Here is a 223,224-nt window from a genome sequence, read left to right as displayed (position 1 = left end):
AAGGCGCATCGGCGGACGCGGCGGGCGACGCCAGCCGCCGCGCGCGTTCGGGCGGCGTGGTGGCGGCGGCTTCCATGCGGCGACGGCGCTCGGGCGGCGGCGTGTCGCTCACGACGGGAATCGGTTCGATGCCGCCTTCGCGCGCATTGCGCTGCGCGCTTGCGACAACGCGGCTCACGTAGCCGCTCGAGAAGCCGGTCGTGAAGTTGCCGCTGTAGTAGCACGACAGCGCCGCGCGCAATGCGGCCTGTGTGGCGCGGCTGGTGCCCGACGAGCGCGCGAAGCATTCGGTCAGGATCGCGCCGCCGGCCTGCAGGTTGCGGCACGGCTCGAACATCGTCGCTTCGTCGAGCCCGTATTTCGCGAAATTTCGTTCGTTCACCTGCGCGAGGCCGACGCTGTAGCTGAAGCCGCGCGACGCCAGTTCGTGCGCGGTCGCGCGCGCCTCGTCGAGCGACGCGGGCTGGCGCGCCAGGTGGCCGCCGACCACGCCGATCGCATACGGATTGAAGCCCGATTCGGTGCGCACCAGCGCGGCGAGCGTGTCGGGATCGACGTTCGGCGCACACGCGCGTGCGAGTTGCGCAAAGCCCGCGCCGCTGGCCGCGCGCGCGATGCGCGGTTGCATTCCGGCGAATGCGAGCGCGAGCAGCCCGACCAGCGCGCACAGCCACGCGGCGGCGGTTCGCGGGCCGCGCGCGTTCATCCCGCGCCCGCCACGCGATACGACAGCACGAGCCCGTGCACGAGCATCGACCAGCCGTCGAGCGCGACGAACAGCAGCAGCTTGAACGGCACCGAGATCGTCGTCGGCGAGATCATCTGCATCCCGAGCGCAAGCAGGATGTTCGCGACCAGCAGGTCGACGACGATGAACACGATATAGATCACGAAGCCGATCTGGAACGCCTTCGTCAGCTCGGCGAGCGTGAAGCTCGGCACCAGCACGAGCAGGTCGTCGTCCTTGATGCCGTCCGCGCGGTTCTTCGGCCAGACCGACGTCGCGGTGCGCACGAAGAATTCGCGGTCGCGCTGCCGCGTGTGCGACACGAGGAAATCCTTGATCGGCGGCAACGCGGCATCGGCGAGCGCGCCGACGTCGGCGGTCGACAACTGCCCCGACGCGTCGAAGTGGCGCGCCTGCAGCGCATCGCGGATCGACATCCCGACGGGCGCCATGATGAACAGCGACAGGATCAGCGCGATGCCGTTCAGCACCAGGTTCGGCGGCACCTGCTGGATCCCGAGCGCGGAGCGCAGGAGGCCGAGCACGACCACGAGCTTCGTGTAGCTCGTCACCATCAGCGCCGCGAACGGCGCGATGCCGAGCGCGGCGATCACCGCGATCAGCGCGACCGGATTCGGCAGGTTGCCCATCGCTCAGCACTCGCGCGGCGCGGGTTGCGTCAGCGTGACGACCCGCACGCCGAGTTTCTGGCCGACCGCGATCAGGTGGCCGGTGCCGATCAGCATCCCGTTCGCGACCAGATGGATCACGCTCTGGTTGATCCCTTGCTGCAGCTCGATCACGGCGCCCGGCTGCAGCGCGCTCAACTCGCCGAGCGGCATCGACGTGGGTGGCAGCTCGAAGCGCAGGTCGACCGCGAGGCCGTCGAGCGTGCGCGGCGCATCGGCGGGCGGCGCGTCGTGCGCCGTTGCGGGCGCGGTATCGGTGCGGGTCGGTTCCAAAGGCATCTCCCTGATTCGTTCGACGGTCAGCCGGTTGCCCGACGGCCGTCCGGTGATCTCCCATGCCGGCGCGGCCGGCAGCCGCGCGACGCACAGCAGGTTCTGCTCGTGTGCCTGCCAGCGCTCGATCGCGATGATGTCGCCACCGACGACGTCGGCCAGTTCGGCCGTCGTCAGCTCGGTGCGGCCGATCTCGAACACGAGCGGCACGGGCAGGTTCGCGTAGGCCGCGCGCGTGTCGGCGAGCGCGGCCGGCGCGGCCGCGAAGAACACGGCCAGCGCATCGGGCGCGTCGAACAGCAGCGCGCCGTGGCAGCGCCATGCGCCGTCGGCGCGCCGCAGCTCGAAGCGCAGCGCGGCCGGCGCTGCGCGCCAGGCAGGCGTGCTCGCGGGCGGCGGCAGCAGCTCCACGCGCTGCCGCGTCGCGGCCTGCAGCACGGCCGTGAGCGGTGCGCACAGGTCGGCGAGCAGCGCCGCGCGGATCACGGCCGGCACGGCCGGGTCGGCCGCATCGCCGAGCCATGCCGTTTCCGCGACCGGATCGATCCATAGCGTGCCGGTGGCCGGGCCGACGACGAAGCGGTATGCGTGCGCATCGGCGGCCGGCTCGGCGTCGACGCGCCAGCGCACCTCGTACGCATGCTCGCCGAGCGTGACCGGGACGGCGCCGGTCGCGCAATACGCGTGCGACAGCCCGCGCGCGGCGGCGGCGGACAGGCGCGGCAGGTAGGGCGACGCGTCGAGCGCGACCGCGGCCGGCGCCGCGGCGGGCAGCGCGGAAACGGCGGGCATGGCCCGGTACGCGGCGTCGCCGGCGTCGGCATTCGTCAGGAACTGCGCAGGCACGGCGGGATCGGGGCGGATTCGGCGTTGATTCGCGGGTTGTGAGGGGGCCGGTGGCGCGGACGGGCACGCGGCTGCTGCGTCGATTGTAGGGACGGCCATGGCCGCGTGCCGCGCCGGAATCCGTAGTCGCGTGCATCGCGCGGCGGCGGGGAGCGCGGGGCGCTACGAAGCGTGCCGCGGCGCGATGGAATGCGACGAAGCGTGGTGCGCGGCGGCGGTCGGCCAAAAGCAACCGCCGCCCGGAGGCGGCGGTCGGGGCGCGACTGGCTGGCGGGCCGGGCGGCGTGCGGGCCGCATCCGGCCGGCAGGACGCGAAGCGCTGCGAACCTGCCCAGCGCGGTGGGGGGAGTGTTGCTGGCGCGCCGCAAGCGGGCGGCGCGCGGGTGAATCGTTATGCGTAGTCGGCGGCCATCGCGGCCTGCGGCGCGGCACGCAGGATCGGCGCCGCGTCGTGGCGCTCGACGTGCGTCATTGCCGCACCGAACAGCACGAGGCGATAGCCGACCGCATAGATCGGGATGATCCGCAGGTTCTTGTCGTGTTCGAGCTGCAGCTTCGAACGGATCCGCGAGATATGGGTATCGAGCGTGCGCGACGACACGCCGAGTTCACGGCCCCATACGGCTTCCTGGATTGCCTGCCGCGGCACGATCTTGTTCATGTTGTCGAGCAGGAATTCGACGACGTCGAATTCGCGCGGCGTAACGTCAACGACTGTGTTGTCGATTTCGATCGTGCGGCGCACGAAGTTGATTTTTATGTTGTCGATGTACAGGTATTTGCAATCCATGGTGGCCCTCGCATGTCCATGAAGGAGTGTTTGCGGGTTATGTACTGCAACTTCCGGGCCAGGATGGATCGTCAGGCGTCGGCGTGCGGCGATGCCGGGGCGGGGGGCGTGGAGACCTTGAATTTAAAAGAATTTTTAACGCGGGGCGCGGGGAGGGTGCGGGAGGGGTCGGAGCAGCATTGAAGGATTGTTACGTAGCATCGCGGGGCGACGTTACGGGCGTTACGTCTGACGTAACGTGTGGGGGAGACGGGATTCGGGACGGGCGGAACATGGTTTTCGCCGCACGGCGAATCCGACATCGAACCCTGCATGGTTTGATGAATGGTCTATAAAAATCAATGGGTTATGAGTGTTTTTTGCCGACATCGAACCCTGCATCGAACACGCTTCGACAAAAAAATGCCGGCCGAGAGACGTTTCCATCCCGCGGCCGGCATTCAGCCCGATCAAGCCTTCGCGCTATCCGCCGAATCGAACGGCAGCACGTAATGCCGCTTGCCCGTCGCCGCGAAGATCGCATTGGCGACCGCCGGCCCGATCGGCGCGACGCCCGGCTCGCCGACCCCGGTCGGCGCTTCCGCCGACGGCACGATATGCACCTCGACCTTCGGCATCTCGGCCATCCGCAGCACGTTGTAGCCGTCGAAGTTGCGCTGTTCGACCTGGCCGTCCTTCAGCGTGATCGCGCTGTGCAGCGCCGCGCCGAGCCCGAAGCCGATGCCGCCTTCCATCTGCGCGGCGACGATGTCGGGATTGATCGCGGTCCCGCAATCCACCGCGCACACCACGCGCTCGACCTTCACCTTGCCGTCGGCGTCGACCGATACCTCGGCCACCTGCGCGACATAGCTCTTGAACGCCTCGGCGACCGCGATCCCGCGCCCGCGGCCCTTCGGCAGCGGCTTGGCCGGATCCCAGCCGGCCTTCTGCGCGGCCAGCTCCAGCACCGCAAGCATGCGCGGCTCCTTCGCGAGCAGGTCGCGGCGGAACGCGTACGGATCCTTGCCGGCGGTGTGCGCGGCTTCGTCGATGAACGCCTCGACCGCATAGGCCGTGTGCGAGCTGCCGACCACGCGCCACCACAGCACGGGCACGCCCGTTTTCGCGGTGGTGAGCTCGACCGACACGTTCGGCACCGCGTACGGCAGGTTCGCCGCGCCCTCGACCGACGTCGCGTCGACGCCGTTCTTGACCATGAACGCCTCGAACGGCGTGCCGGCGAGGATCGACTGGCCGACGATCCGGTGGCGCCAGCCGACCAGCCGGCCGTCCGCGGTCAGGCCCGCGTCGAGCTTGTGGAAGTACATCGGCCGGTAGAAGCCGCCCTGGATGTCGTCCTCGCGCGTCCACTGCAGCTTGACGGGCTTGCCGTCCGCGCCGAGTGCCTTCGCGATCGACACGGCCTCGACCACATAGTCCGACCACGCATTCGCGCGCCGGCCGAAGCTGCCGCCCGCGTACAGCGTGTGGATCTGCACCAGCTCGGGCTTCAGGCCCGCGACCCTGGCCGCGTTGGCCTGGTCGACCGTCTGGAACTGGTCGCCGGCCCAGATCTCGCAACTGCCGGCCGTCAGCTTGACGACCGCGTCGAGCGGCTCCATCGGCGCGTGCGCGAGATACGGGAATTCGTACGTCGCGCTGATCTTACGCGCCGCGCCCGCGATCGCCGCGTCGGCATCGCCGTCCTTGCGCGCCGACGTGCCCGGCTTGTCGGCGAGCTGCCGGTATTCGCGCATGATCTCGTCCGAGCCGCGCTTCTCGGCGTTCGCTTCGTCCCATTCGACCTTCAGCGCGTCGCGGCCCTGTTTCGCGGCCCAGAAGCCATTCGCGACGACCGCGACACCGCCCGGCACCTGCACGACCGACACGACGCCCGGCACGGCCTTCGCGGCCGTCGCGTCGAACGATTTCACGGTCGCGCCGAAGCGCGGCGGGCGCTGCAGCAGCGCGACGCGCATGCCGGGGAACGTCGTGTCGAGCGTGAAATGCGCGGTGCCGTCCGATTTCGCCGATGCGTCGACGCGCGGAATCCGCTGACCGATCAGCTTGAAATCGGCCGGCTGCTTCAGCGTGACCTTGTCCGGCACGGGCAGCTTCGACGCATCGGCGACGAGCGTGCCGTATGCGGCCGTCTTGCCGCTCTTCGCGTGCGTGACGACGCCACCCGCCGTCGTCAGTTCGCCGGCCGGCACCTTCCAGCGGGCCGCGGCGGCCGACACGAGCATCGCGCGGGCCTTGCCGCCCGCTTCGCGCAGTTGCTGCCACGAGTTCGCCATCGCCGAGCTGCCGCCCGTGCCCTGCATCGTGCCGAACGCGAGGTTCGCATAGCGCTTCGCATCGGCCGGCGCGCTTTCGACGCGCACGCTCGACCAGTTGGCGTCGAGTTCCTCGGCGACGATCGTCGCGATGCCCGTGTACGCGCCCTGGCCCAATTCGACGTGTTTCGCGATGACCGTGACGGTGCCGTCGGGCGTGATCCGCAGGAACGCGTTCGGTGCGAAATCGGTGGCGGGCGCGGCCGCGGCGAGCGCGCGGCGGCCGAGGCCGGCCCATTCGAAGCCGATGGTCAGGCTGACGGCGGCCGCGGCGCCCGCGGCCTTCAGGAACGTGCGGCGCGACGGACGCACCGAACCGGGGTTGTCGAGTTCGATCGTCATGGTCAGGCTCCCAGTGTCGCGGCCGCGTCGTGGATCGCGGCCCGGATGCGGGCGTAGGTCGCACAGCGGCACAGGTTGCCGTTCATCGCGGCGTCGATGTCCGAGTCGGTCGGCTTCGGATTTTGTTCGAGCAACGCGGTGGCCGACATGATCTGGCCGGACTGGCAATAGCCGCATTGCGGCACCTGCAGCTTGACCCATGCGGCCTGCACGGCCTGCGCGGGCTTGCTTTGCAGGCCTTCGATCGTCGTGATGTGCTTGCCTGCGATACCGGCGAGCGGCAGCACGCACGAGCGGACGGCCTGGCCTTCGAGATGCACCGTGCACGCGCCGCACTGCGCCATGCCGCAGCCGAACTTCGTGCCGGTCAGTCCCGCGTGTTCGCGAATCGCCCAGAGGACGGGCATCGACGGATCGGCGTCGAGCGTAACGTTCTTGCCGTTGAGGACAAACGAGGTAGGCATATTTGTATGTCTCCATGGGGAAAACCCGGCATGCGCCCGGTTAGCGGGCAGTGTGCGCGAGCAGCCGGTTTTTGCGTCTACCCAATCCTGCAAATTTATTGAACAATCCTGCAAATCCCGGGCATCGCGCCGGCCGTTTCGCTATGCTCCCGCGACATGGGGAAATCAATCGAGGATTCGTCATGGACATGACCGATATCGCGGCGTCGCGCGAATCCGGGCGGCGCGAGCTGGCGTCGCTGATCGGCCGTTTCGCACCGGCGGACGGTTCTCATTCGACCGCCGTGCCGGGCCTGATGCTGCATCGGCACACGCGGCCGGTCGATCTCGGCTGCGGCGTGTCGCGCGCCGCGCTCGTGATCGCCGCGCAGGGCGCGAAGCGCGTGATCGTGGCCGGTCAGGCTTACGAATACGACACGCAGAATTGCCTGATTACGTCGATCGACTTGCCGATCCTGTCGCGCGTGACGCGCGCATCGCCGGATGAGCCGTACCTGTGCCTGTCGCTGACGCTCGATCCGCAGCGCATCGTCGAGCTCGCGGCCGAGATGCGGCTGCCCGAGCCCGACGCGGGCCCCGAAGGCGAGGGGATCGCGCTCGCCGAGCTGACGCCGCCGCTGCTCGACGCCGCGCTGCGGCTGGTGCGGCTGCTCGATACGCCGGCCGACATTCCGGTCGTCGCGCCGCTGATCGAAAAGGAACTGCTGTACCGGCTGATGACGAGCGGGCAGGGTACGCGGCTGCGGCACATGGCGATCGCGGGCAGCCAGACGCACCGGATCGCGCGCGCGATCGAATGGATCCGCGATCACTACGCGGAGCCGATGCGCGTCGAGTCGCTCGCGCAGGCGGTCAACATGAGCGTGTCGTCGCTGCACCACCATTTCAAGCACGTGACGACGCTGAGCCCGCTGCAGTACCAGAAGCAGTTGCGGCTGCACGAGGCACGGCGGCTGTTGCTGCGGCAGGGCGGCGATGTCGCGTCGGTGGCCGCCGTCGTCGGCTACGAGAGCGCGTCGCAGTTCAGCCGCGAATACAGCCGGCTGTTCGGCGCACCGCCGCTGCGCGACGTCGTGCACCTGCGAAAGAAGGAACTGCTCGGCTGACGCGGCGACCGGCGCGCGTGTCGATCGCGCCCCCGTCATTCATGGCTTTCCCCTTCGTCGAGCATAGCCAGGAATCCCGCGTCGATTTGCTCGACGGCGGCGCGCGCACGTTCCATTCCGCTGCACGGGAATCGTTTCGGCAAGCGCCGGTCCGCATGCGCCGATGTCGACGAAGCGCCGCGACAGGCGCTCCGGTTTCGCCGACAACCCCGTTGATGCTTGAACGACGCGAGCGTCGATCGATCGGTGGTGATCTTCATCGCCTTTTTCCCGACACGCTGATTGACGAGCGGGCCGCCGCCGTTGATCCGTGTGCCTTGGCGTGCCGCTCGATGAGAGCCGGACATCAGGCAATCGACATGCCATGCACGACGCAGTCCCGTTGTGCGCGGGCGGGGGCGCGCAATTGCAGTGCAATATGCGCGCTTTTGTTTCACGCGTGAATCGTGGGGACAGGAAAATACCCCGGACGATGGCCGGTTCGATGCGATTCGATACGACGAAACTCGCTGTAAATCAGGGTTTTGTGGAATTCTTGACGAAGAATCGGTGCTGAATCGGCATGTTTCAATGGTGAGAATCAGGGGGATAAATGCTTGAAAACGTTTCTCCGGTTTATCGCCCGTATGGTGGCTCCAGGTATGAAAAGGGAGTCGAATGAAAATGAAAAACTGATGCGCATGTTTCGGTCAAGATTGCACGTTTTCATTCGTTTTAATTATTGCGCAGGTAACATTTGCAATGACAACGTCGCCGTCGTGCGATCGTGTCGGTATTTTCACGGATGAATCAAATTCGTTTCGTCGGTCGTAACGAATGCGTGTCGCCGACGCATCGGAGGCTGCCGAACCGTGCTGGCAGAAGGGGGCGCCGCACGCTTCGAGTCCTGTTCGTCAGAGCATTGGAGTGCGCCTGCACACGCCGCGACGGGTGGTTCGTCAGCGGAAAGACGGGTGCCGCCGTCCACGCGCGGCGGTTCACTTCTCAAGTTTGAAACACCCGTTCATCTGGCCATTCGGCGAGGGTCCACGGGCCGGATTCATCCGTCAAATCGCGCGATTGCTTCGCGACGCTCAATGATCGGCGCGTGTGCCCGACCGTTGCCGCGATACATTCCTGAAACAAAAAATGACGTTTCCGGCGATTCGTGCCGGCGCGGCGGCCGTTCGGCGCGCGCAATGAACGGCGGAATAACGCGTGGCATGCCGCTTGCGACACTGGACGCACCGGCGAGCGGTCGACACGATGCAACAACGATGTGGGGGCGGCCAGTTCGTCAATAAGCCAGTCGGGGAAACGGCGATGAAGACCATAAGCAGTGGCTTGATCCGCGCGTTCTTTGCGCACCATAGGGGTAGTCGGAAACATCGGGGTAGTGCTTGCGACGCAGTGCCAGCGTCGCGGGTCGTTCCTTGCCGGTTTCCCGCGCTTCGCGCGCTGGGGCGGTTGTCGCTCCGCGCGGCCACCAGGCGACAGCGGTGCTCGCCTTCATTCAGTTCACCCGGATGGATCAGCCTGTTCGTGCCGGACAGCGTGATGCCGATTCGTCTTCGACCGTGCAGCGCAGTATCGATCGCGCCGGGCCAGTACCGGCGCCGGCCGGATTAGATCGAACGCCCGCCGGCCGGATTATCCGGAAACCATTCGTCGCTAGCTCAGGGAGCAGACTTGCCATCAGGCTGCCATGCGGGCTCGTTATCGCTCGGTTAAAGAGCGCATTTTTAACGGGGCTGCATTTTGTAGTGGTAAATGTATTCTCGAATTTTCGATTCCGGAAACGGATGCCAGTGCCGGCATTCGTTTGCGGCGGGGTATCGAAAATCGCGGGCCGGAAAGATGTGCGTGTCATTCCGGTTGATCTAATTATAGTGTTTTCGTGAAATGTTAAATGTTCATAAAAATAATAGAAAACACCTGATCATAAATTTTGGACAACTTATAAACATAAAACCAGACTTAGGCTGTCAAAAAAAAGTACAAAAAATATCAAACTCGCGGTCAGCAATAATTTCTTGATTTTATAGTAATCCTTATTTTTAAGGATTGCTTGAGGCTGGAAGATTGATGGCGTGCGATCTTCCTTGCTCATTCCATCCACGCCGTTTTGGAGTCGACCATGAAGAAGCTTCTGATTGCAGCAGCAGTTCTGGCGGTTTCGGGTGCAGCGTTCGCAGCTAGCGGCACGGTGTCGGGCAGCAATTCGACGAGCGGCGGCCAGACGATGGCGGGTGTTGTCGGGTTCGGCACTTTCGCCGCAACCGATTCCGGCGCAGCGCTCGGCGCAGCCGGCGCAATGGCAGGCCACGGCAGCAGCGGCTCGATCTCGTACACGGACCACACGCAAACGTCGTCGGTCGGCGGCTTCGGCTTCGGCGGCGCACAGGCTGGCGGCAGCAGCGGTGCGAATGCCGGCTCGATCGGTTGGACGTTCCACCACTAAGCCGCCGCGCGTAGCGTTCGTCATTGGCTGGCGGTGCGGACGCCGGGTTCCGCTCGACAGGGGCAGGCCCGGCTCCGCCACCGCCGAACTTCCTCACAGCAAGGGATTGCTATGAAAGCCAACGTCATATTAGCGACAGCGCTCACCGTCATATCGTCGGCTGCATTGGCAGCCGGTTCGTCCACGACCAACCAGACGCAATCCGTTGCAGCAGGCGTTTCCGGTTCGGTGCTGGTCGGCTCCGGCAGCTATACCAGCAATTCGACTTCGACGGCGGGCGCGAATGCAGGAAGTACCGTGACACCCGCCGGTTCCGTCGGCACGGCATCCGCCTTTCACAACTCGACCTCGACGGCCAGCGGTTCGGGCACGAACGGGGGCGCATTCGCGGCAGGCGGCGGTATCGGTGCCGCAGGCTCGTTCGGCGGAAACGGCAGTACGAACGAGAACGCGAATGCGCTGTCGGGAGGGGTGACCGCCACGATCGTACTCGGCGCGAACCACTACACGGCCACGGGCGGGAACGACCAGGGCTTTGCCAACGCGGGTGCCGCCGGGCTCACGGGCAGTGGCGGTTCAGGCGCGCTCGCGGGTTCGAATCACTACAACTCGTCGACCGTTTGGAGTACCGGTCCGGCCGGTTCGCCGTCCGCATCGGGCGGAAGCCAGGGCAGTTCCAGCGCGACCGGAAGCAGTCATTAGTCAGGTGTGGGGGGACCAGTTTCCCAGCGACGCTGGTCTCTTGTCCCGCATTGTTGTCACGTAAGGAGTTGGCATGAAGCGGAAACTGATTGCCGCCGCTCTGATGCTCGCGTCTCTGACGGCGTATGGCGATGACCGTGCCGCCGATGGTGTGCAATCGAATATGCAGACGTCAAACAGCCCTGACCAGACAATCAAACCGTCAGAACAACAAACGCTTTCGTCGGGCAGTGCCATCGTCGGACCGGACACCCAGCAGTGGCAGGGCATGTCGGCCGGCTCGTGGTCCCAGCTGGGCAGCGGCTGGAAGCAGTTCGGGGAAGCAGCAAAAACTGAAGTCATTCAGGGGAATTAGTACGGTTGCCTGGGTGGGAGGTCAAACCTCGTCCGGAGAGTGAAATGAACAGCAACAAGATCAAGGTGGCATGCGCGGCAATGTTCGCGATGTCCGCGATCGGTGCCCAGGCACAAACCGCAGACTCGACTTCGAGCGCACAGTCCTCGACGTCGTCGACGGCCATCAGCCAGGGCGGCGGCTCGAGCATGAACACGAACATCACGAGCTCGCGCGGCGGCAATGCCACCAGCAGCAGCGGCGTTCGCGGCAGCGGCAATTCGAGCGTGAATGTGAACGTGACGATGCCCGCCAGCACGAGCGGCGGCTCGAACGTGACGCCGCAGAGCGTGAGCGCTCTCCAGTCGCCCGGCTCGCCCGGTACCAACCCGTTCAACACCCAGACGTCGGAAAACGTCAACTACTCGGGTACGCAGACGATCAAGACGAACCCGGCCATCCAGGCGCCCGGCCTCACGACCACGCTGTCCGACACCTGCATGGGATCGGTGAGCGTCGGCGTGTCGTTCCCGGGGTTCGGCGCGACGGGCGGCACGACGCTGGTCGACCAGGCCTGCGTCCGTCGTCTCGATGCGCGTGAATTCCGCGCGATGGGCCTGACCGACGTGGCGCTCGCGCTGCTCTGCCAGAGCGACGCGAACCGGCGTGCGGTGGAAGCGACCGGGCACCTGTGCCCGGGCACGACCGCGCCGCTCGCGCGTTCGAATGTCGCGCCCAGCGCCGAAGCGACCGTCGCCGACGACGTGAAGTATCACGATCCGATCGTGCGCAACCGCATGGGCTTGCCGCCGCTCGACGCAGCCGCGCCGGCGCCGGCGCAGACCCGCCCGGTGGCGACGACCGCGGTGCGGGCGGCGCCCATCCCGGTGCCCGTGCCCGTCCCGGCTATCGCGCCGGTTGCTGCGGTGCCGGCAGTTGCGGTGCCGGAAGTAGTCGCAGCCGCACCCGCAGTTGCAGCGCCGGCTGTCGCAGCCGTACCTGCGGTTGCTGCTGCACCGGCTGTCGCAGCCGCACCCGCACCCGCACCCGCAGCCGCGGTTGTACCGGCAGCCGCGATGGCAGCCGTGCCGGCTGCAGCCGTCATCGCCGCACCGGCCGTTGCCGACAAGGCCGCCGAGCCTGCACCGGCCGTTGCCGACAAGGCACCCGAGCCCGCACCGGCCGTTGCCGACAAGGCATCCGAGCCCGCACCGGCCGTTGCCGACAAGGCCCCCGAGCCCGCACCGGCCGTTGCCGACAAGGCCCCCGAGCCTGCACCGGCCGTTGCCGACAAGTCCCCCGAGCCCGCACCAACTGTCGCCGACAACGCGCCGGAGCCGATGCTGACCGCGACCGACAACGCAGCGCAGGCCGCTGCCGCGCCGGCTGCTGCCGTCGTCGCGGCACCCGCAGCCGCTGCGAAGGCCGCCGAGCCGGCGCTGCAAGCCGCCGCCGCCGAAGCGCCCGCACCGGAAGCCGCGCAGCCTGGTGCTGCCGCGCCTGCGGCCGACATGCCGGCAGCCGACGCCAAGGTGCCGGACGCGGCCGAATCCGCGGCAGCACCTGCGCCGTCCGCCAACATGACCACGTTGACCGATCCGGCGCAGGCGTTGCCGCCGGCGTCGGTCGACCAGCAGGCCGTACCGGCTGCACCGGTCGTGCCGACGCCGGCTGGCATCTCGACGAGCACGTCGTCGTAAGCATGCGGGCCGGGCAGCCGTCCGACCGAACGCCGGTCGCACGGCTGCCGCTCGGACCCGTTGCGCGACGGTCGTTCCCGGTTTGACGGGTGTTGGTGCCATCCCCGAGGTCAACACCTCTTTTTGCCTGACGAGGATGCAAGGAGGCCTCAATCATGAGGATCTTTTTGGTCGCTTTGCTGCTGGTCGGCATGCAAGCCGCTGCGCAGTCGGTTTTCCAGAATCCCGCGGTCTTTGTGATCCTGAACGAGCAGACTGCCGCGAACGCCGTGAGCGTCCAGCAGGCGCTGACGACGCTCGGTCGCTCCGACAACACGGCATGCGCACCGATGATGATGATCGGCGACCCGCAGATGATTTACATGATGCCGGAGCAAGGCCACGCGCCATCGTGGCAATCGCCGGCGTACGGCCGCGGCGCGCCGTTCGAAGCGAAGAACGGGCCGACGTCGACGGGCAAGACGGTCGTCGCGATGCAGCATGCCGAGGACATGCAGACGCAGCCGTGGAGCGACGGCAGCGCGATCACGCAGAAGATCGCCGGCGAGTCGAGCATGTCGGCGGCGAACCGGGTGAACGAGTGGCGGCGCAACGGGCTCGACAAGGTCGAGACGGCCCGCGCGACGGACGTGACGGTGAACGGCAAGACCTACCGCGCCTATCGCGACGATCTCGACCGGTCGGCGAAGCCGGTCATCGAGCCGCAGATCTACACGCAGCGCGTCGTTTTCTGCCGATGACGAAACGTCAATCCGGGGACAGGCCGGCACCGCACCGCGGGACTACGAGATCCCGTCACACGCGATTCGGCAACGGCCGTTCCGATATACAACCCTAAGCGGCGAGGCCATCGTGAACTATTGCTGCCAGATCAGGGTATCAGACCCGCAGGATGTCGAACGGGAGGCCGGCACGATGCCGTTCCTCGCCATCCGACGCAACCATGTCGTGCCGTCGCGGCCGCTCGTCTACCTGTCGCAGCAGCACGATGCCGCGCTCGTCGACTGTCTCGCGTTGCGCGGCTGGGAAGTGTGGCGCGCGAAAACCGTTGCGGACGCACTGAATCTCGTCAAGGTGAACCGCCCGCATGCGGGCATCGTCGATTTCGGCAGCTTCGAGTCGCCCGACGTCGCGTCGTTCGAGGCGCTGCTGCGCGACCCGCGCGTCGGCTGGGTCGCGCTCGCCGACGGCGAGCGGCTGCGCGACTTCTCCATCGCACGCCTGATTCGCCACTGCTGTTTCGACTACGTACGCAATGCGACGGCCTACACGACGATCGGCTATCTCGTCGGCCATGCGTACGGGATGCTGAAGCTCTCGGACGGCGACCCGGTCGCGGATGCGCTGCCGGCGGGCGGCACGATGATCGGTTCGTGCGACGCGATGCGCCGGCTGTTCGCGACGATCCGCAAGGTCGCGAACACGGACGCCACCGTGTTCATCGCCGGGGAATCCGGCACCGGCAAGGAACTGACGGCGGCGGCGATCCACCAGCAGTCGGCGCGCGCCGATGCGCCGTTCGTCGCCGTGAACTGCGCGGCCATCCCGTCGACGCTGCTGCAGGCCGAACTGTTCGGCCACGAGCGCGGCGCGTTCACGGGCGCGCACCAGCGCAAGATCGGCCGCATCGAGGCCGCGCATGGCGGCACGCTGTTTCTCGACGAAATCGGCGACATGCCGTTCGAGAGCCAGGCGAGCCTGCTGCGGTTCCTGCAGGAAGGCAAGATCGAACGGCTCGGCGGGCACGCGTCGATTCCGGTGGATCTGCGGATCGTGTCGGCGACCCACGTCGATCTCGAGGCCGCGATGCAGAAGGGGCGATTCCGCGCCGACCTGTACTACCGCCTGTGCGTGCTGCGTATCGACGAGCCGCCGCTGCGCGTGCGCGGCCGCGACATCATGATGCTCGCCGATTACATGCTGCGGCGCTATCGCGGCGACAGTTCGCACCGGATCCGCGGCTTCATGCCGTGCGCGGTCGAGGCGATCCACAACTATCCGTGGCCCGGCAACGTGCGCGAGCTGATCAACCGGATCCGGTTCGCGGTCGTGATGACGAACGGCCCGATGATCTCGGCCGCCGATCTCGAACTGCACGCGTACACGTCGCGGCAGCCGACGACGCTCGCCGAAGCGCGCCGGCAGGCCGAGCGGCACGCGATCGAGGAAACGCTGATGCGTCATCGTCACCAGCATGGAGACGTCGCGGCGGAACTGGGCATTTCGCGCGCGACGCTGTACCGCCTGATGACCGCGCACGGGCTAAACGGCTGACGCGCGATTGCACGCGATTGCGCTCGTGAGCTCAAGACCGTGCGACGGCGGCCGTTAAAGCATGAAATGGCCCGTCCGGACCGCCGGCGCTTCGATGCGTGCGCGGCCGGCACGCGACGTATCACGCTTATCCGGGGTTATCGTGGCAGAGTGCAGTCACTGCGGCAGGACGTTCCTGGTCGGCGGGCAGTCGATCGACGGCCGCCGCTATTGCAGTCCGGCGTGCGCGCACGCGCATCCGATCGTCGTCGAGGCCGAACGGGTGCCCGACGCGAAGGTCCGGCAGTATGTCGACGACTGGCGGTACGGGCCGTGCCCGATCTGCCTGCGCGAAGGGCATCCGGTCGACGTCCACGCGTCGCATCGCGTCGTATCGCTGGTGTTCGTCACGCGCTGGGCGACGCGGCGCCATGTGTGCTGCCGCCGCTGCGGCCGCAAGAAGCAGGCGGTCGCGCTGCTGGCATCGGCCACGCTCGGCTGGTGGGGGCTGCCGTGGGGCATCGTGCTGACGCCGATCCAGCTCGTGCGCAACGCGCTCGGGCTGGCCGCGCGCGATCCGGAGGTCGCGACGCAGCAGTTCGAGGAATTCGTGCGGCGCAAGCTGGCGGCGCGCCGGCTGCAGCGTGCGCGGCAGGGCGCCGGCACCTGATCGGGCGCCGCCGCCCGGTCAGGCCGGCCGCTCGAAGCCCGATGCGACCCAGCGCTCGGCGCTGGCCTTGCTGAGCTTGAATCCGGCCGATACCTTCGCGTCGGCCAGCAGCTCGCCGTACGGATCGAACGCCTTGAGCTGAGCGTACGGCTCGAACTCGTCCGGCACGATGTCGAGCGTCACCGACACATCCTGCCCGGCTTCGTCCTGGATCGTCACTTCCTTGTGCAGCATCGCGCGCCGCTGCTGCTCGTGCCGCATCAGCACCTCGGTCGCGGTCTTCACGAGCGTGCGGAACGCATTCGCGTCCATCGGCTTCGGGTTCTTCTTGTCGCGGCCCATGGTCCACGGCCCGACGAGCGCGGGTTCGGACTCGCCGTCCTTGATCATCTCGACGGCCCAGCCGTCGTCGTCCTCGTTCTTGATGATGCGGGCGGTCCAGCCGTTGTCGCGCCAGAGGCCGTCTTCGTGGATGGAGGTGTCGTCGGATTGCAGGTCGGATTCGGTCATGGGGAAAGCGGGGTGTACGGGCTGCCGGAGTACGGGCAGCTGGCGCATGGGTGGCCGGCAAGAGGGCGGCGGCGCGCAGCCGTCATCGGCGCGTCGCCTGCCGCCGGGTGCCCGGAGTGGCATGCAAAGGACGCAATTTTACCTGCTGGCCGGCCGCATGGCCCGAGCGCCGCGCGAAACCAGCCGTCCGGCCGATGCCGGGCGCCCGAACCGGCGCAAATATCAAACTCGTATTACGTCCCCGACGGCCGATCCCGATGCCGTCCGATATCCGGCCCGCGCGCGGCTTCATAGAATCGACGTTCGGGCTAAAAATATCCCGAACGTCCTTTCAACGCCAAACCGGCCGCGCGCGTTCCGCGCCGCGCGGCCGGTGAACCACCTGGAACTGCGCATGAGGAAATTCAATGTTCGCATCGTCTTCGCATACGACTGGCCGTTGACGCTGGCCGGCATCGAGCAGATCGCCGGCAGCGCCTGCGCAATCGAACTCGTCGCGGTCTACCGGAGCGCGGCCGAGCTGGTCGCGTCGCTCGGCGGCGTCGACTGCGACATCGTGCTGGTCGACTATTCGATCCGCGGCAACGAGCAGATGGACGGCCTCGCGCTGTTCGACTGGCTGCGGCGCACGCGCCCGAACGCGGGGATCGTCGTGCTGGTCGGGAACGAGAATCCGTTGATCTTCCGGTCGATCCTCGCGATCGGCGGCGTGAGCATCGTCAGCAAGTTCGACGAAGTCGGCCATATCGTCACGGCGATCCATTCGAGCTACAGCGGCGGGCGCTATCTGTCGCCGTGCGTCAGGCGCGCGGTCGATGCGATCGGTGAGCGCGGCGAGGCGCCCGTGAAGCTGTCGGCGCGCGAGATCGAGGTGATTCGCCTGTATCTGGCTGGCGTGCCGATCAAGACGATCGCGCAGCGCCTGAGCAAGGGCAAGCAGACGGTGAGCGCGCAGAAGATCAGCGCGATGAAGAAGCTCGGCGCGAGCAACGACGTCGAGCTGATCCAGCGGGCGGCGGGGCTGGGGCTCGGCACGGGTGCGGCCTGAGCGCCCGCGCCGTGCGGGCGCTTTCAGTCCGGCGGCGCACGCGTTTCTGATAGAGATCGAGCTGCGCCAATGAACGCGTTAGCCGAGCGGAAATCAATTCGTCCATCCTCGGATCGATCGATACGACCAATCTTGCTCATCCGCAAATATTCCGCAAATGTCATGTATCTCGAAATAAAGGACTGCTTTTTGATTTAACGGGATTGATATGCTTATGCCCGATTCCGAGTAGCGTCGTTTGATTCCACTGAGAGCCGGATTCGGACAAATCCGAATCCGGAAAAATAAAGTGTTTGCCGGCCGTTTGTCGGACTGCCTGTATCGGTGTGTCTGACGACCGACACGGCCGGCGAACTGCCGGCGGGCCGCGCCGATCAGCTCGAAAGGCTCGCAGTGCAGTTCATCAAGAAGAACGTATGAAGACCATGACCGAATCGTTTCTCGATCCTCGGCCGGTGGCGGACGCGCGCGCCGGCGAATTCGCCACGACGACCGATGCACCCGACACGGCTGCATCGCATTCCGAACCGCCGTTTATCGTCGTCGGCCGAACCGAAGGGCCGATGTTGTTCGACAAAGACAAGCGGCTTATCTGCGTCAAGCAACTACCGTTGCCCGGTGTCGTCATCTTCGTCCACGGGGTCAACTCTGAAGGCGAATGGTTCGAAGCGTCCGAAGAAGGACTGTGTGACGGCCTGAATCGTCGGCTCGGGCGCCTGGACGATCAGATGAAATATCTAGGTGTCGATGCGGGACAGTTGATGCCCGCGAAGTACACCGAGAGCGTGACGCCCGACGGGTTTCTGAATCCGAAGCTCTGGGCGGGAACCTATATCAAGCCCGACCCGTCGTTCTCGCCCGTTATCCATTTTCGGTGGGGCTATCGAGCTACGCTCGAAGAACTCAAGGAGTACGGTGACAAGATTTTTCTCAACGAGAAGGACTATTGGGGCGGCGGGCCGTTCACCAATGGCTGTTCAAGCCTGCCTGACCTTTGGCACGGCGGCCTCGACGATCGGGCTTTCGGCTGGACGACCGTGCAGGCGATCAATCCAACCAACCGGCCACTGTATCGCGCACCGCCACGTGCTTATGGTGTGCTTGCGGCCTTGCGCCTCGCCAAACTGATCGAATCGATCCGCAGGATGCAAGCCAACGTACCGATCACGGTTGTTTGCCACAGCCAAGGCAACATCGTCGGTCTGACAGGGGCATTCTTCGGCGACGCGTTGGAGGAAGTTGAAGACCCGTGGGGGCGTAACGGGCGATGCGTTGCGGACGCGTATGTGCTGGCGAATGCGCCATATAGTTTCGCGGCTGGAAAAGGTCCACAAAAGTCCTCCACTGGGATGGATACGTGGTCGCAACGTGATACGAAGGACGCCAAGGGCAATCGCGGCCGGCAAACCTACGCGGCGCGCACGCAGACATTTGGAAGGTTTCTGTCGATCATCGGTGCGCGTGCGGAATTCGAACCATCGCCCGATAAGGTCGATGAAGACATGGCGAACAACCGGGTATCGCCGACAAGCAACAAGTCCTATGCCGCACAGGATGACCGTGCGCGTCACGGACTGAATGGTTCGACGTTTGGACGCGTCACAGCGTATTGCTGCCCGCACGACCAGGTGATCTCGGCCCTGACCGTACAGGGTATCGGCTGGCGCGGGATCGGCAAGCATGAACTTGACGACATTGGCATATCCGGCGTCCTGACTCAGCGCGTGTTCGCGTCCGGCTTCCCGGTCGGTGTACAGAAGGCGTATCGATATTGGGAAGACGACTGGCGGCATGACAAGAAAGGGACGACGCCGGGCTTCTGGTATCCGCCGTCGCCGCCGGCCAGATTCGGTCTGATCGGTGCGCTCAAAGGAAACGAATCGATCTTCGGGATGATGGGGACATTAATTACCGCGCCGATCATGTATGCGGCGACCGCGGCAACTTCCGCAATGAAGCTGTTTCGTGTGAACGAAGACCCGCCGAAGGGATGGACGGTCGTTGCGGATGCCCCTGCCCTGGACGAAACGTTTCTGCCGAAAGCACTGCGATTCGGCATGCCGGTCGAAACGAAGGATGGTGACGCGGTAAGCGACTTCAACGAAGGCAACGACCCGCCGTCCGCATGGCGCGACGCAAGCAAGACCGAAACGGACAAGCAGGCAGATGACCCCTACGACCAGTACAAGGCGAAGAGCAAGGACGGCGACGCCCGCGGCACTGTGGAAAGCGAAGCTGGACAGCGCTACGAGGATCGCGCGCTGATGCGCATGGAAGCACGCCGTACGATGAACCCAGAATGGGTTGATAAGACAGGTCGCGTGATCGGTGAGGATGGGAAAAGTGCTGTGCCAGAAGGATATAAGGAATGGCGCGACAAGCAAATCACGGACGGGATGGATCGTGGTCATGCCAATAACCCGACGAACCACTCAACGACCATGACCAATCCGGAGCATGCAGAGAAGGCGCTTGCGTATGATGTGGCGATTGGCCCATGTTACCTGACACCAGATCAACTTTACGACTTGCGCATTCAGGCAGACTGGCGGATGGAAACGGGTGTTGCGGAAGACAGCCCGATCAGGAAGTACGCGAAGTACTTCAATTCCGGCCTTGTCGATAACATCCCGATGCATGAATGGGTGTATGCGAAAGGCAGCGACGGCAAGATACCTGCGTCAATCGCTGACGAGCGCGAAGGCCAGCTCTTTTTGAAGGCTGGGGGTGTCGTATGAAGGCGTTGATTGCTACATGGCCTCGGCGCGTTGTTGTAGCGGTCGTGGTATGGATCACGGCGGCCCTGATGATGGTTGTCCTGATGGCATATTTTGACCAACAGCACCCGGCATTGCTCGAAACAGGAGATTGGATGAAACGATTGGTGATTGCCCCCGGCCTGCTGGCGCTGATGGCATTTTTGACAACCACGGCAATGATGCGCCCCGTGCAAGCGGCGTCAGGGACTAGCCTCGATACTAGTGCCGCTGTCCTGCCAGAAGAACCCGCGAAACCGTTCGTTGCGCAGGTCGTCGGTTTGGTTTGGTTGAATCCACTGCAACGAAAGGACTACCCGACGGAATGGCAGACGCTCTGGACGCAGGGACTTGCCGCACCGAACAAGAACGACGACATGGTGCGTACTGATCCGCAATCCTTTACGGCGTTGCAATCAGTCGCAGGTGTCGCCTACGGAAACCGCGGAAAAGAGACGTTTAAAGGCTTCTATCACAAGTACATCGAGGCATTTCTGGATTTGATGCGTAGCCGCTACGCAATGAATCCATCGTACTTCTACACGGTAAATCCAGATAGCCAAAAAGAATGGCACGAACTTGCTGGAATCCATGTCGAATTGGCGATTCCTGCGCGACTCGATATAGCTGAATCACGAGCAATTTTGACAAAAGAAATCAAGGAAACCTTCCTGATCGGAAATCCATATTTTCCCAAGGTATGGAGCCGCAACACTCCCCCCGATGTACAAGTCACGCAGGGCAGCGCAAACGCCGGCTTCACGTCGCTGAACAAGGCGCTGGACTACCTGCAGGCGAACTCCGACAAGAGCGTGTGGGTAATGAACTGGGATGCGCCAAGCTTCCCGCCCACGGATGCGCAGATCAACGAGAACCTCGTCGTGCTGTTCCTCGCCGGCCCGACCTTCGACACCGAACGCGAACCGCTCGCATGGATCGGCAAGGCAGTGGCCGGCAACACCGACGAGTTTTCGCCGAAGGTGGGTACCACGCGAACGGTGCAAGCCTGGAAAGCCACCATCGATCAGGCAGTGCGCAACGCAGGTATCGCTGCGACCGATATCAAGTACATCGTTCACGATGCCGGTGCCGGTAGCGATGTCGCATCGGCACGACTTGTCGGGCTGTCGCAGACACTGACCGAAGTCCTGCCGGAATACGACCATGCGAAGCAGACGTTCAATACCGCGGCGTTGCTCGGCGACATGGGAACCGGTAGCGCATTGACCGACGTTGCTCTGGCAATCGGCCGGATCAATCACTACGGCGGTAACGCATTGGTTGCTGGCACCACGGACCCGAAACACCCTGCCGCCGTGGTGGTGATGCCACCGTCGAAACTCACCCCGATCGATCCGGACAAGGACTGGTTCCGCGCGCGCGGCGGGAACAACGCTTACCTGCCGTGGTGGGGACGCCGCCACGACACGAACTACGGCATGCAGGGCTATTCGTGGTGAGGTAAGCAGACGAGCGGCGAGTTTCGTGCGAGTGTGATCGCCGCGCGATTCAATCAGAGGATTGGTCTTATGCGGGAGGATCGTCCGCGTAGGGGATGCCCATGCCCACGGTGGCAGGGCCCGACACCGGCCCGGCTGCGCGACCTGAGCAAGCGCGCGCCGGGCGTGTGCCGTCAGGCCGGCAACGCGAACCGCGTGACGGCGTCGCGCAGCGCTTCGGCCTGATCGCGCAGCGAATGCGCGGCGGCCGCGGCCTGTTCGACGAGCGCCGCGTTCTGCTGCGTGACCTGGTCCATCTCGCCCACCGCGCGATTGACTTGCTCGATCCCGGCGCTTTGCTCGCGCGACGCATGGCTGATCTCGTCGAGGATCTCGTTCACGCGCCGCACCGACTGCACCAGCTCGGCCATCGTCTCGCCTGCGTGCGTGACGAGCGTCGCGCCGTGTTCGACGGTCTCGTTCGACGACACGATCAGCGACTTGATCTCCTTGGCGGCCGTCGCCGAGCGTTGCGCGAGCGAGCGCACCTCGGCCGCGACCACCGCGAAGCCGCGGCCCTGTTCGCCCGCGCGCGCGGCTTCGACGGCCGCGTTCAGCGCGAGGATGTTGGTCTGGAACGCGATCCCGTCGATCACGCCGATGATGTCGCCGATCTTGTGCGAGCGGCCGGTGATCTCGTTCATCGTGCGCACGACGTCGTCGACCACCGCGCTGCCGCGCGTCGCGACCTGCGCGGCCTGTCCGGCGAGCGATGCGGCCTGCGCGGCGCTGTCCGCGTTCTGCTTCACGTTCGCGGTCATCTGGTCCATGCTCGATGCGGTCTGCACGAGCGCGGCCGCCTGTTCCTCGGTGCGCTGCGACAGGTCGGTGTTGCCTGACGCGATCTCGCTCGCGCCGACGTTGATGTTCTCGGTGCCCATCCGCACGCGCGACACCATGTCGATCAGCCCGCCCTGCATCGTGTGCAGCGCATGCAGCAGGCTGCCGCGATCGTCGTGCTTCACGGCGACGCGCGCGGTCAGGTCGCCCTGAGCGATGCGCTGCGCGGCGTCGAGCGCGACTTCGAGTTCGCCGCCGAGGCTCGCGCGCACGCTTTTCAGCACCATCACCATCACGGCGGTCGCGATCGCGCCGAGCACGGCCGTCATCGCGAGCCAGCGGCCGATGCTCGCGAGCACGGTCGAGTGCACGTCGTTCATGTACATGCCCGTCACCAGATACCAGTCCCACGGCGCGAAGCGCTGCACGGCGCTGGTTTTCTCCTGCGGCTTGTCGGCGCCCGGCTTCGGCCACAGATACTCGACGAAGCCCTTGCCGCCTTCCAGGTTGCCGGCCTTCACGATTTCGACGAACAGGTGCTTGCCGTTCGGATCGGTGAAATTCGACACGTCCTTGCCGTTGAGCTCGGCCTTGATCGGATGCATCACGATCACGGGCTTCGAGTCGTTGACGGAGATATAGCCGTCCGCGCCGTGGCGCATCGCGGCGATCGCCTCGAGCGCCTTCTGCTTCGCGTCGGCTTCCGGCATCGCATTTTGCTGCGACAGCTTGTAGTAATGGTCGGTCACGCTCGCGGCCTGCGCGACCAGCGCGGCCAACTGATCGCGGCGGTCTTCGATCATCGATGCGCGCGTCTGCCACGCGCCGAGCCCGGCGATCACGAGCAGGCCGAGCCACAGGATGACGATCATCGAGGCGAGTTTCTGATTCAGGGAAAGGTTGCGCATGGTATGTGGTCGGTCAGTCAAGGAAGCTCGCCAGAACGGCGTGACGGGATAAGTGTCTTGACGGCGTGCAACACGTGTTGCCGTAGACGGGTAATCCCTAAGAAGCGACCGGACGCCGACTCTGGCGCCAATGCCTTCGATGCCGATAAGGGTATCTGTGCATATGCATAAACGGGGTCGCTATACTGTCGGGGCGATTGCGCGCGCCGGGCGCCCGGGTGGGCGGCGGCGCGGCGCCGAATGAAACCGAAAGGAGGCAACGATGCGAATTCTGGTGGTAGGGGCCGGCGCGGTCGGCGGATACTTCGGCGGCCGGCTGGCCGCGGCGGGGCGCGACGTGACGTTCCTGGTGCGCAACGGCCGCGCGGCCGCGCTGGCGCGCGACGGGCTGCTGATCCGCAGCCCGCGCGGCGACCTGACGCTCGCGAACGTGCAGACCGTGCGCGCGGGCGATGCCGGCGCCGGGGTTGCGCCGTTCGACCTCGTGCTGCTGAGCTGCAAGGCTTACAGCCTCGACGACGCGATTCTCTCGTTCGCGCCGTTCGTCGGGCCGCAGACGCTGATCCTGCCGATGCTCAACGGGATGCGCCATCTCGACGTGCTGCGCGACCGGTTCGGCGCCGCGCAGGTGCTCGGCGGGCTGTGCGTGATCGCGGCGACGCTTGATCGCGAGCAGCGCATCGTGCACCTGAACGACACGGCCGGGCTGTCGTTCGGCGAGCTTGCCGGCGGCGAATCGCCGCGCGTGCGCGCGGTGGCCGACGTGTTCGGCGGCGCGGGTTTCGACGCGACGCTCAGCGACGACATCGCCGCGCGGATGTGGGAGAAGTGGGTGTTCCTCGCGACGCTCGCCGCGAGCACGTCGCTGTTCCGCGGCTCGGTCGGCGACATTCTCGCCGCGCCGGACGGCCGCCGCCTGCTCGAGACGATGCTCGGCGAATGCAGCGCGATCGCCGAACACAACGGTCACCGGCCCGATCCGGCGGCGATCGAGCGGATGCAGCGGATGGTGCTGACGCCGTCGCCGCTGACCGCGTCGATGCTGCGCGACGTCGAGAACCATGCACGCGTCGAAGCCGATCACGTGATCGGCGACCTGCTCGCGCGCCGCGATCCGCTGGCGGCCGATGCGCTGTCGCTGCTGCGGATCGCATACAACCACCTGAAGGCGTACGAAGTGCGCACCGCACGCGAGCACGCGGCTGCGTAATCGCAGGCATTGGCGCGTCGCCCGGGCCCGGCGGCTGGCCGCCGGGCGGTTGCCCGGTGCCGTTGCGCGCTGCACAAATTTGCCATCCGGCGCCGTTTGCGGCCGGAATGCGCAAAAAAGTATCGAAAATCAGGCGTAAAGTTGGTGGAGCCGCGCGCTCGATCGACCTACATTGCTTCCCATGCGACCGGTCGCGTCGCCACGCGAAACACGCGAAACACGCGGCGCACGAGCGTACAGCCGAACAGGCCGGCCAGCGATACATGGGAATGGAGACGCCAACATGATGCACCCCGATCTCGAAGTGGTCGAAGTGCGACGCGACGAGTCGTTCAAGGTCTGGTCGCACGGCTATCCGTATCGCACGATCCGCTGGCATTTCCATCCCGAATTCGAACTGCACCTGATCGTCGCGACCAGCGGCAAGTATTTCGTCGGCGATCACGTCGGCTCGTTCGGCCCCGGCCATCTCGTGCTGCTCGGCCCGAACCTGCCGCACAACTGGGTCAGCGACATGGCCGAAGGCGAAACCGTCGAGCGCCGCAACCTCGTGATCCAGTTCGACCCGGCATTCGTGCGCCGCTGCATGGACGCGTTTCCCGAATGCCGCGATGCGCACGCGCTGCTCGACGACGCGCGGCGCGGCGTCGGCTTCGACGAAGCGACGAGCGCCGCGATCGCGCCGCTGTTCGACGAACTGCTGGCGGCGCGCGGCATGCGCCGCATCGCGCTGTTCATGACGATCCTCGAACGGCTGTGCGGCGCCGACGAACGCACGCTGCTCGCGAGCCCCGCGTACGACCAGGCCGATGTCACGCCCACGCGCCTCAGCCACGCGCTGTCCTATATCGGCAAGAACCTTGCATCCGAGCTGCGCGAGTCCGAACTCGCGCAACTGACCGGGCAGAGCGTCAGCGCATTCTCGCGCGCGTTCCACCGCCACACGGGCATGCCGTTCGTCCAGTACGTGAACCGGCTGCGGATCGAATCCGCGTGCCAGATGCTGCTCGCCGACGACGCGAACATCACCGACATCTGCTTCCAGGCCGGCTTCAACAACGTATCGAACTTCAACCGCCAGTTCCGCGCGGTGAAGGGGATGGCGCCGTCCGAATTTCGTGCGCTGCAGCGCCTGAACGCACGCAGCCGCGAACTCGCGCTGCATGCGGCGCCCACCGGAAACCCGATGCCGCCGCGCGTGCTGACGCCCGGCGCGCCCGAACTCGCGCCGCAGCCCGGATGATCGCCGGGCCGTCGCCCGCCTGACTTTTCCACGCCGTTTCACCCAGCCGATCGCGTCGCTCACGTCGCGAGGGGCTCGTTCAACCACGAAAAAGCCGCACACCGCGGCTCGCATAGCGCCGGAGCAAGCGCTGACGCGCAAACGCCGGCCGACAATGGAGACACCGTCATGACGCAAGCATCGCCCGCTTCATCCCCCCGCCGCACCGCCCGCATGGCGGCCTTCGCCGCGCTCGCCGTCGCGGCCTTGCTGCCCGCCGCCGCGCATGCCGCACCACTGCGGATCGGCATGACGTTCCAGGAGCTGAACAACCCGTATTTCGTGACGATGCAGAAGGCGCTGAACGATGCGGCCACGTCGATCGGCGCGCAGGTCGTCGTGACCGACGCGCATCACGACGTCAGCAAGCAGGTGAGCGACGTCGAGGACATGCTGCAGAAGAAGATCGACATCCTGCTCGTGAACCCGACCGATTCGACCGGCATCCAGTCGGCGATCACGCAGGCGAAGAAGGCCGGCGCGGTGGTCGTGGCCGTCGATGCGAACGCGAACGGGCCGGTCGATTCGTTCGTCGGTTCGAAGAATTACGACGCGGGCGTGATGTCGTGCGAATACCTCGCGAAGGCGATCGGCGGCAGCGGCGAGGTCGCGATCCTCGACGGCATTCCGGTCGTACCGATCCTCGAACGCGTGCGCGGCTGCAAGGCCGGGCTCGCGAAATTCCCGAACGTGAAGCTCGTCGACACGCAGAACGGCAAGCAGGAGCGTGCGACCGCGCTGTCGGTCACCGAAAACATGATCTCCGCGCATCCGAACCTGAAGGGCATCTTCAGCGTGAACGACGGCGGCTCGATGGGCGCGCTCGCCGCGATCGAGGGTTCCGGCAAGGACATCAAGCTGACGAGCGTCGACGGCGCGCCCGAGGCGATCGCCGCGATCCAGAAGCCGAACTCGAAGTTCATCGAGACGACCGCGCAGTTCCCGGCCGACCAGGTGCGCATCGCGCTCGGCATCGCGATCGCGCGCAAGTGGGGTGCGACGGTGCCGAAGGCGATTCCCGTCGACGTGAAGGTCGTCGATCGCAGCAATGCGAAGGGCTTCAGCTGGTGAACGACGTGCGATGCGACGCGAAGGGCGGCGGCGGGGCCGGCGCCCTTCGCACGGAGAAGCCGATGGAAACGATACTCAGGCTCAGCCACATCACGAAAAGCTTTCCGGGCGTGAAGGCGCTGTCCGACATTCATCTCGAGATCGCGCGCGGCGAGATCCACGCGCTGCTCGGCGAGAACGGCGCGGGCAAGTCGACGCTGATGAAGATCCTGTGCGGCATCCATCAACCGGATGCCGGCACGATCGAAATCGACGGCACCGCATGCCATTTCGCGAACTATCACGAGGCGGTCGCGGCGGGCGTCGGCATCGTGTTCCAGGAGTTCAGCCTGATCCCGCACCTGGACGCCGTCGACAACCTGTTCCTCGGCCGCGAGCTGCGCAACCGCTGGGGGGCGCGCGACCGGGCTCGGATGCGCCGCACGGCGGCCGGCATCTTCGCGCGGCTCGGCGTGTCGATCGATCTCGATGCACCGATCCGCGCGCTGTCGGTCGCGCAGCAGCAGTTCGTCGAGATCGGCAAGGCGCTGTCGCTCGACGCGCGCATCCTGATCCTCGACGAACCGACCGCCACGCTCACGCCGGCCGAGGCCGAGCACCTGTTTGCGATCATGCGCGAGCTGAAGCGGCAAGGCGTCGCGATGATCTTCATCTCGCATCACCTCGACGAGATCTTCGCGGTGTGCGATCGCATCACGGTGCTGCGCGACGGCCAATACGTCGCGACGACCGACGTCGCGCGCACGGACGTCGAACAGCTCGTGCGGATGATGGTCGGCCGCCGGATCGAGAGCAGCTTTCCGCCGAAACCCGCGCTGCCGGCCGACGCGCCGGCCGTGCTCGAAGTCGATGCGCTGCAGATCGAGCGCGACGGCCCGGTGAACCGCTTCGCGCTGCGCGCTGGCGAGATCCTCGGCTTCGCCGGGCTCGTCGGCTCGGGCCGCACGGAAACGGCGCTCGCGGTGATCGGCGCGACGCGTGCGCACCGCAAGGACGTGCGCGTGCGCGGCGCGGCGGCAAAGCTCGCCGATCCGGCCGACGCGCTGCGCGCGGGTATCGGCATCCTGCCGGAAAGCCGCAAGACGGAGGGGCTCGTCACGTCGTTCTCGATCCGCGACAACATCTCGCTGAACAACCTCGGCAAGTACCGGTCGATGCGCTGGCTGATCGACCGACGCGGCGAGGCGCGCGCGACGCACGACGTGATGCGGCGCGTCGGCGTGAAGGCGCCGTCGATCCATACCGAAGTCGCGACGCTGTCCGGCGGCAACCAGCAGAAGGTCGTGATCGCGCGCTGGCTGAACCATCACACGTCGGTGCTGATCTTCGACGAGCCGACGCGCGGCATCGACGTCGGCGCGAAAGCCGAAATCTACGGGCTGATGCGCGAACTCACCGCGCGCGGCTACGCCATCATCATGATCTCGTCCGAGCTGCCGGAAATCGTCGGCATGTGCGATCGCGTCGCCGTGTTCCGGCAGGGCCGCATCGAGGCGACGCTCGAAGGCCACGAGATCGATCCCGACACGGTCATGACCCATGCCACGGCCGGCACGCGAGGAGCGACCCATGAACCTGCCTGATTCTTCTTCCACGCCTTCCACGACGCTCGCGGCCGCCGCCGGAAACGGCGATGCGCCGCCGCCCCGCGCGATGTGGGCGCAGTTGCGGCGCTCGACGCTGTTCTACCCGCTCGTCGGCCTCGTCGTCGTGTGCATCGCGATGATGATCGCGAGCCCGAGCTTCCTGTCCGCCGCGAACCTCGAGAACGTGCTGCGCCAGGTGTCGATCAACGCGATCATCGCGGTCGGCATGACCTGCGTGATCCTGACGGGCGGGATCGACCTGTCGGTCGGCTCGGTGATGGCGCTGTCCGGCACGCTGGCGGCCGGGCTGATGATCGCGGGCGTCAACGCGGTCGCCGCGCTCGCGATCGGCATTGCGGTCGGCTTCGGGTTCGGCTTCCTGAACGGCGTGTTCGTCGCGTTCGCGGGGATGCCGCCGATCATCGTCACGCTCGCGACGATGGGCATCGCGCGCGGGCTCGCGCTGATCTACACGGGCGGCTATCCGATCGACGGGCTGCCCGACTGGGTCGCGTTCTTCGGCAGCGGCAAGGTGCTCGGCATCCAGGCGCCCGTGCTGATCATGCTGGTGGTCTACGCGATCGCGTGGCTGCTGCTCGATCGCATGCCGTTCGGCCGCTACGTGTATGCGATCGGCGGCAACGAGCAGGCGACGCGGCTCACCGGCGTGCGCGTCGCGCGCGTGAAGGTGATCGTCTACACGCTGGCCGGGCTCACGTCGGCGCTCGCCGCGATCGTGCTGACGGGCCGGCTGATGAGCGGGCAGCCGAACGCGGGCGTGGGCTTCGAACTCGATGCGATCGCGGCCGTCGTGATGGGCGGCACGTCGATCTCCGGCGGGCGCGGCGCGATCCTCGGCACGCTGGTCGGCGCGCTGTTGCTCGGCGTGCTCAACAACGGGCTGAACATGATCGGCGTGAACCCGTATGTGCAGAACGTGATCAAGGGCGGAATCATCCTGCTCGCGATCTACATCAGCCGAGAACGATCGCGGTAACGCGTGATCGATCAGATATCCGAATCATCAACGAAAGAGACAACTCATGACGACACCCGAAGCCCAGCCGCGGATGACCGCGGTCGTCTGCCACGGCCCCGAGGACTATCGCGTCGAACAGGTCGCGAAGCCGCGCCCCGGCGCGAACGAACTCGTGATCCGCATCGCCGCGTGCGGGATCTGCGCGAGCGACTGCAAGTGCTATACGGGCGCGAAGATGTTCTGGGGCGGCCCGAACCCGTGGGTGAAGGCGCCCGTGATTCCCGGTCATGAATTCTTCGGCTACGTCGAAGCGCTCGGCGACGGCGCGGCCGGGCATTTCGGCGTGGCGTTGGGCGACCGCGTGATCGCCGAGCAGATCGTGCCGTGCGGCAAGTGCCGCTATTGCAAGTCGGGGCAGTACTGGATGTGCGAAGTGCACAACATCTTCGGCTTCCAGCGCGAGGTTGCCGACGGCGGGATGGCCGAATACATGCGCATTCCGCCGACCGCGCTCGTCCACAAGATCCCGCTCGGCGTGTCGCTCGAAGATGCCGCGATCATCGAGCCGCTGTCGTGCGCGATCCATACGGTGAACCGCGGCGACGTCCAGCTCGACGACGTCGTCGTGATCGCGGGCGCTGGCCCGCTCGGGCTGATGATGACGCAGGTCGCGCACCTGAAGACGCCGAAGAAACTCGTCGTGATCGACCTGCTCGACGAGCGGCTCGAACTCGCGCGCGAGTACGGCGCCGACGTGACGATCAACCCGCAGCGCGACGATGCGCGCGAGATCGTCCGCGCGCTGACCGACGGCTACGGCTGCGACGTCTACATCGAAACGACCGGCGCGCCGGTCGGCGTGAACCAGGGGCTCGAGCTGATCCGCAAGCTCGGCCGCTTCGTGGAATTCAGCGTGTTCGGCGAGGACGCGACCGTCGACTGGTCGATCATCGGCGATCGCAAGGAGCTCGACGTGCGCGGCGCGCACCTCGGGCCATACTGTTATCCGGTCGCGATCGACCTGCTTGCGCGCGGGCTCGTCACGTCGAAAGGCATCGTCACGCACGGTTTCGCACTCGAGGACTGGGACGACGCGATTCGCGTCGCGAAATCGCCCGAATCGATCAAGGTGCTGCTGAAGCCGGCCCGTTGACGGCCGGCGCGCGCCTCACCGGAGACATCATGGAATACGTCATAGGCGTCGACATCGGTACGCAGAGCACCAAGGCGCTGCTGGTCGACCGGCACGGCACGATCGTCGCGCGGCGCTCGGCCGGCTACCAGCCCGATACGCCGCGCCCGCTGTGGGCCGAGCAGTGGCCGCAAGTGTGGTTCGACGCGGTGCTCGAATGCATCGCGGGTTGCGTGAGCGATGCGCGCGCGCAGGGCGTGCCGGCCGATGCGATCCGTGCGGTGTGCGTGAGCAGCCTGTACGGCGGCTCGGGCATTCCGGTCGACAGCGACATGCGGCCGCTCCATCCGTGCCTGATCTGGATGGACCGGCGCGCGACCGCGCAAGTCGACTGGGTCGGCGAGCACGTGAACGTCGAGCGGCTGCGTATGATCACGGGCAACGGCGTCGACAGCTACTACGGCTTCACGAAGATGCTGTGGCTGCGCGACCAGCGGCCGGACGTGTGGGCGAACGTGCGCTATTTCCTGCCGCCGAACGCGTACGTGATCTACCTGCTGACCGGCGAAGTCGCGGTCGATCACAGCTCGGCCGGCAACATCGGCGGCGTGTACGACGTCGCGCGCCGCGAATGGTCCGACGACGCGCTCGACATGCTCGGCATTCCGGCGACGATGATGCCCGAGCGGCTCGTCGATTCGACGGAAATCGTCGGCGGGTTGCTGTCGCAGTGGACCGGACAGCTCGGGCTGCCGGCCGGCACGCCTGTCGTCGCGGGCGGCGTCGATGCGGCCGTCGCGACCTTCGCGGCCGGCGCGACGCGCACCGGGCAGCATGTCGCGATGATCGGCACCAGCATGTGCTGGGGCTACGTGAACCGGCACGTCGATGCGCGGCACGGGCTCGTCAGCATGCCGCACGTGTTCAACGGGCAGCGCGACCTGTACGTGTTCGGCGGTGCGATCACGGCCGGCGCATCGGTCGCGTGGTTTCGCGACCAGTTCTGTCATGCCGACATCGACGCGGCACGCGTGCTGCCGCACGGCGATCCGCACGTATTGCTCGAGGAGGCGGCCGAACGCATGCCGGCCGGTGCCGACGGCGTGCTGTTCCTGCCGTACCTGATGGGCGAGCGCAGCCCGGTGTGGGATGCGAAGGCGAGCGGCGCATTCGTCGGGCTGAGTCTCGCGCATTCGCGAGCGCACCTTTATCGCGCGGTGCTCGAAGGCGTTGCGTTCGCGTTGCGGCACAACATCGAGGCCGGCCGCCGCGGGGCGGTGGCGCTGGACGATCGGCTGATCGTCGTCGGCGGTGCCGCACATTCGGCGCTGTGGATGCAGATCATCGCGGACGTGACGGGTTTCCCGGTGTGGACGATCGAGCAGGATGTCGAAGCCGCGATGGGGGCCGCGCTGCTCGCGGGTGTCGGGGCAGGGCTCGTGTCGCACGACGATGCGCAGGGCGGTTGGGTCACGCTCGTCGAGCGTGCGCGACCCGATGCGGAACGCGCGCAAGCGTATGCGGCGCGCTTCGCGCTCTATACGGCGCTGTATCCGGCGCTCAAACCGATCATGCACGGGCTGCACGCGCAATCATGAAGAAACGATCCGATTTCAGCGGTTCGCGGGTGCTCGTCACGGGTGCGTCGAGCGGCATCGGGCGCGCGTGCGCGGTCGCACTGGCGCAGGCGGGTGCGCAGGTCGTCGCGGCAGGGCGCGACATGGCCGCGCTCGATGCACTGGCCGGCGAGACTGCGTGCGACACGTTGCGCATCGATGTCGGCGGCGACGAACACGCGATCGATGCCGCGCTCGCCGCGCACGATGCGTTCGACGGCCTCGTCAATTGCGCGGGAATCGCGTCGCTCGAACCGGCGCTCGAGGTCAGCGCCGGGCATTTCGACCGCGTGATGGCCGTCAATGCGCGCGGCGCGGCGCTCGTGGCGCGGGCGGTTGCAAGGAAGATGATCGCGCGCGACGGACGCGGCGCCGCGCAGGCGCGGGGCAGCATCGTCAACGTATCGAGCCAGGCCGCGCTCGTCGGCTTGCCCGCGCATCTGAGCTATTGCGCGTCGAAGGCGGCGATGGACGCGATCACGCGCGTGCTGTGCATCGAACTCGGGCCGCACGGCATACGTGTGAACAGCGTGAACCCGACCGTCACGCTCACGCCGATGGCGCAATTCGCGTGGAGCGAACCGGAGAAGCGCGCGCCGATGCTGGCGGCGATTCCGCTCGGGCGATTTGCGGAGCCGGGCGAGGTTGTCGAGCCGATCCTGTTTTTGCTGAGCGAGGCGGCGTCGATGATCAGCGGCGTGTCGCTGCCGGTCGACGGCGGGTATACGGCGCGATAGGTCACGTCATGCGGTGACGGGCGACCGGCTGCCGCCTGCCGCGCATGACGGGAAATAGGGGCGAATGTGCAGGGCAGCCGACGCGCCGCTAAACCGGATCCTTGCTCGGCGGCCCGTCCGGTTGCTGCGGGTTGTCGTGGTGATGTCCGGGCGGCGACGACAGCGGGTCGTCTTCCGGATCGCGGTTCGGGTCGGCTGGTGGCTCGGGCGTCGGGGTCGTGTGATCGGTCATGGAGGGCTCGCGCAGTGCGTGACGGCGGCGGCGCGGAGGGCGCGCCTCGTCTTCGTTATAGGCAATCGGGCGAGCGTTTGCAGCGGGATTCTTGCGGCGGGTGGTCGGTCGCCGGCGAAATCCGTGAATCGGCGATTATCGAATGGGATCTTGTACTGCAACGTGCAATGCGTTGAGTGATCCGCGCGATTGCGCTCAGCGCAGATCCTGCGGCGTGTCGACGTCGCGCAGGATGCCGGGATCGTCGACGTCGAGCAGTTTCACCGGCGCGCTGGCGAATAGCGCACGGGCGCCCGTGTCGCCGTCGAGGGCGGCGAGTGCATCGAAGTGGTGCGCGGCGAAGCCGACCGGATGGCCGCGCACGCCGCGATGCGCGGGCGCGACGATCGACGCATCGTCGGCGTCGAGCGCGCGCGCGACGGCTTCGTAGGTCGATGCCGCGATCCACGGCATGTCGCCGAGCGCGACGAGCCAGCCGGTCGATTCGGGCGTGGCGCGCACGCCGGCCGCGAGGCTCGCGCCCATCCCGCGCGCCGCGTCGGGCGCATAGACGACCTGGCAACCGGCTTCGTTCAGCAGAATCGCGAGTTTTTCGGCGCCCGGACGGACGACGGCGATCACGTCGGCCGTGGCCGCCGCGAGATGACGGGCGGCCGCGACGGCGACCGGCGTGCCGTCGGGAAGCAGCGCGAGCAGCTTGCTTTGCAGACCGCTTGGGTCGAAGCGTTGACCGAGACCGCCGGCGAGCAGGACGCCGGTGACGAGTGACGCATAGGACATCGGCGCGGGGGGAGTGAGGCAGGTGCCGCGATTGTGCGGGAGCGGGCGCGGATCGGCAAGTGAGGATGTTACCGAGTCGCGCCCGTCAGATCGGAAAGACCGTCATCACGCACCTTCGTCGAGCATGTTTTCGTCGACGGGGCCGTAAATCGCGTGCGATTCACGCTGCATGACGGCCCAATAGCGGTCGCCGAACGACCAATGCCACCATTCGGACGGGTAATTCGTGAAGCCTGCGCCGGTCAGCGCGGCGATCAGCACGTGGCGGTTGCGCGCGGCCGTACGGCTGATGAATGCGTTATGCGTGTAGCACGCGCCGGACGATTCCTGGTCGGTGGCGTCGAGTATGCAGCCCATGTCGAGCTCGGCGCCATCGGCGGACATCAACGTCAGGTCGACGGCAGCGCCGGTCGGATGACCCGCGACTTCGGGTGGCGCGACGTAGTGGCTCGCGAGTTCGTACAGCGCGTCGTCGGACGGCAGCGGATTCAGCGTCGCACGCAATTGCGCGAGATGGCCGGAGAAGTATTCGCGCTGAAGCGCGAGCGGACGATAGCCTTCCTTGACGTAAAGGCGCAGGCCGTCGGGGAGTGCGTGCGCGGCGGCAACCAGCCGTTCGGCGACACCGCTGCGGACCTTCAGGAAATGCGGGCTCGGGTTCGAAACGACGCTGCGCGAGAGGTCGACGGCGATGCGTTCATCGAACGTGGCGAGATCGACGAACCCTTCGTGCGACTCCATCAGGGCGATTGACCGGACAACGGGATCGGAGAGCGGTATCACGATGGTGAGCGGGGTGGCGCGATGACGGTTGCGGGCCGCGAGCGGGCCGCCCGCGATGTGTGCTCCGTCGCGGGTGGCCGATCCTGGTCGTTTTGGTCAGACGAATCGCCAATATGCCAGAGTCACGCGGAGGATGCGTTGCGGTTTGGCTGGCTGGCGGGCGACGCTTACCAGAGCGTCTTCACGTGCGCGTAAGCGCGGATTTTTTCGTCGCGGGTGACGAGCGGCGCGCCGAGCCGCCGCGCGGTGGCGACGATCATGCGGTCGGCCGGATCCTTGTGGAACGTGCCGGGCAGCGCGGTGGATTTCGCGGCGATGTCGGCGTCGACGGGCACGAAGCGCATGCCGTCGATCTGCGCGACCGTGGCGAGCCATGCGTCGACATCCATCGACAGCGCGAGGCGATCGTTGCGCACCAGCATCGCAATCTCCCACGCCGAGATCGCGGATGCGGCGAGCGCGCCTTCGCCCCGCGCGCGGTCGATCGCGGTTCGCGCTTTCTTGCTGAGCGAAGGATCGCCCGCCACCCACCACACCAATGCATGCGTATCCAGCACGATCACCGCGACGCCTCCCAATCATCTTCCGCAATCGGATCGAGAGGATTGTCGTAGCGCATGACCGAGCCGCGCAATATGTCCAACGGCTGAGCTTCGCGTGCGTGATACGGCCGAATCTCGAGCGTCGGCTTGCCGTGATCGGTGACGATCAGGCTTTCGCCTGACGACTCGACGAGCCGGAAGTATTCGAGTGCGCGAGCCTTGAACTCGGATTTCGAAACGGGAGCGTGCGGCATCATGATATGGACCTGGTCATGTGACGATGGTCATTTTATGGCAGTGCGGCGGAGCGAGGCAAGTCGCGAAGGTCACGCGTCGCCAGATGCATGCAAAACGCGGCAGGGTGCGTCGATGCCCGGGGGCCGGAAGACGCTGTCCGCCTTGCTCGCGTGCTTGCTGTGATCTAGATTTTTTCTATCGGGGTTCTCAGGCGGGAGGGACTGCCATGGAACTGAGCGTAGAACGTGTCGATGTCTGGGCGGCGACCATCGACGACAAGCCGGGCGGCCTCGCGACAGTATTGGGCGCGCTGCGGACTGCCGGCGCAGACTTGCAGTTCATCGTCGCACGCCGCACATCGGAGGCGCCGGGCAAGGGCGTCGTGTTTGTCGCGCCACTGCAGGGCGACGCGGTGATTCGCGCGGCCACGCAGGTGGGGTTCAGCGTTACCCCAAGCGTTCACTCCGTCCGCGTAATGGGTCTGGATCAAATGGGCATCATCGGGCAACTGACCCAGATGCTCGCGGACGGCGCGATCAATCTCCGTGGCGTCTCGGCCGCCGTGCTGGGTTCCCAGTTCATTGCTTATTTCGCGGTCGATACGGTGGACGACGCAGACAAGGCGATCGATATCCTGCAGCGGGCATAAGGCGGCTGCGCTGGACGGTGGACGGGCGGTGGCCGGAAGGGGGCACGCGTTTCAGGACGTGGCGGGGCCCCCCACATAGCTCAGGTATCGGCCCACCGCCTCAGCAGGTTGTGATAGATCCCGGTGAGCGCGATCACGCCCGGGTCGCGCGCACCTTTGTCCGCAGAGAGCTGCTGAATCTGCGTATCGAGCTGAAACAGCAGCGTGCGGTCGCCATCGTCGCGCACCATGCTCTGGATCCAGAAGAACGACGCGACGCGCTCGCCGCGCGTAACGGGCGTCACCTGATGCAGGCTCGACGCGGGATACAGCACGAGATCGCCCGCCGGCAGCTTGGCGCGATGCACGCCGTACGTATCCTCGACACATAGCTCACCGCCGTCGTACGCATCGGGTTCTGCGAGAAACAGCGTCGCCGACAGATCGCTGCGCACGCGGAAATCCGTGCCGCGCAGCAGCCGGATCGCATTGTCGACGTGCGTGCCGAACGTCTCGCCGCCTTCATAGCGGTTGAACAGCGGCGGAAACACCTTGAGCGGCAGCGCCGCCGAAAAGAACAGCGGATGGCGCGCGAGCGCATCCTGGATCGCGTCGCCGACCGCGCGCGCAGTCGGCGAGCCCTCCGGCAATTGCCGGTTGCGTTTGGCAAGCGCCGACTGCGCGCCGGACGTCGCGTTGCCGTCGATCCATTCGGCTGCGTCGAGCAGGTCGCGGCATTGCGCGACCTGCTCCTTGGTCAATACGCCGGGGATATGAAGCATCATGATGCGGATTCCATTGCGTGCGGCGCCAGTTGCATCGCCGCCGAGCGAAACGCGTCGAGCGGCGACGACGCGAGATACGCGCGCATCTTCGCGATAAACGCTGGCGTTGCGGTGGCCGGCACGCGTGCGAGCCAGACGAGCGCGTCGTCGATGCGCCCGCGCTCGGCGAGCAGCCGCGCAAAGTTGAACTGGCCGCGGAAGTCGCCGGCAACGGCCGCGCGGCGATAGTGGTCGAACGCGGCGTCGGTGTCGACGGACACGACCCAGCCGTCTTCGTAGAAGCCGCCGATCAGGTTGATCGATTTCGCATGGCCGAGCGCGGCCGCGCGGCGGAACCAGTCGAGCGCGTCGGCGCGGTTCTCGTCGACGCCGTTGCCGAGCGCGAGCGCCGTCGCGTAGTTGTACATGCCCCAGTCGAGCCCCGCCTGCGCGGCGAGCCGGTACCAGTACACGGCGACCGGCGCGCACGCGGCCGTGCCCCAGCCGAATTCGTAGCAGCGGCCGAGCATGTTCATCGCCATCGGATGGCCGGCCCGCGCGGCGTGCCGGAACCAGTTGAACGCAGCGGCCGGATCGCGCGCGACGCCGTGCCCGTCGAGCAGGTACTGCCCGTAGACGGCCTGCGCGTCGACGATGCCGTTGTCGGCCGCCGCCGCGACCCACGCGGCGGCGCGCTCGGGCGGCCCGGCCAGGATGTCGGCGAACTCGCGCGGCGATACCGACGCGAGCGCCTTCAGCGACACGGCCTCCATCGATCAGTAGCGCGCGTTCAGCGTGACGAACGCCGAGCGGCCCGGTGCGATCGACGCATAGTGCGCCGGATACGCCTGATCGAAGTACGTGCGGTTGAACAGGTTGTTCACGTTCAGCTGCAGGTCGAGCTTCTTGTTGATCCGGTACTGCGCCATTGCATCGAAACGCCAGTACGACGGCACGGCGCGCAGGTTCGCGGGATCGCCGAATACTTCCGACATGTAGAACGCGCCGCCGCCGACCGTGAACTTCGGCGTCACGTCGTAGTTCGACCACATCGTGAGGCTGTGCTTCGGGGTGTTCGGGAAGCGGTTGCCGTTGTTCGCCGCGTCCTTGCCGTTGTCGCGCAGCGCGCTCTTCATGTACGTGTAGCCGCCGAACACCTGCCACTGCTTCGTGATCTGGCCCGCGACGCCAAGTTCGAGACCTTGCACGCGCTTGTTGCCGACCATCGCGTACTGGTTGTTCGGCAGCGTCACGCGCGCGTTCGTCGTGTCGATCTGGAACAGTGCAGCGGTGAGCGACAGCTTGTCGTTCAGCACGTTCCACTTCGTGCCGAGCTCGATGCTGCGGTTCTTCTCGGGCGCCATCTGATCGGCGTTCGGACCGACGCCGCCGCGGCCCGGCGTGAGCGACTGCGTTTCGCTGCCTTCGCCGAGCAGCATGCCGGCCGGCGTCGACGACGTCGCATACGACGCGTAGATGCTGCCGTTCTGCGCGGGCTTGAACACGAGGCCGGCTTGCCAGTTCACGAGCGTGTCGTCGCGCGTATAGGTTTTACCGCCGTTGGCCTTGGTGTCGGTGAAGCGGGTCGAGTAGTCGTCGACGCGCACGCCGGCATTGACCTGCCAGCGCGGCGTGATCTCGATCGTGTCGAAGCCGTAGATCGATTTCGTCGTGGTGCGCGCATGCGCGTAGTCGTTGTTGCGCGTGATCGAGCCGGCCCACGGATCGTTCGGGTTCGGCGACCACAGGCTCGTGCAGTTGTAGCCCGACGCCGCGCCGATGCCTTTCTGGCAGACCTTTCCGTTATCCGTTGCGACGTTGTACGAATCGCGCTTGCCCCATTCGCGCGTCAGCTCGATGCCGGTCGTGAGGCTGTGCTTGAACGGGCCCGTACGGAATTCGCCGAACAGCTCGGTCAGGTTCGCGAGGCTGTTGATCGAGCTGTTGCGGTTGTTGTTGCGGCGCCAGACCTTGCCGTTCACCACGTTGCCCTGGCTGTCGTCAGGCTGCGTCCAGATGTAGTCCTGCGTCGATTCCGTGTAACGCGTTGTGTTGCGGATTGTCAGCGACGACGTGATGTCGTGCTCGATCTTGATCGTGCTGATGTCCGACGTGGTCTTGCGGAAGTCGCGGTCGATCAGGCCGTAGAAGTTGTGGCGATCGACGGGCGCCGGATAGATCGTGCCGACGTTCGCGGGCTTGTTCGACGTCGTGTAGAAGTACGGGATGCCGCCGTCGGGCATGTCGTCGGTCGACAGGTGGTAGTAGCTCGCGGTCACGCGCGTCGGCGTGCCGAGGCCGAACGCGATCGACGGCGCGACGCCCCAGCGCTCGTTGTTGACGGCGTCGCGGCCGGCGACGTCGTTGTTGTGGCTCATCAGGTTCAGGCGGAACGCGGCGTGATCGGCGAACTGCCAGTTGCCGTCGGCCGTGAAGCGGCGATAGCGGTCGGTGCCGAGGCCGGCGCTCGCGCTGGCCGTCGTGCCGAGGTGCGGGGCTTTGGTGATCAGGTTGATGCTGCCGCCGGCGCCGCCGCGGCCGCCGTATGCGCCGTCGGAACCCTTGGTGATCTCGACGCGTTCGGTGTTGAAGATCTCGCGTGTCGTGGCGCCCGTGTCGCGCATGCCGTCGACGAACATGCTGCCCTGCGTGTCGTAGCCGCGGATGAACGGACGGTCGCCGAGCGGGTTGCCGCCTTCGCCGGCGCCGAACGTGATGCCGGGCACGGTGCGCAGCGCTTCGGTCAGCGTCGACGCGCCGCTGTTCCGGATCAGTTCCTGCGGGATCACGGTGACGGATTTCGGCGTGTCGACGAGCGGCGCGGTGAATTTCGCGGAAGCGGAAAAGTCGGCCTTGTAGCTGTGCTCGGTCTTGCCCTGGACCTCGATCGGCGCGAGATGGCCTTCGGTGCTGGACGGGGGCGGCGGCGGCGTGCCGTCGGCGAATGCAGGGCTCGCGGCGAGCACGCTGCACAGGGTGGTGAATTTGCCGAGCTTCAGCTCGTCGGAACGGGACTTCATGGTGCGCTTCGACCTCGCGATGTGGCCCCGGAGGCTGGGTGCTACGGAAAAGTGCACACCGCCGGGAATTATTACGATTTGTTTTCAGCCGGCATTCTATGTAATTTCTTGTTGAATGAGAAGCGTTCGTGTTCGCGTTTGTAGGGAGATTGTTGACGAATGTTACGGGGTGGTTGGGCGGGGAAGATTGGCCAAATGGCCAGATGTGACGGGCTTGTCGGGCCGGGTAGAGTGGCTGTGTCGTGATTTACTCGGTATGACAGCAAGGTGCTAATATGACTGCATTGAAAGCAAATATAGTGAGGCGCATCATGCCGGTGATCACCGTTCGAAATTTGCCCGATGAAGTGCATCGCGCACTTCGTATTCGCGCGGCCCAGCACGGGCGCAGCACCGAAGCCGAGGTGCGTGACATTCTCGAGCAGGCCGTCCTGCCAGGCGGGCGGCTCAAGCTGGGAACGTTGCTGGCGGAAATCGGGCGGGAGGCTGGGGGAGTCGATTTCGACGTCCAGCGCGACAAGACGTCAACCGATCCGATGAGCTTCGAATGATCCTTGTTGATACGAATGTCATTTCCGAACCGCTGCGACGCGAGCCGAGCGCAGCCGTGATCGAGTGGCTCGATGCCCAGAACGTCGAGACGCTGTTTCTTGCCGCGATCAGTCTCGCGGAGATACGATTCGGCGTGGCTGTAATGCCGGAAGGGCGCAGGCGCGAGTGGCTGCATCGAAGCATCGAACAGCGTGTCGTGCCATTGTTTCGAGGTCGGATCCTGCCGTTCGACGATGCGGCGAGCAAAGCGTATGCGAGCGTTCGGGCGCGGGCCCGTGTCGCAGGTAATGCGATCGCGCCTGTCGATGGTTTTATCGCCGCCACGGCCGACGCGAACGGCCTGATCGTGGCCACGCGCGACGTCGCGCCGTTCGAGGCGGTGGGGCTTCGCGTGATCGATCCGTGGGCGCGGTAGCGCCCGGTTGCCGGCGTCCATAAACAGCGCCGAAATTGAAAACGCGCCGTGCAACACGGCGCGTTCTGCGTCAGGCATGCGCGCCCGGCCCATGAAACGATGGCAGGCGAGCGCGAGATCTCCGGTGCGGCTCAATCGACCCCGTGAAACACCGCGTCCTCCGGCCCGAGGTATGCGGGCGGGCGCCACGTCGCGTCGCGCATCGAATGCTGCACGAGGTTTTCGACGCCGAGCAGCACCGCGAAGATCGCCATCCGCACCGGAATGCCGTTGTCGGTCTGCCGGAAGATCGCGAGGCGCGGGTCGCGGTTCAGGTCGACCGACAGGTCGTTCGCGCCCGGCCGGCTGTCGCGCGGCAGCGGATGCATGATCAGCGTGTCGGGTTTGCAGACCGAGTCGACGAGCGCCTGGTTGATCTGGAAATCCGGCGTGTAACCTTCGAACGATTCGTCAGTGAAGCGCTCCTTCTGGATCCGCGTCGCGTAGACGACGTCCGCGCCGCGCAGCCCGGCCGCGAGGTCGGTCGTCTGCTCGATCACATGGCCGTTCGTCGAGATCTGGTCGATGATGTAGGCCGGCATCTCGAGCATCGGCGGCGACACGAGCGTGAACTTGAGCCCGCGGTACAGCGCGAGCAGCTTGACGAGCGAGTGCACGGTGCGGCCGTACTTGAGATCGCCGACCAGCGCGATGTGCGCGCCGTCGACGATCTTGCCGAGCCGCGAGAACTCGCGCTGGATCGTATAGAGATCGAGCAGCGCCTGGCTCGGGTGCTCGCCGGGGCCGTCGCCGCCATTGATCACGGGCAGGTTGGTCGCACGCGCGAACTCGGCCACCGAGCCTTTCTCCGGGTGGCGGATCACGAGCGCGTCGACGTAGCCGGCCATCACGCGGCTCGTGTCGTAGATCGATTCGCCCTTGGCCATCGACGAGAACGTGAAGCCCGTCGTGTCGCACACCGAGCCGCCGAGCCGGCAGAACGCCGCGCCGAACGACACGCGCGTGCGCGTGCTGGCCTCGAAGAACAGGTTGCCGAGCACGGCGCCTTCCAGCACGCGCGAAATCTTGTGGCGCCGCGCGATCGGCTGCATCACGTCGGCCACGCGGAACAGCGCTTCGACCGACTCCCGCGAGAACTGGTCGACCGACAGCAGCTGCGGCTTGCCTTCGAACAGGAACTGCTTCGCGAGCCCCTGGTTGTCTACGCTTTGCGTATAGCCTCCGCCTTCCGGTGCCGAACGCTCGACGATTTCCGATACGAAGCGCTCGACGATCTCGGGCATCCCGCGCGATTCCTGCGAATCGTCGGGCAGTAGCCACGTATCCAGTGCGCGCCGGCTGACGCCGATGCGATTGGCGAACGCTTCGCGGGTCATGTTGAGGCGGCGCATCGCGTCGCGGAGGAAGGCTTGCTGGGGAACGGTCATCGGCGGCTCCTGACGGAAAATATACGCGGTGCGTATATTAGTTCGTGGCGCAGTGAAGTCAAGGAAAATCTGTGCGAACGGGCCGTGCGGCGCGTGTGACACTCGACGGGCTCGCACTGGCGCGCGGCGTCCGTCTCCGTATAATCAGGTCAGGCCCCGCGCCCTGCATCGGCAGGACGCCAAGCCGCAAACGATTCGCCCGGTCGGGCTTGTTGATTCGAAGGAGATCGAGAATGACGCGTACGATTGCTGCAATGCTGCTGGTTGTGACCGCCGCGCTCGCCGGTTGCAATACGGTCGCCGGCATGGGCCAGGATATTTCGAAGGGCGGCCAGGCGATCAGCGATACGGCCGAAAAGGCCAAGTAAGGCGACCGGTTCCGGAATGCAGGAGGCGCCGGGCCGTTCCGCGATTGCGGAGCGGCCCGGCGCCTTTTTTTGGGGCGACGTCGTGTTGACGTTTGCGGCGTCAGGCGTGTTCCACGAACGCGTAGCGGCCTTCGACCTTGCGCGGCGTGAACCAGCCGTAGTCGGGGAACATCCGGTTGCGCACGAACCAGACGTAGCCCACCAGCACCAGCGTGACCGCGAGGCCCGGCAGCGCGGTCGACGGATCGCGTCCGAGCTCGGCGACGGTCTTCGGCAACTGCAGCAGCGACAGCAGGATGAACGCGTGGTACGCGCCGACGCGATGCGTCGCGAAGCCCCAGATGAACAGCAGCGACAGCGGCACGGTCAGCGCGAGGAACACCACGACGAGGCCGTTGCCGAGCGCGCCCGACGCGCCAAGGTCGCCGGCGGCGGCGGAGAAGTAATACGCGAGCATGAGGCTGATCGCCAGCTGGAGGGTGCCGAGCGCGATCAGGATCCAGGTATGCACCTTGTTCTTGCGACAGCGTTCCGGATCGGGCCGCGACGCGATCAGGCTTGCGATCACGCGATCCTTGAGCCCCTGCCCGGACAGCTCGGCCAGCACGTCGGCCTTCCTCGTTCCCGCGGACAGCAGCACCGCGATTCTTGTTTTGGCTTCCTTCCTGTTCATTGCGTGGCGGAGTGTTGTTGGTTGTCGAAGGGTCCGGCCACGGGAATATTGCATCTCGCACGGTGGTGCGCAACGGTTTTGCGGCGCGCGGACACATTCCTACAACTGTCGGCGGTGCGTGAACGCAGGAGCAGGGAGCGGCCGGCCGTGCGCTCGGAACGAGCGCTCCGCGTTTTTGCAACAACATGTGCGACGCGGGCTCGGATCAGTCGGCGGCGATGTGCGCCGACGGCTCGGCACCGGCGGGCGGTACCGGCCGCGCATCGCGCAGTTGCGCGGGCGGTTCGCGCCGCCGCGTCGCGCCGACGAGCATGCCCGCGACGACGAGCGCGATGCCGGCGATACGCGTGCCGGTCAGTGTTTCGCCGAACAGCGCGATCGCGAACAGCACGGCCGAGACCGGCGCGACCGCCGTGAACAGCGCGGCCTCGGTGCCGCTCGTGCGCGCGGAGCCCGCATACCAGCACAGGTAGCCGAGCACGGTCGGCACCAGCGCGTAGTAGGCGATCGCCGACACGGCGCCGACGGTCCAGCCGGTCGCCACCGCGCGCCATTCGAACACGGCCGGCACGAGGGCGAGCACGAAGCCGAGACCCGACATCGCGGTGGACAGCGCAAGCGGCGGCAACGGCGTGGCAAGGCGCCGGTTGAGCAGGATGAAGACGGCTTCGCACGCGACGGCAGCCAGCACCAGCGCATCGCCGGCAAGCGTCTGGAGCGACGGCATCGTCCGGCCGGGCGCGAACGTGACGAACAGGACGCCTGCCGTGGCGAGCGCGGCGGCCAGCCAGTCGCGCGGCGTCTGCCGCTCGCGCAGCACGACGGCCGCGATCAGCGTCGACATCGCCGGCAGCGTGCCGAGCATCACGCCCGCATCGAGCGGCGACGACAGCTTCGTGCCGCTGATCAGCAGCACCGTATAGCCGACGCCGCCCGCCGCGGCCTGGATGACCAGCAGCACGGCGTCGCGCGCGGCAATGCGCGGCCAGCGCATGCGCTGCGCGCGCATCAGCGCGAACAGCAGCGGTGTCGCGATCAGGAAGCGCAGCGCGGTAGCCGCGAACGGCGGCAGGCCGCCGGCCGCGAGACGGCTCGCGATGACGGTGCTGCCGACGCCCGCCATCGCGGCGGCCAGATAGAGATAGCCAATCAGTCGTGTCTTCATGCGCCGCATCGTCGCGTACGGCGGCGGTGTGCGTCTTGAACGAAATTGCAGCGGGCGCGTGGGGGAAGAGGGCGGTGCGTGGGGCCGCCTTGCGAGCGTGCGTGAGTGTTGGCGGAAGCCGAAGCCGAAGCCGAAGCCGTAGCCGAAGCCGTAGCCGTAGCCGTAGCTGCGGCCGCAGCAGCGTCAGCCATCGCCATCGACGCGGGACCCGCCCTCGATCGCGTTGCGCGAGGACGCCACCGGCGTCAACCGGCCTGCGTAAACCGCCCTGGCGTGATCCCGAACTGGCGCGCGAATGCGCGTGTCAGGTGGCTCTGGTCGGCGAAACCGGCTTCTGCGGCGGCATCCGCGATCGGCAGGCCGCCGGCGAGCAGTGCGCGCGCCAACCGCGCGCGCGACTGGATCAGGTACGCGTGCGGCGTGATGCCGAGTTCGCGTGCAAATCCGCGCAACAACTGGAACCGGCTCACGCCGCTCAGGTCGGCCAGTTCGGCGAGCGAAACCGGCGCGGCTGGCGCCGCGTCGAGCCGTTCGCGCGCGACACGGATCGCCGGTGCGACGCCCGCCGCCGGCAGCGCGCGGTTCGCGTGCCGGGCGAGCAAGCCCGCCACGAGCATCACGAGCGCCTCGTCGCCGGCAAGCGGCTGGGTTTCTCCGGCGACGATGCGCGCATGCAACCGGCCGACGGCGGCGGCAAGCCGCACATCGCGCACCGCCGGATGCGCAAGCTCGACGCCGCCGAGGCCTTCTTCCGCCGCGACGCCCGCGACCAGCGCGGGCGCGAGGTACAGCATCCGCCAGCGCCGGCCCGTGCCGGCATCGATCGGCGAGCCGTCGTGCATTTCGCCCGGGTTGACCATGATCGCGTCGCCGGCCAGCGCGTCGACCTGCCCGCGGCCGCTCCACGACCGGTGCGCACCGCTGACGATCACGCCGACCCCGAATTCGTCGTGCGCGTGGCGCGGAAACGCGCGGTCGGATTCGAGGCTGATCGCCTCGATGCCTTCGCCGGTCCGTCGGTAGTGGGTGACACGGTGCATGTGCGCTCCTCGCGCCGGGCGCGGCGCGGATGACGTGCACTTTAGCGCGTTCCGGCGCCGCGCGCCCTTCATCCTTTTGGCCGATACCGCGCGGCGCGCGCAGCCCGCACCATGTGCACATGAGCAGCGTACACGGCCCGCGGGGCCTGAAGCTGCGCGGGAGACGGCAGGTGGAACGACAGGATCCGGTATTCATTCAGGTTGGCGCGCTCGCGGACGGCTTCGCGCCGGAAGCGAACATCCTTGCACCCGTCGACGCGCTCGCCGGGCGTACGCTGGTGCTCGGCGATGCATCGGGCGCGTGGCGCGTCTATACGTTCGAGCCGGGCGCGCTGCAGTGGCGCGATGCGGCGACCGACACGGGCGGCCGCGAGCCGTGCCGCGTGACGCGGCTGCGCGACGGGCTGTACTTCGTCGACTACATCGACACGACCGTCCGCGCGACGTCGGTCAGTCTCGTGATCGATCTCGACAACGGCGTATGGACGTCGGTCGTCGGCACGCTGCCGACCGAAGCCGACACGCGCATCGACGCGTTCACGCGCGTCGCGCACGGGCTGCCGCTGACGGCCGTCGATGCGACGTTCCGGCACGGCACGCTCGGCGGTCACGCACAGCCGGGGCCGCTGCACGCGCCGACGCGCGAGCTGATCGGCAAGCGGACGATGTACCGCTACAGCCCGACCGAATGCTACGAGCACATCTACCTGAACGAGAACTTCTACGCGTGGCAGTGCCTGCAGGGCGTCGAAGGCGGGCTGGCCGACGTGGACCGCTGCCATTACTTCAGGATTGCAGACGAGCTGTATCTGTTCGTGTGGCGTGAAAAGGTGGTGCCGACGCTCGGCGTCGTGCTGATCGATCTCGCGCAACGCAAGACCGACGGCAAGATCTTTGGTTACCAGGACGGCGATTTCGGCACGCTGTCGAATTTCCAGATCGGCGCTCATGCGCAGGTGCTGAACGAAACCGTGTATCCGCTCGGCGGAGAGGCACTGCGATGAATGCGGTGCCGGGCAGTGGCCGGCTGCGTGCGGATTTCAGCGGGCGCGTCGTGCTCGTCACGGGCGCCGCGCAAGGGATCGGTGCGGCGATCGCGCGCCGTTTCTCGGAATCCGACGCGTTCGTCGCGCTCGCCGATCTGAACGGCGAGGCCGCCGCCGCGCAGGCCGATGCGCTCGCCAGCGCGGGCGGCGAGGCGCGTGCGTATCGGGTGGATGCCGGCAGCCGCGACGAACTGCTCGCGCTGGTCGCGGCGGTCGAGCGCGACGGCGGCCGGCTCGATGTCGTCGTCCACAATGCCGCGTATTTTCCGCTGACACCGTTCGCGCAGATCGACGAGCCGACGCTCCAACGGACGCTGTCGGTCAACCTGTCGGCGCTGTTCTGGCTCGCGCAGGCCGCGTTGCCCGCATTCGAGCGCGCGGGAGCCGGGCGGCTGCTCGTCACGTCGTCGGTGACGGGGCCGCGTGTCGTGTATCCGGGCCTCGCGCACTACGCGGCGTCGAAGGCCGGCGTGAACGGCTTCATTCGCGCGGCGGCGCTGGAGCTGGCGCGCCGCAACGTGACGGTCAACGGCGTCGAGCCGGGGATGATACGCACGCCGGCGGCCGGCAATCTCGGCGACGCGGCGGTCGCGGCGCAGATTGCCCGCGACATTCCGCTCGCGCGGATGGGCGAGCCGGAGGACATCGCGAACGCGATGCTGTTTCTCGCATCGGCCGACGCTGCGTACATCACGGGGCAGACGATCGTCGTCGACGGCGGCGCGACCTTGCCGGAAAGCGGGGCGGTGCTGGGAGACGTGTGACGTGGGCGTCGAACCTGTGTCAGATGTGGCTGCGGCGCGATCGCGGCCGGCAGGTTCCCGCGGCGGCGCTGTCGCAGGCCCGCCGCGCGTCGCCGCGACTACAGCCAGCCGTTGCGGATGAACTCGACGATCGAGTAGCGGCGGTTCTCGAGATCGTGCTGCCGGACGGCCTCGACGATGCGCGACACGCCATCCGCATAGGGCGTCGCGCCGTACACGCGCGATTCGAACTGCAGGCAGCACGCGCCGTCGTCGATGCGTATCCGGTGAACCGCATGGCGGCCGAGCTGATCGTCGGGGATCGCGAATTCGCTGCGCTGCACGTCCGGGTCGCGCACGGAGCGGATGTCTTCCGGCCGTACGCCGAGCGACTGGCCGATGCCGACGGCCGTGCCGGGGACGGACGTCTTGCCTGCCTGATGCGACTCCGTCAGGCTGATTTCGCAGTCACGAAACAGGTGGCCGCTGGTTTCCAGCATGCTCATGAACTTCAGCATCAGGATGTTCGTGTTCGGACAGAGCACGACCGGAAAGCCGTGCGATCCGGTTTCGAGGTCGGAGCCGGTGGACAGTTCGACGAGCGGCGACGCAGTGGCCTCGCAGAACGCGATTACGGCGGGGAGTTCGCGGCCGGAACCGGCATGCACGACGATCGATCGGGCGTCGCTACGTCGGGCGTCGGTTGGTGCGCTGTCCGACCACGACATCACGCGACAGGTTGCCGGGTCGAGCTTGTGCGAGCCGAGCAGCTCATTGGCCAGCTTGCCGGTTCCAACGACGAGTACTTGCATGGGAATGACGGGTTGAGGTTCAGGATTCGATACGGGATCGGCGTGGGCGTCGGGTAGCCCGGCACGGTCGCGGTGTGCGCCGGGACGGCCTCGCGCATTATGCCCGGCCGCCCGCATGTGCGCCTGACTGCCGCGCATGGGCAGCCGCGGCGTGTCAGCTTGCCGAAGCCGAAGCCGAAGCCGAAGCCGACGCCATCGGCAACCAGGCATTCGCGGTGTTCTGCGCAGCAAGCTGCTTTGCGATCGAGCGCGCGAGCCGTTCGGTATCGGACGCCACCGTGTCGTGCTTCGCCTCCGACACGCCGTGCAGGCCGGCGCCGACCGCCGCCGACGTCGCGAGGCGGCCGGCCGCCGCGCCGACCCCGGCGGTTTCCACCATGCCGGGCAGGTGGCCGCTGTTCGCGCTGACGGAGAACGTGGCGAGCGGCTGCGGTATGCCGTGGGCCGGCCGGAACAGTACGGTCACCGATGCGCCCACTTCGCTCTTGCCCGCGCCGAGCCCGATCAGGATGCGGCGGCGGCGGTTGCCGGCGTCGATCGTCTCGAACCGGCCCTGGACGACCAGCGCGTCGCGGTCGTTCGGCACCGGGCCGTCGGCGCGCAGCGCGGGCATGCCTTGTGACCGGAGTTCGCGCACGAGCGCGTCGGCGAGTTGCGCGCGGGTCTTCAGCGCGCTCTGCTCGCGCTGCACGTCGGCGGACGAGCCGCTCGCGAGCGTCGCGAGCTTGTTGATCATCCCGCCGTCGACCTTCACGTCGGTCGCGGCCACGTCGAACATGGACACATAGACGACGTCCGCATGAACCTGCGGCAGCGTGCGTGCTGCGGGCGCCGAGGTCGTGGACGTGGTCGCGTTCGATGCGCAGCCGGTCATCGCGAGCGCGCCGGCGATCAGCGCGGCACTGGTCAGATGTTTGGCGTGGGTGGTAAGTGCATGAAGGGAAGTGAACAAGTCGATCTCCGTTGCCTGGATGAAGTTGCCGATACTGTCGCGGCATTCAGGAACGCGAACGATCGGAAGCGGGGCGTGGACGCGGCCGGGAGAGCGGTTTCTTGCCGTTGCGCAACACGCAGGCGCAAGTATGCGGAGAGGAAGCGAGGTACGCCACGCAGGAATTATGTCGGCGCATGCCACGCGCCGGCGCGTGCGGCCATCAAGCAGTCAAGCAGAAAACCAGCGAAGCAGTCGGGCCATCGGGCCCTCAAGCGTCGAGCCTCAAGCGTTAAGCCTCAAGTCCTCAAGCCCTCAAGCCCTCAAGCCCTCAAGCCCTCAAGCCCTCAAGCCCTCAAGCCCTCAAGCCCTCAAGCCGACAGCGAAGGCCGCGCCGGCCCGGACGAATCGAGCGGCAGCGTGACGACGGCCTCCAGCCCGCCGCCATCGCGGTCGCGGAACGTCAGCGACCCGCCGTGCAGGCGGGCGATCCGCTCGACGATCGCGAGGCCGAGGCCGGTGCCGCCGGCGTGGCTGCGTGCGTTCGCGCCGCGGCTGAACGGCGCCTTGAGCCGTTCGAGTTCCGCCGCGCCGATGCCGTTGCCGCGATCGCTGACTACCGCGTACGCGATCCCGCGTTCGCTCCACGTGCGCACGCCGAGGCCCGTACGACCGTAGACGACCGCGTTCTGCATCAGGTTCATCAGCAGCCGCATCAGGCTGATCGGTCGGAACGCGAACGCGGGCACATCCCCTTCGTCGAACTCGAATTCGTGGCCGAGCCCCGCAAAATCCGCGACGAGCTGGCCGATCAGCGCATTCAGGTCGCCGGTTTGCGGCGTTTCGCGTTCGCCGCTGCCCGCGTAGTCCACGAATTGCTGCAGGATCGTGTCGATCTGGTCCAGGTAGTGCTCGGCCGATGCGGTGAGCGCGTCGTGCGTGCCGCGCGGCAGTGCCATCGCGATCGCAAGGCGCAGCTTGGTGAGCGGCGTGCGGATGTCGTGCGACACGCCGGCCAGCATCAGCGAGCGGGTGGCTTCCGCCTGCTGCAGCGCGTCGGCCATCCGGTTGAACGCGCGGCTCACGTCGGCGATTTCGGTCGGGCCGTCAGTTGGCAGCGGCGGCGGGCGCTCGCCCGCGCTGACGCGCTGTGCCGCGCGCGCCAGCGCATCGAGCGGCCGGTTCAGGTGGAGCTGGATCAGGTAGCCGGTCAGCGCCGCGAGCAACGCCAGCCCGACCGACAGCACGAGCGCCGTCGTAATGCCGCTCGCCTGCGCGTCGGCGGCCATCGGCAGCGGCACCCAGACCGGCGAGCCGGCGGCATGCAGCCGGATCCACAGGCGTTCGTCGTCGCCCGATTGCCAGCGCGCCGGGAGGTCGGGCGGCAGATGGCGTTCGAGCGCCTGCATGAACACGTCGCGCTGCCAGGTGCGGAAGAAGGCTGTCAGGCTCGGCGCATGCGGCGGCGCGGCGGGCGGCGGCGATGCCTGGCCGCCGAGCTGCGCGACCATCGTGCGGCCCGTGTCGGCCGGCAGGCCGGCCAGCGTGCGGTCGAGCAATTGCACGTAGTCGGAGAAGATGATCGAGGCACGCTCGATGCGCGGGCGCTGCACGGAGTGCAGCAGCACGCCAAGCGAACAGGACAGCGACAGCGCGACGAGCGCGACCAGCAGCGCGATGTTGCGCGCGAGCAGCGAGCGCGGCAGAGGGAATCGCATCACGGCTCGACGCCGGCCACCAGCATGTAGCCGATGCCCCAGACCGTCTTGATGAAGCGCGGTTTGCCGGGATCGTCCTCGACGATCTGGCGCAGCCGCAGGATCTGCACGTCGACGCTGCGGTCGAGCGCGGCGTGGTCGCGGCCGCGCGCGCGGGCGAGCAGGTTCTCGCGGCTCACCGCGCGGTTCGGCGACGAGCCGAGCGCATGCAACAGCAGCATCTGCGCCGAATGGATCTCGACGGGCACGCCGTCGCGCATCAGCGTCTGCTGGCCGACGTCGAACGTGAACGCGCCGAAGCGCAATCGTTGCGACGTCACCGTCGGCTCGCCGGCCGCCATCTTCTGCCGCCGCAGCAGCGCGCGGACGCGGGCCACGAGTTCGTCGGGGAGAAACGGCTTCGCCAGGTAATCGTCGGCGCCGGTCTCGAGGCCGACGACCTTGTCCGCCGCATCGCCTTTCGCGGTGAGCATCAGGATCGGCAGCGTCTGGCCTTCCGCGCGCAGGCGCCGGCACACGCTCAGGCCGTCTTCGGGCTCCATCATCAGATCGAGCACCAGCAGGTCGTACGGTTCGCGCTGCAGCAGGCGGTCGAGCCGCTTGCCGTCGGCGACCGCGCGGACCTGGAAGCCGTGGCCGGTCAGGAAGCGCTGCAGCATGTTGCGCAACTCGGCTTCGTCGTCGAGCACGACGATCCTGCAGGACTGTTCCATCGGTTGCCTCCCGGTGCGTTCCGCGCGGCCGGACTTGCGTCCGGGGTCAGCGGGCCGCCATGCGCTGGCGCATGAAACTGGCGATCTGCGCGAGCGTGACGTAGCCGTTGTGCTGCGCGTCGATCTCGTCGAAATGCTGCGCAACCATCGGCATGCCCGCGGCGGCCTGCTCGCGGGTGAGCTTGCCGTCGTGCGTCGTGTTCGCGGTGGCGAAGCGGGTCTGCAACTGCATGAGCGCATGTTCGACGCGTGCACCGCCGTTCGCCGCGCCCGGCGGCACCTGCTGAGCCGACGCTGCTGCTGAGACGATACACAAAACGACGACGGCAATCATCTTCTTGATGGACTTCATTGGGTTTCTCCTTGCGTGGCCGACGGTCTGCGCCGGCCGGGTGGTTGATGAAACTGAAACGGATGGAAAACGAAACGGGGCGATGAACGGATTCAGGCAGATACCGGGTTACGCCCAGTGCGCGGGCACCCAGACGCGGCCGGCCCAGTGGCCGGGCACCCAGACGACGGCGCGCGGCGGATGAGCGACATATACGGCGCGCGGCGCGACGTACACCGATCGCGGCAGCGGCGGCGCGAGGTACAGGACCTTCGGCGGCGGCGGTGCGACATAGACGATGCGCGGCGCGGGGGCGGGCGCGATCACGACGGCCTTCGGCGGCGCAACACGCACGACTTTCGGCGGCGGCGTGACGACGACGGTTTTTGGGGGCGCAGGGGTGACGACGACGACGGCCGGTGCGGGCGGCGGCGGTGCGACGACGACGGCAGCCGGTGCCGGCGCTGCGACAGCGACCGTGGTGGTCGGCGGCGGCGGAGCCGCCACAACCACTGCGGCCGGCGGCGGCGCGACGGGCACTGTCCCCCCCGCAACGACAACCGTGCCGCCTGCGGCCGTGCTGCCATGGATCACCGTCGTGCCGCCGGTCGAAACCGTGCCGCCATGCACGATCGTCGAGCCGCCCGACGTCGTCACGACGCCCGGCGCCACGCGCGTCGCGCTGCCGGCATGCGTGACGCTCCCGCCGTCCGTGCCCGTCACGGTGCCCGAGCGCGAGCAGGTCGAGCCCGCGCAGTTCGTCGACGCGGTGTGGCTGGCAGTGTTGCCGCCCGATCCCGTGATCGTGCCGCTCGACGAGTACTGGCCCGGGCCGTTGCGCGTCACGCTGCCCGCCGTCGATGCGCTGCGGCCGTCCGATCCCGTCAGCGAGCCGGTATGCGAGCAGGTGCCGTCCGCGCAGCTCGTGTCGCCGCTGTGCTCGACCGAGCGCCCGTTCGGGCCGACGGCGGTGCCGCTGTTCGCAAACTGGCCCGGCGCGGTGCGCGTGACGGTGCCGGTATTGGTCGCGATGCCGCCGGCGGGGCCGATCACGCCGCCCGCATGCGAGCAGCTGCCGCCGCCGCATGAGCCGGCGTGTGCGCCGCTGTAGGTGCCGCGCGGCGTGTAGGCGGTGCCGTGGCCGGACCAGCCGGCGAAGGCCGGTGCGCTGGCGAGCGTGACGAGTGCGGCGGCGGTGAGAAGGAAGCGGGTTTTCATCGGGTGTCCTTGCGGTTCGTTGCGGTGCACGCAGTGGCGTGGCGACGGGACGAACTTTAGGACGGCGACGCGTGCCAGTCGCGTCATAAAAGATGTCGCGGTGTTACATGTGACGCACCTGTTTTCGGTACGACGAATGCGTGCAGCGGAAGCGCCGATCGTCGGCGTGCCGCACCACGCAAGGCCGACGGCGATGCAGTCGCGTGAGGGGGGGCATGCGACGGTATCGATCGACGCGCGTCCTGCGCAATCCGAACCGGTGTCGCGGTGACATGCGGCGACATATTTGCCGACCGAATCGTGCGTGCGCTGCGTTGCGCCGTGTGCATCCAACGCGGATAGCACGGCACGTACGACCGGAGCACGCTCCACCTCGACATGCAGTCGTAGCGACGTACCGTCCGATGAATGGCCCAGCGATCGGAAACCGCCGTGTTCGTGTGTCGCGCATCCGCATCCGTCGACACATGTAGTGGGCACGGTCGACCGGCCCCGCCACGACATACGGCGACATATTTCGCGCGCGACATGTGCACGCCGGGCCATCAACCGGCGAACCTCCAGTCCACAAGCGCCCGCAACCGCCACCCGCCGCATGAACGCATTTCACCGCGACATACGGCGACACATTTCCCGCGTGGTTTTTCCGTTCCGCGCCCACTACAGTGCGTTCCATTCGACGCGACGGCGGCACGTGCCGCACATGACGCGTCCGACTCAACCGAAGGAAAGACCCATCATGCTCACGACCACCGGAAAGCTCGCGTACTTCGTCACGCTCTTCATCGTCGCCGTTTCGCTCGTCGAGGCGGCCGTGCTCACCTGGCGCCGCAGCCGCCAGCCCGAACCGTTCGACTGGAACGAGGTCTGGCTGTCGCTCGCCGATCTCGCGGGCCGCAAGCTGCTCGCGCTGGTGCCGTTGTCGCTCGCCACGCCGGTGTTCGACTTCGCGTGGGCGCACCGGCTCTTCACGATCCCGCTCCACAGCGTCGCGCTCGCGCTGCTCGTGTTCATCGGCCAGGAGTTCTGCTACTACTGGTATCACCGCGCGTCGCACCGCGTGCGGTTCTTCTGGTCGACCCACGCGGTGCACCATTCGCCGAACCAGCTGACGCTGTCGTCCGCATTCCGTCTCGGCTGGACCGGCAAGATCGCCGGCGCCGCGATGTTCTTCACACCGCTCGTGTGGCTCGGCGTGCGTCCGGAAGCCGTGCTCGCGATCCTGTCGTTCAACCTGATGTACCAGTTCTGGCTGCACAACACGTGGATGCCGAAACTCGGCTGGCTCGAATACGTGTTCAACACGCCGTCCGCGCATCGCGTGCACCATGCGTCGAATCTCGACTACCTCGATGCGAACTACGGCGGCGTGCTGATCGTGTTCGACCGGCTGTTCGGCACCTACGTCGCCGAGCGTGCCGACGAACCGTGCCGCTACGGCCTCGTCACGCCGACCCGCTCGCGCAATCCGTTCGTCGTCGAGCTCGAGCACTGGGCGAGCCTCGCCCGCGACGTCGCGACGGCCCGCGACGTGTGGACCGCGATCCGCTTCGTGATGCTGCCGCCGGGCTGGCGTCCGGGCAACCAGGGCGAAACGACCGAGGAACTGCGCCGCCGCAGCCTCGGCGCTACTCGCACGCAAGCGTGAACGGCGCTACGCTGTCGAAACGCCGGCCGCGCACGCTCGTGTCGCGGCCGGCATGCCCCATGCATCACGCATCAACAACCCACCTTCGCTCCAGGAGAGCATATCGATGGAACACGACCTGAAAGGCAAGGCAGTCGCGATCACCGGCGGATTCGGTCATCTGGGCGTCGCGACGGCCGCGTGGCTGGGCGAGCGCGGCGCACGCGTCGCAATGATCGGCCGCGGCGCTGCGCAGACGCTGCCCGGCGTGCCGGCCGACGCGCTGCGCATCGGCGGCATCGACCTAGTCGACCCTCAGGCCGCCGCACGCGCGCTCGAATCGGTGCAACGCGAATTCGGCCGGGTCGACGCGCTGCTGAACATCGCCGGCGCATTCGTGTGGCAGACGATCGCCGACGGCGACGCGGCCACGTGGGACCGCATGTACGAGCTGAACGTGAAGACCGCGCTGAACGCGTCGAAGGCCGCGCTGCCGTACCTGCTCGCGAGCCCGGCCGGCCGTATCGTCAACATCGGCGCGGGCGCGGCGTTCAAGGCCGGCGCGGGCATGGGCGCTTATGCGGCCGCGAAGGCCGGCGTCGCGCGGCTCACCGAGGCGCTGGCGGCCGAACTGCTCGACCGCGGCGTGACGGTGAACGCGATCCTGCCGAGCATCATCGATACGCCGCCGAACCGCGCGGACATGCCCGACGCGGATTTCACACGCTGGGTCCGGCCGGAACAGATCGCGGCGACGATCGGCTTCCTGCTGTCGGCCGACGCGCAGGCGATCACCGGCGCATCGATTCCGGTGAACGGCCGCGTCGCGTAGCGCGCCCGGGCGGTGCCGTGGCTCGCGCCGCGGCCGGCCGTGCGTACAATGTCGCACCGGAAACGCGCGAGCCCAGCCCGAGACCATGAATCAGCCCAATATCCTGATCGTCGAAGATGAAATGGCGATCGCGGACACGATCGTCTATGCCCTCGGCACGGACGGCATGCAGACCGTCCACTGCACGCTCGGGCAGGCGGCGCTCGACCATCTGCGCGACACGCGCTTCGACCTGGTCGTGCTCGACGTCGGCCTGCCGGACCTCAGCGGCTTCGAAGTGTGCCGGCGGCTGCGCACGTTCACCGACGTGCCGGTGATCTTCCTCACCGCGCGGCACGACGAAATCGACCGGATCGTCGGGCTCGAAATCGGCGCCGACGACTACGTGGTCAAGCCGTTTTCGCCGCGCGAGCTGGCCGCGCGGGTGCGCGTGATCCTGCGGCGCTTCTACCGGACTGCCACGCCGCAACCGACGCCCGCGCCCGCGCCGGCAGAGGCGCAGGCCGCGATCACCGCGCCGGGCTTCGTGCTCGACACCGACGGTGCGCGCGTGACGTGGCTCGGCCATGCACTGGACCTCACGCGCTACGAATTCGGTCTGCTGGCGCTGCTGGTCCGGCATCCGGGGCGCATCTATTCGCGCGAACAACTGATGGACCTCGTGTGGCACGAGGCGCTCGATTCGGCCGACCGCACGGTCGACACGCACATCAAGACGCTGCGCGCGAAACTGCGCGCGATCGATCCCGAGCGCGACCCGATCCGCACGCATCGCGGGATGGGTTATTCGCTGCAACCGTAACGACCGGCACAGCTCATGCATATCGGCCTGCGCATCTTCTTCGGCTTTTTCCTGATCGTCGGTCTTGCCGCGCTGATCACGCTGCGCGTGTTCGTGCAGGAAGTGAAACCCGGCGTGCGCGAAGCGATGGAGGACACGCTAGTCGACACCGCGCAGGTGCTGGCGACGCTGGCCGCCGACGACATGGCGAACGGGCATATCGCCGACGGCGCCTTCGCGCGGCAGCTCGAAAAACTGCACGCGAGCCCGGTCAGCGCGAACGTGTGGGGCATGCACAAGAACACGATCAGCTATCGCATCTACATCACCGACGCGCACGGCATCGTGCGCTACGACTCGGACGGCGGCGCGGTGGGGCAGGACTATTCGCGCTGGAACGACGTGTACCGGACGCTGCGCGGCGAATACGGCGCACGCAGCACGCGCTCCGATCCGAACGACGAAAGCAGCACCGTGATGCACGTCGCGGCGCCGATCCGGCGCGGGAACGAGATCATCGGCGTGCTGACGATCGCGAAACCGAACCAGACGGTCGCGCCGTTCATCGCGCGCAGCCAGCGCAAGATCATGCTGTACGGCGCGTTGCTGATGGGCGGCGCGATCCTGATCGGCGCCGCCTGCACATGGTGGCTGGTGCTCGGCCTGCGGCGCCTGCAACGCTATGCACGCGCGATCGCGGCGGGCGAGCGCGCGGCGATGCCGCTGCAGGGCGCGAACGAGCTGGCCGAGCTCGGGCGCGCGGTGGAAAGCATGCACCAGCGGCTGGAAGACCGGCAGTACGTCGAAACCTACATCCACACGCTCACGCACGAGATGAAAAGCCCGCTGGCCGCGATCAGCGGCGCGGCGGAACTGCTGCAGGAAGAGATGCCGGTCGCGAACCGCCGGCGCTTCACCGAGAACATCCGCCGCCAGGCCGGCCGCCTCGAACAGATGATCCGCAAGCTGCTCGCGCTGGCCGAAGTCGAGCAGAAGCAGCGCCTGTCGGTGCATGAACCGGTCGCGCTGCTGCCGGTGCTCGAACAGCTCGTCGAGGATATCGAGCCGCGTGCGCGCCCGCGCGGCGTGAGCCTGCGGATCGATGCGAACGACGCTTCCGATCCGGCAATCGTCGAAGGCGATCCGTTCCTGCTGCGCCAGGCGCTCGGCAACCTGCTCGACAACGCGCTGGATTTCGCGCCGCGGGGCAGCACGATCCGGATCGCGCTGGAGCGGCAGCCGGCGGGCAGGGCGCACGTCGCGGTCGTGCGCGTTGCCGACGACGGCCCCGGCGTGCCCGACTACGCGCTGTCGCGCGTGTTCGAACGCTTCTATTCGCTGCCGCGCCCCGACGGGCAGGATCGCAGCACGGGCCTCGGGCTGTGTTTCGTCCGCGAAGTCGCGATGCTGCATCGCGGCCAGGTCGCGCTCGCGAACCGCGACGAAGGCGGCGCGTGCGCGACGCTCACGCTGCCGTCGCCGGGCTGACCGCGCTTCACGCTCGCCACACATTCGCTTCACACCGGCTTCAAGCGCCGTTCACCGGGCCCGCTCATGCTGACCGTATCTTCCACTCCGGTACCTGTCAGCAATGAATCGAGTCCTGTTGTTCAAGTCCGTGATCACCGCGTTTCTCGCGCTGGCGATCCTGATCCCGCTGCACATGGTCCAAAGCATCGTGCAGGAACGCGCCGAGTATCGCCAGAGCGCATTGCAGAGCATCTGGGCGAGCTACGCGGGGCCGCAGACGGTGACGGGGCCGGTGCTCGTCGTGCGCTACACGGAAATCACGCGCGTGCGCGACGAAACGAAGGCCGGCGGCGCGGCGAAGACGAGCCTGAAAAGCGAGACGAAACGTCTGCTCGTGTTTCCGAAGACGCTGAAGGTCGACGGCACGCTCAAGGTCGAGACGCGCTACCGCGGCATCCACAAGGCGCTCGTGTACGGGCTGGACAGCCGGCTGACGGGCACGCTGGCGCTGCCGGACCTGAAGAAGCTGCCGCAGGCCGACGGCCACGTGAGCTTCGCGGTCGACAGCGCGTATGTCGCGATCGGCATCGGCGACATTCGCGGGCTGAAGGCGCAGCCCGACCTGCGCGTCGGCGGCAAGCGGTTCGACGTGGAGCAGGGCACGCGGCTGGACAGCCTGCGTCAGGGCGTGCACGCGAATCTCGACCTTGCAGCGCTGGCGGACGCAAACGCAGGGGCCGTCGTGCCGTTCAGCGTCGACCTGCCGCTGGCGGGCGCGGAATCCGTCGCATTCGCACCGGTGGCCGACCAGAACGATTTCTCGCTGACATCGACATGGCCGCATCCGAGCTTCGGCGGCGCGTTCCTGCCGGGTGAGCGCACGATCGATGCGCATGGGTTCACCAGCAACTGGCACGTGACGTCGTTCAACACGAGGGCGCGCGAGCAGGTCGCGACCGGCAACGGGGAGGGTGCGATCGAGATGGCGTCGGTGTCGGTGATCGAACCCGTGAACGTCTATCTGCAGGCCGAACGCGCGACGAAGTACGGCGCGCTGTTCGTGATGCTCACGTTCGCGAGCTTCTTCATGTACGAACTCGTGAAGCGGCTGCGCATTCACCCGATCCAGTACCTGCTGGTCGGCCTGTCGCTCGCGCTGTTCTTCCTGCTGCTGCTGAGCCTGTCGGAGCACATCGCGTTCGGTTATGCCTATCTCGCGGCGAGCGGCGCATGCATCGGGCTGCTGGGCTTCTACCTGTCGTTCGTGCTGCACAGCGTGAAGCGCGGCGCGACGTTCGCGGCGCTGCTCGCGATGCTGTACGCGGCGCTCTACGGGCTGCTGCTGTCGGAAGACAACGCGCTGATGCTCGGTTCGCTGCTGCTGTTCGCGATCCTCGCCGGCATCATGACGCTCACGCGCCGCATCGACTGGTATGCGCTCGGCGCCGCGTGGCAGCCGCTGGCCGACAAGTCGGGCGCGGATGCCGTGAAGCCGGGCGCGCCGGCGAAGTAAGTGTGCGGGATCGCGCGTGCTGCCGGCCGGGGTTGCCCCGGCCGGCCTGCCGGTTCATGCATGAGACGAAGGCCGGCGGAATCGCACCCGCGGAATTTCGGCGACGGCCGTGATCAGGGATCTCGCGGCGCTTGACGGTACCGCGTACCTCGAACTCGTGGGGGGGCCGCGTGCGCGCGCCTGCGGACGGATCCGACGCTGGCGGCAGGCCGGGCGGCATCCACTTATACTGGTGGACGTTCCTCGTCATTCGATCTTCGCCGTGCCCACGCCTGCCCCCACCGATCCGTCCGATTCGTCCGCCGACGATCCCCGTCCGACCCCGCCCGAACAGCCTGAACTGGAAGACTGCTGCAACAGCGGCTGTTCACCGTGCGTTTTCGATCTGTATGACGACGCGCTCGCGCGCTATCGCATCGAACTGGCCGAGTGGGAAGCGCGGCAGGCGCAACGCAAACAACGCCGGTGAGCCGGATGCCGGCGAGCGGCCGCGCATTCGCGATTCCCGCTTCGGTCCTGCCGGCGGTGCGATCTCCGTCCCGCGTCACGCGCCCGCATGCCGCCGCCGATGCAGCGGCCCGAGCGCCGTCGACAGCGCGATGCACGCGAGCAATACGACCGTCAGCGTGAACATCGACGTCCGGAACCCCTGCACGTAATCGACCGCGGCCGGATGCACGCCGAGCCGCGCGAAGAACACGCCGCCGATCGTCGCGGCGCCGACGGCTGCGCCGATCTGCAGCATCGCGCTGACCATCCCTGACGCGACGCCCGCGCGCGCCGCGTCGACTTCCGCTAGCACGATCCGCACGACCGACGGCAGCACGAGCCCTTGCCCGATGCCGATCGCCGCGATGCCTGCGTAGAAGCCGGGCCCGGGCGCGCTTTCGCGGGCGAGCACGGCGGCGGTCGCGACGCCGGCCGCCAGCATCATGTAGCCGAGCGTCAGCACACGATACCCACCGAACCGGCCGACGAGGCGCGGCATCAGCAGCGGGCTCGCGAGGAAGCCGAGCCCGAGCGGCAGGATCGCGAACCCCGCCGCGAGCGGCGACCAGTTCAGGCAGCCCTGCAGATAGATCCCGTAGCTCAGGAAGAACGCGCTCAGCATGTAGAACAGAAACGCGAGCATCAGCCCGAGCGCGACGACCGGGTTGCGGAACAGGCGCACGTCGAGCAGCGGATCGTGGCCGCGGGCGAGCCTGCGCGCTTCGACCGCCAGCAGCGCGCCGAGCATCGGCAGCGCGCCGACGACGCACGCGATCATCCACAGCGGCCAGCCGGCCTCGCGGCCCTGCGTGAGCGGGTACACGAGCATCAGCAGGAACAACGACATCAGCACCGTGCCTGGCACGTCGATGCGCTGGCCGCGCGGCGGCCGGTTTTCCGGGATGAAGCGCCAGCTTCCGATCAGCGCAAGGATGCCGATCGGCAAGTTGACGAGGAAGATCGCGCGCCAGCCGAGCCCGAACGGATGCAGGCTGATCAGTGCGCCGCCGCCGAGCTGGCCGATCACGGCCGCGAGGCCGAACGCGAAACCGTAGTAGCCCATCACGCGCACCTGTTCCTGCGGGCTGAACACGCTGCGGATCGTCGCGAGCACCTGCGGCGCGAGGATCGCCGCGAACAGGCCCTGCAGCACGCGGCCGCCGACCAGCACCGTACCGCTGCCGGCGAGCCCGCATAGCGTCGACGCGAGCACGAAGCCGGCCATCCCCAGCATGAACATGCGCTTGCGGCCGTACAGGTCGCCGAGGCGCCCACCGGTGATCTGCACGACCGCGTTCGCGCACGCATAGGCCGATACGACGAGCTGGAGCTCGGCCGGGCGCGCGCCGATGCCGTCGCGGATGGCCGGCAGCGCGAGATTCACGATGAAGTAGTCGAGCGGCGGCAGAATGGCGCCGACCAGCAGGACCACGAGCGCCCAGCCGTGATGGCTGCGCGGCGTCGCCGCGGCAGCCGCGCCGGCCGGCGCGCAAGGGGCAAGGGTGGGGTTCGTCATGAACGAAGGGTCCGAAAGAATGAGGGCCGTATGCGCAAGTGGCGCAGGCCGGCCATTGACCGCGTATTCTGGGTGCGGTCAATGAATCGGAAAAGCGGGAAATGGTGGTAGCATCCATCGGGTTATTCGATGGATGGAGAATGGTGATGCGCGGTTTCGACCTGGACCAGTTGCGCACTTTCGCGGCGGTCGCGGATGCCGGCAGCCTGACGGCCGCCGCGCCGCTGCTGCACCTGTCGCAGTCGACGGTCAGCGAGCAGGTGCGCAAGCTCGAATCGCGCGCCGGCGTGCCGCTGTTCGTGCGCAGCAAGCGCGGCGTCGAGCCGACGCCGGCCGGCACGCGGCTGCTGCAGCACGCTCGGCGCATCGTCGCGCTGAACGAGGCCGCGTTCGACGAACTGCGCGGGCAGGCGATCAAGGGCGAGCTGCGTGTCGCGATCACCGACTACTACCGGACGAATGAAGTCGCGGGCATGCTGGCGCGGCTGCGGGAGTGCTACCCGCAGCTGAGCCTGCACGTGAGCGCGATGAAGAGCGCAGACATCGAGACGGCGCACGCGAGAGGGCAGATCGATCTCGGTGTCGTGATGCATCTGTCGAGCGGGCCGTTCCGGCCGGCGTCGGCCGATACGCGCTGGGTGTTGCGGCGCGAGCCGCTGTCATGGGTCGCGTCGCCGGCGCTGGCCGAGCAATTGCCCGAGCCGTTGCCGCTCGTGCTGCTGCCGGACGACTGCATGATGCATCAGATCGCGCTGCGCTCGCTCGACGAGCAGCACACGCCGTACGTGCTCGTGCACAGCGCGTCGGGCGTCGCGGGGCTGCAGTCGATGCTTGCGGCGGGGCTCGGTGTCGGGTGCCTGTGCGCGTCGGCGATCGGCGACGGGATGATGCGGCTCGGCGCGAAATACCGTCTGCCGCCGCTGCCCGACGCGGTGTTTTCGCTGACGCCGCCGATGCCGGGCGAACGCGAAACCGTCACGCAGGCGCGCGAGGTGCTGTCGCGGCAGTTGCTGATGTGAGGGAGGCGGGGTCGTGAGATGCGACGACACGCATTCGACGGGAGGGGGTACCGATGAAAATCGCGAGAGACTTCGGAATTGTCGTGCGGCGGGCGGCGCTGGTCGAGAAAGGTGCCGACCTCTCGAAAATCCTGCTCGAATTCAATTTCACCCGCTGCTTTGACGAATCGGAGCGGTTAGTGTCGCTCGGCCCGTTCTTTGGCGGCGATGCAGCCGACGATTGCATGAGATCGCTCGAGGGGCTGGGCCTGACCTACTTCGATGATTTCTTCATCGTCGAGGAGAACTATCCCGGGTGGTGTGCGCTGGAAGCTTTCTGAACCGAGAGCGGGGGCCTACGCATGAACGACGAACTGAAAAACCAGATGGCCGCGAGGCTGCAGGACGCGCTGGAGCGCGTGGTCGACGAGCGCTCGCTGATCCATTTCCTGCGCGTGCTCGGCCACGACTGGAACACGGAGCGGCAGCTCGAAGCCGACTTGCCGCCGTCGCCGTACGCGCGCGGTGCGCTCGGCTGGGAAAACGGCTCGATCGGCGCGTACCTGGAGGCGATGGTCGACTGGGCCGAAGCGTCGGAGGAAGGGTTGCGCTTCTACGCCGTGCCCGGCAATCCGTGGCGGCGCATCGCGGACATCCTGTTCGCCGGGAAAATCTACGAGTAACGCGTTCCGGGCGATTCGCGCGGCCTCTTCACGCCGTCTATTCGGCGGCTTCGCCGTCGGCGTACGCACGCAACCCGTCCGCCAGCGCATCGAACACGGCCCGGCAGCGCGGGCTCGTCCGCAGGTCCTCGTGCATCACGACCCAGGTTTCCAGCTTCATCGCGGGCCCGTCCGGCAGCACGCGCACGAGCCGCGCGTCGCGTTTCGCGAGCCCCGTCTGGCAGAAGCCGACACCGTAGCCGGCGCGGATCATCGCGAGCTGCGCGAGGTTGCTGTCGGTGCGCAGCGCGAACGCCTCGCGCTTCCAAAGCGGCATTCCGCGCCCCGCCGAACGGATGAACGGCGTGATGGTATCGAAGCCGATCAGCGCGTGATGCGCGAGTTCGTCGATCGTCGCGGGCGTGCCGTTGCGCGCTATGTAGTCGTCGCGCGCATACAGCCCGACTTCGAGCGCGCCGACGCGCCGCGCGACGAGTGCGTCCTGCGCGGGCGGCGCCATCCGCACCGCGATGTCGGCCTCGCGGTTCAGCACGTCCTGGATGCGGTCGGTCGGCACCAGTTCGATGACGAGCCCCGGATGGTCGCGCCGCAATTGCGAGAGCATGGGCGGCAGCACCTCGACGGCGATCACGTCGCTGGCTGAAATCCGCACGGTGCCGCGCACGCCGGCGCCGTGGCTCGCGGCCGCGCGCTCGAACGCGGCCGCCGCGCTGCGCAGCGCCTCCGCATGGCCGCGCAGCGCGAGCGCCGCCTCGGTCGGCAGCAGGCCCGACGGCGAGCGCGTGAACAGCGTCTGGCCAAAGGCGGCCTCGAGCGCCGCGACGTGGCGGCCGGCCGTCGGCTGCGTAATGCCGAGCGCGCGCGCCGCGCCGGACAACGAGCCTTCGGTCAGTACCGCGAGGAAGGTGCGGTAGCGTTCCCAGTTCAGATCGGTGGTCATGCATAAATGTATAGCTGATCAGCCAGGCTAGGCAATTCCTTGTTAGTCGTCGGCGCGCCAGAATGCATCTCACGACGGTTCATTCAAGGAGAGCGGTTATGACGACGAACGCAGGCGGAACGCAACGACAGGCACTCGTGCTCGGCGCGAGCGGCGGGATTGGCGGGGAAGTCGCGCGGCAGTTGCGCGATGCCGGCTGGCAGGTGCGCGCGCTCAAGCGCGGGCTCGATGCCGAAGTCGTGGAGCGCGACGGGATGACGTGGATGCGCGGCGACGCGCTGGATCGCGAGGCGGTGGTGCGGGCCGCGCGTGGCTGCAGCGTGATCGTGCACGCGGTGAACCCGCCCGGCTACCGGAACTGGCCGACTCAGGTGCTGCCGATGATCGACAACACGATCGCGGCGGCGACGGTGGCGCAGGCGACCGTCGTGCTGCCCGGCACGGTCTACAACTACGGCGCCGACGCGTTTCCGGTGCTGCGCGAGGATGCACCGCAGCATCCGACGACGCGCAAGGGCGCGATCCGCGTCGAACTGGAGCGGCGGCTGCAGGAGGCGACCGCGCAGGGCGTCCGGACGATCATCGTGCGCGCGGGCGATTTCTTCGGAGTGCGTGCCGGCAACAACTGGTTTGCGCAGGGGCTGATCAAGGCCGGGCGGCCTGTGTCGACCATCAGCGTGCCGGGGCGGCCGGGCGTTGGCCATCAGTGGGCGTATCTGCCGGACGTCGCGCGCACGATGGTCGAGCTGATCGAGCGGCGCGACACGCTGGAGCCGTTTGCGCGCTTCCATCTCGGCGGGCATTGGGATGCGGACGGCACGCAGATGGCCGAGGCCATCAGTCGCGTCGCGCAGCGGCACGGGATGCGACCTGCCGTGCGCAAGTTCCCGTGGTGGCTCGTGTGGGCCGCGGCGCCGTTCGTCACGACGCTGCGCGAAATGCTGGAGATGCGCTACCTGTGGCGCGAGCCGCTCCGCATGGACAACGCGCGGGTGACCGCGGTGCTCGGCCGCGAGCCGGTGACGCCGCTCGATACGGCAGTGGAGGCGACACTGGCGGGGTTGGGGTGTCTCAAGTGAACGGCGACTTGTTGCCGGTCGGCGAGCGAGAGCTGGCGGGCACGATGCCGTTCGTAGAGACGCATGGTGCCCGCCGACATGTCGTGCACATCGGCATCAGTCGCGTCGCTCCCCCGTCACGCCACGACCGGCAGCACGTCGACCGCATACCGGTGCCGAATGCTGCGCCCGAGCACCGGATCGTGCAGTTCCATCTCGAAAGCGTCGCCGTCGCCCATCGCCGCGATCGCGCCATGCACGGCGACCGTGCCGCCATACATCGCGCAGCGCGCGGGCATCGTGCGGCGGTCGTCGAAGCGCTGCCACAGCGCGTCCGGCGCAAGCAGGCCGCTGACCGCGCCGTGCTGATACGCAATGCGCTCGCCGTCACGCGCGATCAACCACGAGCGCATCTCGATCGCATCCCAGTGATCGGCGACATCCGCGTAAAGCCACGCATCGCACCCGAGCGGTTTCGCGCACACCTGCTTCGACACTGCCACGCCGTACGCCTCGACTTCGCGATCCGTATGATCGGAGCCGACCGTGACCAGCGTGCCGGCCGGGCTGTCGACCAGCACGCATTCGATCTCGCCGCCCGAGCGTGCGCCGAGTACGCCGATCGACGGCGCCTGCGTAAGCAGCGCGGACGATACGCGATAGAAGCACGGCGTGGTCGAAGGCGGCGCGACGCCGAGCGCCGCGAGTTCGTCGATGTGCGCGCGAATCGCTGCCGGATCGCGGCCGGCCCAGCCGGCAATCACGACGCGCTCGATCTCGACGTCGACGGCGGCCGGCGCGCGTTGCAGGGAAATCACGTTGAACGACAGGGCTTGCATGCGGATATCCGTTTGAAGTGCGAAGGAATGAACCGGCTGGCGGCGGCGCTCAATCCGCGAGCGGCCGATGCGCGGTCTCGCGCGCGGCGAGGAGTGCGATCGAGGTGACGACGAGCGCTGCGGTGACATACAGCGACACGGCCGTGGTCGTACCCGTCTGCCGGAACAGCGTGGCGATCACGAGCGGCGCGAAGCCGCCGCCGACGATGCCGGCGAGCGTGTACGCGAGCGACGAACCCGCATAGCGCACGCGCGTCGGGAACTGTTCGGTCACGAACGCGCCCTGCGGGCCGTACATCACCGCATGGATCACGAGGCCGATCGCGACAGCGGCGACGATCGCACCCGGGCGCGCCGAATCGAGCATCACGAAGAACACGAATGCCCACACGACACCGGCGATCGCGCCGGCGAGGTACACGGGCCGGCGGCCGAAGCGGTCCGACAGCGCACCGAAGAATGGCACCGCGAGCGCGTTGCAGGCCGTGCCGACCATCACGGCCGTCAGCGCGACGGGGCGCGACAGGTGCAGCACGGTCGTCACGTAGGTCAGCGTGAACACGACGATCAGCGCATACAGCACGTCCGAGCCGATCCGCGCGCCGCCCGCGATCAGCAGGCGCCGCCAGTGGTACTTCAGCACGTCGGCGACGGGTACTTCGGCGGTCGCGTGCGAGTCGGCGAGTTGCTCGAACTGCGGCGTTTCGTCGACGCCGCGCCGCAGCCAGAAGCCGAACACGACGAGCAGCGCGCTGGCCGCGAACGGCACGCGCCAGCCCCACGACAGGAAGTTCGCGGACGTGGTCGACAGCGTCACGAGCGCGATGCAGCCGGTGCCGAGCAGCGTGCCGAACGACGGGCCCATCTGCGTCCACGACGCGGACAGCCCGCGCCGGTTCTGGTCGCCATGCTCGACCGACAGCAGCACCGCACCGGCCCATTCGCCGCCGAGCGCGACGCCCTGCACGAAGCGCAGCGCGACGAGCAGGATCGGGCTGAGGATGCCGACCTGCGCATAGGTCGGCAGCGCACCCATCAGCGCGGTCGTTACGCCCATCAGCAAGAGCGTGAGCATCAGCACCGCGCGGCGGCCGATGCGGTCGCCGAGATTGCCGAACACGAAACCGCCGAGCGGGCGCGACACGTAGCCGACCGCATAGGTCGAGAACGCGAGGATCGTGCCGGCCAGCGGATCGACCGACGGGAAGAACAGGTGGTTGAAGACGAGCGCGGCGAGCGTGTTGTAGATCGTGAAGTCGTACCACTCGAGCGACGTGCCGATCATGCTCGCGGTCGCGAGTCGGCTGTTGCGGACGCGGCGGGGCGCGTGGACGGCGGGCTGGGCGAGAGTGCTCATGGTATCGGGCATGTCGTGACGGAGAACGGGATCAGGCGCGGGGCCGACGCGTCGGCCGCGTGCGGAAGCGGCGCGGCCGGCGTCGGCGTTAGCGTTCAGGCAGGCAGTGCAGCGGCGGTCGGCTCGACTTCCGAGCCCTGGTGCGCAACCTGCTGCGGCGCGGCGGCGCGCCACAGCAGGTTGAAGGTGCGCACGTCGTCGTGCCCGGCGAGTGCGATGGCCACGCGGCGCGTCGCGGCGGCGTCGCTGCCTTCGATCAGCACGAGCGCATCGGCGGCCGGGCGGGCGGCCGCATCGGCGCCGATCGGCGCGGACAGGTCGGGCGCCGTGCGGAAGAGCCGCGCGGCGTGGATGCACGGCTCGCGCAGCGCGTCGTCGAAGCGTTCGCGCAGTGGCGGCACGTCGATGCGATCCGGCGGCAGCACGAACAACGCGAGATGCGCGCCTTCGCCGTCGCCGGCCTCGATCGTCAGTTCGCCGACGCGCCGCTGCGTGCCCGTCATGCGTTCGAAGTTCGCGAGCGACCATGCGGTCTGCTGCGTGAATGCGCGCCGGTACGCGTCGCTACGGAACACGTCGAGCGCGTCGGTTACGTACAGCGCGAGGTATTGGCGCGGGCCGCCGTCGGTCGCGCGAAAGCGCCGTGCGTGCGTGAAGCCGGGAATCGCGACACGTTCCTGCATGTGCTCGCGGTCGTACCACGCGTTGAAATCGGCTTCGTGCGCGGGGTCGATATCCGTCCAGACGCAAAGCTGGCCGTGCGGAAGGGAAAGGCGGGTCATCGCGGGGTTCCTCGTGACGGGGGGATGTCAGGAACCGCAGTTTCCCGAAGACGGGCCGCGCCCGTCCAACAAGAAAACAAATTCGCGGTGAACAGGTTTTCTTATGAGCGGCGCGGACGGCGTTTTGCCGGTGCGGCGGCGGGCGGCGCGGATTTCGACGCGCGCTTTGTTGTTGTCTTCGTATTTGCCTTTGTTTTGGTCAACGTACGGGCGGGCGATGCGTCGACCGGTTCGGGGCTCGCCGCTGCGACCGGCTTCGCGACGTTCGCGGCAGCGGCCATCGCGCGCGCGACCTCGCTCGCCAACTCGGCGATGCGCGCGGCGACCGGCAGGCCCTGGCTGCGATACGTCGCGACGAGCGGCAGCGCGGGGAATTCGGGCTCGACGTCGAGCAGTTCGAGCGCGCCTTCGTGCAGCTCGCGCCCGATGATCGCGGGCGGCAGCGCGGCCACGCCGAGGCCGTCGGCGACGAGGCGGATCATCGCGGCGACCGACGTGATGCAGTTGATACTGGCCGGCCGCTCGACGGCCGCGAACAGCCGCTCGATCGTCGCGTGCGGCCCCGAGTGGCGCGAGAAGCTGATGATCGGGAATTCCGCGAGGCGCGCGACGTCGAGCGGCTGGCCGCCGAGCCCGAGGCGCGGGCTGGCGGCCCAGCGCACCGGGAATTCGCACAGCGGCAGGTTCGTGAAGTCGGGGCCCGGCACCGGGTCGGTCTGCAGGATCAGGTCGACGCCGTCGGTGCTGAGCAGGCGGATCAGGTGCAGCGTCGTGTCGCTCGTGATCTCGACGTCGAGCCGCGGATAGCGCTCGCGCAGTTGCGCCATCAGCGCCGGGAACCAGCTATGCACGATCGATTCGATCACGCCGATCCGGATCAGGCCGGCATCGCTTGCTGCGTCGATGTCGCGCCGCATTTCGCCGTCGAGCCGCACGATCCGCTCCGCGTAGGCCAGCATGCGCCGGCCCGCGGGCGTGAGCGTGGCCGAGCGCGTGTTGCGGTCGAACAGGCGCACGTCGAACGCCTCTTCGAGCGACGCGATGCGGCTCGACACGGCGGCTTGCGTCGTGTGCAGTTTTTCGGCGGTCAGCCGGAAGTTTTCCAGCTTAGCGAGCCAGACGAAGGTTTCAAGAAACCGGATGTTCATCGACGTTCGATCGGTAAGGCGGCGCCGGGCGGGGCGGCAGGATCGGTCGATGGTAGCGGATTTTCGGCGCGGGAAACGAGCGGGCGGTGCGGTGAGCGCGCCGTAGCAGGCGTCGGGGCGGGCGTCGGCGTCGGAGCACATGCATGGAACGCCGCCCGCAGCGATGCGTCACGCGGGCGGTGCGCCCGTGCGCATCAAAGCTTGTCGAACGCGAGCGTCGGCACGTCGACGACCATCGCACCGCCGTCCGCGACGAGCGTCGCACCGGTCACGAACGACGCATCCGGCGACGCGAGGAACGCGCACACGGCCGCGATTTCGTCCGGATCGGCCGCGCGCCGCAGCGGTACGTCGGCGCTGACGCGTGCGTATGCACCGTCGAGTGTGTCGCCATGTGCGGCCATCAGCGGCGCCATTTCCGCATCGGCCATCGGCGTGCGGACCCAGCCCGGACAGACGGCGTTCGCGCGGACGCCGTGCGGGCCGTAGTCGCGCGCGAGCGACCGCGCGAGCCCGAGCAGCGCGTGCTTGCCGACCGTGTAGCCGCACACGCCGGGCCCGGCCGCGAGCGCCGCGATCGACGCGACCAGCACGATGCTGCCGCGCTGCGCGATCAGGTCGGGTACACATGCACGCGCGCTGACGAATGCGGTATCGAGGTTCGCGTGCATTGCGTCGCGCCACTGCGCGTCGTCGGTTTCGTCCGCGCGGCCGACGCCGTGGCCGCCTGCACAGGCGACGAGCGCGTCGACGCGGCCGAAGCGTTCGGCGATCCGCGGCAGGAAGCCGGCCCAGTCGGCGGTGCTTGCGGCGTCGCCGGCAAGCGCGAGTCCGCTCGTTTCGGCGGCCAGCGCGTCGAGCGGCGCCTGACGCCGCCCGATCAGCACGACGCGGTCGCCGCGGCTGGCAAAGCGGCGCGCGCATGCGGCGCCGATGCCGGTGCCGGCGCCGGTGATCGCGATCGTGCGGGGTGGCGGGTGCGTCATGTCGTTCTCCGGAAGGGTGTCGTGTCCGGTGACTTTAGGCGGCGCCGGCGCGCGCCGGTATCAGCCGAAAGGATGAACGCAGGGTCGGCCGGTCGGCCGCAGTGATCGTGGCCCATTTTGCAAAAGCTGACGATGTCCGGCGCCGAATCGCTCTATCCTCCACATTTTTGGGATAAGTCACGAAAGCCCGGCAGAATAGCGCGGGCGAGCGAGCGCATCGACGCGCGGCGCGTCGGCAGGCCGATTCCGTCGTTCGTGCGGAGCGGCAGGCCGGCGAGATCGGCGCGAGCATGCGCCCGATGCGCAGGCATCGGGTTTGCCGATGGAACGTGTCGCCACGGCGTATCCCCGGTTGCGCGCTGGCGCGGCCGGACCATCGACAAGAACAGGGAGGGCCGGTTATGAGGCTGGACGACGAAAGAGAAAGCATGAACGTCGAGGATCGCCGCGGCGCCGGCGGGTTCGGCGGCGGGCGCGGCGCGACGATCGGCATCGGCACGATCGTGGTCGCGCTGGCCGCGTCGTATTTCTTCGGGATCGACCCGCGCGTGGTGCTCGAAGGCGCATCGGCGCTGCAGGGCCGCCAGCAGCAGGCGCAGCCAGCGCAGCCAGCGCCGGCGCAGCGCCAGGGCGCGCCGGCGAACGATCCGGGCTCGGTGTTTACGCGCAAGGTGCTGGGCAATATCGAGCGCACGTGGGCGGGCGTGTTCAACACGCAGCTGCATGCGCAATACGAGCCGCCGAAGCTCGTGATGTTCACGAACTCGACGCCGACCGCATGCGGCACGGGCCAGACGGCGATGGGGCCGTTCTACTGTCCGGCCGACCGCAAGGTCTATATCGATCTAGGCTTCTACGACGAACTGCGCAAGCGTTTCGGCGCGGGCGGCGATTTCGCGCAGGCTTACGTGATCGCGCACGAAGTCGGCCATCACGTGCAGAACCTGCTCGGCATTTCCGACAAGGTCGACGCCGCGCGCAGGCGTTCGAGCCAGGCGCGCTCGAACGCGCTGTCGGTGCGGATGGAACTGCAGGCCGACTGCTTCGCCGGCGTGTGGGCGAACAACGCGCAGCGCGCGAACCAGCGGCTGATGGAGCCCGGCGATTTCGAGCAGGGGCTGAAGGCGGCGGCCGCGATCGGCGACGATCGGCTGCAGCAGCAAGGGCAGGGTTATGTCGTGCCGGAAAGCTTCACGCACGGCAGCAGTGATCAGCGCGTGTATTGGCTGCGGCGCGGGATGGAGGCGGGCCAACTGAGCGCCTGCGACACGTTCGCCGCGAACGCGCGCTGACAGAGGGCGCGCACCGTCGCGCCCCCGTATCGTCCCGGCCACACCGGCCACACCGGGACGACTTGCCGATTTGTGCTCACCGGCGCTTTTCGGCGCCGGTAGGCTGGCTCGAACTTCGACGCGTTCGCCCGCCAGCCGATTCCACCATGCCGCCCCCATCCGTTCCCGCCGACCAGGACGCCGCCGATTGGCAACGCGCGCTGCGCGCGTGCGTGGACGCGTTCGACGCGTTCGCGAGCCCGTCCGCGATCGTGTTCTACCGGCTCGACCAGAGCGGCGAACCGGCCGATTTCGAACTGTTCGGGATGCCGGAATCGATGCATCGCACCTATGTCGCGCGCTACCGGATGCTCGATCCGCTGCATCCGTCGCGCTGCGCGGCCGGCGAGCACGCGGTCGTCACGCTCGCTTCCCAATTGCCTGACGAAAGACGCAACGCGTCCGCGTACTGGACCCGTTTCCTGCGGAGGCACGACGTGGCCGACGTCGTCGAGATCTGGTTGCGCGATGCGGGCCGTACGGTCGGCGCGTTCTCGTTGCTGCGCTTCGGCACGGATGAAGCAGGTGGAGGCGCGGCCGTGAACAGCACGGCGGGCCGGTTCGCGCCCGGCGAGGTCGACGCGCTCGCGCGGCTGCAGCCCGTCGCCGAAGCGGCGCTGAGCCCGCTGCTGCGCGCGCGGCGCGGGATTCACCGGATCGGTTGCGAGGAACGGCTGACCTACCGCGAGGAACAGATCGCGCGCCTCGTGCGCGACGGCCGCTCGAACAAGGAGATCGCGCGCGATCTCGCGCTCGGGCAACCGACCATCAAGACGCACCTGATGCGCATGTATCGGAAGCTCGGTGTGTCGAATCGTACCGAACTGGTCGGGGCGTTGTTTCTGTAATTCAGCGGATAATCGCGGTCCGGACGTCGAACCTTTCGCGATCGCAGATTCATGAATACCAAACCGCTGCTGGCCGTGCTGTTGTTCTGGCTGGGCTCCTCGACGGTCTTCGCGCAAGAAGGCGACCGAGACACATGCTTAGTGCTGCAACCGACACGGATGATGGCCTACGACGCCGACGCGGCCATCACCCATCCCGGCGACGGATGGCTCGCGTTGGCGCCGGACGGGAACCGTTGGAAACTTGCGCCCGCAAGCATCCGGCTCGAACCGGTGCAGCCGGACGGCGAAACCGTCGACATCACGTCCAATGTGAAAAATGCCGTTGCGCTGCTTCGGTGCAAACCGCTGAGGAAGGGCCGCGTCGACGCGGTGAACCTGGCGTTCACGAGCGGCGGAACGGTGATCGAGTCCGGCGTCAAACCGCTGCGGTTCGGTTTCCACGGCCGCCGGTACGCGCTGCGCTATACAGCATCCGGTTCTGTGATAGCCGAAGGCGACGGCAAGCGGTCGGTCCTGCATGACTTCGGCGGCAGCACGCCGCCGTTCCGCGTGACCCTGATCTGGACGGGCGACCTCGATCGCGACGGCCGGCCCGACTTCCTGATGGAATTCGAAAGCGAGATCGGCGCCAACTTCTGCCTGTTCACGTCGGGCGGCGCCAGAAAAAACGAATTGGCCGGGCCCGAAAGCTGCTGGGATGTCAGCGGCTGACATCTGATAGGCATGGGCCGCACGCACGGCGTGTCGACTCACACCAAACTGATCGAGGAGCGGTTCCGGCAATCGCTTTGTTCGCCGGCACTTGAGATCGTGCAGTACCATGCGCGATCGTCGTTTCAATAACAACCAAGGGCCGGAAAAATGGACACCGCTATCATTGCCGCTTCGCTTGCGGTCGTCGCGTTGAGCATTGCGCTGCCGATCTTCATCATCAGAACGGTGAGAAGCGGGACGTACGATTCGCTGTACTTCCTGATTCCGCTTGCGCTCGGCGTTTATTGGCTGGATTACCAGGCATACGACTTCCTCGCATCGATGGCGCACGGTTTCAGAAACTAGCCTTTCAACGACCGGACTGATAGTCCGGTATCTGAACAGCGGCTGTCCGCGCCGATCTCGGGCCAGTTTTCGGCCTCGCCCAGCCACACGCCCCGCGGGGTTCGAACCCGCCACTTTCCCCCACACGCTGCCAATTTGCGCTCACCGAGCGCGATCCCTCGTCGATACAGTGGTCCGACGCCCGCGTGCCCACGCGCACGCGGCCCAGCCACGACAATCATCGAGACGCCATGACCTCCACGAACTTTGTCGCTGTCAGCGACACCGTGCGCACCTTCGTTGCGCGCGATTTCGGCCTCTTCATCGACGGTGACATGCAGCCCGCGCACGCGGCTGCGCGGCTCGACGTGTACGACCCGGCGACGGGAGAGCGGCTCGCAACGGTCGCGGACGCCGACGAACACGACGTCGATCGCGCGGTCGCCAGCGCGAAGCACGCGTTCGACACACGCGTGTGGAGCGGCCTGCGCCCGGCCGACCGCGAACGCATCCTGCTGAAACTCGCCGACCTGATCGAACGCGACGCCGAAACGCTCGCGCAGCTCGAAACGCTGAACCAGGGCAAGTCGATCCACGTGTCGCGCGCGATCGAGGTCGGCGCGAGCGTCGAATACGTGCGCTACATGGCCGGCTGGGCGACCAAGATCACCGGCCAGACGCTCGACGTGTCGATCCCGTTCCCGCCCGGCACGCGCTATACGGCTTATACGCGCAAGGAACCCGTCGGCGTGGTCGCCGCGATCGTGCCTTGGAATTTCCCGCTGATGATCGCGGTGTGGAAGCTGATTCCCGCGCTCGCGGCCGGCTGCACGATCGTGCTGAAGCCGTCGCCGGAAACGCCGCTCACCGCGCTGCGCCTCGCCGAGCTCGCGCGCGAAGCCGGCGTGCCGCCCGGCGCGTTCAACGTCGTCACCGGCGGCCGCACGTGCGGCGCCGCGCTCGCGAGCCACCCGTCGATCGCGAAGATCTCTTTCACGGGCTCCACCGCGACCGGCAAGCTGGTCGGTGCGGCGGCCGTGCAGAACATGACGCGCTTCTCGCTCGAGCTCGGCGGCAAGAACCCGATCGTGATGCTCGACGACATCGACGTCGCGCAGGCGCTCGACGGCGTCGCCGCCGGCGCGTTCTTCAACCAGGGGCAAGTGTGCGCGGCCGCGTCGCGCATCTACGTGCATCGCAGCAAGTTCGCGCAGCTCGCGGACGGCCTCGCGGGCGTCGCGCAGTCGATGAAGCTCGGCGCTGGCCTCGACACGACCGCGCAGATCAACCCGCTCGTCTCCGCGCACCATCGCGACAAGGTCGTCCAGCACATCGAGGGCGCGCGCCGCGCCGGCCTCACGTTTCTCGCGGGCGGCACGCCGGCCGACGACTTGCCCGGCTATTTCGTGAAGCCGGCCGTGATCGCGGATCCGCATCCGGACAGCGCGATCGTGCGCGACGAGGTGTTCGGCCCGGTGATCGTCGTCGTGCCGTTCGACGATGCGGCCGACGCCGTGCGCCTCGCGAACGCGTCGCCGTACGGGCTTGCCGCGAGCATCTGGAGCAACGACCTGACGCGCGTGATGAACCTCGTGCCGCAGATCGAGGCCGGCACCGTGTGGGTGAACTGCCATATCCCGCTCGACCCGTCGATGCCGTTCGGCGGCTACAAGCAATCGGGCATCGGCCGCGAATTCGGCCAGTACGCGATCGAAGGCTTCACCGAAACCAAATCCGTCTGCATCGCGCACTGACGCGCGGCGCGAACCTCAAACCTCGAACCTGAACGACCCAAGTTCAACCGATCCGACAGTGGAGACTGCAATGAGCTACAACGAAGCGAAATTCTGGCACCCGATGGTGCACCCGAACGAAATGAAGCAGCGCAAGCCGATCCGCATCGTGCGCGGCGACGGCTGCTACGTGTTCGATGAAGAGGGGCGGAAGCTCGTCGACGGCGTCGCGGGCCTGTGGAACGTGAACGTCGGCCACAACCGCCAGGAAGTGAAGGACGCGATCGTGCGCCAGCTCGACGAGCTCGAATACTTCCAGCTGTTCGACGGGATCTCGCATCCGCGCGCCGAAGAACTGTCGAGGAAGGTGATCGACCTGCTCGAACCGGAAGGGATGCGCCGCGTGCTGTACAGCTCGGGCGGCTCCGACTCGATCGAGACCGCGCTGAAGATCGCGCGCCAGTACTGGAAGGTGCGCGGCCAGGCCGACCGCACGAAGTTCATCTCGCTGAAGCAGGGTTATCACGGCACGCACTTCGGCGGCGCGTCGGTGAACGGCAACACGGTGTTCCGCCGCAACTACGAGCCGAACCTGCCCGGCTGCTTCCACGTCGAGACGCCGTGGCTGTACCGCAACCCGTTCACGCAGGATCCGGAGGAACTCGGCCGGATCTGCGCGGAAATGCTCGAGCGCGAGATCCAGTTCCAGAGCCCCGACACGGTCGCCGCATTCATCGCGGAGCCGATCCAGGGCGCGGGCGGCGTGATCGTGCCGCCGGCCAACTACTGGCCGCTCGTGCGCGAGGTGTGCGACCGCTACGGCGTGCTGCTGATCGCCGACGAAGTCGTGACGGGCTTCGGCCGCAGCGGCAGCATGTTCGGCAGCCGCGGCTGGGGCGTGCGCCCGGACATCATGTGCCTCGCGAAGGGGATCTCGTCGGGCTACGTGCCGCTCGGCGCGACGGTCGTGAACGCTCGGATCGAGGACGCATTCGCTGCGAATGCGGACTTCGGCGGCGCGATCATGCACGGCTACACGTATGCGGGCCACCCGGTCGCGTGCGCGGCCGCGATCGCGAGCCTCGACATCGTCGTCAAGGAAGACCTGCCGGCGAATGCGGCGAAGCAGGGCGCCTATCTGCTCGAAGCGCTGCAGCCGTTCGCGGAACGCTTCGCGGCGGTCGGCGAGGTGCGCGGCAAGGGGCTGATGCTCGCGCTCGACCTCGTCGCGAACAAGGCGACGCGCGAGCCGATCGACCCGCTGTCCGGTTATGCGAATGCGGTTGCGGAAGTCGCACGCGAGAACGGCGTGATGGTGCGTCCGGTCGGCACGAAGATCATCCTGTCGCCGCCGCTCGTGATCCAGCGCGAACAGCTCGACCGGATCGTCGACGCGCTCGCGGCGGGCTTCGAGGCCGTGCCGTTCGCGTAATGCACGACGGCGTGACCGCGTGACCGCACATCGGCGGCGGGCGGCGTGGCCGCCGCTGCCGGTTTGCCGATTTGCGCTATGACCGGATTATTTTGCCTGCGTATTTTTTCGACATCGGATCAACGTGTGATCGACAGGGGACCCGGGTGACGAAGCGCTGAAGCGCCGCCCCCGGGCCGACCGCAAAGCATGGGACTTCGGCGCTGGCCAACCGGCCGGCGCGGGTCCACCCAGGAAGGAGACAAAGATGTCGGGATGGTCAGGAGTTACCGGCGCCGCGGGCGGCACGCCCGCCGGCTCGCCGGCTGAAGCGGGCGGCGGCACGGCGCTGAAGGCAGGCGCGGTCGGTTTTCCGACCGCGCTTGCGAGCGCCGTCGGCCTCATCATGGCAAGCCCGGTGATCCTCACCGCGACGTCGGGCTTCGGGATGGGCGGCTGGGCGTTCGCGGTCGCGATGATCATCGCGTTCGTGATGATGCAGGCGCAGGCGACCACGTTCTCCGAAGCCGCCGCGATGCTGCCGACGGCCGGCTCGGTTTACGATTACCTGTCGTGCGGGCTCGGCCGCTTCTGGGCGATTACCGGCACGATCTCCGCGTATTTCCTCGTGCACGTGTTCGCCGGCACGGCCGAGACGATCCTGAGCGGCATCATGGCGCTCGTCAACTTCGAATCGCTGAACGCCGCGTTCGAGAAGCACAACAGCTCCTGGCTCGTCGGCGTCGGCCTCGTGGTCACGTTCGCGATCACCAACATCATCGGCATCAAGGTGTTCAGCAAGCTCGAGATCGTGCTGACGGCCGGCATGTGGCTGTCGCTGATGATCTTCGGAATCCTCGGGCTCGTTGCCGCGCCGGCCGTGCACCTCGACGGCTGGTTCGGCGGCTCGGAAGTCGGCACGTCGGTGCCGGCCGTGCTGTCGCTGGTCGGGATGGCGATGTTCATGTTCGTCGGCTGCGAGTTCGTCACGCCGCTCGCGCCGGAAATGAAGTCCCCCGGCCGCACGATCCCGCGCGCGATGACGATCGGCCTCGTCGGCGTCGCGATCTGCATGTTCCTGTACGGCGCGGCGATCCGCCGCCAGGTCGCGAACGTGCCCGTAAGCCCCGACGGCCTCACGCATCTGCTCGACACGCCGGGCGCGATTCCCGCGTTCGCGCTGCAGGTGCTCGGCCCGTTCGGCCGCATCTGGTTCGGCATCGCGTTCCTGTTCGCGGGCGCCGCGACGATCAACACGCTGATGGCCGGGCTGCCGCGCATCCTGTACGGGATGGCGATCGACGGCGCGCTGCCGCGCTGCTTCGCGTACCTGCATCCGCGCTTCAAGACGCCCGTGGTCGGCATCGTCGCGGCGGCCGTCGTGCCGATCTTCCATGCGTGGCTGATCAACGGCAATCTCGACAGCATCCTGCACCTCGTGCTCGCCGCGACCTGCGCGTGGGGCACCGCATACCTGCTCGTCACCGCGTCGGTCGTGATGCTGCGGATCCGCCGCCCGGACCTGCCGCGCCCGTACCGTTCGCCGCTGTTCCCGCTGCCGCAGATCTTGTCGAGCGTCGGCATCGTGCTCGCGATCTGGTACATCACGCCGCCCGGCATGAACGCGCGCGACATCTACGTGCCGTTCGGCGCGATGCTCGGGCTCACCGCGCTGTATGCGCTGTTCTGGACGCTCGTCGTGCAGCGCCGGCATCCGTTCAAGCCGGTGCCGGTCGAGGAAGTGCTGCGCAACGAGCACGTCGCGTCGTGAAGGCCGCACTTGCCCGGTGGCGCGCGGCGCCCGATGCGCCGCCGCCCGGCCATCGGCCCGGCGCGATCGCCGCGCGCGTGCTGGCCGACCTGCATGCCGTGCGTGAGACCGACGGTGCGGGCGCTCCGGCGGCGCGGCTGCCGAACGGCGTGCGCGTGAGCGTCGAGGAGCGCGTCGAGCGCCAGTTCCTGATGCATACGGTCAGCGTGAAGGTGTCGGCGACCGTCCGCGGCCCGGCCGTGCAGGGCAGCGCACGCGTGCGGCAGACCGGCTGGCTGCGCCGCACGGGCGTGCAGGCCGTGCTCGCACCGGGATGCGCACCCGGATTCGAACAGACGGTCGCCGCGCTGCTCGCCGAACGGTCGCTGGCCGACGCGCTGTGCCCGCTGCACCTGACAGACTGCGCGATCGACGCGCGTGACGGCCGCTGGACGCTTGCGATCGTGCCGTTCGGCGGCAGCGAGATCGTGAACCGGATGCCGTCGTTTCGTCGCTATGTCCGCCTGACCGGCGAGCAGGCCGCTGCGCTGTCGGCGGCCTGCCTTGCGTTCGAAACCGCACTACGCGGGATTTTGCGCGGGTAAAGTGTGGCGTTGCGCGCCGCGCCGGCGGCCGCGCCCAGGAATCAGGGTTTTACCGGAGGCGCCGATGTTGTTCCAGTCACGCTCGCACGAAGACGTGCACGACCACGGGCTCGCGATCGCGGGCTGGCATCAGGTCTACCGCCAGATGACGCCGGGCCGCTTCAGGGGCACGGTCACGCAGGTGCTGTACGACGATTTCCACTTCTTCCGCGAAACGACCAACCGGCGCGTCGCGCAAACCGGGCTCGCGCCGGCGGGGCGCACGTCGCTCGCGGTGCCGCTGTCCGTGCCGCTCGCGGGCACGTTCCAGGGCCAGCCGGTCGACGGTTATGCGCTGCTCGCGCTGCGCGCCGGCGAGGATTTCGAATTCCACACGCCGGAAGGGATGGGGCTCGTCGGGATCAGCGCCGCGTCCGACATGGTCGACGAGCTGTGCGAGGCCGAATTCGGCGCGGCCGGTGCGCGCAAGCTGCGGCACGTGACGCGGCTGTCCGATGCGCAGGGCGTCGCGCTCGGCGTGCGGCTGTCGTCGCTGATCGACGATGCGCAGCGCAACCCGGGCCACCTCGAATACGCGGCTACCCGCAAGATGTTCCGCGACGCGATGCTCGGCATGTTCCTCGATGCGCTCGAACAGGGCATCGGCGTCGAGCGCCGCGACATCACGCACGCCACCTACAGCGACATCGTGAGCCGCTGCGAGAAGCATCTGCGCGACCGGCCCGAGGAACCCGTCACCGTGCTCGAACTGTGCCGCGCGCTGCGCTGCAGCCGCCGCACGCTGCAAACCAGCTTTCAACGCGTGGCCGATGTCACGCCGGTCGGTTATCTGCGCACGATCCGGCTGAACGCGGTGCGGCGCATGCTGCGCACGACGTCGGTACAACAGCTCGGCGTCGGCGAGGCCGCCGCGAGCTGGGGGTTTACGCATCTCGGCTATTTCGCGCGCGAGTATCGCGACCTGTTCGGCGAGCTGCCTTCCCAGACGACGCGTCCCGACTGACGCACGCGCACCGCGACGGCGCCGTCGGGCACCGTCGCGGGCGGTGCGATTCACCGTTTGCCGATTTGCGATAGAGGTCCTGAATTTTCGCTGGATAGAGTCCCGTCACTCATATCGACAACGCCATCGGTTTGCACTGCGAATCGATGACATCAGAGGACGGGACATGAAGATCGGACGACGACTGGCCGCGGCCGCGGCTACGCTGGGTTGCATGCACGCACACGCGCAGACTTCGGGCAGCGTGACGCTGTACGGCACCGTGGACACCGGCATCATCTATTCGACGAACCAGCAGTTCACGCGCGCCGACGGCAGCACGGGCGGCGGCCATGCGTGGCAGATGGGCGGCGGCAACCTCGTGCCGTCCCGCTTCGGATTCCAGGGCGCCGAGCCGCTCGGCGGCGGGCTCGACGCGGTGTTCACGCTCGAGCAGCAATTCTTGTCCGCGAACGGGCAGGCGTTGCAGGGCGGCACCGCATTCAGCCGGCAGGCGTGGGTCGGGCTGCGCAAGGACGGGATCGGCACGCTCGGCCTCGGCCGGCAATACGATTCGTACACCGACATGCTCGGCGCGTATGTGTCGAGCAACAACTGGGCGACGCCGTACGGCTCGCATCTCGGTGACGTCGACAACCTGAACGCCGCGTTCAACTTCAACAACGCGGTGAAGTTCACGAGCGCCGATTTCAACGGCCTCACGTTCGGCGGCACGTTCAGCTTCGGCGGGCAGGCCGGCGACTTTTCGGCGAAGCGCGGTTATGCGGTGGCCGCGACGTATACGCGCGCGCCGGTGGCTTTCTCGGTCGGCTACCTCGACCTGCACCAGCCGCTCGACGCGGCGCTCGGCGGCGCGAGCGGCTATATCGGCGATTTCGCGTGCAGCAACCCGGGCGCGATGTACTGCCTGCTGCAGGACGCCGGCTCGATGCGCGCGTTCGGCGCGGGCGGCTCGGTGACGCTCGGCGCGGCGACGGTCGCGCTCACGTACACACATACGCGCCTCGGCGACAGCCGCTATTTCTCGACCACCGCGCAGCCGCGCACGCAGGCGTTCACGTTCGACATCGGTGAGCTGAACGTCACGTACATGTTCACGCCCGCGCTGCAGGGCGGCGTCGCGTACATCTTCAACGCCGCGCATACCGACGGGCGCGGCACGACGCGTTTCCACCAGGTGAACGTCGGCACGAACTACAGCCTGTCGAAACGCACGGCGCTGTACGCGGTCGCGATCGGCCAGATCGCGAGCGGAACGGGGCTCGGCACCGACGCGAACGGCAACGCGGTGAACTACGCGCAGATCCCGGTGCTCGCGAACAGCAACTCGAGCCGGCAACTGGCGGTGATGGCCGGGATCCGCGTGAACTTCTGACCCGGCCGGGGAGGTCTGGCCGGGAAGGTCCGGCCGGGGAGGTCTGGCCGGGAAGGTCCGGCCGGGGAGGTCTGGCCGGGAAGGCGGGGCCGGGCAGCCGGGCAGCCGGGCAGCCGGGCGGGCGGGGCGGCGGGGCACGGCGGCCGCCTGTTCCGCCGGGTGCCATAAATTCTTAACGATCGGCGTGAACAATGGCGTTCGCTTCAGGCGGCCAGAAGCGTCACTCGTGTTGCACACGTGTGCAACGCCTGGCCGTCCCGCCACCACGCCGAACGAGAGAGACCCCATGACCTTGCTGAGCCGCCTGCGCGCGCTGTCCGCCGCCCTTGCGCTGTCCTTCGCCGCCACGCACGCCGTTGCCGCGGATCTCGTCATCGCAGGCCGCGACGACATCTACGGCAAGGGGCTGGCCGACGCCGTCGCCGGCTTCAACAAACTGCACCCGGGCACCGAGATCGAGCTGCTCAAGCTGCCGAACGCGAACCTGTACCAGAAGCTCAAGCTGTCGATGCGCGAAGGCACCGGCGCGTACGACCTCGTGATGATGGACGACACGTGGGCGCCCGAATTCATCGGCAACGGCTGGCTGAAGCCGCTGCCCGCGTCGCTCGCGGACGCCGATCTCGTGCCGTCCGCCGTCGCGCTCGGCCGCAACGCGGCCGGCGCGCTGTACGCGCTGCCGATCGTCGGCAACGTCGAGATGTTCGCGTACCGCAAGGACCTGCTCGCGAAGTACAAGCTGCAGCCGCCGCGCAACTGGGACGACGTGCTGAAGATCGCGCAGACCGTCGGCGGCGCGGACAAGAGCGTATCGGGCGTCGTGTTTCGCGGCACCAAGGGCAACCCGGTCGTGACGGGCTTCCTGCCGATCCTGTGGGCTTACGGCGGCGACGTGTTCGACCATGCCGGCAACGTGACGATCGATTCGCGCGAGGCGCAGGCCGCGCTGAAGACCTTCCTTGCGCTGAAGGCGTCCGCGCCGAAGGACGTCGACGTGTACGGCGCGGCGGAAGTGCGCGATGCGCTGCAGCGCGGCACGGCCGCGCAGTCGATCGAAGTGTGGCCCGCGTGGGTGCCGGCGCTCGACGATCCGAAGCAGTCGCGCGTGGTCGGGCAGATCGCGCTGCAGCCGCCGCCCGGGCAGACCGCCGGCCCGGCGCCGATGCTCGGCATCTGGCAGATGGGCATTCCGAAGGACGCACCGCACGCGAAGCTCGCGCAGGAATTCCTGGCGTACCTGACCAACCGCGACACGCAGACGCGCCTCGCCGGCATCGGCATTCCGCCGACCCGCCGCAGCGTGTTCGCCGATCCGGCGCTGGTGCGCCAGTACCGCTGGTATCCCGATCAGCTGAAGGCGCTCGAGGCCGGCCGTGCGCGGCCGCGCGTGAAGGACTGGCAGCAGGTCGAGAGCATTCTGGGCGACCAGCTCCAGCTCGCGCTGACCGGGCAGTCGGCGCCCGACGCCGCGCTGCGCCAGGCGCAGCAGAAGATCGCGCAGGCGATGGCCGCGGCCGGCAAGTGACGGCCCGCCTCGCGATGTCGTCCGGGACCCGCGCATGAAAGCCTTCGGCCGCAGCCTGCCGTTCGTTGCGCTGCTCGGTCCCGCACTGCTGGTGCTCGCCGCGCTCGCGCTGTATCCGGTCGCGCAGGTGCTGATCGATTCGTTCTGCCGGGTCGACTACGCGGCCGGCCGCCGCGCGTTCGCGGGGCTCGCGAACTATCGCGCGGTGCTCGGCGACGACGCGTTCGCGGCCGGCTTCGGCAACACGCTGCGCTTCACGGTCGTGGCGTCGCTTGCCGAGGTCGCGCTCGGCTTCGGCCTTGCGCTGCTGTTCGTGCGCGCGTTTCCGGGGCGGCGCATCGCGCTGCCGCTCGCGATCCTGCCGATGATGCTGTCCACGCTCGTGTGCTCGGCGATCTGGCGCAACTGGCTCAACTTCGACGGGTTCCTGAACGCGCTGCTCGCGACGTTCGGCATCGAAGGCGTGCGCTGGCTGTCCGATCCGCATCTCGCGCTGTGGTCGCTCGCGCTCGTCGACGTGTGGCAGTGGACGCCGATGGCGTTCCTGATCGTGCTGGCCGGGCTGCAGTCGATTCCCGGCGAACTGTACGAAGCCGCTCGCACCGACGGTGCGAGCGAGTGGCAGTGCCTGCGCGACATCACGCTGCCGCTCGCGGCGCCGCAGATCGGCCTCGCGCTGCTGCTGCGCTCGATCGACACGTTCAAGCTGTTCGACAAGGTCTATGCGCTGACGGGCGGCGGCCCCGGCAACGCCACGCAGACGCTGTCGACCTATATCTACGACACGGGCTTCCGCTTCTTCAACGTCGGTCCGGCGAGTGCCGCGTCGGTGCTGATGCTCGCGGCGTCCGCGCTGCTGGTTTCGGGGTACGTATGGCAGACGGTTCGCAAGCGGCGCGCATGACGGCGCGCCCTGCAGGCATCATGCACGCGCGAACGGGCGCCGCATTCGGTCGCGCGCTGCCGTGGGCGCTGCGCATCGTCGCGCTCTTGCTGTTGCTGCTGCCATGCCTGTGGATGGCCGGCGCGGCCTTCATGCCGACGCTCGAGCGCCTCGATCATCCGTTGCGGATCTGGCCGGCCGCGCCGACCTTCGAGCATTTCGCATCGGTGTGGTCCAACGGCATCGGTGCGCCGCTCTTCAATTCGCTGCTGGTCGGATTCGGCACGACGCTGCTCGCGCTGGCGCTCGCGTTTCCGGCCGCGTATGCGCTCGTGCGGCTGCGGTTTCCGGCGCGGCTCGACCTGCTGTTCCTGGTGCTCGTGCTGGCGTTGAAGCTGATGCCGCCGATCACGATCGCGGTGCCGCTGTTCGCGCTCGCGAAGCGGCTGCATCTGCTCGATTCGACGCTCGGCCTGATGCTCGCGTATCAGATCTACGCGTTGCCGATGGCGATCTGGATGCTGCTCGCGTTCGTGCGCGACGTGCCGATCGAATACGAGGAGGCGGCCTGCATCGACGGTGCGGGGCTCGCGCGGCGGCTCGTGCAGATCGTGCTGCCGCTGTGCGCGCCGGGGCTGATCGCGACCGCGATCTTCGTGTTCATCGCCGCGTGGAACGAGTTCCTGATCGCGCTGCTGTTCGTGTCGACGCCGAGCCGCTTCACGCTGCCGCTCGCGATCGCCGGCTACGTGACGGAGAACGGCATCGACTGGGGCGACCTGATGAGCGCGGGGCTGATGGCGTCGCTGCCCACGCTGGCGGTGGCAGGTTATGTGCAGCGCTACCTGTTGCGCGGGTTCGCGGGCGGGTTGAAGTGACGCGCGGCGATGCCGCGCCCCATTTCACGTTGTCACGCGCAGCTATGCCGCACCACCTGCGTGACCGGCACGACGCGCGTGCGCGACGGGCCGTCGAACGTCTGCATCCGATCGGCGAGCAGGTCGATCGCCGCGTGCGCGAGACCGCGCGTGTCCTGCCGCAGCGTCGTCAGCCGATACGCATCGTATTCGGCGGCCGGGATGTCGTCGAAGCCGATCACGCGCAGGTCGTCCGGCACGCGCAGCCCGAATTCGCTGCGCGCGACGTCGATCACGCCGAGCGCGAGCAGGTCGGACGAACAGAACACACCGTCAGGTCGCTCGCCGGCCGCGAACAGCTGCCGCGCGGCGTCGATCCCGCTTGCATGCGTGTCGGACGGTGTGTCGAGCACCCGCGCGAGCGTCGCGTCGAACGCGTCGCCGCGCCCGATCGCCTGCTCGAACGCCGCGGCGCGCGACTGCGCGCTGTAGCTCGCGCTGCGCGGCCCGACGAACGCGAGCCGGCGCGCGCCGGCCCGCACGAGCCGCTGCGCCGCATGGACGGCACCGGCCGCGTTGTCGCTGACGACGACATCCGCGCCCGGCAGGTTCGCGTCGCGGTTGATCATCACGACCGGAATCCGGTGTTCGAGATACTGCTGCGCCACCGACAGCGGCGGCGACGCGGACGTCATCACGAGGCCCGCGATCCGGTAGCTGAGCAGCTGTTCGAGCGATTGCCGGACCTGGCGCGGGTCTTCCGCATTGGTCACGAGCGGCGTGAGCGCGCGCTGCCCGAGCGCGGCCATCAGGTCCGTCAGCAGCCGCGCGCGGAACGGATTCTCGAAGCCGGCCGTCACGACGCCGATCATGCTGCTGCGCTGCGTGATCATGTCGCGCGCGATCAGGTTGACCTGATAACCGAGCGCGCGCGCGGCGACCATCACGCGTTCGCGCGTTTGCGGTGCGATGCTCGCCGTCGGCGAGAACGCGCGCGACACCGCGGAGCGCGATACGCCGGCCCGCGCCGCGACATCCGACGCGGTTACCCACGGTTTTCTTTCCTTGTCATTCATCGATTCATGATCCTATCGAGCCACGAAACGTGCATGCCGCTCGCCGACTGGATGTCGGCGCTCGACGATGCGCGGCTGCTGCATACGCTGACCCTACCGGGCAGTCATGACACCTGTGCGTATACGGTCGACGATCGGCTCGTGCGCACGCAGCGCGCACCGCTCGACGCGCAGCTCGCGCACGGCGTGCGGCTGCTCGACATCCGCTGCCGGCATGTACGCGACGCATTCGACATCCATCACGGCGGCATCGCGCTCGGCATGACGTTCGACGACGTGCTGGCAACCTGTACGCGCTTTCTCGATGCGCATCCGCGCGAATGCATCGTGATGTCGGTGAAGGACGAGTGGCCGGCGCATGCGTGCATGCGCAGTTTCGATGCGACGTTCGACGCGCATCGAGCGCGGCACCCGCGGCTGCGCTGGCATGCCGGCGGCACGTTGCCCGCGCTCGGCGATGTGCGCGGCGCGGTCGTGCTGCTACGGCGTTTTCGCAGCGGCCGGCCGCTCGGCATCGACCTGACCGCGTGGCCGGACAACCAGACGTTCACGATCGATCATCCCGACGGCGCGTTCGTGATCCAGGACGAATACCGCGTGCCGGTGGCCGCGTCGATCGGCTGGAAGTGGCGCGCGATCGACACGTTGCTCACGCACTTGCCGACGCCGGAAAGCGGCCGCTGGGCGATCAATTTCTGCAGCGGGACGGGGATGGGCGCAAATCCTTCGACGGTCGCGCATGGCGACGGCCAGGTGCAGGGTATTCATGCGCGACTGGCCGAACGATTGCGCGAGCAGCGCGGCCCGTGCGGCGCGATGCTGCTCGATTTCTGCGATGACGACGATTGGGCGCTGGTGCGCGCGCTGATCGACTGCAACGACCATGCGCCGGCGCCGGGCGTCTGGCGCAAGGCGTTTCGCTGTTAGCGGAGCTTCGCGCTGAAGATTGCGAGCGCTTGGGTATCGAGCGTTTCGTGGAAGGCCGCGCGATCGAATCCCTACGCATCGGTGCAGATTTCAGGCGCGCTGTGCGTCAATTCGAAAGGGGAAGGCGGCGAGTTCGACGCGTCAGTCGCCACCACGCGGGCTGAACGTTCGCGGAAACACCACGACCGTCGCGCGGTCCACGAGGCGATACCCGAGTGCCGGCCGGTTCGATTCCCCGGCGACATGACCGTCTTCCTTCAGGAACCCGGCAGCGAGCATCCGCGTTCGGAACCCGCTTTTATCCACCGGCCGCCCGAGCACGACCTCGTACATGCGCTGGAGCTGCGGCAGTGTGAACGGCTCCGGCAGCAGGAAAGCGGGCAGGGACGTGTATTCGACCTTGCTGCGCAGCCGTTCGACCGCCGTCTGGAAAATGTCGTCGTGATCGAACGCGAGTGCGTGCGTCTGCGCCACCGCATCGACCTCGAACCACGCGACCTCGGCGGCATTGGCCCCCTTCGCGAGGGTCACGTCCTGGGCAGGGATCAGCGCGAACCATACGTGCGTGGCCGACCAGCCGCGCGGGTCGCGCGTCGCGCTGCCCCAGCTGCCGAGCTGTTCCAGATACGGACTCTTCACGCCGGTTTTCTCGAACAGCTTGCGGCGCGCGCAATCCTCGAGCGTCGCGTCGACGGCCACGTCGACGAAGCCGCCCGGTAGCGCCCAGCGCCCGGGAAACGGCTCGCCGGCGCCGGCCGGCCGCTGCACGAGCAGGACCTGCAGCGTGTGGTCGAGCACCGTGAAGATCACGACATCGACGGTCGTGTAGGGCTGCGGGAACGCGAGCCCTTGCCCGGCGCGGCGTCCGGACGGGGATTTCTTCTGTGTCATGGCGAACCGGCAAAACTTGACGGCCCTCATTCTAAGTTGTATTGTGCAACTCATACAAGTTGTACTGTACAACTCAAAGAGGAGCCCACCATGTTCGGGATTCGATTCATCAAGTCGCAGCCGACCGTTCACCTGATGCAGTTCCGCGCGGGCAAGGTGGTGCGCGAGGGCGCGGGGCTGTCGTTCTTCTACTACGCGCCGGCGACGACGCTGGTGTCCGTGCCGGTGGCGAGCCAGGATCGGCCTTTCATCCTCGAGCTCGTCACCGCGGATTTCCAGAGCGTGACGGTGCAGGGCCAGGTGACCTATCGCATCAGCGACCCGCAACGCACGGCGGCGATGATGGATTTCTCGTTGGGAAAGGACGGCCGGTCGTACGTGTCGGAGGATCCGAAGCGGCTCGGGGAGCGCGTCGCGATGCAGGTCGAGGTGATCGTGCAGCAGGCTGTGCAGGCGCTGGGTCTGAAGGAAGCGCTGCGCGCGTCGGCGGCGATCGCGCACACGGTGCAGACGGGGCTCGCGAGCCAGCCCGAAATCGACGCGCTGGGCCTGGAGATCCTGGGCGCCTCCGTAATGGCCGTGAAGCCCACGCCGGACATTGCCCGCGCGCTCGAAGCCGAAGCGCGCGAATCCAACCTGAAGGCAGCCGACGACGCCATCTATCTGCGCCGCATGTCGGCAGTCGAGAACGAGCGCGCGATCCGGCAGAACGAACTGGACACCGACATCGCGGTCGAGCAGAAGAAGCGGCAGATCCGCGAGACGCAGATGGACGCGAAGGCCACGCTGATGCGTCGGGAAAACGCGCTGCGCGACGAGCAGATGGCAGCCGACATCGCGCTCGAGGACCAGCGCAAGGCGTTCGTCGCGGGGCAGGCGCACAACAGCCGGACGCTGGCAGAGGCCGAAGCGCACCGGGTGGGCGCCGTCATGCACGCGCTGGAGAACGCCGATCCGCGCATCGTCAGCGCGCTCGCGGCGGCCGGGATGCAGCCGGGCCAGTTGATCGCGCAGGCATTCGGCGGCATCGCCGAGCGGGCGGAGCGCATCGGGCAACTCAATGTGTCGCCCGATCTGCTGCAGGGCCTGCTAGGCGCCGGCGCGCGGGCAACGTCATGAGCGCCGACGCTCGCAAGGTCGTGCTGGTGACGCGCCGCACGCGGCTCGACGAACTGGTCGCGCGGCATCACACGCTTGCGCAGGCGAAGTTCTACATCGAGCACCTCGGCGCGGATTTCTCCGACTACGTCGCCGAGCATGCCGCGTACGCAAGCAGCATGGCGCTTGCCGTGCGCGCGCTCGAAAGCTGGGGGCGTTACCAGATCGTCGATCGCAGCTATCTGCCGAACTTCATCTTCGCGGCTGACGATATCGTCGTGTCGCTCGGGCAGGACGGTCTCGTCGCGAACGCGATGAAGTACCTGGACGGACAGCCGTTGATCGGCCTGAATCCGGAACCGGGGCGGTGGGACGGTCTCCTGCTGCCGTTCGAGCCGTCGGCACTCGGGACGGTGCTGGCCGATGTCGCGCGAGGCCGCCGTCCGACGAAGGCGGTCACGATGGCGGAAGCGCGGCTGTCGGACGGGCAGGTGCTGCGTGCCGTCAACGACCTGTTCATCGGCCCGCGCACGCATGCGTCGGCGCTTTACGAAATCGAGGTGGGCGAGCGGCGCGAGTCGCAATCGTCGTCCGGCATCATCGTGTCGACGGGGCTCGGTTCGACCGCATGGCTGAAGAGCGTCGTGACGGGGTCGCTCGGCGTCGCGCACGCGATACAGGAATCGGCCGGCGAGGTCGAGTACCGCCCGCAACCGTGGGACAGCCCTCGACTGACCTTCGCCGTGCGCGAACCATTTCCGAGCCGGGCGTCGAAGGCCGGGCTGGTATTCGGCTACGTGGACGCAGGAGAGCCGCTGCGGTTGCGTTCGCGGATGCCGGAAAACGGCGTGATTTTTTCCGACGGGATGGAGGCCGACTATTTGCGGTTTACGGCGGGCATGGAGGCAACGGTGACCGTCGCGGCGACGCAAGGGTGTCTGGTCGTGTAGCGCGTTCGCGCCGGAATGCGGATGCGATTCGCGACATCCGCATTCCGGTGCGTGAGCCGTGCTAGATCTCGACCCGTGCGCCGACCTCGATCACGCGGTTGGCCGGCAACTTGAAGAATGCGGAGATATTGCCGACGTTGTGCAGCATCACCGCGAACAGGCGTTCGCGCCATAGCGCCATCCCGTGGCCTGGCGTCGGCACGACCGACGCGCGGCTCAGGAACCACGATGTCTCCGCCGGTTCGAACGCGAGCCCGGCCGCCTTGCGCTCGCTGAGCGTCTTCGGCAGATCGACTTCGTCCTTGAATCCGTACGTGACCGTGACCTGATGACAGCCGGGGCAGAGCAGCTGCACCCGCATGCGCTCGCTGTCGGGCACCCATGGCACCTCCGCGGTGATCACCGTCACGAACACCACGTGCTCGTGCAACACCCGGTTATGGATCAGGTTGTTGACCAGCGCATGCGGTACCGCCTCGGGGGTCGGCGTCAGGAAGATCGCGGTGCCGCCCACGCGCGCCGGCGAGCGCGCGAGCAGCGACGCCAGGTAGGGCTTGAGCGGCGTCGTGCCGGCGCGCACGCGCGCTTCGGCAAGCAACATTTCCCAACCGCGGCCCCAGGTCGCCATGATCGTGAACACCACCGTGCCGATCGCGAGCGGGAACCAGCCGCCCTCGACGATCTTCAGCAGGTTCGCGGAGAAGAACATCGCGTCGATCATGAAGAAGAACGCGGTCGCGAGCACGCAGAGCAGCCAGTTGTAATGCCATGCGTAGCGAACGACGAAGAACGTGAGGACCGTCGTGATCAGCATCGTGCCGGTGACTGCGATGCCGTATGCGGAGCCCAGCGCGGTGGACGAGCCGAAGCCGAGCACCGCCGCGACCACCGCGGCGAGCAGCGTCCAGTTGATGCCGGGCACGTAGATCTGGCCCATTTCCTCGCCCGACGTGTAGACGATGTTCATCCGCGGCAGGAAGCCGAGCTGCATCGCCTGTTTCGTCATCGAGTAGGTGCCGGAGATCACGGCCTGCGATGCGACGACCGTCGAGATGGTCGCAAGCACGATCATCGGCAGGATCGCCCATTGCGGAAAGAGCCGATAGAACGGGTTCTGCAGCGCGCCGGGATGGGCGAGCAGCAGTGCACCCTGGCCGAGGTAATTGAGCGCGAGTGCGGGGAACACGACGCCGAACCATGTGACGCGAATCGGCCGTTTGCCGAAATGGCCCATGTCCGCATACAGTGCCTCGGCCCCCGTCAACGACAGCACGACGGCGCCGAGCGCGACGAATGCGAGCCAGCGGTGCTGCAGGCAGAAGCCGAGGCCGCGCAGCGGATCGAGCGCGGCCAGAATGGCCGGCGCGTCGGCGATATTGACGAGGCCCGCGATGCCGATCACGACGAACCAGGCCACCATCACCGGCCCGAACACGGCGCCAATCCCGCTCGTGCCATGCTTCTGCATGATGAAGAGCGCGACGAGCGCAGCCAACGTGACCGGAATCACATAGGTTTTCAGCACCGGCGCCACGACCTCGAGGCCCTCGACGGCGCTCAGTACCGAGATGGCCGGCGTGATCACGCTGTCGCCGAAAAAGAGTGCGGCACCCATCACACCGACGACGAGCAGCGTGCGGCGCAGCCGCGGACGCGTCGCGACCGACGACGCGGCGAGCGCAAGCAGCGCCATGATGCCGCCTTCGCCATGGTTGTTCGCGCGCAGGATCAGCACCACGTACTTGAGCGAGACGACCACCATCAGCGACCAGAAGATCAACGACACGATCCCGACGATATTGAATGCGTTGAGCGCCAGCCCGTTGACCGGATCGAACACGGTGGACAGCGTGTAGAGCGGGCTCGTGCCGATGTCGCCGTAGACGACGCCGAGTGCGGCCAGCGCCATCGCCGGGAGGGCTGGCTTGTGAGGGCCGGGCATGCCGGGCCGGTCGGCCTCCGACGCGGCGGATGCGGAATGTCCCATCTGTCCCTCCGGATTCTGTCGCGCGGCGGCGAAGCGGCCGTACGGGCCGAGGTGCTCCGTCGCTCGTTGCTTTCTTTATCGGGGTGCGATCTGAATGCCGACAACGTCGTTGGGCGCTGCGGTTAGAGAAAGTATAGGAACAGCTGGCAAAACATTGGAAAAGGGGCGCAACGTGGCGGGTCGGACGTTGACTTGCGCGCGCTTGCGAAGGGGGAAGTGGTTGGCGCGCCGCTCAGCGCGTTGCGATCGCCACCGCCGCGCCGGCCATTGCGGCCGCGCGACGGACCTCGTGGATGGGGCGTTCGAAACGTATTACGTTTCGATTATAGTGACGGCCGTTCCAGACTACCTGCCTGAAGTCCCGCCATGCCTGCATCGATCCTGATCCGTCCCGCCACGCGGGAAGACGCGGCCGCAATGGCCGCCGTGGAAGTCGCCGCCGCGCAGCGGTTTCGCGAGATCGGCATGACCGACATCGCCGATGCCGAGCCGACCGATACGGCCGACGTGCTTGCGCGCATCGACGACGGCCGCGCGCTTGTCGCGGTCGATGTGCAGGGCGCGTGCGTCGGGTTTGCGTTCTACCGGCTGCTCGATGCGCAGCGCTTGTATCTGGAGGAACTGGATGTCGCACCGTCGCATGCCGGACAGCGGATCGGCGCGCGCCTGATCGAAGCGATCAACGCGCGCGCGGCGGCGGGCGGGATCGCGCAGGTCGTGCTGTCGACGTTCCGCGATGCACCGTGGAATGCACCGTACTACGCGCGCCTCGGTTTCCGGATCATCGACGACGCATCGCTCGACGCCACGCTGCGCGCGATCCGCGCGCATCACGTCGCGCGCGGGCTCGACGAGACGCAGCGCGTGTTCATGCACGCGGACGTGCGCGCCTGAACCCGCGCTGCCCGGCCGTCAGGCCGCGTCGCTCAGCGCAGGGTAGTCGGTGTAGCCCGTTTCGCCTTCCGCGTAGAACGTCTCCGGTACCGGCTTGTTCAGCGGCGCGCCGAGTTCGAGGCGGCGCGGCAAGTCGGGGTTCGCGATGAACAGCTTGCCCCAGGCGATCGCGTCGGCGCTGCCGCTCTCGAGTGCGGCCTGCGCGGTGTCGAGCGTGAACTGCTCGTTCGCGATCAGCGGGCCGCCGAATGCTTCCTTCAGGCGCGGGCTCAAGTGGTCGCCCGAATACGATTCGCGCGTGAAGATGAACGCGATCTTGCGGCGGCCGAGTTCGCGCGCGACATAACCGAACGTCGCCGCCGGATCGGAATCGCCCATCGTGTGCGCGTCGCCGCGCGGTGCGAGGTGCACGCCGACACGGCCGGCGCCCCACACGTCGACCGCCGCGTCGACCACTTCGAGCAGCAGGCGCGCGCGGTTCTCGATCGGGCCGCCGTATGCGTCGGTGCGGCGATTGGTGCTGTCCTGCAGGAACTGGTCGAGCAGGTAGCCGTTCGCGCCGTGGATCTCGACGCCGTCGAAGCCGGCCGCCTTCGCGTTTTCGGCACCCTTGCGGTACGCGGCGACGATGCCCGGAATTTCGTCGAGTTCGAGCGCGCGCGGCGTCACGAACGGACGCTGCGGACGCACGAGGCTCACGTGGCCGCCCGCGGCGATCGCGCTCGGCGCGACCGGCAGGTCGCCGTCCAGGAATACCGGATCGGAGATCCGGCCGACGTGCCAGAGTTGCAGCACGATGCGCCCGCCGGCTGCGTGCACGGCCTGCGTCACCTGCTTCCAGCCCTCGACCTGCTCATCGGACCAGATGCCGGGCGTGTCCGCGTAGCCGACACCCTGCGGCGTGACCGACGTCGCCTCGGTAATGATCAGGCCGGCCGACGCGCGCTCGGCGTAATAACGGGCCATCAGTGCGTTCGGCACGCGCGTCGCGCCCGCACGGGAGCGGGTGAGCGGCGCCATCACGATGCGGTTCGGCAGGGTCAGTTCGCCGAGGGTAACGGGATCGAACAACGTGGGCATGGCAGATAACCTCTTCACGAAAGGCGGGCGCGCCGTCGCGTCATGCGCAACGCGGGTCCGCGTGGCCGATACGGCCGGTTGGCTAGAGATCGCGGCGCAAAGCGTCGTGAAATGCGTCGATGACGGCCTCGTTGCGCCGGAAGAACGCCCACTGGCCGATCCGTGTCGACGTCACGAGCCCCGCGCGTTGCAGCGTCGCGAGGTGCGCGGAAACGGTCGACTGCGACAGCCCGCAGCGCGCGTCGATCTGGCCCGCGCAGACGCCGTGTTCGTACGGCAGCGTCTGCGCCGGAAAATGCACGCCCGGCGTTTTCAGCCAGACGAGGATTTCCCGGCGTACGGGGTTCGAGAGCGCTTTCAGGATCGCGTCGATGTCGATTTCGGTCGGCATGGATGGAGCGGATGTTTCGGTCGGGCAGACGGGTATCGTCGATGGGCGAATCATATATCGGGAATTAACGATATGCTTGAAAGCACTGCTGGCTATGGGGTTGATAGCTGTCGTCGCGGGAAGTCGAGCGGCGCTGCTATGGGATCAGATGTCACGTGTACGGGGAATGACGACTGCCTGGCCGTGTAATCTGCCGTCCGTGTCGAGCAATTGCCACAGGGTTGCTTCCTCGATCATGAAGCGCTGGCCGGATTTCGTGATGCGAACCCCTTTGTATCCGGTCTCATAACCAAGCCGCTGTACGCGCGCGAGGAATTGCTGCCGTTCCTCGCGATTCGGCGCTTCGGCGGAGAGCCTGGACGGAAGGCGGGTGATTTCATCCCAGCTATATCCGAATCGGTGCTGGGCGGCCTTGTTGGCATAAATAAAGAGTGGATCGGGGTCGGTGTTGTGTGCAAGCACGGCGAACGGCGCGCACTCATAGAGCCACTCGATTGCGTCGTTCTCGGGAATGGTTGCCGGCACGAGCGGGCGACCGAGCAGTCGAACGTGGCTGTCGGCAAGCAACTGATAGAAGGCTGGATCGCGAAAGAGCTGAGTCATATGGCACATCAGACCCGGAAATATCGGAAGCCGTTACGATACAGCAGCTTCATGCGACGCTGGGGCTGTCACCGAATCTCCCGGATAGTTTGAAACGCCCGGATGACGATCCTGCTCAAGCGTTCCGCATCACTGGATCGACGTGCCCGAGGTCATGCAAGACGCAACTCGCACATCCGCGCGTATGTCCTGTACGGCCGCTTCCGCGGCCTGGACGCCGGAGAGAATTGCCGTGGGTACGCCATACCCCGGGAACGTTGTTTGTCCGCCGAGATAGAGGCCGCGCAGCCCTGTCCGATGCGGAAAGAACTTGTCAGGCGTGGTGCCTGGCGCAATGCCGTAGAGCGCCCCCTCGTACAGATGCCGTCCGCGCGCGAAATCCTGCGGATCCGATACGCGGATGTCTTCAACGCAAAGGCCGGGAAGATGGGCCTGTATCGCGTTGAGATAGTCGTCGACGGCGGCCTGCGTCATCGCGCTCGTCCATTGCGATGCGGAGTGGATTCCCGTTGCGGGTGCATACAGTTCCAATACTGCCTTGCCGTTTGGCGCCAGCCCTGGCAGCACCTGTGACGGACAGGTGTAGGCGAGCCAGTGAGGAACCCCGGGCGTCAAGACATGCATGGCTGCTTGTTGCGGCATCGGGGGAACATGATTGGTAATGAAGGCGCGTGGCAGCGCGGTGCCGGAGCAGCCGATCTGGATTGAAATCGCGCGATGCGAGAGCGGTGCCCCGCGCGCCTTGTGCGCTAGCCGCCGAGGTACGGCGTGGGCGGGCAACAGGTGGCGGACCACTTCGAAACCTGAACACGTCGCCACGACGCAATCGGTCGGGATGCGCTCGCCGTCGGCAAGCGCGATGCCCCGAACGGCCCCGTTCTCCACGAGGATTTCGCGTACGTGGGCACCGAACCTGATCGGCACCGACCTCCGGGACAGTTCGCGCACCATCGCGGAGCTGATGGCGCCCATGCCTGCGCGAGGCAAATGGAATCCCTCCTCCAGCATGGCCAGCAAGCCGATGATCTGCGTTGCCGGAAGGCGATCGGGCGGTTGCCCGGTGTAGAGCAGTGTCGATGCAACAGCCGCCTGCAGGTCTGCATCGGCGAAGTGCGACGCGATCAGGCGGCTGACAGGCCCGTTCATGCGGGGCAGGTAACGCCACAGTTTGCCCAACGTCCGTAGAAGCGACGGCTCCTGCGGCAGAACTTCATCGACCAGCGTGCGGTAGAGGGGCCCCCATTGCTGCTGGAGCCTGCCAAGGCCGTCACGCAGTTGCCGTGTCCGTGAATCCTCGCTGTCGCCTTCCACATATGACGTGTCGGCGCTGGACAGATGAACTGCCGTGCCATTTTCCAGATGCGTAACGTGAGGCCGTTCGATGGCCACCAGCGGAACCTCGCGATCGAAGTCGAGACCGAGGCGCCGGAACGACGCGCGAATGAGCGAGGGTACCGCGACATACATCGCGCCGTTATTGAACGTGAACCCGTTGGCCGTCGTGGTGGAACAGCAGCCGCCGGCTTCGTCCGAAGCCTCCAGTACGACGACGGGCCTGTCATTGCGTGCCAGCGTCAGCGCGGCAGCCAGGCCGGCCAGGCCTGCGCCGATCACGACGACGGGTTCCTTGCCATTGCTCGTCATTCGATCCCTCGTGATTTGCACGATGAGCAATATTGCGTATCGTGCATAAAAGGTGAAGTCGTGACACGTCTCGACCGCATCGAACGCCGGCGATCAGGACTTGCCACCACAGGGCAACGATCGACGCGTTGCTCGCCGCGTCGAGCGGGCGGTCAAGGATGCAATGGTTCGCGATCGGTCGGGAACGTATGCCCGGCGTGCCAGTCGCCATCCTTCCGAGTCAGCCGAACCGAGTTGAGGCCCAGCGGATCAGGCGCAATCCCCCGCATGCGCGACCACAGTTCAACCCAGGCGGGCTCGCAGGTAACGGTCACCACATAAGGATCGTCCGGCCCGTTGGGGAACCAGGTGCGCAGTGATTCTTTCCAGATGCGTTGCTTCAGCGCCGTCTCCGCGGAGACGGCCGGGACAGTTCCGATCGTGACGTATCCCCGGTCGGCCATGCTGAGGAAGGACAGGCTGATCGTCTTCCCCTGGCGAATCTCCGACGCTTTGCGCGTTCTCGAGTCGGTCATGAAACGAATCGTGAGGTCCGGCCCGATCTCCAGAACCTCGACGACTCTGGAGTTGATCTGACCGGACGCGTCGTTCGAAGATACAAAACAGAGCGCGCAGTTGCTGACGATTTCAGTTGCTTGTTGAAAGAGTTGGCTTGCGTTCATGATGATGTGCGATAGCGTTCCAGTGGTGAGCGTTGAACATCGAAGGTTTCGCATGACGTCAGGTCGGCCGTTGATGTCAAGTTGCTCGGGAGACAATGCCAATTGATGCACTGCATGCAACTGTATACGTCGTGCATTATTTTGACAACATGCGGTGGAGGTGCCCACGTGATGTTCCGCACGTGCTGCGGTGCGGACGTCTGCACCTCGACATGCAACCGTTCGCCGACCTCTTTGCCTATGCTGTGAAACTGTCTGCGCGTCGCGCGCAGGCCTTTCTTGTTTGAGGAGATCTTGCATGTCTGTTCGGGCCGTCATATTCGACTTCGATCTGACGCTGGCGGATTCGTCCGCCGCGATCATCGAATGCACCGAGTACGCGTTGCACCAGCTTGGCGCCGCCGGCGCGACGCCTGCGCAGATCGGCGTCGTGATCGGGCTGCCGCTGCACGAGATGTTCCGTTCGTTGACAGGCGAAACCGACCCGGCGCGGGCCGACGCGTTCGCGCGGCACTTCGTGGCGCGCGCCGACGAGATCATGGTGCACGGCACCCGCATCTATCCCGAAGTGCCGCCGCTGCTCGCGCGTCTGCGCGAGCAGGGTCTCGCGGTCGCGATCGTTTCGTCGAAGTTTCGTTACCGGATCGACGCGATCCTCGCGCTGAACGGATTGCAGTCGCTGGTCGACGTGCTGATCGGCGGAGAAGACGTGCAGCGTCACAAGCCGGATCCGGAAGGGCTCGAGCTGGCGCTGGCGCGGCTTGGCTTGCCGGCCGCCGCGGCGATCTACGTGGGCGACCATGCGGTGGACGCGCAGGCGGCCGAGCGCGCCGGCGTGCCGTTTGTCGGTGCGGTGAGCGGGATGACGTCGTTCGACGCTTGGGCGCGTGCGGGCAAGCAGGCGGTGACCGCGCATATCGGCGAACTGGCCGCGATCGTGCGGCGGATGCAGCGTGCTTCGGGTGAAGCCCGAATCGACGCCGAACGTGGTGCAGAACCGGCCGACTGAACCGCCGACTCAACCGCTTTCCGAAACGGGGCGGCAGCGCGCGACGGATTCTGCGACCATCGCCGTTAAAGTCATACCCGCAACCCGGTCCGTCGACATGTCACTCATTTCCGTTGCCTTTGCAAGAATCCGGCTCTCGCGCGTGCTGCCGGCCGCCCGAACCCTGTCACGCGCGATTCCGCTCGCGGCAGCCGGTGCCGCAATCGGTGTGCTGGGCGGCGCGGGTCCGGCCGCTGCCGCCACGCAGCGCGAACGTCTCGAGGCGCCGGTCAAGGCCGTCGCCGATCAGCGCGTGGCCGTCGCCACGCCGCAGGGCAGCGCGGTGCTGCCCGTCTACGCCGATCATCCGCTCGACAAGGCCGCGCCCGATGTCACGCGCGTCTTCATCGTGATTCACGGCACGCTCCGGAATGCCGACGCGTACTACGCGTCGGGGCTCAAGGTCGTCGGGAAGGCCGGCGCGGCCGGGCAGGGCACGATGGTCGTCGCCCCGCAGTTCCTGACGCGCGCCGATACGCGCGCGTTCTCGCTGCCCGCGCAAACGCTGGCCTGGACCCAGGAAGGATGGAAGGGCGGCGAACCGGCGCGCCAGCCGGGCCCGGTCAGTTCGTTCGCCGCGCTCGATGCGTTGCTCGCGCATTTCGCCGACCGCGGCCTGTACCCCGCGCTGTCGGCCGTGGTCGTGATCGGCCATTCCGCCGGTGCGCAATTGCTGCAGCGCTACGCGGTGGCCGGGCACGCAGGCGACGCGCTGGCGCAGGCCGGCATCGCCGTGCGCTACGTGGTCGCGAACCCGTCGAGCTACCTGTATTTCGACGACGAACGGCCGGACGCCGACGCAATCGCAGGCGGCGCCTGCCCGCGCGCGACGGAATGGAAATACGGGTTGAAGTCGGCGCCGCCTTACGTCGCGTCGCAGGACGTGCGCGAACTCGAAACGCGCTACGTCGCGCGCCATGTCGTGTACCTGCTCGGGCAGGCCGACACGAACCCGTACACGCATTTCATCGACCGCTCGTGCGCGGCGATGGCGCAGGGCCCGTACCGGCTCGCGCGCGGGCTCGCGTATTTCGATTACCTGAAGAAGCGGCATCCGGACGATCTCGCACAGCAGGTCGTCGAAGTGCCGGGCGTCGGGCACGACAATCTCGGCATGTTCACTTCCGCTTGCGGGCTGGCCGTGCTGTTCGGCCAGGCGTTGCCGCGATCGTGTCCGGTCGTCGCCGGAACCGCGCCGGCCGCGCCTACCTGATCGCACCGGCACGATCGGCGCGCGGTGCGGCGCCGCGCGTCATGCCGGTTTTTCGGCGACCGGCGGTGCGTCCGGGTCGAATACCGTCAATCCTTCCGTCGGGTCCGTCGGCAGGTCCCACGGACGTGCGGCGATGGCCCGTTTCGCTGCGTCGTAGCCGGCCTGCCGGCGGGCTGCGATGCCGGCCGGCGTGAAATCGATGTCCTTCAGCTGATTGTCGCCGTCGAGTCGCGGTGCCGCGAGCTTGATCAGGTGCATCGTGGTCTCGCATCCCCATGCGGCGAGCCGGCGCACGGCAGGCGACGCGCGGTCGGCTTCCGGCACGTGCCGGGCCAGTTCGCGGATCACGTGGCGCAGCCGGTGGATCTGCTGCTGGCGCGCGATGTGGCTGTCGGTGCGGCTCGCGTACTGGATGTCCTTCTGCCGTTCCGACACCTGCCAGATGCTCTCGGGCTCGGGGCCAGACGGATTCCACATCTGTACCGAGAAGATGATCGAGCTCCGGCGCGGGTTGTCGTCGAGCACGGCCTCGACCGGCGTATTCGAATACACGCCGCCATCCCAGTACGGCTCGCCGTCGATCCGTATCGCCGGGAACGCGGGCGGCAGCGCGCCCGAACTCATGATGTGGTCGATGCCCAGGCGCGTATCGCGCGAATCGAAATAGCGCATCGCGCCCGTGCACGCATTGACCGCGCTGACGGTCAGGCGCGGGTGGCCGGCGTTCAGCAGGTCGTGGTCGATCAGCGACGCGAGCGTGTCGCGCAGCGGCGCGATCCGGTAATACGATGCGCGATCGACGCCGAGACGAACCATCGGCCCGAGCCACGACGCCGGATTGGGCTGGAAGAAGCCCGCGATGCCGCCGCCGATGATCATCAGCTCGGCCAGCGTCTTGTCCCAGCCGGGCAGCAGCGCCGGGACGTCGAAACGGGTCCGTTCGGTCACGCGCTGCCAGAACGCCAGCAGCTTCTCGTAGCGCCGTTCCGGCGGATTCCCGGCGATCAGCGCCGCGTTGATCGCGCCGATCGACGTGCCGACCACCCAGTCGGGCCGGATACCGGCTTCGTCCATCGCCTGGAAGACGCCGAGCTGGTACGCACCGAGTGCGCCGCCGCCCTGGAGCACGAGTACGACTTGCCCGGGGAGGTCCATTCGTGCCGGCTGGCTCGCGGTCATGGCTTGCCTCGCTGCGTGTGACGGTGGGTCGGATCCGAACAGTTCGATTCAGTGTAGGCGATCGGCGGCGGGGGATTGCCTGATGCGCATCGGCAGGCGTGCGCCGCCGGGCGGCCGGCGTCACGCGTCCGGGTACGGCGTGCCGTCCTTGTGCAGGAACCGGCCGTCGCGGCTCGGGCTCATCATGTCGATGTCCGGGCAGGTGATCACGTCGTCCGGCGAGCGCGAGCCGACCTCGAGATAGACGGCGACCGCGTCCGACCGGTTGACGAGATGATGGCCGTTGCCGGAGTTCTTCGGAAACGCCGCGCAGTCGCCTGAACGCAGCACGGTCTCGCCGCCGTCCTCGATCATCACGAGTTCGCCTTCGAGCACGTACACGAATTCGTCTTCGTCGGAATGCCAGTGGCGCTGGCTCGACCAGCCGCCCGGCGGCACGCGCATCAGGTTGACGCCGAAATCGCGCAGCCCGCCGGCGTCGCCGAGCCGCTGGCGGATGCGCTGTGCGCACGGGCCGTCGAACGGCCGCGGATAGCCGCTGCCGCGGCGTTCGGGTACGGCGCTGACGTCGATCCTGGGCATGGGCGGCTCCGTCTGCCACGCGGGCGAATGGGACGGTGGTCATTGTAGGCCGCCGCCGCCCGCTGTTCGCCCGCGCGTTTCGGGGCGGGCCGCGTCATTCGACGGTGATCGTCTCCTTCATGTACGGATGAATCCCGCAGAACACCTTGTAGACGCCCGGCTTGTCGAAGCGGAACGAGTAAGTCTCGTCCTGGTCGAGCGCCTTCGAATGGAAGATGCCGGCGTCGTTGACGATGGTGTGCGGTTCCCCGTCGAGGTTCTTCCAGGTAACCGTCGTGCCGGCCTTGATCGTGGTCGACATCGGCGAAAACATGAAGTTGTGGATCGTGACCAGCGGGCCGTCCGGGCCCTGCGCGAACGCGGCGAGCGGCGTGCCGGCGGCGGCCGCGCACAGGATCAGCGCCGCGATGATTTTTGGTTGCTTGAAGCGGGTCATGTCGGTCTCCTTATGGTTATCAGGCCAGCGTCGCGTCGTGCAGCGCCGACGCGGCCGGGTGGCCGGCGAACTCCACCGTCGTCACGCCGAGCATCTTCGGCAACTGGTCGCGCGGCACCGTGAGCGGCACCGGGCCCGGGCCGTTGCCGGCCGTCGGCTGCGGGAACGCGGTCGAGCGCGCGGTGTGGAAGGTGATGTTGCCCTCGACCTTCGACACGATCTGGTGGATGTGCCCGTTCAGCACGGTGACCGAGCCGAAGCGGCGCAGCAGCGCCATCGTCTGCGGCGCGTCGCCGGTGCCCCAGCCCCACGGTTCGTAGATGGTCCACATCGGCATGTGCGAGAACACGACGATCGGCGTGCTCGACGAGCGGCCCTTCAGATCCTGCTCGAGCCATGCAAGCTGGTCGTCGCCGAAGCTGCCGAGCCCGTTCGGCTTGAAATGCATCACGTTGACGAGGCCGATGAAATGCACGCCCGCGTGATCGAAGCTGTAATAACCGCGGTTGTTCGACGCCTTGCCGAACCGGCTGAAATATTCGGCGCCCGAACCGTCGGTGACGTCGTGCTCGCCGGGCACCGTGTGCAGTTCCGGCACGCGCAGCGCGGACAGCAGTTGTGACGCGTGGTCGAATTCCTCCGGCTTGGACAAGTGCGTGATGTCGCCGGTATGGATGGCCAGCGCGGGCATCGAGGGCATTCCGTTGACGAGGTCGATCGTTTGCCGCAGCGTGGCCGACACGTCGGGATTCGCGTCCTTGTTGAAGCCGATGTGCGTGTCGCTGATCTGCACGAACAGCGGCCGGCCCGCATCGGCCGGCCGCGCGTCGCCGGTCTGCGCGAGCGCGAGGTCGAACGGCGTCAGGATGCCGCCCGACAGTGTAAATAGCGTGCCGAGGCCGCCGAAGGCCATGCACTGCAGCGCCTTGCGGCGCGACGGACGGGTGGGGTTTGATGAAGACATGGGAGCCTCGCAATCGTATGACGAAACGGGACGGCCGGATCGTCCTGGAATAAACCGGCGCCTTCGTGTGCCATACCGGCGCGACGATGGTTTTATTCCCGCGATGTGCGAATTTCGGGCACCGGTGCCGGCGGACCCTTAAGGCGGCCGTGCGGATGCCGAACGATGACTTGTCAATGTCCTGTAATCGATGCGTCACATTTGCGTCATGGCCGCCCGATAGCCTGCGACACCGAGTCACCTCTCCGGAGCCCCCTTCATGCTGAATCTCGCGGCAACGGAAACCAGCGGCGCGGCCAGCCAGCGCACCCGCACCCTCAGCTTCGCGCTGTTTTTTCTGATCATTGCCTGCGGCATCGTCTATATCGCGATTCACCTGAGTGCCGACCTCAGCCCGGTCAGGGAAAGTTCGGTCCTGCCGTTCGTGCTGCTCGTCGTCGCTCTGCTGATCGCGCTCGGCTTCGAATTCGTGAACGGCTTTCACGACACCGCGAACGCGGTTGCGACCGTCATCTACACGCATTCGCTCGACCCGCACCTGGCCGTCGTCTGGTCGGGCCTCTGGAACCTGTTCGGCGTGCTCGTGTCGAGCGGCGCCGTCGCATTCGGCATCGTGCAGTTGCTGCCCGTCGAACTGATCCTGCAGGTCGGCAGCGGCGCCGGCTTCGCGATGGTGTTCGCGCTGCTGATCGCGGCCGTCACGTGGAACCTCGCGACCTGGTATTTCGGGCTGCCGTCGTCGAGTTCGCACACGCTGGTCGGCTCGATCATCGGCGTCGGCCTGATGAACCAGATCGTCAGCGGCCCGTCGGGCACGAGCGGCGTCGACTGGAACCAGGCACTCGGCGTCGGCAAGGCGCTGCTGCTGTCGCCGCTGATCGGCTTCGTGCTGTCCGCGCTCGTGTTGCTGCTGCTGAAGGCGCTGGTGCGCGTGCCGGCGCTGTACCAGGAGCCGAAGGGCAACAAGCCGCCGCCGTTCTGGATCCGCCTGCTGCTGATCCTTACCTGCACGGGCGTGTCGTTCGCGCACGGCTCGAACGACGGGCAGAAGGGCATGGGGCTGATCATGCTGATCCTGATCGGCGTGATGCCGACCGCCTACGCGCTGAACAAGGCTGTCACGCCGGACCAGACGAGCACGTTCGTCGCGGTCGCGCGCCACGCGTCGACGACGCTCGTCAAGTACGCGGACCCGGCCGTGCAGTCCGCCGACCCGCGCGCCGACGTCGAGGCATACGTGCGCACGCACACGCTGGTGCCCGCGACGATTCCCGCGCTGGGCAAGCTTACCGACACGATCGCCGACCAGGTCGCGCAGGCCGGCGGCATTTCGAGCGTGCCGCAGAACCTCGTCGACAACGTGCGCAACAACATGTACGTCGCGTCCGAGGCGATCCGCCTGATGGAGAAGGCGAAGGCGCCGGCGTTCTCGGTCGAGGACGCGAGCGCGCTCGATGCGTTCAAGAAGCAGATGGACCGCGCGACGAAATTCATCCCGACGTGGGTCAAGGTTGCGGTCGCGATTGCGCTCGGCCTCGGCACGATGGTCGGCTGGAAGCGGATCGTCGTGACGGTCGGCGAGAAGATCGGCAAGTCGCATCTCACGTACGGGCAGGGCGCGTCGGCCGAGGCCGTCGCGATGCTGACGATCGGGATGGCCGACGCATACGGGCTGCCGGTATCGACGACGCACGTGCTCGCGTCGGGCGTGGCCGGCACGATGACCGCGAGCGGCGCGGGCCTGCGCTGGGACACGGTGCGCAACCTCGTGCTCGCGTGGGTGCTGACGCTGCCCGCGTCGATCGCGCTGTCGGCCGCCCTGTACTGGGCGCTGCACGGGCTGTTCTGACCGGCGCTGGCGGGTGCGCCGCCCGGCCGCGCGGCACGCGGCCGGTCCCATCGATTTTCAATTCAACACAAGACGCTACCGATGGATATCAGGTTCTTCGATCCGAATCGCACCGCGAACGCCTCGGCGTGGCGCGTGCTCCCCAACCGCTGGGATGCCATCGCGTTTCCGCTGATCATCTGCCTGCTGGCGATGGCGATCGTCGGCTTCCATCAGACGATGGCGCCGATCGGCGTGCTGCAGACGCAGAAGATCACGCTCGATCCGTCGAACCTGCCCGAATACGCGTTGCGTACCACGCTGCGGATGCTCGCGGCGATGGTCGCGTCGCTCGTGTTCACGCTCGTCTACGGCACGCTTGCGGCCAAGAGCCGTCGCGCGGGCATGGTGCTGATCCCGATCCTCGACATCCTGCAGTCGGTGCCGGTGCTCGGCTATATCTCGTTTACGGTCACGTTCTTCCTCGCGCTGTTCCCGGGCCGCGTGCTCGGCGCGGAGCTTGCGGCGATCTTCGCGATCTTCACGAGCCAGGCATGGAACATGACGTTCAGCTTCTACCAGTCGCTGCGCACGGTGCCGCGCGACCTGAGCGAAGTGTCGCGCGGCTTTCACCTGACGCCGTGGCAGCGCTTCTGGAAGCTCGAGGTGCCGTTCTCGATGCCGGGGCTGATCTGGAACATGATGATGTCGATGTCGGGCGGCTGGTTCTTCGTCGTCGCGTCGGAAGCGATCACCGTCGGCAACCAGACCATCACGCTGCCGGGGGTCGGCGCGTATCTCGCGCAAGCCATCTCGGACAAGAACATCGGCGCGATCGGCTGGGTGATCGTCGCGATGTCGGTCGTGATCCTGGCGTATGACCAGTTCCTGTTCCGCCCGCTCGTCGCGTGGGCCGACAAGTTCCGGATGGAGAACACCGCGTCGGGCGATGCACCGCAGTCGTGGCTGCTCGACATGATGCGCCGCACGCACCTGATCCATCAGTTGCTCGTGCCGGCCGGCTGGCTGCTGTCGCAGGCCGCGCGGATTCCGCTGCGCGTGCCGTCGCCGAAGGGCACGCGCTCGCGCGGCGCGTCGGCGCGAGCGTCGTCGCGCATCGGCGACATCGTGTGGGGCGCGTTCGTGATCCTGCTGACGGTGTACGTCGTGTGGCGCGTCGTCAGCTTCGTCGCGACCGGCGTGACGATGGCCGAGGTCGGCCACGTGCTGGTGCTCGGGCTCATCACGCTGCTGCGCGTGCTGGTGCTGATCGCGATCGCATCGGTGATCTGGGTGCCGCTCGGCGTGCTGATCGGGCTGCGCCCCGCGCTGGCCGAGAAGATCCAGCCGCTCGCGCAGTTCCTCGCCGCGTTCCCGGCGAACCTGCTGTTCCCGGTGTTCGTGATCGTGATCGTCCACTTCCACCTGAACGCGGACATCTGGCTGTCGCCGCTGATCGTGCTCGGCACGCAGTGGTACATCCTGTTCAACGTGATCGCCGGTGCGATGTCCTATCCGAACGACTACAAGGAAGCGACGAAGAATTTCCGCATCCGCGGCTGGCAGTGGTGGCGGCAGGCGATCCTGCCCGGCATCTTCCCGTACTACGTGACCGGTGCGATCACCGCGTCGGGCGGCGCGTGGAACGCGAGCATCGTGTCCGAGTTCGTGCAGTGGGGCGACACCAAGGTCGTCGCGCACGGCCTCGGCGCGTACATCGCGCAGATGACCGCCGCCGGCGATTTCCCGAAGATCATCCTGGGCATCGCCGTGATGTCCCTGTTCGTTACCTTGTTCAACCGTCTGCTGTGGCGTCCGATGTACGCCTACGCGGAATCCCGGCTCCGTCTCGATTGAGAGTAAGCGCGATGCAAAATTCGACCGTTATCAACGCCCCTGTCAAGACATCCCAGCCGCTGCAGCCGCCGCGTCTCGGCGAAGAAATCCTGCGCGTCGAGCATGTGAACCGCGGCTTCAACAAGTCGCAGGGCGAGTTGCTCGTGCTCGACGATGCGAACCTGTCGCTGCGCGAAGGCGAGATCGTCGGGCTGCTCGGCCGGTCCGGCTCGGGCAAGTCGACGCTGCTGCGCATCATCGCCGGCCTGATCGAACCGACCGGCGGTGAAGTGACCTACCTCGGCCAGCCGCTGCGCGGCCCGGCCGAAGGCGTCGCGATGGTGTTCCAGACGTTTGCGCTGTTCCCGTGGCTCACCGTGCTGCAGAACGTGGAGGCCGGCCTCGAAGCGCTCGGCGTCGGCGCGCGCGAGCGGCGCGAGCGTGCGCTCGCCGCGATCGACCTGATCGGCCTCGACGGTTTCGAGAACGCGTACCCGCGCGAGCTGTCGGGCGGCATGCGCCAGCGCGTGGGCTTTGCGCGCGCGCTCGTCGTCGATCCGACGATCCTGCTGATGGACGAGCCGTTCTCGGCGCTCGACGTGCTGACGGCCGAGACGCTGCGTACCGACCTGCTCGACCTGTGGACGCAAGGGCGGATGCCGATCAAGTCGGTGCTGATCGTCACGCACAACATCGAGGAAGCCGTGTTCATGTGCGACCGGATCCTCGTGCTGTCGTCGAACCCGGGCCGCGTGATCGCCGAGATCAAGGTGCCGTTCAAGCATCCGCGCAACCGGCTCGACACCGATTTCCGCAAGCTCGTCGACGACATCTACGCGAAGATGACGGCGCGCCAGACCAACGAGGCGACGAAGAAGGGGCTCGAGCTCGGCAGCTGGATGCCGCGCGTGTCGACCAACCTGATGGCCGGCCTGATCGAGACGCTCGCGATGGCGCCGTACCATGGCCGTGCCGACATGCCGGAGATCGCGCGTACGCTGCATCTGGAGGTCGACGAGCTGTTCCCGATCGCAGAAGTGCTGCAGTACCTCGGCTTCGCGGACGTGCGGGAAGGCGACGTGTTCCTGACGCCGCCCGCGCGCGTGTTTGCCGAGTTCGGCACGCAGGAGCGCAAGCTGATGTTCGCGGATCACCTGCTGAAGCACGTGCCGCTGGCTGCGCGGATCAGGAAGGTGCTGAACGAGCGTCCGGGCCATCGCGCACCGCGCGTGCGCTTCGAGCAGGAGCTCGAGGATTTCCTGTCGGACGAAGCGGCCGAGGAAACGCTCGACGCGGTGATCGACTGGGGGCGTTACGGCGAAGTGTTTTCGTACAACGACAAGACCGAGGTGTTCAGTCTCGAGGATGTCGAGAGCTGATGCCCGCACCCGAATGGCGAGCGATCGTCATTCGGGCAAATCGCGCTGGTTGGCGTCCAGTTCGATCCCGCCGGTATTGAGATGCTCGATCTTCTCCATCCGCTGCCGCGCGAGTTCCGGCAACTGGTTCGTCACGCCGATCACCAGCGCTTCGGCGAGCGCCAGCGCCGGCACGTTGGTCTGCAGCATCGCGAACGGGCGCCCCTGGATCCGCAACACGATTTCCGCGAACTTGCCGATCGGCGACATCCATTCGTCGGTGATCAGCAGGATCCGCGTGCCGAGCCGGTGCGCGGCCTGCGCGAAGCGGATGCTGTCCTTCTGGTAGCGGCGAAAGTCGAAGATGACGAGCACGTCGCCGCGCCCCATGTCGGTCAGTGCGACCGACGCGAGATTCACGTTCGGCTCGACGTACTGCACGTGCGGGCGCGCATAGGCGAGCGTGAACGAAAACAGCGACGCGAGCGGCGCCGTGTAGCGCCCGCCGCCGCAGAAGATGCGGACATCCGGATCGGCCAGCAGCGCCACGGCCGAGTCGAACGCGGCCGCGTCGAGCCCTTCGATCGTGGTCGCGAGCGACTCGGACAGCCGCTGGAAAATCGCCGAATGGCTGTCGCGCATGCCCGTTTCCGAGTGGAACGCATCCATTCGCGCGAGCGGCGAATTCATCGCGGTGTCGATCTCGTCGTACAGCGCCTGCTGGAACGACGAGTAATTCGGAAAGCCGATCCGGACGACAAAGCGGAACACGGTCGGATCGCTGACTTCAGCCTGCTTGGCGACGCTCGCGATCGGCCCGAGGCCGAGGCTCGGATAGCGATCCAGCAACGCATGCGCAACCTTCTGTTCCGACGGCGTGAAGCTATCCATCTGGGATAACAGCAACGCCCTGATGCTCGTCCCCATCGGGCACTCCAGCTCTCTTATCTGAATGACAAACGGCAGACGTGCGTCTGCCGGGACTCCACGCATGTTAGCCGATCGACGTGCGACGGGCCGCGGATGGTCCGAAATTAGAGGGACGCATCACTCGGGCAAGTGTCCGCCCGTTAATGTAATGAAACGAACATTTCTCGGGAAGAGTGCTCGCATGCGTTTGCTTCTGGTTCAGTAATAACCCTAGGTTTTGGCATAAAAAAGCGAGTGCTATGATCGCGACCTCGCCGGAATGTACTGTTTATTACATACCGGATTGGCAGCGTTGACCCGCGATGACGCGGCGGCGCATCTCGGCATGGCCCGGTTATTTGTCTGGAGGATTCCGCATGAGGCGGCTCGTCGTACTCACCCTGTTGTCGGCATTGAGCGTGTGCGCGTTCGCCGCTTCGGACCCCGCGGTTGAAGCGAAAAACGGCATGGTCGTGTCGTCGCAGCACTTCGCGTCGCAGATCGGCGTCGACATCCTGAAGGAAGGCGGCAACGCAGTGGACGCGGCGGTGGCGGTCGGTTATGCGCAGGCGGTGACCAATCCGTGCTGCGGCAACATCGGCGGCGGCGGCTTCATGACCGTGCACCTGGCCGACGGCCGCGACCGTTTCATCAATTTTCGCGAGACCGCGCCGGCCGCGGCGACGGCGAACATGTATCTCGACGCGTCGGGCAACGTGCGCGCGGGCGAAAGCCTGTACGGCTATCGCGCCGTCGGCGTGCCGGGCACGGTTGCCGGCCTCGATCTCGCGCAGCGTAAATACGGGAAGCTGACGCGCAAGCAGGTGATGGCGCCGGCGATCCGGCTCGCACGCGACGGCTTCGTGCTGACGCGCGGCGATACGGACATCCTCGACACGACGATCGAACGCTTCAAGAAGGATCCGGACGCGGCGCGCATTTTCCTGCGGCCCGACGGTACGCCGCTGCAGCCGGGCGACCGCCTGGTGCAGAAGGACCTGGCCCGCACGCTCGAGCGGATCGCGGAGCAGGGGCCCGACGCGTTTTATCACGGCGAGATTCCGAAGATCGTCGAGGCGGCGTCGAAGCAGGCGGGTGGCTTGATCACGGCGGCCGATTTCGCGTCCTACCGCGCGCAGGACATGGCGCCGCTGACGTGCACGTATCGCGGCTACGAGTTCGTGTCGGCGCCGCCGCCGAGCTCCGGCGGCGTGACGATGTGCGAGACGCTGAACATCCTCGAAGGGTATGACCTGCGCAAGCTGGGCTATCACTCCGCGGCGTCGGTCCACTACATGACCGAAGCGATGCGGCACGCTTACGAGGATCGCAACACGCTGCTCGGCGACCCGAACTTCATCGACAACCCGATCGCGAAGCTGACGAGCAAGGAATACGCGGCGCAGATCCGCAAGAGCATCCATGCCGATACGGCGACGCCGTCGGTCGACGTGCAGCCCGGCGTCGGCATCCACGAGAAGCCGGAAACCACGCATTACTCGATCATCGACCATGACGGCAACGCAGTGTCGACGACCTATACGGTCAACGGCCGCTTCGGCGCCGTGGTCATCGCGCCGGGCACGGGCTTCTTCCTGAACGACGAGATGGACGATTTCACCACGAAGGTCGGCGCGCAGAACCTGTTCGGCCTCGTGCAGGGCACGCGCAACTCGATCGCGCCGGGCAAGCGCCCGCTGTCGTCGATGGCGCCGACCATCGTGAAGAAGGACGGCAAGGTGTTCATGGTGGTCGGTTCGCCGGGCGGCTCGCGCATCATCACGATCACGCTGCAGACCGTGCTGAACGTGATCGACTACGGGATGACGCCGCAGGATGCGGTCACCGCGCCGCGCATCCACCACCAGTGGCTGCCCGACGAGGTCTACTACGAAACCTACGGCCTGTCGCCCGACACGCTCGCGATCCTGCGCAACATGGGCTACAAGATGGTCGAGCAGACGCCGTGGGGTGCAGCCGAACTGATCATGGTCGGCCTGCCGGGTACCGAAGCGGCGAGCCGCCAGAGTTCCGGGAACGACTCGTCCGTGTCCGGCAGCGTGCGTGTCGGCTTCATCTACGGCTACAACGATCCGCGCCGTCCGGCCGGATCGGCGATCGGCTACTGACCCGATCGCATCATGCTGAACCGCTGCCGCCCGCGTTCGCGCTTCCGCGAAGGCCATGACGGCGGCAGCGTGTCCGTTCGCGGACATCCGCAAGTCCGAGCGGCGCCGGTGCCTGTGCGTGGCACACCGCGCACGACCGGCTTGCCACGCGCGCGCCCTGGTACTGCACCGGACGCGCGCCTTTCATCCGTCAACCCCTTCACCGTGCGACGAATCCTGTTATGAACAAACGAATGTCTGCGGCAGGCTGGATCCTGCTCGCGATGGCGGCCGGCATCTTCATCGGCTACATGATCTTCACGCAGCTTCCGGACAAGCAGTCGGCCGCGGAAATCGCCGGCTACATCTCGCTCGTGTCCGATGTGTTCCTGCGGCTGATCAAGATGGTGATCGGCCCGCTGGTGTTCTCGACGCTCGTCGTCGGCATTGCGCACATGGGCGATGCGTCGTCCGTCGGGCGCGTGTTCGTGAAGGCGCTCGGCTGGTTCGTCACCGCGTCGCTGGTCTCGCTGCTGCTCGGGCTGCTGATGGCGAACCTGCTGCGGCCCGGCGAGAACCTCGGCCTGCCGCTGCCGGACATCGGCGCGTCCGCACATCTCGCGACGGCCAAGTTCACGCTGAAGGATTTCGTCGGCCACATGGTGCCGAAGTCGTTCGCCGAGGCGATGGCGAACAACGAGATCCTGCAGATCGTCGTGTTCTCGATGTTCTTCGGCGTTGCGCTGTCGGCGCTCGGCGAGCGCGGCAAGATCCTCGTCGCCGCGATCGACCAGCTGGCGCACGTGATGCTCAAGATCACCGGCTACGTGATGAAGCTCGCGCCGCTCGCGGTGATGGCCGCGATGGCGTCGACCGTCGCGATCAACGGGCTGTCGATCCTGCTGAAGTTCGCGGTGTTCATGGGCGACTTCTATGTGAGCCTCGTGCTGCTGTGGGGCACGCTCGTCGCTGCCGGGCTGCTGTTCCTCGGGCGCCGCGTGTTCAAGTTGCTGGTGCTGATCAAGGAGGCGTTCATGCTGTCGTTCGCGACCGCGAGCTCCGAGGCCGCGTATCCGAAGATCCTCGACGCGCTTGACCGTTTCGGCGTGCGGCGCAAGATCTCGAGCTTCGTGATGCCGATGGGCTATTCGTTCAACCTCGACGGCTCGATGATGTACTGCACGTTCGCGTCGCTGTTCATCGCGCAGGCGTACAACATCCACCTGTCGCTCGGCACGCAGGTCACGATGCTGCTGATCCTGATGCTGACGTCGAAGGGGATGGCCGGCGTGCCGCGTGCATCGCTCGTCGTGATCGCGGCGACGCTGCACCAGTTCAACATCCCGGAAGCCGGGCTGCTGCTGATTCTCGGCGTCGACACGTTCCTCGACATGGGCCGCTCGGCCACGAACGCGGTGGGCAACTCGATCGCCAGCGCGGTGGTCGCGAAGTGGGAAGGCGAGCTGATGTCGGAAGCCGAGGCGGACGCGCATGCCGCGCATCTCGATGCCGAACTGGAACGGCAGAACAACGATCCGGCGTATGGCGCCGGTCAGGCAACGTCGACCTGACGTCAGGCGGCCAGCGCGTCGTCGATGCACGCCGCCAGCACCATCGCGGCGGCGTTGCCCGGCGTCGAGCCGAGCAATTGCGGCGCATAGACGCTGTCGCCGATCCCGATCGGCCGCCCCGACAGTGCGCAGACGCCGCGCTTGCGCGTCGTGAACAGCCGCCACTTCTGGTAGCCGTAGTGCCCGGTGCATGCGTCGCACCACGAAATCATCACGGTGTCGGCCGTGGGCCGCTCGAGCACGCTGATGGTCGGCTTGCTCGTCGCGTCCCACGACGGCAGCCGGTCGCGCGTGACGCTGCGCTGCCGCGGCACGCCCCATGATACGGACGGCATGTCGAAGCTGCCGATCGCGGCGACGGTCATGAGCCAGCGCGCTGCACTGTTGTTCATGTTGGATTTCCTCGAAACGTTACGCGACACCGCGACCAGCGGCATCACGACAGGCGGATGCGCGGCTGCACGCAGCCGTTGATCCGTTCGGCGATCCATAGCAGCGTCGCCTTGGAGAAACCGTGCAGCGCCTGCTGGTGCCGCCGGTACAGCATCAGGTGGCTGAACTGCGCGAAGCGCCCCTGAATGAAGCCGCCGCGGAAGAACCCGAACTGCCCGAGCGTGCCGAACGCGTCGTAGTCGCTGATCGACACGAGTGCGCCGAAATCGTGGAACGCGAACGGCGGAATCGGCTTGCCATCGAGCCACGCGGGCAGGTGCTTCGCGAGATGCTCGGCCTGCTGCGTCGCGACCTGCGCGGTCGGCGGCAGCGGCCGTTCGTGGCCGTCGGGCAGCAGGCTCGCGCAATCGCCGATCGCGAACACATGCTCGTCGCCCGTGGCCTGCAGCGTCGGCCCGACGACGATCTGGTTCGCGCGGTTCGTGTCGAGCCCGCCCAGCGCCTGCATGAAATCGGGCGCCTTCACGCCGGCCGCCCAGACCATCAGGTCTGCTTCGGCGTACGAACCGTCGCCGTAGTGGAAGCCGTTCGCGTCGGCCGACGTGACGCGCGTCGACGTCAGCACGTTAAAACCGATCTGTTCGAGCCGACGCTGCGCCGACGCGGAAATCCGCGGCGGAAACGCAGCGAGGATGCGCGGGCCGCTTTCGAGCAGCGTGAGCTGCAGCCGCTCGCGCACCGTCGCGTCGCCATAGGCCTGCGCCACTTCCAGCAAGCGGCTCAGTTCCGCCGCGAGTTCCACGCCCGTCGCGCCCGCGCCGACGATCGCGACGCGAAACGGCTCGTCGCGCGCGATGCTGCGGAACACGCGCATCCGCAACGCTTCGTTGAAGGTTTCGGCCTGCTGCTGGCTGTCGATGAAATAGCAGTGCTCGCGTACGCCCGGCACGCCGAAGTCGTTGGCCTGGCTGCCGAGCGCGACGATCAGCACGTCGTAGTCGAGTTCGCGGGCCTCGATCACCACGTCGCCTTCCTGCGAGCGGATCTCGCCGAGCTGCACGCGCCGGCGCGCACGATCGAGCCCCTTCAGTTCGCCGGGCTGGTACGTGTAGCCGTGGTCGCGTGCATGGGCGAGGAAGATCACCTGTTGCTGCTGGACGTCGCGCGTGCCGGCCGCGATCGTGTGCAGCATCGGCTTCCAGATGTGGGTGGGACTGCGGTCGACGACGGTGACTTGCGCCCGCCCGGAGCGGCCGAGGCGCTCGCCCAGGCGGGTCGCGAGCTGCAGCCCGGCGATCCCGCCACCGACGATGACGATGCGTGTAGGGGTTGTCATGGATAAATCATCACGTGATGAATAAGGTATGATCCTAGCGCTTCCCGGCTTCGCGTGTCAACGGAGCGGGGCAGGCAATCCGGTTCCGGCGACGTGAAACCGGGGCCCGAACAAGGGCATTCGAACCATTCAAGGGGAGCAGGAAAACGTGGCTGAAGTCACTGAGCGCGCGCCGTCGAAGCGGCGTACGCGCGGGCGGCCGCTGGCGGGTGCGTCCGTCGGTCCGGACGTGATATTGCGGGCCGCGCGCCGCACGTTCGCGAAGCGCGGCTACGACGCGACCAGCGTGCGCGAAGTCGCGCGCGAGCTGGGCGTCGACGCGGCGCTGATCGCCCATCATTTCGGGACGAAGGAAACGTTGTGGCTGGCCGTCGTCGAGCAGATCGTCGATCTCGCCGAGCCGATGTTCGACGCGCTGCGTGCGTTGCGCACGTCGTCATTGCCGCATCGCGACCGCGTGCGGCGTGCACTCGAGCTGTGCGTCGATCATGAGTTCGACGAGCCCGACATGGGCATGTTCTTCTCGACCGCGGCGACCGAAGTGGGCGGGCGGCTCGACCGGCTGCAGGAGCGGATCGTGCGGCCGTATCACGACGTGATGTTCCCGCTGCTGTCGGACGCCGCGCAGGCCGGCGCGATTCGCGCGGTCGATCCGAACGTGCTGTTCTTCATGATCGCGAGCGCGATCGGCACGACGGTGTCGTACAGCCACATGATGCTGGAGTTCACGTCGCTGCCGACGCAGCGGGACGCGTTCCGGCAGGCCGTGCTCGACGTCGCGTTCAATCTCATCGGCGACTGAGCGCCGCGCGCGCGATGCGCGCGGTCACGTCGCGGCAACCAGCCCCGGCTCGCTCACCGCATCGCGCGCGGTTTTGCGCAACGCGTCGACGAGCGGCGACGGCGTCCGGTACGCGATCGCCGGCTCGTACGCGAGCGGGCTGCCCGCATCCTTCAGTTCGCGGACACGATGCCTGGCGGCTGCATCGGCACGAACGGGCGCGTCATTCGACGTCCGTCGGCGGCTTGTCGCCGAGCCAGCGCCGCGCGCCGGGCCCGTTGCGGCCCGCGCGGTCTTCCGGGTTGGTCAGCTTGCAGCGCTTCAACGACAGGCAACCGCAGCCGATGCACTCGTCGAGGTTGATGTAGAGCCGCTGCAGTTCCTCGATCCGGCTCGCGACGCGCTGCTTCCAGCCGCGCGACAGCCGCTGCCAGTCCTTGTTGCTGGGTGCGGTATCTTCAGGAAGGCTGACGAGCTGCTCGGCGATCTCGTCGAGCGAATAGCCGATCTTCTGCGCGAACACGATGAACGCGATCAGCCGCAGCACCGCGCGCGAATAGTGGCGATGGCTCGAACCGTTCCGGTGCGACTTGATGAGCCCGCGCGTCTCGTAGAACCGCAGCGTCGACGCCGGCACGCCGCTGCGCGCGGCCACTTCGCGGATCGACATCAACGGCCATTTCGGTTCTTCCGGGGTACCCATGACGTTCTCCGGGAAAAGCTTGACTTGAAGTTAACTTCAACTTTTATGCTACGCGGCAGTTTAACCCGTCGCGAGGCATCATGTTCCCCTTATCCCTACGCAGGACGTCGCCTTTCGGCGCCGCTTGCGCACTGCTGCTGGCGTTGTCGGGCTGTCACGACGGCAAAGGCGCAGCGTCAGCCTATCCCCTTCCCGAAGTCGGCGTCGCAACCGTCGCGCCGCGCACGGTTCGCCTCGCCGACGAATTCAACGGACGCGTCGAAGCGGTCGATGCGGTCGAATTGCGGCCGCGCGTGAGCGGCTATCTGCAGCGCGTCGCGTACAAGGAGGGCGACCTCGTCGCGCAGGGCACGCTGCTGTTCGAGATCGACCCGCGCCCGTACCGGATCGCGCTCGACCGCGCGAACGCGCAGCAGCAGCGGGCCCGCGCGGCCGCGAGCCTCGCGAACGTGCAGCTCAAGCGCGTGCAGACGCTGAGCGATGCGCATGCGACGTCGCAGGAAGAACTCGACAACGCGCGCGCCACCGCCGAGCAGGCTCGCGCGGACCTGCAGGCGGCCGACGCGGCCGTCGCCGATGCAAAGCTCAACCTCGGCTTCACCGAAGTGCGCGCGCCGATCGCGGGCCGCGTCGGCCGCGCGGTCGCGACCGCCGGCAACCTCGCGCGCGCGGACGACACGCTGCTGACGACCGTCGTGTCGCAGGATCCCGTGTACGTGTACTTCGACTGCGACGAGCAGAGCTACCTGCGCTACAACGCGCGGCGTGCCGATCCGAAGCATCGCGCGATCGGCGCCGATCCGGTGCGCGTGGGCCTCGCGAACGAAACGGGTTTCCCGCACGCGGGCACCGTCGACTTCCTCGACAACCGGCTCGACCCGCAAACCGGCACGATCCGCGCGCGCGTGCGGCTGACGAACGCGGACCACACGTTCACGCCGGGGCTGTATGCGCGCGTGCAGCTCGTCAGCGGCCGCGACCAGGATTCGCTGCTCGTCGACGACAAGGCCGTGCTGACCGACCAGGACCGCAAGTACGTGTACGTGATCGGTCCTGGCGACAAGGCGCTGCGGCGCGACGTGACGATCGGCCGCGAGCTCGAGGGCGAGCGGATCGTCGAGAAGGGGCTGCAGGCGGGCGATCGCGTGGTCGTCGACGGCGTGCAGCGGATCTACTATCCGGGCGCGCAGGTGAAGCCGAAGGCGCTGCCCGTGCGCGCCGACGCCGGTGCCGGCAATGGCAGCGGTTCGGGCGGCGGCGCGCAGGCCGTGGCCGACGCCGGCGCGCCGGCCGCGCAATGACGGGAGACATGTGATGGATTTCTCCCGATTCTTCATCGACCGGCCGATCTTCGCGGTCGTGCTGTCGATCGTCATCTTCGCGATCGGCCTGATCTCGATTCCGATGCTGCCCGCCGGCGAATACCCGGAAGTCGTGCCGCCGAGCGTCGTCGTGCGTGCGACGTACCCGGGCGCGAACCCGAAGGAAATCGCCGAATCGGTGGCCGAACCGCTGGAAGAGGCGATCAACGGCGTCGAAGGCATCATGTACATGAAGTCGGTCGCCGGGTCGGACGGCAGCCTGCAGGTCGTCGTCACGTTCCTGCAGGGCGTCGATCCCGACACGGCCGCCGTGCGCGTGCAGAACCGCGTGAGCCAGGCGCTGTCGCGCCTGCCCGACGAGGTGCGCCAGTACGGCGTGACGACGCAGAAGCAGTCGCCGACGCCGCTGATGTACGTGAGTCTCTACTCGCCGGACAACAGCCGCGATTCGCTGTATCTGCGCAACTACCTGACGCTGCACGTGAAGGACGAGCTGTCGCGGCTCACCGGCATCGGCGACGTCGGCGTGTACGGCTCGGGCGACTACGCGATGCGGCTGTGGCTCGACCCCAACCGGCTCGCGTCGCGCGGGCTGACCGCGAGCGACGTGATTGCGGCCGTGCGCGAGCAGAACGTGCAGGTGTCGGCCGGCCAGCTCGGCGCGGAGCCGTCGCCGAAGGCGCACGACTTCCTCGTGTCGATCAACGTGCGCGGCCGCCTGCGCACGGTGCAGGAGTTCAGCGACATCGTGCTGCGCAACGGCGGCGACGGCCAGGTCGTGAAGCTGTCCGACGTCGCGCGCATCGAGCTCGGCGCGGGCGACTACACGCTGCGCTCGTATTTCAACGACAAGCATTCGGCCGTGGTCGGCATCTTCCTGTCGCCGGGCGCGAACGCGCTCGACGTCGCGAAGGCCGTGTATGCGAAGCTCGACGAACTGTCGAAGCGCTTCCCGCCCGGCGTCGCCTATCGGCCCGTGTGGGACCCGACCGTGTTCGTGCGCGAATCGATCCGCGCGGTGCAGCACACGCTGATCGAGGCCGTCGTATTGGTCGTGCTCGTCGTGATCCTGTTCCTGCAGACCTGGCGCGCGTCGATCATTCCGCTCGTCGCGGTGCCGGTATCGGTGGTCGGCACGTTCGCGTTTCTCCATCTGCTCGGCTATTCGATCAATACGCTGACGCTGTTCGGGCTCGTGCTCGCGATCGGGATCGTCGTCGACGATGCGATCGTCGTCGTCGAGAACGTCGAGCGCAACATCGCGCAGGGGCTGAGCCCGCGCGATGCCGCGCACCAGGCGATGCGCGAGGTGTCGGGGCCGATCGTCGCGATCGCACTGGTGCTGTGCGCGGTGTTCGTGCCGATGGCGTTCATGTCGGGCGTCACCGGCCAGTTCTACCGGCAGTTCGCGGTGACGATCGCGATCTCGACGGTGATCTCCGCGATCAACTCGCTGACGCTGTCGCCCGCGCTCGCCGCGAAGCTGCTGCGCCCGCACGGCGCGCCGAAGGATGCGCTCACGCGCGCGCTCGACCGTGCATTCGGCTGGCTGTTCCATCCGTTCAATCGCTTCTTCGAGCGCAGTTCCGACCGCTATCACGGCGTCGTCGCGCGCACGCTGAAACGGCGCGGCGCGGTGTTCGCGGTCTACGCGGCGCTGCTCGCGGCCACCGCGCTGCTGTTCAACGCGGTGCCCGGCGGCTTCATTCCCGTGCAGGACAAGCTGTACCTGTTCGCGGGCGCGAAGCTGCCGGAAGGCGCGTCGCTCTCGCGCACCAGCGCGGTGACCGAGCAGATGACGAAGATCGCGCTCGGCACCGACGGTGTCGAGATGGTGCCGGCGTTTGCGGGGCTGAATGCGCTGCAGGGCGTGAACACGCCGAACATCACGAACTCGTACGTGATCCTGAAGCCGTTCGATCAGCGTCATCGCAGTGCCGAGCAGATCAACGCGGACCTGAACGCGCGCTTCGCGGCCATCGGCGGCGGCATCACCTATGCGCTGATGCCGCCGCCGATCCAGGGCCTCGGCAACGGCTCCGGCTATTCGCTGTACCTGGAGGATCGCGGCGGGCTCGGCTACGGCGCATTGCAGAACGCGCTCACCGCGTTCCAGGCGGCGGTTGCGAAGACGCCGGGGATGAGCTACCCGGTCAGCTCGTACCAGGCAAACATCCCGCAGCTCGAGGTGAAGGTCGACCGGCTGAAGGCGAAGGCGCAGGGCGTCGCGCTGACCGACCTGTTCAACACGCTGCAGGTCTATCTCGGCTCGATGTACGTGAACGACTTCAACGTGTTCGGCCGCGTGTATCGCGTGATGGCGCAGGCCGATGCCGGTCACCGGCAGACGGCCGCCGACATCGCGAACCTGCGCACGCGCAACGCGAAGGGCGAGATGGTGCCGATCGGTTCGATGGTGACGGTGGGGCCCGCGTACGGGCCCGACCCGGTCGTCCGCTACAACGGCTATCCGGCCGCCGACCTGATCGGCGACGCCGATCCGAAGGTGATGTCGTCGTCGCAGGCGATCGCGAAGCTCCAGCAGATCGCGAAGGAGGTGCTGCCGCCCGGCATCACGCTCGAATGGACTGACCTCAGCTACCAGCAGGTCACGCAGAGCAACGCGGCGATCGTCGTGTTCCCGCTCGCGGTGATGCTCGTGTTCCTCGTGCTCGCCTCGCTGTACGAGAGCTGGACGCTGCCGCTCGCGGTGATCCTGATCGTGCCCGTGTGCATGTGTGCGGCGCTGTTCGGCGTGTGGCTGTCGGGCGGCGACAACAACGTGTTCGTGCAGGTCGGTCTCGTCGTGCTGATGGGGCTCGCGTGCAAGAACGCGATCCTGATCGTCGAGTTCGCGCGCGAGCTCGAAATCCAGGGCAAGGGCGTGATCGAGGCGGCGCTTGAAGCATGCAAGCTGCGGCTGCGCCCGATCGTGATGACGTCAGTTGCGTTCATCGCCGGTTCGGTGCCGCTCTTGATCGGCAGCGGCGCGGGCAGCGAAGTGCGCGCGGCCACCGGCGTCACCGTGTTCGCGGGGATGCTGGGCGTCACGCTGTTCGGGCTGTTCCTGACGCCCGTGTTCTATGTGGCGATCCGCAAGCTCGCGGGCGGCACGCCGGCCGTCTGGAGCGAACAGCACGGCACCCTTGAAGGAGAAAACCGATGAGCGCCGCTTTCCGTCTTTCCGCGCTCGCGATGTCGGTGACGCTGGCTGCGTGCGCGGTCGGCCCCGATTTCAAACGACCCGATACGGCTACGGCCGCGCGGTTCGCGCGCGACGTGCAGCCGGCGACGCAGCGCGATGCGTCGCCGCCCAATACGCTGTCCGATACGTCGCTCGACGCGTCGGCCGATGCCGATGCCGCGTTCTGGCGCGGCTTCGGCGATCCGGCGCTGACGCGGCTGATCGACACGGCGCTCGCGGCGAATCAGGACCTGCAGGTCGCGGTGTCGCGCTACGACGCGTCGAATGCGCTGCTGTCGCAGGCGACGTTCGACCGTTATCCGACCATCACCGCGAGCGGCCAGATCGGTCATCAACTGATGAGCAAGGACCAGGCGTTCGGCGCGCCGCGCAGCCAGCGCGATACGCCGATATCCAGCGTCGGGATCAATGCGGCGTGGGAACTCGACCTGTTCGGCCGTGTGCGCCGCTCGATCGAGTCGCAGCGCGCGGAAACGGCTGCGAGCGCGGCGGACGTACGCGCGGTGCGTGTCGCGATCGCCGGCGAGGTCGCGAGCACGTACGTCGATCTGCGCGGCTCGCAGGAGCGGTTGAGGATCGCGCGCGATAACGCCGACAACCAGAAGCAGACGCTCGCGCTGATCAATGCGCGCGTCGGCGCGGGGCGCGGCTCCGAGCTCGATGCGGCGCGTGCGCGGGCGCAGTACGAATCGACGACGTCGCGGATTGCGGTGTACGAAGCCGCGATCGGCGTCGACGAGCACCGGCTCGCGGTGCTGACCGGGCAGACGCCGGATGCGCTGATCGGCCGATTCGATCTGCCGAAGGCCGGCGCTTCTGCGGGCACGCCCGTACCGCTGCCGGCGCTTGCCGCCGATATCGATCCCGGCACGCCGGGCGACCTGCTGCGCCGGCGGCCCGATGTCGCGGCCGCCGAGGCGCGGCTGCACGCGGCGACCGCGCGGGTTGGCGTCGCGACGGCCGACCTGTTTCCGCGCTTCACGCTGTCGGGGTTGCTCGGCAGCGCGACGAGCAGCTACGGGTTCTTTCGCGCGGGCAGCGACACGAACCTGATCGCGCTCGGCATCGACTGGTCGTTCCTCGACGTCGGCCGCGTGCGTGCGCGCATCGCCGCGAGCGATGCGGAAGCGGCCGGCCAGCTCGCGCAGTATCGGCAGACCGTGCTCGGTGCGCTGGAGGAAACGGAGAACGCGCTGCTGCGTGTCGCACGCACGCGTGACGAGACAACGCACCTCGTGCGTGCGGCGGACGACAGCGCGCGCGCTGCGCAGCTTGCGCAGACGCGCTTCGCGGCTGGTGCGATCGACTACTACGAAGTGCTCGACGCGCAACGGACGCTGCTGCAGGCGCAGGATGCGGCGGCCGATGCGCGGACGCGCAGCGCGGCATCGACGGTCGCGCTGTACAAGGCGCTCGCGGGCGGCTGGCCGTCGGGAACGGCGCAGCGCACGCAAGGCCCGCTCGCGCAGTCGGGGCAGTAGCGCGGGCCGGGTGGCGCGACGCGATGCCCATCGACGAATGCGCGGATAGTCCCGCCGATGGGCAAGGGTGCGATTGCAGTTGCCGCGAAAGGGGAGGGAACCGTATCGCGGTAAGATTTGATTGCAACTGCAATCAAACGAAAGGAACGACCTGACATGAGCGCACCCGAACCCGATCTGTGGTTCTCGTTCGTCCGCGCGCACCGGACGATGATTCGCGAGATCGAGCGGCGCCTCGCGGATGCCGGCCTGCCCGCGTATGCGTGGTACGACGCGTTGTGGGGGCTCGAAAGCGGGCCCGACGGCACGCGCCGCATGCACGAACTGGCCGACGTGCTCGCGATCGAGCGCTACAACCTCACGCGGCTCGTCGACCGGCTCGAGCAGGACGGGCTCGTCACGCGCGCCCGTTCGGCCGACGACGGCCGCGCCGCTTATGCAAGCATTACCGACAAGGGGCGGGCCCTGCGCAAGAAGATGTGGAAGGTGTACCAGTCGACGGTCACGGAACTCTTTCTCGGCCAGTTCTCCGGCAAGGAGCGGGCGGCGATGGCCGCTGCGCTCGATCGCGCGACCGCCGCGGCGCGTGAAGCGTCGGCCGACGCGAAGTAGCGGCGGCCGGCTCGCGCGTCGGCCGCGAGCATGCCGATGCATCGCCTGCGCGGCCCAGCCGGCCGGCAGGCGGCCGTAGTCGGCCAGCAGGCGGCTCGCGCAGTCTGCATGTCCCTCCTTCGAGTACTGGCATCTGCCGAAGCCGTCGGTTCCGGCATAGGATTGCAATTGCAACGATTGTAGTTGCAACTATAACCGGATGACAAGGACCGACATGACATCGACGCACTCCCTCACGTTCTATACGGCCGACACGCCGAACGGCCAAAAGATCGCGATCTATCTGGAAGAGGCCGGGCTCGCGCACGAACTCGTGCACGTGAACCTGTCCGCCGGCGAGCAGCGCAGCCCGGCGTTTCTCGCGATCAACCCGAACGGCAAGATTCCGGCCATCGTCGACCACGACACCGGGCTCGCCGTGTTCGAATCCGGCGCGATCCTCGGCTATCTCGCCGCGAAGACGGGCTGTCTGCATCCCGAAACGCTGGCCGAACGCACGGCGGTCCAGCAATGGCTGCACTTCCAGATCGGCGGGATCGGGCCGATGCTCGGCCAGCTCTGGTGGTTCCTGCATGCATCGAAGACGGTCAATGCGGAAGCGATCGACCGCTATCGGAACGAAGCACGGCGTCTCTATGGGGTCGTGAACGGCCGATTGTCGGAATCGGCGTATCTCGCATCGTCGCGATACTCGATCGCCGACATCGCCGCGTTTCCGTGGCTGCGCTCGGCGGCCGAGCTCGATCTCGACGTTGCCGACTACCCGCACGTCGAGCGCTGGCTCGCCGACATCGCCGCTCGGCCGGCCGTTCAGCGAGGCCTGGCCGCATGCCGCGCGCCGGCCGCAGCGCCGGCGCACTGACGATGCATCGCCCGCGCCGCACGGGCGGCGCGGGAGCCGGCTGCTCGCCCGCCGGGAAACATTGTTCGCCTTCGTCGTAAACGTCTCGAATGCGTGATATTTGCGCCGCTCGATCCGGTTTAGAGTGGCCGCGAATCGATGACGATGTGTCGTATGGCCGCAGCCCCGGGTCGTACAGGCGCACCAGAGGAGCTGGAGACAAAATGGGTGAAGGCAGGATTACGCAGGTCGAGTCGTTCGGTTTCGAGCGCATTCCCGATGCATCGCGCTATGCGCGGCCGATCGATCTGTTCCGGTTGCTGTTCGGCGGCTGCAATACATTTTCCACATCGGTGCTCGGCAGCTTTCCCGTGCTGGTCGGGCTGTCGTTCAAGGCGGGCGTCGCCGCGATCGTGTTCGGCGTGCTCGCCGGCACCTGCATCCTCGCGCCGATGAGCCTGTTCGGCCCGCGCAACGGCACGAGCGACCCCGTGTCGTCCGGCGCGCATTTCGGCATCCATGGCCGGATCGTCGGCTCGTTCCTCGCACTGCTCACGTCGATCGCGTTCTTCTCGCTGGCCGTGTGGAGCTCGGGCGACGCGCTCGTCGGCGGCGCGCACAACATGGTCGGCGTACCGGTCAACGGCTTCACGCTCGGCGCAGCCTACATGGTGTTCGCGGTGCTCGTGCTGATCGTCTGCATCTACGGTTTCCGCTTCATGCTGTGGGTCAACAAGATCGCCGTGTGGGCCGCGAGCGTGCTGTTCGTCGCGGGCCTGTTCGCATTCGCCGGGCTGTTCGACATGAACTACGCCGGTACGCTGCAGCAGGGCAGCGCAGGCTTCTGGGCCGCGTTCGTCGGCGCGGTGCTGGTCGCGCTGAGCAACCCGGTGTCGTTCGCGTCGACGCTCGGCGACTGGGCGCGCTACATCCCGCAGCACACGCCGAAGCATCGCGTGATGGGCGCGGTGTTCGCCGCGCAGATCGCGACCTTCGTGCCGTTCTTCTTCGGCCTCGCGACCGCGACGATCATCGCGTCGAAGGCGCCCGCGTTCATCGCATCGAACGACTACGTCGGCGGGCTGCTCGCGATCTCGCCGCGCTGGTTCCTGCTGCCGATGTGCCTGATCGCGATCATCGGCGGGATGTCGACCGGCACGACCGCGCTGTACGGCACGGGGCTCGACGTATCGAGCATGTTCCCGCGCCTCCTGAACCGCGTGCGTGCGACGCTGCTGATCGGCACGATCGCGATCGCGTTCATCTTCGTCGGCCGCTTCTGGTTCAATCTCGTCGAAAGCGTCGCGACGTTCTCGACGCTGATCGACACGTTCAGTTGCCCGTGGATGGCGATCATGGTGATCGGCTACGTGACGCGCCGCGGCTACTATCTTGCCGACGACCTGCAGGTGTTCAACCGCGGGCTGCGCGGCGGCCACTACTGGTTCACGCATGGCTGGAACGTGCGAGCGATGGGCGCGTGGCTGCCGGCCGCGTTCGTCGGGCTGTCGTTCGTGAACCTGCCGGGCCAGTTCGTCGGGCCGCTCGGCAACCTCGCGGGCGGGCTCGACCTGAGCGTGCCGCTGTCGCTGGCGGTCGGCGGGATACTGTACTTCGTGCTGCTGACGTTGTATCCGGAACCGGACGGCGTGTACGGCCCGCACGGGCGCCGTTTCGTGCGCGGCGGCAAGCGTGCGGCGCGCGGCGTCGGCGCACCGTCGATCCAGCCGAAGGGATACTGAGCGAGAGGCGCGTTGCGCGTGGCCTCGGAACGACAACACCGCCGAGCGGGCATGGCCGCCGGCGGCGTTGTCGTTTCCGTTTTCGTTTCCGGCAGGAGCGGGGTGTCAGTGGAACGTGCTGCCCGCGAGCATCCCGCCGTCGACGATGAATTCCGACCCCGTGCAATACGCGGACTCGTCGGACGCGAGGAACAGCACGAGGCTGGCCACTTCGTCGGGCTTGCCGATGCGCGCGATCGGCAGGCCGCTGTAGATCGACGACGGATCGAAGTCCGCGAACTCGGGCGGGCGTGCCATCACCGTATCGATGCCGCCCGGATGCACCGAGTTCACGCGAATGCCGTGGCGGCCGAATTCGAGCGCGGCGGCCTTCGTCATCCCGCGTACCGCGAACTTGCTCGACACGTACGCGCTGCCGCCCGCGACGCCTTCCATCCCGGCCGTCGACGACACGTTCACGATCGAGCCGCCGCCCGCGTCCTTCAGCGCGGCAAGTGCCGACTTCATGCCGAGCCAGCAACCGACCTGGTTCACTTCGATCACCTTGCGATAGTCGTCGAGCGAACACGCTTCGATCGGCACGAGCTTCAGGATCGCCGCGTTGTTCACGAGGATGTCCAGCCGGCCGAACTGCGCGAGCGTCGCTTGAACGGCCGCCTGCCAGTCGCCTTCGTTCGTCACGTCGAGATGCTGGAATCGCGCGGCGTCGCCGAGTTCGGCCGCGACGCGCTGGCCGGCATCGTCCAGCACGTCGGCGATCACCACGCGTGCGCCTTCGGCGACGAACCGGCGCGCTTCCGCTTCGCCCTGGCCGCGCGCACCGCCCGTGATCAGCGCCACCTTGCCTTCGAGTCGTTTCATGCTGCTTGCTCCTGTGAGTGAGAGGGGACGCGCGGAGCCGCTCATGCGGAGACGGTCGCCGCGTCGATGATGCGAACCGGATCGGTGCCGTCCCAGGCGCGCGCTGCGGCGATGCCGTGCGCGATCATGTCGCGCATGCCGGCACCTTCGATCACTTCGACGCGCACGCCGGGATCGTCGGGGTCGTCGAGATATGCGACGCGCGTTGCCGGGTTGCGCGCGTCGAACGCGACGCGCAGGCCGCGCGCCGTCAGCCGCGCCACCGCGGCTTCGAGATCGTCGACGACCCACGCGACGTGATGCAGGCCGACGAGCGGTTGCCCGTGCGCATCGCGGTACGGCGACGGTGCGTCGTTCGTCACGTGGATCAGTTCGATCTGCAGGTCGCCGCGATACGCGAGCCCGACGTCCATCGTGACCGTCACCGGCTCGCCGCGATGGCGGCCGTCGAGGCGGACGTTGCGGAACACGGTCCACGGGCCGACCTCGTGGCGTGCACGCCAGCGCGCGATGCTGCGATCGAGGTCGGCGACCACGTAGCCGATCTGGTCGATGGGGCCGAGGACTGGGTCGTTCATGTCGTCTCCGTGGCGGGCGCACGCGTGCGTGCCGCGCGTTGAATGACGGCCATGATCGCAACAATGCGCGCGCTTCGTGCCGTCCGAACGGACTAGCACGCGTCATCTGCATCGCGGGAATCGCGGATTTCACTGCCGCGTTACGCGGCGCCGGGACGATGCGGATCCGTGAGGCGGAAGGGGAATGGGGGAAGGCGAGCGCTGCGGAGCGATCCGCGCATTACCGTGCGTTCGGTCTCTTGACCGTCAGCCGGCACACGGTCGCGAGCGCGAGCAGGTTCGGATCGCGTTCGCGCCGGTGCAGGAAGCTCAGGCCGATCGTCTGGCGGATCGTGGGGCCGGCGAGCGGCACGAGCGCGATCTTGTGCGCGAACAGGTCGCGCACGCGGCCGGGCAGCAGCGAGCAGCCGACGCCGCCCGACACGAGGTTGATCAGCGAGAAGATGTCGCCCACCCGCATCACGACATTCGGCGTGACGCCGGCCGCACGGAACGCCTCCGTGAAGCCGTGATGTGTCGCGAAGCCTGCGCCGAGCGACACGAACGGCGCATCGCGACATGCGCCGAGATCGATCGCATCGCGTTGCGCATACGGCGAATCGATCGGCGCGGCGAAGAACATCTCGTCCTCGAACAGCGCGATCGACTCGATCTCGGCGTCCGGTTCGGGCAGTGCCATCAGCGTCGCGTCGATCGCGCCCTGCCGGAGCTTGTCGAGCAGGTCGGCATTCGAGCCGAGCACGAGTTCGGCCTGCAGCTCGGGGCGGCGCGTCTTCAGCGCGATCACGACTTCGGGAACGGTGCGGATCGTCAACGAATAGAGCGAGCCGATCTTCAACTGGCCGGCGCCGTAGCCGGCCGCCTCGCGCGTCGCGCGGATCCCGTCCGTCATCGTCTTCAGCACTTCGCCCGCGACTTCGGCGAGCACTTGCGCGGCGTCGGTCGGAATCAGGTTGCGCCCCTCGTGACGAAACAGCGCGCAGTGCATCCCTTCCTCGAGCGTATGCAGTGCCCGATGCACGCTGACCGTACTGACGCCCAGCGCCTCGGCCGCTTTTGCGAGGCTGCCGGCTTCCATGAACGCGAGGAGCACCTCGAGCTTGCGGAACGTGATCTCTTCGTTGATGCGGTTGCGCATGATGCGGGCGACGAGAAGGGCGGCCAACGATTCTGCCGCAGAACCCGGGCCGCAACAATGCGCGAAACACCGGGTTTGTCGCGCGGCGGGGCGGGTTCGGGAAACATTTAATCTCAGGCTAATCATCTACCGCCGGCATTAATTGATGCGTGTTTCCGGCGTCCCTATGATCGTTTCACGCCGGTCGTGCGCGCGGGCGACAGGTTTCGTCGTTCCGCCGCGAACCGTCGACGATGCGAACGGCCGATTCGCCGGTGCCTGCCACGGAAGGCGGCACGCATGCGGCGCGGCACCATGGGACTGCAGGAGACAAGCATGCGCGACTCACGTCGGAACTCGCGACATCGGCAGGTGGTTGCCGCTGTCGTCGGCAATACCCTCGAGTGGTACGACTTCATCGTTTACGGGTTCTTCTCCGGCATCATCGCGCGGCTGTTCTTCCCCGCCGAGAGCCAGTACGCGTCGCTGCTGATGTCGCTTGCGACGTTCGGTGTCGGTTTCTTCATGCGCCCGGTGGGCGGCATCATGCTCGGGCTCTATGCGGATCGCAAGGGGCGCAAGGCCGCGATGCAGCTCATCATCTTCCTGATGACACTGTCGATCGCGCTGATCACGTTCGCGCCTTCGTACGCGACGATCGGCCCGGCGGCGCCGATCCTGATCGTCGTCGCGCGGCTGCTGCAGGGGTTCGCGACGGGCGGCGAATATGCAAGCGCCACCGCGTTCCTGGTCGAGAGCGCGCCCGCGAACCGGCGCGGCCTGTACGGGTCGTGGCAACTGATCGGCCAGTGCCTCGCGGTGTTCTCGGGCGCCGCGATGGGCGCGTGGGCGACGCAGTCGCTGTCGGATGCGGCGTTGCACAGCTGGGGCTGGCGCGTGCCGTTCGCGCTCGGGCTGCTGATCGGGCCGGTCGGGCTGTGGATCCGCCGACACATGGAGGAGACGGAGGCGTTCCTCGACGCGAGCAAGTCGAGCGTCGAGCCGCCGGCGAGCGTGTCGCGCGTGCTGCGCGACAACCTGCGCGGCGTGCTGGTGTCGATGGGGCAGACGATCACCGGCACGGCCGTGTTCTACGTGATGCTCGTCAACATGCCGACGTTCGTGCACAAGACCTTCGGGCTGCCGCTCGACCAGGTATTCAAGGTGCAGATGGTGGCCGTCGCGCTGCTGACGGTGACGATTCCGGTCGCCGCGATCGTGTCCGACCGCATCGGCCGGCGGCCCGTGCTGATCGCCGGCATGCTGGCGCTGCTGACGGTCACGTATCCGCTGTTCTCGTGGCTGGCCGCGGCGCCGGGCATCGGGCGCCTGCTCGTGATGCAGCTCGCGATCTGCACGATCATCGGCATCTGCTACGGCCCCGCGCCGACCGCGCTCGCCGAACAGTTCGCGACGCGCTCGCGTTCGACCGGCATCGCGCTCGCGTACAACGTCGCGGTGATGATCTTCGGCGGCTTCGCGCCGTTCATCGTCACGTGGCTGACACACGCGAGCGGGTCGCCGGTCGCGCCCGCGTGGTACGTGCTGTTCGCGGCGTCGTTCGGGCTGCTCGCGAGCGTGTTCATGCACGACAGCGCGCCGTGCGTGATCGCGCGCCGGCAGTTCCAGGGCGAGCCGCTGAGCGCCAGGTAGCAACGGGCGGCGGCTGCCGCTCGATTCCGGCGGGCAGGCAAGCGCTACCCGATCCGGATGCCGCGGTCGAGCCCATCGACGCGTTCGTCCCCGCGCCATCGCAGGCCGCTATGATGGTGGCTCGCAAGGTCAGCGTGGGGATGGCGAATGTTTTCAAGATTGAAGAAACTGCTCGATGGCGGTACGGCACGCGCGGCCGTTTTGCCGCAATCCGACCGACGGGCCGCGTGGTCGGGCGAAGCGCCGGTGCAGCCGCGTCACGTGCTGTGTTTTCTCGGCAGGAATCGCGAACTGCGGCACCTGCGCGATGCGGCGAACGCGGCGATTGCGGAATTCGCGACGGGGTTCGGCATCGACGAAGCGTATTCCGCCGCCGAGCCCGACGAGCGGATGAGCCGTTCGTTCGAGGTCTGCCGCGACCGCGTCGCAGCGGATGCCTGGACGCCGCAAGACGACGAAGCCGTCGGCACGCACCAGTCGGTGCTGTATGTGCTCGGCCCGCGCATGACGCGGGAGAGTGCCGTGCGTGCGTCGATCGGCGCGCTGTTCCTGGTCGATCGGCTGATCGACGCCGGCGCGGTGGCGATCAAGGGCGAGAGCGCGGGCGTCGCTCATGGGCTGCACCGCTGGCGGGAGCTGATCCGGATGGGCGCGGTCGCGACCGACGCCGACGATGCGCTTGCGCAGAACCGGGTGTGCCGGCTGGCGTTCGCGTTGCGGCCGCTGGCGTCGGACGGTTACTTCGAAAGCGTGGGTTTTCATCTGGCCGGTCTGCCGGACGTGCAGGTGCCGCGCTTGCGCGGAAGCGATCGCGACGCGGTTGTCGTCATCGACGGCGTTGCCGACGAAATCGTGCGGCGCGGGATCGACGCGACGTTGCAGGCGCACGATGCATCGCTGATCGACGACGGATCTCACGACGAAGACGACTTCAAGTTCAATCCTTACGGGATCGTCCGGCTGTCGACGTGAAGGTCGATGCGTGCCCCCGGGTCTGATCGGACCCGGGCCGGGCGCGCTGACGAACCTGCTGCCCGTGGCGGGCGAGATCGGCCTGCTGCTGGTCGGCGGCGCGGGCTTCCTGCTCGGCTTCGCGATGATGGTCGCGCACGGGCGCGTGCGGCCGGGCGCGCGAACCGCCGCGCTGTCGTAGGCGGTCGCGCAGGTTGGCCCGATCCTGTCGGACGTTGTCCCGCGGGCCGCTGTCGCGCAAGGCCGCGCGACCCGACACTGGCGTCTCGCGACCGGGGAGCCCCCTGGCCGCGCCCGGCGGCGCCGGCAGGCCCGGCGCGCCGTTCCGTTCAATGTGCCAACCGAGAGAGCGATCCATGCAACATCCGACCATCCGTACCCTGGCCGGCGCGACGGCGCCGACGTCGATCGTCGCCGCCCGCACCGCGCTGCTGGTGATCGATTTCCAGAATGAATACTTCAGCGGCCGCCTGCCGATTCCGGAAGGGCCGCGCGCGCTGGGCAACGCGCAGCGCGTGATCGCGTTCGCGGATCGGGCGGGCATTCCGGTGTTTCATGTCCAGCACGTCGATACGGCAGACAGCCCGATCTTCGCCGACGGCAGCGACGGCTTCCGCTTTCACGCGGACCTGCAGCCGGCGCCGCATCACACGGTCGTGAAGAAGACGTCGGTGAGCGTGTTCCCGACCACCGACATCGATGTGCGCCTGAAAGCGGCCGGCATCGACACGCTGATCGTCACGGGCCTGATGACGCATGCCTGTGTTGCCGGCGCGGCCCGCGATGCGGTGCCGCTCGGCTATGCGGTGATCGTCGTCGACGATGCATGCGCGACGCGCGATCTCGACGTCGCGGACGGCGGCACGGTGCCGCACCGCGACCTCCATCGCGCGACGCTGGCCGCGCTGTCGGACACGTTCGGCGACGTGCTGACGACCGGGCAGGTGCTGGCGCTCGACGTCGCCTGACGGCCGCCCGGTTCGTGCTTCAGTCGGCCCAGCCCGGTGCGGCGTATACGACTTCGCCGCGGAAGCACGTCTCGATCACGCGGGTTTGCGCGAACGTCTCGACCGGGTGCGCGAACGGATTGCGGTCGAGGATCGCGAAGCTTGCGTCCTTGTCGGCTTCGAGCGAGCCCGTGCAGTCGTCGAAACGCAGCGCGTACGCGGTGTTCACCGTATAGGCCTCGAGCATCGTCAGCAGGTCGAGGCATTCGTGCGGATTCCACGGCGGGCTGTCGGGCTGGTCGATCAGCAGGTGCGTGACACCCGTCTGGATGATCTGCATCGGGTCCATCGTGCTGACCGACCAGTCGGAGCCGGCCGCGAGCATCACGCCTGCGTTGCGCATGCTGCGGAACGGGTAATTGCGCGCGGCGCGCTCGTCGCCGAGCAGGTCGCGGTAGAGCTGTTGCTGCTCCTCGCGTGCGGCCGTCCACAGCGTCTGCACGCTCGCGATCGCGCCGAGCCGGTTGAAACGGCTCATGTCGGCCGGATCGACGAGCTGCAGGTGCGCGAGCTGCGCGCGCCGGTCGCGCATCCCGTTGCGGCGCTGCATGTGTTCGAGCGCGTCGAGCGTCATGCGCACCGCGCGGTCGGCGAGCGTATGGAAGTGCAGGTCGAAGCCGGCCGTATCGGCGAGCAGGCAGATCTCGTTCAGCGCGTCCTGGCTCCACAGTGCGAGGCCGCAGTCGTCGGTGCCGGCGTACGGCTCGAGCAGCGCGGCGGTCTTCGATTCGGGCACGCCGTCGACGAAGATCTTCACCGTATGCAGGCGCAGGTTGTCGCGCTCGTACTCGCGACGCCATCCGACGAAGCGTTCGACCTGCTCGCGCGGATCGCGGCGCGGGTTCGCATAGAGGCCAGCGCTCACGTAGGCCTTCAGCTTGCCGGCGCGCTGCGCGTCGGCATACGCCTTGAGCTCGGCTTCCTCGACGCGCGCGTCGAACCAGCCCGTGATGCCGAAACCGTGCGCCATCGCGTGCGCTTTCGCGAGCGACTTCGGGTAGCCGGCCGGACTCAGCTGCGGAATGATCGGGCAGATGCGGTAGAACGCCGCTTCGTGCACGACGCCGTTCGGCGCACCCGACGCATCGCGCTCGTACACGCCGCCCGTCGGATCGGGCGTGTCGGCCTTGATGCCGGCCGCCTCGAGCCCCTTCGTGTTGAGGCAGCCGCTGTGCACGTCGAAGCCGACCACGAGCAGCGGCCGGTCGGGCACGATCCGGTCGAGCAGCTCGCGGGTCGGATACGCGCCGAACGCGGCGAGGTTGGCGCCGCCGAGGTAGACCCACGGTTCGTCCGGCGTCGCATCGGCGCACGCGCGGATGCGCTGCACGATCGCGTCGGGATCGTCGATGCCGGACAGGTCGAAGTCGCCGAGGATCTGGTGGCCTTCGAGCGGGTGCACGTGACCGTCGATGAGGCCCGGCAGCATCAGCCTGCCGGCCAGATCGACCATGCGCGTCGCGGGGCCGGCCAGCGGGCGGATGTCGTCGTCGCAGCCGACGGCGACGATCTTGCCGTCCTTCGTGGCGAGCGCCTGGGCAAAGCGGCGCTGCGCGTCGCCCGTGTAAAGCAGGCCGTTCAGATAGACGGTATCGGCGTGTTGCATGTGTCTCCTCCGGATAGGGGGCATGTCGACGGGCGCACGTGTCCGGCGGGCGGGCCGTCTGGCTCGTCCGGTCGCGTGAACCCGGTCGGGTTGGAATGGGGGTGGGGCGTTATGTGCCGGCGCTGCGTGGCACGGGCGGCGACGCGTTGCGGCGAAGGCCGGGGGCCGCCGGCGGCGCGTCATGCCGATTTTGCCGCTCGGTTCGTATCGGCAACGCGATGGGCGACGCACTCGCGGCCGTGCGGGCCGGCGTCCATCCGGTATTCGGCATGTCGTGTCTCCGTGGCATCCGACGTGTTCCTGTCGTCGGGTGAGTCAGATACTAGGAGCGGGAGAGCCGGCTGTCTGTCATCGTTTTGAGGACAACGCGCGACAAAGGCGGTGGGTGCGGGAGCTGTTGCGGTGATGCGGTGGCGTCATCTAGCGACCGTGGTCATCCGGTGTTTCGTCTTCGGTCACGCACCACGCGAACAGCCCGGCCCGGTTCGCGACGCCGAGCTTCGCGAGCGCGCGCCCGAGATAGGTGCGCACGCTGCTCGGCTTGAGCGCGAGCGTGTCGGCGATTTGCGGGACGGGCTGGCCTTGCAGCACGGCGCGGCACACGAGCCGTTCGCGTTGCGACAGCGCCGCGCCGCTGGCCGACAGCCGCTGCTCGAAGCGCTGCAGCAGCGCGCCGTCGTCCGAACGTGGCGTCAGGCGCGCGAGCCGCGCATGCTGGATCAAGAGCGGCAGCACGAAATCGCCGAGCTGCCGCAACAGCGCCAGTTCGGCCAGCGTGTAGGACGGCTGGCCGCGCCGGCGGAACAGCGAGAACGCATAGACATAGTCGCGCTCGCTGCCGAGCAGCGTGCAGTCCTCGCCGAGTTCGCCGAGCGCGAATTGGCGGCCGTATTCGGTCGCGGTGTCGATTTCCTCGTTGCACGAGAACACGAGCTGCGAATCGGTGACGCGCTCGATATGCGGGAGCAGTGTGTCGGTGCGCCAGTCGCCCTGTGTATACAGATCGAGTGCATGGCGCGTGCCGTCGGGATCGTCGCCGCCGGCGAAGAACAGCACGTCGACACTGTCGACCGATCGCGACGGCGCATCGCGGCGGTAACGCGTCGCGACGCTGTAATGGGACTGCGGGTCGACGGTTTCGCGCAGCCACGCCCAAAGCCGGGCGGGAAACTGCGGGCTGCCGAGGCTGGCAACCAGGGCGCCGGCGTTGCTCAGGGAAATATGGGCGGGGCTCATCGTTGACACCGTCTTCGCGAACGACCGCCCGCGCCGGCCGTGCTTCGCGTGCGGCGGCGCGCCTGCGGGGCGGCGGCTTGCGGTGCGGTCCTGCGAGCCGACGGCCGTCATGGCGGCGAAGCTCGATTGTAGGGGACTTTACCGGCACGGGGCAGCCGCGCGTGCCGGCCGGGCGGGTGGCCGTCCATCGACGGGCCGCGCGCATCGTTGCGCGCCGCAGGCCGGCCCGCGCGTCAGAACATCGTGTTCTGGTTCGCGGCCGTTTCGGGCACCGGCTGGATCACGTCCCAGTGTTCGACGATCTTGCCGTCCTTCACGCGGAAGATGTCGACGACCGCTTCGCCGCGATCGCCCGGACGCTCGGTCGCATGCACGTGCAGATAGACGAGATCGCCGTCGGTCGCGCTGCGGACGATGCGCGCCCGCGATGCCGGGTTCTTCTGGAATGCGCCGACGAAGTACGACACGAACGGCTTCTTGCCGTCCGGCACGTGCGGGTTGTGCTGCTTGTAGTCGTCCGCGACGACGGCGGCGGCTTCGACCGCTTCGTGCTTGTTGAAGAAGCGGTCGTAGAACGTCAGCACGAGCTGGCGGTTGGCTTCCTCGGCGGCGAGGTCGCGCGTGGCCGGGCCGGCGGCGAACGCGGCGGCCGATGCGGCCAGCAGGGCGAACGCGGCAACGGCGCGAACGGGGGAGCGGAGCGATGACATGGTGCGTTTTCCTTGTTTGATGGTTCGTGGGTCGGCGCGCGATGCGCGACTGCGGGTCACGCCGATCGTGACGATCGGCGGGCGATGTGGGCGTGGCCGCGAGCACGCAGGCCGTATCGACACGCAGCGTGCGTTGCGAATCCGGTGCCGTCACGGCGGGTGACGTTGCGACGACGGGCTGCGTCGTCATGCTTCGTTGAACTGGTCAATGCGTACGTGCGGCTGCCGGGTCGATCGAATGGTACAGTTGCCGCGAACCCGTCACAAGAAGTCACCGCGGTGTGAACAGGTCACACCGCGGTGACCGTGTGTTGCCCGTGAAAGAGAATCCAGTCATGCCGTTCCCGTCCGCCGACGAAACCGTCGAACTCGATCAGCCGTGCCCGATCCGCGATGTGCTCGACCGCATCGGCGACCAGTGGAGCCTGCTTGTGCTCGAAGCGCTGTCCGGCGGGACGATGCGCTTCAACGAACTCGGCCGTGCGATCGGCGATGTGTCGAACCAGATGCTGTCGCGCACGCTCAAGCGGCTCGAGCAGGACGGTTTCGTCAGCCGCACGCTGTTCGCCGAAGTGCCGCCGCGCGTCGAATATGCGCTGACCGACCTCGGGCGTTCGTTCCTGACACCGATGCACGCGATGATCCGGTGGGCCGACGAGCATCATCGCGCGATCTGCGCCGCGCGCCGTCGGGCGCAGGAGCAGGAGGGCGGCGGGCGCTGAGCAGGGACGCATGCGCAGCTCCGTCGATTGGCGGTGAGTTGCAGATGGAGAGAGGCTCGATGCGTTGCATCGGCATCGCGTGATTTCGTTATCCGAATGAACTCGCCAGGATGGAAGGCCTGACAATGCGTTGCCGTGTTCGTCGTTAATGCGGCAATGTGCTTGCGACACGACGTCCGAATCGCGGGCCTTGTATCAGTGCGATGCGAAACATGCAGTCTTCTGTTGGGTGGCGTGCGATGCGCAAGCCAGGAGACCGGGAGGAATCCGGTTGGTGCACGATTGCACGCCGGAGATCGACGGGCTTGTCGGTTATCGACGTTGGCAGATTGAACGCACGGGCATCGGTTTGGCTGATCGGGATCGTTGCCGGGAGGGGCAACCCGCGCAGCAGTCGCGAGCGCGCCTGCCGGGCACCATGATTCCGTGGCCGGGCGGCGCGGATGCGTATACATCGCCCGGCTCCGGGCCTGCCGCTGGCCTGAGCCGGGCAACCGCCTATCGCCACGACCCGTCGACGTAGACCCACACCTGTCCCTGGCGGCGCCAGTAGCCGGGCACCCAGCGACGCCCGGGGCGCCGTGCGACCCAGCGGCCGGACACCCATATATAGCGGCCGCGCTGCCAGCGCCAGTAACCGTCCGTCCATATATAGCCATGCGGCCTTGGCGGCGGCGGGCGGCGGTCGTGCCGGGCGGCCGGCGGCGCGAAGCCCGGTCGCTCGGGATAAGGCGGCCCGCCGGGCACGCGGTGCGGGCCGGACGGCCGGTACACGGGCGGCGCGGGCTGGGCTGAGGCGGCGCGAAGCCAGCCGGTGCCGACGAAGGCGGCGGTCAATCCGATGGCGCGCAACAACGAGCGTCGATTCATGGCGTGTCCTATTCTTGAATCGGGTTCGCCTTACATTAGCCTGCCGGTCGACGGGCAGGGTTACACAGGCGGTTAAGCCTGTTACCGCATGTCACGGCTGGTGGCCGGGCCGGCCGCTGCCGCCGCACGGGGCCGTTTGGGGATGCCACGCAGCTGCGCGACGTCGCGCTGTATCCGGCCCGCCGGATGTTTATCCGCTTGCCGACCCGTTTTAGAGATCTGGAACCCGGTATTCGAGGTCGGATTGGGTAAAAATTACTGATTTATGGGGTTTGCCCAAACCCGTTTGTTGTTTCTATGCAACCGTCAAGACGATGACATGTAAGAATGGTGCGATGAAAGCCTCCAAAAAGGCATCGTCAAGAGGTCAAAAAATCTCATCAAAACAAATACTTATAACTCGGCCCCACTTTCATTATTTCTAGTTCTGGAAAAGCTTATTTCTTTATTTGCGGATCGCGCCCCTAGGGTACACCCCTAAACTCACGGTTCCCAAACGGGCAACTATCCGGGCGCGGCCAGCAGGACCGATGGCGTTCCCGGGCGGTTGAGACCGTTTATGAAACAAGGTCGCGAGACCTGCCTCTTTTTAGAAGGGAGCTCCACGAATGAACAAGACTCTGATCGTTGCAGCAGCTGCAGCATCGTTCGCTACCGTCGCTCACGCGCAAAGCAGCGTCACGCTGTACGGCGTGCTGGACGCAGGCATCACCTACCAAAGCAACGTCCAGCCGGCACTGGGCCAAGCTGGCAAGTCGCGTTGGTCGATGGGTTCGGGCATTGACCAGAGCCGTTTCGGCCTGCGTGGCTCGGAAGACCTGGGTGGCGGCCTGAAGGCAATCTTCACGTTGGAAAGCGGCTTCGGCATCGGTAACGGCAAGCTGGGCAACAACGGCGGCATGTTCAACCGTCAAGCGTTTGTCGGCCTGTCGAGCCAGTACGGCACGGTCACGCTGGGTAAGCAATACGACGCAACGCAAGACTACCTGGCGCCGCTGACGGCAACGGGCTCGTGGGGCGGCACGTACTTCGCGCACCCGCTGAACCTTGACCGTCTGAGCACGACTGGCGATGTCGCATCGAACAACACGATCAAGTTCACGAGCGCGAACTACGCTGGCCTGCAATTCGGCGGCACGTACTCGTTCTCGAACAACACGAACTTCGGCAACAACCGTGCGTACAGCGCGGGTGCTGCATACCAGTTCCAAGGTCTGAAGCTGGCTGCCGCATACTCGCAAGCGAACCTGGGTGACGGTACGAACGCAAACGGCGCGACGTCGTCGGCGATCGGTGGCCTCGCTAGCCAAGGCCGCGTCCGCACGTACGGTGCTGCTGCTGGTTACGCATTCGGCCCGGCGCAAGTCGGCGCTGCATGGACGCAAGCGCGTCTCGACAACAATGCAGTCGGTCTGAGCACGCTGCGCACCGACAACTACGAAGTCAACGCAAAGTACAACCTGACGCCGGCTCTCGGCCTGGGTGCTGCTTACACGTACACGAACGCGAAGATCAACAACGGCAGCACGCACTGGAACCAGTTCGGTCTGCAAGCTGACTACGCACTGTCGAAGCGCACGGACGTCTACGCACAAGCTGTGTACCAGCGTGCAGCGAAGAACGGCATTGGCGCATCGATCTACAACGGCGACAGCTTCAACAACAACCTGCCGAGCTCGTCGATCAACCAAACCGCAGCAACGGTTGGTCTGCGTCACCGCTTCTAAGCGTGACGGCGGGGTAACCCGCTTCGCAGCATCGAAAAAGGCGCCTTCGGGCGCCTTTTTTTTGTGTGCGAATTGCGATGACGACCATCCGGGTTGTCCGGACGCAAAAAAGCGAGGCCTGTGCCTCGCTTTTTCCGTTCTGCGCCCGTTGCGGCGCGGCGCTGGCCGGCCGGCGGCTCAGCGCGTGTACTCGCCGTTGGCTTCCGGCTGGAACACGATTGCGGCGACTTTCATCAACTTCTCGGCGCCGCTCGGTTGCATCACCTTGACCATCTGGCCGCGCTGCGTACCCAGCAGCGCCATGCCGACGGGCGAGAAGACGTTCAGGCGGCCGAGTTCGAGATTGGCGGCGTCCGGATAAACAATCGTCCAGGTGGCTTGTTCCTGGGTCGCTTCGTCGAGCAGCGTGATCTGCGAGTTCATCGTGACGACGTTCGCCTTGATGGCGTCGGGCTGGACGATGTCGGCGCGCTCGAGCAGCGTGTCGAGCATCGTCTGGAAGTGCGGGTTGTGCTCGGCGTGCTTCTCGAGGCGAGCGACGTCGAGTTCGGTCAACTGGTAAAGGCGTTGTTTCATGGCAGTTCTCCAAATGATCGGCAGGGGCAGGCGTGGCGTGCCTATGAGGATCGCCCGGAGCCTGTCTGACCTGGCTCCGGGAGGAGACCGAGCGGTCAGATCAGGCGCCGGGCAGGGGCGAGCGGCGCCTGGGCCGTGCGTCGAGCGAGGGGATGCGCCGGATGACCGGCGCGCGCGCGCACGCCGGCGGGGCCGGGCGGCGAAACCGAAAAGGGCGTGAGCGCGTACATGGTGGATGGGATATCGATTGGCGAATAAAACCTTACGATTCTACAACACAACTTTCGGCATATGTGATCCGGCTGTTGGTGTTTCGTCAGCGATTGTTGTGGGAATGAAGCAAGTGGCCGCAGCTCCATTCGGAAACAGTCGGTGATTCTTTCCAAAATCACAACGCTGTATGTTCAAACTAAGGGTTTCCCCTCGGATGGACGAGAACTACACTGGACTCAATCGCTTCAGACAGTCCTGCCGAGGCGACGTCAAAACAGGACATATTCCGGAGGTAAATCATGAAGTCGATCATCTACGCAGCCATTGCCGCATCCGTCCTTGCCGCTCCGATCGCATCGTTTGCGCAGTCCGACCAAGGGCTGACCCGCGACCAGGTCAAGGCCGAACTCGTGCAACTCGAACAGAACGGCTACAAGCCGCTGGCGAGCGATTCGCAATATCCGAGCAATATCCAGGCGGCCGAACAACGGATCCAGCCGAACCAGCCGATGCTCGCGCAGGCCGATACCAGCGGCTACGGTGCGGTGGCAACGGGTGCCGGACAAGCGGGCCGACGCATGACGCGGGAAGCAGCGAATCCCGTGAACTCGGTCTACTTCGGCAACTGACCGAACGTCCCCGGTCTGCCCGAGCGCACCACTTAATCGACGAGACGCACGCCATGTGCGCGCGTCGTTCGCCCGCAGGAGCAGAACCTCCGTCGCCGCATTCCGGCGGCTTTCAGCCCAGACGCTTACGCGTTTGGGCCTTTTTTGCTGGAGCGGGTCAGACGGACGTGACCGCAGGCGTGCCGTGGATATAGTGTTCGAGCTGGCTGATCGTGAACTGCTGATCGGCAATCACGCTCTTCACGAGGTCGCCGATCGAGATGAGGCCGATCAGCTTGCCGCCGTCGAGGACGGGCAGGTGGCGCATCCGGTGCTCGGTCATCAGTGCCATGCACTCGTCGGTGGATTGCGACGGTTCGACGTAGCGTACCTTCGCCGTCATGATTTCCTCGACGCGCGTGGCTTTCGACGAACGGTCCTGCAGGACGACCTTGCGCGCGTAGTCGCGCTCGGTGACGATGCCCGCGATGTCGTCGCCGTCTACAACCAGCAGCGCGCCGATGCCCTTTTCCGCCATCAGCTTGATGGCGTCGTAGACGAGATCGGTCTTCCTGACGGTGTAGATGGTGCGGCCCGAATCCGGCTTGGCCTTGAGAATCTGCGCGACAGTCGTGCTCATTCGCTTTCTCCGTGTGCAGGTCGATGCAGGGCAGGCAGGGCGTGATGCGCGTCACCCGATGGGCCCAGTATAGCCGGGCAGGCGGCGGCAGTCGCGTGACGTTTCCAGATTAGCGGTAAACTCCCGTCACGCACTATCCACACAACTCCTATATTCCTGAACGTTTCGATTGAATTCATGATGTCTTCGCGTCCCCAATCGCCCACGCCGGGCAAATCGAAAGCATCCTAGGAAGATTCCCATCCCTCTTTTTGCGTTTTTAAGACCTTGATTTAACGGAGAATTTTGCAGACCTAGCCGTCTGGCGGGTCTTCGCTGAAGGTGGTCTAAAAATGTCGAACTTACGCGAAAGTTACGCGATAAGTTACACTGCGCCCATACACACATCACGGGGGCAGCATGTCCAAAGAGAGCATCAGGTCACGAACCGCACGCGCAAAGTTGCGGCATCAGAATGAACCGTTCTGGGATGCCATTCGGCGCGGTTTGCACGTCGGCTACAGAACGTCATCGGTCGGTCCGGGCACGTGGGTAGGGCGCTTGTATCACGGCAAGCGCTATCACCACGTCACCCTCGACGGACAGCCCGAATTTGACGAAGCCCGCAAGCGCGTGGAGCAATGGGCAGACGAACTAACCAAAGGCACCGCGAAGAAAGCCGACAGTCCCGATACGCCCCTTACCGTAGAGGATGGGTGTCGGAAGTACGTAGAGGATTTGGAGAGTCGTAAGGGGGCAAAGAGCGCTTACGACGCGTCGAATCGGTTCGAACGATTGGTGTACGGTAAGACGATTGGAAAGACCATGCTTGCCCTGTTGGAGTCGAAGCATATCGAGGCGTGGCGCGACGCACAAACTAAAGAGGCGGTAGGGGAGGAAGATATCCGTAAGGCTCGCGATTCAGCTAACCGCAATCTCAAGAGTCTAAAAGCCGCGCTCAATTACTCCCGTAAGAATAAGTGGGTGACCAATGATTTGGAATGGAAGGTCGTTAGCTACTTCGAAAAGGTAGATATGGGTAGGGACGGTTTTCTGACTATTGAGCAACGCAAGCGCTTACTAGATGCCATGCCGGACGATTTGCGCCTGTTCGCAACTGCGCTTATGCTGCTTGGTTGCCGACCGGGAGAATTGGCTAAGGCTCAGGTATCAGACTATAACCCGCATACTGGAACGCTAACCCTCCGCCCGAGCAAAACAAAATCCCGCACATTGTCCTTGTCAACGAAGGCGCGAGAATTGTTCGATGCGCGAGTGAAAGATCGAGACAGGAAAGCTTTTCTGTTTATGACCGACCGACACAATAAATGGACCGTCGATTCATGGCATAGTCGTTTCGTAAAAGCGCGTGAGAAGGCCGGGATGCCAGAAGCCGTTTTGTACTTCGCGCGACACAGTTTCATCAGCGAACTTCTTACGCAAGGCGTGCCCATCCACGACGTATCGAAATTTACTGGAACGTCGGCTAAGCACGTAGACAAAAATTACGGTCACTTGACGAAGGAAGGGCAGGACAGAATTAATCGTATTGAGATTCTTTAACGGATTTTTTAGATTTCACATCATATATTCACGGGTGCATTTAACAGACCTAGGCGAGCTTTACAGGGAAAGGGGGTGTATGTATGCTCCCTGTTCCTTGACCGGAATAATCCTATTTCGGGATGCATTTTAAGACCTATGGCTGTCAAACTCCCTTATCTCGTCGCAAACGCTGTTTCGAATATTCTTCTTCATGAGAAGTTCGCCAATCTCTCCCGTAAGGCCGTCAAGGTCTTAGAAATTCTTGTTCTGGCCGTCGATAAGCGCGATCCGCTTGGGCCGATCCTGAAACGTCGCGAACGTATTGGCGAACAATCCCGCTATGGTCGCACCACCATTTGCGCCGCGCTCAATGAATTGACGGATGCGGGGCTTGTGACTCGCAATGAACAGCGGGGCATCTATGGGCGTGTATATGCGTTTCTGACGGAAGAATGCGCGCTCGCGCTTGGTCTGATTAATCCGGCGGATGAGGGTCAATCCGATACGGATAAATCGCAGCAAACCAGCGTCCAGCAAGACGAAGCGTGTTCAAATTCTGGAAACAACTGGAAAGTATCTCAGAGCCAGAATACACCGATGGACAACACTACGGGAATCGCGAACGCTTCCCGTCGCAAACGTGAACCCAAGGCCCCGGTAATTCCGAACGAACTGCGCGATATGCTGATGCTTGAGGTAGAGCCGGGTAAGCGTATCTACCCTGAGACTATTTGCAAACTCATGGGCGAAGTACGCGCATCCGTCCAAGCGGGTATTCTTGCAGAGGGCACACGCTTGGGTGATCTTTGGAGGCAGTTTGGAAAAAATATCAGGTCGGTTGAGTATCCGGTTGCCTATATGCGCAAACTGATTCAAGACCCCGTGTATTATCCTCGTGAGGATTTAAGCACGGTGCCTTTCAAATTCCCGTGGATGGCGGGAAGAAACTAGGACGAATACGAAAGATAGTTTCCGAAATTCGCTCAATCTTCACAGGATTGCGTATGTGCGCTACAGTGCCATAGGGCTGCGCCGCGTGGTCAGATCGCGAGTACTCGAAATCAATGCGCGTCGATTGTTGCCGGTGAAGAAATAATTGGTTGCTTTTCGAAGAAAACTATCTATGGCTGACGTAAAAAAGATTCCTTACTATAAACCGCAAAAAGGTTTGCTAGGGCCAGAGTTGAAGAAGTACGAGGGCGCACAAGGATGCATCCCGCTTGAGACTCAAAAGACGGTATCAATCGATAGGCTCGCTCCGGGCGAAAAACCTCCGCCACCCCCTCCGCCGCCACCAAAGCCAGTCGCGGAGCCGCCCAAAGCTCAGAAGCAACCTGAGGCACCGCCGCCAAAGCAACAGCCGAAGACCCAAGAACCACCCAAGCAAGCCGAGGCCGAAGTTTGCGAGAATCCGCCGCCTTTTGATTTGCAGGACGTTCCTATTGCGATGGATAACTTGGGCTGGAAAGTATCCGCTAAGCTCGCACGCCTTTGGTTCGCGAGTCCTGAGCACATTTACAATGATAATGCTAAGTCGGTTCAGCCAATAGACAATGACAGCGTAACCCTAGACTGGACGCTGAAATTTGGAAGTGTCCGGAGGAAGTATGAAAAGCTTCTTGCCGAGGATATATATCGAGACGCCGCTATGGTTGAAGCAAGAACAAAAATTCTTGCAAAAGTAAACAAAATGTTCTCAGAGGATCGAGGGGCTAATCTCAATATCAATACGACTCAATATTTGTCTGATATCCTTCAGTTCCATATCGATTGGCAATTTCAGCTTGCCTCGATCGGAAATTGGGATACGCTGGAAAACCTCACGCCAACCGATCTTACGGGGGCATTGGCGAACTTCAACATATACGCAGCCATAGGCAACATAGAAATTGCCGGTGAGAAATATTATCGGTATGAAAAGACGAGCAATTTATATTGCCAGAACGCTGTTGCAAAAATTACGCATGTGTACGTTTACGTCAAGGATAATTACTCGTTTAACGGCATTCAATATTTGGGTCACTGGAACAAGCATGGTGTGATCATCGCGCCGGGACCGGTGATCAGTGGGGCGGAGTCCAGTTCGCCCAAACGTGACACTGACGCGGATATTTGGGTAAAAAGCATCAACAAACCCGTAGACACGAGAAAAAGTCTATTCGGGAAGTTCAAAGAGCCTGACGTGTTCTATCCGGTCTACAACTCAGACTACAACCGGTGGCGCGCCAAGCACCATAGGGGCGGCGATTTTATGATATATTCGAAACCCGTTTATCTGAAGCTGAAGAAGCCCATTGAAATAAAACTTGGTGAAATATGCAGATTAGCGCCGTCAGACTCGTTGGGTTAGCCGCTCTTGCGTTTTTGCTGGTTGGCTTTTCCGTCCATTTGGCTAGGCCAAAGTATGATCGCTGTGATTTCTTTGAAAAAGAACTGAATGGAGGCAAAAAAGAATTTGAGGGCGTCGAATATTATGCAAAATTGTGTGGCGCAGATATTCGCAACGGACATGAAGTGAGATTCCAGCTTTTCGATGGGTCCGGAGAATTGCGCGCTCAACGCTATTTTTCCTACTACGTAAATTCGGCAACTGAGCGAGAATTGGTAGATGGTGTTGGCGGAATCGTCTATTACGATAGCTCAAGCAGTGATGTGATGCAGTTGCTTACGATTCCCCCCACCACGTGGGATTGGATTCGGGCAAGACTGCCTTTGTTTTAATTGTGCTGATTGCGTGTAAAAGAAAAGCCCCCGAACCTTCACAGGCCGGGGGCTTTCTCAATAGCTCAACAATCCACTTAGCGCGCCTTGATCCTGTTGAGGCTGCTGTGCGCCGTTCATGCCAAGCATCCCACCAACAACCGGACCTAGACGCCGCGCGACTGGCGCAGCGGCTCGCACTGCGGCCGGACGGCTTCCAACCAGTGCCGGGACAAGATTTCGAACGCCCGGAGCGTATGGAAGCGCCAGCGCACCGACCTTAACGGCCGTGGCGGGGTTCGCCAAAGCACCACCACCCGCCAGCAAGTCCATTACACCCAAGCGGCCAGCCGTGCCGCTGTCAGGTACGGTATTACCCAAAACGGACTGTGCAGTTTGTGCCAAGTTCTGCGCCGGGAAACCTTGACCGCTTGACGACGTGGCGCGCTGTGCTGCCGTCTGACCCGCGCGCGACGCACTCAGGTATTGATTGGGCGTAAAGACGTTATCAGCGGCCTGTGCGCCTTTCATGCCTGCCGCCTTTTCCAATGCCTTATACCGCGCCCACGCAGCGTTAGCCTGTGCCAATTGCTGCTGTACCGACTGAGCGCTGTAGTGTTCAGCGTTTGACGTGATCGAATCTTGAAGCTGTTGGAGATAGTCAGCCATGACGCGATCATCACTGCTCGCATTGAATCCGCTGTGATTGCGAATCTGTTGGTTAATCATTGAGCGCGTATTCGCCCATTGATCGCCCGTCAGATTGCCGCCATTCTTTCCGGTCAATTGGCTGTTGACGATATTGTTAAAACGTCCTGCCAAGGCTGGCGCGTCTTGTGTAATTCCAGCTTGCAATGTCGCGATATCGTTCTGTAGTGGCGTATCCATCACTACACGGCCGTTGCGGGCGATATCTTGATAACGCTGTCCAATCGTCTGCTGCACGTGCTGCACCATGTCGGCACCCGCGCGAACATTATTCGGCAACGTTTCGCCAATAGGGGCGAGCGCATCGTTACCAACCGCACGGTTGAATTGCTGCACGGCTTGCTGACGACCCGAGTTAATCAGGTTCCCGACAAGCGGCAGGCTCGTAGCCTTCTGTTCGAGGTTCGAAGCAACGGGGCCAAGCATCTGACCGATAGTCGGCGTGATTCCTGCGTTGCGCAGCGCTGTTAGAGGCCCGCAAGGTAAGCGCGACGCGTCCGCATTTTCATTGTGGAACCGCTGAATTGCGCGCGACCATCAGCCGCCGTAATCTGTTCAGCAAGCTCGTTGTAGTAGCTTTTCCATACCGCGATCCGTTCATCATCTTTGAGATAGGGTGCAGAATGGAGTAGGGCGCCATATAGATAGACGTTCGGGAACCAGCGAAGTAACCAATTGGTTTGATTGTTCGGCCCAAGAGGCGGAACTTTCGCGTAATACACCATCTGCATAGTGAACGTCTGTCCGACCGCCGGGGCTGGCAATAGCTCCATCGTTTCGCCAACAATGCTGTAGTACTGTGGCGGTCCATTCTGTGTAACTACTTGCCGCAAATCATTCATTTGAGTTTGCGTAACCAAATCGATGCGTGCAGGCGGCGGTAGATCAAGTGCGCGGTTATTCTGCATCGATAGGTAATCGTGCGGGACCGGCAAGAAATATTGTCCCCATTGGTCCGCCTGGCTGCCATCAATTAGTGCCTGACTTCTTACGATAGCTTGCGTTACGCGAAACCTAAGCCATTTCATGAGGAAGGATCGTGAGCAACCGGCCTTGGTGGCGACTTCGAGCAGGCTTTTACCGTCTTCGATTAACGCAAAGATCAGTTCCTCTTGGGCGTCCAGTTCCTCTAGCTTGGCTCGTTTGATGGGTGATCCAGCCATATAAAACCTCTGTGATACGTTGTTGGTGCCCGGTTTTGAACGTGCCTCAGCACGACGCGATGACCGGGCGAACGCGTTGCCGTAAATCGACGTTATTATTGATATTCTCTGTCGGTACGGCGGTTCACTTCTAAAATTGATGTGAACTCACGTAAAACACGTGATTGCTTGGAATTATTTGTTGTTTGGCGGGTTGTTCAGGTTGATCCCCAAGACGGCGAATTCCCCGAAATGTTGTCTTTCTTTCTGTTGACGCCATAGCGTGGCCTGTTCGAGCGTTCTGAAAGACTTCGATTCGGATACTTTGGGTTCGCCCTTGCGGTTCAGCTTAATTTGTGCCTGATAGCCCCATTCCGTTTCATTGACGCCCCGAACGCCTGATTTGCCGGGTTTTCGACTGTGGTTTGCCGTATTGTCGCCTTCGGTTGCTAGGCGTAGGTTATCGAGCCTGTCATTCAGTGGGTTCCTGTCTGCATGGTCGATCAGCATCCCGTGGGGCGCGTCGGTGCCGTAGTGCATTACCCAAATGATCAGACTTGTATAGGCGTGAATCTCTCTTTGGCCTGACACCATATGCACGATACGGCGTCCGTCTCGGGTATTGATGGTTCCGGCAGGCTTCCCGGCGAGCTTGTTATTGAATGCCTTTTGTGCTGAGGCTGTTTTGAAGTGATGGAGCGGTCTGTTACGCCAGATTAGCCGCCCGGTGTCGGGCTGATACTCAAAGCATTCGTGCAGGAAATGGTAGTGTGGGGCGAGCGGTTGTTTCGTTTTTTGGTTTGACTTGTCCAATTGTGAGTATTTCAGAACGGCAAGGTTTTCCCATCGCCGGTCGTACTTGTCTTTATTATTGTGCGCGACAACGGAATATTCTGGAACGTCTTCGCCCATGTGTAGGGCATAGACGAGGCGACCGGTTTGGATTGCGCGTTTCTTGCCGTTCGCGTGGATATTGAATTGTTTGGATTTGACGGGATTTCCCTTGCGGGTGAGCGCGCCCGTGTTTGGTTCGTATGTGAATTCTTCACGCAGACTTTTGATATCGTCTGCCGACAGGGTGATGTGCTTCATGACGTATTCCGTAGCTTTGGATAAGCTAAAATTGCGTAAAACTAGGTTGCTTATCCTTGTTATGGAATGCATCTTTATCCGTGCATCTGTTCCCGTGCCTCGATAGGTGACATAATCCGCCTGTCGCACTTCGCGACCAACAACTTAGTGGAGGTCGGTCTATGGCAACGAAGAATTACAAGGATCTAAAGGAACAGCTCGCGAAGCTTGAGCAGGAAACCGAAGCAGCACGTGTCGCTGAATTGGCGTCGGTGATTGCTGACATTCGGGAAAAGGTAGCGGAGTACGGCATCACGGCCGATCAAATCTTTGGCCGTCAACGCGCAGGCAAGCGCAAGGCTGCTGCACCGGTTGCCGCGAAGTACCACAACCCCAAGACCGGTGAAACGTGGAGCGGTCGCGGTCGTGCGCCTGCTTGGATCAAAGAAGCAAAGAACCGCGACCGGTTCCTGATCGCGGAATAAGTCAAAGCAAGCTACGGGGTTGGACATAAAGGAGTCCTTACCTCTGGGTGTGTAGGCCCGATGAAGCGCTGACGAGAGTGCAGACGTGACAAAGCCGCCACCTATTTCTAGGTGAGCGGCCGGGGCTCATCACGCACAGGCGCGATTCGCCAAGGGCCCAAACTTCGCAGGCCCGTTTAGTTCACTTGACGCCTAGCATCACAGTGCTAGACTGCAAGCGTCGTTACAAGAAAATCTTGCAACGATACTTGGCCTAGGGCGATCCACCTCTCACAGCTTTCGCCCTAATCTGCCTACCGCAGATGAAGCCACGCCAAGATCATGTAGTTCACAGCGATTGCGAAGTACAAGAACGATGGATGAAGCGGGTGCATGTGCACCTCCTTACTTAGGTTTGAACAAGCCGCCGACTCGGGCAGGAGTTTGGCGGCTTCGCTTTATGTAGCGGTGCTAGCTGCTACATGAATTCATCCTAAACCCTTTCTAATTTTTTTTCACGAACTCTACGTATGAAGTTCGTAATTCTCGACAACTGCGCTCGGCGGCTTGGGATAGCGTGGTAGGCTGGGAATCGCCGAGCGGCACGGCTCCTAGGCCCGCCTCGTATTCATTCCTGGCTACGGACCACGAATGCGCCGATCACGTTGACTATGTTGCCGATGACAGTGACCTTGTGCGCCGCACACTGTCAAAACTACAGGCGCTGCACGTCGAGGTTGGGTACCGCATGCCAAATTCTCCGGTACCATTTTTCCGCGCTTGTGACCTTTCTTGATCCTGCCGATGTCGGTGACGTTGTGCGTCACTTGCGCAACTTTGCTGCCCTCGGCAGTGCTGAGGCATCAAATACGATAATAAGCAACTAGACCTCGCGTGATTCGGAGGCCACCTTGACGCTCGCGCTTAGGAGTCTCCGAAGTGCAATCACCTCCAAGACCATTCGTCGCACGTCCGCGCCGTCAACCCGTTCAGGGTGCTTCCACCAGCCGCGCAATGTGCCCGTGTCCGGAGATACGAACTCGGGCAACGGGTCCGTTCCTGCTGGGGCCGATGCGTAGGCGTGTGTTTGCTCGCTAGTCTTTGGCTGCAAATGCCGATCCCTCCGCGTTTCATCCATACGCCTTGTCCCTTCCTTCCCGAACGCGTGCCAGCGCTCCGCTTCCCAATCCGTCATCCAGAATTTGCACTCAATCACGCCGTAGTACGAATCGACGTACGCCCAGCGGTATTCCCAGAGCGGTTCCACGATTCACCCCCTAAGTACTGTATGGATGTACAGTATATTCCGCGCTACTATGTGGTCAAGTCTTGGAAACGGGGCGCGATGTAGGTGGGGCAACCGATGCATCAGCGGCAAACGGGGTGAACATGAATAAATCAATTCTTGCCGTGCTGATTGCCACGGCGTCAATGTCGGCGTCTGCGTTCGACGTGGACGGCTTCCGAACCGGAATGAGTGTGAACGAGGTAGCTACTATTGTTCGTGGGCAGGGCTGGACGCTTGGCGCTAACAACATGGTTGCCGGAGTCTACGTAGAGGCCCACTACGGCCCGGACGGCAAGGTAACGGAGCTTGGTCCTGCAAACTTCTCGTTCTGCAATGGGCGGCTTATCGCGTACACACGGGAACTGGACTTCGATACGGAGTATGTACAGCAACTGCGCGATATGGTCGCAAGATACGGCAGTCAGCCGACTATCGAGGTCAGGCAACAGCCGTGGAGCGGCCCCGGCGGCGGCTATATCTTGGGCGTTGCGACTAAGTGGTCCATTGGTCGAGAGCGTATCGAAATAGCATTCGTGCCAGAAGGTCGCACCGGTAACGGGTCTTTGAAATACTACCGAGGTGCGAACGTATCCTATGTTTTCCCCGGACAGTGCCCCGCGCATTGATTGACGGGACAACGTGAAAGGAGTGGACCGTGTGCACTAACTACAAGGCTCCCGACGAAGACCCCGGCATCAATGAACTGAAGATTGGCATTGGCGACCTGTACCGCCGCGATCCGTGGGAGCTGCACGTCTACCCGGACTACGCCGCACCCATTGCCTACGCGGCCGGGGACGGCTTAGGCGTCGTCAAAGCCGTGTTTGGCTTCTGGCCGAAGTTCATGCAGCCAGAGCGCGTGGACGAAAAGGGGAAGAAACGCCGCAAGCTCGACACAATGAACGCCCGGACTGAATCGGTCGGAGAGTCGCGTCTATACGGGAAAGCATGGCGGGAGGGGCAGCGATGCTTGATCCCGGCACAGTGGATATACGAACCGTGTTACGAGACTGGTAAGAACGTGTGGCATCGGATCGGCCTTGCTGATTGGCGTCCGTACTGCGTGGCCGGGATATGGAAGCGCTACGAAGATCAGGACGGGCGATCGTTGATTGGTATGTCCATGTTGACCGTCAACGCGGACCGGCATCCAGTCATGTCCCGCATGCATAAGCCGAATGACGAAAAGCGCTCCGTGGTGATCTTGCGGCCGGAGGACTACGACGAGTGGCTACATACGAAGAATGTTGAGGCCGCGCGTGCCATGCTCCAGCTATATCCGGCGAAAGATATGGTGGCGGAGCCTACGTGATTTCGCTTACGCCAAATTCGCCGATGAGGCTTGTCGTATAAGCCTGAGATGGGGCGTCATTGGTTCCCCGATAGGGACGCGCTGCAAACGACGTCGAGGTTGATTGGTGTGGCAATATAGACGGACGATTCCGAAAACGGCAGCATGCGCTACTTAACTGCTACTAAACATAATGTTAAATTTTCTGAAAAAAGCGACACGCGGTAAACATCGGGGCGTAGAGAGTCTGTCTGACCGGCGCAACACGATTGTTGCGGAGCACTTGAGCATCGGAGAAGAGGGGCCTGTGAATAATAAGAAAGCGGTTTTGGTGGGGGCTCGTCGATATGATCATGTCAAATGTATTGATTGGCATGAGTTCCTTAACGAGAATATTCTCGATTTTCATATTGTCGTTCTATATATGCCGACTCTGAATAGAGGGAGCATCGAGGAGATCGGGGGAGAGATTCAGTTTAGAATTCAGCATAAATTGGCGGAATTTCTGAGTACGAACGGGGATATTTTTGTGCTCGGCGGAGAGGCCGCGTCTGACAATCAACCTTTCGTGTGGTGCCCTATGCCATTGATGCAACTGAGGCGCAAGGGTGACACAATAGATTTGAAGGATAAAGAATTTCCTGAGTTGTTCGGAAAATTAAAGTCTTGGGAGAGCGTATATCAGCAGCATCCCCACGGAAATTCGCATGTGTTAAATCTTGCATTGGCTGGAGGGCGTGCCACTTTACAGTTTGGTTGTGAAGCGCACGCAACCAATCGAGCAGGGGAGATTATTGCGGGGAAATGGCTCTGCTTCTCAAGGAAGCAGAATGGGGGCGAGCATATTTGGCCGGGGTCAATCACGACTCTTCCATATTTCCCCGACCAAGAAGAGAGGCAAATTATAGCGGCAGCCCTGACCGATATTTTGGGGATTCAGCAACGAGAGGGTGCACCGGAATGGCTCGATCGAATGTCGATGGAATCCGTGAAGCCGATTGATGATCGGATTTTGCGCATTGAAGAAGAAATCGATAGATTGAAAGCCGAAGTCAATAAAGAAAATGAGGTAAAGGCTGGCATCGAGCATTATAAACGCCTCCTTTACGTTTCGAGTTTTGAGCTAGAGGATTTGGTCGCCGAATGTCTTTCTCGTCTAGGGGCCGAAATTCGTCCTGCGCGTTATTCACAGGAGGAGTTTGTCATGCACTGGAATAGTGGTGTTTATCTGGCCGAGTGTAAGGGTGTATCGAAAAGTATTTCGATGGCACACCTGCGCCAAGTGCAGGACTATGTGCTGAAATACGAGGAGGACGAAGGCGTGGATGGAAAGGGAATTCTTTTTGGTAACGCGTGGCGAGAACTTCATCCCGATCAGCGGGACACAAACGACCGGCCGATATTTCCGAACAACGTTGTTGCACGCGCGAAGCAGTTCGGTATCTCATTGGTTTCAACGGTCGATTTGTTTCACGCATTCGATAGATTTCTTACAAATTACGTAACGGCGGACCAAGTGCTGAAGTGGATGGTGAGTGCAAACGGGGTAGCAGATCTTGATGATCTATAACGGTTGTCTCAGCAGTGATTCGGGGATATTTGTCTGACTTGAGCAGCTTCATTCAATTGCTTTGAAGCCACCTTTTGCGGATGAAAATAGAAATGTCAAAGCGCATAAACGTCCAGTCCTTGTTGCAGGCAAACAAATCGTTGTCTGCGGAAGGTTTCAAGGGTTTTTTGCAGCACTACGGGATAGAAATCAAGGCTGCAGAAATTGAAGACCTTCGCGTGCTCGTAGGGGTTTTGGGTGCTCTTGCTAAAGGCACGGGAATCTTCGATAAATTCTATGTCGGTTATAAGATTCCCCAGATAGGAAAAGAGTTTGATTTGCTGCGATTTGGCAACGAGTTCATCGTCAACATTGAAATAAAGAAGTCCTGTCCTGAGGAGAAAATCACAAAACAACTTCAGAGGAACGGATATTATTTGGGGTTTATTGGAAGGCCCGCTTACTCTGTCACTTTTGTCGCGGATTCGAAGAAATTTTATTTTTTGCAAGAGGATGAAAATTTGGGGCAGGTTGACGCGTACGAAGTGGTCAAGTTGCTTGTTAGTCAAGAGGTCAATGATGCGGAAATTCCAGACAATTTATTCAACCCATCGGACTTCTTGGTTTCCCCGTTTAACTCCACTGAAAAATTTATCAATGGCCAGTATTTTTTGACACATCAGCAAGAGGATATAAAGGACCAAATCATCAACTCGTTTTGTGAGAAAAAGGCACCCACATTTGTTTCCATAATGGGTGGCGCAGGGACGGGGAAAACTCTACTCATATACGATATTGCAAAGCGCGTGAAGAGCGCAGATGGACGACCGCTTATCATCCATTGCGGTCAATTGAATCGTGGCCACATGAAATTGATGCAAAGCGGTTGGAAGATCGCGGCAATCAAGGACTATGGCAAGCGTGATTTCGCAAATTATGATTTGATTATTATCGATGAGGCGCAGCGCATCAAGGATAATCAATTTGAGGATATTGTCGAGAAGGTTAAGGCGACGAACGGATTCTGCATATTTTCACATGATAAACTTCAAACTCTTTCGGATGGGGAGGCGAAAGACGAGATTAGTGAGAAGATTAACTCAATCGCGTCAATCGTCCAATACACTCTGTCAGAGAAAATAAGAACGAACAAGGAGGTGGCCGCTTTTATAAAAATGCTGTTCTTTGCCAAAAAAACCGTTCCGATACCAAACAGCAATAACATCGAAATAAATTATTTTAGTGCGGTGCAGGATGCAAAAAACTATCTGGATGGGTTGGATGAGAAAAAATGGGAGATTTTAAGATTTACTCCGTCGCAGTACAACAAAGAACATCATGCAAACTATGGTGGCATCCTCTACAAAACATCGCATCAGGTAATTGGTCAAGAGTTTGACGGCGTAGCTGTCACGATTGACCAGTATTTCTCCTACGATGATGACGGCAAGCTGATTTATAAGGGGAAAGCTTACTATCAACCTGCAAAAATGCTCTTTCAAAATATCACAAGATCGAGGAAAAAATTGAATCTCGTTATTATAAATAATGAGCAGATTCTAAATAGATGCATTTCGATATTGCAGGCGGAGTAGTGCCTGACAGGTTCGATTGTCGGGCGCTAGACCATTTACCTGTACCTGAGCGGGAGCTGTGACGGGTCGTCAACCTCTACGCGTGTCGATCTTACAATGGCTTCATAGATAGATTTGATCAGCGTATGTGTGGGCGATCCTTCCGGCTCGGAATATTGACGCTTGCGTGCCTCTTCTAGCGTCCACTGTCTGAGCGCCATGCGCTTGTCATCGGAATCCACGAAATCCTCAGGAAAGTCCGTGACGAACGCCGTTACGACAGGATCGTCGTAATCACGATGGTGCGAAACGAGCGCGACGGGTTTTCCTCGGTAATCTCCGATATTGAAAATCGGAATGTACCTGCGGTTGAATTCCCACAGCACGACAGTGATGCCTGACATAAATACTCCGTAGTATGTAATTTATTGTTTTGATTCACACCATTTGTGTGAAAATTCCGAAAATTGCGCCGGTGTCATTTCGTTCCACGGCGATTTTTGCAAGAACATCAAGACGCTGAGTAGGGCGGTTTGGTCGCTTGCATTGGTGTACGATGCTTCGATTTTGTCGTATACGCGCTCATACGAATACCCCGCATGGCGTGCAACAGACATAAACTCAGCTTCCGCCGCCAACTCGGCACAACTTCCCGACCATTCCGCGCCGTTGCGTAGAGTCTTGGCGAATGCCGGAGTCATGCACAGTATGGACAGAGCTACTACAATTTTTTTCATATTTATCGCTATTACTAACACTCAGCGTGTGCAAGCGCCATCTACGACCCACTCTTGTGGTGCACCGTTAGCAGATACGCGCAGATAGATTGTGGAGCGCTCAAAGATCGTAAGCGAATCACCCTTTTGATAGTGCTTCACAATATTACCGGGTCCAGCTTCGTTATACGAGGTGCAGATTTTCGCCGTCACCGGCAACGTTTGACCTACAGCGACCGGAAAGGCTTTTTTCGGATGCGAGTAGCCATATTCGCGGTTGAGCCGATCTAGGCTCGATTGGAGCGCGTTACGGGAGTTATTGGAGGTTAGCTCCGCGCGGTTGACTTGTCCGAATGGCATTGTGGTTTCGACCCATTCGTATGCAGTCACGTGAACGTCTGAGGCGTTCGAGTCGAGCACAAAGCGGATTCGGTCAACCGGAGTAGTGCTGTACGAATTGCCTAGCAGCATTTGAGCGAGAATGGCTTGCTGTCCTTGCAGTGTCCTACTGCAAATCACCATATTCGGATTGGTTTCCGTCACCATAGCCCCGGCCGTAGAACATCGGCCAATCAGCAGATTTTGCACGTCCGGGAGCGTTGCGCCTTCGAAGGTCGTTTCCGGATAGCCTGACGTGGTTTCCGTCATCAACGCCTGCTGTGTGGCGCAGCCAAACAGAAACGGCAGTGTTGCAATAACTAGCTTTAGTCTCATGGTTTCCCCGCTTCTTTCGTTTCTTGAATTTTTTTGGTTGTTCGTGTTTTGCTCGTTACTACCAACAGTTGCAATCTGCGCCGCAACCGGGTGGGATAAGGCAATCAGGCGAAACGGGAGGATTGCTTAAGTCTAGTGGCTGATATGGAACATTTTTGCCCCCGTTTAAGACATAATCACTCTCCCAAGAATAAATAACTCCCGCATCTCGCTCTGGGCAGTGATAGCAATACATGTGGTTGACGAAATTTTCGTAAAGAAAATCATGCACTAATTCTCGGGCATAGAACGGACTGACTCCAAACCATTCTGATTTTCGACCAGATACGGGAAAATTGAATCGCTCGTATTGCCTCTCTAGCATGCGATGTGTTGCATTTTCTATGTCATCAATAGTTTGCGAACTAACGCCTTCCCGAATTTTGAACCCGCAAAGTAGGGTGTAGTGTCGGTTACCCGTGCAGCTTGATCTTGTTACAAGATGGCCCGTGGTTTTTCCAACCTTGGCCTCATTAAGATTCTGTGTATTTACGCCAATATAAATCCATCCATCAACGGAGTTTTCCTGCCGCTGCCTCTCCCATTCAACTTGAGACGATTTGAAATTGTCATGAGCGTACTCATCGAATTCGTCTCTCCAGTTTTTGTTTATCGCCATTTTCAACGTTCCACATCGAGGCATGGCGGTACCCGTAACCATCGGGAATCGCGCACGCAACGATGCGCAGCCGCCTTTGCTGTTTGTTTTGCCGAACCTTCGGCATCGAAGTAGAGTTTAGCGCGAAGTGGGGAGCGAGCGGATAGCAGCATGTGACAGGCCGAAGCTGAGGGACACAGGCGGGCAGATTCGGGATGACAGCAAGACGGGCAACGTCGTCACGGTAAACTGTCTGGTCTATGAATACCGACCATCTGACGCCCGACGCGCTCGCGCCCATCGCTCGCGCCCCGATCCCGCTTGAGCAAATCAAGCGCTCCACCCGCGAGCGGCCGGACCTTGTGGCGCATATCGTTTCGATCCTGCAACGCGACCTTGCCATCGTGACTGAGCTTGCTAGGCGCGCTCCTAGCCTGCTGAACGCGCCGGTACATGCAGCGATCAGACAGGCCCTAATCGACCTTGCTGCGGGCGTCGTAAAGCAGGGCGCGCGGACCCGATGGAGTCCCGTACACGCCAGCCCGGAAGAGGTTCGGGAAGTTGCGCGCGGCATTCTGCGGCGGCTTGGCAGGTGAACCATCAAGAATTGGGCAGTGCGGTAAACTGCCCCCTAAGATGGTCTGTCTTGTTGTACTTACGCGACAACTTACGCGGCAGATTGAAATAACGCAATCAAATCAGCTACTTATGATAGAAACAGATTCGCCCACGCCGGGCAATGGCCAGGCCGACGAGTGCGTGACGCTCGTCGCCACCGCGTCGCTGCCTACGCGCTACGGTACGTTCACGTCATACGCATTCCGCGTATCGGGCAGCGATGCCGAACATCTCGCGCTCGTGATGGGCGACGTGACCGGCGAGCAGTCCGTGCTGACGCGGCTGCATTCCGAATGCCTGACCGGTGACGTGTTCGGCTCGTACCGCTGCGATTGCGGCGAGCAGCTCGATCTCGCATTGCGCTACATCGCGGCGGAAGACCGCGGCGTGCTGTTGTATCTGCGCGGCCATGAAGGTCGCGGGATCGGCCTGAGCAACAAGATTCGCGCATACGCGCTGCAGGAGCAGGGGCGCGACACCGTCGAGGCGAACCTCGACCTCGGCCTGCCGGACGATGCCCGCGAATACGACTCGGCCGCGGCGATCCTCCGGATCCTCGGCGTGACGTCGGTGCGACTGATGAGCAACAACCCGAAGAAGTTCGATACGCTCGTGAAGCACGGAATTCCCGTCTGCGAGCGCGTCGCGCTGGCGGTGCCCGTGCGTGAGGAAAACGAGCGTTATATCCGCACGAAGCAGACGAAGTTCGGACATTACTTCGAGGAAAACGAGTAATCACGGCGGGCGCACTGGCGCCCGTTTCTCGCTGTTGGTTCTTCCGATCGTCGCGGGCCGACACGCGACGATCGCGATTTCCCCCCATCCATTCTGCGTCCCGGTTCGTGACGTTACCTGCGTTGCGTCGTCACCCGTAGATCCGCATCACCCATGTCCACGCCATCGACGATCGAAACCGAACGCCTGACGCTGCGTCGCTGGCGACCGACGGATGCGGATGCACTTGTAGCGATGCATGCGCACCCGGACGTGACCGCTTGGCTCGCGCGCGGCCCGATGTCCATCGATGAGGCGAGCGATGTCATCGCGCGCTTCGAAGCGCATTTCGAAGCGCACGGTTTCGGAACGTGGGCGGTCGAGCGTCGCGCCGACGCGATGCTGGTCGGGCTTTGCGGCCTGTCCCACGAAGTGCGCGCAACGCATCCGATGGCGCCGTGCGTCGAAATCATGTGGCGGCAGGCGCGTCACGCGTGGGGGCATGGTTACGTTGCCGAAGCGGCAGCCGCGGCATTGGTCGACGGATTCGACCGGATCGGGCTCGGCGAGATCTTCGCGTGGACAGCCGACACCAACCTGCGATCGCAACATGTGATGCAGCGGCTCGGCATGCAGCCCGAGCCCGCGCGCGATTTCGATCATCCCGCGTTGCCGGAAGGGCATGCGCTGCGGCGACACGTCGTGTATGTCGCGCATCCCGGCGGCAACATCGGTGCGTAACGGCGCACGCGCATCGGCCCGTCAGCGCCACGTACCGTTCTGCAGCACGATCCGGTAGCCGTCGGCATCCTCGAATGTCTGCCCCGATATCTCCCAGTACGGATTGAACGACGTCACGGGCATGAAACCGTGCGCGGCCGCGCGCTCGCAGGCGGCCTCCCATTCCGGGCGATCCGGCAGGTAGAACACGATCAGGTCTTCGGGTGTCGGGGACGGCGCGATCGGATGGTCCGGACAGTGCGTGAATTCGAAATGGTAGTCGAGTCCCTCGCGTCCAAGCATCACGCCGGAGAAGCCGTCGTGATCTTCGAAGCGCGCGAGTACCGACAATTCGAGGGCGTCGCGATACATGCGCTCGGTTCTGGCGAGGTTGCCGACCGGGCGGGCAATGCGCAGATGGGCGTTCACGTTGGACTCGGCGGAGAGTGGCGGGCCGGTCAATGATAAGCCGGCCGATCCGGATTGCGTGAGGCAAGCGGATCGTGATTCAGCGCATACTCGTCGCATCAGCCGAAATGGATTCGTTCTGGCCAAACGAACCGTAGAACCTCGTCTCGCGAAAGAAAAAAACATGACGCTTCAGATCGAGTGCGTGAAGCACATCGCTGCAGTTGCTCGTCCGGAAAACTGTCGAATCCCTGCCTGCGATGGAGCCTGTCCGCCGACGCGCGGATACGCGCATGCCGGACGGGAGGTGACGAATGGGTAAGCCCGACCTTCGTCGGCCGGTTGCCGGACCTTATCGCCAGTCCCGATGGTCGGCCGTGCTGGAGGCTGTCTTTGGATGGGTTGCAAAGGGGACGATGGTGCTGGCCGGGCTGGGGATGGTTGCGATGATGGCCCTGACGGGCGACCTGGGTGCTCTGGCGGACCTGCCGACGACCAGAAAGGGCTGGCTGTACCTGCTGCTGGCTGTTGTCGTGGCGGTCGTGCTGGTATTTGCGGTGCACCACTACTGGTTGCGGCCCGCCGGCGTGCGTCCGGCAGGTTAGCCGGGACGGAAGAGGGTGCGTCCCCGCAATCCGCGCAGGCAAGAAAAAGCCCGCTGCTTGAGCGGGCTGAATCCATGTTTGGAGACATGGAGGAGACAGACGTAAATTTAAGGGAAAACCCGCAGATTGGCAAGCCCCCGTTGTATCGATGCAACTTGGCTGCCGTACCGACCGCCTCGCGCGACGCGGCCGGTCCCGCACTCACATGCCGCCGGCCCGCGCGTGCGCCGCAAACGCGCTGAACCGCTCCTGCGCGACAGGCAGCGCGTACTTGTCGCGCATTTCCGTCTCGATCCACGCACAGGCTTCGCGCGCGCAGTCGGTCAGTGCGTGCCGTGTCGCGTGCCCGTCGATGTCGTAGACGAAGCGCACGCCGACCTCGTCGTCGGCAACCTGCCGCTCGAGCTGGTTGAGTTGCAGCTGCGGCCCGTGCTGTTGCGACAGCGCGCGCAACTCGTCGAAGTGATACTCGAGCCAGTCCGCGAAGAACAGCGCGTCGCTGTGGCACGGCAGGCGGAACGCCGCGCGGCGCGCCGGGCGCGGCCCGGCTTCGCCGGCTGTCGCGTGCGATTCGCTGTCCGCGGCGAGGGATGCGTCGACGGGCGCGAGCGGGTGTTGAATCTGCCGGTAAGGTGCGTGGTCGCGCAGCGCATGCCACAGCAATTCGTCTCCGGCGGCGCCGGACGGCTGCATCGTCAGGTCGTGGCGGCCGTCGCCGGCCGGGGCGATGTCGCGGATCACGAGGCGCAGCGAGCAGAGCGGCTCGTCAGCGACCAGCAGCGTCGCTGCGCGCGGCAGCCCGCAGACGAGCGGCGCGGCGCCGGCCGCACGAAACACGAGCCCGCGGCGGTCGAGCCGCACGAGCGGCAGCGGCCTGGGAAACGACGGGTAGGCGACCGCAATGCGGGCGCCGTTGGCGCTCGTCAACCCGGGCATCATCGCGCGAAAGACCTGAGACTGGTCCACGTTGGTTCTCCTTCGTTACGATGCCGCCCGGACCGAAACGCGCGTTCCGGCTCAGGCGGCGATGGCTTGCCGGGCTGCCTGCCCCGGCTCGATTCCTAGTGCCGCAAACGTTTGCGGATCAATATCGATCCAGCACGCGACCACCAGACGCCCGTCCACCTGTTTCGGCGGGCCTGCGCGGTGCGCGTGTATGCCGATCCGGCGGAACAGCCGCTCCATGCTCGCGAACGTCACGCCGATCAACTGCCGCGCGCCAAGCTGCGCCGCGCATTCGACGACGGCCGCGAGCATCGGACGCACGGCCCATTCGGCGTTGCCCGGCCCGCCGTCGTCGTCGGTCGCCGCGAACCTGGACAGCTCCCAGACGGCCGCCGATTGCGGCAGCGGCATGTCCTCGGCGATCAGGTCGGCGAACAGCGACTTCAGCAGGTACGGGCGCGTCGTGGGCAGCAGGCGCGCACATCCGCACATGTCGCCGCCGGCATTTCGCGCGAACACGTAGACGGTATCGTCGCGATCGAACTGGTCGCGCTCGAAGCATTCGTTCGCCGACGGGAGCGCCCACCCGAGTTGTTCGACGAACACGCGGCGCCGATAACGCCCGAGATCCGCTGCAAGTTCGTGTGGTAACCGCCCTTCTTCGTGAACGAAGGTCCGCATGGTGTCCTCGGATCTGTGCTTTTGTATGCATGCATTACATCGCGCAGCACGAGGGGGCGGTAACTGGTAACTCTTACAGGTTGGCGGTACAAAAACGCCATTCAGGACGTGGTAACGGTTTCTTGATCGACGGGATTGAAAACCGGGCCGCTTTTGCTTATAAAGAGCGCCAGCATCTCGAAAATGGTCAGAGGAATGCGCGACCGGTTGTCACTGGAGCGTCGGACCGGCATGATAGGCGTCGTTGCGACCGAGCAGGGCCGACGCGACCGCGGCGGGCCATTCGATGCAGGCGAGCCGCGCGGCGAGCGCGGCGGCCGTGTGGAACATGCCGATGTCGGCACCCTTGGCGTCGACGGCCATCACGTTGCTGCGGACGTCGCCGCCGGCGATCACGAACGTGCCGGTTGCGCGTTCGAGGTACCAGTCCCAGCCGACCGTCACATAAGGGGCGCCGGCACTGGCCGTACGGTGCCACTCGGTATAGCCGGCGAGGCGTGCGTCGATCGCGTTGTCGCGTAGTTCCGCGAGCAGCGATGCATCGAGGCCGGTTGTGACATGGTCGAGCGCGAGCACGGCCAGTGCGCCTTCAGACAGGCGCACGTAGCCGTCCGGGGACGGGCCGGGGACTGGGTGCAGCAAAGGTGAAGTCATGCGCGGAATGTAGCAGCCCCGAACGGGAGCTGAAACCTGACAAGTATGACAGCGTGACGTTGTCGGAGAACGAATGGAACTGCGCTGGCAGGATGCCTATCAACAATTCAGCGCCGCGGAAGACGAGCAGCAGCTCTTCCAGCGGATCGCCGCCTATTCCAGACGGCTGGGATTCGAATATTGCTGTTACGGCATTCGCGTGCCGCTGCCGGTGTCGAAGCCGTCGGTCGCGATCTTCGATACCTATCCGGACGGCTGGATGGCGCACTACCAGGCGCGGAACTACATCGAGATCGATTCGACGGTGCGCGACGGCGCGCACAGCACCAACATGATCGTCTGGCCGGATGTCGACCGGATCGAGCCGAGCCCGCTGTGGCAGGACGCGCGCGAATTCGGGCTGTCGGTGGGAGTCGCGCAGTCGAGCTGGGCGGCTCGCGGTGCGTTCGGGCTGCTGAGCATCGCGCGCCATGCCGACCGGCTGACGCCGGCCGAGATCAACATGCTGACGCTGCAGACGAACTGGCTCGCGAACCTGTCGCATTCGCTGATGAGCCGCTTCATGGTGCCGAAGCTGTCACCCGCGGCGGGCGTCACGCTGACCGCGCGCGAGCGCGAGGTGCTGTGCTGGACGGCCGAAGGCAAGACCGCATGCGAAATCGGCCAGATCCTCAGCATCTCGGAGCGGACCGTCAACTTCCACGTCAACAACATCCTCGAGAAACTCGGCGCGACGAACAAGGTCCAGGCGGTCGTCAAGGCAATCTCGGCCGGGCTCATCGAGGCACCCTGACGCGGGCAGGGCGGCGGCGAATACGACTGCCGCCATGCCGCTCACTCCATCATCGGCTCCGCTTCCTTCGCGGTCCAGCTCACGCTGGAAATGCTCTTCTCCATGCTCATCCGGCTCGCGATCTGCTCGAGCTTCTGCTGATCCTTCGGATGCAGCTTCAGCGTCGCGGTCACCTTCAGGCGGTCCGGCTGGTCGGGCACGTCCTCGCTCGTCAGGCTCTGGAACGACAGCGGTTTCGCGTACATCGCGTTCGACAGCAGCATGCGGATGTGCACCTCGTCGGCGGCGAGGCAGATCACGGTGATCTGGTATTCGCGCACGAGATCGGCGTTCGACACGGGCGTCGCATTGATCGCCTGGCTGACGCCGCGCAGTACCGTGTTGGTGAGCAGCACGACGCCCGTGCCGGCGAGCGCCGGCACGTAATGGCCGGAGCCGGCCAGCACGCCGACGGCGGCCGAACACCACAGCGTCGCGGCCGTGTTGATGCCCTGGATCGAGCCCTTGTCGCGCATGATCACGCCGCCGCCGAGAAAGCCGACGCCCGACACGACGTACGCGGCGATCTGCGTGACGCCCGCGACGCCGTTGCCGGTCAGCACGCCGAGCGTGACGAACAGGCACGCGCCGCTCGCGACGAGCGTGATCGTGCGCAGGCCGGCCGTGCGCTGGCGCATCTGGCGCTCGAGGCCGATGGCGACGCCGCAGGCGAACGCGGTGAAAAGACGGAGTGCGAAATCGAAAGTCATGGTTGTCCTGCCGTGCAAGAAGCGCATGCCGGCTCGCGTCGCCGCGGCGTTATGCCGGAGGCGACGCGACGATAGCCGTCATCGCGCGGTACTGTACCGCGCGTATGCGTCATTCAGTGTGAAACGGGAGGCGTGCGGGCTCGCGGAACGCGAGCCGGGGCAGGAGAACTGCGGCGGACAGGCGTTCAGGCGGCAAGCGGCGCACGCAACGGAGTGCTGCAACTGTCCACGATGGTTCCTGAAGGAAGAATGGGCGGCATTCTAGTGGGCGGCGCGCGCATGCGTCAACCGCCTTGCGGCGGTTGCGCTACTGCGCCGAGCCGATCGTCCCGGTCGCGAGCGCAAGCGCGGCGGCCGCCGACAGTGCGCCGGCGTAGCTGTCGACCTCCGCGTTGCGGGCCGCGAGCAGTTGGCTTTGCGCGATCGTCGCATCGGTCACCGACCCGACACCGTTGCGGTACGCGGTCAGCGCCGCGTCGTAGCTCGTCTGCGCGGCATCGACGAGCGCCTTCGCGGCGTCGTGCGACGCGAGGCTGGTCTGTACCGCGTTCTGCGCGGCCACGACCTGGCGGACCGCTTCCTCCTTGGTCCGAGTGAGACGCGCGGATGCGCTTTCCGCATCGTTGCGCGCCTGCATCAGCACGGCCGAGCGCAGGCCGCCGTCGTACAGCGGAATCGTCACGCCGAGGAACACGCCGCCGCCGTAACGGCTGCCGTTCAGGTTGACGGTCGGCGCCTGGTCGCCGATCGCGGGCAGCGCGGTGATGGCCGTGCCGCCGCTTGCGTACGACGTCGAAGCGGACAGGAAGACTTTCGGCATGAACGCGGCTTCGGCGGCCTTGATCTTCGCGCGATTGGCCTTTTCGAGCGCGAATGCGCCCTGCAGGTCGGGGCGGCGCGCGATCGCGTCCGATACGATCGCGTCGACCGACGAACCGAGCGCGGGCGGCAGCGGCCGTTTCGGCAGCGCGGCGATCGTCGGCTTCGACAGCGGCGAGATGCCGAGCGCGGAGACGAGGGCGAGGTAGCTGTCGCTTTCCGTGCCGCTCGCCTGCACGAGCGCGAGGTTCGCCTGCGCACGGTTCTGCGTCGCCTGCGCAAGCTCGACGACCGTGCCGACGCCATGCTTGAGCCGCGCGCGGGACGCCGCGAGGATCGCGTCCGCGTTCGCGAGGCCCTGCCGCGCGCTGAGTGCGCGCGATCGCGCGGCTTCGTACCGGTAGTACGCGACGGTCACGTCGTGGATCACTTGCTGGTGCACGGCCGTGAACGCGACGTTCGACGCGATCGACGCCTGTTCGGCTGCTTCGACGCGCGCCGCGCGACCGCCGAAATCGAACAGCAGCCATTGCAGCGACAGCGCCGAGATCGTGCCGTGCACGGTCGTGTCGCTCGACGAGTCGCCGAGTATCGTCGACGTCGAGCCGTGGCTCGCCTGGTACGCGCCCATGGCCGTTGCGGACAGCTTCGGCAGGTAGGCGGATTTCGCGATGCCGACCGCGAGCGCCGCATTGCGCGCGTCGTTCCATGCGATGCGCGTGAGCGGATTCGCCGATTCGGCGAGATCGATCAACTCGGGCAGCGTGTACGCATGCGCGGCATCGAGCGCGGCGGGCGGCGATACCGACGCAAGCGCGGGCGTGGCCGGCAGCGTGTAGTCGTGCGAGCCATGCGCGGTCGAGCGCGGCGGTGCGGGCATGATGTCGCCTGCGGCCGATGTCTGCGGTTGCCACGGGCGATCGGACGCCTCCGGCGCCAGATCGATCGACGACGTCGCGCAGCCGGCCAGCGCGACGGCGGTCGCGAGGGCGGCGGCGGCGATCGACGCGGCCGGCGGTTCAGGTAGGCGCATGGGGGACAGGCTCCTTCGGTGAGGCTTGACGGGCGGCGTCGGCAATGTGCGCGAGCCGCGTGTCGATCAGGTTCAGCAGCGCGTCGCGTGCGGGGTCGGTGGGGGCAGCGGCGGCGGCGTTCGGCGGCGGGGCCGGCGGCGCGGGGGCATCCGTTCGAGGTGTGGCTTCGTCGTCGCGCAGGTCGACCACGCGTGCGAGCCGAGCGCCGAGCGCCGCGTCGCCCGGCGCGCGTTCGGCGAGCAGGAACAGCGGGCCTTCGAGCGCGCCGAGTTCCGCGAGTGCGCGCCGCCGCGCGGCGAGCCACGTCGCGGCCGGCCGCACCCACGACGGTTCGTAATGGATCAGGCCGAGCTCCTGCGCGATCGCGCCGTGGCGTGCGAACGCTTCGGCGGCCAGTGCGCGCCGCTCGGCCGGCTGCGCGATCTGCGCGACGCGCCGCCACTGGTCGAGCAGCGCCGCGAGCGCCGTGTCGATCTGCTTGCCGATGCTGACGGGCCAGATGCGCGTGAACACGAGATACACGACCACGTTGCCGAGCAGGATGCCGATCGTGCGATCGCGCGCGAGCGTCAGGTCGAAGCCTGGGCCCGCGCCCTGGATCACGCACAGGAAGAACGCGAATGCGACCTGGAAACCCGCATACGCGATGCGCGGCGATCCGAACGCGACCCACGCGGCGAGCCACGCGCCGGCGAACACGAGCGCCATCAGCTCGCCGATCGACGACAGCGACGGCACGACGAACACGAGCGCGGCCGTACCGATCAGCGCGCCGACGATACAGCCGGCGATGCGCAGCGTGAGCTTCTCGACCGTCTCGGCCGTCGAGCCGAGCGACACCATGTAGCAGGTGATGAAGCAGGTGTGGATGCCCGACCAGTCGAGCTGCGAGTACAGCAGGTAGCAGAACATCGCGGCTACCGTCGTTTTCAGCGCATAGCGGACGTGGTCGGGATTGGTGCGCGCGTCGGGCAGGAAGAAGCCGCCGCCGGGGGCGGGCGGCGCAGACGGTGCGGCGGGTTCGGCAGGCGTGTCGGCAGCGGGTGCGGTGGCCGTATCGGCCGATGCGTCGGTCGCGGCCGGTTCCGCGAAATGCGTGATCGCCGTGTGCAGATCCATTGCGACGACGCGCGCGAGCGGCGGCAGCGTATCGGCTGCCGGCAGCGCGAGCGTCACGTCGACCGGATAGCCGCCGCGTTCGAGGATGGCGGCCATGTCGTCGAGCGTCGTTGCGATCGGCTCGACAAACGTGTGGGGCAGCCTTGCGTCGGGTTCGCGGTCGGCGAGCGCGACCGCGACGAGCAGCGCGGTGCTCGATGCGATGGCCTGCCGCAGCGCGACGGCGTCGGCGGCTGCCGACGAGCCTTCGAGCTTCGACAGCTTGAGCCACGTGAGCAACTGCTTGTCGCCTTCGCGCAGGCTCGCGTCTAACGCGGCGCGCGCATTGTCGCCGTCATCGCCGCGCAGCCGCCGCGCGGCGAGCCGCAGCCGCTTTGCGAGCTGCGCTTGCGCGAGCTTGCGCGGCGACGGTGCGATCAGCAGGTTGACGACGATCGCGACGCCGACCGGGATCGCGACCATCAGCCATGCATAGAGCAGTGCGCGCGTCGCGGCTTCGCCGAACGGCGCCAGGCCGAGCTGGTCGAGCCCGAAGCCGACGATCATCGCGAGGATCGCGCCGACCGGGCGCAGCTTGCTCGCCGACGTCAGGTAGAGCAGGCCGACCGACAGCACGGCCATGCACGTGACGCGGAGGATCGAATAGTCGATGCTGAAGATCGCGACGCCCATCACGAGCGCGATCACGACCGTGACGAGCAGCAGCATCGCGACCGCGAGCACGACGCTCGTCACGCGGTCGGCCCGGTTCAGGAAGAACACGACGTACACGGAGATCGCGGCCTCGGGCGTGCCGTACCCGCTCGTCACGAGCACGACCAGCGCGCAGATCAGCGCGACGCGCACGGCCATCGCCGTGCGCCCCGGAAACGGCGCGAGCAGTCGCAGGACTTCGCGCGGGCCCGGCGAGCGGACGTCAGCGGCAGGCTGAGCCATGCCGGACCTCGACGATCGCACTGGCGCCGACGCGCACGAGCTTGCCGTCGGGTTCGTCGAGCTTCACGCGCACGGGGAAGCGCTGCGCGACGTGCACCCAGTTCACCGAGTTCTGCACGATCGGCAGCGAGCGCGGCAGGTTGATGCGGGCACTGTCCGCGATGCCCGCGCCGATGCCGACGACCTTGCCCGTCATCGGGCGGCTGCGGTCGATCATCGAATAGACGGTCGCGCAGTCGCCGACCTCGATGCGGTTCAGCGACGTCTCGCGGAAGTTGCCGACGGCGAACCATTCGCTGGCATCGATCAGCGTGAAGATCGACTGGTTCGGCGCGAGGGTTTCGCCGGCGAGCACGGTCAGGCCCGTCACGAGCCCGTTGTGCGGCGCGCGCACGACCGTATCGTCGAGCGCGTGCTGCGCGCGGGCCAGCGCGGCCTCGCGCGCGTGCAGCGTCGCGATCGCGTCGGCTTCGTCGCCGATCGTCTGCGCGGACGCGCGCTGCTGTTCCTGCGCCTGAGCGAGCGACACGGCTGCGTCGCGCTGGCGGACCTTCGCCTGGTCGAACTGCTGCGCGCTGACATAGCCTTGCGCGGCGAGCGGCGCGAGCCGGTTCACGTCGCGCGTCGCGAGGTCGGCATTCTGCGTCGCGCGCTTGACCTGCTCGGCGGCGACTGCCGCGTTCGAGCGTTCGCCGATCAGCGACCGGCGGCGCGTGTCGAGCGATGCGCGTGCAAGCTCGAGATCGGCCTGCGCCTGCGCAACCGTCAGCCGGTACGGCACCGGATCGATTTCATACAGCAGGTCGCCTTTCGCGACGCGCTGGTTTTCATGCGCCGCGAGCCGCACGATGCGCCCGCCGACAGGCGATGCGACATGCACGACGTCTGCGTCGATCGACGCGTCGTCGGTGGACGGGTAGGCCGTCGTGCGGTGGTATGCGTACGCGAGCGCCGCGATGCCGAGCGCGACGATCGCGAGCGCGATTACGCGGCCTTTCACGGACGGGCGGCTGGTTCCGGCGGCCTTCATGCGAACGGCCCCGTGCCGGTGAGCCAGACGATCACGGCGATCACGAGCCCGATCGCGGTGCAGACGGCAAGCTGGTAAGGGACGGTGGCGGCCCAGCCGGTCGCGACGAACACGCGGTGCGCGACGATCGCGCCGACGATGCCGACGATCGCGCTGACGAGCCAGAGCGGGAAATACGCGCCGAACAGCACGTACGACGGTGCGCCGCGCGATGCGCAGCCCGCGAGCGGCAGGGCGGGCGCCAGGACGGCGGCGACGCGCAAGGGCGCGCGCGGCGTTGTTTTTCTCATGGTGTGGCGAGCTCGACGATGGGGGTGGATGCCGGGCGCGGCGCAATGCGGTTCGCCGCCGCGACGACGATTCCGCGATACGGAGCCGATAATAAAGCAGCGCGATGCGGACCGCCAGCCGCCTGTCCCGCATGTGCGACAAGCCCCGTGGCCGGCGGTGAAAGGCCGGGCGGTCATGTCGGCCTGGCCGGTGTCGCGTTTCGGCGGCGGCGGCGGGATCGCTGCGATTCTGCCCGCGTAAGCTCGTGTAGGGTTGCTAACGGACTGTCAAGGATCGTCAGACGAAAGAAGGCTGGCCGCATTTGCCACGCTGACACGGCGGAATCGGTGTGAAAACGGCCGATTGCCGCGCGTGCCTCCACCCGCGGCCGCCACCGGTCGTCACAACCGGGATCTGTGTACCATCGTGCGTATGGCGCGAAGCGCGGCACCGGGTGTCACAGCCCGGTGGGACGCGCGTCGCGGAAGCCGTATCGCAACGAAGGTGAACGCTCCATGCGAAGTTTCTTTGTCCGGTTCATTGCAATCGGCGTGCTGTTCCATCTGTACGTCGGGATGCGGATCATTCCCGACGCGTTCGCGTCGCCGGTCGCGCGCACGATCGCGGCGCTGGTGCTGGCGAGCTTCGTCGTGCTGATTCCGGTCGGCATGTTCTCGCGCCGCTTCGACGAAGGCTGGGCCGCGACGCTGGCCGGCTGGGCCGGCTCGCTCGTGATGGGCTTCTTTTCGTCGCTGCTCGCGCTGACGTTCCTGCGCGAGTTCGTGCTGCTCGGCGTGCTCGCGTGGCGGCATCTCGGGCACGACGGCGCGTGGAGCGGCGCCGCGGCCGACACGGCGCTCGGCGTGCTGGCGGCCGCGGTGCTCGTCACCGCGATCGGGTTTGTCGGCGCGCGCCGCACGGCGGCGGTCAAGCGCGTGTCGATTCCGGTCGCGGGGCTGCCGGCCGCGCTCGACGGGCTGACGATCGTGCAACTGTCCGACATTCACGTCGGGCCGACGATCAAGCGGCCCTATATCGAACGGATCGTGCGCGCGGTCAATGCGCTCGATGCCGACCTCGTCGTCGTGACGGGCGACGTGGTCGACGGCTCGGTCAAGCGCCTGCGCGAGCACACCGCTCCGCTCGGCCGCATGCAGTCGCGGCACGGCAGCTTTCTCGTGACGGGCAACCATGAGTACTACGCGGGCGCGCATGCGTGGATCGACGAATTCCGGCGCATCGGGCTGACGGTGCTGCTGAACGAGCACGTGTTGATCGAGCACGACGGCGCGCGCGCGGTACTCGCCGGCGTGACCGACTTCACGGCGGGCGGGTTCGATCCCGCGCATCGCAGCGACCCCGAGCAGGCGCTGGCGGGCGCGCCGCGCGACGTCGGCACGAAGATCCTGCTCGCGCACCAGCCGCGCAGCGCCGAAGCGGCAAATCGCGCGGGTTTTACCGTGCAGTTGTCGGGGCATACGCACGGCGGCCAGTTCCTGCCGTGGCCGCCGTTCGTGCGGATGCAGCAGCCGGTGATCGGCGGGCTGAGCCGCTTCGGCGATCTGTGGCTCTATACGAGCCGCGGCACCGGATACTGGGGGCCGCCGAACCGCTTCGGCGTGCCGTCCGAGATCGCGCTGATCCGGCTGACGCGCGGCGCTTAGCGAGCCGTCATTCGATGCGGGCGATATCGCCGAAGTCGAAGCGCGGACTGCGCGGGAACAGGCCGGCCGGATCGCCGTAGCCGAGATTCACGAGGAAGTTGCTCTTGATCGCGGTGCCCGCGAAGAATTCGGCATCGACCTTCGCGTTGTCGAAGCCCGACATCGGGCCTGCATCGAGGCCGAGCGCGCGCGCGGCGAGAATCAGGTACGCGCCTTGCAGCGACGCGTTGCGGAACGCGGTGGCCTCGATCAGCGCATCGTTGCCGGCGAACCAGCTCCGTGCGTCGGCGTGCGGGAACAGGCGCGGCAGGTGCTCGTAAAACGCGAAATCCATCGCGACGATCACGGTGACGGGCGCAGCCATCGTCTTCGCGCGGTTGCCTTCGGACAACGCGGGCTTCAGGCGCGCCTTCGCTTCGGGCGACTTCACGAACACGAAGCGCGCGGGGCTCGAGTTCGCCGACGTCGGGCCGAATTTCGTCAGGTCGATCAGCCGGTGCAACAGCGCATCGTCGACGGGTTTGTCCTGCCACGCGTTGTGCGTGCGCGCGGTGCGGAACAGTTGATCGAGGGCGGAATCGGAGAGCGTCGTCATGATGGGATCCGGAAAGAAAGCGGCCGGGTCGCGCCGGCCGGCATGGCGGAAGAAAGCGGCGGCACTCGGCAGCGCGCACCGCGACACGCCGCGATGATAGCGTGACGCGCGAAAGCGCATCGGGGTGCGCGGTGGTTGTCTGCGCGCGGCGAATGACAGCGCATGGCGGCGCGCGGCGCCGTTGGCTAGTATGCAGACATGCGTGGTTCGCCCCGTTCATCGCTCGTTCCTTCCCGACATGTCGACGCCCGATCTTTTCTCTGACACGCCCGCCCCCGACGTGGACTGGTACCCGGACTGGCTTGCGCAGCCCGATGCCGATCGCGCGTTGGCCGCGCTGATCGGCGAGGTCGCGTGGCGGCAGGACACGATCCGCACGCCGCGCGGCCGCATTCCGTTGCCGAGGCTCACCGCGTGGCAGGGCGAGCCCGACGCCGTTTACATGTATTCGGGGATCCGCAACGTGCCGGCGCCGTGGACGCCGGCCGTGCTCGACCTGAAGCACGCGGTCGAGGCAACCTGCGGCGCCTGCTTCAACAGCGTGCTGCTCAATCGCTACCGTAACGGGCTGGACAGCCTCGGCTGGCACGCGGACAACGAGCCGGAGCTCGGCGATGCGCCGGTGATCGCGTCGGTGAGCCTCGGCGCAATGCGCGTGTTCGATCTCCGGCATCGCGCAACCGGTGTCACGCATGCGTATCGCCTCGACCATGGCAGCCTGCTCGTGATGCGCGGACGTACGCAGTCCGAGTGGCAGCATCGCGTGCCGAAGGCGCCGGGCGTGCAGGGCGAGCGCATCAACCTGACGTTCCGGCGCGTGATACCGGTCGGTACGGGCCGGTAGCATCTGGGCGCCATACCAGCGGTGCCCGGGCAGTCGGGCGGTTCCCGCCCCGTTTTCATGACCCACGAACGACCCATGCAAGCAATCGGCCGCGTGTGCGGCACGTTGCCGCATGAACGTTGTGCCGTGCGGCCTGAAACGGCTCTGAGGCCCGGCCCATATGGGTTTCAGGCAGTTTCGATCGACCGTCTGGTTCCGATAGATGAGTGAAACCTCTGATGGTGCGTCGCAACAATCATTGACTAGACTGTCGAATGGCTGAAACGCGTCGTATGCCGGCGCGACCCTTTTGACATGCCCCGTGCGTTGCCGATGCAATGCGCAAGGGGGCAGGAGCATAACGCGTGACCGTACTCGACCCTTCCTTCGAACCCTCGCTGCACGTCTTCGAACAAGACGGCGGATGGCAATGGGCGCTGACGGTGAAGCGGGCGACCGGCGTCGGGGTGAAAGTCGTTGCATTCAGTCGGGAAGGCTTTCGCGGCGAAGCCGAGGCTTACGCCGCCGGCCAGCTCGCCCGCGCCGAGTATGACGACACCGTGACGGCCTGACGCCGCCGCGTCGATCCCGCCCCGGGATCGCCTTCACCGTCCACCGCTCGCTGCCGGGCGGTTTTTCCCCGATCGTTTCCAGTTTCCCGTCTTCCGTCTGTCGCGATGCGTGCATCGCGCGATTCCGCATGCGCTGCGCCGATGCACCGCCGCCCGCGATCGTCGTGCGCGCACGCCGTGACGCCCGGGCCGGCCGATACCGGCGGATATCGTAATAAGATATGAGGTTATTGCGTTGGCGGGACGACGTGCCCTTCTTCCTCAAAAGGACCTACCCATGCAACTGACCCAGTTAGGCGGCCATGTCGCCCAATCCGGCTTCGCCGAAAAGCAGAAACATGCGCAAGCGCTGATGTACGGCATGGCCGACATCAACGAGTACGTGTCCGGCGGCGTCTGCTACGACGCCGCGGCCTATGTCCGGTACCTGCTGCGCGGCGACGCGATGATCGCGCCCGGTACGCTGCTCGACACGATCGGCCAGCACTGGAGGACGCGATTCAACTTCGAGACCGGCGATCAGTGGGACGGCCACGCCAGCATTCCGGCGGGAACCGCGGTCGGTTTCTCGCGCGGCGGCAATGTCTTTCATGCTGCGATCGCGGTCGGCGGCAGCCGGATCCGGGCCGTGAACGGCGGCCGTCTGGGCAGCGGGTGGATGTATGCAGTCGACCTTGCACGCGTGCTCGAGCAGGATGCGGCCGGCGGTTTTACGTACGACCGCGCGAATATCCGGGTCCACCTGTCGCGCCTGTAGGCGGCGCGGCGTCGACTACCGCGCCGTTCGCCGTCTTCCAGCCGCCCGAAGCGGGCAACGGCCGGGCGGCCGTGTTCCCGCCGTTCGGCGATTTCCGCATGGCGTCGCGCTGTCCATCGCTGCTATCCTCTCGACCGTGAATGACTCTGCATGGGGTCGCGGATGCGCATGCTGCGTCGCGGAGCAGCGCACAGGTGCGAGCCGGTGCGCGCGCTGGAGTAGCATGACTGAATATCCACGACGATCCATGACCTGTTTCGTGACTGATTTCCTTCCGTCCATGTCCACATGGTCAAGACAACGATGAGCGACGCACCCGATCCTGCCGCTGCCGGCGGCGACGAATCGTCCGGCGGCGCTTCGTCCTATCTGGTGCCGGGGCTCGAACGCGGGCTGCGGATCCTCGCCGAATTCTCGGCGCGCGAGCCCGTGCTCGGCGCGCCCGAGCTGTCGAAGCGCATCGGCATCCCGCGCACGACCACGTTCCGCCTGCTGCAGACGCTCGAGGCGCTCGGTTTCCTCGAGCGCGTGAACGGCGACCGCTATTTCCGGCTTGGCGTCGGCGTGCTGCGGCTCGGTTTCGAATACCTGAACTCGCTCGAACTGACCGATCTCGGCGCGCCCGTGCTCGAACGGCTGCGCGATTCCACCGGCTTCTCGACGCACCTGCTGATCCGCGACCAGCGCGACGTCGTATTCGTCGCGAAGGCGCAGAGCAATGCGTCGATGTTCGGTTCGGTGAAGGTGCATGTCGGCACGCGCTTGCCCGCGCATGCGACCGTGCACGGCCATGTGCTGATGGGCGACCTGACGCGCGACGCGCTGCGCCAGCTCTATCCGGAAAAGCGGCTCGAACAGTTCACCGAGCGCACGCCGGGCACCGTCGACGAACTGTACGAACGCGTGCGCCATTACGCGCGGCTCGGTTATGCGGTCAGCGAGGCGGCGTTCGAAAGCGGCATCTCGGCCGTGACCGCGCCCGTGCGCGATCATTCGGGCTCGATCGTCGCGGCGATCACCGCGACGGTGCCGCGCTCGGAGATCGGCGAGGCCGGCGAGAAGGAGCGGCTCGTCGAAGCCGTGTGCGGCGCGGCGGTCGATCTGTCGCAACGCCTGAACTACCGTCCGCTCGAAAGCGACCCGACGTTCGCGCATGCGCGCCACAAGGTCGCGATGTTCTGACGCGCACCTCGCATCGCAAACGACAAGAGCGGCCCGCGGGCCGCTCTTGTCGTTTCTGACGCCGAACGCGTGAAACCGCTCAGAACGAGTGGTGGATCCCGGTGAGCACGATCACCTGGTTCGCGGTGCTCGACACGCCCGCCGTGAAGAACGCGGCCTTCGCGCCGCCCGACCCGTGCTCGTACAACACGTTCGCATAGAGCTGCGTGCGCTTCGACAGCGCATAGATGTCGCCGAGCTCGACCTGCGTCCAGCGGCGGCCGGCCAGCGTCGTGGTCGCCGCGCCGCCCGCGATCGTGTTGAACGCGCTGCTGCGGTAGTTCACGCCTGCGTCATAGCTCTGGAACGTATCCGAATGGCCGTTCGACTGCATCTTCGTGCGCGTGTAGAGGCCATGTACGAGGAAGTCGCCGAACTGGTACGACGCGCCCGCGCCGATGTTCTCGACCTTGTTCGCGATATAGCCGTTCGCGGTGTTCTGCCCCTGGAACGAAGCGATGCCCGTCTGGCCGATCAGGATCGAGCGGTCGTGTTCGTTCGAGTAGACGGCCGACGCCTTGAACGGGCCGTTCGCATAGTTCAGCGCGACGCCGACCGACTTGCCGGTCGAGAAGTTCGTCGTGTTGCCGAGCGCCAGCGCCGCCGCGGCCGAGAAGCCTGCGTAGGTCGGCGAGCGGTACTTCACCGCGTTGTTGTACGGCACGTTGCCGGTTGCGGCGAGCCCGTCGATGTTGCCGGGGTGGAAGGCGTACCAGCTCAGCGCGAGGTAGGCCGTGCTGAGCGGATCGAGATAGTCGAACGACAGCGGCGTCTGGCGGCCGAGCGTCAGCGTGCCGTAGCGGTCCGAACTGAGGCCGACGAACGCCGCGCGGTTCCAGATCGTGTTCGCGGTCGCGAACTGGCCGTTGTTCGTATAGAAGCCGTTTTCGAGCTGGAAGATCGCCGACAGGCCGTCGCCGAGGTCTTCCTTGCCCTTCAGGCCCCAGCGATCGGGCTGCGTGTTGCCCTGGATCATCGCCCACTTCGCGTGGCCGCCGACGTTGTTCACGTACGCGACGCCCGCATCCAGGCTGCCGTAGAGCACCACGCTGCTCTGCGCCCACGCGCCCGACACGGCGCCCAATCCGATGACTGCTGCTGCTACCGCATGCTTGACCATTTGATCTCCTGACTCTCCAACCTGATGAAAACGTGCCGTGGCGGCCTGCGCGGGGACGGCCGGCCGTCACGCGCGTTCCACCGCCGGATGGGCATTCCTGATGTTCCATATAAGGAACAATGTGCCTCTGATGGAATGGAGTATAGAGGCGTCGCGCACGTGATCAAAAATAATTTTTTCGGGACGGATGGGTTCCTGGACGACGCACGGCACCGGTGCGCGAGGCTCTCAAAAAGGGTATAACTCCCCGTCACATAACAAAAAATCACATTTGATGAGGTGGATGGCGGCAATGGTCGACCCGGCGGTCGGTGTTTTCCCTAGGGCATGCAGCTTTTTGTTTTACTCGTGGAAAGTCGCTCCTATAATCACCATCCATAAACTGATGTTCCTGATATGGAACAAACGAGAAGCAAACCGAGAGTCGATCAGAAGGAAGGGTGTGAGATGTCTGAACAATGGATTTGCGCCGGACACGCCGGCGCGCTGTCGGAAGACACGCCGATCGAGTTCAAGCGGACCGACGGCGTCGAAATCGGGATCTACCGCGTCGGCGACGACGTGTATGCGCTCGAGAACGTGTGCCCGCATGCGTACGCGCTGCTGACGCAGGGGTTCGTCGACGAAGGCACGGTCGAATGCCCGCTGCACGAGGCCGTGTTCGACATCAGGACGGGCGAATGCCTGAAGGGTCCGGGCGGGCGCGCGCTGAAGCAGTACGCGGTGCGCCTCGCCGGCGAGGAAATCCAGATCAAGGTGGAATGACATGAAAGAAGCGACCGTGAACTTCAATCCCTTCCTGAAGCCGTGGGTGGCGCCGCAGCCGAACAACGTCGCCGGCAAGGGGCAGATCGAGATCCCCGGTCAGGTCGAGAACCGGATCTGGCAGAACCGCAAGGCCGAGCCGACCCAGTACGAGAACGACCTCGGCGATGCGCTCGAACGCGTGTTCGAGGCCGGCGCGACCGAGCTGGACGACGTCGTCGCGGGCCTGAACCGCATCGGCTTCCGCGCACCGGACGGCACGCCGTGGACGCCGGAGCGCTTCCGCGCCGAAATGGCCGCGCTCGCGGAATGACCGCGCCGAGCGCGCGATCCGCCGACCCGACGACAACCGTATCCGGAGCACACTGATGACGTCCCCCGCACAACACGCTTCCCAACACGACCCGGTCCGTGACTATCTCGACCGCGGCATCAAGAACTACTGGTATCCCGTCGCGCCGAGCTGGCAGGTGTCGAACGCCCCCGTCGGCCTGACGCGCCTGTCCGAGCAGATCGTGCTGTGGCGCGATCACGAGGGCAAGGTCCACGCACTCGAAGATCGCTGCCCGCACCGCGGCGCGCGCCTGTCGCTCGGCTGGAACCTCGGCGGCAGCATCGCGTGCTGGTATCACGGCATCGAAGTCGACGGCGGCGGCACGGTCAACCGCGTGCCGGCCGTGTCCAACTGTCCGCTCGAAGGCACGAAGTGCGTGAAGTCCTATCCGGTCGAAGAGAAGGCCGGCGCGATCTTCCTGTGGTTCGGCGACGAAGCGCACGGCGAGCCGGCGCCGCTGAACCTGCCCGAGGAACTGGTCGCCGACGAGTACGGCCACTTCCTGTGCGTGTCGAACTGGAAGTGCAATTACCAGTACGCGATCGACAACGTGATGGACCCGATGCACGGCGCGTACCTGCACGCGACGTCGCACTCGATGGCCGAAGGCGACAAGCAGGCCGACATGCGCGTGCGCAAGACGGAAACGGGCCTGATGTTCGAGAAGGTCGGCCAGCGCGACGTGAACTTCGACTGGGTCGAACTCGGCGAAACCGGCTGCCTGTGGATGCGCCTCGCGATTCCGTACAAGCAGAAGTTCGGCCCGGGCGGCAACTTCGGGATCATCGGCTTCGCGACGCCGGTCGACGGCGACAACTGCCAGGTCTACTTCTGGCGCACCCGCAAGGTCAGCGGCTGGCAGCGCGACGTGTGGCGCTTCATGTACCGCAACCGCCTCGAAGGGCTGCACTGGGATGTGCTCGAGCAGGACCGCTACGTCCTCGAAAGCCTCGCGCCGCAGGCGCGCGATCACGAATACCTGTACCAGCACGACGTCGGCATCACGCGCGTGCGCCGGATGCTGCGCCAGCGTGCGCAGGAACACCTGTCCGCGCTCGATGCGCATCGCGCGGCACAAGCTGCTTCGGAGCCCGCGAATGGCTGAGTTCGCACCGGTCGTGCCGCTCGCGGGGCGCCGCGTGCTCGTCACGGGCGGCGCGCGCGGTCTCGGCGCGGCGTTCGTGAAGGCGCTCGTCGCGGCAGGCGCGCAGGTTGCGTTCGGCGACGTGCTGGCCGACGAGGGCCGTGCGCTCGCCAAGCAACTGTCGGAAGCCGGCCATGTTGCGCATTTCTTCGCGCTCGACCTGGCCGATCCGGCGAGCGTCGACGCATTCGTCGCGCAGGGCGCGGCGTCGCTCGGCGGCATCGACGCGCTGATCAACAACGCGGCGATCACGAACTCGGGCGGCAAGCTGTCGACCGAGCTCGACGTCGCGACGTGGGACGCCGTGATGAACGTGAACGTGCGCGGCGTGTGGCTCGTCAGCAATGCGGCGCTGCCGCACCTCGCGAAGTCGGGCCGCGGCGCGATCGTGAACCTCGCATCGGACACCGCGCTGTGGGGTGCGCCGAGGCTACTCGCGTATGTCGCGAGCAAGGGCGCGGTGATCGCGATGACGCATGCGCAAGCGCGCGAGTTCGGCGCGCACGGCGTGACGGTCAACGCGATCGCGCCGGGGCTGACCGAAGTCGAGGCGACCGCCTACGTGCCCGCCGAGCGCCATGCGTTCTACATGCAGGGCCGCGCGCTGACGCGCGCGCAGGTACCCGACGACGTGACGGGCCCCGTGCTGTTCCTGCTGTCGGACGGCGCGCGCTTCGTGACGGGCCAATTGCTGCCGGTGAACGGCGGCTTCGTAATGAATTGATGTTTTCACCCTGAATGAAGGAGAGGACGATGGCGGACGCCGATCTCGAACGCAAGTCGTGGGACCAGCCGGAAGGCGCAAGCTTCAACGACTGGATGGAAGGGCGCGTCGCGCGCTACGCGACGCGGCGCTACGACTGGGACGCACTGAAGTTCCAGGCCGACTACGACCCGAAGTACCGCCGTGCGCAGATGCGTTACGTCGGCACGGGCGGCACGGGCGTCGCGAAGGACGTCAACACGGTGCCGGCCGGCAACTTCACGTTCTCGACGATGGTCATCCCGGCCGGCAACATCGGCCCGAGCCACATCCATATCGACGTCGAGGAAATCTTCTTCGTGCTGCGCGGCAAGATGAAGGTGATCTGCGAGCGCGACGGCGAGACGTGGGAAGCGATCCTCGGCGAGCGCGACCTGATCTCGGTGCCGCCCGGCGTGTATCGCACGGAAATCAACATCGGCGAGGAAGACGCGCTGATGTGCGTGATGCTCGGCTCGTCGAAGCCGATCACGCCGACGTATCCGCCCGATTCGCCGCTCGCGAAGATCAAGCGTTGAGACGGAGCCGGTGAAGCAATGAGTGTCATCGACAAACGTGAACGCGACCGCACCGCGGCATTCGCCGCGCTGCTCGGGCAGTTTCCCGAGCAGCGTTGCGCGGCCGGCGCGGCGGGCACGATCGGATATCGCGAGGCCGGCGCGCAGCATGCGGGCCGCGCGCTGCCTGTCGTGCTGCTGCACGGGATCGGGTCGGGCGCCGCATCGTGGGTGCGCCAGCTCGACGCGCTCGGCGCATCGCGGCGCGTGCTCGCGTGGGATGCGCCCGGTTATGGCGCGTCGACGCCCGTGCACGGCGCGTCGCCGGCCGCCGCCGATTACGCGGCGTCGCTGAACGCGTGGCTCGAGGCACTCGGCATCGAACGCTGTGTGCTGGTCGGGCATTCGCTCGGCGCGATCGTCGCGGGCGGTCTCGCCCGCGTGATGCCCGGGCGGATCGCCGGCCTGCTGCTGGTGTCGCCCGCGGGCGGCTACGGCAGCGCGCCCGCCGAAACGCGCGAATCGCGGCGCGACGCGCGGCTCGCGATGCTCGCGGAACTCGGCCCGGCCGGGCTCGCCGAGCAGCGCAGCGGCAACATGCTGTCCGGTTTCGCGAGCGAGGATGCGCGTGCGTGGGTGCGCTGGAACATGGCGCGCATCGTGCCGGCCGGCTATGCGCAGGCCACGCACCTGCTCGCGAACGCCGATCTCGCAACCGATCTCGCCGGTTTCCGCGGCCGCACGGCCGTGGCCGTCGGCGCGAACGACGCAATTACGCCGCCGGCCGCCTGCGAGCGAATCGCCGCGGCCGCGCACGTCGGGCTGCAGGTGATTCCGCAAGCCGGTCATGCCGGGTACGTGGAAGCGCCGGCCGTTTATTCCGCACTGATCGACACGTTCTGCCGTCAGTGCGATACGCAGCGAGGGCTGGTATGAGCGAACCGCTGCAACAACAGGAATCCGAGAACGCGAAGGCGGAAGCCAGCTACGTGGTGCCGGGCCTCGAACGCGGGCTGCGGATTCTCGCCGAATTCTCGCCGCGCGAGCCGGTGCTCGGCGCACCCGAGTTGTCGAAGCGGCTCGGCATTCCGCGCACGACGGTGTTCCGTCTGCTGCAGACGCTCGAATCGCTCGGCTTCCTCGAGCGCGCGGACAAGGACCGCAACTACAAGCTCGGCATCGCCGTGCTGCGGCTCGGCTTCGAATACCTGAGCTCGCTGGAGCTGACCGATCTCGGCCTGCCGGTGATCGAGAGCCTGCGCGACGCGACCGGCTTCACGACGCACATCGTGATCCGCGACGGCCGTGACGTCGTGTTCGTCGCGAAAGCGCAGAGCCAGGCGCCGGTGTTCAGCTCGATCCGCGTGAACGTCGGCACCCGCTTGCCCGCGCATGCGACGACGCATGGCCATGTGCTGATGGGCGACCTGTCGCTGAAGGAGCTGCGCGCGCTGTATCCGCAAGGCATGCTGAACCGGATGACGAACGCGACGCCGGAGACGGTCGATGCGCTGTACGAAGTGATCCGCGAGGATGCGCTGCGCGGCTATGGCGTCAGCAACTCCTCGTTCGAGCGCGGCATCTCGGTGGTGACGGCGCCCGTGCGCAACGAGACGCAGAAGATCGTCGCGTGCATCACGGTGACGGTGCCGCGGCCGGAGATCGACGCGGCGCTGATCGCGGACGGGTTGATCGACAAGGTGCAGCGCGCGGCGGCGGAACTGTCGCGGCGGCTCAATTACCGCTCGGATGACGAGCACACGTTTCTCAAGGCGTTAGGACTCCGATGATTCAGATCGATCTGACCGGGCAGGTTGCGGTGGTGACGGGCGGTTCGTCCGGCATCGGCCTCGCGACGGCCGAACGGTTCCTGCAGGCCGGCGCGTCGGTCGCGATTTGCGGCCGTGACAGCGACCGCCTCGCGCGCGCCGCGGCGAGGCTCGGCGAAAAATATCCGGGCGCGCAACTGCTCGCCGAGCGTTGCGACGTGCTCGACGAAGCCGACGTGGCCGCGTTCGCCCAAGCGGTGTCCGCCCGCTTCGGCCGTGCCGACATGCTGGTGAACAACGCAGGCCAGGGCCGCGTGTCGACCTTCGCGGATACGACCGACGACGCATGGCGCGAAGAGCTCGAACTCAAGTACTTCAGCATCATCCGCCCGACGCGTGCGTTCCTGCCGCTGCTGCGCGACGCGGCCGCGCCGACGATCACCTGCGTGAATTCGCTGCTCGCGCTGCAGCCCGAGCCGCACATGGTCGCGACGTCGTCGGCGCGTGCGGGCGTGCTGAGCCTCGTGAAGTCGCTCGCGACCGAACTGGCGCCGCAGCGCATCCGCGTGAACTCGATCCTGATCGGCATCGTCGAGTCGGGTCAGTGGCGCCGCCGCTACGAAGCGCAGGCGCAAGCCGGCGAAAGCTGGGACGACTGGACCGGCGCGCTCGCGCGCAAGAAGAACATTCCGCTGAATCGCTTCGGCAAGCCCGACGAGGCCGCCTGGGCACTTTTTTATCTCGCAACGCATCTGTCGTCCTATACGACGGGCAGCCATATCGACGTTTCTGGAGGGTTTGCACGCCATGTCTAACAAAACCACGGTTGGCGAGCTGATTGCCGCCTTTCTCGAGCAGTGCGGCGTGAAAACCGCATTCGGTGTCATCTCGATCCACAACATGCCGATCCTCGACGCGATCAACTCGCGCGGCAACATCCGCTATGTCGGCGCGCGCGGCGAAGCGGGCGCGGTGAACATGGCCGACGGCCTGGCCCGCGTGTCGGGCGGCCTCGGCGTCGCGTTCACGAGCACGGGCACGGCGGCGGGCAACGCGGCCGGCGCGATGGTCGAGGCACTGACGGCCGGCACCGCGATGCTGCACATCACGGGGCAGATCGAGACGCCGTATCTCGACCAGGATCTCGCGTACATCCACGAAGCGCCCGACCAGCTGACGATGCTGGACGCGATCTCGAAGGCCGCGTTCCGCGTGCGCACGGTCGAGACCGTGCTGCCGACGATTCGCGAAGCCGTGCGTATCGCGCAGACCGCGCCGACGGGCCCCGTGTCGGTCGAGATTCCGATCGACATCCAGGCCGCCGAAATCGAATGGCCGGAAGACCTTGCACCGGCACACATCACGGTGCGCGAGCACGACGCCGCACGCGTCGCGAAGCTCGCCGACGCGCTCGCGGCCAAGCGCCGCCCGCTGCTGTGGCTCGGCGGCGGCGCGCGCCACGCCCGCGAGGAAGTCGAACGTCTCGTGAAGCTCGGCTTCGGTGTCGTGACGAGCGTGCAGGGCCGCGGCGTGCTGCCCGAGGATCATCCGGCGACGCTCGGCGCGTTCAACGTGCATGCGTCCGTCGAAGCGTTCTACAAGACCTGCGATGCGCTCGTCGTGGTCGGTTCGCGCTTGCGCGGCAACGAGACGCTGAAGTACAAGCTCGCGCTGCCGCAGCCGCTGTTCCGCGTCGACGCCGACGCGCTCGCCGACAACCGTGGATATCGCAACGAGTTGTTCGTGCACGGTGATTCGAAGCGCGTGCTGGCCGAGCTCGCCGACCGCCTCGAAGGCCGCCTGTCGGTCGATCCGCAGTTCGCGTCCGATCTCGCAGCCGCCCGCGAGCAGGCGGTCGCCGACGTGGCGAAGGGCCTCGGGCCGTACAAGCAGCTCGTCGATACGCTGCAGGGCGCCGTCGGCCGCGACTACAACTGGGTGCGCGACGTGACGATCTCGAACAGCACGTGGGGCAACCGCCTGCTGAAGATCTTCGAACCGCGCGCGGGCGTGCATGCGCTCGGCGGCGGTATTGGCCAGGGCATTCAGATGGGCATTGGCGCCGCGCTGGCGGGCGCGGCGGCCAAGACGGTCTGCCTCGTCGGCGACGGCGGCCTGATGGTCAACGTCGGCGAGCTCGTGACGGCCGTGCAGGAAAACGCGAACGTGATGATCGTGCTGATGAACGACCAGTGCTATGGCGTGATCCGCAACATCCAGGACGCGCACTACGGTGGCCGCCGCTGCTTCGTGCAATTGCACCAGCCCGATTTCGCGCAGTTCTGCGCGAGCTTCGGCCTCACGCATTACCGGATCACGTCGCTCGACCAGGCCGAAGCGATCGTGCGCGAAGGGATGGCGAAGGAAGGCCCGGTGATGGTCGAAGTCGACATGCTGTCGGTCGGCTCGTTCGCATCGCAGTTCGCAGGCCCGCCGGTGAAGAAGGAAGCGCCCACGGAGCGCCAGTATGCGTAACGCGCACGCACCCGTCGACGTCGCGATGATCGGCTTCGGTGCGATCGGCGCGGCCGTGTACCACGCGGTCGAGCACGACGCGGCGCTGCGCATCGCGCACGTGATCGTGCCGGAACACCAGCGCGCCGCGGTGCAGGGCGTGCTCGGCAGTGCGGTCGAGGTCGTGTCGTCGGTCGACGCACTGGCCCGTCGCCCCGAGTTCGCGCTGGAATGCGCGGGCCACAGTGCGCTCGTCGATCACGTCGTGCCGCTGTTGAGGGCCGGCACCGACTGCGCGGTCGCGTCGATCGGCGCGTTGTCCGATCTCGCGCTGCTCGACGTGCTGTCGCGGGCGGCCGACGAAGGCAACGCGACGGTGACGCTGCTGTCCGGCGCGATCGGCGGCATCGACGCGCTGGCTTCCGCGCAGCAGGGCGGCCTCGACGAAGTGCTGTACGTCGGCCGCAAGCCGCCGCTCGGCTGGCTCGGCACGCCGGCCGAGGAATTGTGCGACCTGCGAGCGATGACCGAAGAGAAGGTGATCTTCGAAGGCACTGCACGCGACGCCGCACGGCTGTATCCGAAGAACGCGAACGTCGCGGCGACCGTCGCACTCGCTGGCCTCGGCCTCGATGCGACGCGCGTGCGATTGATCGCCGATCCGGCCGTCGCGCGCAACGTGCACCGCTTCACCGCGCGCGGCGCATTCGGCGAGATGTCGCTCGAAATGAGCGGCAAGCCGCTGCCCGACAACCCGAAGACGTCCGCGCTGACGGCATTCAGCGCGATCCGCGCGCTGCGCAACCGCGCGGCCCGCTGCGTGATCTGACCGGGCCATAAAGCGTCCGCCCGCGCCACGGCGAGGGCGGCTGTGCAGAGACAGATTTGTGGGACTTGTGAAATGACTCCTTTCGATACGAGCCTCGTACCCGACGGCAACATCCTGATCGGCGGCGAATGGCGGCGCGGCCGTGGCGCGCCTTACGCGAGCATCTATCCGGCCGACCAGTCGCTGAACATGGAAGTGTCGACGGCGAACGCGGAAGACGCGGCCGAAGCCGTCGAGGCCGCCGACGCAGCATGGCGCCGTGCCGACTGGGCCGGGCTGAAGCCGCACCAGCGCGCACAGGTGCTGTACCGCATCGCGGATCTGATCATGCAGCGCCACGAGGTGCTCGCGAACCTGCAGCGCCGCGACAACGGCAAGCCGATCGGCGAGACCCGCGTGCTGGTGGCCAGCGCGGCGAACACGTTCCGCTATTTCGCGGCCTGCCTCGAAACGCTCGACGAGGAACTGACGCCGTCGCGCGGTGACTACCTGACGATGAGCGTGTACGAGCCGATCGGCGTGATCGCGGCGATCACGCCGTGGAATTCGCCGATCGCGTCCGACGCACAGAAACTCGCGCCGGCGCTCGCCGGCGGCAACGCGGTGGTGCTCAAGCCGGCCGAAGTCACGCCGCTCGTGTCGCTTGCGCTGGCGCGCATCTGCGAGGAAGCCGGCGTGCCGAAGGGCGTGCTGAGCGTGCTGCCGGGCAAGGGCTCGGTGATCGGCGACGTGCTCGTGCGTCATCCGCTGGTGAAGAAGGTGTCGTTCACGGGCGGCACCGAAGTGGGCCGTGGCATTGCGCGCATCGCGGCCGAGAAACTGATGCCCGTGTCGCTCGAACTCGGCGGCAAGTCGCCGACGATCGTATGCGACGACGCCGATCTCGATCACGCGGTCAACGGCGTGCTGTACGGCATTTTCAGCTCGTCGGGCGAAGCGTGCATCGCGGGCTCGCGGCTGTTCGTGCAGCGCGCGGTGTACGACGAATTCATGCAGCGCCTGGTTGCGGGCGCACGCAAGCTGCGCGTGGGCGACCCGACGCGGCCCGATACGCAGATGGGGCCGCTGATCACCGCGAAGCATCGCGAATCGGTGGAGCGCTACGTCGCGCTCGGCCTGGAAGAAGGCGGCCGCCTGCTGTGCGGCGGCGAGCGGCCGTCGGGCGACGGGCGCGAGAACGGTTTCTTCTATCAGCCGACGATTCTCGAAGGCTTGCCGAACAGCGCGCGCATCTGCCAGGAAGAAATCTTCGGGCCCGTGCTCGTCGCGATGCCGTTCGACGACGAAGCGTCGCTGATCGCGCAGGCGAACGACAGCGTGTTCGGTCTGGCTGCCGGCATCTGGACGCGCGACTACAAGCGCGCGTGGCGCATCGCGCGAGCGCTGGAGACGGGCACCGTCTGGATCAACACGTACAAGCTGTTCTCGATCTCCACGCCGTTCTCCGGCTGGAAGGAAAGCGGGATGGGGCGCGAGAAGGGGCGTCTCGGCATCCGCGAATACATGCAGCAGAAGAGCCTCTACTGGGGCTTGAACGACGCGCCGCTGCCGTGGGCGAACTGAGCGAAGGGGAATGACGCAATGAGCATTTTGGGAATCGAGCAGATCACGTACGGTGTCGACGATCTCGCCACCTGTCGGCGCTTTTTCGCCGACTGGGGGCTGAAGGAAGTCGAGCACGACGACACGCAAGCACGCTTCGAGACGTTGAACGGCTGCACCGTGCTGGTCGTCAAGGCCGACGATCCGGCGCTGCCGCCCGCGTTCGAGGCGGGCCCGACGCTGCGTGAAGTCACGTGGGGCGTCGCGACGCAGCAGGAACTCGACGCGCTGCGCGGCAAGTTCGCCGGCCAGCCCGGCTTTTACGCACGGAAGGATGCGCTCGGCTGCACCGACCCGAACGGGATGGCGATCCGTGTCGAGGTCACGCGCAAGCGCGCGCTCGACATCACCGGCTCACCATCGAACGTGTGGGGCCAGACGCTGCGTGTCGACCAGCCGAGCCCGATCTATGCGCGCGCGGAGCCGGTGGAGGTCGGGCATGTCGTGTTCTTCACGAACTGCCTCGACGCACAGGAAAAGTTCTATCACGAGCTGCTCGGCTTCGAGACGTCGGACCGCTATCCGGGCCGCGGTGCATTCATGCGCTGCGCGCCGCACGGCGGCCACCACGACCTGTTCCTGCTCGCGCTGCCGAACGGCAAACGCGGACTGAACCACGTCGCGTTCACCGTGCGTGACATCCACGAAGTGTTCGGCGGTGGCATGCACATCGACCGCTGCGGCTGGGAAACGCAACTCGGCCCGGGCCGTCACCCGGTGTCGTCCGCGTACTTCTGGTATTTCCAGAATCCGGCCGGCGGGCTGATCGAGTACTACGCGGACGAGGACGTCCTGACGCCGGAATGGCAGCCGCGCGAATTCGAGCCGGGCCCGACCGTGTTCGCCGAGTGGGCCGTCGACGGTGGCCTCGACGGCAACACGCGTCGGCAGAAGAACGCGAAGGCGCCGGAAGGCAAGTTCATGACGGAGCGCAAATCATGACCGAGGCGAACACGCCCGCGCAGCCCGCGCCCGGCACGGTCGTCGTGATCGGCGGCGGCCAGGCCGCCGGCTGGGTGCTGAAGACGTTGCGCGCCGAAGGTTTCACGGGCCGCCTCGTGATGATCGCCGACGAGCCGCACCTGCCGTACGAGCGTCCGCCGCTGTCGAAGGCCGTGCTGGCTGGCGACGCCGATATCGAAACCGTACGCGTCGTGCGTCCCGACGAATTCGACGCATTGAATGTCGAAGCGTGGCAGCCCGAACGCGCGGCATCGATCGACCGCGCGCGCCGCGTGGTGACGACCGCCAGCGGCCGCGAGATCGAATACGACCGGCTCGTGATCGCGACCGGCGGCACATCGCGCCGCCTGCCCGACACGATCGTGAAGACGCCGAACCTGCACTACCTGCGCACGCTCGACGAAGCGGCCGCGCTCGGCGAGAAGCTGCGCGCCAGCCAACGCGTGCTCGTGATCGGCGGCGGCTGGATCGGCCTCGAAGTCGCGGCGACCGCGCGCAAGCTCGGCGTCGAGGCGGTCGTGGTGGAAGGCGCGCCGCGGCTGTGCGGGCGCTCGGTGCCGCAGATCGTGTCGGATTTCCTGCTCGACCTGCATCGCTCGAACGGCGTCGACGTGCGTCTCGGCGCGGCGCTCGCGTCGCTCGATGCGCAGCCGGACGACGCATCGAAGGTGCGTGCGACGCTCGCCGACGGCACGACGATCGACGCCGATTTCGCGGTGGCCGGCATCGGTCTCGCACTGAACGCGTCGCTTGCGAGCGATGCGGGGCTGGCCGTCGACGACGGTATCGTCGTCGACGAATTCGGCGCGACGAGCGACCCGGCGATCTTCGCGTGCGGCGACGTCGCGAACCATCACAACGGCTGGCTGAAGCGGCGCGTGCGGCTCGAATCGTGGGCCAACGCGCAGAACCAGGCGATCGCGGCCGCGAAAGCCGTGCTCGGCGTACGCGCGCCGTACGCGGAGATTCCGTGGTTCTGGTCCGATCAGTACGACGTGAACCTGCAGATCCTCGGGGATCTGCCGGCCGATGCGCAGCTCGTCGTGCGCGGCGAGCTCGCCGCGCGCCGTGCGACGCTGTTTTTCGTGGGCGACGGGCATGTGAGAGGTGTCATCGCCGTGAACAACGCACGCGAGCTGAAGCTCGCGCGCAAGTGGATGAACCAGGGCCGGGCAGTGGATACGGAAGCCCTGGCAGACACGACCAAAGCGCTTGCCTGACCGGGCAAAGAGACTACGGAGACACCCCGCATGAGCACTTTCGACAACGTCGTGGCCGGTCGCGCCACGATGGAAGCTGCCGCCTCCACGCCCGGCGCGATCATCGCGCGGCTCGAGCGGCTTCCGGCCAATGCGATGCAGATCCGCGCGCGCGTGCTGATCGGCGCCGCGACGTTCTTCGACGGCTTCGACGTGATCACGATCGCGGCGACGCTGCCGCTGCTGATTCACAAATGGGGGCTGTCGCCGACGCAGATCGGCATGCTGATCGCGTCCGGCGCGATCGGCCAGCTGATCGGCGCATTCCTGTTTCCCGCGCTGGCCGAGAAGCACGGCCGTGTGAAGGCGATCGCGTGGAGTTCGGCCGTGATCGGCATCACGAGCATCGCGTGCGGCTTCGCGCCAACCTTCGAGATCTTCGTGCTGCTGCGGATCCTGCAGGGGCTCGGGCTCGGCGGCGAGTTGCCGGTTGCCGCGACGTACATCAACGAGATCACGCGCGCGCATGGCCGCGGCCGTTTCGTACTGCTGTACGAGATCGTGTTCCCGATCGGCCTGCTCGTGTCGATGGCGCTCGGCGCGTGGCTCGTGCCGCGGTTCGGCTGGGAAATCATGTACTTCGTCGGCGGGCTGCCGCTGGTCCTGTCGCTCGTGCTCACGCGCCTCGTGCCGGAATCGCCGCGCTGGCTCGCATCGCGCGGGCGGCTCGCGGAAGCCGGGCGCGCGACGAGCGTGTTCGAAGCGTCGGTGCGCGGCGAGCTGCCGCCGGTCACGCAGGTGGCCGCGTTCGACGAGATGGTGCGCCAGCATCCGAAGCGCAAGATGAGCGACCTGTTCAGCGCCGCGTATCGCAAGCGCACGCTCGCGGTGGCGACACTGTGGGCGACCTGCGGGTTCATCCAGTACGGGCTGTCGACGTGGCTGCCGACGATCTACAAGAACTTCTATCACGCGCCGCTGCAGCTCGCGCTGAACCTCGCGGTGATCGGTTCGGTGATGGGCGTGCTCGGGTCGCTGGCGTCGGCGCTGCTCGTCGACAAGCTCGGCCGCAAGCCGGTGATCGTGTGGTCGTTCGTGCTGTGTGCGCTGTCGCTGGCGTTCGCGGGCATTTATCACGCGTCGTCTGTGTATGTCGTCGCGGTGTTCTGCTCATTGTCGCTCGGGTTGATGGCGTCGGGGTTCATTACCGCGTACGTCTATACGCCGGAACAGTATCCGACGAGCATCCGCGCGTCGGGCTGCGGGCTCGGCAGCGCGTGGCTGAAGATCGCATCGTTCGTCGCGCCGATGGTCGTGCCGCACGCGATCATCGGCGGGAACCTCGCACCGGCGTTTTACCTGATCGGCGTCGTGCCGCTGATCGCGGCGGTGACCGTGCATTTCGTCGGGATCGAGACGAAGGGGAAGGTGCTCGAGGCGCTGGAGGCATAAGCGCAGCCGGCGGTAACGGAAGAAGTGAAAAGAAAGGCTCGGGCGATGTCCGGGCCTTTCGGCTTTTGGGCGATCCGGTTGTGTCGTCTGGCAGTGCGAACGCATGCCATTGTTGACGTATGGCTTGCATGGTCTAATTCACGGTCCCGTCATTCGTCCGACCATCGCGATGCCCCCGTTCGAACCCGTCACGCTGAATACATCCCGCCTCGTCCTGCGTCCGCTTCGCGAAGCAGACGCACAGGCTTTCTTCGAGATCTGGTCGGATGCCGAAGCGATGCGCTATTTCTCGTTTGTGCCGATGACGCACATCGAGCAGGCAGCGGAGCGCGTTGCACGCAACCTGACGACGTCGGCCAGCGGGCAGGATCTGATCTGCGTGCTCGAACTGCGCGAATCCGGCGAAACGCTCGGCGAATGCGTGCTGTTCCATGCGAACGAGCAATGCCGCCGTGCCGAGATCGGCTTCAGCCTGCGGCGCAAGTACTGGAGCGGCGGATATATGCGCGAGGCGGCGTCGGCCATGATCGATCATGCGTTCGACACGCTGCGGCTGAACCGGCTCGAAGCCGATATCGATCCACGCAACATCGCGTCGGCGCGGCTGCTCGAACGGCTGGGCTTCGCCCGGGAAGGGCTGCTGCGCGAACGCTGGATCGTCGGCGATGAAGTGTCGGACAGCGCGCTGTACGGATTGCTGGCGAGCGATCGCCGCGGGTGACGTGGCAGGGCTGGCGGCGGTCGCTCACAGTCTCGCGAGCCAGCCTTCGACCATTGCTTTCCCGCGCAGTATCGCGACCCACCGATCGGGCAATGCCTGCTCGCCATACAGCGCACCGGCGAGGCTGCCGGCGATTGCCGCCGTCGTATCCGTGTCGTTGCCGAGCGCGATCGCGCGCTTCACGCAGTCTTCGTAGCTGCCCGTCGACAGCAGGCAGTGGATGGCCGACCAGAAGCTGTCGACCACGTAACCGGATCCTTGCGGTGCATCGAAGCGACCGTCGAGCACGATCTTCAGCTCGATCTCGTCGGCCGTGCCTTCGTAGCGCGCGAGCAGTTCGTCTTCGGCCGCGCGCACCGCATCGGGCGCCGGCTGGCCCTCGACGATGCCCAGCGCCGTCAGGCCATAAAGCGCGCAGCATAGCTGCGAGCGCACGTGGCCGTGCGTGACGACGCTCTGCTTGCGTGCGAGCCCGATCGCTTCGTCGCGTGACTTGGCAATCATGACCACGGGAAAGCAGCGCATCAGCGAGCCGTTGCCGTTGTCGCGCTCGTCGCCGGGCCCGGCAGTTGCCGGCGCCGCGCCGGCCGCCAGCGCGTGGAACGCACGTTGCGTCTGCAGGCCGACGTCGAACACACGGCCGTCCGGCGTGAATGCGCCGCGATGAAACCAGTCCTGCAGGTTGTCGGCCAACGTGTCGAGATTCAGGTCGCGGTCGTGCAACAGCGCGTCGAGCAGCGCGAGCGCCTGCGCGCCGTCGTCGCTCCAGGTGCCGGGCGGTACGCCGTCGTGCGCGCGTGCGAAGCCGGGCGGCGGCGTCATGTCGATCGCGGCGGGCGGCGGGATCGATTCGGCGTCGTGGAATTCGTACGGCACGCCCAGTGCGTCGCCGACCAGCAGGCCAAGCAGGCCGCCACGCAGGCGGGAGTGTCGATTCGGAGGGGCGGTCATCGGAAGGTGGCCGGGTGGAGCGGCTCGCGTCGTGGAATACCGTGCAGACTAGACCAATCGCGTCGGCGTGCCTAGCCGATGCAGCGCGCCCGGTGCGAATGAATGCCGCACTGCAGACGTGTGCCGGTGAACTAGAGTCGAGCGGTAGCGGATCAAACGACACCGGGAACACAACGCACAATGGCCAAGAAATTTCCCCTGCACCCCGTGCATCCGGAGAGGATCTGCTGGGGATGCGACAACTACTGCCCGACGCACGCGATGCGTTGCGGCAACGGCTCCAGCCGCACGCAGCACCCGAGCGAGCTGCTCGGCGACGACTGGTATCGATACGGCGACTGGGGCATCGAATCCCCGGATGGCGACAACGCAACCGAAGCCGGCGGGCAGTGATCGCGACAAGTTGCCTCACCGGCGAGCGTCCTGTTTCTTGATCTGCATCACGGTGGCGAAACACGTGCCGAAACATCATGAAAAAAGATGCATATGACGCGCATCTTGAAGCGGGCGGGATGCCCGGCGGCGAGGAACCCGCGTTCCGCCGCCGTTCGCGCCGACCCGCGCCCCCATGATCGAGAAAGGAGAGCACCGTGTTTTGCTATCAATGCGAACAGACCGACCGGACCGGCGCGCGGCCCGGCTGCGCATCGGCGAAAGGCAACTGCGGCAAGGATGCAACGACGGCCGACCTGCAGGACCTGCTGGTCCATGCGGTGAAGGGCATTGCGCAATACGGCGCGGTCGCGCGCGCACTGGGCGCACCCGATCGCGAAGCCGATCGGTTCGTGCTGTATGCGATGTTCACGACGCTGACCAACGTGAACTTCCATGCGGCGCGCTTCGTCGCATTGCTGCGCGATGCGGCGCAGACACGCGACCGCGTGAAGGCCGCATGCGAAGCGAGGGCGCGGGCCATGGAAGCGGTCGTCCCCGTGCTGCACGGGCCCGCGATGTGGCAGCCGGCGGGCGATCTCGCCGGCCTGCTGGAACAGGCCGCCGCCGTCGGCATCGACTCGGGTCTCGACAAGGTGGGCGCGGACATCGTCGGCCTGCGTGCGCTGGTGCTGTACGGGCTGAAGGGCGTGTGCGCTTACGCGCATCATGCGCGGGTGCTCGGCTACGAGCGCGACGACATCTACGAGGGCGTCGAAGCGGCGCTCGCGTTTCTCGCGCGCGACCCTGACGACGTCAACGCGCTGCTCGCGCAAGCGCTCGAACTCGGCCGGCTCAACCTGACGGTGATGGAGCTGCTCGACAGCGCGAACACCGGCCGCTTCGGCGCGCAGCAACCGACCGCCGTGCGCGTGTCGCCGGTGGCGGGCAAGGCGATCCTCGTGTCGGGCCACGATCTGGGCGATCTGCACGCGCTGCTCGAACAGACGGCCGGCACGGGCATCCATGTGTATACGCACGGCGAAATGCTGCCGGCCCACGCGTACCCGGCGCTCAACGCATTTCCTCATCTCGTCGGCAACTACGGCGGCGCGTGGCAGGACCAGCAGAGCGACTTCGCGCATTTCCCCGGGCCGATCCTGATGACGTCCAACTGCATCATCGAGCCGATGCCGCAATACCGGCAGCGGATCTTCACGACGGGGCCGGTCGGCTGGCCGGGCGTCCGTCATCTCGAACATCAGGATTTTTCGGTGCTGATTCGTGCCGCGCAGGCGCTGCCCGGTTTCCCGGCCACGGCGCCGGAAGAAACGATCACGGTCGGGTTCGGCCGGCATGCGGTGCTCGGCGTCGCGGACAAGGTCATCGATGCGGTCAAGGCCGGACAGATCCGCCATTTCTTCCTGATCGGCGGCTGCGATGGCGCCGCGCCGGGCCGCAACTACTACACGGAGTTCGCGGAGCAGGCACCCGACGACACGGTCGTGATGACGCTCGGCTGTAACAAGTACCGGTTCAATCGGCACGCGTTCGGCGAGATCGGCGGCATCCCGCGCCTGCTCGACGTCGGGCAGTGCAACGACAGCTATTCGGCGATCCGGATCGCGACGGCGCTCGCCGATGCGTTCGATTGCGGCGTGAACGATTTGCCGCTGTCGCTCGTGATCTCGTGGTTCGAGCAGAAGGCGGCGGCCGTGCTGCTGACGCTGCTCGCGCTCGGCCTGCGCAACATCCGCCTCGGGCCGACGCTGCCGGCATTCGTCACGCCGGGCGTGCTCGCGGTGCTGGTCGAGCAATTCGGCATCCGGCCGATCGGCGACGCCGGTGCGGATCTTGCCGCGTCGCTGGCGCGCAAGGCCGCTTGAACGGGATCGTTCGATGACCTATCGGATCGAGATCACGACGCGCGACGGCGAGCAGTTCGGCTTCGGATGCGAAGCCGAACAGGATCTGCTCACCGCAGCGGTCGACGCCGGCATCACGCTGCCGTCGCAATGCCGGCGCGGAAGCTGCGGCGCGTGCCAGGCGACCGTCGTCGATGGCGCGTACGAGATGCAGGCCGACAGCGCCGGCGTGCTGCCGGCCGGCCAGCGCGGCGCGGTCCTGTTGTGCCGGACCACGCCGCGCGGCGATCTGCGGGTCGCCGCGCCATACGATCGGGCCAAGGTGCTGCTGCATCCGACGCCCGTGCGCACCGCGCGGATTGCGGCGCTCGATACGATCGCGGCCGACACGATGCGCGTCGAGTTGCGAGTCGAGCCCGACGACGCATTCGGCTCGGCCGTCGAGTTCGAGCCCGGCCAGTTCGCCGAGCTGGAGGTGCAGGGCAGCGGCTTGCGCCGCCCGTATTCGCTCGCGAACACGAGCAACTGGGACGGCCGCCTCGAGTTCCTGATCCGGCTGCGCCCGGACGGGTGGTTCTCGACATACCTGCGCGAGCGCGCGCGGCCGGGCGATCCGTTGACCGTGCGCGTTCCGATGGGCGGCTTCGGGCTGTTCGCGGACAGCCTGAGGCCGCGCTGGTTCGTCGCGGGCGGCACGGGGCTCGCGCCGATCCTGTCGATGCTGCGGCGCATGGCCGAGTATCAGGAGATGGTCGATGCGCGGCTGTTCTTCGGGGTCAATCAGGAACGCGAACTATTCATGCTCGACGAGCTGACGCGATTGCAGGCCGACCTGCCGCAGTTGCAGGTCGATCTCTGCGTGTGGCGGCCCGGCGGGAAGTGGGCCGGGTTTTGCGGCACGCCGGTCGACGCGTTGCACGCGGCGCTCGTGCAGGCCGGTGCGCCGCCGGACATCTATGTGTGCGGGCCGCCGCCGCTCGTGCAGGGTGTGCGGGAAGTGGCTGTCGCGGCAGGCGTGCCGGATGCACAGATCGCGAGCGAGCGTTTTACCGGGTGATGCCTGCGGTGTTGCCTGTGCGTTGCCGCGACGCGAGGGCAGTTGTCCTGGGCGGGGGTGACTTGCCGGATTCACGGGTCGAACGTACTCTTTGTCGACACCACGATCCACCAGCGGGTTCTCGACCATGCAAGCTCATCCCCTGCGCCTGTCCCCCGGCGACGATCTGCGCGCCTCCATCGAGGAAGCGTTGCGTCCGCACGGTGCGCACGCGGCGTTCGTGATCCAGGGCATCGGCAGCCTGAGCGTCGCGCAGTTGCGCTTCGCCGGCGCCGACCTGCCGACCGAACTGCGCGGCGACCTCGAAATCCTGACGCTGGCCGGCTCGGTCTCGCCGGACGGCGCGCACCTGCACATGTCCGTTTCCGATGCGGGCGGCCGAGTGTCGGGCGGCCATGTGGCGAGCGGTTGCGTGGTGCGCACGACCGCCGAGATCCTGCTCGTGCTGCTTCCCGCGCATCGTTTCTCTCGCGAACCCGATGCGGGTACCGGCTTCAACGAGCTGGTGATCCGTCGCGAGCCGGGCGGCGATGCAGCGTGAGCGTCGCGAGGCGGCGCTGATACGCGCCGAATAAAAAAATGGCGCCGCAAGCATTCTGCCTGCGGCGCCATTGCGTGGCGCTGCGACGGGAACGACCCGCCGCAGTCCGGCAGCGTGCTTACATCTGCACGGTGTCGGCCACTTCCTTGAAGTCTTCGATCTGGTCGAAGTTCATGTACTGGTAGATCTTGTCGCCGTTGGCGGTGAGCACGCCCATGTCGGCCATGTACTCGTCCTTGGTCGGGATCTTGCCCAGACGCGAGCAGATTGCCGCCAGTTCCGCCGAGCCGAGGTACACGTTCGTGTTCTTGCCGAGACGGTTCGGGAAGTTGCGGGTCGACGTCGACATGACCGTTGCGCCTTCGCGCACCTGTGCCTGGTTACCCATGCACAGCGAGCAGCCCGGCATTTCGGTACGCGCGCCGGCCGTGCCGAACACGCCGTAGTGACCTTCTTCGGTCAGCTGCTTCTGGTCCATCTTGGTCGGCGGGGCAACCCACAGCTTGACCGGGATGTCGCGCTTGCCTTCCAGCAGCTTCGACGCCGCACGGAAGTGACCGATGTTGGTCATGCACGAGCCGATGAACACTTCGTCGATCGTCGCTCCAGCCACGTCGGACAGCGTCTTCACGTCGTCCGGGTCGTTCGGGCACGCGACGATCGGCTCATGGATGTCGGCGAGGTCGATCTCGATGACGGCCGCGTAGTCGGCGTCGGCATCCGGCGACAGCAGTTGCGGGTCGGCCAGCCACTGCTCCATCGCCACGATGCGGCGCTGCAGGCTGCGCGGATCCTGGTAGCCCTGCGCGATCATCCACTTCAGCAGCGTGACGTTGCTGTTCAGGTATTCGATGATCGGTTCCTTGTTCAGGTGGACCGTGCAACCGGCGGCCGAACGCTCGGCGGACGCATCCGACAGCTCGAACGCTTGCTCGACCTTCAGGTCGGGCAGGCCTTCGATCTCGAGAATGCGGCCGGAGAAGATGTTCTTCTTGCCTTGCTTGGCGACCGTCAGCATGCCTTGCTTGATCGCGTACAGCGGAATCGCGTTGACGAGGTCACGCAGCGTGACGCCCGGCTGCATCTTGCCCTTGAAGCGGACCAGCACCGATTCCGGCATGTCCAGCGGCATCGTGCCGGTGGCGGCCGCGAACGCGACGAGGCCCGAGCCTGCCGGGAAGCTGATGCCGATCGGGAAGCGCGTGTGCGAATCGCCGCCGGTGCCGACGGTGTCGGGCAGCAGCATGCGGTTCAGCCACGAGTGGATCACGCCGTCGCCCGGACGCAGCGCGATACCGCCGCGCGTGCTGATGAAGTTCGGCAGCGTCTGGTGCGTCTTCACGTCGACCGGCTTCGGATAAGCGGCGGTGTGGCAGAACGACTGCATCACGAGGTCGGCCGAGAAGCCGAGGCACGCGAGATCCTTCAGTTCGTCGCGGGTCATCGGGCCCGTGGTGTCCTGCGAGCCGACCGAGGTCATCTTCGGTTCGCAGTACGTGCCCGGACGGACGCCCTGGCCTTCCGGCAGACCGCATGCGCGGCCGACCATCTTCTGCGCGAGCGAGAAGCCCTTGCCGCTGTCGGCCGGCTGGTGCGGCAGGCGGAACAGCGTCGACGGCGCGAGGCCCAGCGCTTCGCGTGCCTTCGCGGTCAGGCCGCGGCCGATGATCAGCGGAATGCGGCCGCCAGCGCGCACTTCGTCGAACAGCACGTCGGACTTGACCTGGAATTCGGCGATCACTTCGCCGTTCTTCAGCGCCTTGCCTTCATACGGGCGCAGTTCGACCACGTCGCCCATTTCCATCTGCGACACGTCGAGTTCGATCGGCAGCGCGCCGGCGTCTTCCATCGTGTTGTAGAAGATCGGGGCGATCTTGCCGCCGAGGCACACGCCGCCGAAGCGCTTGTTCGGCACGAACGGGATGTCTTCGCCGGTGAACCACAGCACCGAGTTGGTCGCCGACTTGCGCGAGGAGCCGGTGCCGACCACGTCGCCCACGTATGCGACCAGGTGACCCTTTTCCTTCAGCGACTCGATGAACTTGACCGGGCCGCGCTTGCCGTCTTCTTCCGGCGTGATGCCCGGGCGCGCGTTCTTCAGCATCGCCAGTGCGTGCATCGGGATGTCAGGGCGGGTGGTGGCGTCCGGGGCCGGCGACAGGTCGTCGGTGTTGGTTTCGCCCGTCACCTTGAACACGGTGACGGTCAGGCTTTGCGGTACTTCCGGACGGCTCGTGAACCATTCGGCGTCGGCCCAGCTTCGCAGCACGGCCTTCGCGTGCGCGTTGCCCTTGTCGGCGAGTTCCTTCACGTCATGGAACTGGTCGAACATCAGCAGGGTTTTCTTCAGCGCGTCGGCGGCGACGGCCGCGACTGCGTCGTCGGACAGCAGTTCGATCAGCGGCTGGATGTTGTAGCCGCCCAGCATCGTGCCGAGCAGTTCGGTCGCGCGCTCGCGCGAGATCAGCGGGCAGGCGGTCTCGCCCTTGGCCACGGCGGCCAGGAAGCCGGCCTTCACGCGGGCGGCTTCGTCGACGCCGGCGGGCACGCGGTAGGTGATCAGTTCGACCAGCGTCTGCTCTTCGCCGGCGGGCGGGTTCGTCAGCAGTTCCACCAGTTCGGCGGTTTGCTGAGCCGTCAGCGGCAGGGGAGGAATACCGAGCGCGGCGCGGGCGGCCACGTGAGCACGAAAGTTTTCAAGCATGGGGAGACCTGCTGATATGGCGTTTGAGGGGAAGGCCTTTCCGGCACTCCGAGGCTGTTCCAGGCACTGCTTTGAGCGGGATTCTAATCTCAATGCTCTGGAACGTCAAATGTCTTATGTCTTATATAAGAGTTATGGGGCAAGATGCGGAGGAGCACGGCCGCACGCGGGTGTTGGCCTTTCCGGGCGTGCGCCGGAGGCCGGCCTGCGCACCTTTGCGGGCAAGGTATCCCGCGTGGTTCTTGCGGTTGTCGGCTGGAAGGGGGCGATTTGCGGCGGGCCGCCCGGCTGCGGCCTGGCGGCGTCCGCTGGTGGTTGATTGGCCCTGTCGGGGCTGACTTTCGTGATGTGGAAAAGAGGCGGGCCGTGCGAGGCCGAGCGCGACGATGGCATGCCGTCAGCCAGGGAAGCCCTTGCTGTCGATTCCAGGGTCGACCAACCGGGTTCTCCGATTTTCGGTATCGCGGACGCGGTGACGCCGGTCGTATGGCGCGGCGAAAAGCGCTGGAGCTGCTTCCGGAACGGCGCGATGCTCCGGGCCGCCAGGACGGGCTTCGGAGGTGTCGTGCCGGCGACTTATCGGGACAACGAGATCGCGGTCGCGACATATCGCTACGGCAAAGGGCGCGTCGGGCTCGCCGGCCTGCACCCCGAAGCCGATGAAAGCGGGCATTGCCGGTGCCGTCTCGCGAACCCGGACGGCAATCCGCCGGACATGGCCTGCGGCCTGATGAACGCTACGATGAAGCGATGGCGGCGTGCGTCCTATCTCCGCTTCGCCCGATACGCGTCGAGATTCTTCCGCGCCTGCGCGCGGATCGCGCGTTGCACGAACGGTGTCCAGCCGAGCAGGGCGCCTTTCGGCCCAAGCGCCTGACGCGCCCAGCGCCACAGGTCGAAAGTGTCGCGATGCTCGGCGATGAGCCCGTCGCGGAACCGGAAACGCGCGTCGATCCGGTTGACGACCATGCGGCCGGTGGCCGAGAACCTGTAGTGCGCGACCCACTGCGCGCGCCCGGTCTGTTCGTCGGCGTCGACCTCGCCGAACGTCAACGAAAATTCCTGCGCACGCGCCACCAGCATGCGCCACATGTCGCGCGCGAGTTCGCCGCGCAGCTCGCCGAACGCGGGATCGCTGAAGACGATGTCGTCGGCATAGCAGGCGAGCATCGCGTCGACGTCGCGCTGCTGGAAGGCCGTGTAGAAGCGCTGGATCAGATCGGTGTTGGGATGACTCATCTTTTGATTGGCTGTCGTTGTAGATGAAGCGGCGTCTCGACGCGATGGCCCGATGATATCGGGCAAGCCACTGTATCGGAAATCGAACAGGCGCTGCGCGACGTGAGCGGTAGAACCGCACGCGATGCCGGTTTCGACCCGCCGGTGTGTGCGGTTCCGCCTTCGGTGCAAGGCGACGATCGCAGCGAGTACATGAACCACGACGCGTACGAGATCGTCGGCGACATGCCGGTTCATGTCGGCGGCACGTGCTGCATCGGCCCGCTGGTCGACGGGTTGGGCGGTTAGGGCAAGGATGGCCTGATGGCTCGGAAGTCGATGCGCCTTCCCCGCAACGATACGGACCGCGAGCAGACGTTCAGCGCGAACGGCGTCTGAACCGCGACCTCCGTCGCAACGTCGATCGAAACAACGACGGTAAACAGCGGGAGCTGAAATGGGCGCTTGCGGCTTCGGTTCAGGCGTTTTGACTTGAGCGCGACTGGAGTGTCACCGGATTCGCGTCACCGGTTCGCCAATGCGACGCCCTGATTGCCTCGCCCGGTCACCAGGCAACCCGACATGAACGCCTCGCCCTGGCTGCTGGCGGCTGCTTCGCCGAAGCCGCGGCCGAGCGCGTCGGCCTTCACCTGCGCGGCGCCCTGTTCGCATGCAAGCGGGCTGGCGTCGCGGCCCTGCGCATGCAGGATCGCGCGATCGGCAATGAGATATGCCAGCAGCGCGAAAACAGCGATATGTACGGCTCGTCTCATGGTTCGTCTCCTCGTCGCTCAAGCGTAACGCGGACACGTTCGGCGAAGCACTTGGGGGTTCCCCCGGTAAACGTCTGCTGAATCGATGGCGAGGCGGCGTGATCCTGTCCCGCTTTTCGTGCTTCGCGTGCAAACGGAAGGAGGCTTTCAGGCAGGCGGCAGGCAGCCGAGGGGTGGCACGCAGCGCGGCAATCGCGCGACGGGATTCAGCACGACAGGCACGTGATTCGCGCGAGTTTGACGAATGTCAGGGTACGGGCAGGCGGGGACGGTCGCGCTGCCGCTCAAAGCGATAGCATGAATGCATGATTTGACGGAATGCGATGGCGGATGAATGCATCGGTTCCGGCAAGCAGGTGCGTGTTGAACATCGCTGTCGAAATAGTGAGGAATCCAAATGTTGAACGTCTCTTCCGTCCTGATCAGTCTCGCTCCGATGTGGGCAATCCTGCTGGTTGCGTCTTCGGCGGCCGCCTATTTCGTGTTCTGGCGCAAGGTCATCGAATAAGCGCGGCGCGACGGGCGGTACGCGTGCGATGTGCAACACGCACACGTACTGCGCCGCTCATTCGTCCGTCGCCGCTGCAAGCCTGCGGCCCGTTACGCGATCGACCGTCGACGCGTCGACGCACTGCCGCGCATCGTCCCCGTCATTGCACGGCCGTCACCGGCACATTCGAAATCCGTACCAGCCGGCCCATCACGCTGCGGCGAAACATCGACATCAGCGCATGGAGCGGATCGCGCCTCGGCCCGACGACCACGATCTCATCGCATCCGGTCTCGGCTGCCACGGCCGCGATCGTATCGGCCACCGGGCCGACTTTCATCACGATGCTGTACTTGACGCCGGCTTCCCGCAGAATCCGCTCCGCCACGGCCAGATCGTCGGACGCGAACTTCTCCTCGATCGCGCGCAGCCGCGACAGCGGGTGATAGGCCTCGAGCCGCGTCGACTCGAGCGGCGCCTGAACGTTGATCAGCACGATCTCCGACGCGCACCGCTCGCGATACAGGAATGTCGCGTGGCGAACTGCCTGAAGCGAGCGGGGCGAGTGGCCGACCGGAACCAGCAGCTTGAGCATGAACGATGTCCAGGGAACGGGATGCTTCCAGCGTAGCGCGCGGCCGGAACGAGCAATCTAAAGAGATCGGGCGGTCGCGTAAAAATGTCGTTAACGCGTGCCGCCTCGTGTCGCGCCTATTAGAAATATAAGAAATTTAAGTTTATGCGCATAAACGATTTCATCGATCGGGGTGGCGTGGGCGGCCCGGCACGCGTCGCGTCGATTTAGTCGGATCCGCAATGAATCGCCGCGGAAAATATCGGAGGTCGCCGAATCGGCGTCGCGTAGAGTAGAGCATCGGCCGCGGCGCGGCCCCTCCCGGCTGGCTCGGGAGCGACCGCCGCCACGCGGCCCGCCATTCCATTCCGATTTCAGGAGACTCCGCATGCCGCACGGCGCCCCGCAGCTTCTCGCTCCCGCTTCCGTCCCCGTCGACCCGATCGTGCGCCTGTCGGCCGGCGAGCTCGCGTCGGCGATCCGCAGCAAGGCGGTTTCGTGCGTCGAGACGATGCGCGCGTATCTCGACCACGTCGAGCGCGTGAACGGCGCGGTCAACGCGATCGTCGCGTTGCGCGATCGCGATGCGCTGCTCGCCGAAGCCGCGGAAAAGGATGCCGCGCTGGCGCGCGGCGAGTACCACGGCTGGATGCACGGGATGCCGCAGGCGCCGAAGGATCTGGCGATGACGAAGGGGCTGCGGACCACCTACGGCTCGCCGATCTTCCGCGAGAACGTGCCGCAGGCCGATTCCGTCGGCGTCGCGCGGATGCGCGCGGCCGGCGCGATCTTCATCGGCAAGACCAATACGCCGGAGTTCGGGCTCGGTTCGCACACGTTCAACGAGGTTTATGGTGCGACGCGCAATCCGTACGACCTGACGAAGAGCGCGGGCGGCAGCAGCGGCGGTACGGCGGCGGCGCTCGCGTCGCGGATGCTGCCGGTGGCGGACGGCAGCGATTTCGGCGGCTCGCTGCGCAATCCGGCCGCGTTCTGCAATATCTACGGCTTCCGCCCGTCGCAGGGGCGCGTACCGCGCTGGCCGGGCGTCGACGTGTTTGTGCAGCAGCTCGGCATCGAAGGGCCGATGGGCCGCACGGTCGGCGACGTCGCGCAGTTGCTCGCGATCCAGGCCGGCTACGACCGCAACGATCCGCTGTCGCTTGCCGAAGATCCGGCTGTGTTCGCGCAGCCGCTCGACGCGGACCTGCGCGGCAAGCGCATCGCGTGGGTCGGCGACTGGAACGGTTATCTCGCGACCGAGGCCGGCGTGCTCGCGCAGTGTGAACAGGGGCTGGCGACGTTGCGCGAGATCGGCTGCGACGTCGATGCCGCGCTGCCGGCGTTCGCGCCCGACCGGATCTGGCGCCTGTGGCTCGCGCACCGGCACCTGCTGTCCGGCGGCGGGCTGCTCGCGCACTATCGCGACCCGGCGCGCCGCGCGCTGCTGAAGCCCGAGGCGATCTACGAGGTCGAAGGGCTGCTTGCGATGCAGGGCGCGGCCGTGTTCGACGCGAGCGTCGAGCGCACCGCGTGGCACCAGGCCGTGCTGAGCTTCTTCGATCGCTACGATTTCATCGCGGCGCCGACCGCGCAGGTGTTCCCGTTCGACGTCGACCAGCGCTGGCCGAAGGAGATCGCGGGCCGCGAGATGGATACTTACCACCGCTGGATGGAAACGGTCGTGCCGTGGACGCTGGCCGGCTGCCCGGTGATCAACGTGCCGGTCGGCTTCAACGACGCGGGGCTGCCGATGGGGATGCAGCTGATCGGGCGTCCGCGCGCCGATCTCGCCGTGTTGCAGCTCGCACGCGGCTACGAGCAGGCGGCCGACTGGGTCGGCCAGCGGCTGCCGGCGTGGATGGCTGCGTAAGGTCGCGGCCGGCCGGTAGCCGGTAGCGGGGTGGCGAAACGGGCGGCGGCGGGCCGCCCGTTTTGTTTTGATCTCCGAATGTGATGTTTATCGGTGTTCGGCACCCGGCACCCGGCACCCGGCACCCGGCACCCGGCACCCGGCACCCGGCACCCGGCATCCGGCATCCGGCATCCGGCACCCGGCATCCGGCATCCGGCACCCGGCACCCGGCACCCGGCATCCGGCATCCGGCACCCGGCACCCGGCATCCGGCATCCGGCATCCGGCACCCGGCATCCGGCATCCGGCATCCGGCACCCGGCACCCGGCATCCGGCATCCGGCGTCCGGCATCCGGCACCCGGCATCCGGCATCCGGCATCCGGCATCCGGCATCCGGCATCCGGCACCCGGCATCCGGCATCCGGCATCCGGCACCCGGCACCCGGCATCCGGCATCCGGCGTCCGGCACTCAGCACTCAGCACTCAGCACGCCGGTGACGAACGCGTTTTCTGTCCGCGATGCGTTTGCGGTACCGCTCGCAAAGCCCGAAACCCGCCTTCATTGATGCCACCGGAGAACGAATTCCGGCACACGCCTGATATCGCTCAGCAATCGCGGACGAATCCGCCCGACAGGGTCCGTCGTGCGCGGAATTGCAAGCGGCCGCGCGGCGCGATTTCGTTTCGATGTGTTTCAGTCGTTGCGGCGGCGCGCGACGCGCTTCGACAATATCGGCCTCGATCATTCCGGCACGAGGGAAAACACATGAAGCACATTCGCGCGACGGGCAGGCACCTGGCCTCGGCAGGCATCGCATTCGGCATCCTGGTGAGCGGCGCCGCGCACGCGCAGCTCGACCTGCAGTCGCTCGGCGCGTCGCTGCTCGGCGGCGGCCAGCAGCAGGCGGCACCCGCGCAGGGCGGCGTCGCGCAGTTGCTGCAGGCGTATGTCGGTGCGAACCAGCAGGTGCTGTCCGGCCAGTCGTCGCTTGCGTCGGCGATGGGGCTCACCGGCGCGGCCGGGCAGGCGCAGCAGGCCGCGGGCCAACTGGCCGGCGGCAACGCACTGACGCCGGCCGCGCTGTCGCAGATGGGCGGCGCGCAGCAGTCGGTGTCGCAGGCGCTCGGCCAGGCATTCGCGAGCGGCGGCGCGTCGCATGGCCCGATCGACAAGCAGGCGTTCAGCAACGGCCTCGCGTCGCTCGGCCAGGGGCTCACGCAGTATTCGCAACTGCAGTCGGGGCTCGGCAATCTCGGTTCGACCAGTGCCGCTTCGCTGCTGCAATCGGGCCTGAATCCGCAGAACATGCAGGCCGCGTCGTATATCGCGCAAAGCGCGCCCGGCCAGTTGCAGTCGCTCGCGGCGACGCTCAGCCAGGCCGTGCAGTTCGCGACCAGCCAGGGCATTTCGGTGCCGTCGGTCGCGTCGTCTGCGCTGAAGCTGCTGCCGTAACGTTGCGCGGGGCTGCGCGCGGTGCGGTGCCGGCATCGCGCGCGACGACGGGCAATCGCCCTGCACAACATGGGGATTTCGCACGATGCTATCGTGGCGTGTCCCTTTTATCGGTGCAGGTTCATGACTGACTCGTTCGACCTCTCGCGCTATTTCTCCCGCATCGGCTACGACGGCCCGGCCGAGCCGACGCTCGACGTGCTGCGCCGGCTGCATCTGCTGCACCCGCAGGCGATTCCGTTCGAAAACCTCAATCCGCTGACCGGCGCGCGCGTCGCGCTCGACCTGCCCGCGATCGTCGACAAGGTGATCGGGCGCCGCCGCGGCGGCTACTGCTTCGAACTCAACAAGCTGTTCTACACCGCGCTCACGACGATCGGTTTTCGCGTGACGCCGCTGATTGCGCGCGTGCGCTGGATGCGGCCGCCCGAGATCGTCACCGCGCAGACGCACATGCTGCTGCGCATCGATCTCGACGGCGCGGTCTGGCTCGCGGACATCGGCTTCGGCAGCGCGACGCTGACCGCGCCGCTGCATTTCGTGCCGGGCGAGCGGCAACTGACGCCGCACGGCGCGTTTCGCGTCGTCGACGCGCCGGTCGACGGCGAATTCGACATGCAGTTCGAGATCCCCGACGGCTGGCAGACCACCTATCGTTTCTCGCTGAAACCGGCCGAGTGGATCGATTACGACGCCGCGAACTGGTTCACGTCGACGTATCCCGAATCGATCTTCGTGAACGACCTGATCGCGTGCCGCGTGCTGCCGGACGGCCGCGCGGCGCTGCTCAACACCGCACTGACGCTGCGCGACGCGGCGGGGGCCGGGCGCACCGTCACGTTCGACGACGCGGTCGCGTGGGGCGCGTGCCTGCGCGACACGATCGGCATCGATACGGCAGGGTTCGATCTCGACGCGCTGTTTGTGCGGCTGGCGGCGCGCGCGGCGAAGTAACGACGCGAACCCGCGAGGTTCGAGCAGGCGGCCCGCGCGGCGGGCCGCGCCCGGGCAAGACATCCCGCTCGCCATCGATCGTATTTGACAATTGCTATTTTGCTAGCATACTAGCATCCATGACCGACGAAGAAGTGAAGCAATTCAACGTGTACCTGCCGCTCGGCCTGATCCGGCAGGTCAAGCATCGCGCCATCGAAACGGAGCAATCGCTGTCCGCGCTGGTGGCCGACGCGTTGCGCGCGTACCTGGCCGCGCCGCAGCCGGGCGCGGGGCCGTCCACCGAGGAGGAGTGACATGTCATCCGAGCGAATCGAAGCCGTGTACCTGACGACGCACAACTGGGGCAAGTCGGCGAAGTTCTTCCAGGCGCTGGGCTTCACGCTGGAATTCGAAACCGATCACAACTCGGGCCAGCTTCGCAGCGGCGACGGCCCATTTCTGTTCATCGCCGAAGTGCCGCCGGACGAGACGCCCGACATGCAGGTCGTGCTCAAGGTGCCCGACGAGCAGGCGGTGCGGCCGCAGCCGATCGTCGATGTCGTCACGCCGTTCGAGGATACGCACTGGGGCACGCGCGACATGACCGTGCGCGACCCGGACGGCCGCGTGTGGCGCCTGCAGGCGCCGGGCAAGCAGGGTGCGTGAGGCCGCCATGAGCGATACCCGCGAAGATGCCCCCGACAGCACCGCCGCACGCGTTGCGTTGTGGCGCGCGCTGCACGTCGAACTCGACGCGCCGCCGCACGTGCTCGCCGACGAAGTCGGGCTTCAGCTTCTCGCGCCGGCACCGGGCTGGCAGCAGCGCGGCGACATGGATCCGCAATTCACGCGGCCGTTTCGCGCGTCGATCGTCGCGCGGGCGCGCTTCATCGAGGATCTCGTGGTCGAGCAGGCTGGGCGCGGCGTGAGCCAGTACGTGATCCTCGGCGCGGGCCTCGACAGCTTCGTGCAGCGCCGGCCCGACATGGCGTCGCGCGTGACCGTCTTCGAAGTCGACCCGCCCGCGCCGCAGGCATGGAAGCAGCGCCGCCTGATCGAGCTCGGCTTCGGCGTGCCCGACTGGCTGCGTTTCGTGCCGGTCGATTTCGAGGCGAAGCAGTCGTGGCGCGACGCGCTCGTCGGCGCGGGCTTCGATGCCGGCAAGCCGGCGGTCGTGGTGTCCACCGGCGTCAGCATGTACCTGACGCACGAAGCGAACGCGGCCGCGCTGCGCGAAGTCGCGTCGCTCGCGCCGGGCTCGACGCTTGCGATGACGTTCCTGCTGCCGCTGGAGAACGCGGATCCGGACGTGCGCCCGGGGCTCGAAATGGCTGCGAAGGGCGCGCGCGCGAGCGGCACGCCGTTCATCAGCTTCTTCATGCCGGCGCAGATCCAGGCGCTCGCGCTGGAGGCTGGCTTTGCGACGGCCGCGCACGTGTCGGCGGCGGCGCTGACGCGCCGCTATTTCGCCGATCGTACGGACGGCCTGCGGCCGCCGAACAACGCGGAAGAACTGCTGGTCGCGACGGTCTGACCCGTCACGCGCGTTCGAGCACGGCCATCTCCCGCACGATCACGAGCAGCACCGCGAGGCTGGCGCCGCCCGACGCGCGCAGGTCCGCGAGCAGGTGCTCGTAGCGCGCGAGCGCGGCTTCGCGGCGCTCGCGCCACGCGCCGACGATCGTCTCCGGCGTGGTGGAATCCGGCGATTCCGCGAGCGCGCTCGTCGCGAGCGTGCGCTTCAGGCGCGCGATTTCCGCGAGTGCGGCGGCACGCGCGAGCATGTCCCAGTGCGTCGGCGTCGGCAGGGTCGCCGCGCGTTCGCCGATCCATCCGTAGTTGAGCAGCGTGCCGAGCGAGAAATAGACGCCCGCGACGAGTTCGAGGCTGCGGTTGCAGGTCGCGGCCACTTCGGCGATGTCGAGCAGCGCGGCCGAGATGTCGCCGCTCGCGACGCGCACCGCGAGCGCGCTGTCGACGCCGGCTTCGACCAGCACGCGCTGCCGCTCCGACAACGCATCGAGCGCGTCGGCCGGCAGCAGCGACGGCAGTTGCGGCGCGAGCCGCTGCGCGGCGTCGCGGCAGCGCGCGATCAGCTCGGCGACGCCTCCGTCGGCCACCGCGCCGGACTGCAGATGCCGCAGGAACCACAGCGCCGCGCGCTCCAGCAGCCGCGCGACGTCGACGAACATGCGCGCCTGCACGTCGTCGGCGACGCGGTTGTCGAGCGCGTCGATGTCGCGCCATACCGCATCGAGGTCGAACACGTCGCGCGCCATGATGCACGCGCGCACGATGTCGCCGGGCTTCGCGTCGGTTTCCTCCAGCAGCCGGTGAACGAACGCGCAGCCGACGCGATTGACGAGCGCATTGGTCAGGTGCGTCGCGAGAATTTCGCGGCGCAGCGGATGGCGGCGCATCGGTTCGCTGAAGCGTTGCTGCAGCGGTGTCGGGAAGTAGTCGACGAGCATCGCGGCGACGAGCGGATCTTCCGGCACGTCGGATTCGAGCAGCGCGTCGTAGAGCCACATCTTGCTGTACGCGAGCAGCACCGCGCGCTCCGGCGACGTGAGGCCGAGCTTCGCGGCTTGCCGTTCGGCGACTTCGTCGTCGGTCGGCAGGAATTCGATCACGCGGTTCAGGCGGCCCGCGCGTTCGAGCCAGCGGATCAGGCGCGCCTCGGCGTCGAGCAGCTCGACGGCATAACGGCCCGCGATCGACAGCGCCTGCGTCTGGTAATAGTTGTCGCGCAGCACGAGCAGCCCGACTTCGTCGGTCATCTCCGCGAGCAGCGCGTTGCGCTGCTTCTCGGTCATCTCGCCGTCGGAGACGACGAGCCCGAGCAGGATCTTGATGTTGACTTCGTGATCCGAACAATCGACGCCGGCGGAGTTGTCGATCGCATCGGTGTTGATGCGGCCGCCGCGCTGCGCGAACTCGATGCGGCCGAACTGCGTGCAGCCGAGGTTGCCGCCTTCGCCGACCACCTTGCAGCGCAGGTCCGCGCCGTTCACGCGCACCGAGTCGTTCGCGCGGTCGCCGACCTGCAGGTGGGTTTCGCGCGCGGCCTTCACGTAGGTGCCGATGCCGCCGTTGTACAGCAGGTCGACCGGCGCCTGCAGGATCGCGCGGATCAGCTCGGTCGGCGGCAGCGCGGGCGCGTCGATCCCGAGCGCGGCCTGCACGGCCGGCGACAGCGGGATCGTCTTCGCGGTGCGCGGGTACACGCCGCCGCCCGCCGAAATCGCGGCCGGATCGTAGTCGGCCCAGCTCGACCGTTCGAGCGCGAACATGCGCTCGCGCTCCGCGAAGCTGGCTGCCGGATCGGGGTTCGGGTCGAGGAACACGTGCCGGTGATCGAACGCGGCGACGAGCCGGATATGCGGCGACAGCAGCATCCCGTTGCCGAACACGTCACCCGACATGTCGCCGACGCCGACCACCGTGAAGTCGGTCGTCTGCGTATCGATGCCCATCTCGCGGAAGTGCCGCTTCACCGATTCCCACGCGCCGCGCGCGGTGATCGCCATCTTCTTGTGGTCGTAGCCGACCGAGCCGCCGGACGCGAACGCGTCGTCGAGCCAGAAGCCGTATTCGTGCGAGATCGCGTTCGCGTAGTCGGAGAAGGTGGCCGTGCCCTTGTCCGCGGCGACGACCAGATACGGATCGTCGGCGTCGTGCCGCACGACGTCGGGCGGCGGCACGATTGCATTGCCGGCCAGGTTGTCGGTCAGGTCGAGCAAGCCGCGCAGGAACGTCTGGTAGCACGCGATGCCTTCGCGCATCCACGCCTCGCGATCGCTCGGCGGCGGCGGGTTCTTCACGACGAAGCCGCCTTTCGAGCCGACCGGCACGATCACGACGTTCTTCACCATCTGCGCCTTCATCAGCCCGAGCACCTCGGTGCGGAAATCCTCGCGGCGATCCGACCAGCGCAGGCCGCCGCGCGCGACGCGCCCGCCGCGCAGGTGCACGCCCTCGACACGCGGCGAATACACCCAGATCTCGAACATCGGCTTCGGTTCGGGCAGGCCCGGCACTTTCGCCGGATTGAACTTGAACGACAGGTACGGCTTCGATTCGCGGTTCGCGTCGAGCAGGAAGTAGTTCGTGCGCTCGGTCGCGTTGATCACGCCGAGGAACTGGCGCAGGATGCGGTCCTCGTCGAGGTTCGGCACCTGGTCGAGCGCACCTTCGATTGCTTTCAGCAGCCGTTCGGCCTGCACGTCGCGCGTGTCGCCGGTGCGCGGATCGAAGCGCACCAGGAACAGCTCGACGAGTTGCCGCGCGATCGCCGGATTGCCGGTCAGCGCGCGCTCGATGTACGCGTCGCTGAACGTCGAGCCGACTTGCCGCAGGTATTTCGCATACGCGCGCAGGATCGTCACTTCGCGCGCGCTCAGGTGCGCGCGCAGCACGAGGCGGTTGAAGTCGTCGTTCTCGATCCGGCCGCTCCAGATCAGGTCGAACGCATCCTCGAACAGGCCTTTCACGCGCTCGATGTCGAACTCGGTATCGTCGGCGAGTTCGAGCCCGAAGTCGTGCACCCACGCGTGTGCGGCGTCCTGCGTCTGGATCCGGTACGGCCGCTCCTCGTCGACGCGCACGCCGAGATGTTCGAGCATCGGCAGGCTGCGCGACAGCGCGATCGGGTCGCCCGCGCGATAGACCTTGAAGCGGAACGCGCGTGCCTCGGCCTCGATCGGCCGGTACAGGTTCATCGCGAGCTGGCCCGATTCCTTCACGCGCTCGATCAGCTCGATGTCGCGCACGGCCGTGCGCGCCGGATAGTCGTCGCGATAGCCGGCCGGGAACGAGTCGGCATAGCGCTGCAGCAGGCGGTTGCCTTGCTCTTCGCCGAACGCGTCGAGCAGCGCGTCGGCGAGATCGTCCTGCCAGCGGCGCGCCACCTGCACGAGCCGCGTCTCGAGCTCGCGCGTGTCGACGTCGGGCATCGTGCCCGGTTCCGCGTGCACGACGAAATGAATGCGCGCGATCGCCGATTCCGACAGCAGCGGCGTGAATTCGACGTTCACGCCGTTGTATGCGTCGACGAGCAGCTTCGCGATGCGGCGGCGCAGGTCGGTGTTGTACTTGTCGCGCGGCACGAACACGAGGCACGACACGAAGCGGTCGAACCGGTCGCGGCGCACGAACAGGCGCGTGCGCTGGTGTTCCTGCAGCCGCAGGATGCCGAGCGCGATGTCGTAGAGCTGATCTTCGTCGGCCTGGAACAACTCGTCGCGCGGATAGGTTTCGAGCACCGTCACGAGCGACTTGCCGAGATGCCCCTTCGGCAGGAAGCCCGCGCGCCGCACGATGTTCGCGCACTTGCGGCGCACGATCGGGATCTCGGCGCTCGACACCATGTACGCGGTCGACGTGTAGAGCCCGATGAAGCGGCGCTCGCCGGTGACCTTGCCGTCGGCGCCGATGAGCTTCACGCCCACATAGTCGAGATAGCCCGGCCGGTGCACGGTCGCGCGCGAATTCGCCTTGGTCAGGAAGATCGGCCAGGAGCCGGTGATGATGTCGGCGGCGGCCGGCGGCAGCGGCGTCACGTCGGGCGCGCCCGACGTGCGCAGCGATTCGCGCAGGATGCCGAGGCCCGTCCCCTCGATGCCGCGCAGGCCGAAGCCGGTGCCGTCCGACACCAGCGCGTAGTCGCGGTGGCCGAGGAACGTGAAGTGATCGGCGGCCATCCATTCCAGGAACGCGCGCGCCTCGATGTCTTCCGCGGTCGATTCGCGCGCCTTCATCTCCTTGATCGTCGCGCGCGCGATGTCGACGATCTTCGGCCAGTCTTCCACCGATGCGCGCACGTCGCCGAGCACGTGCGCGATGTCGTTGCGCAAGGTGTTGAGCAGCGCGGCATCGCCGCAGCGATCGACTTCGAAATGGATGAACGATGCGAGTTGCGACTGGCCGTCGCCGGGCGTCGCGCCGCCCGCGTCGACGCGCTCGATGCCGCCGTTCGCGCCGCGCCAGATGCGGAACACGGGGTGCAGCGCCGAATGCAGCGCGAGCCCGAGGCGGTTGACGGCCATCGTCACCGAGTCGACGAGGAACGGCATGTCGTCGTTGACGATCTCGATGACCGTGTGGTCCGAGTGCCAGCCGTGCTGTTCGAGGATCGGGTTGTACACGCGCAGCCGCTCGCTGCCGGGCACGTATTTCTGGGCGGTCTGCCAGTGCGCCATCGCGGCGCCGTACAGGTCGGCGATGCCGCGGTTCTCGAGATCGTCGGCGTCGACGAAATCGTAGTAATGACGCAGGAAAGGTTCGACGATCCGGAACGTGGCTTCGGGCAAGCGCCCGCGCGCGAATTCGACGACGTCGGAGAGCAGGTGTGCGACGACTTCCTCGTTCTTCGCTTCCATGGCGGTCTCCCGGGTGGCCATTGGCTGCTGCGTCTGTCCGGCATTATGCGCCGATTGCGTGTGACAAAGCGATGTGCGGGCGCACAACGGGAGGGCGCGTGAAGCGGGAGTCGGCAGCGCCCGTGGCGCGGCGCTGCAGCGTATGACTCAGCGCGGTGCTGGCGGCGCCGAAGCGACGCCGGTTTTCACGCTCAGCGTTCGTCGCTCCACAGCTTCCCGGCCGTCGCCCAGTTCTCTTTCTTCACATCGGTGAGGATGATGTCGACCGAGCCCGGCGTGCAGCCGAGCGTCTCGCACGTGACGCGCGTGATCGCCTCGACGAATTCGCGCTTCTGTTCGACGGTGCGGCCTTCGAACAGCTGGATATTGAAAGTCGGCATGACGGGTGCTCCGGTTGAGGTTGAACGATTCGACGGTATGAGGGGACGGCGTCAGTCGCGATACGACGGATCGATCCGGTCCAGCCTGCGCAGCAGCGCCGGCCATTCCAGTTCGCCTTCGATCGCGCCGCCGTCGCGCAGTTGTTCGGCGGTTCGGTCGGCGACGGCCGGGTCGGGCAGCACGAGCGGCCCGCCGCCCGCCTGCGCACGCACCTGGATGTCGCACGCCTTGATCAGCGTATCCATCAGCACATAGGCTTCGGCGACGGTGCGGCCGACCGTCAGCGTCCCGTGGTTGCGCAGCAGCATCGCGGATTTCGCGCCGAGGCTTGAAGTAAGCCGCGCGCCTTCGGCCGGCGAGAACGCGAGCGCCTCGTAGTCGTGGTACGCGAGGTCGCCGTGAAAGCGCAGCGCGTGTTGCGATGCGGGCAGCAACCCGTCGCGCTGGATCGACACCGCGATGCCGGCCGTATTGTGCAGGTGCATCACGCACACGGCGTCGGCGCGCGCCGCGTGCACGGCCGCGTGCAGCGCGAAGCCCGTCACGTTGACAGCGTGCTCGCTGTCGCCGATCCGGTTGCCGGCCAGGTCGATCTTCACGAGGTTGGATGCGCGGACCTCGTCGAACGTGAGGCCGAACGGGTTGATCAGGAAGTGGCCGGGCTCGCCGGGCACGGTCGCGGAAAGATGCGTGTAGATCAGGTCGTCCCAGCCGTTCAGCGCGACGAGCCGATACGCGGCGGCGAGGTCGACGCGCAGCCGGCGTTCGGCGTCCGAGATCGGGCCGCCGGGTTTCACGGCATCAGGACGGTGTGCGAATGACGACATCGGGTTCTCCGAGGGTGAAGCGCCGCGCGACGGCCACCGTGACCCACGACGCGAGCGCGAACGGCGCCGTGAATGCGGGGAGGCCCGCGCGCGTCGCGAGCCATTGGATCAGCGCGGCGAGTGCGGCGGCCGCGAACGCCGCGCGCGGGCCGCGCGACATCAACGCGAGCGCGGCGAGCGCGCCGTTGAAGCCGAGCAGGCCGTCGGCGAACGACGTGCCGTTCGCGCCGAGCGCGAGCAGCAGCACGGTCGACACGATGGCGCCGCCGAGCGCGCATGCGGCCGAGCGGCGCGATGCGACCGCGATGCCGGCGACGATCAGTGCGCCGGCCCACGCGCCTTGTGCGAAGGTGGTCTGCGCGACGCCCGAGAGCAGCGCGTCGACGACGGAAGACGGTGTCAGTGTCGCGCCAACCGTGGCGCCGCTCGCATGCTGCAGCGCGACAAACGGCAGCCACAGTGCGGTAACGGCGAGGCACGGGCTCGAATACGGGCATTGGCGCCAGCGCGCGAGCGGCACTCGCATCGCGCGTTGCACGAGTGCCGAGCCGATCGCGACCAGCGGCACCAGCGCGACGGCTGCGAGCGAATCGGGCGCGAACAGCACCGCGATCAGTGCGGCGAGCGCACCGTTGAAGCCGTGCAGCCCCTGTTCGACGTCGCGGCGCTCGGCGCCCGTCAGCACGGCCGTCATGCTGGCGGCGGCCGAGCCGAGCAACGCCGCGGACGCGAGCCGCAGGTCGGTCAGCGCCAGCGCGGCGAGCAGCAGCGCGCCGGTCAGCGTATTCGCCTGCAGTACGATCTGCCCGATGCCGCGCAGCAAAATGCGCAGGTCGATCGACGGCGAAGCGGAGCGGGCGGTAGGCATGGCGGCGGCGTAACAGGACGAGCCGCGAGCATAGGACACAATCCTATGCACCGGAATAGGGAATCCTGGATAGTCAGGATTTGTGTTCGGTGCCCCAGAATGGGGAACGGGTATGTTTGACCGGGGCTAAGTTAACGTTTTTTTGTGCGTGACCTGCTTTGTTAGCGAATTTGGATATCGGCTGGCGTTTTCGTTACGGGACTTGTACAACGATGCCCCGAATCGGGGAAACCGGGAGGCGGAAAGATGCGTGAAGTGCGTTGGGCGTCGCTCGAGGGCGACGGGGTCGAACATCTGACGTTCGACCGGAGCGGCGGCGGGATCGTCGTCGAAAGCGCGGTGGTCGGCCAGCGTTACGGCCGCGCATACGGGCTCGCGTATCGCGTCGAGTGCGATCCGCACTGGCGCGTGACATACGCGGTGCTCAAGGTGATGGGCGGCGGCACGCTCGAACTGCGCGGCGACGGCGCAGGCCACTGGCAAGACGGCGCGGGCCGCGCGCTACCCGAGCTCGACGGTTGCATCGACATCGACATCGCCGCGACGCCGTTCACGAATTCGCTGCCGATCGGCCGCCTCGGGCTCGCGCGCGGCGAGCGGCGGCCGATCGACGTCGCGTATATCTCGACGCCGGACCTGACGGTCACGCCGGTCAAGCAGGCTTACGCGTGCATCGAGCCTGGCCGGCACTACCGCTACGAAGGGATCTTCCGGAATTTCACGGCCGAGATGGACATCGACGACGACGGACTCGTCGTCGACTACGAGACGCTGTTCAGGCGCCTGCCGGCACCGACCGGGCGCTGAACCGCGGCGTTCGCGACCGGCGGCCGCTCCTGCGCGGACGCGAAGCGGTCGATCCGCGACGCGATCATGTCCGGATGGCGCAGCACGATCCAGTGCGTGCCGTCGATTTCCTCGCGCACGTGGTCGCCGAGCCAGCGGTCGAGGTCGACCGACATCTCGGGCGTCACGTAGCGATCGCGCACCGGTACCAGGATCTGCACGGGTGCTTGCGCATACCGCTCGCGCGGCTTGCGCGCCCGTGCGATGAAATTCGCGCGGTACAGCTTCAGGCCGTTCAGCGCATTCTTCAGTTGCACCGGATCGCGCTCGGCGCGCACGCGTTCGGTGAGCTGCAGCCAGCGCGGCCACAGCGCCGCGCCGCAGAGCCGCCACACCAGCGACGGCACGAGCGGCAGGTGGAAGAACGCGATGTACCACGACTTCAGGCTCTGCTTGAGCCGCAGCTTCGCGCGGAACACGTGATCGAGGCACGGGCCCGAGATCGACGTGTACGACGCGATCCGGCCGCGGAACGCGGGGTCGGTCACGGCCTCCCAGCACTGGATCGAGCCCCAGTCGTGGCCGACGAGGTGGAACGGCCGGCCGCCGCAGGTCGCGTCGGCCACCGCCTTCAGGTCGTCGGCGAGCCGCGCGAGCGTGTAGTCGGCGCGGCGGCGCGGCGCATCGGACGCGCCGGCGCCGCGCACGTCGTACGCGATCACGCGGTAGCGCTTCGCGAGCCGCGCGCGGATCGGCGCCCACACGGCCGCCGAATCGGGGTAGCCGTGCACGAGGATCAGCGGCGGCGCCCGACGCGAGCCGCTTGCGTAGACGGCGAGTTTCACGTCGCCGGACTGGACGGTCAGCATCTCGTGTGCGCGCGCCATGGCGTCATGCCTGAGGAACCGGGTGCAGCGGCACGCGGCGCGGAGCGGCCTGCGCCGCGTAGCGCGCGTTGGTCGCGTCGATGTTCTCGAGCAGCGTGTCGAGCCCCTGCAGGTACTGGTGGTTGTCGTGGTCCCACGGGTGGAACCCCGGGCGGAAGTAGTCGAGCCATTCGCGCGCGATGCTCGGGAACACGCCGTGCTTCGGGCCGTACAGGTACTTCACGAGACGCCACATGCCGCCGAACTTGCCGTGTTCGCGACGGTGCGCGCGCATCAGGCGCACGTGGAAGTCGAACACGATCGCCCAGAAGAACACGGTCGTCGTCAGCATCGTGCCCGTGCGCAGCAAGTAGCTGCCAAGGCCGGGCTTCATCACGGCGGTCCATACGTCGTACGACACGGCCTTGTGCTCGGTTTCCTCCATCGCATGCCACATCCACATCTGCTGGTAGCCTTCGACCGATCCGTCGATGCGGTGCTCGTGGCCCGACAGCAACTGGTTTGCGAGGATCGCCGTGTAGTGTTCGAGCGCGATGGTGATCGCGAGCTGCATCGAATGCGGCAGCGCCTTCTTGAACCAGCCGAGGATCGTCCACAGGCGCTTGTCGAGCTTGTGCGCGGGCAGGCCCGACGCCTGCAGCAGGTCGTTGTATTCGATGTGTTCGCGCGTGTGCATCGCTTCCTGGCCGATGAAGCCGAGCACCTGCTTCTTCAGCTCCGGATCCTCGATCCGGTCGCGGTAGTTGCGCACCGAATCCATGAAGAAGCGTTCGCCGGCCGGGAACAGCAGCGACAGCGCGTTCATGAAGTGCGTGACCGGTACGCCCTGTACATGCCAGTCCTTCGCGTGTTCGGGCGGCAGCGCGAAACGGATGTCGCGCCGCACCGGCATCATGTTCGGGGTCGTCATGATTGTTCTCCTCCCTGATTACCTGCGTTGTTGTAGGTGGCGTGCAGCGGGGCGGGCGCCGGCGTGCCGCGTGCGGCGTCGCGGCGGGCTCTCGCGGCCTCGCGGCGCGTCGCGAGCACGACGAGCGCCTGGTACGCGGACGGCAGGACGCGCGCCATCCAGTCGCCGGCCTTCGCGTCGCGGCCGATCAGCACGCGGCGCCTGTTCTTGCGCACGCCGGCGAGGATCGTGCGCGCGGCGTCGTCGGCGGTCGTGATGAAGAACTTCTCGAACGTGTCCCGGCCTTGTTGTTCGCTCGCGACCATGAAGCCGACCATGTTCTTCGACACGCGGCTGGCCTGCGCGATGTTCGTGCGGATGCCGCCCGGATGCACGCAGGTCGCCGACACGCCGCACTTCATCATGTCGAGTTCCTGGCGCAGCGATTCGGTGAAGCCGCGCACCGCGAACTTCGTTGCGTTGTAGCCGCTCATGCCCGGTTGCGCGAAGATCCCGAACAGGCTCGACGTGTTGATCACGTGGCCGTCGCCCGACGCCTCCAGGTGCGGCAGGAAGGCCTTCGTGCCGTGCACGACGCCCCAGAAGTTGATGTTCACGATCCACTCGAGATCGCTGTATTCCATCCCTTCGATCGTGCTCGACAGCGCGACGCCCGCGTTGTTGAAGATCAGGTTGACCTTGCCGTGTTCCTTCGCGGTGTCGTCCGCCCACGCGACCATCGCGTCGCGCTCGCCGACGTCGAGCACGCGCGTCGACACGCGCACGTTCGGCGCGATCGCGCGGACGATCCGTTCGGTTTCGGCGAGGCCGACGCCGTTCTTGTCGGCGAGCGACACATGGCAGCCGGCCTGCGCGAGCTGGATCGCGAGCGAGCGGCCCATGCCCGAGCCGGCACCCGTGATCGCGGCGACCTTGTTGGCGAAATCTCTCATGTCGTTGGCTCCTTGTCTGGCTCAGGCCGCTTCGGCGGAAGTGGAAGCGGAAGCGGCGGGCGCGGCGACGGGCCGCGCGATCGTGTCGTGCGGTGCGCGATACGCGTGGTAATCGGCGATCGAGAAGCGTGCGGTCGCCTGGCGGAAGCGCCACGTGAAGCCCGGCCACAGCGTCGTGTTCTTGCCCGTGCGCGGGTCGAGGTACCAGCTCTTGCAGCCGCCCGTCGACCAGATCGCTTTCTTCAGCTTGCCCTGCAGGTCGCTGTTGAACTGCGCCTCGACGAGCGGGCGCACCTCGATCGCATCCGCGCGCTCGCGGTGCATCGCCTGCAGCGCGCCGAGGATGTATTCGATCTGCGACTCGATCATGAACACCATCGAGTTGTGGCCGAGACCCGTGTTCGGGCCGACGATCATGAAGAAGTTCGGGTAGCCAGGCAGCGTCGAGCCGAGATACGCGTGCGCGCCGTCGCGCCATGCGTCGACGATGTCGAGGCCGCCGCGGCCGATGATCGCGCCGCGCGGATACGGATCGGCGACCTGGAAGCCGGTGCCGTAGATCAGGCAGTCGACTTCATGGCGTTGGCCGTCGGTCGTGACGATCGCGTCGGCTTCGATATGGTCGATGCCGGTCGTGATCACGTCGACGTTCTTGCGCGACAGCGCCGGGTAATAGTCGTTCGAGATCAGCACGCGCTTGCAGCCGAGCGTGTAGTTCGGCGTGACGGTCTTGCGCAGCTCCGGATCGGGAATCTGCTTGCGGATGTGGCGCAGCGCAAGCTTCTGCACGTTCTTCATCAGCGACGGATGGATCGCGAAGCCGAGCACGCGCGATTCGAGCATCCAGTAGATGCCGCTGCGCACGGCCTTCTGCGTGAACGGCAGCGTGCGGAACAGCCATTTCTCGAACCCGGTCAGGTTGCGGTCGGGCTTCGGCATGATCCACGGCGGCGTGCGCTGGAACAGCGCGAGCTCCTTCACGCGCGGCGCGATCTGCGGCACGAACTGGATCGCGCTCGCGCCGGTGCCGATCACCGCGACGCGCTTGCCTTCGAGCGCGTAGTCGTGATCCCACTGCTGCGAATGGAATGCGCGGCCCTGAAAATTCTCGACGCCGGGAATCGCCGGCAGCGCGGCGCGCGACAGGCCGCCCATCCCCGACACCAGTACACGCGCGGACAGCCGCTTGCCGTTCGCGAACGTGAGGCGCCAGCGCTGCGCGGCTTCGTCGTACTCGGCGCGCTGCAGCTCGTGGTTCAGGCGCAGGTGCGGGCCGATCCCGAAGCGCTGCACGCAGTCTTCCAGATACGCGCGGATCTCCGGCTGCGGCGCGAACATGCGCGTCCAGCGCGGGTTCGGCGCGAACGAGAACGAATAGACGTGCGATTGCACGTCGCATGCACACCCGGGGTAATGATTGTCGCGCCACGTGCCGCCGACCGACGCGGCCTTCTCGAGGACGACGAAGTCGGTCACGCCTGTTTGCCGCAGGCGGATCGCCATCCCGAGACCGGCGAAGCCGGTGCCGATGATGGCGATGTCGATGGTTTCGTCCAGGCCGTCGTGGCCGGGCGGACCGAAAGGCAACGTGCGAGCATTCATCCGGGTGTCTCCGATTTGGCTCATTTTTTAATGTTACATTGGTTGATGTAACGATAGTGGGTGAGCCCGGAAACCGCAAGAGGCTAGAAGCGGCGCTCTAAGGGCCGGAAACCAGACGGGAAAAGGCTGAGCGGGGTTTGGAACGGGCCGGTTTCCGCATGGCGGAATTCACGGAAAGGCCCGTCGATGGGGCAAGAGAAGCGGTGGACGAGACCGCCGGCGCGCGGCGGTCTGTTTGAAACAGAATCAGGGGCGGATCGATCGGGCGGTCGTCTCATGGAAAACCCCGGCAGAGCGCTTTCGCGGCAGTGGTGCCTTACGGCAACCGTACTTGCCCGCCGCAAGTGTACGGGAGGCGCTTTTCATGGGGCGCGAGGTGGTGCGTTGAACCATTGCGTGCCAGATCGACAGGATGGGGATCCGCTTCGATTTTGCTGTGCGACCTGGGCGCGTTTTGAAAAATCCAAAAGCAGGAATAAAATATCCGATACGTCGGAATATTTTTTCGAGAGGTCTACCATGCAAGCCACCCGAGAGATGGTGTCTACGGCGGAAGTGGCGTTCATAGCGGGAGTCAGCGATCGAGACATCAACCGTCTGGTTGATGAGAAAATCTTGCCTGATCCGCTTTTTCGTGTTGAGGATGGCCGCTGGTTCGAAAGGATCGCTGCAGCTTTTGCTCGCTTTTACTTCGCAACCAGCGAAAGCCTGACGAGCGAGATTCGGAAGTCAGTCATCAACGAACTGACGGATCGTCTACTTACGATGAGGGTGGACGATCGCCGGCTGTATCTGACGCTGAGCAGCCTGAACTCATGGGAACCGGTCGATTGGCAGGTGCAACGCAGCTATCTCAGGATTGAGATGGTTTCGTTCCTGGTTGTCGTGCAGGAGCGTGCCGCTGAGGCAGATCGAGCAAATCGGACCATTGTTTCCGACCCGGAAATCATGGGGGGAGCGCCGGTATTTGCTGGCACGCGTGTGCCAATTGATACCGTCGTTAGTTCACTCGCTGCCGGTGTCGAATTTGAGCGTCTCAAATCGTCTTGGCCGTTCCTGACGGAATCTCTGATCGAAGATGCGCAGGTTTATCTGAAGGTTCATCCGCGCCGCGGTCGCCCACGCAGACTTGACGGGGAGACGTCGGGCTGGAAACAGGTGTCCCGTAAGGTGATCCGCTCCAGATCGGCGGACGCATGAGCCTCAAGCTGCTCATTGATGAATGCCTCTCACCCGAACTGGTGGACGTCGCGATCGAAGCAGGGCATCCGGAGTCGACCTGCGTGCGCAATCGAGGTTGGCTAGGGCTCAAGGACCACGAACTGATGCGCTGTGTGATCGATGGCGATTTCACTCTTGTGACGTGCAACAGCAAGGATTTCCGTGGACCTGCCAGCGACGGTCCTGGAGGTTTCCACCGGTGTGAGGAGGTTCATGCCGGCCTCATTTGTCTCAATTCCGCATACAGCATGGACATACCACGTCAGCATCGCCTGTTTCGGGCCGTGCTTGACGAAGTGGCGCAAAGGGATGCTTTGATCAACGTGGCGCTTGAGATCTTCGAAGACGTCGATGGTGACTTGGAGCTGATCGAATATGAGATCCCGGCAGCGTAGCGAGCGCGTGACGAGTGCAAACGAACAGTACTAGCTGACGTTGCCAGCATTCGACACTGGGAAAGACGGCCTTGCCGGTAACACGACGAGGCCTGTTGATCATAGGTTGGTGAGATGTTGCGATAAATCGCGGCGGGGCCGATCCGTCTGAATTCAGATCAGGGGCGGATCGATCGGGCGGTCGTCTCATGGAAAACCCCGGCCACGATCGTGACCTGCGCGAGCGCGTAGAGGCCCCAGATCAGGTAATCGATGCCCGGAAAACCGCCGAGGAACCGGCCGACGCCGATCAGCGTATCGGAGCCGACGAAGATCAGGCTGCCGACGGCAACCAGCGGGCCGTGCGTGCGGGCGACGAGCGCGAAGCTCGCCATCGCGCACAGCACGAGCATGTAGACGGCGACCGGCGCCAGCAGCTCGCCGAGGTTCGGCAGGAACGCGAGGTAGAACGCCGGTGCAGCGATCCACAGCCCGGCCAGCGCGGCGATTCGCCAGCCGTGCGGCCGGGCGCGCCAGCGGAAGAAAATCGCGCAATAGAAGAGATGCGTGAGCAGGAACGCGCCGAGGCCGAGGACGAACGACAGTGGCCAGTCGGGCAGCGCGAGCAGCACGTCGCCGAGCACGGCCGTGGCGAGCGCCGCGCACAGCCACGCGCGTTCGCGCGGCGCGCCGCAGGTGCTGCCCGCCGCGAGCAGCAGGATGCCCATCGCGGCTTTCGCGGCGGCCTGGCCCGGATAGGGCGCAGCAGCGAGCGACAGCCCGTACAGCAGCGCGGCGGCGACGGCGAGCGGCCAGAGCCGGCGGTAGGTGGCGGGAAGCGTGGCGATCAAGGCGGGTGTCTCCGGTTTGTTGTTGTCTGCGGTGGACGGCGCGTCGTCGAGGGCGCGGCTGCGGCCATTATCCGGAAGAAAGGGCGCGTGAAACCGGCGAATCCTTCTAGGACGCGGTCGGGATGCCCGCGCACGCGCGTGCGTGCCGCTGCATCGATCCGGCGATGCCGGCCATCGATGCGCGGGCGCTGCCGCCGGATTTCTTCTACGCGTTGCCCCTGCTGAACCGGGGCAACGACTCCAATTCGGCTTGCTATGATCGCCGCGGTATTGCCGTTGTCGTTGTCCCGCCCGGCCGCGCGACTGGATGCACAGGCCGGTGCGTGCCCGATGTATCCATGCCGTGCCCGGCCCGCGCGTCAATGCAAAGCGGGGCGGAGCCGGCCCCCCACGAAAACAGGTCCGACCATGACCGAACTTCTCCACGGCGACGGCGCGATCCGTCGCACGACGCCATACGGCTCCTCGATCGAAAACACCTATGCGGGCGTGCTGTCGTTCATGCGCCGCAATTACTCTCGCGCGCTGGACGGCGTCGACGTCGCGATTTCCGGCGTGCCGCTCGACCTTGCGACGACCTTTCGCTCCGGCGCGCGGCTCGGGCCGGCCGCGATCCGCGCGGCGAGCGTGCAGCTCGCGGAGCTTAATCCGTATCCGTGGGGTTTCAATCCGTTCGACGATCTCGCGGCCATCGACTATGGCGACTGCTGGTTCGACGCGCACAACCCGCTGTCGATCAAGCCCGCGATCGTCGAGCACGCACGCACGATCCTGCGTTCCAGCGCGAAGATGCTGACGTTCGGCGGCGACCACTACATCACGTATCCGCTTCTGGTCGCGCACGCGGAGCGCTACGGCAAGCCGCTGTCGCTGATCCATTTCGACGCGCACTGCGATACGTGGGCCGACGACGAGCCGGACAGCCTCAATCACGGCACGATGTTCTACAAGGCGGTGAAGGAAGGGCTGATCGATCCCGCGACGTCGGTGCAGGTCGGCATCCGCACGTGGAACGACGACTTTCTCGGGATCGAGCGGCTCGACGCCGCGTGGGTGCACGATCACGGTTCGCGTGCGGCGGTCGAGCGGATCGTCGACATCGTCGGCGCGCGACCCGCGTACCTGACGTTCGATATCGACTGCCTCGATCCGGCGTTCGCTCCCGGCACAGGCACGCCGGTCGCGGGCGGGTTGTCGTCCGCGCAGGCGCTCGCGATCGTGCGTGGGCTCGGCGCGGTGAATCTGGTCGGTGCTGACGTGGTCGAGGTGGCGCCTGCTTACGATCATGCGGACATTACTGCAATCGCGGCCGCGCATGTCGCGTGCGATCTGCTGTGCCTGTGGCGGCAGAAGAAGGTGGCGGGGCGGTGAAGTAGGCCGGCGCGCACGGCCACGCAATGCAAAAGGCAGGCGGGCTGGTTGCCCGCCGGTTTTTTCATTGGTCTCCGGTTCCCCCCGGTCGCCCACATGCGTTCCGAATCGCGTGCGGCGGAAACCACGCATAAAAAAGCCCGCCGAAGCGGGCTTTCACACTGCGTGCAATTTTATTTTATGGGCTTTGCTTCGTACTACTTCCCGCCAGCGTCTACCCTTGGTTCGGCCTTGGTCCGCGCGTTCTTGCGCCGCTCAAGACACGCGCAGCCATCGCAGATTCATTGGAGACTCACTCCGTGTCTCCGGCGCTCGGCCAGGGGATGTCTATGTCGGTAAGGGCCAGATCCAGGCACGTCATGTATCCCTGGATATGCTGATAGCCAACCTGCGCCTGGAATTTCTCATCATCTGTACCAGTCTTTCCGATATCTTTATTAACCGACCCGTCAAGCTCGTGCTGCATCGCCGGTCCTGAAAGATCGGACGTTCCCCATTGGGTGTACTTCAGAGGACTTGTAGCAAGGCTGATCGCATCGACAGCAAGCTTAAAAATCAAACTGGGGTTAATGCCGGCGTCGCTGTAGACGGTTTTCACCTTCTGAAGGCTGTCCGCATTCCATGCCATCGGCACGATATCCCGCGAATTGAATATGCGTGTCGCATGGCCTCGCATTTGACTGTTGAAATAGTCGGCGAACACATCGTTGCCTGCTGTCGGGCCGGCAAACGTCTGGCAGTGGTACGTGTGACTCTGCAAGCCGCTCTGATTCTTCAGGTACAACACGATCGCGGATGCCAGCGCTCCTGCGAGGCTGTGCCCGACCACGTTGACTACCGATGACGGTTGCACAGTCCTCAGGAAGTCGGCGAGCGTTAGCTGACTTGAATCAGCCTTGGCCAGTACGAAGAACAACGCTCCATTCGTACCCGCCGATATGCATGCGTCCGACGGGCAGTCCGGCACATACGCGCTGAATGGCTCAAGGGTTTTATACGAAAAATCGGCCAGACGATCAAGCAGGGATTTGAAATCGGTGCCGCTTGTCACCACTGAATATTCGCCGCTAGCCGCCGATTGCAAGACGACAGTGACATTGGCAGCAACGCCAGTCCCATCCAATACGACGGCAGGCCCCCAAACAATTTCGAACTGATTGTTCTGGGTCATCTTTGATCCGTTCAGGCGATCCACGATGTTCTCTTTGACCTGCGTGTCAGTTGGAAACGGGATCTGCTGCCCGCTATCGTCGGTTGCTGCGTTGTTAACGACATAGGCCAATGTGAGATTGACCTGCATTTGCTCGAATTTGCTGGATGTCATGGTTCGTCGCCTCGTCGTCGCGCTGCGGAAGGGAGTCATTGCGAAGAAGCCGATTCCTGGCCTCTTGCGCCGCTGCGGGTTGGAATGGGACGCGCGGCGGCGATACCCGGATTGCACGGAACGCAAGCGATGTAGGCTCGCAATGATCACACAAATGATGGTACAGGCAGTCCATCGGAACAACCTGTCGATGTTGGCAGGTACCGTCGGCCTGTCACGGCCTCGCGGGACGACACTCCCGGCAGTTCACGATCCGGCCTTTCCAGGCTCCCTGGGCTCGCCTTCAGGCTCGAGAATTCCCGGCATCCTCATGCAAAGGTCCGTTGCCCAGGCGAAGCGGTCGCCCGAACGACCGGTCGCCGGCAGGGACGAACGTCGCGTGATGGCCGGCAAGCGTCGCCGTCATATAGAATGGAGCGCTTTGCCCGTACTCCTATGTGGTTCAAGAATCTTCAGCTTCATCGTCTTCCGGCACCTTGGGCCGTAACCCCCGATCAGATGGAAAAATGGCTGGCGCCCTACGCGTTTCAGCCGGGCAGCAGCATCGAGATGCAGCGCTTCGGATGGGCGTCGCCGCGTGACGACGGCGCGCTCGTGTATTCGATCAACCGGCAGATGCTGCTGGTGTTTCGTGCCGAAAAGAAGCTGCTCCCGGCGTCGGTCGTCAATCAGGTGACCAAGGCCCGGGCGCTTGAAGTCGAGGAGCAGCAGGGCTTCAAGGTGGGGCGCAAACAGCTGCGCGAACTCAAGGAGCAGGTTACCGACGAACTGCTGCCGCGCGCGTTCACCATTCGCCGCGATACCCGCGTGTGGATCGATACGGCGAACGGCTGGCTCGTCATCGATGCGGCTGCACAGGCTCTTGCCGACGATGTTCGCGGCCTGCTCGTCAAATCGATCGATCAGTTGCCGCTCGCCGGCGTACAGGTGGCGCTTTCGCCGGTCGCCGCGATGACGGATTGGCTGCTGTCCGGCGAGGCGCCGGGCGGATTCACCGTGGACCAGGACGCCGAGCTGCGCTCGAGCGGCGAAGGCGGCGCCACGGTGCGATACGTCGGCCACGCGCTGGAAGCGAACGACATGCGCCGGCACATCGAGGCCGGCAAACAATGCATGCGCCTCGCGATGACCTGGAACGACCGGATCTCCTTCGTGCTGACACCGTCGCTGACGATCAAGCGAGTCACGCCGCTCGACGTGATCAAGGAAGCGACGGATCCCACCGCGCAGAACGACGATGAACGCTTCGACTCGGATGTCACGCTGATGACGGGTGAATTGGGGCGGATGTTGACCGATCTTGTCGATATCCTGGGTGGCGATCAGCACGACTCGATTCGTCAGGCGGCAGCAGCCTGAACGCCGTCGGCTGTCGAGGATCATCGCCCCGCGACGGCGCGGCTTCGCGCTGACGCGACATGTCGAGGAGGACCGTCGTCGCCCTGGCGGCGGGTCGCGGCTGAGCGCTTGCGACCCGAACCAGCCGACGGGCCAGGGCGGCTGAGCGACCGGTCTTTGGTCGCGCCACGGACGTTGATGTCCGTATGAACACTGCTAGACTGCGGACGCTTTCCCACACATGTACTCGACCATTCCGGATGGTGACATGACCGAATGCGCTCTAACATTTACCAGTCCGACCGAATGGGAAAGCTGGTTAGGGCAAAACGGCAGCACGTCGACCGGAGCATGGCTGCGTCTGGCGAAAAAAGGCACTGAGCAGCGAACCGTAACCTACGAACAGGCGCTGGAAAGCGCCCTCTGCTATGGCTGGATCGATGGTCAAAAGCGGGCTGAGAGCGAGAAATACTGGTTACAACGCTTCACCCCACGCTCCGCAAAAAGCATCTGGTCCAAACTCAACAAAGAAAGGGCCGAAGCGCTGATCGCCGCAGGCAGAATGCGCCCGCCCGGTATGCGCGAAATCGACAAGGCGAGGAAGGACGGTCGCTGGGAGTCTGCCTATA

217 protein-coding genes and 1 pseudogene (2 of these 218 cut by a window edge) are annotated in these 223,224 nt (G+C 66.0%); 123 read left to right on the top strand and 95 right to left on the bottom strand.

Going from position 1 to position 223,224, the window contains the following annotated elements; genetic code table 11:
- From LXM88_RS25785 to LXM88_RS25760, 6 genes are all read right to left on the bottom strand, one after another.
- Positions 1–706: the 5' portion of a lytic transglycosylase domain-containing protein gene (locus tag LXM88_RS25785; RefSeq protein WP_262545382.1), read on the bottom strand. 89 nt of this gene lie to the left of the window's left edge; only the first 706 of its 795 coding nucleotides appear in the window; the start codon lies at positions 704–706; its stop codon lies beyond the left edge, outside the window.
- Positions 703–1,377, bottom strand: coding sequence for a type III secretion system export apparatus subunit SctR (gene sctR / locus LXM88_RS25780; RefSeq protein ID WP_262545381.1), 675 nt, complete (start codon positions 1,375–1,377; stop codon positions 703–705). The genes LXM88_RS25785 and sctR overlap by 4 nt, the downstream gene beginning before the upstream one ends.
- A gap of 3 nt (positions 1,378–1,380) precedes the next feature.
- On the bottom strand, positions 1,381–2,535 hold the full coding sequence (sctQ, locus tag LXM88_RS25775; protein ID WP_262545380.1) for a type III secretion system cytoplasmic ring protein SctQ: 1,155 nt from the start codon (positions 2,533–2,535) through the stop codon (positions 1,381–1,383).
- A gap of 391 nt (positions 2,536–2,926) precedes the next feature.
- Positions 2,927–3,325, bottom strand: coding sequence for a winged helix-turn-helix domain-containing protein (locus LXM88_RS25770; protein WP_262545379.1), 399 nt, complete (start codon positions 3,323–3,325; stop codon positions 2,927–2,929).
- Between the two features lie 449 nt (positions 3,326–3,774).
- A complete protein-coding gene (locus tag LXM88_RS25765) occupies positions 3,775–5,985 on the bottom strand; it encodes a xanthine dehydrogenase family protein molybdopterin-binding subunit (protein WP_262545378.1) in 2,211 nt (736 codons plus the stop codon).
- Between the two features lie 2 nt (positions 5,986–5,987).
- Complete coding sequence (locus LXM88_RS25760) at positions 5,988–6,449, bottom strand: (2Fe-2S)-binding protein (RefSeq protein WP_122947639.1); 462 nt, start codon at positions 6,447–6,449, stop codon at positions 5,988–5,990.
- A gap of 182 nt (positions 6,450–6,631) precedes the next feature.
- Here LXM88_RS25760 and LXM88_RS25755 point away from each other — a divergent pair, with 182 nt between their 5' ends.
- Entirely contained in the window at positions 6,632–7,555 is a 924-nt protein-coding gene (locus LXM88_RS25755) for an AraC family transcriptional regulator (RefSeq protein ID WP_262545377.1), read from the top strand.
- Positions 7,556–7,590: 35 nt separating this feature from the next.
- Here LXM88_RS25755 and LXM88_RS25750 read toward each other — a convergent pair whose 3' ends face one another.
- Both LXM88_RS25750 and LXM88_RS25745 read right to left on the bottom strand, forming a co-directional pair.
- Entirely contained in the window at positions 7,591–7,902 is a 312-nt protein-coding gene (locus LXM88_RS25750) for a hypothetical protein (RefSeq protein WP_262545376.1), read from the bottom strand.
- 637 nt (positions 7,903–8,539) lie between these two features.
- The gene (locus LXM88_RS25745; RefSeq protein ID WP_262545375.1) at positions 8,540–8,905 is read right to left on the bottom strand and encodes a hypothetical protein; all 366 of its coding nucleotides are present in this window, start codon (positions 8,903–8,905) and stop codon (positions 8,540–8,542) included.
- Positions 8,906–9,671: 766 nt separating this feature from the next.
- On the opposite strand from LXM88_RS25745, the gene LXM88_RS25740 reads away from it, so the two are divergent.
- The 3 genes from LXM88_RS25740 (at position 9,672) to LXM88_RS25730 (ending at position 11,052) form a co-directional block, all read left to right on the top strand.
- Entirely contained in the window at positions 9,672–9,995 is a 324-nt protein-coding gene (locus tag LXM88_RS25740) for a hypothetical protein (protein WP_262545374.1), read from the top strand.
- 111 nt (positions 9,996–10,106) lie between these two features.
- The gene (locus LXM88_RS25735) at positions 10,107–10,697 is read left to right on the top strand and encodes a hypothetical protein (RefSeq protein WP_262545373.1); all 591 of its coding nucleotides are present in this window, start codon (positions 10,107–10,109) and stop codon (positions 10,695–10,697) included.
- A gap of 73 nt (positions 10,698–10,770) precedes the next feature.
- Positions 10,771–11,052 (top strand): hypothetical protein, encoded by a 282-nt coding sequence (locus LXM88_RS25730; RefSeq protein ID WP_262545372.1) that lies wholly within the window; start codon positions 10,771–10,773, stop codon positions 11,050–11,052.
- Here the strand turns inward: LXM88_RS25730 and LXM88_RS25725 are convergent.
- Positions 11,036–11,350 (bottom strand): hypothetical protein, encoded by a 315-nt coding sequence (locus LXM88_RS25725; RefSeq protein ID WP_262545371.1) that lies wholly within the window; start codon positions 11,348–11,350, stop codon positions 11,036–11,038. The genes LXM88_RS25730 and LXM88_RS25725 overlap by 17 nt on opposite strands.
- On the opposite strand from LXM88_RS25725, the gene LXM88_RS25720 reads away from it, so the two are divergent.
- The 4 genes from LXM88_RS25720 (at position 11,337) to LXM88_RS25705 (ending at position 15,654) form a co-directional block, all read left to right on the top strand.
- Positions 11,337–12,731: a chemotaxis protein CheA gene (locus LXM88_RS25720; protein ID WP_262546926.1), complete on the top strand. Its 1,395-nt coding sequence runs from the start codon at positions 11,337–11,339 to the stop codon at positions 12,729–12,731. The two genes, LXM88_RS25725 and LXM88_RS25720, sit on opposite strands and share 14 nt — an antisense overlap.
- Positions 12,732–12,886: 155 nt before the next feature.
- Entirely contained in the window at positions 12,887–13,471 is a 585-nt protein-coding gene (locus tag LXM88_RS25715) for a hypothetical protein (RefSeq protein WP_262545370.1), read from the top strand.
- Positions 13,472–13,583: 112 nt separating this feature from the next.
- On the top strand, positions 13,584–15,005 hold the full coding sequence (locus tag LXM88_RS25710; protein ID WP_262545369.1) for a sigma-54 dependent transcriptional regulator: 1,422 nt from the start codon (positions 13,584–13,586) through the stop codon (positions 15,003–15,005).
- A 142-nt stretch (positions 15,006–15,147) separates the two neighbouring features.
- On the top strand, positions 15,148–15,654 hold the full coding sequence (locus LXM88_RS25705) for a hypothetical protein (RefSeq protein ID WP_047902799.1): 507 nt from the start codon (positions 15,148–15,150) through the stop codon (positions 15,652–15,654).
- An 18-nt stretch (positions 15,655–15,672) separates the two neighbouring features.
- Here LXM88_RS25705 and LXM88_RS25700 read toward each other — a convergent pair whose 3' ends face one another.
- On the bottom strand, positions 15,673–16,164 hold the full coding sequence (locus LXM88_RS25700; RefSeq protein ID WP_096473838.1) for a hypothetical protein: 492 nt from the start codon (positions 16,162–16,164) through the stop codon (positions 15,673–15,675).
- A gap of 394 nt (positions 16,165–16,558) precedes the next feature.
- Between LXM88_RS25700 and LXM88_RS25695 the strand changes: the two genes are divergently transcribed.
- The 3 genes from LXM88_RS25695 (at position 16,559) to LXM88_RS25685 (ending at position 21,428) form a co-directional block, all read left to right on the top strand.
- Positions 16,559–17,212: a response regulator transcription factor gene (locus LXM88_RS25695; RefSeq protein WP_262545368.1), complete on the top strand. Its 654-nt coding sequence runs from the start codon at positions 16,559–16,561 to the stop codon at positions 17,210–17,212.
- Between the two features lie 563 nt (positions 17,213–17,775).
- Complete coding sequence (locus LXM88_RS25690; protein ID WP_441301341.1) at positions 17,776–19,950, top strand: T6SS effector phospholipase Tle3 domain-containing protein; 2,175 nt, start codon at positions 17,776–17,778, stop codon at positions 19,948–19,950.
- Positions 19,947–21,428, top strand: coding sequence for a virulence factor (locus tag LXM88_RS25685; protein ID WP_262545367.1), 1,482 nt, complete (start codon positions 19,947–19,949; stop codon positions 21,426–21,428). The genes LXM88_RS25690 and LXM88_RS25685 overlap by 4 nt, the downstream gene beginning before the upstream one ends.
- 173 nt (positions 21,429–21,601) lie before the next feature.
- On the opposite strand, the gene LXM88_RS25680 is transcribed toward LXM88_RS25685, so the two are convergent.
- Positions 21,602–23,155 (bottom strand): methyl-accepting chemotaxis protein, encoded by a 1,554-nt coding sequence (locus LXM88_RS25680; RefSeq protein WP_262545366.1) that lies wholly within the window; start codon positions 23,153–23,155, stop codon positions 21,602–21,604.
- A 262-nt stretch (positions 23,156–23,417) separates the two neighbouring features.
- Between LXM88_RS25680 and panE the strand changes: the two genes are divergently transcribed.
- The 8 genes from panE (at position 23,418) to LXM88_RS25640 (ending at position 32,768) form a co-directional block, all read left to right on the top strand.
- Entirely contained in the window at positions 23,418–24,365 is a 948-nt protein-coding gene (gene panE, locus LXM88_RS25675; RefSeq protein WP_262545365.1) for a 2-dehydropantoate 2-reductase, read from the top strand.
- 283 nt (positions 24,366–24,648) lie between these two features.
- Positions 24,649–25,608 carry an AraC family transcriptional regulator gene (locus tag LXM88_RS25670; RefSeq protein WP_262545364.1) on the top strand — a complete coding sequence of 320 codons (960 nt, stop codon included), beginning with the start codon at positions 24,649–24,651 and terminating at the stop codon, positions 25,606–25,608.
- 168 nt (positions 25,609–25,776) lie between these two features.
- Entirely contained in the window at positions 25,777–26,718 is a 942-nt protein-coding gene (locus LXM88_RS25665) for a substrate-binding domain-containing protein (RefSeq protein WP_262545363.1), read from the top strand.
- 62 nt (positions 26,719–26,780) lie between these two features.
- Positions 26,781–28,301: a sugar ABC transporter ATP-binding protein gene (locus LXM88_RS25660; RefSeq protein ID WP_262545362.1), complete on the top strand. Its 1,521-nt coding sequence runs from the start codon at positions 26,781–26,783 to the stop codon at positions 28,299–28,301.
- Positions 28,288–29,301, top strand: coding sequence for an ABC transporter permease (locus LXM88_RS25655; RefSeq protein WP_262545361.1), 1,014 nt, complete (start codon positions 28,288–28,290; stop codon positions 29,299–29,301). The genes LXM88_RS25660 and LXM88_RS25655 overlap by 14 nt, the downstream gene beginning before the upstream one ends.
- Positions 29,302–29,347: 46 nt before the next feature.
- The gene (locus tag LXM88_RS25650; RefSeq protein WP_262545360.1) at positions 29,348–30,436 is read left to right on the top strand and encodes an alcohol dehydrogenase catalytic domain-containing protein; all 1,089 of its coding nucleotides are present in this window, start codon (positions 29,348–29,350) and stop codon (positions 30,434–30,436) included.
- A gap of 29 nt (positions 30,437–30,465) precedes the next feature.
- Positions 30,466–32,013 (top strand): FGGY-family carbohydrate kinase, encoded by a 1,548-nt coding sequence (locus tag LXM88_RS25645; protein ID WP_262545359.1) that lies wholly within the window; start codon positions 30,466–30,468, stop codon positions 32,011–32,013.
- Entirely contained in the window at positions 32,010–32,768 is a 759-nt protein-coding gene (locus tag LXM88_RS25640; protein WP_262545358.1) for an SDR family oxidoreductase, read from the top strand. Before LXM88_RS25645 ends, LXM88_RS25640 begins: the two co-directional genes overlap by 4 nt.
- An 88-nt stretch (positions 32,769–32,856) precedes the next feature.
- Here LXM88_RS25640 and LXM88_RS25635 read toward each other — a convergent pair whose 3' ends face one another.
- The 5 genes from LXM88_RS25635 to LXM88_RS25615 form a co-directional block, all read right to left on the bottom strand.
- A complete protein-coding gene (locus tag LXM88_RS25635) occupies positions 32,857–33,000 on the bottom strand; it encodes a hypothetical protein (protein ID WP_165948077.1) in 144 nt (47 codons plus the stop codon).
- Between the two features lie 195 nt (positions 33,001–33,195).
- Positions 33,196–33,780: a nucleotidyltransferase family protein gene (locus LXM88_RS25630; protein ID WP_262545356.1), complete on the bottom strand. Its 585-nt coding sequence runs from the start codon at positions 33,778–33,780 to the stop codon at positions 33,196–33,198.
- 105 nt (positions 33,781–33,885) lie between these two features.
- Positions 33,886–34,521 (bottom strand): M15 family metallopeptidase, encoded by a 636-nt coding sequence (locus LXM88_RS25625; RefSeq protein WP_262545355.1) that lies wholly within the window; start codon positions 34,519–34,521, stop codon positions 33,886–33,888.
- Between the two features lie 209 nt (positions 34,522–34,730).
- On the bottom strand, positions 34,731–35,126 hold the full coding sequence (locus tag LXM88_RS25620; RefSeq protein WP_262545354.1) for a type II toxin-antitoxin system VapC family toxin: 396 nt from the start codon (positions 35,124–35,126) through the stop codon (positions 34,731–34,733).
- Positions 35,123–35,362: a type II toxin-antitoxin system Phd/YefM family antitoxin gene (locus LXM88_RS25615; RefSeq protein WP_048245635.1), complete on the bottom strand. Its 240-nt coding sequence runs from the start codon at positions 35,360–35,362 to the stop codon at positions 35,123–35,125. The genes LXM88_RS25620 and LXM88_RS25615 overlap by 4 nt, the downstream gene beginning before the upstream one ends.
- A 206-nt stretch (positions 35,363–35,568) precedes the next feature.
- On the opposite strand from LXM88_RS25615, the gene LXM88_RS25610 reads away from it, so the two are divergent.
- Positions 35,569–35,991 carry an amino acid-binding protein gene (locus LXM88_RS25610; RefSeq protein WP_262545353.1) on the top strand — a complete coding sequence of 141 codons (423 nt, stop codon included), beginning with the start codon at positions 35,569–35,571 and terminating at the stop codon, positions 35,989–35,991.
- Positions 35,992–36,071: 80 nt separating this feature from the next.
- Here the strand turns inward: LXM88_RS25610 and LXM88_RS25605 are convergent, their stop codons facing one another.
- The 3 genes from LXM88_RS25605 to LXM88_RS25595 are packed head-to-tail and all read right to left on the bottom strand — an operon-like array spanning position 36,072 to position 39,754.
- Positions 36,072–36,755 (bottom strand): Fe2+-dependent dioxygenase, encoded by a 684-nt coding sequence (locus LXM88_RS25605; protein ID WP_262545352.1) that lies wholly within the window; start codon positions 36,753–36,755, stop codon positions 36,072–36,074.
- Complete coding sequence (locus tag LXM88_RS25600) at positions 36,752–37,507, bottom strand: tetratricopeptide repeat protein (RefSeq protein ID WP_262545351.1); 756 nt, start codon at positions 37,505–37,507, stop codon at positions 36,752–36,754. The genes LXM88_RS25605 and LXM88_RS25600 overlap by 4 nt, the downstream gene beginning before the upstream one ends.
- Before the next feature lie 3 nt (positions 37,508–37,510).
- Positions 37,511–39,754, bottom strand: a complete 2,244-nt coding sequence (locus LXM88_RS25595) for a TonB-dependent receptor (protein WP_262545350.1) — start codon at positions 39,752–39,754, stop codon at positions 37,511–37,513.
- Between the two features lie 311 nt (positions 39,755–40,065).
- On the opposite strand from LXM88_RS25595, the gene LXM88_RS25590 reads away from it, so the two are divergent.
- Both LXM88_RS25590 and LXM88_RS25585 read left to right on the top strand, forming a co-directional pair.
- Positions 40,066–40,305, top strand: coding sequence for a FitA-like ribbon-helix-helix domain-containing protein (locus LXM88_RS25590; RefSeq protein WP_034180974.1), 240 nt, complete (start codon positions 40,066–40,068; stop codon positions 40,303–40,305).
- Positions 40,302–40,721, top strand: coding sequence for a type II toxin-antitoxin system VapC family toxin (locus LXM88_RS25585; protein WP_262545349.1), 420 nt, complete (start codon positions 40,302–40,304; stop codon positions 40,719–40,721). Before LXM88_RS25590 ends, LXM88_RS25585 begins: the two co-directional genes overlap by 4 nt.
- Before the next feature lie 131 nt (positions 40,722–40,852).
- Here LXM88_RS25585 and LXM88_RS25580 read toward each other — a convergent pair whose 3' ends face one another.
- Positions 40,853–42,148, bottom strand: a complete 1,296-nt coding sequence (locus LXM88_RS25580) for an aspartate carbamoyltransferase (protein ID WP_262545348.1) — start codon at positions 42,146–42,148, stop codon at positions 40,853–40,855.
- Positions 42,149–42,381: 233 nt separating this feature from the next.
- Between LXM88_RS25580 and LXM88_RS25575 the strand changes: the two genes are divergently transcribed.
- Entirely contained in the window at positions 42,382–42,516 is a 135-nt protein-coding gene (locus tag LXM88_RS25575) for an entericidin A/B family lipoprotein (RefSeq protein ID WP_009688930.1), read from the top strand.
- Between the two features lie 100 nt (positions 42,517–42,616).
- On the opposite strand, the gene LXM88_RS25570 is transcribed toward LXM88_RS25575, so the two are convergent.
- The 3 genes from LXM88_RS25570 to LXM88_RS25560 all read right to left on the bottom strand — a co-directional run bounded on the left by LXM88_RS25570 (position 42,617) and on the right by LXM88_RS25560 (position 45,394).
- Positions 42,617–43,189 carry a permease gene (locus LXM88_RS25570; protein ID WP_262545343.1) on the bottom strand — a complete coding sequence of 191 codons (573 nt, stop codon included), beginning with the start codon at positions 43,187–43,189 and terminating at the stop codon, positions 42,617–42,619.
- 205 nt (positions 43,190–43,394) lie between these two features.
- On the bottom strand, positions 43,395–44,354 hold the full coding sequence (locus LXM88_RS25565) for a DMT family transporter (protein WP_262545342.1): 960 nt from the start codon (positions 44,352–44,354) through the stop codon (positions 43,395–43,397).
- 245 nt (positions 44,355–44,599) lie between these two features.
- Positions 44,600–45,394, bottom strand: coding sequence for an AraC family transcriptional regulator (locus tag LXM88_RS25560; protein ID WP_262545341.1), 795 nt, complete (start codon positions 45,392–45,394; stop codon positions 44,600–44,602).
- A 170-nt stretch (positions 45,395–45,564) separates the two neighbouring features.
- Between LXM88_RS25560 and LXM88_RS25555 the strand changes: the two genes are divergently transcribed.
- Both LXM88_RS25555 and LXM88_RS25550 read left to right on the top strand, forming a co-directional pair.
- Positions 45,565–46,398, top strand: coding sequence for a molybdenum cofactor biosynthesis F family protein (locus LXM88_RS25555; RefSeq protein WP_262545340.1), 834 nt, complete (start codon positions 45,565–45,567; stop codon positions 46,396–46,398).
- On the top strand, positions 46,395–47,204 hold the full coding sequence (locus LXM88_RS25550; protein WP_262545339.1) for an SDR family oxidoreductase: 810 nt from the start codon (positions 46,395–46,397) through the stop codon (positions 47,202–47,204). The genes LXM88_RS25555 and LXM88_RS25550 overlap by 4 nt, the downstream gene beginning before the upstream one ends.
- Before the next feature lie 98 nt (positions 47,205–47,302).
- Here LXM88_RS25550 and LXM88_RS25545 read toward each other — a convergent pair whose 3' ends face one another.
- The 6 genes from LXM88_RS25545 to LXM88_RS25520 form a co-directional block, all read right to left on the bottom strand.
- A complete protein-coding gene (locus LXM88_RS25545) occupies positions 47,303–47,995 on the bottom strand; it encodes a dihydrodipicolinate reductase C-terminal domain-containing protein (RefSeq protein WP_262545338.1) in 693 nt (230 codons plus the stop codon).
- A gap of 154 nt (positions 47,996–48,149) precedes the next feature.
- Positions 48,150–48,947, bottom strand: a complete 798-nt coding sequence (locus tag LXM88_RS25540; RefSeq protein ID WP_262545337.1) for a DUF4410 domain-containing protein — start codon at positions 48,945–48,947, stop codon at positions 48,150–48,152.
- 350 nt (positions 48,948–49,297) lie between these two features.
- Complete coding sequence (locus LXM88_RS25535; RefSeq protein ID WP_262545336.1) at positions 49,298–50,644, bottom strand: ATP-binding protein; 1,347 nt, start codon at positions 50,642–50,644, stop codon at positions 49,298–49,300.
- The gene (locus LXM88_RS25530; RefSeq protein ID WP_096473868.1) at positions 50,644–51,357 is read right to left on the bottom strand and encodes a response regulator; all 714 of its coding nucleotides are present in this window, start codon (positions 51,355–51,357) and stop codon (positions 50,644–50,646) included. The genes LXM88_RS25535 and LXM88_RS25530 overlap by 1 nt, the downstream gene beginning before the upstream one ends.
- Before the next feature lie 46 nt (positions 51,358–51,403).
- Positions 51,404–51,709: a hypothetical protein gene (locus tag LXM88_RS25525; protein ID WP_096473869.1), complete on the bottom strand. Its 306-nt coding sequence runs from the start codon at positions 51,707–51,709 to the stop codon at positions 51,404–51,406.
- 108 nt (positions 51,710–51,817) lie between these two features.
- Positions 51,818–52,906, bottom strand: a complete 1,089-nt coding sequence (locus tag LXM88_RS25520) for a hypothetical protein (protein ID WP_262545335.1) — start codon at positions 52,904–52,906, stop codon at positions 51,818–51,820.
- A gap of 739 nt (positions 52,907–53,645) precedes the next feature.
- Between LXM88_RS25520 and LXM88_RS25515 the strand changes: the two genes are divergently transcribed.
- From LXM88_RS25515 to LXM88_RS25490, 6 genes are all read left to right on the top strand, one after another.
- Positions 53,646–54,554 (top strand): sterol desaturase family protein, encoded by a 909-nt coding sequence (locus LXM88_RS25515; RefSeq protein ID WP_262545334.1) that lies wholly within the window; start codon positions 53,646–53,648, stop codon positions 54,552–54,554.
- A gap of 106 nt (positions 54,555–54,660) precedes the next feature.
- Complete coding sequence (locus tag LXM88_RS25510) at positions 54,661–55,365, top strand: SDR family NAD(P)-dependent oxidoreductase (RefSeq protein WP_262545333.1); 705 nt, start codon at positions 54,661–54,663, stop codon at positions 55,363–55,365.
- An 85-nt stretch (positions 55,366–55,450) separates the two neighbouring features.
- Positions 55,451–56,167 (top strand): two-component system response regulator CreB, encoded by a 717-nt coding sequence (gene creB, locus LXM88_RS25505; RefSeq protein WP_262545331.1) that lies wholly within the window; start codon positions 55,451–55,453, stop codon positions 56,165–56,167.
- A gap of 15 nt (positions 56,168–56,182) precedes the next feature.
- A complete protein-coding gene (creC, locus tag LXM88_RS25500; protein WP_262545329.1) occupies positions 56,183–57,634 on the top strand; it encodes a two-component system sensor histidine kinase CreC in 1,452 nt (483 codons plus the stop codon).
- Between the two features lie 103 nt (positions 57,635–57,737).
- Positions 57,738–59,129: a cell envelope integrity protein CreD gene (gene creD, locus LXM88_RS25495; RefSeq protein ID WP_262545328.1), complete on the top strand. Its 1,392-nt coding sequence runs from the start codon at positions 57,738–57,740 to the stop codon at positions 59,127–59,129.
- Positions 59,130–59,391: 262 nt separating this feature from the next.
- A complete protein-coding gene (locus tag LXM88_RS25490; protein WP_262546922.1) occupies positions 59,392–59,598 on the top strand; it encodes an oxidoreductase-like domain-containing protein in 207 nt (68 codons plus the stop codon).
- Between the two features lie 75 nt (positions 59,599–59,673).
- Here LXM88_RS25490 and LXM88_RS25485 read toward each other — a convergent pair whose 3' ends face one another.
- The gene (locus LXM88_RS25485; RefSeq protein WP_262545327.1) at positions 59,674–61,134 is read right to left on the bottom strand and encodes an MFS transporter; all 1,461 of its coding nucleotides are present in this window, start codon (positions 61,132–61,134) and stop codon (positions 59,674–59,676) included.
- Between the two features lie 146 nt (positions 61,135–61,280).
- On the opposite strand from LXM88_RS25485, the gene LXM88_RS25480 reads away from it, so the two are divergent.
- From LXM88_RS25480 to LXM88_RS25470, 3 genes are read left to right on the top strand one after another with little or no spacing between them, the layout of a single operon-like run.
- On the top strand, positions 61,281–62,153 hold the full coding sequence (locus tag LXM88_RS25480; protein WP_262545326.1) for a LysR family transcriptional regulator: 873 nt from the start codon (positions 61,281–61,283) through the stop codon (positions 62,151–62,153).
- A gap of 53 nt (positions 62,154–62,206) precedes the next feature.
- The gene (locus tag LXM88_RS25475) at positions 62,207–62,473 is read left to right on the top strand and encodes a hypothetical protein (RefSeq protein ID WP_262545325.1); all 267 of its coding nucleotides are present in this window, start codon (positions 62,207–62,209) and stop codon (positions 62,471–62,473) included.
- Between the two features lie 21 nt (positions 62,474–62,494).
- Positions 62,495–62,815: a DUF7660 family protein gene (locus LXM88_RS25470; protein ID WP_262545324.1), complete on the top strand. Its 321-nt coding sequence runs from the start codon at positions 62,495–62,497 to the stop codon at positions 62,813–62,815.
- A gap of 37 nt (positions 62,816–62,852) precedes the next feature.
- On the opposite strand, the gene LXM88_RS25465 is transcribed toward LXM88_RS25470, so the two are convergent.
- Complete coding sequence (locus LXM88_RS25465) at positions 62,853–63,755, bottom strand: LysR family transcriptional regulator (protein ID WP_262545322.1); 903 nt, start codon at positions 63,753–63,755, stop codon at positions 62,853–62,855.
- Positions 63,756–63,853: 98 nt separating this feature from the next.
- On the opposite strand from LXM88_RS25465, the gene LXM88_RS25460 reads away from it, so the two are divergent.
- Positions 63,854–64,834: an NAD-dependent epimerase/dehydratase family protein gene (locus LXM88_RS25460; protein ID WP_262545321.1), complete on the top strand. Its 981-nt coding sequence runs from the start codon at positions 63,854–63,856 to the stop codon at positions 64,832–64,834.
- Between the two features lie 116 nt (positions 64,835–64,950).
- Here LXM88_RS25460 and LXM88_RS25455 read toward each other — a convergent pair whose 3' ends face one another.
- From LXM88_RS25455 to LXM88_RS25435, 5 genes are all read right to left on the bottom strand, one after another.
- Positions 64,951–65,652 (bottom strand): DUF2848 domain-containing protein, encoded by a 702-nt coding sequence (locus tag LXM88_RS25455; RefSeq protein WP_262545319.1) that lies wholly within the window; start codon positions 65,650–65,652, stop codon positions 64,951–64,953.
- 49 nt (positions 65,653–65,701) lie between these two features.
- On the bottom strand, positions 65,702–67,021 hold the full coding sequence (locus tag LXM88_RS25450; RefSeq protein ID WP_262545317.1) for an MFS transporter: 1,320 nt from the start codon (positions 67,019–67,021) through the stop codon (positions 65,702–65,704).
- Positions 67,022–67,104: 83 nt separating this feature from the next.
- On the bottom strand, positions 67,105–67,791 hold the full coding sequence (locus LXM88_RS25445) for a DUF4286 family protein (protein ID WP_262545315.1): 687 nt from the start codon (positions 67,789–67,791) through the stop codon (positions 67,105–67,107).
- A gap of 101 nt (positions 67,792–67,892) precedes the next feature.
- Positions 67,893–68,939 (bottom strand): LysR family transcriptional regulator, encoded by a 1,047-nt coding sequence (locus tag LXM88_RS25440; RefSeq protein WP_262545313.1) that lies wholly within the window; start codon positions 68,937–68,939, stop codon positions 67,893–67,895.
- 194 nt (positions 68,940–69,133) lie between these two features.
- Positions 69,134–69,925 (bottom strand): SDR family NAD(P)-dependent oxidoreductase, encoded by a 792-nt coding sequence (locus LXM88_RS25435; RefSeq protein WP_262545312.1) that lies wholly within the window; start codon positions 69,923–69,925, stop codon positions 69,134–69,136.
- 401 nt (positions 69,926–70,326) lie between these two features.
- Between LXM88_RS25435 and ypfJ the strand changes: the two genes are divergently transcribed.
- The 13 genes from ypfJ (at position 70,327) to LXM88_RS25370 (ending at position 84,308) form a co-directional block, all read left to right on the top strand.
- Complete coding sequence (ypfJ, locus tag LXM88_RS25430; protein ID WP_262545310.1) at positions 70,327–71,217, top strand: KPN_02809 family neutral zinc metallopeptidase; 891 nt, start codon at positions 70,327–70,329, stop codon at positions 71,215–71,217.
- A gap of 146 nt (positions 71,218–71,363) precedes the next feature.
- Positions 71,364–72,104, top strand: a complete 741-nt coding sequence (locus LXM88_RS25425; protein ID WP_262545308.1) for a helix-turn-helix transcriptional regulator — start codon at positions 71,364–71,366, stop codon at positions 72,102–72,104.
- Positions 72,105–72,155: 51 nt separating this feature from the next.
- Positions 72,156–72,818 (top strand): hypothetical protein, encoded by a 663-nt coding sequence (locus LXM88_RS25420; protein ID WP_262545307.1) that lies wholly within the window; start codon positions 72,156–72,158, stop codon positions 72,816–72,818.
- Between the two features lie 150 nt (positions 72,819–72,968).
- Positions 72,969–73,166, top strand: coding sequence for a hypothetical protein (locus LXM88_RS25415; RefSeq protein WP_262545305.1), 198 nt, complete (start codon positions 72,969–72,971; stop codon positions 73,164–73,166).
- Positions 73,167–73,396: 230 nt separating this feature from the next.
- A complete protein-coding gene (locus LXM88_RS25410) occupies positions 73,397–74,899 on the top strand; it encodes an aldehyde dehydrogenase family protein (protein ID WP_262545304.1) in 1,503 nt (500 codons plus the stop codon).
- A gap of 70 nt (positions 74,900–74,969) precedes the next feature.
- On the top strand, positions 74,970–76,310 hold the full coding sequence (locus LXM88_RS25405; protein WP_262545303.1) for an aspartate aminotransferase family protein: 1,341 nt from the start codon (positions 74,970–74,972) through the stop codon (positions 76,308–76,310).
- A 247-nt stretch (positions 76,311–76,557) separates the two neighbouring features.
- A complete protein-coding gene (locus LXM88_RS25400) occupies positions 76,558–78,060 on the top strand; it encodes an APC family permease (RefSeq protein WP_262545300.1) in 1,503 nt (500 codons plus the stop codon).
- The gene (locus LXM88_RS25395; RefSeq protein WP_262545298.1) at positions 78,057–78,644 is read left to right on the top strand and encodes a DUF3156 family protein; all 588 of its coding nucleotides are present in this window, start codon (positions 78,057–78,059) and stop codon (positions 78,642–78,644) included. Before LXM88_RS25400 ends, LXM88_RS25395 begins: the two co-directional genes overlap by 4 nt.
- A gap of 64 nt (positions 78,645–78,708) precedes the next feature.
- The gene (locus LXM88_RS25390; RefSeq protein WP_262545296.1) at positions 78,709–79,647 is read left to right on the top strand and encodes a helix-turn-helix domain-containing protein; all 939 of its coding nucleotides are present in this window, start codon (positions 78,709–78,711) and stop codon (positions 79,645–79,647) included.
- 166 nt (positions 79,648–79,813) lie between these two features.
- Positions 79,814–81,022: a porin gene (locus LXM88_RS25385; protein WP_262545294.1), complete on the top strand. Its 1,209-nt coding sequence runs from the start codon at positions 79,814–79,816 to the stop codon at positions 81,020–81,022.
- Between the two features lie 286 nt (positions 81,023–81,308).
- A complete protein-coding gene (locus LXM88_RS25380) occupies positions 81,309–82,547 on the top strand; it encodes an ABC transporter substrate-binding protein (protein ID WP_262545292.1) in 1,239 nt (412 codons plus the stop codon).
- Between the two features lie 34 nt (positions 82,548–82,581).
- Positions 82,582–83,451 carry a carbohydrate ABC transporter permease gene (locus tag LXM88_RS25375; protein WP_262545289.1) on the top strand — a complete coding sequence of 290 codons (870 nt, stop codon included), beginning with the start codon at positions 82,582–82,584 and terminating at the stop codon, positions 83,449–83,451.
- On the top strand, positions 83,448–84,308 hold the full coding sequence (locus LXM88_RS25370; RefSeq protein ID WP_262545287.1) for a carbohydrate ABC transporter permease: 861 nt from the start codon (positions 83,448–83,450) through the stop codon (positions 84,306–84,308). Before LXM88_RS25375 ends, LXM88_RS25370 begins: the two co-directional genes overlap by 4 nt.
- A gap of 32 nt (positions 84,309–84,340) precedes the next feature.
- Here LXM88_RS25370 and LXM88_RS25365 read toward each other — a convergent pair whose 3' ends face one another.
- A complete protein-coding gene (locus LXM88_RS25365) occupies positions 84,341–85,363 on the bottom strand; it encodes a LacI family DNA-binding transcriptional regulator (protein ID WP_262545285.1) in 1,023 nt (340 codons plus the stop codon).
- A 6-nt stretch (positions 85,364–85,369) separates the two neighbouring features.
- Here LXM88_RS25365 and LXM88_RS25360 point away from each other — a divergent pair, with 6 nt between their 5' ends.
- Entirely contained in the window at positions 85,370–86,290 is a 921-nt protein-coding gene (locus tag LXM88_RS25360; RefSeq protein ID WP_262545283.1) for a phosphatidylinositol-specific phospholipase C, read from the top strand.
- A gap of 141 nt (positions 86,291–86,431) precedes the next feature.
- Here LXM88_RS25360 and LXM88_RS25355 read toward each other — a convergent pair whose 3' ends face one another.
- Positions 86,432–87,181 carry an NUDIX hydrolase gene (locus tag LXM88_RS25355; RefSeq protein WP_262545282.1) on the bottom strand — a complete coding sequence of 250 codons (750 nt, stop codon included), beginning with the start codon at positions 87,179–87,181 and terminating at the stop codon, positions 86,432–86,434.
- Between the two features lie 90 nt (positions 87,182–87,271).
- Between LXM88_RS25355 and LXM88_RS25350 the strand changes: the two genes are divergently transcribed.
- Positions 87,272–88,300, top strand: a complete 1,029-nt coding sequence (locus LXM88_RS25350) for an SPFH domain-containing protein (RefSeq protein WP_262545281.1) — start codon at positions 87,272–87,274, stop codon at positions 88,298–88,300.
- Positions 88,297–89,229 carry a sugar kinase gene (locus LXM88_RS25345; RefSeq protein WP_262545280.1) on the top strand — a complete coding sequence of 311 codons (933 nt, stop codon included), beginning with the start codon at positions 88,297–88,299 and terminating at the stop codon, positions 89,227–89,229. The genes LXM88_RS25350 and LXM88_RS25345 overlap by 4 nt, the downstream gene beginning before the upstream one ends.
- 61 nt (positions 89,230–89,290) lie before the next feature.
- Here LXM88_RS25345 and LXM88_RS25340 read toward each other — a convergent pair whose 3' ends face one another.
- Positions 89,291–91,216: a potassium transporter Kup gene (locus LXM88_RS25340; RefSeq protein ID WP_262545278.1), complete on the bottom strand. Its 1,926-nt coding sequence runs from the start codon at positions 91,214–91,216 to the stop codon at positions 89,291–89,293.
- 366 nt (positions 91,217–91,582) lie between these two features.
- Between LXM88_RS25340 and LXM88_RS25335 the strand changes: the two genes are divergently transcribed.
- Entirely contained in the window at positions 91,583–92,110 is a 528-nt protein-coding gene (locus LXM88_RS25335) for a GNAT family N-acetyltransferase (protein ID WP_262545277.1), read from the top strand.
- An 18-nt stretch (positions 92,111–92,128) separates the two neighbouring features.
- Here the strand turns inward: LXM88_RS25335 and LXM88_RS25330 are convergent, their stop codons facing one another.
- From LXM88_RS25330 to LXM88_RS25310, 5 genes are all read right to left on the bottom strand, one after another.
- Positions 92,129–93,190: an alkene reductase gene (locus LXM88_RS25330; protein ID WP_262545276.1), complete on the bottom strand. Its 1,062-nt coding sequence runs from the start codon at positions 93,188–93,190 to the stop codon at positions 92,129–92,131.
- 82 nt (positions 93,191–93,272) lie between these two features.
- Positions 93,273–93,581: an ArsR/SmtB family transcription factor gene (locus tag LXM88_RS25325; RefSeq protein ID WP_262545275.1), complete on the bottom strand. Its 309-nt coding sequence runs from the start codon at positions 93,579–93,581 to the stop codon at positions 93,273–93,275.
- A gap of 144 nt (positions 93,582–93,725) precedes the next feature.
- A complete protein-coding gene (locus LXM88_RS25320) occupies positions 93,726–94,184 on the bottom strand; it encodes an MEKHLA domain-containing protein (RefSeq protein WP_262545273.1) in 459 nt (152 codons plus the stop codon).
- A gap of 129 nt (positions 94,185–94,313) precedes the next feature.
- Positions 94,314–95,828, bottom strand: coding sequence for a phytoene desaturase family protein (locus tag LXM88_RS25315; protein ID WP_262545272.1), 1,515 nt, complete (start codon positions 95,826–95,828; stop codon positions 94,314–94,316).
- Between the two features lie 152 nt (positions 95,829–95,980).
- Positions 95,981–96,490 carry a pyridoxamine 5'-phosphate oxidase family protein gene (locus tag LXM88_RS25310; RefSeq protein ID WP_262545270.1) on the bottom strand — a complete coding sequence of 170 codons (510 nt, stop codon included), beginning with the start codon at positions 96,488–96,490 and terminating at the stop codon, positions 95,981–95,983.
- Positions 96,491–96,788: 298 nt separating this feature from the next.
- Between LXM88_RS25310 and LXM88_RS25305 the strand changes: the two genes are divergently transcribed.
- Both LXM88_RS25305 and LXM88_RS25300 read left to right on the top strand, forming a co-directional pair.
- Positions 96,789–97,499, top strand: coding sequence for an HAD family hydrolase (locus LXM88_RS25305; protein ID WP_262545269.1), 711 nt, complete (start codon positions 96,789–96,791; stop codon positions 97,497–97,499).
- Between the two features lie 97 nt (positions 97,500–97,596).
- Entirely contained in the window at positions 97,597–98,751 is a 1,155-nt protein-coding gene (locus LXM88_RS25300) for an alpha/beta fold hydrolase (RefSeq protein ID WP_262545266.1), read from the top strand.
- A 39-nt stretch (positions 98,752–98,790) separates the two neighbouring features.
- On the opposite strand, the gene LXM88_RS25295 is transcribed toward LXM88_RS25300, so the two are convergent.
- The 4 genes from LXM88_RS25295 to LXM88_RS25280 form a co-directional block, all read right to left on the bottom strand.
- Positions 98,791–99,930 carry a patatin-like phospholipase family protein gene (locus LXM88_RS25295; RefSeq protein ID WP_262545264.1) on the bottom strand — a complete coding sequence of 380 codons (1,140 nt, stop codon included), beginning with the start codon at positions 99,928–99,930 and terminating at the stop codon, positions 98,791–98,793.
- A gap of 120 nt (positions 99,931–100,050) precedes the next feature.
- The gene (locus LXM88_RS25290) at positions 100,051–100,512 is read right to left on the bottom strand and encodes a cupin domain-containing protein (protein ID WP_262545262.1); all 462 of its coding nucleotides are present in this window, start codon (positions 100,510–100,512) and stop codon (positions 100,051–100,053) included.
- A 94-nt stretch (positions 100,513–100,606) separates the two neighbouring features.
- Positions 100,607–100,948, bottom strand: coding sequence for a cupredoxin domain-containing protein (locus tag LXM88_RS25285; RefSeq protein WP_262545260.1), 342 nt, complete (start codon positions 100,946–100,948; stop codon positions 100,607–100,609).
- 19 nt (positions 100,949–100,967) lie between these two features.
- Positions 100,968–101,912 carry a metallophosphoesterase family protein gene (locus LXM88_RS25280; protein ID WP_262545259.1) on the bottom strand — a complete coding sequence of 315 codons (945 nt, stop codon included), beginning with the start codon at positions 101,910–101,912 and terminating at the stop codon, positions 100,968–100,970.
- Positions 101,913–102,171: 259 nt separating this feature from the next.
- Here LXM88_RS25280 and LXM88_RS25275 point away from each other — a divergent pair, with 259 nt between their 5' ends.
- The 3 genes from LXM88_RS25275 (at position 102,172) to LXM88_RS25265 (ending at position 106,955) form a co-directional block, all read left to right on the top strand.
- On the top strand, positions 102,172–103,761 hold the full coding sequence (locus LXM88_RS25275; RefSeq protein ID WP_262545258.1) for an inorganic phosphate transporter: 1,590 nt from the start codon (positions 102,172–102,174) through the stop codon (positions 103,759–103,761).
- 81 nt (positions 103,762–103,842) lie between these two features.
- Positions 103,843–105,597 (top strand): ABC transporter permease, encoded by a 1,755-nt coding sequence (locus LXM88_RS25270; RefSeq protein WP_262545256.1) that lies wholly within the window; start codon positions 103,843–103,845, stop codon positions 105,595–105,597.
- Between the two features lie 11 nt (positions 105,598–105,608).
- On the top strand, positions 105,609–106,955 hold the full coding sequence (locus LXM88_RS25265; RefSeq protein ID WP_096473919.1) for an ABC transporter ATP-binding protein: 1,347 nt from the start codon (positions 105,609–105,611) through the stop codon (positions 106,953–106,955).
- 27 nt (positions 106,956–106,982) lie between these two features.
- On the opposite strand, the gene LXM88_RS25260 is transcribed toward LXM88_RS25265, so the two are convergent.
- Complete coding sequence (locus LXM88_RS25260; protein WP_262545252.1) at positions 106,983–107,861, bottom strand: MurR/RpiR family transcriptional regulator; 879 nt, start codon at positions 107,859–107,861, stop codon at positions 106,983–106,985.
- 359 nt (positions 107,862–108,220) lie between these two features.
- Between LXM88_RS25260 and ggt the strand changes: the two genes are divergently transcribed.
- Positions 108,221–109,972 (top strand): gamma-glutamyltransferase, encoded by a 1,752-nt coding sequence (gene ggt / locus LXM88_RS25255; RefSeq protein WP_262545250.1) that lies wholly within the window; start codon positions 108,221–108,223, stop codon positions 109,970–109,972.
- 221 nt (positions 109,973–110,193) lie between these two features.
- On the top strand, positions 110,194–111,522 hold the full coding sequence (locus tag LXM88_RS25250; RefSeq protein WP_262545249.1) for a dicarboxylate/amino acid:cation symporter: 1,329 nt from the start codon (positions 110,194–110,196) through the stop codon (positions 111,520–111,522).
- A 2-nt stretch (positions 111,523–111,524) separates the two neighbouring features.
- Here the strand turns inward: LXM88_RS25250 and LXM88_RS25245 are convergent, their stop codons facing one another.
- Positions 111,525–111,914 (bottom strand): DUF3331 domain-containing protein, encoded by a 390-nt coding sequence (locus LXM88_RS25245; RefSeq protein WP_262545248.1) that lies wholly within the window; start codon positions 111,912–111,914, stop codon positions 111,525–111,527.
- A 44-nt stretch (positions 111,915–111,958) separates the two neighbouring features.
- Entirely contained in the window at positions 111,959–113,251 is a 1,293-nt protein-coding gene (locus LXM88_RS25240; RefSeq protein ID WP_262545247.1) for an NAD(P)/FAD-dependent oxidoreductase, read from the bottom strand.
- A 148-nt stretch (positions 113,252–113,399) separates the two neighbouring features.
- Between LXM88_RS25240 and LXM88_RS25235 the strand changes: the two genes are divergently transcribed.
- Positions 113,400–114,053 carry a TetR/AcrR family transcriptional regulator gene (locus tag LXM88_RS25235; RefSeq protein WP_262545246.1) on the top strand — a complete coding sequence of 218 codons (654 nt, stop codon included), beginning with the start codon at positions 113,400–113,402 and terminating at the stop codon, positions 114,051–114,053.
- A gap of 24 nt (positions 114,054–114,077) precedes the next feature.
- Here the strand turns inward: LXM88_RS25235 and LXM88_RS25230 are convergent.
- Positions 114,078–114,259: pseudogene (locus LXM88_RS25230) on the bottom strand (LysR family transcriptional regulator); the annotation flags it as partial.
- Entirely contained in the window at positions 114,256–114,735 is a 480-nt protein-coding gene (gene soxR, locus LXM88_RS25225) for a redox-sensitive transcriptional activator SoxR (RefSeq protein WP_034180419.1), read from the bottom strand. The pseudogene LXM88_RS25230 and the gene soxR, both read right to left, overlap by 4 nt.
- A gap of 80 nt (positions 114,736–114,815) precedes the next feature.
- On the opposite strand from soxR, the gene LXM88_RS25220 reads away from it, so the two are divergent.
- From LXM88_RS25220 to LXM88_RS25195, 6 genes are all read left to right on the top strand, one after another.
- Positions 114,816–116,036, top strand: coding sequence for an efflux RND transporter periplasmic adaptor subunit (locus LXM88_RS25220; protein WP_262545245.1), 1,221 nt, complete (start codon positions 114,816–114,818; stop codon positions 116,034–116,036).
- Positions 116,037–116,049: 13 nt separating this feature from the next.
- Entirely contained in the window at positions 116,050–119,223 is a 3,174-nt protein-coding gene (locus LXM88_RS25215) for an efflux RND transporter permease subunit (RefSeq protein WP_262545244.1), read from the top strand.
- Positions 119,220–120,743 (top strand): efflux transporter outer membrane subunit, encoded by a 1,524-nt coding sequence (locus LXM88_RS25210; RefSeq protein ID WP_262545243.1) that lies wholly within the window; start codon positions 119,220–119,222, stop codon positions 120,741–120,743. Before LXM88_RS25215 ends, LXM88_RS25210 begins: the two co-directional genes overlap by 4 nt.
- Positions 120,744–120,899: 156 nt before the next feature.
- A complete protein-coding gene (locus LXM88_RS25205) occupies positions 120,900–121,355 on the top strand; it encodes a MarR family winged helix-turn-helix transcriptional regulator (protein ID WP_262545241.1) in 456 nt (151 codons plus the stop codon).
- A 214-nt stretch (positions 121,356–121,569) separates the two neighbouring features.
- Entirely contained in the window at positions 121,570–122,217 is a 648-nt protein-coding gene (locus LXM88_RS25200; RefSeq protein ID WP_262545240.1) for a glutathione S-transferase family protein, read from the top strand.
- Positions 122,218–122,420: 203 nt separating this feature from the next.
- A complete protein-coding gene (locus tag LXM88_RS25195; RefSeq protein ID WP_262545238.1) occupies positions 122,421–123,938 on the top strand; it encodes a purine-cytosine permease family protein in 1,518 nt (505 codons plus the stop codon).
- Positions 123,939–124,043: 105 nt separating this feature from the next.
- On the opposite strand, the gene LXM88_RS25190 is transcribed toward LXM88_RS25195, so the two are convergent.
- The 3 genes from LXM88_RS25190 to LXM88_RS25180 all read right to left on the bottom strand — a co-directional run bounded on the left by LXM88_RS25190 (position 124,044) and on the right by LXM88_RS25180 (position 126,515).
- Complete coding sequence (locus LXM88_RS25190) at positions 124,044–124,799, bottom strand: glucose 1-dehydrogenase (RefSeq protein WP_262545236.1); 756 nt, start codon at positions 124,797–124,799, stop codon at positions 124,044–124,046.
- Positions 124,800–124,840: 41 nt separating this feature from the next.
- Positions 124,841–125,377 carry a VOC family protein gene (locus LXM88_RS25185; RefSeq protein WP_262545234.1) on the bottom strand — a complete coding sequence of 179 codons (537 nt, stop codon included), beginning with the start codon at positions 125,375–125,377 and terminating at the stop codon, positions 124,841–124,843.
- A 220-nt stretch (positions 125,378–125,597) separates the two neighbouring features.
- Complete coding sequence (locus tag LXM88_RS25180) at positions 125,598–126,515, bottom strand: LysR family transcriptional regulator (RefSeq protein WP_262546921.1); 918 nt, start codon at positions 126,513–126,515, stop codon at positions 125,598–125,600.
- Positions 126,516–126,830: 315 nt separating this feature from the next.
- On the opposite strand from LXM88_RS25180, the gene LXM88_RS25175 reads away from it, so the two are divergent.
- The 4 genes from LXM88_RS25175 (at position 126,831) to LXM88_RS25160 (ending at position 130,087) form a co-directional block, all read left to right on the top strand.
- Entirely contained in the window at positions 126,831–128,147 is a 1,317-nt protein-coding gene (locus LXM88_RS25175) for an MFS transporter (protein ID WP_262545232.1), read from the top strand.
- 147 nt (positions 128,148–128,294) lie between these two features.
- Positions 128,295–129,119 (top strand): hypothetical protein, encoded by an 825-nt coding sequence (locus LXM88_RS25170; RefSeq protein ID WP_262545230.1) that lies wholly within the window; start codon positions 128,295–128,297, stop codon positions 129,117–129,119.
- Between the two features lie 10 nt (positions 129,120–129,129).
- A complete protein-coding gene (locus tag LXM88_RS25165) occupies positions 129,130–129,300 on the top strand; it encodes a hypothetical protein (protein WP_412524168.1) in 171 nt (56 codons plus the stop codon).
- Between the two features lie 175 nt (positions 129,301–129,475).
- On the top strand, positions 129,476–130,087 hold the full coding sequence (locus LXM88_RS25160) for a cysteine hydrolase family protein (protein ID WP_262545228.1): 612 nt from the start codon (positions 129,476–129,478) through the stop codon (positions 130,085–130,087).
- 19 nt (positions 130,088–130,106) lie between these two features.
- Here the strand turns inward: LXM88_RS25160 and LXM88_RS25155 are convergent, their stop codons facing one another.
- The 3 genes from LXM88_RS25155 to LXM88_RS25145 all read right to left on the bottom strand — a co-directional run bounded on the left by LXM88_RS25155 (position 130,107) and on the right by LXM88_RS25145 (position 133,678).
- Positions 130,107–131,732 carry an amidohydrolase gene (locus tag LXM88_RS25155; protein ID WP_262545226.1) on the bottom strand — a complete coding sequence of 542 codons (1,626 nt, stop codon included), beginning with the start codon at positions 131,730–131,732 and terminating at the stop codon, positions 130,107–130,109.
- Between the two features lie 420 nt (positions 131,733–132,152).
- A complete protein-coding gene (locus LXM88_RS25150; protein ID WP_262545224.1) occupies positions 132,153–132,968 on the bottom strand; it encodes a helix-turn-helix transcriptional regulator in 816 nt (271 codons plus the stop codon).
- A 233-nt stretch (positions 132,969–133,201) separates the two neighbouring features.
- On the bottom strand, positions 133,202–133,678 hold the full coding sequence (locus LXM88_RS25145; RefSeq protein ID WP_262545222.1) for a nuclear transport factor 2 family protein: 477 nt from the start codon (positions 133,676–133,678) through the stop codon (positions 133,202–133,204).
- A gap of 335 nt (positions 133,679–134,013) precedes the next feature.
- On the opposite strand from LXM88_RS25145, the gene LXM88_RS25140 reads away from it, so the two are divergent.
- Complete coding sequence (locus LXM88_RS25140; RefSeq protein WP_262545220.1) at positions 134,014–134,400, top strand: winged helix-turn-helix transcriptional regulator; 387 nt, start codon at positions 134,014–134,016, stop codon at positions 134,398–134,400.
- A gap of 498 nt (positions 134,401–134,898) precedes the next feature.
- Here the strand turns inward: LXM88_RS25140 and LXM88_RS25135 are convergent, their stop codons facing one another.
- The gene (locus LXM88_RS25135) at positions 134,899–135,270 is read right to left on the bottom strand and encodes a hypothetical protein (protein WP_262545219.1); all 372 of its coding nucleotides are present in this window, start codon (positions 135,268–135,270) and stop codon (positions 134,899–134,901) included.
- Between the two features lie 608 nt (positions 135,271–135,878).
- Here LXM88_RS25135 and LXM88_RS25130 point away from each other — a divergent pair.
- Positions 135,879–136,997, top strand: a complete 1,119-nt coding sequence (locus LXM88_RS25130; RefSeq protein ID WP_262545217.1) for a porin — start codon at positions 135,879–135,881, stop codon at positions 136,995–136,997.
- A 177-nt stretch (positions 136,998–137,174) separates the two neighbouring features.
- On the opposite strand, the gene LXM88_RS25125 is transcribed toward LXM88_RS25130, so the two are convergent.
- A complete protein-coding gene (locus LXM88_RS25125; RefSeq protein ID WP_262545215.1) occupies positions 137,175–137,573 on the bottom strand; it encodes a GreA/GreB family elongation factor in 399 nt (132 codons plus the stop codon).
- Between the two features lie 512 nt (positions 137,574–138,085).
- Here LXM88_RS25125 and LXM88_RS25120 point away from each other — a divergent pair.
- Positions 138,086–138,415, top strand: coding sequence for a DUF4148 domain-containing protein (locus tag LXM88_RS25120; protein ID WP_262545213.1), 330 nt, complete (start codon positions 138,086–138,088; stop codon positions 138,413–138,415).
- A gap of 157 nt (positions 138,416–138,572) precedes the next feature.
- Here the strand turns inward: LXM88_RS25120 and LXM88_RS25115 are convergent, their stop codons facing one another.
- Positions 138,573–139,034 carry a CBS domain-containing protein gene (locus tag LXM88_RS25115; protein WP_069748607.1) on the bottom strand — a complete coding sequence of 154 codons (462 nt, stop codon included), beginning with the start codon at positions 139,032–139,034 and terminating at the stop codon, positions 138,573–138,575.
- A 399-nt stretch (positions 139,035–139,433) separates the two neighbouring features.
- Between LXM88_RS25115 and LXM88_RS25110 the strand changes: the two genes are divergently transcribed.
- The 4 genes from LXM88_RS25110 to LXM88_RS25095 all read left to right on the top strand — a co-directional run bounded on the left by LXM88_RS25110 (position 139,434) and on the right by LXM88_RS25095 (position 143,279).
- The gene (locus LXM88_RS25110; RefSeq protein WP_262545209.1) at positions 139,434–140,576 is read left to right on the top strand and encodes a tyrosine-type recombinase/integrase; all 1,143 of its coding nucleotides are present in this window, start codon (positions 139,434–139,436) and stop codon (positions 140,574–140,576) included.
- A 138-nt stretch (positions 140,577–140,714) separates the two neighbouring features.
- Positions 140,715–141,509, top strand: coding sequence for a hypothetical protein (locus tag LXM88_RS25105; RefSeq protein WP_262545207.1), 795 nt, complete (start codon positions 140,715–140,717; stop codon positions 141,507–141,509).
- A gap of 172 nt (positions 141,510–141,681) precedes the next feature.
- Positions 141,682–142,908 carry a DUF6402 family protein gene (locus tag LXM88_RS25100; protein ID WP_262545205.1) on the top strand — a complete coding sequence of 409 codons (1,227 nt, stop codon included), beginning with the start codon at positions 141,682–141,684 and terminating at the stop codon, positions 142,906–142,908.
- The gene (locus LXM88_RS25095; protein ID WP_262545204.1) at positions 142,875–143,279 is read left to right on the top strand and encodes a hypothetical protein; all 405 of its coding nucleotides are present in this window, start codon (positions 142,875–142,877) and stop codon (positions 143,277–143,279) included. Before LXM88_RS25100 ends, LXM88_RS25095 begins: the two co-directional genes overlap by 34 nt.
- A 57-nt stretch (positions 143,280–143,336) precedes the next feature.
- On the opposite strand, the gene LXM88_RS25090 is transcribed toward LXM88_RS25095, so the two are convergent.
- The 3 genes from LXM88_RS25090 to LXM88_RS25080 all read right to left on the bottom strand — a co-directional run bounded on the left by LXM88_RS25090 (position 143,337) and on the right by LXM88_RS25080 (position 146,200).
- Positions 143,337–144,392, bottom strand: a complete 1,056-nt coding sequence (locus tag LXM88_RS25090) for a hypothetical protein (RefSeq protein ID WP_262545203.1) — start codon at positions 144,390–144,392, stop codon at positions 143,337–143,339.
- 41 nt (positions 144,393–144,433) lie between these two features.
- Positions 144,434–145,129 (bottom strand): phage adaptor protein, encoded by a 696-nt coding sequence (locus LXM88_RS25085; protein ID WP_262545202.1) that lies wholly within the window; start codon positions 145,127–145,129, stop codon positions 144,434–144,436.
- A 174-nt stretch (positions 145,130–145,303) separates the two neighbouring features.
- Positions 145,304–146,200: an HNH endonuclease signature motif containing protein gene (locus tag LXM88_RS25080; protein WP_262545201.1), complete on the bottom strand. Its 897-nt coding sequence runs from the start codon at positions 146,198–146,200 to the stop codon at positions 145,304–145,306.
- 161 nt (positions 146,201–146,361) lie between these two features.
- On the opposite strand from LXM88_RS25080, the gene LXM88_RS25075 reads away from it, so the two are divergent.
- The 5 genes from LXM88_RS25075 (at position 146,362) to LXM88_RS25055 (ending at position 152,366) form a co-directional block, all read left to right on the top strand.
- Entirely contained in the window at positions 146,362–146,664 is a 303-nt protein-coding gene (locus tag LXM88_RS25075; protein ID WP_262545200.1) for an H-NS histone family protein, read from the top strand.
- A gap of 1,368 nt (positions 146,665–148,032) precedes the next feature.
- A complete protein-coding gene (locus tag LXM88_RS25070) occupies positions 148,033–148,557 on the top strand; it encodes a hypothetical protein (RefSeq protein WP_262545199.1) in 525 nt (174 codons plus the stop codon).
- 29 nt (positions 148,558–148,586) lie between these two features.
- Positions 148,587–149,243 (top strand): SOS response-associated peptidase, encoded by a 657-nt coding sequence (locus LXM88_RS25065; protein ID WP_262545197.1) that lies wholly within the window; start codon positions 148,587–148,589, stop codon positions 149,241–149,243.
- 286 nt (positions 149,244–149,529) lie between these two features.
- Positions 149,530–150,792, top strand: coding sequence for a hypothetical protein (locus LXM88_RS25060; RefSeq protein ID WP_262545196.1), 1,263 nt, complete (start codon positions 149,530–149,532; stop codon positions 150,790–150,792).
- 92 nt (positions 150,793–150,884) lie between these two features.
- A complete protein-coding gene (locus tag LXM88_RS25055) occupies positions 150,885–152,366 on the top strand; it encodes a DNA/RNA helicase domain-containing protein (protein ID WP_262545195.1) in 1,482 nt (493 codons plus the stop codon).
- Between the two features lie 35 nt (positions 152,367–152,401).
- Here the strand turns inward: LXM88_RS25055 and LXM88_RS25050 are convergent, their stop codons facing one another.
- The 4 genes from LXM88_RS25050 to LXM88_RS25035 are packed head-to-tail and all read right to left on the bottom strand — an operon-like array spanning position 152,402 to position 154,475.
- A complete protein-coding gene (locus tag LXM88_RS25050; protein WP_262545194.1) occupies positions 152,402–152,749 on the bottom strand; it encodes a hypothetical protein in 348 nt (115 codons plus the stop codon).
- 21 nt (positions 152,750–152,770) lie between these two features.
- Positions 152,771–153,046 carry a hypothetical protein gene (locus LXM88_RS25045; protein WP_262545193.1) on the bottom strand — a complete coding sequence of 92 codons (276 nt, stop codon included), beginning with the start codon at positions 153,044–153,046 and terminating at the stop codon, positions 152,771–152,773.
- A gap of 57 nt (positions 153,047–153,103) precedes the next feature.
- Complete coding sequence (locus tag LXM88_RS25040) at positions 153,104–153,775, bottom strand: hypothetical protein (RefSeq protein WP_262545192.1); 672 nt, start codon at positions 153,773–153,775, stop codon at positions 153,104–153,106.
- 58 nt (positions 153,776–153,833) lie between these two features.
- Positions 153,834–154,475, bottom strand: a complete 642-nt coding sequence (locus LXM88_RS25035; protein WP_262545191.1) for a GIY-YIG nuclease family protein — start codon at positions 154,473–154,475, stop codon at positions 153,834–153,836.
- 197 nt (positions 154,476–154,672) lie between these two features.
- On the opposite strand from LXM88_RS25035, the gene LXM88_RS25030 reads away from it, so the two are divergent.
- The 3 genes from LXM88_RS25030 (at position 154,673) to LXM88_RS25020 (ending at position 156,485) form a co-directional block, all read left to right on the top strand.
- Positions 154,673–155,008: a hypothetical protein gene (locus tag LXM88_RS25030; RefSeq protein ID WP_262545189.1), complete on the top strand. Its 336-nt coding sequence runs from the start codon at positions 154,673–154,675 to the stop codon at positions 155,006–155,008.
- Between the two features lie 112 nt (positions 155,009–155,120).
- Positions 155,121–155,765, top strand: coding sequence for a GTP cyclohydrolase II (ribA, locus tag LXM88_RS25025; RefSeq protein ID WP_262545188.1), 645 nt, complete (start codon positions 155,121–155,123; stop codon positions 155,763–155,765).
- 153 nt (positions 155,766–155,918) lie between these two features.
- Entirely contained in the window at positions 155,919–156,485 is a 567-nt protein-coding gene (locus LXM88_RS25020; protein WP_262545187.1) for a GNAT family N-acetyltransferase, read from the top strand.
- 21 nt (positions 156,486–156,506) lie between these two features.
- Here LXM88_RS25020 and LXM88_RS25015 read toward each other — a convergent pair whose 3' ends face one another.
- Positions 156,507–156,893 (bottom strand): VOC family protein, encoded by a 387-nt coding sequence (locus LXM88_RS25015; RefSeq protein WP_262545186.1) that lies wholly within the window; start codon positions 156,891–156,893, stop codon positions 156,507–156,509.
- 293 nt (positions 156,894–157,186) lie between these two features.
- On the opposite strand from LXM88_RS25015, the gene LXM88_RS25010 reads away from it, so the two are divergent.
- On the top strand, positions 157,187–157,477 hold the full coding sequence (locus LXM88_RS25010) for a hypothetical protein (RefSeq protein WP_262545185.1): 291 nt from the start codon (positions 157,187–157,189) through the stop codon (positions 157,475–157,477).
- Positions 157,478–157,678: 201 nt separating this feature from the next.
- On the opposite strand, the gene LXM88_RS25005 is transcribed toward LXM88_RS25010, so the two are convergent.
- The 3 genes from LXM88_RS25005 to LXM88_RS24995 form a co-directional block, all read right to left on the bottom strand.
- Positions 157,679–158,443, bottom strand: a complete 765-nt coding sequence (locus LXM88_RS25005; protein WP_262545184.1) for a hypothetical protein — start codon at positions 158,441–158,443, stop codon at positions 157,679–157,681.
- A gap of 51 nt (positions 158,444–158,494) precedes the next feature.
- Positions 158,495–159,103, bottom strand: coding sequence for an acyl-homoserine-lactone synthase (locus LXM88_RS25000; protein WP_047902891.1), 609 nt, complete (start codon positions 159,101–159,103; stop codon positions 158,495–158,497).
- A 210-nt stretch (positions 159,104–159,313) separates the two neighbouring features.
- Positions 159,314–159,757 (bottom strand): DUF4902 domain-containing protein, encoded by a 444-nt coding sequence (locus LXM88_RS24995; protein WP_262545182.1) that lies wholly within the window; start codon positions 159,755–159,757, stop codon positions 159,314–159,316.
- A 73-nt stretch (positions 159,758–159,830) separates the two neighbouring features.
- Here LXM88_RS24995 and LXM88_RS24990 point away from each other — a divergent pair, with 73 nt between their 5' ends.
- Positions 159,831–160,550 (top strand): autoinducer binding domain-containing protein, encoded by a 720-nt coding sequence (locus tag LXM88_RS24990; RefSeq protein ID WP_262545181.1) that lies wholly within the window; start codon positions 159,831–159,833, stop codon positions 160,548–160,550.
- A gap of 41 nt (positions 160,551–160,591) precedes the next feature.
- On the opposite strand, the gene LXM88_RS24985 is transcribed toward LXM88_RS24990, so the two are convergent.
- The 5 genes from LXM88_RS24985 to LXM88_RS24965 form a co-directional block, all read right to left on the bottom strand.
- On the bottom strand, positions 160,592–161,299 hold the full coding sequence (locus LXM88_RS24985; RefSeq protein ID WP_262545180.1) for an MgtC/SapB family protein: 708 nt from the start codon (positions 161,297–161,299) through the stop codon (positions 160,592–160,594).
- A gap of 307 nt (positions 161,300–161,606) precedes the next feature.
- On the bottom strand, positions 161,607–163,151 hold the full coding sequence (locus tag LXM88_RS24980) for a TolC family protein (protein WP_262545179.1): 1,545 nt from the start codon (positions 163,149–163,151) through the stop codon (positions 161,607–161,609).
- Positions 163,138–165,207 carry an FUSC family protein gene (locus tag LXM88_RS24975; RefSeq protein ID WP_262545177.1) on the bottom strand — a complete coding sequence of 690 codons (2,070 nt, stop codon included), beginning with the start codon at positions 165,205–165,207 and terminating at the stop codon, positions 163,138–163,140. The genes LXM88_RS24980 and LXM88_RS24975 overlap by 14 nt, the downstream gene beginning before the upstream one ends.
- Positions 165,188–166,237, bottom strand: a complete 1,050-nt coding sequence (gene mdtN, locus LXM88_RS24970; protein ID WP_262545176.1) for a multidrug transporter subunit MdtN — start codon at positions 166,235–166,237, stop codon at positions 165,188–165,190. Before mdtN ends, LXM88_RS24975 begins: the two co-directional genes overlap by 20 nt.
- The gene (locus LXM88_RS24965) at positions 166,234–166,527 is read right to left on the bottom strand and encodes a hypothetical protein (protein ID WP_034180399.1); all 294 of its coding nucleotides are present in this window, start codon (positions 166,525–166,527) and stop codon (positions 166,234–166,236) included. The genes mdtN and LXM88_RS24965 overlap by 4 nt, the downstream gene beginning before the upstream one ends.
- A gap of 495 nt (positions 166,528–167,022) precedes the next feature.
- Here LXM88_RS24965 and LXM88_RS24960 point away from each other — a divergent pair, with 495 nt between their 5' ends.
- Complete coding sequence (locus LXM88_RS24960; RefSeq protein WP_262545174.1) at positions 167,023–168,171, top strand: metallophosphoesterase; 1,149 nt, start codon at positions 167,023–167,025, stop codon at positions 168,169–168,171.
- A 7-nt stretch (positions 168,172–168,178) separates the two neighbouring features.
- On the opposite strand, the gene LXM88_RS24955 is transcribed toward LXM88_RS24960, so the two are convergent.
- Positions 168,179–168,766, bottom strand: a complete 588-nt coding sequence (locus tag LXM88_RS24955) for a malonic semialdehyde reductase (RefSeq protein WP_262545173.1) — start codon at positions 168,764–168,766, stop codon at positions 168,179–168,181.
- Positions 168,767–169,004: 238 nt separating this feature from the next.
- On the opposite strand from LXM88_RS24955, the gene LXM88_RS24950 reads away from it, so the two are divergent.
- From LXM88_RS24950 to LXM88_RS24935, 4 genes are all read left to right on the top strand, one after another.
- The gene (locus LXM88_RS24950; protein ID WP_262546919.1) at positions 169,005–169,610 is read left to right on the top strand and encodes an alpha-ketoglutarate-dependent dioxygenase AlkB family protein; all 606 of its coding nucleotides are present in this window, start codon (positions 169,005–169,007) and stop codon (positions 169,608–169,610) included.
- A 344-nt stretch (positions 169,611–169,954) separates the two neighbouring features.
- Positions 169,955–170,161: a hypothetical protein gene (locus tag LXM88_RS24945; RefSeq protein ID WP_047902900.1), complete on the top strand. Its 207-nt coding sequence runs from the start codon at positions 169,955–169,957 to the stop codon at positions 170,159–170,161.
- 235 nt (positions 170,162–170,396) lie between these two features.
- Positions 170,397–170,918 carry a type 6 secretion system effector deamidase TecA gene (gene tecA, locus LXM88_RS24940; RefSeq protein ID WP_262545170.1) on the top strand — a complete coding sequence of 174 codons (522 nt, stop codon included), beginning with the start codon at positions 170,397–170,399 and terminating at the stop codon, positions 170,916–170,918.
- Positions 170,919–171,206: 288 nt separating this feature from the next.
- Entirely contained in the window at positions 171,207–172,100 is an 894-nt protein-coding gene (locus tag LXM88_RS24935) for an IclR family transcriptional regulator (RefSeq protein ID WP_262545169.1), read from the top strand.
- Positions 172,101–172,179: 79 nt separating this feature from the next.
- Here LXM88_RS24935 and LXM88_RS24930 read toward each other — a convergent pair whose 3' ends face one another.
- Entirely contained in the window at positions 172,180–173,259 is a 1,080-nt protein-coding gene (locus LXM88_RS24930) for a porin (protein WP_262545168.1), read from the bottom strand.
- Positions 173,260–173,706: 447 nt separating this feature from the next.
- Here LXM88_RS24930 and LXM88_RS24925 point away from each other — a divergent pair, with 447 nt between their 5' ends.
- The 15 genes from LXM88_RS24925 (at position 173,707) to LXM88_RS24855 (ending at position 187,751) form a co-directional block, all read left to right on the top strand.
- Complete coding sequence (locus tag LXM88_RS24925) at positions 173,707–174,024, top strand: non-heme iron oxygenase ferredoxin subunit (protein WP_027789384.1); 318 nt, start codon at positions 173,707–173,709, stop codon at positions 174,022–174,024.
- 1 nt (position 174,025) lies between these two features.
- Positions 174,026–174,337, top strand: a complete 312-nt coding sequence (locus tag LXM88_RS24920) for a recombinase-like helix-turn-helix domain-containing protein (RefSeq protein WP_034180372.1) — start codon at positions 174,026–174,028, stop codon at positions 174,335–174,337.
- Between the two features lie 55 nt (positions 174,338–174,392).
- The gene (locus LXM88_RS24915; protein ID WP_262545167.1) at positions 174,393–175,463 is read left to right on the top strand and encodes an aromatic ring-hydroxylating dioxygenase subunit alpha; all 1,071 of its coding nucleotides are present in this window, start codon (positions 174,393–174,395) and stop codon (positions 175,461–175,463) included.
- Complete coding sequence (locus LXM88_RS24910) at positions 175,456–176,226, top strand: SDR family oxidoreductase (RefSeq protein WP_262545166.1); 771 nt, start codon at positions 175,456–175,458, stop codon at positions 176,224–176,226. Before LXM88_RS24915 ends, LXM88_RS24910 begins: the two co-directional genes overlap by 8 nt.
- A gap of 29 nt (positions 176,227–176,255) precedes the next feature.
- Complete coding sequence (locus tag LXM88_RS24905) at positions 176,256–176,783, top strand: cupin domain-containing protein (RefSeq protein WP_006489904.1); 528 nt, start codon at positions 176,256–176,258, stop codon at positions 176,781–176,783.
- Positions 176,784–176,801: 18 nt separating this feature from the next.
- A complete protein-coding gene (locus LXM88_RS24900; RefSeq protein WP_262545154.1) occupies positions 176,802–177,698 on the top strand; it encodes an alpha/beta fold hydrolase in 897 nt (298 codons plus the stop codon).
- On the top strand, positions 177,695–178,552 hold the full coding sequence (locus tag LXM88_RS24895) for an IclR family transcriptional regulator (RefSeq protein ID WP_262545152.1): 858 nt from the start codon (positions 177,695–177,697) through the stop codon (positions 178,550–178,552). Before LXM88_RS24900 ends, LXM88_RS24895 begins: the two co-directional genes overlap by 4 nt.
- Positions 178,549–179,346, top strand: coding sequence for an SDR family oxidoreductase (locus LXM88_RS24890; RefSeq protein WP_262545150.1), 798 nt, complete (start codon positions 178,549–178,551; stop codon positions 179,344–179,346). The genes LXM88_RS24895 and LXM88_RS24890 overlap by 4 nt, the downstream gene beginning before the upstream one ends.
- The gene (locus tag LXM88_RS24885) at positions 179,339–181,006 is read left to right on the top strand and encodes a thiamine pyrophosphate-binding protein (RefSeq protein ID WP_262545148.1); all 1,668 of its coding nucleotides are present in this window, start codon (positions 179,339–179,341) and stop codon (positions 181,004–181,006) included. The genes LXM88_RS24890 and LXM88_RS24885 overlap by 8 nt, the downstream gene beginning before the upstream one ends.
- Positions 180,999–181,814: an aspartate dehydrogenase gene (locus tag LXM88_RS24880; protein ID WP_262545147.1), complete on the top strand. Its 816-nt coding sequence runs from the start codon at positions 180,999–181,001 to the stop codon at positions 181,812–181,814. Before LXM88_RS24885 ends, LXM88_RS24880 begins: the two co-directional genes overlap by 8 nt.
- 72 nt (positions 181,815–181,886) lie before the next feature.
- The gene (locus LXM88_RS24875) at positions 181,887–183,377 is read left to right on the top strand and encodes an aldehyde dehydrogenase (RefSeq protein ID WP_262545146.1); all 1,491 of its coding nucleotides are present in this window, start codon (positions 181,887–181,889) and stop codon (positions 183,375–183,377) included.
- 18 nt (positions 183,378–183,395) lie between these two features.
- Complete coding sequence (locus LXM88_RS24870; protein WP_262545144.1) at positions 183,396–184,358, top strand: VOC family protein; 963 nt, start codon at positions 183,396–183,398, stop codon at positions 184,356–184,358.
- Entirely contained in the window at positions 184,355–185,599 is a 1,245-nt protein-coding gene (locus LXM88_RS24865) for an NAD(P)/FAD-dependent oxidoreductase (protein WP_262545143.1), read from the top strand. The genes LXM88_RS24870 and LXM88_RS24865 overlap by 4 nt, the downstream gene beginning before the upstream one ends.
- A 30-nt stretch (positions 185,600–185,629) precedes the next feature.
- Positions 185,630–187,030, top strand: a complete 1,401-nt coding sequence (locus LXM88_RS24860) for an MFS transporter (protein ID WP_262545142.1) — start codon at positions 185,630–185,632, stop codon at positions 187,028–187,030.
- Between the two features lie 169 nt (positions 187,031–187,199).
- Entirely contained in the window at positions 187,200–187,751 is a 552-nt protein-coding gene (locus LXM88_RS24855; protein WP_262545141.1) for a GNAT family N-acetyltransferase, read from the top strand.
- Positions 187,752–187,775: 24 nt separating this feature from the next.
- Here the strand turns inward: LXM88_RS24855 and LXM88_RS24850 are convergent, their stop codons facing one another.
- Positions 187,776–188,702, bottom strand: coding sequence for an ADP-ribosylglycohydrolase family protein (locus LXM88_RS24850; protein WP_262545140.1), 927 nt, complete (start codon positions 188,700–188,702; stop codon positions 187,776–187,778).
- A 180-nt stretch (positions 188,703–188,882) separates the two neighbouring features.
- Here LXM88_RS24850 and LXM88_RS24845 point away from each other — a divergent pair, with 180 nt between their 5' ends.
- The 4 genes from LXM88_RS24845 to LXM88_RS24830 all read left to right on the top strand — a co-directional run bounded on the left by LXM88_RS24845 (position 188,883) and on the right by LXM88_RS24830 (position 192,537).
- Positions 188,883–189,095, top strand: coding sequence for a DUF3079 domain-containing protein (locus tag LXM88_RS24845; RefSeq protein WP_262545138.1), 213 nt, complete (start codon positions 188,883–188,885; stop codon positions 189,093–189,095).
- Between the two features lie 197 nt (positions 189,096–189,292).
- The gene (gene hcp, locus LXM88_RS24840) at positions 189,293–190,960 is read left to right on the top strand and encodes a hydroxylamine reductase (protein ID WP_262545136.1); all 1,668 of its coding nucleotides are present in this window, start codon (positions 189,293–189,295) and stop codon (positions 190,958–190,960) included.
- Positions 190,961–190,973: 13 nt separating this feature from the next.
- Positions 190,974–191,996 carry an FAD-binding oxidoreductase gene (locus LXM88_RS24835; protein ID WP_262545134.1) on the top strand — a complete coding sequence of 341 codons (1,023 nt, stop codon included), beginning with the start codon at positions 190,974–190,976 and terminating at the stop codon, positions 191,994–191,996.
- Positions 191,997–192,123: 127 nt separating this feature from the next.
- The gene (locus LXM88_RS24830) at positions 192,124–192,537 is read left to right on the top strand and encodes a PPC domain-containing DNA-binding protein (RefSeq protein WP_262545132.1); all 414 of its coding nucleotides are present in this window, start codon (positions 192,124–192,126) and stop codon (positions 192,535–192,537) included.
- A gap of 118 nt (positions 192,538–192,655) precedes the next feature.
- On the opposite strand, the gene acnB is transcribed toward LXM88_RS24830, so the two are convergent.
- The 4 genes from acnB to LXM88_RS24810 form a co-directional block, all read right to left on the bottom strand.
- Positions 192,656–195,241 (bottom strand): bifunctional aconitate hydratase 2/2-methylisocitrate dehydratase, encoded by a 2,586-nt coding sequence (acnB, locus tag LXM88_RS24825; RefSeq protein WP_262545129.1) that lies wholly within the window; start codon positions 195,239–195,241, stop codon positions 192,656–192,658.
- 765 nt (positions 195,242–196,006) lie between these two features.
- Positions 196,007–196,480 (bottom strand): nuclear transport factor 2 family protein, encoded by a 474-nt coding sequence (locus tag LXM88_RS24820; RefSeq protein WP_262546918.1) that lies wholly within the window; start codon positions 196,478–196,480, stop codon positions 196,007–196,009.
- A gap of 503 nt (positions 196,481–196,983) precedes the next feature.
- Positions 196,984–197,232: an adhesin gene (locus tag LXM88_RS24815; RefSeq protein WP_262545127.1), complete on the bottom strand. Its 249-nt coding sequence runs from the start codon at positions 197,230–197,232 to the stop codon at positions 196,984–196,986.
- A 650-nt stretch (positions 197,233–197,882) separates the two neighbouring features.
- Positions 197,883–198,317 (bottom strand): universal stress protein, encoded by a 435-nt coding sequence (locus LXM88_RS24810; protein ID WP_262545125.1) that lies wholly within the window; start codon positions 198,315–198,317, stop codon positions 197,883–197,885.
- A gap of 367 nt (positions 198,318–198,684) precedes the next feature.
- Between LXM88_RS24810 and LXM88_RS24805 the strand changes: the two genes are divergently transcribed.
- From LXM88_RS24805 to LXM88_RS24780, 6 genes are all read left to right on the top strand, one after another.
- Entirely contained in the window at positions 198,685–200,169 is a 1,485-nt protein-coding gene (locus LXM88_RS24805; protein WP_262545123.1) for an amidase, read from the top strand.
- A gap of 751 nt (positions 200,170–200,920) precedes the next feature.
- Positions 200,921–201,607, top strand: coding sequence for a hypothetical protein (locus LXM88_RS24800; RefSeq protein ID WP_047902948.1), 687 nt, complete (start codon positions 200,921–200,923; stop codon positions 201,605–201,607).
- Between the two features lie 123 nt (positions 201,608–201,730).
- The gene (locus tag LXM88_RS24795) at positions 201,731–202,561 is read left to right on the top strand and encodes an arylamine N-acetyltransferase family protein (protein ID WP_262545121.1); all 831 of its coding nucleotides are present in this window, start codon (positions 201,731–201,733) and stop codon (positions 202,559–202,561) included.
- A 119-nt stretch (positions 202,562–202,680) separates the two neighbouring features.
- Positions 202,681–202,857, top strand: a complete 177-nt coding sequence (locus tag LXM88_RS24790) for a ribbon-helix-helix domain-containing protein (RefSeq protein ID WP_262545120.1) — start codon at positions 202,681–202,683, stop codon at positions 202,855–202,857.
- Position 202,858: 1 nt separating this feature from the next.
- A complete protein-coding gene (locus tag LXM88_RS24785; RefSeq protein ID WP_262545119.1) occupies positions 202,859–203,209 on the top strand; it encodes a VOC family protein in 351 nt (116 codons plus the stop codon).
- 7 nt (positions 203,210–203,216) lie between these two features.
- Positions 203,217–204,077 carry a class I SAM-dependent methyltransferase gene (locus LXM88_RS24780; protein WP_262545117.1) on the top strand — a complete coding sequence of 287 codons (861 nt, stop codon included), beginning with the start codon at positions 203,217–203,219 and terminating at the stop codon, positions 204,075–204,077.
- 4 nt (positions 204,078–204,081) lie between these two features.
- Here the strand turns inward: LXM88_RS24780 and LXM88_RS24775 are convergent, their stop codons facing one another.
- From LXM88_RS24775 to LXM88_RS24760, 4 genes are all read right to left on the bottom strand, one after another.
- Positions 204,082–208,923 (bottom strand): NAD-glutamate dehydrogenase, encoded by a 4,842-nt coding sequence (locus LXM88_RS24775; protein WP_262545115.1) that lies wholly within the window; start codon positions 208,921–208,923, stop codon positions 204,082–204,084.
- A 191-nt stretch (positions 208,924–209,114) separates the two neighbouring features.
- The gene (locus LXM88_RS24770; protein WP_114179581.1) at positions 209,115–209,303 is read right to left on the bottom strand and encodes a 4-oxalocrotonate tautomerase; all 189 of its coding nucleotides are present in this window, start codon (positions 209,301–209,303) and stop codon (positions 209,115–209,117) included.
- Between the two features lie 51 nt (positions 209,304–209,354).
- Positions 209,355–210,131 (bottom strand): class II aldolase/adducin family protein, encoded by a 777-nt coding sequence (locus tag LXM88_RS24765; RefSeq protein WP_262545112.1) that lies wholly within the window; start codon positions 210,129–210,131, stop codon positions 209,355–209,357.
- Complete coding sequence (locus LXM88_RS24760) at positions 210,106–210,999, bottom strand: urea transporter (protein ID WP_262545111.1); 894 nt, start codon at positions 210,997–210,999, stop codon at positions 210,106–210,108. Before LXM88_RS24760 ends, LXM88_RS24765 begins: the two co-directional genes overlap by 26 nt.
- Before the next feature lie 246 nt (positions 211,000–211,245).
- Here LXM88_RS24760 and LXM88_RS24755 point away from each other — a divergent pair, with 246 nt between their 5' ends.
- On the top strand, positions 211,246–211,806 hold the full coding sequence (locus LXM88_RS24755) for a putative glycolipid-binding domain-containing protein (protein WP_262545110.1): 561 nt from the start codon (positions 211,246–211,248) through the stop codon (positions 211,804–211,806).
- Here LXM88_RS24755 and LXM88_RS24750 read toward each other — a convergent pair.
- From LXM88_RS24750 to LXM88_RS24735, 4 genes are read right to left on the bottom strand one after another with little or no spacing between them, the layout of a single operon-like run.
- A complete protein-coding gene (locus LXM88_RS24750) occupies positions 211,761–212,672 on the bottom strand; it encodes an alpha/beta fold hydrolase (RefSeq protein WP_262545108.1) in 912 nt (303 codons plus the stop codon). The genes LXM88_RS24755 and LXM88_RS24750 overlap by 46 nt on opposite strands.
- A gap of 4 nt (positions 212,673–212,676) precedes the next feature.
- Positions 212,677–213,582: a metal-dependent hydrolase gene (locus LXM88_RS24745; RefSeq protein WP_262545106.1), complete on the bottom strand. Its 906-nt coding sequence runs from the start codon at positions 213,580–213,582 to the stop codon at positions 212,677–212,679.
- A complete protein-coding gene (locus LXM88_RS24740) occupies positions 213,579–214,514 on the bottom strand; it encodes an SDR family NAD(P)-dependent oxidoreductase (protein WP_262545104.1) in 936 nt (311 codons plus the stop codon). Before LXM88_RS24740 ends, LXM88_RS24745 begins: the two co-directional genes overlap by 4 nt.
- A 21-nt stretch (positions 214,515–214,535) precedes the next feature.
- The gene (locus LXM88_RS24735; RefSeq protein ID WP_262545102.1) at positions 214,536–216,116 is read right to left on the bottom strand and encodes a flavin-containing monooxygenase; all 1,581 of its coding nucleotides are present in this window, start codon (positions 216,114–216,116) and stop codon (positions 214,536–214,538) included.
- A gap of 519 nt (positions 216,117–216,635) precedes the next feature.
- Between LXM88_RS24735 and LXM88_RS24730 the strand changes: the two genes are divergently transcribed.
- Both LXM88_RS24730 and LXM88_RS24725 read left to right on the top strand, forming a co-directional pair.
- Positions 216,636–217,316: a DUF433 domain-containing protein gene (locus tag LXM88_RS24730; RefSeq protein WP_262545101.1), complete on the top strand. Its 681-nt coding sequence runs from the start codon at positions 216,636–216,638 to the stop codon at positions 217,314–217,316.
- Positions 217,313–217,732, top strand: a complete 420-nt coding sequence (locus LXM88_RS24725) for a DUF5615 family PIN-like protein (RefSeq protein WP_262545100.1) — start codon at positions 217,313–217,315, stop codon at positions 217,730–217,732. The genes LXM88_RS24730 and LXM88_RS24725 overlap by 4 nt, the downstream gene beginning before the upstream one ends.
- A 158-nt stretch (positions 217,733–217,890) precedes the next feature.
- Here the strand turns inward: LXM88_RS24725 and LXM88_RS24720 are convergent, their stop codons facing one another.
- Positions 217,891–218,562 carry a lysoplasmalogenase gene (locus LXM88_RS24720; protein ID WP_262545098.1) on the bottom strand — a complete coding sequence of 224 codons (672 nt, stop codon included), beginning with the start codon at positions 218,560–218,562 and terminating at the stop codon, positions 217,891–217,893.
- Positions 218,563–218,970: 408 nt separating this feature from the next.
- Between LXM88_RS24720 and speB the strand changes: the two genes are divergently transcribed.
- Positions 218,971–219,933 (top strand): agmatinase, encoded by a 963-nt coding sequence (gene speB, locus LXM88_RS24715; RefSeq protein ID WP_262545097.1) that lies wholly within the window; start codon positions 218,971–218,973, stop codon positions 219,931–219,933.
- Positions 219,934–220,225: 292 nt separating this feature from the next.
- On the opposite strand, the gene LXM88_RS24710 is transcribed toward speB, so the two are convergent.
- Positions 220,226–221,257, bottom strand: a complete 1,032-nt coding sequence (locus LXM88_RS24710; RefSeq protein ID WP_262545096.1) for a lipase family protein — start codon at positions 221,255–221,257, stop codon at positions 220,226–220,228.
- A gap of 435 nt (positions 221,258–221,692) precedes the next feature.
- On the opposite strand from LXM88_RS24710, the gene LXM88_RS24705 reads away from it, so the two are divergent.
- Together LXM88_RS24705 and LXM88_RS24700 are read left to right on the top strand one after the other, a co-directional pair.
- Positions 221,693–222,616 (top strand): recombination-associated protein RdgC, encoded by a 924-nt coding sequence (locus LXM88_RS24705; protein ID WP_262545095.1) that lies wholly within the window; start codon positions 221,693–221,695, stop codon positions 222,614–222,616.
- 247 nt (positions 222,617–222,863) lie between these two features.
- Positions 222,864–223,224 carry the 5' portion of a YdeI/OmpD-associated family protein gene (locus LXM88_RS24700; protein WP_262546916.1) on the top strand. Its footprint extends 209 nt past the window's final position, so 361 of the gene's 570 nt are visible here — the first part of the coding sequence; it begins with the start codon at positions 222,864–222,866; the stop codon falls past the right edge of the window.

The sequence above is a fragment of the Burkholderia sp. S-53 genome (assembly GCF_025560745.1).
GTDB classification, from domain to species: Bacteria; Pseudomonadota; Gammaproteobacteria; order Burkholderiales; family Burkholderiaceae; genus Burkholderia; species Burkholderia pyrrocinia.
This window is presented reverse-complemented; position numbering and strand designations above follow the sequence as displayed.

What these genes read in the sequence shown, in the direction of transcription:
- sctR (WP_262545381.1), bottom strand. Translation starts at nt 1,377, where the DNA reads ATGGGCAACCTGCCGAATCCGGTCGCGCTGATCGCGGTGATCGCCGCG.
- LXM88_RS25770 (WP_262545379.1), bottom strand. Translation starts at nt 3,325, where the DNA reads ATGGATTGCAAATACCTGTACATCGACAACATAAAAATCAACTTCGTG.
- LXM88_RS25765 (WP_262545378.1), bottom strand. Translation starts at nt 5,985, where the DNA reads ATGACGATCGAACTCGACAACCCCGGTTCGGTGCGTCCGTCGCGCCGC.
- LXM88_RS25760 (WP_122947639.1), bottom strand. Translation starts at nt 6,449, where the DNA reads ATGCCTACCTCGTTTGTCCTCAACGGCAAGAACGTTACGCTCGACGCC.
- LXM88_RS25755 (WP_262545377.1), top strand. Translation starts at nt 6,632, where the DNA reads ATGGACATGACCGATATCGCGGCGTCGCGCGAATCCGGGCGGCGCGAG.
- LXM88_RS25750 (WP_262545376.1), bottom strand. Translation starts at nt 7,902, where the DNA reads ATGTCCGGCTCTCATCGAGCGGCACGCCAAGGCACACGGATCAACGGC.
- LXM88_RS25745 (WP_262545375.1), bottom strand. Translation starts at nt 8,905, where the DNA reads ATGGTGCGCAAAGAACGCGCGGATCAAGCCACTGCTTATGGTCTTCAT.
- LXM88_RS25740 (WP_262545374.1), top strand. Translation starts at nt 9,672, where the DNA reads ATGAAGAAGCTTCTGATTGCAGCAGCAGTTCTGGCGGTTTCGGGTGCA.
- LXM88_RS25735 (WP_262545373.1), top strand. Translation starts at nt 10,107, where the DNA reads ATGAAAGCCAACGTCATATTAGCGACAGCGCTCACCGTCATATCGTCG.
- LXM88_RS25730 (WP_262545372.1), top strand. Translation starts at nt 10,771, where the DNA reads ATGAAGCGGAAACTGATTGCCGCCGCTCTGATGCTCGCGTCTCTGACG.
- LXM88_RS25720 (WP_262546926.1), top strand. Translation starts at nt 11,337, where the DNA reads ATGCCCGCCAGCACGAGCGGCGGCTCGAACGTGACGCCGCAGAGCGTG.
- LXM88_RS25715 (WP_262545370.1), top strand. Translation starts at nt 12,887, where the DNA reads ATGAGGATCTTTTTGGTCGCTTTGCTGCTGGTCGGCATGCAAGCCGCT.
- LXM88_RS25700 (WP_096473838.1), bottom strand. Translation starts at nt 16,164, where the DNA reads ATGACCGAATCCGACCTGCAATCCGACGACACCTCCATCCACGAAGAC.
- LXM88_RS25695 (WP_262545368.1), top strand. Translation starts at nt 16,559, where the DNA reads ATGAGGAAATTCAATGTTCGCATCGTCTTCGCATACGACTGGCCGTTG.
- LXM88_RS25690 (WP_441301341.1), top strand. Translation starts at nt 17,776, where the DNA reads ATGTTGTTCGACAAAGACAAGCGGCTTATCTGCGTCAAGCAACTACCG.
- LXM88_RS25685 (WP_262545367.1), top strand. Translation starts at nt 19,947, where the DNA reads ATGAAGGCGTTGATTGCTACATGGCCTCGGCGCGTTGTTGTAGCGGTC.
- LXM88_RS25680 (WP_262545366.1), bottom strand. Translation starts at nt 23,155, where the DNA reads ATGCGCAACCTTTCCCTGAATCAGAAACTCGCCTCGATGATCGTCATC.
- panE (WP_262545365.1), top strand. Translation starts at nt 23,418, where the DNA reads ATGCGAATTCTGGTGGTAGGGGCCGGCGCGGTCGGCGGATACTTCGGC.
- LXM88_RS25670 (WP_262545364.1), top strand. Translation starts at nt 24,649, where the DNA reads ATGATGCACCCCGATCTCGAAGTGGTCGAAGTGCGACGCGACGAGTCG.
- LXM88_RS25665 (WP_262545363.1), top strand. Translation starts at nt 25,777, where the DNA reads ATGACGCAAGCATCGCCCGCTTCATCCCCCCGCCGCACCGCCCGCATG.
- LXM88_RS25660 (WP_262545362.1), top strand. Translation starts at nt 26,781, where the DNA reads ATGGAAACGATACTCAGGCTCAGCCACATCACGAAAAGCTTTCCGGGC.
- LXM88_RS25655 (WP_262545361.1), top strand. Translation starts at nt 28,288, where the DNA reads ATGAACCTGCCTGATTCTTCTTCCACGCCTTCCACGACGCTCGCGGCC.
- LXM88_RS25650 (WP_262545360.1), top strand. Translation starts at nt 29,348, where the DNA reads ATGACGACACCCGAAGCCCAGCCGCGGATGACCGCGGTCGTCTGCCAC.
- LXM88_RS25645 (WP_262545359.1), top strand. Translation starts at nt 30,466, where the DNA reads ATGGAATACGTCATAGGCGTCGACATCGGTACGCAGAGCACCAAGGCG.
- LXM88_RS25640 (WP_262545358.1), top strand. Translation starts at nt 32,010, where the DNA reads ATGAAGAAACGATCCGATTTCAGCGGTTCGCGGGTGCTCGTCACGGGT.
- LXM88_RS25635 (WP_165948077.1), bottom strand. Translation starts at nt 33,000, where the DNA reads ATGACCGATCACACGACCCCGACGCCCGAGCCACCAGCCGACCCGAAC.
- LXM88_RS25630 (WP_262545356.1), bottom strand. Translation starts at nt 33,780, where the DNA reads ATGTCCTATGCGTCACTCGTCACCGGCGTCCTGCTCGCCGGCGGTCTC.
- LXM88_RS25625 (WP_262545355.1), bottom strand. Translation starts at nt 34,521, where the DNA reads ATGGAGTCGCACGAAGGGTTCGTCGATCTCGCCACGTTCGATGAACGC.
- LXM88_RS25615 (WP_048245635.1), bottom strand. Translation starts at nt 35,362, where the DNA reads ATGATGCCGCACGCTCCCGTTTCGAAATCCGAGTTCAAGGCTCGCGCA.
- LXM88_RS25610 (WP_262545353.1), top strand. Translation starts at nt 35,569, where the DNA reads ATGGAACTGAGCGTAGAACGTGTCGATGTCTGGGCGGCGACCATCGAC.
- LXM88_RS25605 (WP_262545352.1), bottom strand. Translation starts at nt 36,755, where the DNA reads ATGATGCTTCATATCCCCGGCGTATTGACCAAGGAGCAGGTCGCGCAA.
- LXM88_RS25600 (WP_262545351.1), bottom strand. Translation starts at nt 37,507, where the DNA reads ATGGAGGCCGTGTCGCTGAAGGCGCTCGCGTCGGTATCGCCGCGCGAG.
- LXM88_RS25595 (WP_262545350.1), bottom strand. Translation starts at nt 39,754, where the DNA reads ATGAAGTCCCGTTCCGACGAGCTGAAGCTCGGCAAATTCACCACCCTG.
- LXM88_RS25590 (WP_034180974.1), top strand. Translation starts at nt 40,066, where the DNA reads ATGCCGGTGATCACCGTTCGAAATTTGCCCGATGAAGTGCATCGCGCA.
- LXM88_RS25585 (WP_262545349.1), top strand. Translation starts at nt 40,302, where the DNA reads ATGATCCTTGTTGATACGAATGTCATTTCCGAACCGCTGCGACGCGAG.
- LXM88_RS25580 (WP_262545348.1), bottom strand. Translation starts at nt 42,148, where the DNA reads ATGACCGTTCCCCAGCAAGCCTTCCTCCGCGACGCGATGCGCCGCCTC.
- LXM88_RS25575 (WP_009688930.1), top strand. Translation starts at nt 42,382, where the DNA reads ATGACGCGTACGATTGCTGCAATGCTGCTGGTTGTGACCGCCGCGCTC.
- LXM88_RS25570 (WP_262545343.1), bottom strand. Translation starts at nt 43,189, where the DNA reads ATGAACAGGAAGGAAGCCAAAACAAGAATCGCGGTGCTGCTGTCCGCG.
- LXM88_RS25565 (WP_262545342.1), bottom strand. Translation starts at nt 44,354, where the DNA reads ATGAAGACACGACTGATTGGCTATCTCTATCTGGCCGCCGCGATGGCG.
- LXM88_RS25560 (WP_262545341.1), bottom strand. Translation starts at nt 45,394, where the DNA reads ATGCACCGTGTCACCCACTACCGACGGACCGGCGAAGGCATCGAGGCG.
- LXM88_RS25550 (WP_262545339.1), top strand. Translation starts at nt 46,395, where the DNA reads ATGAATGCGGTGCCGGGCAGTGGCCGGCTGCGTGCGGATTTCAGCGGG.
- LXM88_RS25545 (WP_262545338.1), bottom strand. Translation starts at nt 47,995, where the DNA reads ATGCAAGTACTCGTCGTTGGAACCGGCAAGCTGGCCAATGAGCTGCTC.
- LXM88_RS25535 (WP_262545336.1), bottom strand. Translation starts at nt 50,644, where the DNA reads ATGCGATTCCCTCTGCCGCGCTCGCTGCTCGCGCGCAACATCGCGCTG.
- LXM88_RS25530 (WP_096473868.1), bottom strand. Translation starts at nt 51,357, where the DNA reads ATGGAACAGTCCTGCAGGATCGTCGTGCTCGACGACGAAGCCGAGTTG.
- LXM88_RS25525 (WP_096473869.1), bottom strand. Translation starts at nt 51,709, where the DNA reads ATGAAGTCCATCAAGAAGATGATTGCCGTCGTCGTTTTGTGTATCGTC.
- LXM88_RS25520 (WP_262545335.1), bottom strand. Translation starts at nt 52,906, where the DNA reads ATGAAAACCCGCTTCCTTCTCACCGCCGCCGCACTCGTCACGCTCGCC.
- LXM88_RS25515 (WP_262545334.1), top strand. Translation starts at nt 53,646, where the DNA reads ATGCTCACGACCACCGGAAAGCTCGCGTACTTCGTCACGCTCTTCATC.
- LXM88_RS25510 (WP_262545333.1), top strand. Translation starts at nt 54,661, where the DNA reads ATGGAACACGACCTGAAAGGCAAGGCAGTCGCGATCACCGGCGGATTC.
- creB (WP_262545331.1), top strand. Translation starts at nt 55,451, where the DNA reads ATGAATCAGCCCAATATCCTGATCGTCGAAGATGAAATGGCGATCGCG.
- creC (WP_262545329.1), top strand. Translation starts at nt 56,183, where the DNA reads ATGCATATCGGCCTGCGCATCTTCTTCGGCTTTTTCCTGATCGTCGGT.
- creD (WP_262545328.1), top strand. Translation starts at nt 57,738, where the DNA reads ATGAATCGAGTCCTGTTGTTCAAGTCCGTGATCACCGCGTTTCTCGCG.
- LXM88_RS25485 (WP_262545327.1), bottom strand. Translation starts at nt 61,134, where the DNA reads ATGACGAACCCCACCCTTGCCCCTTGCGCGCCGGCCGGCGCGGCTGCC.
- LXM88_RS25480 (WP_262545326.1), top strand. Translation starts at nt 61,281, where the DNA reads ATGCGCGGTTTCGACCTGGACCAGTTGCGCACTTTCGCGGCGGTCGCG.
- LXM88_RS25475 (WP_262545325.1), top strand. Translation starts at nt 62,207, where the DNA reads ATGAAAATCGCGAGAGACTTCGGAATTGTCGTGCGGCGGGCGGCGCTG.
- LXM88_RS25470 (WP_262545324.1), top strand. Translation starts at nt 62,495, where the DNA reads ATGAACGACGAACTGAAAAACCAGATGGCCGCGAGGCTGCAGGACGCG.
- LXM88_RS25465 (WP_262545322.1), bottom strand. Translation starts at nt 63,755, where the DNA reads ATGACCACCGATCTGAACTGGGAACGCTACCGCACCTTCCTCGCGGTA.
- LXM88_RS25460 (WP_262545321.1), top strand. Translation starts at nt 63,854, where the DNA reads ATGACGACGAACGCAGGCGGAACGCAACGACAGGCACTCGTGCTCGGC.
- LXM88_RS25455 (WP_262545319.1), bottom strand. Translation starts at nt 65,652, where the DNA reads ATGCAAGCCCTGTCGTTCAACGTGATTTCCCTGCAACGCGCGCCGGCC.
- LXM88_RS25450 (WP_262545317.1), bottom strand. Translation starts at nt 67,021, where the DNA reads ATGCCCGATACCATGAGCACTCTCGCCCAGCCCGCCGTCCACGCGCCC.
- LXM88_RS25445 (WP_262545315.1), bottom strand. Translation starts at nt 67,791, where the DNA reads ATGACCCGCCTTTCCCTTCCGCACGGCCAGCTTTGCGTCTGGACGGAT.
- LXM88_RS25440 (WP_262545313.1), bottom strand. Translation starts at nt 68,939, where the DNA reads ATGAACATCCGGTTTCTTGAAACCTTCGTCTGGCTCGCTAAGCTGGAA.
- LXM88_RS25435 (WP_262545312.1), bottom strand. Translation starts at nt 69,925, where the DNA reads ATGACGCACCCGCCACCCCGCACGATCGCGATCACCGGCGCCGGCACC.
- ypfJ (WP_262545310.1), top strand. Translation starts at nt 70,327, where the DNA reads ATGAGGCTGGACGACGAAAGAGAAAGCATGAACGTCGAGGATCGCCGC.
- LXM88_RS25425 (WP_262545308.1), top strand. Translation starts at nt 71,364, where the DNA reads ATGCCGCCCCCATCCGTTCCCGCCGACCAGGACGCCGCCGATTGGCAA.
- LXM88_RS25420 (WP_262545307.1), top strand. Translation starts at nt 72,156, where the DNA reads ATGAATACCAAACCGCTGCTGGCCGTGCTGTTGTTCTGGCTGGGCTCC.
- LXM88_RS25415 (WP_262545305.1), top strand. Translation starts at nt 72,969, where the DNA reads ATGGACACCGCTATCATTGCCGCTTCGCTTGCGGTCGTCGCGTTGAGC.
- LXM88_RS25410 (WP_262545304.1), top strand. Translation starts at nt 73,397, where the DNA reads ATGACCTCCACGAACTTTGTCGCTGTCAGCGACACCGTGCGCACCTTC.
- LXM88_RS25405 (WP_262545303.1), top strand. Translation starts at nt 74,970, where the DNA reads ATGAGCTACAACGAAGCGAAATTCTGGCACCCGATGGTGCACCCGAAC.
- LXM88_RS25400 (WP_262545300.1), top strand. Translation starts at nt 76,558, where the DNA reads ATGTCGGGATGGTCAGGAGTTACCGGCGCCGCGGGCGGCACGCCCGCC.
- LXM88_RS25390 (WP_262545296.1), top strand. Translation starts at nt 78,709, where the DNA reads ATGTTGTTCCAGTCACGCTCGCACGAAGACGTGCACGACCACGGGCTC.
- LXM88_RS25385 (WP_262545294.1), top strand. Translation starts at nt 79,814, where the DNA reads ATGAAGATCGGACGACGACTGGCCGCGGCCGCGGCTACGCTGGGTTGC.
- LXM88_RS25380 (WP_262545292.1), top strand. Translation starts at nt 81,309, where the DNA reads ATGACCTTGCTGAGCCGCCTGCGCGCGCTGTCCGCCGCCCTTGCGCTG.
- LXM88_RS25375 (WP_262545289.1), top strand. Translation starts at nt 82,582, where the DNA reads ATGAAAGCCTTCGGCCGCAGCCTGCCGTTCGTTGCGCTGCTCGGTCCC.
- LXM88_RS25370 (WP_262545287.1), top strand. Translation starts at nt 83,448, where the DNA reads ATGACGGCGCGCCCTGCAGGCATCATGCACGCGCGAACGGGCGCCGCA.
- LXM88_RS25365 (WP_262545285.1), bottom strand. Translation starts at nt 85,363, where the DNA reads ATGAATGACAAGGAAAGAAAACCGTGGGTAACCGCGTCGGATGTCGCG.
- LXM88_RS25360 (WP_262545283.1), top strand. Translation starts at nt 85,370, where the DNA reads ATGATCCTATCGAGCCACGAAACGTGCATGCCGCTCGCCGACTGGATG.
- LXM88_RS25355 (WP_262545282.1), bottom strand. Translation starts at nt 87,181, where the DNA reads ATGACACAGAAGAAATCCCCGTCCGGACGCCGCGCCGGGCAAGGGCTC.
- LXM88_RS25350 (WP_262545281.1), top strand. Translation starts at nt 87,272, where the DNA reads ATGTTCGGGATTCGATTCATCAAGTCGCAGCCGACCGTTCACCTGATG.
- LXM88_RS25345 (WP_262545280.1), top strand. Translation starts at nt 88,297, where the DNA reads ATGAGCGCCGACGCTCGCAAGGTCGTGCTGGTGACGCGCCGCACGCGG.
- LXM88_RS25340 (WP_262545278.1), bottom strand. Translation starts at nt 91,216, where the DNA reads ATGGGACATTCCGCATCCGCCGCGTCGGAGGCCGACCGGCCCGGCATG.
- LXM88_RS25335 (WP_262545277.1), top strand. Translation starts at nt 91,583, where the DNA reads ATGCCTGCATCGATCCTGATCCGTCCCGCCACGCGGGAAGACGCGGCC.
- LXM88_RS25330 (WP_262545276.1), bottom strand. Translation starts at nt 93,190, where the DNA reads ATGCCCACGTTGTTCGATCCCGTTACCCTCGGCGAACTGACCCTGCCG.
- LXM88_RS25325 (WP_262545275.1), bottom strand. Translation starts at nt 93,581, where the DNA reads ATGCCGACCGAAATCGACATCGACGCGATCCTGAAAGCGCTCTCGAAC.
- LXM88_RS25320 (WP_262545273.1), bottom strand. Translation starts at nt 94,184, where the DNA reads ATGACTCAGCTCTTTCGCGATCCAGCCTTCTATCAGTTGCTTGCCGAC.
- LXM88_RS25315 (WP_262545272.1), bottom strand. Translation starts at nt 95,828, where the DNA reads ATGACGAGCAATGGCAAGGAACCCGTCGTCGTGATCGGCGCAGGCCTG.
- LXM88_RS25310 (WP_262545270.1), bottom strand. Translation starts at nt 96,490, where the DNA reads ATGAACGCAAGCCAACTCTTTCAACAAGCAACTGAAATCGTCAGCAAC.
- LXM88_RS25305 (WP_262545269.1), top strand. Translation starts at nt 96,789, where the DNA reads ATGTCTGTTCGGGCCGTCATATTCGACTTCGATCTGACGCTGGCGGAT.
- LXM88_RS25300 (WP_262545266.1), top strand. Translation starts at nt 97,597, where the DNA reads ATGTCACTCATTTCCGTTGCCTTTGCAAGAATCCGGCTCTCGCGCGTG.
- LXM88_RS25295 (WP_262545264.1), bottom strand. Translation starts at nt 99,930, where the DNA reads ATGACCGCGAGCCAGCCGGCACGAATGGACCTCCCCGGGCAAGTCGTA.
- LXM88_RS25290 (WP_262545262.1), bottom strand. Translation starts at nt 100,512, where the DNA reads ATGCCCAGGATCGACGTCAGCGCCGTACCCGAACGCCGCGGCAGCGGC.
- LXM88_RS25285 (WP_262545260.1), bottom strand. Translation starts at nt 100,948, where the DNA reads ATGACCCGCTTCAAGCAACCAAAAATCATCGCGGCGCTGATCCTGTGC.
- LXM88_RS25280 (WP_262545259.1), bottom strand. Translation starts at nt 101,912, where the DNA reads ATGTCTTCATCAAACCCCACCCGTCCGTCGCGCCGCAAGGCGCTGCAG.
- LXM88_RS25275 (WP_262545258.1), top strand. Translation starts at nt 102,172, where the DNA reads ATGCTGAATCTCGCGGCAACGGAAACCAGCGGCGCGGCCAGCCAGCGC.
- LXM88_RS25270 (WP_262545256.1), top strand. Translation starts at nt 103,843, where the DNA reads ATGGATATCAGGTTCTTCGATCCGAATCGCACCGCGAACGCCTCGGCG.
- LXM88_RS25265 (WP_096473919.1), top strand. Translation starts at nt 105,609, where the DNA reads ATGCAAAATTCGACCGTTATCAACGCCCCTGTCAAGACATCCCAGCCG.
- LXM88_RS25260 (WP_262545252.1), bottom strand. Translation starts at nt 107,861, where the DNA reads ATGGGGACGAGCATCAGGGCGTTGCTGTTATCCCAGATGGATAGCTTC.
- ggt (WP_262545250.1), top strand. Translation starts at nt 108,221, where the DNA reads ATGAGGCGGCTCGTCGTACTCACCCTGTTGTCGGCATTGAGCGTGTGC.
- LXM88_RS25250 (WP_262545249.1), top strand. Translation starts at nt 110,194, where the DNA reads ATGAACAAACGAATGTCTGCGGCAGGCTGGATCCTGCTCGCGATGGCG.
- LXM88_RS25245 (WP_262545248.1), bottom strand. Translation starts at nt 111,914, where the DNA reads ATGAACAACAGTGCAGCGCGCTGGCTCATGACCGTCGCCGCGATCGGC.
- LXM88_RS25240 (WP_262545247.1), bottom strand. Translation starts at nt 113,251, where the DNA reads ATGACAACCCCTACACGCATCGTCATCGTCGGTGGCGGGATCGCCGGG.
- soxR (WP_034180419.1), bottom strand. Translation starts at nt 114,735, where the DNA reads ATGGGTACCCCGGAAGAACCGAAATGGCCGTTGATGTCGATCCGCGAA.
- LXM88_RS25220 (WP_262545245.1), top strand. Translation starts at nt 114,816, where the DNA reads ATGTTCCCCTTATCCCTACGCAGGACGTCGCCTTTCGGCGCCGCTTGC.
- LXM88_RS25215 (WP_262545244.1), top strand. Translation starts at nt 116,050, where the DNA reads ATGGATTTCTCCCGATTCTTCATCGACCGGCCGATCTTCGCGGTCGTG.
- LXM88_RS25210 (WP_262545243.1), top strand. Translation starts at nt 119,220, where the DNA reads ATGAGCGCCGCTTTCCGTCTTTCCGCGCTCGCGATGTCGGTGACGCTG.
- LXM88_RS25205 (WP_262545241.1), top strand. Translation starts at nt 120,900, where the DNA reads ATGAGCGCACCCGAACCCGATCTGTGGTTCTCGTTCGTCCGCGCGCAC.
- LXM88_RS25200 (WP_262545240.1), top strand. Translation starts at nt 121,570, where the DNA reads ATGACATCGACGCACTCCCTCACGTTCTATACGGCCGACACGCCGAAC.
- LXM88_RS25195 (WP_262545238.1), top strand. Translation starts at nt 122,421, where the DNA reads ATGGGTGAAGGCAGGATTACGCAGGTCGAGTCGTTCGGTTTCGAGCGC.
- LXM88_RS25190 (WP_262545236.1), bottom strand. Translation starts at nt 124,799, where the DNA reads ATGAAACGACTCGAAGGCAAGGTGGCGCTGATCACGGGCGGTGCGCGC.
- LXM88_RS25185 (WP_262545234.1), bottom strand. Translation starts at nt 125,377, where the DNA reads ATGAACGACCCAGTCCTCGGCCCCATCGACCAGATCGGCTACGTGGTC.
- LXM88_RS25180 (WP_262546921.1), bottom strand. Translation starts at nt 126,515, where the DNA reads ATGCGCAACCGCATCAACGAAGAGATCACGTTCCGCAAGCTCGAGGTG.
- LXM88_RS25175 (WP_262545232.1), top strand. Translation starts at nt 126,831, where the DNA reads ATGCGCGACTCACGTCGGAACTCGCGACATCGGCAGGTGGTTGCCGCT.
- LXM88_RS25170 (WP_262545230.1), top strand. Translation starts at nt 128,295, where the DNA reads ATGTTTTCAAGATTGAAGAAACTGCTCGATGGCGGTACGGCACGCGCG.
- LXM88_RS25160 (WP_262545228.1), top strand. Translation starts at nt 129,476, where the DNA reads ATGCAACATCCGACCATCCGTACCCTGGCCGGCGCGACGGCGCCGACG.
- LXM88_RS25155 (WP_262545226.1), bottom strand. Translation starts at nt 131,732, where the DNA reads ATGCAACACGCCGATACCGTCTATCTGAACGGCCTGCTTTACACGGGC.
- LXM88_RS25150 (WP_262545224.1), bottom strand. Translation starts at nt 132,968, where the DNA reads ATGAGCCCCGCCCATATTTCCCTGAGCAACGCCGGCGCCCTGGTTGCC.
- LXM88_RS25145 (WP_262545222.1), bottom strand. Translation starts at nt 133,678, where the DNA reads ATGTCATCGCTCCGCTCCCCCGTTCGCGCCGTTGCCGCGTTCGCCCTG.
- LXM88_RS25140 (WP_262545220.1), top strand. Translation starts at nt 134,014, where the DNA reads ATGCCGTTCCCGTCCGCCGACGAAACCGTCGAACTCGATCAGCCGTGC.
- LXM88_RS25135 (WP_262545219.1), bottom strand. Translation starts at nt 135,270, where the DNA reads ATGAATCGACGCTCGTTGTTGCGCGCCATCGGATTGACCGCCGCCTTC.
- LXM88_RS25130 (WP_262545217.1), top strand. Translation starts at nt 135,879, where the DNA reads ATGAACAAGACTCTGATCGTTGCAGCAGCTGCAGCATCGTTCGCTACC.
- LXM88_RS25125 (WP_262545215.1), bottom strand. Translation starts at nt 137,573, where the DNA reads ATGAAACAACGCCTTTACCAGTTGACCGAACTCGACGTCGCTCGCCTC.
- LXM88_RS25120 (WP_262545213.1), top strand. Translation starts at nt 138,086, where the DNA reads ATGAAGTCGATCATCTACGCAGCCATTGCCGCATCCGTCCTTGCCGCT.
- LXM88_RS25115 (WP_069748607.1), bottom strand. Translation starts at nt 139,034, where the DNA reads ATGAGCACGACTGTCGCGCAGATTCTCAAGGCCAAGCCGGATTCGGGC.
- LXM88_RS25110 (WP_262545209.1), top strand. Translation starts at nt 139,434, where the DNA reads ATGTCCAAAGAGAGCATCAGGTCACGAACCGCACGCGCAAAGTTGCGG.
- LXM88_RS25105 (WP_262545207.1), top strand. Translation starts at nt 140,715, where the DNA reads ATGGCTGTCAAACTCCCTTATCTCGTCGCAAACGCTGTTTCGAATATT.
- LXM88_RS25100 (WP_262545205.1), top strand. Translation starts at nt 141,682, where the DNA reads ATGGCTGACGTAAAAAAGATTCCTTACTATAAACCGCAAAAAGGTTTG.
- LXM88_RS25095 (WP_262545204.1), top strand. Translation starts at nt 142,875, where the DNA reads ATGCAGATTAGCGCCGTCAGACTCGTTGGGTTAGCCGCTCTTGCGTTT.
- LXM88_RS25090 (WP_262545203.1), bottom strand. Translation starts at nt 144,392, where the DNA reads ATGCTTGGCCCCGTTGCTTCGAACCTCGAACAGAAGGCTACGAGCCTG.
- LXM88_RS25085 (WP_262545202.1), bottom strand. Translation starts at nt 145,129, where the DNA reads ATGGCTGGATCACCCATCAAACGAGCCAAGCTAGAGGAACTGGACGCC.
- LXM88_RS25080 (WP_262545201.1), bottom strand. Translation starts at nt 146,200, where the DNA reads ATGAAGCACATCACCCTGTCGGCAGACGATATCAAAAGTCTGCGTGAA.
- LXM88_RS25075 (WP_262545200.1), top strand. Translation starts at nt 146,362, where the DNA reads ATGGCAACGAAGAATTACAAGGATCTAAAGGAACAGCTCGCGAAGCTT.
- LXM88_RS25070 (WP_262545199.1), top strand. Translation starts at nt 148,033, where the DNA reads ATGAATAAATCAATTCTTGCCGTGCTGATTGCCACGGCGTCAATGTCG.
- LXM88_RS25055 (WP_262545195.1), top strand. Translation starts at nt 150,885, where the DNA reads ATGTCAAAGCGCATAAACGTCCAGTCCTTGTTGCAGGCAAACAAATCG.
- LXM88_RS25050 (WP_262545194.1), bottom strand. Translation starts at nt 152,749, where the DNA reads ATGTCAGGCATCACTGTCGTGCTGTGGGAATTCAACCGCAGGTACATT.
- LXM88_RS25045 (WP_262545193.1), bottom strand. Translation starts at nt 153,046, where the DNA reads ATGACTCCGGCATTCGCCAAGACTCTACGCAACGGCGCGGAATGGTCG.
- LXM88_RS25040 (WP_262545192.1), bottom strand. Translation starts at nt 153,775, where the DNA reads ATGAGACTAAAGCTAGTTATTGCAACACTGCCGTTTCTGTTTGGCTGC.
- LXM88_RS25035 (WP_262545191.1), bottom strand. Translation starts at nt 154,475, where the DNA reads ATGGTTACGGGTACCGCCATGCCTCGATGTGGAACGTTGAAAATGGCG.
- LXM88_RS25030 (WP_262545189.1), top strand. Translation starts at nt 154,673, where the DNA reads ATGAATACCGACCATCTGACGCCCGACGCGCTCGCGCCCATCGCTCGC.
- ribA (WP_262545188.1), top strand. Translation starts at nt 155,121, where the DNA reads ATGATAGAAACAGATTCGCCCACGCCGGGCAATGGCCAGGCCGACGAG.
- LXM88_RS25020 (WP_262545187.1), top strand. Translation starts at nt 155,919, where the DNA reads ATGTCCACGCCATCGACGATCGAAACCGAACGCCTGACGCTGCGTCGC.
- LXM88_RS25010 (WP_262545185.1), top strand. Translation starts at nt 157,187, where the DNA reads ATGGGTAAGCCCGACCTTCGTCGGCCGGTTGCCGGACCTTATCGCCAG.
- LXM88_RS25000 (WP_047902891.1), bottom strand. Translation starts at nt 159,103, where the DNA reads ATGCGGACCTTCGTTCACGAAGAAGGGCGGTTACCACACGAACTTGCA.
- LXM88_RS24995 (WP_262545182.1), bottom strand. Translation starts at nt 159,757, where the DNA reads ATGACTTCACCTTTGCTGCACCCAGTCCCCGGCCCGTCCCCGGACGGC.
- LXM88_RS24990 (WP_262545181.1), top strand. Translation starts at nt 159,831, where the DNA reads ATGGAACTGCGCTGGCAGGATGCCTATCAACAATTCAGCGCCGCGGAA.
- LXM88_RS24985 (WP_262545180.1), bottom strand. Translation starts at nt 161,299, where the DNA reads ATGACTTTCGATTTCGCACTCCGTCTTTTCACCGCGTTCGCCTGCGGC.
- LXM88_RS24980 (WP_262545179.1), bottom strand. Translation starts at nt 163,151, where the DNA reads ATGCGCCTACCTGAACCGCCGGCCGCGTCGATCGCCGCCGCCGCCCTC.
- LXM88_RS24975 (WP_262545177.1), bottom strand. Translation starts at nt 165,207, where the DNA reads ATGGCTCAGCCTGCCGCTGACGTCCGCTCGCCGGGCCCGCGCGAAGTC.
- mdtN (WP_262545176.1), bottom strand. Translation starts at nt 166,237, where the DNA reads ATGAAGGCCGCCGGAACCAGCCGCCCGTCCGTGAAAGGCCGCGTAATC.
- LXM88_RS24965 (WP_034180399.1), bottom strand. Translation starts at nt 166,527, where the DNA reads ATGAGAAAAACAACGCCGCGCGCGCCCTTGCGCGTCGCCGCCGTCCTG.
- LXM88_RS24960 (WP_262545174.1), top strand. Translation starts at nt 167,023, where the DNA reads ATGCGAAGTTTCTTTGTCCGGTTCATTGCAATCGGCGTGCTGTTCCAT.
- LXM88_RS24955 (WP_262545173.1), bottom strand. Translation starts at nt 168,766, where the DNA reads ATGACGACGCTCTCCGATTCCGCCCTCGATCAACTGTTCCGCACCGCG.
- LXM88_RS24950 (WP_262546919.1), top strand. Translation starts at nt 169,005, where the DNA reads ATGTCGACGCCCGATCTTTTCTCTGACACGCCCGCCCCCGACGTGGAC.
- LXM88_RS24935 (WP_262545169.1), top strand. Translation starts at nt 171,207, where the DNA reads ATGGTCAAGACAACGATGAGCGACGCACCCGATCCTGCCGCTGCCGGC.
- LXM88_RS24930 (WP_262545168.1), bottom strand. Translation starts at nt 173,259, where the DNA reads ATGGTCAAGCATGCGGTAGCAGCAGCAGTCATCGGATTGGGCGCCGTG.
- LXM88_RS24925 (WP_027789384.1), top strand. Translation starts at nt 173,707, where the DNA reads ATGTCTGAACAATGGATTTGCGCCGGACACGCCGGCGCGCTGTCGGAA.
- LXM88_RS24920 (WP_034180372.1), top strand. Translation starts at nt 174,026, where the DNA reads ATGAAAGAAGCGACCGTGAACTTCAATCCCTTCCTGAAGCCGTGGGTG.
- LXM88_RS24915 (WP_262545167.1), top strand. Translation starts at nt 174,393, where the DNA reads ATGACGTCCCCCGCACAACACGCTTCCCAACACGACCCGGTCCGTGAC.
- LXM88_RS24910 (WP_262545166.1), top strand. Translation starts at nt 175,456, where the DNA reads ATGGCTGAGTTCGCACCGGTCGTGCCGCTCGCGGGGCGCCGCGTGCTC.
- LXM88_RS24905 (WP_006489904.1), top strand. Translation starts at nt 176,256, where the DNA reads ATGGCGGACGCCGATCTCGAACGCAAGTCGTGGGACCAGCCGGAAGGC.
- LXM88_RS24900 (WP_262545154.1), top strand. Translation starts at nt 176,802, where the DNA reads ATGAGTGTCATCGACAAACGTGAACGCGACCGCACCGCGGCATTCGCC.
- LXM88_RS24895 (WP_262545152.1), top strand. Translation starts at nt 177,695, where the DNA reads ATGAGCGAACCGCTGCAACAACAGGAATCCGAGAACGCGAAGGCGGAA.
- LXM88_RS24890 (WP_262545150.1), top strand. Translation starts at nt 178,549, where the DNA reads ATGATTCAGATCGATCTGACCGGGCAGGTTGCGGTGGTGACGGGCGGT.
- LXM88_RS24885 (WP_262545148.1), top strand. Translation starts at nt 179,339, where the DNA reads ATGTCTAACAAAACCACGGTTGGCGAGCTGATTGCCGCCTTTCTCGAG.
- LXM88_RS24880 (WP_262545147.1), top strand. Translation starts at nt 180,999, where the DNA reads ATGCGTAACGCGCACGCACCCGTCGACGTCGCGATGATCGGCTTCGGT.
- LXM88_RS24875 (WP_262545146.1), top strand. Translation starts at nt 181,887, where the DNA reads ATGACTCCTTTCGATACGAGCCTCGTACCCGACGGCAACATCCTGATC.
- LXM88_RS24870 (WP_262545144.1), top strand. Translation starts at nt 183,396, where the DNA reads ATGAGCATTTTGGGAATCGAGCAGATCACGTACGGTGTCGACGATCTC.
- LXM88_RS24865 (WP_262545143.1), top strand. Translation starts at nt 184,355, where the DNA reads ATGACCGAGGCGAACACGCCCGCGCAGCCCGCGCCCGGCACGGTCGTC.
- LXM88_RS24860 (WP_262545142.1), top strand. Translation starts at nt 185,630, where the DNA reads ATGAGCACTTTCGACAACGTCGTGGCCGGTCGCGCCACGATGGAAGCT.
- LXM88_RS24855 (WP_262545141.1), top strand. Translation starts at nt 187,200, where the DNA reads ATGCCCCCGTTCGAACCCGTCACGCTGAATACATCCCGCCTCGTCCTG.
- LXM88_RS24850 (WP_262545140.1), bottom strand. Translation starts at nt 188,702, where the DNA reads ATGACCGCCCCTCCGAATCGACACTCCCGCCTGCGTGGCGGCCTGCTT.
- LXM88_RS24845 (WP_262545138.1), top strand. Translation starts at nt 188,883, where the DNA reads ATGGCCAAGAAATTTCCCCTGCACCCCGTGCATCCGGAGAGGATCTGC.
- LXM88_RS24835 (WP_262545134.1), top strand. Translation starts at nt 190,974, where the DNA reads ATGACCTATCGGATCGAGATCACGACGCGCGACGGCGAGCAGTTCGGC.
- LXM88_RS24830 (WP_262545132.1), top strand. Translation starts at nt 192,124, where the DNA reads ATGCAAGCTCATCCCCTGCGCCTGTCCCCCGGCGACGATCTGCGCGCC.
- acnB (WP_262545129.1), bottom strand. Translation starts at nt 195,241, where the DNA reads ATGCTTGAAAACTTTCGTGCTCACGTGGCCGCCCGCGCCGCGCTCGGT.
- LXM88_RS24820 (WP_262546918.1), bottom strand. Translation starts at nt 196,480, where the DNA reads ATGAGTCATCCCAACACCGATCTGATCCAGCGCTTCTACACGGCCTTC.
- LXM88_RS24815 (WP_262545127.1), bottom strand. Translation starts at nt 197,232, where the DNA reads ATGAGACGAGCCGTACATATCGCTGTTTTCGCGCTGCTGGCATATCTC.
- LXM88_RS24810 (WP_262545125.1), bottom strand. Translation starts at nt 198,317, where the DNA reads ATGCTCAAGCTGCTGGTTCCGGTCGGCCACTCGCCCCGCTCGCTTCAG.
- LXM88_RS24805 (WP_262545123.1), top strand. Translation starts at nt 198,685, where the DNA reads ATGCCGCACGGCGCCCCGCAGCTTCTCGCTCCCGCTTCCGTCCCCGTC.
- LXM88_RS24800 (WP_047902948.1), top strand. Translation starts at nt 200,921, where the DNA reads ATGAAGCACATTCGCGCGACGGGCAGGCACCTGGCCTCGGCAGGCATC.
- LXM88_RS24795 (WP_262545121.1), top strand. Translation starts at nt 201,731, where the DNA reads ATGACTGACTCGTTCGACCTCTCGCGCTATTTCTCCCGCATCGGCTAC.
- LXM88_RS24790 (WP_262545120.1), top strand. Translation starts at nt 202,681, where the DNA reads ATGACCGACGAAGAAGTGAAGCAATTCAACGTGTACCTGCCGCTCGGC.
- LXM88_RS24785 (WP_262545119.1), top strand. Translation starts at nt 202,859, where the DNA reads ATGTCATCCGAGCGAATCGAAGCCGTGTACCTGACGACGCACAACTGG.
- LXM88_RS24780 (WP_262545117.1), top strand. Translation starts at nt 203,217, where the DNA reads ATGAGCGATACCCGCGAAGATGCCCCCGACAGCACCGCCGCACGCGTT.
- LXM88_RS24775 (WP_262545115.1), bottom strand. Translation starts at nt 208,923, where the DNA reads ATGGAAGCGAAGAACGAGGAAGTCGTCGCACACCTGCTCTCCGACGTC.
- LXM88_RS24770 (WP_114179581.1), bottom strand. Translation starts at nt 209,303, where the DNA reads ATGCCGACTTTCAATATCCAGCTGTTCGAAGGCCGCACCGTCGAACAG.
- LXM88_RS24765 (WP_262545112.1), bottom strand. Translation starts at nt 210,131, where the DNA reads ATGTCGTCATTCGCACACCGTCCTGATGCCGTGAAACCCGGCGGCCCG.
- LXM88_RS24760 (WP_262545111.1), bottom strand. Translation starts at nt 210,999, where the DNA reads ATGCCTACCGCCCGCTCCGCTTCGCCGTCGATCGACCTGCGCATTTTG.
- LXM88_RS24755 (WP_262545110.1), top strand. Translation starts at nt 211,246, where the DNA reads ATGCGTGAAGTGCGTTGGGCGTCGCTCGAGGGCGACGGGGTCGAACAT.
- LXM88_RS24750 (WP_262545108.1), bottom strand. Translation starts at nt 212,672, where the DNA reads ATGGCGCGCGCACACGAGATGCTGACCGTCCAGTCCGGCGACGTGAAA.
- LXM88_RS24745 (WP_262545106.1), bottom strand. Translation starts at nt 213,582, where the DNA reads ATGACGACCCCGAACATGATGCCGGTGCGGCGCGACATCCGTTTCGCG.
- LXM88_RS24740 (WP_262545104.1), bottom strand. Translation starts at nt 214,514, where the DNA reads ATGAGAGATTTCGCCAACAAGGTCGCCGCGATCACGGGTGCCGGCTCG.
- LXM88_RS24735 (WP_262545102.1), bottom strand. Translation starts at nt 216,116, where the DNA reads ATGAATGCTCGCACGTTGCCTTTCGGTCCGCCCGGCCACGACGGCCTG.
- LXM88_RS24730 (WP_262545101.1), top strand. Translation starts at nt 216,636, where the DNA reads ATGCAAGCCACCCGAGAGATGGTGTCTACGGCGGAAGTGGCGTTCATA.
- LXM88_RS24725 (WP_262545100.1), top strand. Translation starts at nt 217,313, where the DNA reads ATGAGCCTCAAGCTGCTCATTGATGAATGCCTCTCACCCGAACTGGTG.
- speB (WP_262545097.1), top strand. Translation starts at nt 218,971, where the DNA reads ATGACCGAACTTCTCCACGGCGACGGCGCGATCCGTCGCACGACGCCA.
- LXM88_RS24710 (WP_262545096.1), bottom strand. Translation starts at nt 221,257, where the DNA reads ATGACATCCAGCAAATTCGAGCAAATGCAGGTCAATCTCACATTGGCC.
- LXM88_RS24705 (WP_262545095.1), top strand. Translation starts at nt 221,693, where the DNA reads ATGTGGTTCAAGAATCTTCAGCTTCATCGTCTTCCGGCACCTTGGGCC.